The organism is Pseudarthrobacter sp. J1763 (genome assembly GCF_050490295.1).
Lineage (GTDB): Bacteria > Actinomycetota > Actinomycetes > Actinomycetales > Micrococcaceae > JBNPEO01.
The window spans coordinates 1-196,182 of the sequence record NZ_JBNPEN010000007.1; the positions used below are offsets into that span (position 1 = coordinate 1).

The 196,182-nt window shown below is 59.3% G+C and carries 178 protein-coding genes, 3 tRNA genes and 2 pseudogenes; 67 read left to right on the forward strand and 116 right to left on the reverse strand.

Translation table 11 applies throughout. The annotated features are described in order from the left end of the window. Positions 1-437: PspC domain-containing protein (locus ACQQCD_RS08505; RefSeq protein WP_430268120.1), on the reverse strand; the 437-nt coding region annotated here is incomplete at its 3' end. A gap of 206 nt (positions 438-643) precedes the next feature. On the opposite strand from ACQQCD_RS08505, the gene ACQQCD_RS08510 reads away from it, so the two are divergent. The 5 genes from ACQQCD_RS08510 to ACQQCD_RS08530 all read left to right on the forward strand — a co-directional run bounded on the left by ACQQCD_RS08510 (position 644) and on the right by ACQQCD_RS08530 (position 4,509). Then, positions 644-1,993: a PspC domain-containing protein gene (locus ACQQCD_RS08510; protein WP_430267961.1), complete on the forward strand. Its 1,350-nt coding sequence runs from the start codon at positions 644-646 to the stop codon at positions 1,991-1,993. 1 nt (position 1,994) lies between these two features. Further along, a complete protein-coding gene (locus tag ACQQCD_RS08515; RefSeq protein WP_430267962.1) occupies positions 1,995-2,288 on the forward strand; it encodes a hypothetical protein in 294 nt (97 codons plus the stop codon). A gap of 3 nt (positions 2,289-2,291) precedes the next feature. Beyond that, positions 2,292-2,546 (forward strand): PspC domain-containing protein, encoded by a 255-nt coding sequence (locus ACQQCD_RS08520; protein WP_430267963.1) that lies wholly within the window; start codon positions 2,292-2,294, stop codon positions 2,544-2,546. A gap of 113 nt (positions 2,547-2,659) precedes the next feature. Beyond that, positions 2,660-3,685: a 6-phosphofructokinase gene (locus ACQQCD_RS08525; protein ID WP_430267964.1), complete on the forward strand. Its 1,026-nt coding sequence runs from the start codon at positions 2,660-2,662 to the stop codon at positions 3,683-3,685. 2 nt (positions 3,686-3,687) lie between these two features. Continuing rightward, positions 3,688-4,509 (forward strand): GNAT family N-acetyltransferase, encoded by an 822-nt coding sequence (locus ACQQCD_RS08530; protein ID WP_430267965.1) that lies wholly within the window; start codon positions 3,688-3,690, stop codon positions 4,507-4,509. 8 nt (positions 4,510-4,517) lie between these two features. On the opposite strand, the gene ACQQCD_RS08535 is transcribed toward ACQQCD_RS08530, so the two are convergent. The 5 genes from ACQQCD_RS08535 to ACQQCD_RS08555 form a co-directional block, all read right to left on the reverse strand. Further along, complete coding sequence (locus ACQQCD_RS08535) at positions 4,518-5,990, reverse strand: DHA2 family efflux MFS transporter permease subunit (RefSeq protein ID WP_430267966.1); 1,473 nt, start codon at positions 5,988-5,990, stop codon at positions 4,518-4,520. Between the two features lie 65 nt (positions 5,991-6,055). Beyond that, on the reverse strand, positions 6,056-6,466 hold the full coding sequence (locus ACQQCD_RS08540; RefSeq protein ID WP_430267967.1) for an ankyrin repeat domain-containing protein: 411 nt from the start codon (positions 6,464-6,466) through the stop codon (positions 6,056-6,058). Next, complete coding sequence (locus ACQQCD_RS08545) at positions 6,463-7,548, reverse strand: YgfZ/GcvT domain-containing protein (RefSeq protein ID WP_430267968.1); 1,086 nt, start codon at positions 7,546-7,548, stop codon at positions 6,463-6,465. Before ACQQCD_RS08545 ends, ACQQCD_RS08540 begins: the two co-directional genes overlap by 4 nt. A 95-nt stretch (positions 7,549-7,643) precedes the next feature. Beyond that, a complete protein-coding gene (locus tag ACQQCD_RS08550; RefSeq protein ID WP_430267969.1) occupies positions 7,644-8,291 on the reverse strand; it encodes an FABP family protein in 648 nt (215 codons plus the stop codon). 139 nt (positions 8,292-8,430) lie between these two features. Next, on the reverse strand, positions 8,431-9,204 hold the full coding sequence (locus tag ACQQCD_RS08555) for a permease (RefSeq protein ID WP_430267970.1): 774 nt from the start codon (positions 9,202-9,204) through the stop codon (positions 8,431-8,433). 125 nt (positions 9,205-9,329) lie between these two features. Between ACQQCD_RS08555 and ACQQCD_RS08560 the strand changes: the two genes are divergently transcribed. From ACQQCD_RS08560 to asd, 10 genes are all read left to right on the forward strand, one after another. Next, on the forward strand, positions 9,330-10,028 hold the full coding sequence (locus ACQQCD_RS08560) for a winged helix-turn-helix transcriptional regulator (protein WP_430267971.1): 699 nt from the start codon (positions 9,330-9,332) through the stop codon (positions 10,026-10,028). A gap of 287 nt (positions 10,029-10,315) precedes the next feature. Beyond that, positions 10,316-11,296: a mycothiol synthase gene (mshD, locus tag ACQQCD_RS08565; RefSeq protein ID WP_430267972.1), complete on the forward strand. Its 981-nt coding sequence runs from the start codon at positions 10,316-10,318 to the stop codon at positions 11,294-11,296. A 43-nt stretch (positions 11,297-11,339) separates the two neighbouring features. After that, positions 11,340-13,580 carry an RNA degradosome polyphosphate kinase gene (locus ACQQCD_RS08570; protein WP_430267973.1) on the forward strand — a complete coding sequence of 747 codons (2,241 nt, stop codon included), beginning with the start codon at positions 11,340-11,342 and terminating at the stop codon, positions 13,578-13,580. 8 nt (positions 13,581-13,588) lie between these two features. Next, positions 13,589-14,557, forward strand: a complete 969-nt coding sequence (locus ACQQCD_RS08575) for an NUDIX hydrolase (RefSeq protein ID WP_430267974.1) — start codon at positions 13,589-13,591, stop codon at positions 14,555-14,557. A gap of 64 nt (positions 14,558-14,621) precedes the next feature. Further along, positions 14,622-16,412 carry a hypothetical protein gene (locus ACQQCD_RS08580; RefSeq protein WP_430267975.1) on the forward strand — a complete coding sequence of 597 codons (1,791 nt, stop codon included), beginning with the start codon at positions 14,622-14,624 and terminating at the stop codon, positions 16,410-16,412. A gap of 4 nt (positions 16,413-16,416) precedes the next feature. Beyond that, positions 16,417-16,794, forward strand: coding sequence for a GntR family transcriptional regulator (locus tag ACQQCD_RS08585; RefSeq protein ID WP_430267976.1), 378 nt, complete (start codon positions 16,417-16,419; stop codon positions 16,792-16,794). Between the two features lie 25 nt (positions 16,795-16,819). After that, a complete protein-coding gene (locus ACQQCD_RS08590) occupies positions 16,820-17,623 on the forward strand; it encodes a thymidylate synthase (protein WP_430267977.1) in 804 nt (267 codons plus the stop codon). After that, positions 17,620-18,198 carry a dihydrofolate reductase gene (locus ACQQCD_RS08595; protein WP_430267978.1) on the forward strand — a complete coding sequence of 193 codons (579 nt, stop codon included), beginning with the start codon at positions 17,620-17,622 and terminating at the stop codon, positions 18,196-18,198. Before ACQQCD_RS08590 ends, ACQQCD_RS08595 begins: the two co-directional genes overlap by 4 nt. A gap of 15 nt (positions 18,199-18,213) precedes the next feature. Next, positions 18,214-18,444 carry an NF038396 family protein gene (locus tag ACQQCD_RS08600; protein ID WP_430268121.1) on the forward strand — a complete coding sequence of 77 codons (231 nt, stop codon included), beginning with the start codon at positions 18,214-18,216 and terminating at the stop codon, positions 18,442-18,444. 930 nt (positions 18,445-19,374) lie between these two features. Next, complete coding sequence (asd, locus tag ACQQCD_RS08605) at positions 19,375-20,505, forward strand: aspartate-semialdehyde dehydrogenase (RefSeq protein WP_430267979.1); 1,131 nt, start codon at positions 19,375-19,377, stop codon at positions 20,503-20,505. Here the strand turns inward: asd and ACQQCD_RS08610 are convergent. Then, positions 20,502-21,599, reverse strand: a complete 1,098-nt coding sequence (locus ACQQCD_RS08610) for a winged helix DNA-binding domain-containing protein (protein ID WP_430267980.1) — start codon at positions 21,597-21,599, stop codon at positions 20,502-20,504. The genes asd and ACQQCD_RS08610 overlap by 4 nt on opposite strands. Positions 21,600-21,723: 124 nt before the next feature. Between ACQQCD_RS08610 and ACQQCD_RS08615 the strand changes: the two genes are divergently transcribed. After that, positions 21,724-22,188, forward strand: coding sequence for a hypothetical protein (locus tag ACQQCD_RS08615; RefSeq protein WP_430267981.1), 465 nt, complete (start codon positions 21,724-21,726; stop codon positions 22,186-22,188). Positions 22,189-22,272: 84 nt separating this feature from the next. Next, positions 22,273-23,880, forward strand: a complete 1,608-nt coding sequence (locus tag ACQQCD_RS08620; RefSeq protein WP_430267982.1) for a DUF222 domain-containing protein — start codon at positions 22,273-22,275, stop codon at positions 23,878-23,880. A 37-nt stretch (positions 23,881-23,917) separates the two neighbouring features. Here ACQQCD_RS08620 and ACQQCD_RS08625 read toward each other — a convergent pair whose 3' ends face one another. The 20 genes from ACQQCD_RS08625 to ACQQCD_RS08720 form a co-directional block, all read right to left on the reverse strand. Beyond that, positions 23,918-24,985, reverse strand: coding sequence for a UDP-N-acetylmuramate dehydrogenase (locus ACQQCD_RS08625; protein ID WP_430267983.1), 1,068 nt, complete (start codon positions 24,983-24,985; stop codon positions 23,918-23,920). A 9-nt stretch (positions 24,986-24,994) separates the two neighbouring features. Next, positions 24,995-26,299 (reverse strand): MFS transporter, encoded by a 1,305-nt coding sequence (locus ACQQCD_RS08630; protein ID WP_430268122.1) that lies wholly within the window; start codon positions 26,297-26,299, stop codon positions 24,995-24,997. Positions 26,300-26,319: 20 nt separating this feature from the next. Beyond that, positions 26,320-26,757: a MaoC family dehydratase gene (locus ACQQCD_RS08635; protein WP_430267984.1), complete on the reverse strand. Its 438-nt coding sequence runs from the start codon at positions 26,755-26,757 to the stop codon at positions 26,320-26,322. Between the two features lie 2 nt (positions 26,758-26,759). Next, complete coding sequence (locus tag ACQQCD_RS08640) at positions 26,760-27,218, reverse strand: FAS1-like dehydratase domain-containing protein (protein ID WP_430267985.1); 459 nt, start codon at positions 27,216-27,218, stop codon at positions 26,760-26,762. Positions 27,219-27,253: 35 nt separating this feature from the next. Then, a complete protein-coding gene (locus tag ACQQCD_RS08645) occupies positions 27,254-27,478 on the reverse strand; it encodes a DUF3188 domain-containing protein (protein WP_430267986.1) in 225 nt (74 codons plus the stop codon). Positions 27,479-27,498: 20 nt separating this feature from the next. Beyond that, positions 27,499-28,503: a DUF2797 domain-containing protein gene (locus tag ACQQCD_RS08650; RefSeq protein ID WP_430267987.1), complete on the reverse strand. Its 1,005-nt coding sequence runs from the start codon at positions 28,501-28,503 to the stop codon at positions 27,499-27,501. Between the two features lie 34 nt (positions 28,504-28,537). Further along, positions 28,538-29,401, reverse strand: coding sequence for an HpcH/HpaI aldolase/citrate lyase family protein (locus ACQQCD_RS08655; protein WP_430267988.1), 864 nt, complete (start codon positions 29,399-29,401; stop codon positions 28,538-28,540). A 146-nt stretch (positions 29,402-29,547) separates the two neighbouring features. Continuing rightward, positions 29,548-30,198 carry an SDR family oxidoreductase gene (locus tag ACQQCD_RS08660; protein ID WP_430267989.1) on the reverse strand — a complete coding sequence of 217 codons (651 nt, stop codon included), beginning with the start codon at positions 30,196-30,198 and terminating at the stop codon, positions 29,548-29,550. Between the two features lie 103 nt (positions 30,199-30,301). After that, on the reverse strand, positions 30,302-31,873 hold the full coding sequence (locus ACQQCD_RS08665; RefSeq protein WP_430267990.1) for a Na+/H+ antiporter: 1,572 nt from the start codon (positions 31,871-31,873) through the stop codon (positions 30,302-30,304). Positions 31,874-31,966: 93 nt separating this feature from the next. Beyond that, a complete protein-coding gene (locus ACQQCD_RS08670; protein WP_430267991.1) occupies positions 31,967-33,703 on the reverse strand; it encodes a glycoside hydrolase family 13 protein in 1,737 nt (578 codons plus the stop codon). 14 nt (positions 33,704-33,717) lie between these two features. Further along, a complete protein-coding gene (locus ACQQCD_RS08675) occupies positions 33,718-34,134 on the reverse strand; it encodes a VOC family protein (protein WP_430267992.1) in 417 nt (138 codons plus the stop codon). Between the two features lie 174 nt (positions 34,135-34,308). After that, positions 34,309-34,382 (reverse strand) — tRNA-Met (locus ACQQCD_RS08680). 62 nt (positions 34,383-34,444) lie between these two features. Further along, positions 34,445-34,516: transfer RNA gene (locus tag ACQQCD_RS08685), tRNA-Thr, on the reverse strand. 229 nt (positions 34,517-34,745) lie between these two features. Beyond that, the gene (locus ACQQCD_RS08690; RefSeq protein WP_430267993.1) at positions 34,746-36,887 is read right to left on the reverse strand and encodes a DEAD/DEAH box helicase; all 2,142 of its coding nucleotides are present in this window, start codon (positions 36,885-36,887) and stop codon (positions 34,746-34,748) included. A 383-nt stretch (positions 36,888-37,270) separates the two neighbouring features. Then, positions 37,271-37,921 carry an MOSC domain-containing protein gene (locus ACQQCD_RS08695; RefSeq protein WP_430267994.1) on the reverse strand — a complete coding sequence of 217 codons (651 nt, stop codon included), beginning with the start codon at positions 37,919-37,921 and terminating at the stop codon, positions 37,271-37,273. 28 nt (positions 37,922-37,949) lie between these two features. Beyond that, a complete protein-coding gene (locus ACQQCD_RS08700; RefSeq protein ID WP_430267995.1) occupies positions 37,950-38,624 on the reverse strand; it encodes a response regulator in 675 nt (224 codons plus the stop codon). Further along, on the reverse strand, positions 38,621-40,051 hold the full coding sequence (locus tag ACQQCD_RS08705) for a sensor histidine kinase (protein ID WP_430267996.1): 1,431 nt from the start codon (positions 40,049-40,051) through the stop codon (positions 38,621-38,623). The genes ACQQCD_RS08700 and ACQQCD_RS08705 overlap by 4 nt, the downstream gene beginning before the upstream one ends. A 56-nt stretch (positions 40,052-40,107) precedes the next feature. Next, positions 40,108-41,385: a glycosyltransferase 87 family protein gene (locus ACQQCD_RS08710; RefSeq protein ID WP_430267997.1), complete on the reverse strand. Its 1,278-nt coding sequence runs from the start codon at positions 41,383-41,385 to the stop codon at positions 40,108-40,110. A gap of 5 nt (positions 41,386-41,390) precedes the next feature. Then, positions 41,391-42,563 carry a cystathionine gamma-synthase gene (locus tag ACQQCD_RS08715; RefSeq protein ID WP_430267998.1) on the reverse strand — a complete coding sequence of 391 codons (1,173 nt, stop codon included), beginning with the start codon at positions 42,561-42,563 and terminating at the stop codon, positions 41,391-41,393. Between the two features lie 55 nt (positions 42,564-42,618). Next, the gene (locus tag ACQQCD_RS08720; RefSeq protein ID WP_430267999.1) at positions 42,619-44,004 is read right to left on the reverse strand and encodes a cystathionine beta-synthase; all 1,386 of its coding nucleotides are present in this window, start codon (positions 44,002-44,004) and stop codon (positions 42,619-42,621) included. Positions 44,005-44,088: 84 nt separating this feature from the next. On the opposite strand from ACQQCD_RS08720, the gene ACQQCD_RS08725 reads away from it, so the two are divergent. Together ACQQCD_RS08725 and ACQQCD_RS08730 are read left to right on the forward strand one after the other, a co-directional pair. Further along, positions 44,089-45,252: an SLC13 family permease gene (locus tag ACQQCD_RS08725; RefSeq protein ID WP_430268123.1), complete on the forward strand. Its 1,164-nt coding sequence runs from the start codon at positions 44,089-44,091 to the stop codon at positions 45,250-45,252. A gap of 46 nt (positions 45,253-45,298) precedes the next feature. Beyond that, positions 45,299-46,294 carry a DNA-3-methyladenine glycosylase family protein gene (locus ACQQCD_RS08730; protein WP_430268000.1) on the forward strand — a complete coding sequence of 332 codons (996 nt, stop codon included), beginning with the start codon at positions 45,299-45,301 and terminating at the stop codon, positions 46,292-46,294. Between the two features lie 12 nt (positions 46,295-46,306). Here the strand turns inward: ACQQCD_RS08730 and ACQQCD_RS08735 are convergent, their stop codons facing one another. Further along, positions 46,307-48,034: an AMP-binding protein gene (locus tag ACQQCD_RS08735; RefSeq protein ID WP_430268001.1), complete on the reverse strand. Its 1,728-nt coding sequence runs from the start codon at positions 48,032-48,034 to the stop codon at positions 46,307-46,309. A gap of 39 nt (positions 48,035-48,073) precedes the next feature. On the opposite strand from ACQQCD_RS08735, the gene ACQQCD_RS08740 reads away from it, so the two are divergent. Next, the gene (locus ACQQCD_RS08740) at positions 48,074-48,352 is read left to right on the forward strand and encodes a putative quinol monooxygenase (protein WP_430268002.1); all 279 of its coding nucleotides are present in this window, start codon (positions 48,074-48,076) and stop codon (positions 48,350-48,352) included. Between the two features lie 116 nt (positions 48,353-48,468). On the opposite strand, the gene ACQQCD_RS08745 is transcribed toward ACQQCD_RS08740, so the two are convergent. Together ACQQCD_RS08745 and ACQQCD_RS08750 are read right to left on the reverse strand one after the other, a co-directional pair. Further along, entirely contained in the window at positions 48,469-48,891 is a 423-nt protein-coding gene (locus tag ACQQCD_RS08745; RefSeq protein WP_430268003.1) for a thioredoxin family protein, read from the reverse strand. Positions 48,892-49,000: 109 nt separating this feature from the next. Beyond that, on the reverse strand, positions 49,001-49,549 hold the full coding sequence (locus ACQQCD_RS08750; RefSeq protein ID WP_430268004.1) for an acyl-CoA thioesterase: 549 nt from the start codon (positions 49,547-49,549) through the stop codon (positions 49,001-49,003). A 190-nt stretch (positions 49,550-49,739) separates the two neighbouring features. Here ACQQCD_RS08750 and ACQQCD_RS08755 point away from each other — a divergent pair, with 190 nt between their 5' ends. Next, complete coding sequence (locus ACQQCD_RS08755; protein ID WP_430268005.1) at positions 49,740-50,036, forward strand: hypothetical protein; 297 nt, start codon at positions 49,740-49,742, stop codon at positions 50,034-50,036. Between the two features lie 76 nt (positions 50,037-50,112). Here the strand turns inward: ACQQCD_RS08755 and ACQQCD_RS08760 are convergent. Both ACQQCD_RS08760 and ACQQCD_RS08765 read right to left on the reverse strand, forming a co-directional pair. Then, positions 50,113-50,194: transfer RNA gene (locus ACQQCD_RS08760), tRNA-Tyr, on the reverse strand. A 107-nt stretch (positions 50,195-50,301) separates the two neighbouring features. Next, the gene (locus tag ACQQCD_RS08765; protein WP_430268006.1) at positions 50,302-50,559 is read right to left on the reverse strand and encodes a hypothetical protein; all 258 of its coding nucleotides are present in this window, start codon (positions 50,557-50,559) and stop codon (positions 50,302-50,304) included. Between the two features lie 166 nt (positions 50,560-50,725). Between ACQQCD_RS08765 and ACQQCD_RS08770 the strand changes: the two genes are divergently transcribed. From ACQQCD_RS08770 to efeB, 5 genes are all read left to right on the forward strand, one after another. Continuing rightward, positions 50,726-51,217, forward strand: coding sequence for a YajQ family cyclic di-GMP-binding protein (locus ACQQCD_RS08770; protein ID WP_430268007.1), 492 nt, complete (start codon positions 50,726-50,728; stop codon positions 51,215-51,217). A 75-nt stretch (positions 51,218-51,292) separates the two neighbouring features. Further along, positions 51,293-51,880: a dihydrofolate reductase family protein gene (locus ACQQCD_RS08775; protein WP_430268008.1), complete on the forward strand. Its 588-nt coding sequence runs from the start codon at positions 51,293-51,295 to the stop codon at positions 51,878-51,880. A 113-nt stretch (positions 51,881-51,993) separates the two neighbouring features. Next, complete coding sequence (gene efeU / locus ACQQCD_RS08780) at positions 51,994-52,866, forward strand: iron uptake transporter permease EfeU (protein ID WP_430268009.1); 873 nt, start codon at positions 51,994-51,996, stop codon at positions 52,864-52,866. Next, positions 52,863-54,050: an iron uptake system protein EfeO gene (efeO, locus tag ACQQCD_RS08785; protein WP_430268010.1), complete on the forward strand. Its 1,188-nt coding sequence runs from the start codon at positions 52,863-52,865 to the stop codon at positions 54,048-54,050. The genes efeU and efeO overlap by 4 nt, the downstream gene beginning before the upstream one ends. 19 nt (positions 54,051-54,069) lie before the next feature. Beyond that, complete coding sequence (gene efeB / locus ACQQCD_RS08790; protein ID WP_430268124.1) at positions 54,070-55,395, forward strand: iron uptake transporter deferrochelatase/peroxidase subunit; 1,326 nt, start codon at positions 54,070-54,072, stop codon at positions 55,393-55,395. Between the two features lie 54 nt (positions 55,396-55,449). Here efeB and htpX read toward each other — a convergent pair whose 3' ends face one another. From htpX to ACQQCD_RS08810, 4 genes are read right to left on the reverse strand one after another with little or no spacing between them, the layout of a single operon-like run. Continuing rightward, complete coding sequence (htpX, locus tag ACQQCD_RS08795; protein WP_430268011.1) at positions 55,450-56,313, reverse strand: zinc metalloprotease HtpX; 864 nt, start codon at positions 56,311-56,313, stop codon at positions 55,450-55,452. A 39-nt stretch (positions 56,314-56,352) separates the two neighbouring features. Beyond that, positions 56,353-57,015: a response regulator gene (locus ACQQCD_RS08800; protein WP_430268012.1), complete on the reverse strand. Its 663-nt coding sequence runs from the start codon at positions 57,013-57,015 to the stop codon at positions 56,353-56,355. Continuing rightward, entirely contained in the window at positions 57,005-58,333 is a 1,329-nt protein-coding gene (locus ACQQCD_RS08805) for a sensor histidine kinase (RefSeq protein ID WP_430268013.1), read from the reverse strand. The genes ACQQCD_RS08800 and ACQQCD_RS08805 overlap by 11 nt, the downstream gene beginning before the upstream one ends. Positions 58,334-58,366: 33 nt before the next feature. Next, positions 58,367-59,638 (reverse strand): MFS transporter, encoded by a 1,272-nt coding sequence (locus ACQQCD_RS08810; protein ID WP_430268014.1) that lies wholly within the window; start codon positions 59,636-59,638, stop codon positions 58,367-58,369. A gap of 125 nt (positions 59,639-59,763) precedes the next feature. Here ACQQCD_RS08810 and ACQQCD_RS08815 point away from each other — a divergent pair, with 125 nt between their 5' ends. The 3 genes from ACQQCD_RS08815 (at position 59,764) to ACQQCD_RS08825 (ending at position 62,769) form a co-directional block, all read left to right on the forward strand. Continuing rightward, entirely contained in the window at positions 59,764-60,546 is a 783-nt protein-coding gene (locus ACQQCD_RS08815; RefSeq protein WP_430268015.1) for a hypothetical protein, read from the forward strand. Positions 60,547-60,749: 203 nt separating this feature from the next. Then, on the forward strand, positions 60,750-61,244 hold the full coding sequence (locus ACQQCD_RS08820; RefSeq protein WP_430268016.1) for a Fur family transcriptional regulator: 495 nt from the start codon (positions 60,750-60,752) through the stop codon (positions 61,242-61,244). Positions 61,245-61,251: 7 nt separating this feature from the next. Next, positions 61,252-62,769 (forward strand): catalase, encoded by a 1,518-nt coding sequence (locus ACQQCD_RS08825; RefSeq protein WP_430268017.1) that lies wholly within the window; start codon positions 61,252-61,254, stop codon positions 62,767-62,769. 75 nt (positions 62,770-62,844) lie between these two features. Here the strand turns inward: ACQQCD_RS08825 and ACQQCD_RS08830 are convergent, their stop codons facing one another. From ACQQCD_RS08830 to ACQQCD_RS08860, 7 genes are all read right to left on the reverse strand, one after another. Then, positions 62,845-63,555 (reverse strand): TetR/AcrR family transcriptional regulator, encoded by a 711-nt coding sequence (locus tag ACQQCD_RS08830; RefSeq protein ID WP_430268018.1) that lies wholly within the window; start codon positions 63,553-63,555, stop codon positions 62,845-62,847. A 50-nt stretch (positions 63,556-63,605) separates the two neighbouring features. Beyond that, positions 63,606-65,120: an amino acid permease gene (locus tag ACQQCD_RS08835; RefSeq protein WP_430268125.1), complete on the reverse strand. Its 1,515-nt coding sequence runs from the start codon at positions 65,118-65,120 to the stop codon at positions 63,606-63,608. A gap of 118 nt (positions 65,121-65,238) precedes the next feature. Then, positions 65,239-67,152, reverse strand: a complete 1,914-nt coding sequence (locus ACQQCD_RS08840; protein WP_430268019.1) for a sigma-70 family RNA polymerase sigma factor — start codon at positions 67,150-67,152, stop codon at positions 65,239-65,241. A gap of 97 nt (positions 67,153-67,249) precedes the next feature. Then, positions 67,250-67,660, reverse strand: coding sequence for a DUF779 domain-containing protein (locus ACQQCD_RS08845; RefSeq protein ID WP_430268020.1), 411 nt, complete (start codon positions 67,658-67,660; stop codon positions 67,250-67,252). Between the two features lie 33 nt (positions 67,661-67,693). Then, positions 67,694-68,704, reverse strand: coding sequence for an alcohol dehydrogenase AdhP (gene adhP / locus ACQQCD_RS08850; protein WP_430268126.1), 1,011 nt, complete (start codon positions 68,702-68,704; stop codon positions 67,694-67,696). A gap of 174 nt (positions 68,705-68,878) precedes the next feature. Then, complete coding sequence (gene exaC / locus ACQQCD_RS08855) at positions 68,879-70,405, reverse strand: acetaldehyde dehydrogenase ExaC (protein ID WP_430268021.1); 1,527 nt, start codon at positions 70,403-70,405, stop codon at positions 68,879-68,881. Positions 70,406-70,536: 131 nt separating this feature from the next. Then, complete coding sequence (locus ACQQCD_RS08860; protein ID WP_430268022.1) at positions 70,537-71,979, reverse strand: GAF domain-containing protein; 1,443 nt, start codon at positions 71,977-71,979, stop codon at positions 70,537-70,539. A gap of 200 nt (positions 71,980-72,179) precedes the next feature. On the opposite strand from ACQQCD_RS08860, the gene rarD reads away from it, so the two are divergent. After that, positions 72,180-73,076, forward strand: coding sequence for an EamA family transporter RarD (gene rarD, locus ACQQCD_RS08865; RefSeq protein ID WP_430268127.1), 897 nt, complete (start codon positions 72,180-72,182; stop codon positions 73,074-73,076). Between the two features lie 73 nt (positions 73,077-73,149). Here rarD and ACQQCD_RS08870 read toward each other — a convergent pair whose 3' ends face one another. The 3 genes from ACQQCD_RS08870 to ACQQCD_RS08880 form a co-directional block, all read right to left on the reverse strand. Beyond that, positions 73,150-73,998, reverse strand: a complete 849-nt coding sequence (locus ACQQCD_RS08870) for a universal stress protein (protein ID WP_430268023.1) — start codon at positions 73,996-73,998, stop codon at positions 73,150-73,152. A gap of 172 nt (positions 73,999-74,170) precedes the next feature. Beyond that, positions 74,171-75,526: a 4-aminobutyrate--2-oxoglutarate transaminase gene (gabT, locus tag ACQQCD_RS08875; protein WP_430268024.1), complete on the reverse strand. Its 1,356-nt coding sequence runs from the start codon at positions 75,524-75,526 to the stop codon at positions 74,171-74,173. Between the two features lie 46 nt (positions 75,527-75,572). Next, positions 75,573-77,003, reverse strand: a complete 1,431-nt coding sequence (locus tag ACQQCD_RS08880) for a gamma-aminobutyraldehyde dehydrogenase (RefSeq protein WP_430268128.1) — start codon at positions 77,001-77,003, stop codon at positions 75,573-75,575. A 145-nt stretch (positions 77,004-77,148) separates the two neighbouring features. Between ACQQCD_RS08880 and ACQQCD_RS08885 the strand changes: the two genes are divergently transcribed. Next, the gene (locus tag ACQQCD_RS08885) at positions 77,149-78,603 is read left to right on the forward strand and encodes a PucR family transcriptional regulator (protein WP_430268025.1); all 1,455 of its coding nucleotides are present in this window, start codon (positions 77,149-77,151) and stop codon (positions 78,601-78,603) included. A 69-nt stretch (positions 78,604-78,672) separates the two neighbouring features. On the opposite strand, the gene ACQQCD_RS08890 is transcribed toward ACQQCD_RS08885, so the two are convergent. The 14 genes from ACQQCD_RS08890 to ACQQCD_RS08955 all read right to left on the reverse strand — a co-directional run bounded on the left by ACQQCD_RS08890 (position 78,673) and on the right by ACQQCD_RS08955 (position 96,964). After that, positions 78,673-80,139 carry an FAD-dependent oxidoreductase gene (locus ACQQCD_RS08890; RefSeq protein ID WP_430268026.1) on the reverse strand — a complete coding sequence of 489 codons (1,467 nt, stop codon included), beginning with the start codon at positions 80,137-80,139 and terminating at the stop codon, positions 78,673-78,675. A 56-nt stretch (positions 80,140-80,195) separates the two neighbouring features. Beyond that, on the reverse strand, positions 80,196-81,434 hold the full coding sequence (cobA, locus tag ACQQCD_RS08895; protein WP_430268027.1) for a uroporphyrinogen-III C-methyltransferase: 1,239 nt from the start codon (positions 81,432-81,434) through the stop codon (positions 80,196-80,198). A gap of 177 nt (positions 81,435-81,611) precedes the next feature. After that, complete coding sequence (locus ACQQCD_RS08900) at positions 81,612-82,583, reverse strand: LLM class flavin-dependent oxidoreductase (protein ID WP_430268028.1); 972 nt, start codon at positions 82,581-82,583, stop codon at positions 81,612-81,614. Positions 82,584-82,790: 207 nt separating this feature from the next. Further along, positions 82,791-83,726, reverse strand: coding sequence for an ABC transporter permease (locus tag ACQQCD_RS08905; protein WP_430268029.1), 936 nt, complete (start codon positions 83,724-83,726; stop codon positions 82,791-82,793). Beyond that, a complete protein-coding gene (locus tag ACQQCD_RS08910) occupies positions 83,716-84,441 on the reverse strand; it encodes an ABC transporter ATP-binding protein (RefSeq protein WP_430268030.1) in 726 nt (241 codons plus the stop codon). The genes ACQQCD_RS08905 and ACQQCD_RS08910 overlap by 11 nt, the downstream gene beginning before the upstream one ends. A gap of 53 nt (positions 84,442-84,494) precedes the next feature. Next, a complete protein-coding gene (locus tag ACQQCD_RS08915; protein WP_430268031.1) occupies positions 84,495-85,643 on the reverse strand; it encodes an ABC transporter substrate-binding protein in 1,149 nt (382 codons plus the stop codon). Positions 85,644-85,827: 184 nt separating this feature from the next. Continuing rightward, positions 85,828-86,754: a class C sortase gene (locus ACQQCD_RS08920; RefSeq protein ID WP_430268032.1), complete on the reverse strand. Its 927-nt coding sequence runs from the start codon at positions 86,752-86,754 to the stop codon at positions 85,828-85,830. Between the two features lie 111 nt (positions 86,755-86,865). Then, on the reverse strand, positions 86,866-88,320 hold the full coding sequence (locus tag ACQQCD_RS08925; RefSeq protein WP_430268033.1) for a SpaH/EbpB family LPXTG-anchored major pilin: 1,455 nt from the start codon (positions 88,318-88,320) through the stop codon (positions 86,866-86,868). Between the two features lie 80 nt (positions 88,321-88,400). After that, positions 88,401-91,055 (reverse strand): LPXTG cell wall anchor domain-containing protein, encoded by a 2,655-nt coding sequence (locus ACQQCD_RS08930; RefSeq protein WP_430268034.1) that lies wholly within the window; start codon positions 91,053-91,055, stop codon positions 88,401-88,403. 266 nt (positions 91,056-91,321) lie between these two features. After that, on the reverse strand, positions 91,322-92,749 hold the full coding sequence (locus ACQQCD_RS08935) for a sulfate adenylyltransferase subunit 1 (protein ID WP_430268035.1): 1,428 nt from the start codon (positions 92,747-92,749) through the stop codon (positions 91,322-91,324). Beyond that, positions 92,749-93,717 (reverse strand): sulfate adenylyltransferase subunit CysD, encoded by a 969-nt coding sequence (gene cysD / locus ACQQCD_RS08940; RefSeq protein WP_430268036.1) that lies wholly within the window; start codon positions 93,715-93,717, stop codon positions 92,749-92,751. The genes ACQQCD_RS08935 and cysD overlap by 1 nt, the downstream gene beginning before the upstream one ends. Further along, positions 93,714-94,424, reverse strand: a complete 711-nt coding sequence (locus ACQQCD_RS08945) for a phosphoadenylyl-sulfate reductase (RefSeq protein ID WP_430268037.1) — start codon at positions 94,422-94,424, stop codon at positions 93,714-93,716. Before ACQQCD_RS08945 ends, cysD begins: the two co-directional genes overlap by 4 nt. Continuing rightward, entirely contained in the window at positions 94,421-96,166 is a 1,746-nt protein-coding gene (locus ACQQCD_RS08950; RefSeq protein ID WP_430268038.1) for a nitrite/sulfite reductase, read from the reverse strand. Before ACQQCD_RS08950 ends, ACQQCD_RS08945 begins: the two co-directional genes overlap by 4 nt. A gap of 90 nt (positions 96,167-96,256) precedes the next feature. Further along, entirely contained in the window at positions 96,257-96,964 is a 708-nt protein-coding gene (locus tag ACQQCD_RS08955) for a sirohydrochlorin chelatase (protein ID WP_430268039.1), read from the reverse strand. 99 nt (positions 96,965-97,063) lie between these two features. On the opposite strand from ACQQCD_RS08955, the gene ACQQCD_RS08960 reads away from it, so the two are divergent. Together ACQQCD_RS08960 and ACQQCD_RS08965 are read left to right on the forward strand one after the other, a co-directional pair. Beyond that, positions 97,064-97,705 (forward strand): trimeric intracellular cation channel family protein, encoded by a 642-nt coding sequence (locus tag ACQQCD_RS08960; protein ID WP_430268129.1) that lies wholly within the window; start codon positions 97,064-97,066, stop codon positions 97,703-97,705. 23 nt (positions 97,706-97,728) lie between these two features. Further along, positions 97,729-98,154, forward strand: coding sequence for a hypothetical protein (locus tag ACQQCD_RS08965; RefSeq protein WP_430268040.1), 426 nt, complete (start codon positions 97,729-97,731; stop codon positions 98,152-98,154). A gap of 126 nt (positions 98,155-98,280) precedes the next feature. Here ACQQCD_RS08965 and ACQQCD_RS08970 read toward each other — a convergent pair whose 3' ends face one another. The 4 genes from ACQQCD_RS08970 to ACQQCD_RS08985 form a co-directional block, all read right to left on the reverse strand. Continuing rightward, a complete protein-coding gene (locus ACQQCD_RS08970; protein WP_430268041.1) occupies positions 98,281-99,102 on the reverse strand; it encodes a DUF559 domain-containing protein in 822 nt (273 codons plus the stop codon). Positions 99,103-99,457: 355 nt separating this feature from the next. Continuing rightward, complete coding sequence (locus ACQQCD_RS08975) at positions 99,458-100,561, reverse strand: polyprenyl synthetase family protein (RefSeq protein WP_430268042.1); 1,104 nt, start codon at positions 100,559-100,561, stop codon at positions 99,458-99,460. 9 nt (positions 100,562-100,570) lie between these two features. Next, positions 100,571-101,926, reverse strand: a complete 1,356-nt coding sequence (locus ACQQCD_RS08980) for a geranylgeranyl reductase family protein (RefSeq protein ID WP_430268043.1) — start codon at positions 101,924-101,926, stop codon at positions 100,571-100,573. 12 nt (positions 101,927-101,938) lie between these two features. Continuing rightward, on the reverse strand, positions 101,939-102,691 hold the full coding sequence (locus ACQQCD_RS08985; RefSeq protein ID WP_430268044.1) for a demethylmenaquinone methyltransferase: 753 nt from the start codon (positions 102,689-102,691) through the stop codon (positions 101,939-101,941). Between the two features lie 116 nt (positions 102,692-102,807). Here ACQQCD_RS08985 and ACQQCD_RS08990 point away from each other — a divergent pair, with 116 nt between their 5' ends. From ACQQCD_RS08990 to ACQQCD_RS09005, 4 genes are all read left to right on the forward strand, one after another. Then, positions 102,808-104,154, forward strand: a complete 1,347-nt coding sequence (locus tag ACQQCD_RS08990; RefSeq protein ID WP_430268045.1) for an isochorismate synthase — start codon at positions 102,808-102,810, stop codon at positions 104,152-104,154. A 270-nt stretch (positions 104,155-104,424) separates the two neighbouring features. Then, a complete protein-coding gene (locus ACQQCD_RS08995) occupies positions 104,425-105,363 on the forward strand; it encodes an ABC transporter substrate-binding protein (protein WP_430268046.1) in 939 nt (312 codons plus the stop codon). A gap of 35 nt (positions 105,364-105,398) precedes the next feature. Continuing rightward, positions 105,399-106,421: an amino acid ABC transporter permease gene (locus ACQQCD_RS09000; RefSeq protein WP_430268047.1), complete on the forward strand. Its 1,023-nt coding sequence runs from the start codon at positions 105,399-105,401 to the stop codon at positions 106,419-106,421. Then, positions 106,418-107,194 (forward strand): amino acid ABC transporter ATP-binding protein, encoded by a 777-nt coding sequence (locus tag ACQQCD_RS09005; RefSeq protein ID WP_430268048.1) that lies wholly within the window; start codon positions 106,418-106,420, stop codon positions 107,192-107,194. Before ACQQCD_RS09000 ends, ACQQCD_RS09005 begins: the two co-directional genes overlap by 4 nt. Before the next feature lie 104 nt (positions 107,195-107,298). Here ACQQCD_RS09005 and ACQQCD_RS09010 read toward each other — a convergent pair whose 3' ends face one another. The 3 genes from ACQQCD_RS09010 to ACQQCD_RS09020 all read right to left on the reverse strand — a co-directional run bounded on the left by ACQQCD_RS09010 (position 107,299) and on the right by ACQQCD_RS09020 (position 112,550). Continuing rightward, a complete protein-coding gene (locus ACQQCD_RS09010; RefSeq protein ID WP_430268049.1) occupies positions 107,299-108,354 on the reverse strand; it encodes a hypothetical protein in 1,056 nt (351 codons plus the stop codon). 171 nt (positions 108,355-108,525) lie between these two features. Further along, positions 108,526-110,313 (reverse strand): 2-succinyl-5-enolpyruvyl-6-hydroxy-3-cyclohexene-1-carboxylic-acid synthase, encoded by a 1,788-nt coding sequence (gene menD / locus ACQQCD_RS09015; RefSeq protein ID WP_430268130.1) that lies wholly within the window; start codon positions 110,311-110,313, stop codon positions 108,526-108,528. A 146-nt stretch (positions 110,314-110,459) separates the two neighbouring features. Beyond that, positions 110,460-112,550 (reverse strand): PhoX family protein, encoded by a 2,091-nt coding sequence (locus ACQQCD_RS09020; RefSeq protein ID WP_430268050.1) that lies wholly within the window; start codon positions 112,548-112,550, stop codon positions 110,460-110,462. Positions 112,551-112,751: 201 nt separating this feature from the next. On the opposite strand from ACQQCD_RS09020, the gene ACQQCD_RS09025 reads away from it, so the two are divergent. Beyond that, the gene (locus ACQQCD_RS09025) at positions 112,752-113,039 is read left to right on the forward strand and encodes a helix-turn-helix domain-containing protein (protein ID WP_430268051.1); all 288 of its coding nucleotides are present in this window, start codon (positions 112,752-112,754) and stop codon (positions 113,037-113,039) included. Further along, positions 113,036-114,268 (forward strand): type II toxin-antitoxin system HipA family toxin, encoded by a 1,233-nt coding sequence (locus tag ACQQCD_RS09030; RefSeq protein WP_430268052.1) that lies wholly within the window; start codon positions 113,036-113,038, stop codon positions 114,266-114,268. The genes ACQQCD_RS09025 and ACQQCD_RS09030 overlap by 4 nt, the downstream gene beginning before the upstream one ends. A gap of 29 nt (positions 114,269-114,297) precedes the next feature. Here the strand turns inward: ACQQCD_RS09030 and ACQQCD_RS09035 are convergent, their stop codons facing one another. After that, a complete protein-coding gene (locus ACQQCD_RS09035; protein WP_430268053.1) occupies positions 114,298-115,329 on the reverse strand; it encodes an o-succinylbenzoate synthase in 1,032 nt (343 codons plus the stop codon). A 76-nt stretch (positions 115,330-115,405) separates the two neighbouring features. On the opposite strand from ACQQCD_RS09035, the gene ACQQCD_RS09040 reads away from it, so the two are divergent. Further along, a complete protein-coding gene (locus ACQQCD_RS09040; RefSeq protein ID WP_430268054.1) occupies positions 115,406-116,305 on the forward strand; it encodes a phosphatase PAP2 family protein in 900 nt (299 codons plus the stop codon). Positions 116,306-116,328: 23 nt separating this feature from the next. Here the strand turns inward: ACQQCD_RS09040 and ACQQCD_RS09045 are convergent, their stop codons facing one another. The 7 genes from ACQQCD_RS09045 to ACQQCD_RS09075 form a co-directional block, all read right to left on the reverse strand. Continuing rightward, a complete protein-coding gene (locus tag ACQQCD_RS09045; protein WP_430268055.1) occupies positions 116,329-117,567 on the reverse strand; it encodes an MFS transporter in 1,239 nt (412 codons plus the stop codon). A 6-nt stretch (positions 117,568-117,573) separates the two neighbouring features. Continuing rightward, positions 117,574-118,725, reverse strand: a complete 1,152-nt coding sequence (locus ACQQCD_RS09050; protein ID WP_430268056.1) for a MinD/ParA family ATP-binding protein — start codon at positions 118,723-118,725, stop codon at positions 117,574-117,576. A 93-nt stretch (positions 118,726-118,818) separates the two neighbouring features. Then, on the reverse strand, positions 118,819-119,262 hold the full coding sequence (locus ACQQCD_RS09055) for a VOC family protein (RefSeq protein ID WP_430268057.1): 444 nt from the start codon (positions 119,260-119,262) through the stop codon (positions 118,819-118,821). A gap of 232 nt (positions 119,263-119,494) precedes the next feature. Next, positions 119,495-120,325, reverse strand: coding sequence for an MBL fold metallo-hydrolase (locus ACQQCD_RS09060; RefSeq protein ID WP_430268058.1), 831 nt, complete (start codon positions 120,323-120,325; stop codon positions 119,495-119,497). Positions 120,326-120,410: 85 nt separating this feature from the next. Then, positions 120,411-121,835: a dihydrolipoamide acetyltransferase family protein gene (locus ACQQCD_RS09065; protein WP_430268059.1), complete on the reverse strand. Its 1,425-nt coding sequence runs from the start codon at positions 121,833-121,835 to the stop codon at positions 120,411-120,413. 5 nt (positions 121,836-121,840) lie between these two features. Continuing rightward, complete coding sequence (locus ACQQCD_RS09070; RefSeq protein ID WP_430268060.1) at positions 121,841-122,848, reverse strand: alpha-ketoacid dehydrogenase subunit beta; 1,008 nt, start codon at positions 122,846-122,848, stop codon at positions 121,841-121,843. Continuing rightward, positions 122,845-124,056, reverse strand: a complete 1,212-nt coding sequence (locus ACQQCD_RS09075) for a thiamine pyrophosphate-dependent dehydrogenase E1 component subunit alpha (protein WP_430268061.1) — start codon at positions 124,054-124,056, stop codon at positions 122,845-122,847. Before ACQQCD_RS09075 ends, ACQQCD_RS09070 begins: the two co-directional genes overlap by 4 nt. A gap of 143 nt (positions 124,057-124,199) precedes the next feature. On the opposite strand from ACQQCD_RS09075, the gene ACQQCD_RS09080 reads away from it, so the two are divergent. Next, complete coding sequence (locus tag ACQQCD_RS09080) at positions 124,200-124,643, forward strand: Lrp/AsnC family transcriptional regulator (RefSeq protein ID WP_430268062.1); 444 nt, start codon at positions 124,200-124,202, stop codon at positions 124,641-124,643. Between the two features lie 12 nt (positions 124,644-124,655). Here the strand turns inward: ACQQCD_RS09080 and rfbA are convergent, their stop codons facing one another. Continuing rightward, positions 124,656-125,540, reverse strand: coding sequence for a glucose-1-phosphate thymidylyltransferase RfbA (rfbA, locus tag ACQQCD_RS09085; RefSeq protein ID WP_430268131.1), 885 nt, complete (start codon positions 125,538-125,540; stop codon positions 124,656-124,658). 55 nt (positions 125,541-125,595) lie between these two features. Between rfbA and rfbB the strand changes: the two genes are divergently transcribed. From rfbB to ACQQCD_RS09105, 4 genes are read left to right on the forward strand one after another with little or no spacing between them, the layout of a single operon-like run. Beyond that, positions 125,596-126,630: a dTDP-glucose 4,6-dehydratase gene (gene rfbB / locus ACQQCD_RS09090; protein ID WP_430268063.1), complete on the forward strand. Its 1,035-nt coding sequence runs from the start codon at positions 125,596-125,598 to the stop codon at positions 126,628-126,630. After that, positions 126,627-128,078, forward strand: coding sequence for a sugar nucleotide-binding protein (locus ACQQCD_RS09095; protein ID WP_430268064.1), 1,452 nt, complete (start codon positions 126,627-126,629; stop codon positions 128,076-128,078). The genes rfbB and ACQQCD_RS09095 overlap by 4 nt, the downstream gene beginning before the upstream one ends. A gap of 32 nt (positions 128,079-128,110) precedes the next feature. Continuing rightward, on the forward strand, positions 128,111-129,127 hold the full coding sequence (locus ACQQCD_RS09100) for an LCP family protein (protein WP_430268065.1): 1,017 nt from the start codon (positions 128,111-128,113) through the stop codon (positions 129,125-129,127). Between the two features lie 44 nt (positions 129,128-129,171). Next, positions 129,172-130,560, forward strand: a complete 1,389-nt coding sequence (locus tag ACQQCD_RS09105) for an AAA family ATPase (protein WP_430268066.1) — start codon at positions 129,172-129,174, stop codon at positions 130,558-130,560. Here the strand turns inward: ACQQCD_RS09105 and ACQQCD_RS09110 are convergent. The 6 genes from ACQQCD_RS09110 to ACQQCD_RS09135 all read right to left on the reverse strand — a co-directional run bounded on the left by ACQQCD_RS09110 (position 130,557) and on the right by ACQQCD_RS09135 (position 137,584). Next, a complete protein-coding gene (locus ACQQCD_RS09110; protein ID WP_430268067.1) occupies positions 130,557-131,414 on the reverse strand; it encodes an aldo/keto reductase in 858 nt (285 codons plus the stop codon). The genes ACQQCD_RS09105 and ACQQCD_RS09110 overlap by 4 nt on opposite strands. Before the next feature lie 147 nt (positions 131,415-131,561). Then, a complete protein-coding gene (locus ACQQCD_RS09115) occupies positions 131,562-132,764 on the reverse strand; it encodes a hypothetical protein (protein WP_430268068.1) in 1,203 nt (400 codons plus the stop codon). Beyond that, positions 132,761-134,005 (reverse strand): glycosyltransferase, encoded by a 1,245-nt coding sequence (locus ACQQCD_RS09120; protein WP_430268069.1) that lies wholly within the window; start codon positions 134,003-134,005, stop codon positions 132,761-132,763. Before ACQQCD_RS09120 ends, ACQQCD_RS09115 begins: the two co-directional genes overlap by 4 nt. Before the next feature lie 26 nt (positions 134,006-134,031). Beyond that, positions 134,032-134,916 (reverse strand): ATP-grasp domain-containing protein, encoded by an 885-nt coding sequence (locus ACQQCD_RS09125; protein ID WP_430268070.1) that lies wholly within the window; start codon positions 134,914-134,916, stop codon positions 134,032-134,034. Further along, entirely contained in the window at positions 134,913-135,821 is a 909-nt protein-coding gene (locus ACQQCD_RS09130) for a PIG-L deacetylase family protein (RefSeq protein WP_430268071.1), read from the reverse strand. The genes ACQQCD_RS09125 and ACQQCD_RS09130 overlap by 4 nt, the downstream gene beginning before the upstream one ends. Continuing rightward, on the reverse strand, positions 135,818-137,584 hold the full coding sequence (locus ACQQCD_RS09135) for an Ig-like domain-containing protein (RefSeq protein ID WP_430268072.1): 1,767 nt from the start codon (positions 137,582-137,584) through the stop codon (positions 135,818-135,820). The genes ACQQCD_RS09130 and ACQQCD_RS09135 overlap by 4 nt, the downstream gene beginning before the upstream one ends. Before the next feature lie 679 nt (positions 137,585-138,263). Here ACQQCD_RS09135 and ACQQCD_RS09140 point away from each other — a divergent pair. After that, the gene (locus ACQQCD_RS09140; protein WP_430268073.1) at positions 138,264-140,939 is read left to right on the forward strand and encodes a LuxR C-terminal-related transcriptional regulator; all 2,676 of its coding nucleotides are present in this window, start codon (positions 138,264-138,266) and stop codon (positions 140,937-140,939) included. Positions 140,940-141,033: 94 nt separating this feature from the next. Here ACQQCD_RS09140 and ACQQCD_RS09145 read toward each other — a convergent pair. The 6 genes and pseudogenes from ACQQCD_RS09145 to paaA form a co-directional block, all read right to left on the reverse strand. Continuing rightward, a pseudogene (locus ACQQCD_RS09145) lies at positions 141,034-141,240 on the reverse strand (enoyl-CoA hydratase/isomerase family protein); the annotation flags it as partial. Between the two features lie 32 nt (positions 141,241-141,272). Beyond that, positions 141,273-142,487 carry a 1,2-phenylacetyl-CoA epoxidase subunit PaaE gene (gene paaE / locus ACQQCD_RS09150; protein ID WP_430268074.1) on the reverse strand — a complete coding sequence of 405 codons (1,215 nt, stop codon included), beginning with the start codon at positions 142,485-142,487 and terminating at the stop codon, positions 141,273-141,275. Between the two features lie 8 nt (positions 142,488-142,495). After that, a complete protein-coding gene (gene paaD / locus ACQQCD_RS09155) occupies positions 142,496-143,050 on the reverse strand; it encodes a 1,2-phenylacetyl-CoA epoxidase subunit PaaD (protein ID WP_430268132.1) in 555 nt (184 codons plus the stop codon). After that, positions 143,050-143,934 carry a 1,2-phenylacetyl-CoA epoxidase subunit PaaC gene (paaC, locus tag ACQQCD_RS09160; protein WP_430268075.1) on the reverse strand — a complete coding sequence of 295 codons (885 nt, stop codon included), beginning with the start codon at positions 143,932-143,934 and terminating at the stop codon, positions 143,050-143,052. The genes paaD and paaC overlap by 1 nt, the downstream gene beginning before the upstream one ends. Next, the gene (gene paaB, locus ACQQCD_RS09165; protein WP_430268076.1) at positions 143,931-144,242 is read right to left on the reverse strand and encodes a 1,2-phenylacetyl-CoA epoxidase subunit PaaB; all 312 of its coding nucleotides are present in this window, start codon (positions 144,240-144,242) and stop codon (positions 143,931-143,933) included. The genes paaC and paaB overlap by 4 nt, the downstream gene beginning before the upstream one ends. After that, positions 144,239-145,213, reverse strand: coding sequence for a 1,2-phenylacetyl-CoA epoxidase subunit PaaA (gene paaA / locus ACQQCD_RS09170; RefSeq protein ID WP_430268077.1), 975 nt, complete (start codon positions 145,211-145,213; stop codon positions 144,239-144,241). Before paaA ends, paaB begins: the two co-directional genes overlap by 4 nt. A gap of 121 nt (positions 145,214-145,334) precedes the next feature. On the opposite strand from paaA, the gene ACQQCD_RS09175 reads away from it, so the two are divergent. After that, the gene (locus ACQQCD_RS09175) at positions 145,335-146,129 is read left to right on the forward strand and encodes a low molecular weight phosphatase family protein (RefSeq protein WP_430268078.1); all 795 of its coding nucleotides are present in this window, start codon (positions 145,335-145,337) and stop codon (positions 146,127-146,129) included. A gap of 82 nt (positions 146,130-146,211) precedes the next feature. After that, positions 146,212-148,446: a S9 family peptidase gene (locus tag ACQQCD_RS09180; protein WP_430268079.1), complete on the forward strand. Its 2,235-nt coding sequence runs from the start codon at positions 146,212-146,214 to the stop codon at positions 148,444-148,446. 132 nt (positions 148,447-148,578) lie between these two features. Here ACQQCD_RS09180 and ACQQCD_RS09185 read toward each other — a convergent pair whose 3' ends face one another. The 3 genes from ACQQCD_RS09185 to pta form a co-directional block, all read right to left on the reverse strand. Further along, a complete protein-coding gene (locus ACQQCD_RS09185) occupies positions 148,579-149,133 on the reverse strand; it encodes a GNAT family N-acetyltransferase (protein WP_430268080.1) in 555 nt (184 codons plus the stop codon). A 119-nt stretch (positions 149,134-149,252) separates the two neighbouring features. After that, on the reverse strand, positions 149,253-150,392 hold the full coding sequence (locus tag ACQQCD_RS09190; RefSeq protein WP_430268081.1) for an acetate kinase: 1,140 nt from the start codon (positions 150,390-150,392) through the stop codon (positions 149,253-149,255). Further along, positions 150,392-152,464, reverse strand: coding sequence for a phosphate acetyltransferase (pta, locus tag ACQQCD_RS09195; RefSeq protein ID WP_430268082.1), 2,073 nt, complete (start codon positions 152,462-152,464; stop codon positions 150,392-150,394). Before pta ends, ACQQCD_RS09190 begins: the two co-directional genes overlap by 1 nt. A gap of 304 nt (positions 152,465-152,768) precedes the next feature. Here pta and ACQQCD_RS09200 point away from each other — a divergent pair, with 304 nt between their 5' ends. The 3 genes and pseudogenes from ACQQCD_RS09200 (at position 152,769) to ACQQCD_RS09210 (ending at position 154,534) form a co-directional block, all read left to right on the forward strand. Then, on the forward strand, positions 152,769-153,293 hold the full coding sequence (locus tag ACQQCD_RS09200; RefSeq protein ID WP_430268083.1) for a hotdog fold thioesterase: 525 nt from the start codon (positions 152,769-152,771) through the stop codon (positions 153,291-153,293). Positions 153,294-153,341: 48 nt separating this feature from the next. Then, positions 153,342-153,902 (forward strand): annotated as a pseudogene (locus ACQQCD_RS09205) (phenylacetate--CoA ligase); the annotation flags it as partial. Between the two features lie 23 nt (positions 153,903-153,925). Beyond that, positions 153,926-154,534, forward strand: a complete 609-nt coding sequence (locus ACQQCD_RS09210; RefSeq protein WP_430268084.1) for a TetR/AcrR family transcriptional regulator — start codon at positions 153,926-153,928, stop codon at positions 154,532-154,534. A 19-nt stretch (positions 154,535-154,553) separates the two neighbouring features. On the opposite strand, the gene ACQQCD_RS09215 is transcribed toward ACQQCD_RS09210, so the two are convergent. Together ACQQCD_RS09215 and paaZ are read right to left on the reverse strand one after the other, a co-directional pair. After that, a complete protein-coding gene (locus tag ACQQCD_RS09215) occupies positions 154,554-155,729 on the reverse strand; it encodes an acyl-CoA dehydrogenase family protein (protein ID WP_430268085.1) in 1,176 nt (391 codons plus the stop codon). Between the two features lie 41 nt (positions 155,730-155,770). Beyond that, a complete protein-coding gene (gene paaZ / locus ACQQCD_RS09220) occupies positions 155,771-157,873 on the reverse strand; it encodes a phenylacetic acid degradation bifunctional protein PaaZ (protein WP_430268133.1) in 2,103 nt (700 codons plus the stop codon). Positions 157,874-158,085: 212 nt separating this feature from the next. Here paaZ and ACQQCD_RS09225 point away from each other — a divergent pair, with 212 nt between their 5' ends. After that, a complete protein-coding gene (locus ACQQCD_RS09225) occupies positions 158,086-158,502 on the forward strand; it encodes a PaaI family thioesterase (protein WP_430268086.1) in 417 nt (138 codons plus the stop codon). Between the two features lie 5 nt (positions 158,503-158,507). Here the strand turns inward: ACQQCD_RS09225 and ACQQCD_RS09230 are convergent, their stop codons facing one another. The 6 genes from ACQQCD_RS09230 to ACQQCD_RS09255 form a co-directional block, all read right to left on the reverse strand. Then, positions 158,508-160,964: a S1 family peptidase gene (locus tag ACQQCD_RS09230; RefSeq protein ID WP_430268087.1), complete on the reverse strand. Its 2,457-nt coding sequence runs from the start codon at positions 160,962-160,964 to the stop codon at positions 158,508-158,510. A 45-nt stretch (positions 160,965-161,009) separates the two neighbouring features. Further along, entirely contained in the window at positions 161,010-161,630 is a 621-nt protein-coding gene (locus ACQQCD_RS09235; RefSeq protein WP_430268088.1) for a GNAT family N-acetyltransferase, read from the reverse strand. 33 nt (positions 161,631-161,663) lie between these two features. Then, positions 161,664-162,473, reverse strand: coding sequence for a 3-hydroxyacyl-CoA dehydrogenase family protein (locus tag ACQQCD_RS09240; RefSeq protein ID WP_430268134.1), 810 nt, complete (start codon positions 162,471-162,473; stop codon positions 161,664-161,666). A 45-nt stretch (positions 162,474-162,518) separates the two neighbouring features. Next, positions 162,519-163,292 (reverse strand): enoyl-CoA hydratase/isomerase family protein, encoded by a 774-nt coding sequence (locus tag ACQQCD_RS09245; protein WP_430268089.1) that lies wholly within the window; start codon positions 163,290-163,292, stop codon positions 162,519-162,521. Further along, on the reverse strand, positions 163,292-164,509 hold the full coding sequence (locus ACQQCD_RS09250; protein ID WP_430268090.1) for a thiolase family protein: 1,218 nt from the start codon (positions 164,507-164,509) through the stop codon (positions 163,292-163,294). Before ACQQCD_RS09250 ends, ACQQCD_RS09245 begins: the two co-directional genes overlap by 1 nt. A 227-nt stretch (positions 164,510-164,736) precedes the next feature. Continuing rightward, positions 164,737-165,405, reverse strand: coding sequence for a pentapeptide repeat-containing protein (locus tag ACQQCD_RS09255; RefSeq protein WP_430268091.1), 669 nt, complete (start codon positions 165,403-165,405; stop codon positions 164,737-164,739). Positions 165,406-165,555: 150 nt separating this feature from the next. Between ACQQCD_RS09255 and ACQQCD_RS09260 the strand changes: the two genes are divergently transcribed. Continuing rightward, positions 165,556-165,732: a CsbD family protein gene (locus ACQQCD_RS09260; protein ID WP_430268092.1), complete on the forward strand. Its 177-nt coding sequence runs from the start codon at positions 165,556-165,558 to the stop codon at positions 165,730-165,732. Positions 165,733-165,933: 201 nt separating this feature from the next. Here the strand turns inward: ACQQCD_RS09260 and ACQQCD_RS09265 are convergent, their stop codons facing one another. After that, positions 165,934-167,388, reverse strand: a complete 1,455-nt coding sequence (locus ACQQCD_RS09265; protein WP_430268093.1) for an amino acid permease — start codon at positions 167,386-167,388, stop codon at positions 165,934-165,936. Between the two features lie 210 nt (positions 167,389-167,598). Here ACQQCD_RS09265 and ACQQCD_RS09270 point away from each other — a divergent pair, with 210 nt between their 5' ends. From ACQQCD_RS09270 to ACQQCD_RS09285, 4 genes are all read left to right on the forward strand, one after another. Then, positions 167,599-168,336: a CPBP family intramembrane glutamic endopeptidase gene (locus tag ACQQCD_RS09270; RefSeq protein WP_430268094.1), complete on the forward strand. Its 738-nt coding sequence runs from the start codon at positions 167,599-167,601 to the stop codon at positions 168,334-168,336. A gap of 31 nt (positions 168,337-168,367) precedes the next feature. Further along, a complete protein-coding gene (locus ACQQCD_RS09275) occupies positions 168,368-169,321 on the forward strand; it encodes a 1,4-dihydroxy-2-naphthoyl-CoA synthase (protein WP_430268095.1) in 954 nt (317 codons plus the stop codon). Between the two features lie 7 nt (positions 169,322-169,328). Further along, positions 169,329-170,471 (forward strand): AMP-binding protein, encoded by a 1,143-nt coding sequence (locus ACQQCD_RS09280; RefSeq protein ID WP_430268096.1) that lies wholly within the window; start codon positions 169,329-169,331, stop codon positions 170,469-170,471. A gap of 84 nt (positions 170,472-170,555) precedes the next feature. Then, complete coding sequence (locus ACQQCD_RS09285) at positions 170,556-171,446, forward strand: 1,4-dihydroxy-2-naphthoate polyprenyltransferase (protein ID WP_430268097.1); 891 nt, start codon at positions 170,556-170,558, stop codon at positions 171,444-171,446. A gap of 62 nt (positions 171,447-171,508) precedes the next feature. On the opposite strand, the gene ACQQCD_RS09290 is transcribed toward ACQQCD_RS09285, so the two are convergent. Then, a complete protein-coding gene (locus ACQQCD_RS09290; protein ID WP_430268098.1) occupies positions 171,509-171,868 on the reverse strand; it encodes a DUF4229 domain-containing protein in 360 nt (119 codons plus the stop codon). A 99-nt stretch (positions 171,869-171,967) separates the two neighbouring features. Here ACQQCD_RS09290 and ACQQCD_RS09295 point away from each other — a divergent pair, with 99 nt between their 5' ends. From ACQQCD_RS09295 to ACQQCD_RS09305, 3 genes are read left to right on the forward strand one after another with little or no spacing between them, the layout of a single operon-like run. Further along, complete coding sequence (locus ACQQCD_RS09295; RefSeq protein WP_430268099.1) at positions 171,968-172,348, forward strand: PLD nuclease N-terminal domain-containing protein; 381 nt, start codon at positions 171,968-171,970, stop codon at positions 172,346-172,348. After that, a complete protein-coding gene (locus ACQQCD_RS09300) occupies positions 172,345-173,844 on the forward strand; it encodes a beta-N-acetylhexosaminidase (protein WP_430268100.1) in 1,500 nt (499 codons plus the stop codon). Before ACQQCD_RS09295 ends, ACQQCD_RS09300 begins: the two co-directional genes overlap by 4 nt. Beyond that, positions 173,841-174,905 (forward strand): formylglycine-generating enzyme family protein, encoded by a 1,065-nt coding sequence (locus ACQQCD_RS09305; protein WP_430268101.1) that lies wholly within the window; start codon positions 173,841-173,843, stop codon positions 174,903-174,905. Before ACQQCD_RS09300 ends, ACQQCD_RS09305 begins: the two co-directional genes overlap by 4 nt. 55 nt (positions 174,906-174,960) lie before the next feature. Here the strand turns inward: ACQQCD_RS09305 and ccsB are convergent, their stop codons facing one another. From ccsB to ACQQCD_RS09330, 5 genes are read right to left on the reverse strand one after another with little or no spacing between them, the layout of a single operon-like run. Beyond that, positions 174,961-176,022 carry a c-type cytochrome biogenesis protein CcsB gene (gene ccsB, locus ACQQCD_RS09310; RefSeq protein ID WP_430268102.1) on the reverse strand — a complete coding sequence of 354 codons (1,062 nt, stop codon included), beginning with the start codon at positions 176,020-176,022 and terminating at the stop codon, positions 174,961-174,963. After that, positions 176,022-177,761, reverse strand: coding sequence for a cytochrome c biogenesis protein ResB (gene resB, locus ACQQCD_RS09315; protein ID WP_430268103.1), 1,740 nt, complete (start codon positions 177,759-177,761; stop codon positions 176,022-176,024). The genes ccsB and resB overlap by 1 nt, the downstream gene beginning before the upstream one ends. Next, a complete protein-coding gene (locus ACQQCD_RS09320) occupies positions 177,761-178,519 on the reverse strand; it encodes a cytochrome c biogenesis CcdA family protein (protein ID WP_430268104.1) in 759 nt (252 codons plus the stop codon). The genes resB and ACQQCD_RS09320 overlap by 1 nt, the downstream gene beginning before the upstream one ends. Positions 178,520-178,527: 8 nt before the next feature. Further along, a complete protein-coding gene (locus ACQQCD_RS09325; protein ID WP_430268105.1) occupies positions 178,528-179,163 on the reverse strand; it encodes a TlpA family protein disulfide reductase in 636 nt (211 codons plus the stop codon). Positions 179,164-179,165: 2 nt separating this feature from the next. Further along, positions 179,166-179,828 (reverse strand): histidine phosphatase family protein, encoded by a 663-nt coding sequence (locus ACQQCD_RS09330; protein ID WP_430268106.1) that lies wholly within the window; start codon positions 179,826-179,828, stop codon positions 179,166-179,168. A gap of 262 nt (positions 179,829-180,090) precedes the next feature. On the opposite strand from ACQQCD_RS09330, the gene ACQQCD_RS09335 reads away from it, so the two are divergent. Together ACQQCD_RS09335 and ACQQCD_RS09340 are read left to right on the forward strand one after the other, a co-directional pair. Continuing rightward, positions 180,091-180,657: a YceI family protein gene (locus tag ACQQCD_RS09335; protein WP_430268107.1), complete on the forward strand. Its 567-nt coding sequence runs from the start codon at positions 180,091-180,093 to the stop codon at positions 180,655-180,657. 350 nt (positions 180,658-181,007) lie between these two features. Continuing rightward, positions 181,008-181,883: a hypothetical protein gene (locus tag ACQQCD_RS09340; RefSeq protein WP_430268108.1), complete on the forward strand. Its 876-nt coding sequence runs from the start codon at positions 181,008-181,010 to the stop codon at positions 181,881-181,883. 82 nt (positions 181,884-181,965) lie between these two features. On the opposite strand, the gene ACQQCD_RS09345 is transcribed toward ACQQCD_RS09340, so the two are convergent. Together ACQQCD_RS09345 and ACQQCD_RS09350 are read right to left on the reverse strand one after the other, a co-directional pair. Then, positions 181,966-182,649, reverse strand: coding sequence for a redox-sensing transcriptional repressor Rex (locus ACQQCD_RS09345; protein WP_430268109.1), 684 nt, complete (start codon positions 182,647-182,649; stop codon positions 181,966-181,968). Positions 182,650-182,684: 35 nt separating this feature from the next. Further along, positions 182,685-182,945, reverse strand: a complete 261-nt coding sequence (locus ACQQCD_RS09350; RefSeq protein WP_430268110.1) for a glutaredoxin family protein — start codon at positions 182,943-182,945, stop codon at positions 182,685-182,687. A gap of 122 nt (positions 182,946-183,067) precedes the next feature. Between ACQQCD_RS09350 and ACQQCD_RS09355 the strand changes: the two genes are divergently transcribed. Then, positions 183,068-183,880 carry an HAD family hydrolase gene (locus ACQQCD_RS09355; protein ID WP_430268111.1) on the forward strand — a complete coding sequence of 271 codons (813 nt, stop codon included), beginning with the start codon at positions 183,068-183,070 and terminating at the stop codon, positions 183,878-183,880. 62 nt (positions 183,881-183,942) lie between these two features. Here the strand turns inward: ACQQCD_RS09355 and ACQQCD_RS09360 are convergent, their stop codons facing one another. From ACQQCD_RS09360 to ACQQCD_RS09380, 5 genes are all read right to left on the reverse strand, one after another. After that, positions 183,943-184,041, reverse strand: a complete 99-nt coding sequence (locus tag ACQQCD_RS09360; RefSeq protein WP_003792170.1) for a 30S ribosomal protein bS22 — start codon at positions 184,039-184,041, stop codon at positions 183,943-183,945. 182 nt (positions 184,042-184,223) lie between these two features. Further along, positions 184,224-184,436, reverse strand: coding sequence for a helix-turn-helix domain-containing protein (locus ACQQCD_RS09365; protein ID WP_430268112.1), 213 nt, complete (start codon positions 184,434-184,436; stop codon positions 184,224-184,226). A 135-nt stretch (positions 184,437-184,571) separates the two neighbouring features. After that, positions 184,572-185,723: a 3-deoxy-7-phosphoheptulonate synthase gene (locus ACQQCD_RS09370; RefSeq protein WP_430268113.1), complete on the reverse strand. Its 1,152-nt coding sequence runs from the start codon at positions 185,721-185,723 to the stop codon at positions 184,572-184,574. 267 nt (positions 185,724-185,990) lie between these two features. Next, positions 185,991-186,989, reverse strand: coding sequence for an acetylxylan esterase (locus tag ACQQCD_RS09375; protein ID WP_430268114.1), 999 nt, complete (start codon positions 186,987-186,989; stop codon positions 185,991-185,993). Positions 186,990-187,034: 45 nt separating this feature from the next. Beyond that, positions 187,035-187,769, reverse strand: coding sequence for a FadR/GntR family transcriptional regulator (locus ACQQCD_RS09380; RefSeq protein WP_430268115.1), 735 nt, complete (start codon positions 187,767-187,769; stop codon positions 187,035-187,037). Between the two features lie 58 nt (positions 187,770-187,827). Here ACQQCD_RS09380 and ACQQCD_RS09385 point away from each other — a divergent pair, with 58 nt between their 5' ends. After that, positions 187,828-189,105 (forward strand): alpha-hydroxy acid oxidase, encoded by a 1,278-nt coding sequence (locus tag ACQQCD_RS09385; RefSeq protein ID WP_430268116.1) that lies wholly within the window; start codon positions 187,828-187,830, stop codon positions 189,103-189,105. 46 nt (positions 189,106-189,151) lie between these two features. On the opposite strand, the gene ACQQCD_RS09390 is transcribed toward ACQQCD_RS09385, so the two are convergent. Continuing rightward, a complete protein-coding gene (locus ACQQCD_RS09390) occupies positions 189,152-189,748 on the reverse strand; it encodes an ArsR/SmtB family transcription factor (RefSeq protein WP_430268117.1) in 597 nt (198 codons plus the stop codon). 122 nt (positions 189,749-189,870) lie between these two features. Then, positions 189,871-191,019 carry an acetoin utilization protein AcuC gene (locus ACQQCD_RS09395; RefSeq protein WP_430268135.1) on the reverse strand — a complete coding sequence of 383 codons (1,149 nt, stop codon included), beginning with the start codon at positions 191,017-191,019 and terminating at the stop codon, positions 189,871-189,873. Between the two features lie 160 nt (positions 191,020-191,179). Between ACQQCD_RS09395 and ACQQCD_RS09400 the strand changes: the two genes are divergently transcribed. Then, positions 191,180-192,682, forward strand: a complete 1,503-nt coding sequence (locus ACQQCD_RS09400; protein WP_430268118.1) for a TrkH family potassium uptake protein — start codon at positions 191,180-191,182, stop codon at positions 192,680-192,682. A gap of 1 nt (position 192,683) precedes the next feature. After that, positions 192,684-193,373, forward strand: a complete 690-nt coding sequence (locus ACQQCD_RS09405) for a potassium channel family protein (RefSeq protein WP_430268136.1) — start codon at positions 192,684-192,686, stop codon at positions 193,371-193,373. Here the strand turns inward: ACQQCD_RS09405 and proC are convergent. Then, positions 193,370-194,209, reverse strand: a complete 840-nt coding sequence (proC, locus tag ACQQCD_RS09410) for a pyrroline-5-carboxylate reductase (protein ID WP_430268119.1) — start codon at positions 194,207-194,209, stop codon at positions 193,370-193,372. The two genes, ACQQCD_RS09405 and proC, sit on opposite strands and share 4 nt — an antisense overlap. Before the next feature lie 554 nt (positions 194,210-194,763). On the opposite strand from proC, the gene ACQQCD_RS09415 reads away from it, so the two are divergent. Then, positions 194,764-196,164, forward strand: coding sequence for an IS3 family transposase (locus ACQQCD_RS09415; protein ID WP_430266734.1), 1,401 nt, complete (start codon positions 194,764-194,766; stop codon positions 196,162-196,164). The last annotated feature ends 18 nt before the right edge of the window (positions 196,165-196,182 follow it).

Here is a 196,182-nt window from a genome sequence, read left to right on the forward strand (position 1 = left end):
ACTCCGAATTGGCGGGCGATCAAGATTGTTCCAACCAGAATGAGCCCGGCGCCCAGCAGGATTTCCTTGCCGTGACGAACTTTGTTCCAGGTGCGTGTCCACGATGCGCCGGAGACACCAGCTGTGCCCGAAGTCGAGGAATATGAGCCAGGTGTAGCGCCAACGTGCGAAGCGAATCCCGGAGAACTCACCGTTGGAGCAATGGGGGACGCTGGCCGTTTGGCATTTGGCTTGGCAGCTTCATCGGCTGTAGGCACCAAAATCCAGAGCCACCCATAAAAGACCAGTCCTGCCCCGCCGGCTAAGGTCGCAGCAATCATGATCCAGCGCACGGTGTGTACTGGCCAGCCCAGGTGGTCAGCCAAGCCAGCACATACACCGGCCAGCATTCGTTCGCTGCTACGTACAAGCGGCGGACGTTGTGGCGCGCTTTGGATTCGGTCTGGACTCACAGCTCAATCCAAGCACGGCAATCCCCACTGGGCACTGTGCAAGGAGCCGAATTAGGCGGAAAACGCCCAGAATGGGTGATTCCAACATTCGCTCCCTCAGTATTGCCCTGAGAACCCACTGCCCACACTCAGGGTTTATTCAGGGTGTTACCTCATAGATAGCACGCACCCGTGCTTGGCAAGATCGAGGTATGAACTCGAGCCCCAACCCCGATCCAGTGCAGCCTCCCCCACCACTGCCGCCCACGGAAACGCCAACGCAGCCCACTGCGGCGCCGGAGAGCGACTTCTTCGGGTGGATCCGCAGCCTAGGTATTAGCCGCGGCCAGGAGCGCTGGGTTGGTGGGGTTGCGAGTGGCATCGCCCAAAAACTCGGCATTGATCCGCTCATTGTGCGCGGCCTCTTGCTGCTCTTGGTTATTTTTGCCGGCGTCGGATTATTTGTTTATGGTCTGGCTTGGGCTCTTCTCCCCGAGCCAGACGGCCGAATCCACGCCCAAGAAGCGGGCCGAGGACGTTGGGCAAGCGGCATGACCGGCGCACTTGTTGCAACAGTGGTTGGCCTCCCCGCTCTAGGCCGAGGCTTCTGGGGATGGGGCTGGAGTGGAGGATCAGGGATCTTCTGGAGCCTGCTCTGGATTGGCCTGATTGTTTGGTTCGTCTACTGGCTGCTCAACCGCCGAGGCCACGGAGGCACAGCGCCGCACACCATCCCTCCGATCGTGCACAGAAACACCAACTACACCCACGCACCAACCACCAGCACAGGGACCATAACGGCAGGCACCGCCCCACCAACCCTCGCTTACCCCACCACCCAGTACCCAAGCACCAACTACCCAAGTGAAAACTACAGCGCGTACAGCTACACCCCAAAGCCTCCTCGCCCGCCGCGCCCGCCGCGCCCGCACCGTCCCGGCCCCGGGAAACCCACGGTACTGATGGCTCTCGGCGGCGGACTCCTCGTTGGTGGCGGGCTCAAAGCCGCCGATGCCACCAACCTCCTTGACCTGGGGCCTCACGGAAACGCGATCGCATGGGCTAGTGCCGCCGTCGTACTCGGTGTCGCGATTCTTGTGGCCGGCTTCAGAGGCCGCACCGCCGGAGCGCTGTTCCTCTTCGCCATTATCTCCCTCATGATTGGAGGCGTATTCAACGTGGCGCAGCACGGAGTCCGTTCTGACTTTGGCAACCGCAACTGGGCACCAACCTCGGTGACCGAGCTTTCCAATGGCTTTGACCTGACCGCGGGTCGAGGGACCATCGATCTGCGAAGCCTGGACCTGCGAGCGCCTCTGAGTAATTCCGAGACCGTGAAGCTCGACATCACTGCCGCGAATGCAACCATTCTGCTGCCCGCGGACATTCCCGTTCAGATTCGCTATGACATCACCATGGGCAACGTGAGCATCAACGGCCAAAACTTTAATCGCACTGAAGGCCAACCAAGCGAAGACTTCAATACGGACAAACCCGGGGCACCCTTGATCATCAATCTCGAGGCAACGGTCAGCAACGTCATCATCAACGGAGGTCAGTGAAATGAGCAGCAATGAACCGAACGCAGCACTACCACCCCGGGTTGGAACTATTGTGTGGGGGCTGTTGATTGTGGCGCTCGCGGCTCTGATCATCGTCTCTCAACTTGGAGTGATCGCGCTTAATGGCAGCTACGTGGCGATTGGCGTGATGATCGGGGCCGGCTTGGCTCTGCTCATCGGAGGAATCGTCTCGGGGGCCGCAGAGAGATCCCGCACCGCGGCCGAAACACTCAACTCAGCGGAACCCGAAGTACCTGTACAAAGTGACAATCTCGGCACAAACAAGGAGGCTTAGAGCATGGACAAGTTCTACGAAATCATCAGAAGCGCAGGATTGAACCGTGGCCCTCAACGCTGGCTTGGTGGCGTTTGCGGCGGAATAGCAGCCAAATTCAATCTGGACGTTTCCTGGGTTCGGATCGGATTTTTACTGTTGTGTTTGCTTCCCGGCCCAGCTTTTGTTCTGTACGCCGCTGCGTGGCTAGTGCTGCCGGACGCTAAAACCGCCAAAATTCCGTTGCAAAGCTTCTTGGACAAACGCGCGAGTTCCTAAAGTTAACTTGTCACCAGTTGTAACCCGCGCCACACCCTCGCCTACAATCTTAGTGAGCTCAACGGTGCGCTCTCCCTACGCATTTAATCGAAGCAAGGATTTGAGCCACACTCATGAAAATTGGAATCCTCACCAGCGGCGGCGACTGCCCCGGACTCAACGCCGTGATCCGTGGCGCCGTCCTGAAGGGCATCGCTATCCACGGCCACGAATTTGTGGGGTTCCGTGATGGGTGGCGCGGTGTTGTTGAGGGCGATGTTATGGACATCCCCCGCACCATGGTCCGTGGCATTGCCAAGCAGGGTGGCACCATCTTAGGTACCTCCCGCACCAATCCCTTTGAAAACGGTGGCGGACCTGAGGTCATCAAGGCACACATGGAGCGCCTTGGTATTGACGCGATGATCGCCATTGGCGGCGAAGGCACGCTGGCCGCGGCCAAGCGGCTCACCGATACTGGACTCAAGATTGTGGGTGTACCCAAGACGGTTGATAACGACCTCGACGCCACCGACTACACCTTTGGCTTCGACACGGCTGTACAGATTGCCACCGAGGCTATTGACCGTCTGCGCACCACCGGCGAATCGCACCACCGCTGCATGATCGCCGAAGTGATGGGCCGGCACGTGGGCTGGATTGCGCTCCACTCCGGCATGGCCTCGGGTGCGCACGCCATCCTCATTCCCGAACAGCAAACCAGCATCGAACAGATCGCCGAGTGGGTCAGCGACGCTCACGAACGTGGTCGTGCTCCTCTGGTGGTGGTGGCAGAAGGCTTTGTGCCCTCCCACATGGAAGCGCCGCACTCTGAGCGTGGCCTGGACACCTTTGGCCGTCCACGCTTGGGTGGCATTGCCGATCAGCTTGCCCCAGAAATTGAGGCTCGCACCGGTATTGAAACCCGCGCCACCATCCTGGGTCACATCCAGCGCGGAGGTGTTCCTACCGCTTTTGATCGTGTCCTAGCAACGCGCTTGGGTATGGCCGCGATCGACTCGGTGGTTGAGGGCCGTTGGGGAACCATGGTTGCGTTGAGCGGCACGGAGATCACACACGTGAGCTTCGAAAACGCCCTGGGCCAGCTCAAGACCGTCCCTCAGCACCGCTATGACGAGGCCGCCGTCCTCTTCGGCTAAGCATGACTCTGGACGCCGGCTCTGCAGACATTATCCAACTGGCCTGGGCCAGACATTTAGGGTTCGACGACGGCGCTTTCGCCGCCGCTACTTCCTCAAGTGCGCGCCGGTCACACTTAGCTGTGGCCGGCTCGGGAGCGCGGCCAGCCGTGCGTTTGTGGCGTGAGGATCCGGCAGCCAGAGAGTTGAGCTTTCTTCGGTTGTTTGGAGTCGCTGCGCTGACTGGTCCCGCGTGGGCCCTCGAGGCTGCTAGTGACTTCAGCGATGAACAATTGGCTGATCATGGCACCCTTTTGAGTGTTTCCCGCCGCGCTAATGGCCATGGGGGTGGCACGTCTGCGCTGTTTTTTGCCGATGATCTACCCTTACAGCAAACCGCCGAAGAGCTGGAAGTTTCACATAGTCCCGAGGATTTTCAGAGGCTAGAGACTTCCTGCCCGCCGGATGACGTGAACGAAGTCCATGGCGCTCTGAACAGTGGGGCTGGGGATGCCGCATCTTGGAATGCATCTTCGAGCACCGTGTCTTGGGCTGCGGGCCACACAAGCTTTTATACCGTGATTAACGAAGGCGTTCCCCTCGGCGCTGGCGCGTTCAGCGAGTGGGAAGGGCTCTTGGCCTCCATGGCGGTCCTGGTGGCCCCCGACTGGCGTCAGCAAGGCCTCGGCACCGTGGTAGCTTCCATCGCCGCTCATGAGGCTCTAGCGGGCGGGCTAACGCTCCAATGCATCGCTGATGTCACTAACACTGGAGCGCTTGCCCTAGCGAGGAGTCTTGGCTTCGCCGCAGGTGGCACGCAAACCACAGTGAAGCTGGGCCAATGAGTCCGGGGCTAGCGCAACTGGCTAGCTTTGGGTGCAGCGAAGAAAACAGCCATCGCGGCCCCCAGCAGAACCACTGCAGCGGGCAGCATGATCGATTGGCCCATGGCGGTAGAGAAGCCCTCGTGTAAGAAGTCCGGCAGCGTTCCACTGAATTCAAGTGAGGAACTACCTGTAGTCCCGGGTGTTGTGGGCAGTTCGGCTGCAAGGCGTGCTTGGATCAGCGCCGCAATGGCGGCAGAGCCCAGCACAGCACCAACTTGGCGAGTGGTGTTGTAAACACCAGCCCCAGCTCCCGCCATCCGTGGCGGCAGATTACGGGTTGCGGTAGAGCTGAGGGGAGCCCAAATTCCGGCGTTTGCAAAACCCAATAAAGCGCTGGGCAACAAGAACAACCAGATGGCTGTGTCCGGGTGCAGGAGTAGCGAATTCCAGAACAACGCCACAGACATCAGTACAAAAGCCGTTGCCGTAATAAAGCGTGGGTTCACGCGGTCAATGATCTTCCCAACCACGGGGGCCAAACCACCTGAGATCACCGCCATGGGCACCATCATGAGCGCTGACTGAGTGGGGCTCATGCCCCGCACCATCTGGTAGTAAAAGATCTGCGGCAAGGACATAGCCGTGATGCTGAAGCCCATTGCGGTGATGGCAATGTTCGCGAGTGAGAAGTTCCGGTCCCTAAAAACACCCAAGGGAAGCAAAGGCTCACCCATGAAATATCTCGGGAAGATGGACTGCCACACCACAAACGCAATGAGGACTATCAGCCCAACAACTATGAGGCCCCACACGGTGATGGGCCCAGTGACCGTACCCCAGTTGAACTTTTCGCCTTCTTGGATCCCAAAGACCAGGAGGAACATTCCCACAGCGCTAAGGACAATTCCTAGGACGTCGAAGCGGTGCGTGTGAGTCTCAAGCTTGGGAACAAACCGCAGAGCGAAAATGAATCCAACAACACCAACGGGAACGTTGATAAAGAAGATCCACTCCCATCCCAAGCCATCAACCAGTACCCCACCCAAAATGGGGCCAACTAGGGTGGCGACTCCCGCCGTCGCACCCCAGAGGCCCATGGCTGCACCGCGGCGATTCGGCGGAAAAATCCGGGTGATAACTGCCATGGTTTGCGGGGTCATCAGCGCAGCGCCGAGGCCCTGAACTACCCGGGCGGTAATCAGCATGTCGATGTCTTGGGACAAACCGCACCAGAGGGAAGCAGCCGTAAAAACTACCAAGCCTGAGAGGTACAGCTTTTTAGGGCCAAAGCGGTCACCTAGGCGACCGGTGATCAGCAAGGGAACTGCGTAGGCCAGCAGATAGGCGCTGGTCACCCAGATCACCGAGTTGATGTCTGCGTGCAGGCCTTCCATAATCCGTGGATTGGCCACAGAAACAATGGTGGTGTCGATCAGGATCATAAAGAAACCGATCACAAGGGACCACAGCGCCGGCCAAGGACGTTGAACGTTTTCCATTAAGTTGTTTATCTTTTCTAGCCCGTTCTTGGACTGATGGTGTGCCTGGCTAGAGGTAGCAGTACCTAGCTAGCAGCCGAAGTGCCTGAGCGGCGTTCTTCGATAAGTGCTTGAATGTCGGTGCGCTGGAACATGGCTGCGGTGTCTGCAGCGCTCGGTGTTCCTGCGGCCGGATCAGCGCCACCGTCTAAAAGGAGGCGAGCAACCTCGGTGTATCCCTTAAAAACTGCCCCTGCAAGAGGCGTCTGGCCACGATCGTTACTCGCTTCAACGTCTGCGCCGTGCTTTAGCAACAGCTCAACCGTGGCAGCATTCCCGTGGTACGCGGCGAGCATCAAGAGCGTATCGCCGCTGGCATTGGTCAAATTAGCTGGTGCACCGGCCTCCAGATAAGGCGCCAAAACAGCGTTATCTCCGGCCCGGGCTGCATCAAAGAGCCGGTGGGCAAGTTCAATCGCCTCGTTGTCGTTGCTCATGCGTGCCTCCCGCGAATAAATCCTGTTTGTCTTCCAACTACTTGCCCGGCGTCCGGGGCCACAATGATTTCCTGAGCGGCGTCATAGTTTTGCTCCCCGTCCACCACCGTCAAAGTGATGGAAGGATCAACGCTCCGCTTGACCATTGCCAAGGCGATGGGACCCATCTCGTAGTGCAGCGCCGAGCTTGTTACAGTGCCCACTGCGCGGCCCTCAACGTGAATGGGGCTTCCCGCTTCAGGGAGAGTGTGGTGTGAGCCGTCCAGGTGCAAAAACACCAATCGCCGTGGCGGGTGACCCAAGTTGTGCACTCGTGCCACAGTTTCTTGGCCCTTGTAGCAGCCCTTAGCCAGATGAACCGCGGTACGGATCAGGTCAAGCTCATGCGGAATTGACTTCTCATCAGTGTCCACACCCAAACGCGGACGCCACGCTGCGATGCGCAACGCCTCGCTAGCCATGGTTCCCGCCAAGCGCCGCTCCCCTACCGTGTTCACCAGGTCTTCGATAGGAACTAGATATTCAAACCAGGGCCGCTCATAACCGGGGTGCCGAGCTTGTTCGATGGGGCTGTAGGCGTAGCCGCCGGGCCCAACGTTGGGCCATGGGTCCTGCCAGCGAAGCAACTGGTCCCATTCCGCAACTTCATGGGTGCTTGCAAGGACGCCCCATTTCTCAGAAACGTCGCTTACCTCAACGCGCAGCATGAATTTCATCGAGTTCAACCACGCGGCGAGCGGCTGTGCCTCAGCAGTTTCCACGATCAGCCAAGCAGTTTCGCCGTCGTCAATAATTCGGGCATCGTAGTCAATCCGGCCTTGGATGCTCAGGAGCAATAACTCGCTGGACTCCCCCGGCTTCAGACCGGTCAGTTGCTGTGAGGAAAGTGTGTTCAGCCAGGACAACCGGTCCGGCCCGCTCACCGATACAACGCCGCGGTGGGAGAAATCAGCCACCGCTTTGCCGCCAGCAAGGGCGCGTTGCTCGGGAAGCGGTTCGCCATAGTGTGCGGCGACGCCAGCATCAACGCCGCCGGCAGCTACGGCACCAGGGCGCGACAGTAGAAGGCTGTTATAGGTCATACGATCTAGAAGTCCTTTGCGCTTTGCCCTATTCCTGGGAAGGAAAGAGCGCCGGATTTCGGCGCTCGATCTCGGGGCTGCGTCACGGGACGCAGCTACTCGGTGGGAGTGGAGATTTTGTTCAGGAAGGCTGAAGCATGGGCCTTGAGTGAGTTCTCATCTTGGCCGCTAGTGGAACCATCCGTGGCCAAAGGCCCGGTAGCAACATCCCAGCGCCACAACAGATTTCCGTCAACCAAACCGAAAATTCGTGTGGCCGCGGTGTACTGCTTCGAGTGGCTCCCGCGCATCACCATGTCCGTGCTGAGCTGAATCTGCGGGCCCTTGATCTGGCCGTAGTAGAGCTCCGAAATCGCGCCGGGGTGGGTAATAGAAACGGCGATGTTAAACCCACCGTCGGCATTGCGAAGCGCTTCAACTTCGTCTGCAGTTTTCAGGGCGGGAACAATATCCGCCGGGATCAGGCCGGGGCCACCATCGGCGTCGTCGAGCTTACGCTCGAGTGCCCAGAAACCGGTTTCCACCGAGAGCGGCCGCTCAACTGTGCCGTCTTCGTCAGTGAGCCAGCTTTCTGCCCGGTACTGCAAGTACGGCAAACCGTTATGAGTGAAGCTAACGTGCTGTAGAAAGTGCTCGGAATCTTCCTCGCCCGAGCCCAAACGGCCGCGGCCTTCCCATTCGCCAATCAACCATGAGAGGGGAACGAGTTCAGGGGTGAGTCCGGTGGGGATTTCAATGGCCACAGCAGCTGCTACTTCTGGCCCTTGAACAGCCGGTAGACAACGAATCCTGCAAACCACGCCATGGACAAGCCTGCGACGCCGAGCAGAACCAAGAAAATGATTTCAAAAGTAAGAACGGACATGCTGTAATCCTAACGCCTTAGACGGTCAGTAATTTGTCAATGAAATACGCCAGCGCCCCAACTGCAGCCACTGGTGCCAGCCCAACTCCAATCGCAGCCATGACGCTCAATGAGCCGCGGTGAAGCGAAACCAGCCTACGGAAACTCATCAGCACCGAGGCAACAACAACCCCAGTTACAGCCGCTGGCACCACCGCGAGGTCAGAAAAGACCAACCCGCTTAACGGCGCCGCAAGTGCGGCCATCACAACACCTAACGGTGCCACAATACGGTCCGGCCACCGGATCATCCCCACCAAAAGTGCGACGGCGGCGCTAATGCCAGCTACCAGAACCATCTCGCTGACGCCGTTGTAACGTGTGTTCGCGATCCAACCCGCGCTCAGGGCAGCGAGCATTACGCCCGCGCAAGCGCCAAGAGTTGATTCAAGGCGCGCTGCTTGTCCTGTGCCACGAATGAGCTGGACCAGCATCACTGCCATACAGCCCAGGGCAATAAAGGCTGGAGTCCACTCCAAAAATCCTGGAGCTTTGGTCATCGCAGCTGTAACAACGGAGGCAACGGCGGACAGGCCCAATACGGCACCCAAGGTTTTGCGCGCAGGAATGCCCAAGAAGTGCGGCCAGCCCAGACCGATCAACGCAGCCACAACCGCCACGGCCACGGTATGCGCCGGGGCAGCTAAGTATGAGCCACCAACGAGCAGCGTTAGTCCGAGCAAACCTATAAGACCCACTAGGGATGAACCGTGGGCCAGTGGCGTAGCGCTGCTGTCATTGCTCGAAGTCACAAGCCCATCCTGCCTTATGTGACACCAGAAGTGCTTGCACTGTGGACACAAGCGGCATAGACAGTTCCCGCTTAGCTATACTCAAGCAACGGCCCGACGATGTGCTCCAGCCCATTGGAGGAAAAATGTCGCACATACTGCTCCTGACGAACAGCCCAGGATCATCTATTGACGTTTTGCCTGCCCTGGAACTGCTCAACCACCGAGTTCACATCCTTCCGGCCGAACCCACCGCGCTCCTAGACACCGATCCCTGTGACGTCGTTTTACTTGATGCACGCAAGGATCTAGTGGGCTCCCGTTCGCTGACTCAACTGCTCAAAGCCACTGGCCTCAGCTCCCCGCTTGTGTTGATTCTCACAGAGGGCGGCATGGCTGCAGTTTCGGCAATGTGGGCGGTAGATGACATCGTCCTTGAAACGGCAGGACCCGCTGAAGTTGAGGCCCGCATCCGCTTGGCCATCGCACGAGGTTCCGCCGAGCAAGAGGAAACTCAAACCGAAATCCGCGCTGCCGGCGTCGTTATTGACGAGGCAAGCTACACCGCACGCGTTAATGGTTCTCCTCTGAACCTGACGTTCAAAGAATTTGAACTGCTCAAGTACTTAGCTCAACACCCGGGACGGGTCTTTACCCGCCAGCAGCTACTAACCGAAGTTTGGGGCTACGACTACTACGGAGGCACCCGCACGGTAGACGTGCACGTGCGCCGTTTGCGGGCCAAACTCGGAGCGGATAACGAAAACTTGATCGGCACTGTACGTAACGTGGGCTACCGACTGACGCTGACCCGAATGCCAGAAGACGAGCACGCGGACGCCTAAGCACGCCACCGGTACGCGCCACGCATAGAAGCACCCAACTCTTGTGGGGCGCTGAACTGGGGCGCTGAACAAAAGCAAAAAAATTGCCCTCAGCCATGTGACTGAGGGCAATTTACTGGTGGAGGACATACGGGTCGAACGTATCGAGGCCACCCCACTGGTGGATCCCCCTCGCCGTTCTCGCCACCAACGCTGGCAACCGAACGAGATATCCACTATACGTAACCGATGGGCCACTCGCAAAATTGGCTGGCTGTAGCGCCTGAAGCGCCATATAACCTTAGGCAATGAGCACCGAGCACTCCTTGAACTTGCATCTTGCCGTGACTACCGGGCCCGTGGACGCCACGTTTTTGCGTCACGCCACTGCCGTTCTCATGGCAGCGGAAAGCGAAGACGGAAAGCCGCCCGTGTCGGAGCAGAGCATTATTTCACTACGCACTGGCGGCTCGGAGCAACAAACAGTACGGACGGTGAGCGCATACGTTGGCGAAGAAGCAACGCTGGCCGGGTTCGCCGTCGTGATTGAGGACCCAAACGAAGATGACTCACACGCCGGCCTTCTAGAACTTGCTGTTCACCCTAACTACCGCGGAATGGGGGTGGCTGGGCGGCTCATCGCTGAAGTTGCCGCAAACCGTGAAAGTGGGCTGCGTGGCCTCAGCGCGTGGGCGCATGCCAGCCACAACACAGCAGCTGAACTAGCCAAAGAATTTGGTTTTGTTCCCGTTCGTGAACTGTGGCGGATGCGCTTAGACGCAGCTTCGGCATCAAGTACGCAGTCGGCGCCATTGGCTGAGGGCGTTTCAATTCGGGCCTTTATTCCAGGCCAAGATGAGGAATCTTGGCTCGCCGCCAACCGCGCAGCCTTCGCCCATCACCCAGAACAGGGCAATATGACCCAGGCTGACCTCGCCGAACGTACGGCTGAGGACTGGTTTGATCCGGCAGGATTTTTGCTCGCCGTCAATGCTGAAGACGAACTTCTAGGTTTTAACTGGACCAAGGTTCATGCGTCCACGGCTGGGCAAGAACCCCTGGGTGAGGTTTACGTTGTGGGAGTCACTCCGCAGGCTCAAGGATTGGGTTTGGGCCGCGCGCTCACCGCCGCCGGTATCAGGTATTTGAGCCAGCTAGGAATCGCCACCATCATGCTTTACGTTGATGCCGATAACACCGCGGCTGTGGCCCTTTACCAAAAGCTTGGATTCACCCGCTGGGACATGGACGTCATGTACCGGCAAAAGGCTGAAATTCAGGGCGCATAGTTCTGTAAGGTTGAGGTGAACCACCCGCACCACGAGGAGTGACATGCAAGCCAACAATGCAGGTACCGCCCAGCAGACCGACGTGGCGCCAGCACGCTTTGGATCCTCGGAAGTTAATGCTGCACGCGCAACCCAGGACCGGATTGATATCCCCGAGTTTGCACCCAGTCAGTTGCCCGACGGCGAAATATCGCCGGACCGCTTTTTGGACCGAGAACTCAGCTGGCTTGCGTTCAATGCTCGCGTTTTGGAACTTGCCGAAGATCCCGATTTGTACCTGCTGGAGCGCGTCAGCTTCCTCTCGATCTTCGCATCCAACCTCGACGAATTCTTTATGGTTCGTGTGGCTGGTTTGAAACGGCGCATTGCAACCGGCCTTGCGGTGCCGTCCCCGGCGGGCCTGAGCCCCATTGAAGTTCTAGAACAGATCAGCGACGAAGCCCGCAAACTTCAAGAACGTCACGCTCGAGTTTTTGCAGACCAGATCCGGCCAGCACTCGCCTATGAGCAGATCCACCTGATGCATTGGGAAGACCTGGATCTTGAAGCCCGCCACCAGCTCAGCAAAATGTTCACCGAAAAGGTGTTCCCGATCCTCACGCCATTGGCCGTGGACCCAGCACACCCGTTCCCCTACATTTCTGGGCTGTCCTTGAACTTGGCAGTTGTGGTTAGAAACCCGATCAGTGACAAAGAACTGTTTGCTCGTCTGAAGGTTCCGGACCAGTTGCCGCGCTTGATCTCCGTTGACGGCCCACGCGCCGGTGCTGTTCCGGGACGAGTGGCTCGTTTTATCTCGCTCGAAGAAGTTATTGCTGTTCACTTGGATCAGTTGTTCCCAGGCATGGAAGTGCTGGAGCACCACTCCTTCCGCGTGACCCGCAACGAAGACGTTGAGGTTGAAGAGGACGACGCCGAGAACTTGCTTCAGGCCCTCGAGAAAGAACTGCTGCGCCGCCGTTTTGGTCCGCCAGTACGTTTGGAAGTCACCAACGACATCAACCCAAATATTCGCGCCCTGCTAGAGCGCGAACTCGGTGTTGAGCCCTCTGAAGTGATTTCTGTCCCCGGCCCCTTGGATCTGCGTGGGCTCTCCGTGATTGCTGGGATTGATCGCGCCGATCTGCACTACCCAAAACAGGTTCCGCACACCTCACGGTTCCTCAACGAATCCGAAACTTCCAAGGCTGCCAACGTTTTTGGTGCCATGCGGCGCAGGGATATTTTGCTTCACCACCCCTACGATTCGTTCTCCACCTCGGTGCAGGCCTTTTTGGAACAGGCAGCCGCTGACCCCAAGGTTCAGGCCATCAAGCAGACTCTGTACCGAACCTCGGGCGACTCACCGATTGTTGATGCACTGATCGATGCTGCTGAGGCTGGCAAACAGGTTCTGGCACTGGTAGAGATCAAGGCTCGCTTTGACGAGCAGGCCAACATCTCTTGGGCTCGCAAGCTTGAGCAGGCTGGCGTTCACGTTGTGTACGGCATTGTTGGCCTCAAAACGCACTGCAAGCTTTCGCTGGTGGTTCGTCAAGAAGCTGATGGCATTCGCCGTTATTGCCACATAGGAACGGGTAACTACCACCCCCGAACTGCCCGGTACTACGAGGACCTCGGCTTGCTGACCTCAAACAATCAGGTGGGTGAAGACCTTTCCCGGCTCTTTAACCAGCTCTCCGGTTACGCACCCAAGTCCACATTTAAGCGGCTTCTGGTGGCTCCGCGTTCGGTGCGTTCTGGCCTCATTGATCGGATCGAAACTGAAATCCGCAATGCACACGCCGGGCTGGCCGCAAAGGTTCAGATCAAGGTCAACTCCATGGTCGACGAAGCACTCATTGATTCGCTGTACCGCGCTTCCCAAGCTGGGGTCAAAGTGGACATCATTGTGCGCGGAATCTGCTCGCTTCGCCCCGGTGTGCCTGGTCTGAGCGAAAACATCACAGTCCGCTCCGTCCTAGGCCGATTCCTTGAACACTCACGGGTTTTCAGCTTCGCTAACGGCGGGGAACCGGTGGTCTATATTGGCTCGGCTGACATGATGCACCGCAACCTTGACCGCCGTGTTGAAGCCTTGGTCCAGCTTTCCAACGCCGAGGATGTGGCCGATGTTGTTGCCCTGCTGAAGCGGTACGTTGATCCTAGGACGGCCAGCTGGCACTTGGACACCGAAGGTCAGTGGGAACGTCATCACCTGGACGCGGAAGGAAACGAGCTAGAAGACATTCAGTCTTGGCTCTTGGCCAGCCGTTCACGCCAGCGTTCCGTAACCCGGCGGTAGCTACATAGATGAAGAGCGACACACCTGTAGCTGACCAGCAGGAGCACGTGGGCGAAAAAATCGCCGTCGTAGCTGCTGGTGGTATTCCATGGCGTATCCACAAGGGACGCTTGGAAGTTCTAGTGATCCACCGGCCCCGATACGACGACTGGTCTTGGCCCAAGGGCAAGCTTGACGCGGGCGAGACGGTTCCGGAGTGCGGTATTCGTGAGGTCTACGAGGAAATTGGGCTCGAGGCAACCTTAGGCATACCTCTTCAGCCCATTCACTACCGGGTCTCAGCCGGGCTAAAAATAGTGCACTACTGGGCTATTCAGGTGGACGGACAGCGGCTGCTTCCGGATGGAAAGGAAGTAGACAGCGTTTTGTGGTGCAGTCCTTCAAAAGCTGCCTCACTGCTGAGTAACCCAAGTGATGTGGTCCCGCTTGAAGAGCTCGTGGCTGCGCACGAACGCAACGAGCTGGAAACTTGGCCACTGATTATTGTGCGCCACGCTAAGGCAAAACCCCGCGCGTCGTGGACCAAAGCTGAAGGTGATAGGACGCTAGCTGCTACAGGTGTGCGTCAGGCCCAAGCGGTCAAGCGGCTCCTGATGGTGTGGATGCCCGAGCGAATTGTCACAAGCCCGTGGCAGCGTTGCGTCTCCACGATTGCCCCATACGCCAAGGCCACCGACGCCAAGGTTAAGCTCGTTGAGGCCCTGACGGAACGCAAGCATGAACGGAGCCCCAAAAAGACTGCAGCCGTAGTTGAAGGACTTTTCGATCGGCCAAAACCGGTGGCCCTGTGTACACACCGCCCCGCGCTTCCAACAGTGCTCAAGCAGCTTGCGGCTCACATGCCACAGCAAATGTCGCTGAGCTTGCCCACCAACGATCCGTACCTCACCCCTGTCGAGACTATTGTGTGTCACGTGAGCGTGGCTAAGCCAACGAAGATTCTTGCCGTGGAGCAGTACAAACCTTACGAAGATTAGGCAAAACTCTTGACCCCCAAGGTTTTGTACCAAATACTTGGTACAAAACCTTGGGGGTGTGAACATGCCGTTCTCCTATTCATGGCCAACCTGGCTGCCAGTCGCTCTGATGGTGGGCGCAGCCGCCGTATACGCGTTGCTACGCTGGATCGTCTGGACGCCGCGCGAAGGCAGCAATGCCGTATCGATCAGTCAACACGCCCTGTGGGTGGGCATACTCGGCTGGGTCTTCAGTAGCCTCCAAAACACCCAGCAGCCGAACCCGTTCGGCAGCATCCCGGGGCACTTAGCGGTGCCAAGCGGGTTGCCTGGACCCGACCAATCGCAGCTTCACGATTTGTATCTAGGTCACTGGCTCAGCGAACAAGTTCCGGCATTGCTGCTGCCCGTCCTCGCCGTTTTGGGCATTCATGCTCTGGGTCAGCTCAGTTACCCCGGACCCCGGCGTAGCACCCGCCAGGCGGCTCTGGTGGTACGAAGGATTGGCGATTTTCTCCCGCGAGTGCTGTCCTGGGTCACCGCTGCCTGCTTCGTTTCGAGCGCTGTATTTATTGCTCTGCTTATCCCGCTGCCCGGTTTTTCACCCATGGACGCCGGTGTGGATGCTGACGGCGTAGCCCAGTTCGGCGCTCAATCAGGACGGTTAGAAGGGTGGTTCGTAGCCGCCTCGCTGGGCGGTGGTTTGGTCCTGCTAGCTGCCGGAACCGTGGCAGTACTCGCCCTGATCACTCGACGCCGTGCCATCGAAACGCTGAGCACCGATGAGGACCATGTTCTCCGCAGGATCGCCATAAACCGGCTTTTGCGGACCGTGGCCACCATTGCAGCCGGACTTGGTGTCACCGCCGCGGCCTACTCGCGCATCACCATGCCCACCGACAACTTCACTGGCACGTCCGGATCCTGGATCAACATCGCGGGGATCATCAACATGGCGATTCTTGTGGTGATGTTCTTGTGGCACCCGCCAGCACTCAATGCTTACGACGGCGCGGCGTCGGGTTGGCGCGCTGGTGCGGCACCATTGTCCTCGCCGGAAGCGAGAGCCACCCGGCTTGTGACGTCCGTGGGCACAGCGATGCCGCTGGGTGGCCTAGTAGCGATCATCCTTGTTGTTGCAGGCTGGGGCGCGACGTTCAATAACCAAGAGCCCTGGGTGAGCGTCACCGCCGCCGGCGTCGGTTCTCTGATAGCCCTGTGCGCCGGCGAATTGCTGCTACAGCGCAATTACTGTGGCAATCGGGGCGAGAGCCCGGTAAATGCAGTGGAGCCGAGGACCAGCCACTGGGTGTGGACTGCACCGTGGCTTCTTTGGACCACTGTGGCGGCGGCAATCATCGTGGCAGGGGCAATCACCGTGGCGGCTATCGGGCCCCGCTTGTGGGAGATGGCGGGCGGCGCTTCCGTCACCGATTCACAGGCGAACCCAGACCTATCGACCAGCTATGTTGTCCCGGTTCCCGCTTGGATTGGCGCGAGTGTGTGCTGTGCAGTCATCGTGTTGGTTTCCGTGTTGTGCGTTGTGGTGGCATCGCGGCGCCAGTCCCTCACTGCAGGGAGCCCCGCACGGGATAAAGCGCTCCGCCAGATCACCGTGTACCGCGCAGTCAAGTTGTTGGCAGCGAGCTGGCTCGGCATCGCTGGTGTTGTCCTAGCTTCCGCGGTGGGCAGCATTCGCATGCTCCAAGATCAGCCAAACGGCTACCAGGCACTGACTAGCGTCCCCGTTGGCCAGTGGATCGGCATCCCGCTCATCGCCGTCGCGGTCATATTGTGCGTTATCCCACCAAGCACCAAGCTCACCGCGACTGGCGCCCTTAGACTGCCGCGTTCGGCTTCCTTGAGGGATGGCTAAGTAAATGGCCGCTCGCATCGTCGTCGATCTAGACTCTCCGATTCCCCCCTATGAGCAGATCCGGCAGCAGATCACCTTGCTAGTGGGCTCCGGACAGTTAACGCCTGGCACGCGGCTGCCCACGGTGCGAGCTCTAGCCGCCGATCTTGGTGTTGCAGCAGGAACAGTGGCACGGGCGTACCGGGAGCTTGAGTCTGCCGGTGTGGTAAGCACCGCGCGCCGCTCGGGAACCACAGTCGCCAAACTTCCGGCCTCCGCAGTGACCGTACCGCCGCAGGTGAGTGCCGCCGTCGAACACTTGATTAGTGCAGCGAAAACTGCCGGGCTCGATGCCGACCGTCTAACGGCCCTGGTGCGGGGCGCGTTCGAGGCCACTCGCTGACGCTGGCGCCGGTAGACTTTTGGCCATGAGCATCCCCACGCCCTATGAAGACTTGCTGCGCGAAGTACTAGCCAGCGGTGTAGCTAAGTCGGACCGTACTGGCACTGGAACTCGCAGCGTATTTGGCCGCCAAATTCGCTTTGATTTGGCAAAGGGTTTCCCCTTGATCACCACCAAGCGAGTGCATTTTAAGTCCGTGGCGGTGGAACTTTTGTGGTTCCTGCGTGGGGATTCGAATGTGCGTTGGATGCAAGAACAAGGCGTCACCATTTGGGATGAATGGGCCGATCAAGCTGGCGAACTGGGCCCGGTTTACGGCGTTCAGTGGCGTTCATGGCCCACCCCGGGTGGCGAACACATTGACCAAATCGCGCAGGTAGTCGAGGCACTCAAAACCAATCCAGACAGCCGCCGGCACATTGTCTCAGCGTGGAATGTTTCAGAACTTCACAACATGGCACTGCCTCCGTGCCACGCGTTTTTCCAGTTCTATGTTGCTGACGGGAAGTTGTCCTGCCAGTTGTACCAACGTTCGGCTGACATGTTTTTGGGAGTCCCTTTCAACATTGCCTCATACGCTCTGCTGACTCATATGGTTGCTGCTCAAACTGGGCTCGACGTTGGTGAATTCATTTGGACTGGCGGTGATTGCCACATTTACGACAATCACGTGGAACAGGTTCAAGAGCAGCTTTCCCGGGATCCGTATGAGTACCCGCAGCTGACGCTCCTTCGCCATCCTGAGAGCATCTTCGATTACACCCTTGAAGACTTTGAGATTTCCAACTACCAACACCACCCCACGATTAAGGCACCGATCGCCGTATGAGCACCCCGGAAAATCCGAGCATTCCGCAGGTCATCTTCACTGAGGAAGTCGCCGCGTCCATGACCGGGATCGGCTTAATTTGGGCGCAAGCGTCTAATGGCGTCATTGGCAACCAGGGCGGTATGCCGTGGCACGTGCCCGAAGATCTTGAGCACTTCCGCAAAATGACCACCGGGCACCCCGTAATTATGGGCCGCAAAACGTGGGAGTCATTCCCAGAAAAGTACCGCCCGCTGCCGGATCGCACCAACATTGTGATCACACGGCAGAGTGACTGGAGCGCGCCTGGCGCCGTTGTGGTTAATTCATTGGACCAAGCGATCATAGAATCGCAATTTTCTCCGGGCGGTCAAAAAGTTTGGATCATTGGTGGCGGCGAGATTTTTGCGCAGGCAGCAGAAATCGCAGACATCGCGATCGTCACGGTTATTGACGTGGAGGCCGACGGCGACACAAAGGCGCCGGACTTGGGCGAGGATTGGAAGTTCGCGACCGTGATCCCGCAAGAAGGTTGGCTCACTAGCCGCACTGAAACCCGCTACCGCTTCACAATGTGGCGCCGGACGGAGGCATAAATGTCTAGCTTGAGCGTGCTAAAACGCCCCGAAGCTCTTTTTGTTTTGGGTTACATGCTGTTGCCGCTGTTCGCACTACTTTCGGCGATTGTGGGGCTGACCATGATCCTGAGTGGGCAGAAGATTATCGGCGCAATCGTTTTGGTGATCCTGACGCAGGTCTTCGTTTTTGGTTCCATGTGGGCGCTGCGGACGCGCAAACGCGTTGTTCTGCTTGAGCAAAACCCCGGCTCTGCTGACAGCTAGGTGGGGAGTCCACCCCCTCGCGCATTTTTGACGTTCGCTTTACGGTAGGGACAGATATTTTGGCGGGTTAAGCTGTTTCACGGCTTGGGAGGCATTTGATGGCAGGGAATTTTTGGGGTGCAGATGTGGCCCAGTTGCGAACTCTTGCGCAACAGTTCGGCAAGGCTTCAGACCTGCTAATGCGTCAGTCCTCGAACCTGAGCAGCGAGATCAATGGGAACCAATCGTGGAAGGGCGCAGACAGTGCGCGCTTCAAGTCGGAGTGGAACGGCAGCCACGGGGCGTTGATTACGTGCACTGCGCAAGCGCTGCGCAAGCACTGCGCCAGCACTGCACCAGCACTGCACCAAGAGTCAAAACAGTTAATGCTCAGGCCTCCGAACAGGAAAAGGCCAGCAACATTTCCACCGGTGCCGGCCGCGGAACTGACGCACCAATCATCCCCGGAATCCCTGGCGGAAATTGGTCCTTAGCCGGCCTCTTGGCTGGCTCGGTTGGCTTGATACGGGGCGGCATGGGCATTCACAAGTGGATCAAGGCGCCCTTCACTGTCACCAAGCTTGCTTCGCAGTACGGTTGGATGCTGAAGAACGAGAAAACTGCGTTTATACGATCGTTCCAAAAAGGTCTTCACCGCGTCAATGGCCCGGTATTACGCACGGAGCGGTTGATTACCAACGGCCCGTTGGACGACCTGCTCAAGCGTGGCACCGCGGTCAGCAAGTTTGTGGGGTCGACTGAAAAATATTCGGTGAGATCTGGTGGGTCTACCTCGCCGTACTGTATCCGTTCTGGGCCGCGTGGACCTACTACTTCAAAGAACGTCGGGCCGAAAAGGCCCGCAAGACTGCCGGCCTCTCGCACCCGCTTGAGTCACCTCACCAACGTAAGAATCGGCGTCGGGCCCGTCCAAAGCTCTAAACTGAAGACATGACTCAATCAGTAGGCCTCGTCGGTTGGCGCGGTATGGTCGGTTCCGTCCTGATGCAACGTATGCAGGACGAGGGCGACTTCGCCAACATCAACCCAGTTTTCTTCTCAACCTCCAACGCTGGTGCCAGTGCCCCGGAACTTTCCGGCGCGGCGTCTGGCAGCGCGGGCAAACTCGAAGATGCCTACGATGTTGAGACACTCGCGAAGCTACCGATCATTGTCACGGCACAAGGCGGGGACTACACCCAACGCGTTCACTCCCAGCTGCGCGAACGCGGCTGGGACGGCCTCTGGATCGATGCTGCGTCAACGCTGCGAATGAACCAGGACTCGATCATTGTGCTGGACCCGATCAACCGCGACGTCATCGACCGTGGGCTTGCCAACGGCACCAAGGACTTCGTGGGCGGTAACTGTACCGTCTCCTGCATGCTCATGGGCCTGGGCGGACTGTTCAAGAACGGGCTGGTTGAATGGGGCACATCCATGACCTACCAGGCAGCGTCCGGCGGTGGGGCGCGGCACATGCGCGAGCTCCTCACGCAGTTCGGCACGCTCAACGGTGCGGTCAGCGCAGAACTGAACGATCCGGCGTCGGCCATTTTGGACATTGACCGCAAGGTGCTGGAACAGCAGCGCACCGGCGTTGACGCCACTCAATTCGGCGTCCCGCTCGCCGGTTCGCTGATCCCCTGGATCGACGCGGATCTTGGCAACGGCCAGTCCAAAGAAGAGTGGAAAGCCGGCCAGGAAACCAACAAGATCCTTGGCACATCCGGTGACAGCCACATCGTGATGGATGGCTTGTGTGTCCGTATCGGCGCCATGCGTTCGCACTCTCAGGCGCTCACGCTTAAGCTCCGTGAGGACCTTTCCGTAGCCGAGATCGAGAAGCTGCTGGACGAGGACAACGAATGGTCCAAGGTGGTTCCTAACACCAAGGAAGCATCCATGGCCGAGCTGACACCTGTGGCGGCGTCCGGCACCTTGGACATCCCGGTGGGACGTATCCGCAAGTTGGAAATGGGCCCGGAATACATCAGCGCGTTCACAGTCGGCGATCAGCTCCTCTGGGGCGCCGCCGAGCCGCTGCGCCGTATGCTCAGCATCGCCACCGGCAACCTCTAGGACGCCAAGAACCTGAGATATTTTGCGGCCTGCTGCTCGAAATACTTTTGAGCAGCAGGCCGCATTTGCTCACTAAAGGCTAAAGGTTCGACGACGTCCTTAGGACCCGTGCACTGGTGCGCCCAAGTGCCGCACACTCGGCCTCCAACAACGATGGTTTTTAGAAAAACACCGTTGCCGCCAGGCACGATTTTTGCCGCGTGCTGAGGGTCCAAAACGTCGTCTCGATCCGCATACCCCAGGATGAATTCATCGAATCCAGGGAGTGCAAGGACACTTCTGGCACCGGGGACTTTGTGGATCCCGCTGAACAGGTCCGGCGCGCACCAATACTCCCGCTCGTTAATGACCCGCTTCTCCAGCTTGTCCCCAATGACTTCCATAGCCCGTCGGACTTCGGTGATGGGTAGTTTGCTCCACGAACTGAAGTCCGCCATGGTCGCCGGTCCGTGACTTGCGAAGTAACGCTGGGCAAGCTCGGCAACGCTCTGTTCGCGTTCCAGCCGCCGCGAGAACGGGATCCATTCGTTAAATTCTCTGAATAGTTGCTGATTGCCTTCCAGCGGGCCTTGAACCAAAACAGCCATACGGCACAGGGTTCCGAGCATTGTGATTCCACGCTGAGCCTTGGTTCGTTGCCCTGCGCGTTCCCACGCGTCAAACAACTCGGCCCGCGTGCCTCCATCGGCACCACTGTTCCTCGCTTGGGCTACAAGCTCCACTGCTACTTCGGCGCATTGATCAAGATCGGCATCAGTAATTTCAAGTTCCCGGAATCGGGACTTCATTGCCCGGTGCAGTCGATCACTTGTCAGCTCAAGGATCCAGCCAAGGTCCTCCGGCATTACCAGGTGGAGGGTGCCACGCATGGGCCAAGACCGAACGATCTCCCCCGAGTTGATCGCTGCCCGGACCGATTCGAGCGAGAGTTTGCCACCGCCGATATGAACTCGAAGGCCCACGGCCCACATTGCCGACGGCAGGTCCTGAGCCTGCATTGCAGTCGTATGCCTGACAACGTCTGCGGGTGTTGGCGAGAAGCTAGCCTCAGTGGCCAGCAGTCCTTGAGCTTGTAAACGCAGTCTCCCGATCACGTGTTCATCCTAGTCGGCGCGTTGGCCCGGGTCAGGTTGAGCAATAGCTGCTTAATCAACGCAGTTGAACACGATCCCGGCAAACTCCCAGCGACCATTCAGGCGCAGCATTTAAGCTCGATTTATGACCATCAGCGAATTGTGGCCTTTGCTGCGACCGCTCAGCAAGGGCCTTGCCGTACCCGCGTGGATCCTCGCCATCGTGGGAATGGGAGCGGCGTTGGTCGTCGCCCTCACCAGCACCATCCGAGTCTCAGCGGGACTGAATCTCCTCCAACTAGTTGGAGCCATGTGCGCAGCCCTCTCGATGGGAATGCTGGCTATAGCCGCCATCCTCCAGCCACCACTGAACACAGAAGCCCACCGCTGGTCTTTGGCCAACGAGCTACCTGCCATGGTCCGCAGCTTTTGGGCCGGCGCCCTCATTATGGCCGTTGGAGTTTTGGGTTTCGCCCTAGCCGGTTGGCTACGTGTTGATGGGCCAACCACCCAGTCGATCGCTTTCACTCAGGTGTTTTTGACTGGCGCTGCAGCATCCGGCCTCACCTACATCCTCTTGGCCAAAGCCACTCCCGAAACCACTGAATAAAAATCTCGAAATTATTTTTGCCGTGTGCCTGGTTTTGGCTGGTTCTGCGGCTAAATTGTCAGACCCTGCTGCAAGGCTGTGGCTATGGAGAGATTCTCAGCGTTGAGTGCGGAAAGTCTAGACGCCTACCGGGTGTTGATGTCTTCCGTGCGCGCGCTGGGATTCCCCCAGAATGGTGCTGGCACTAGGGCTGATTCCTTGGTTGATGTAGCTGCTCCTAGTGCCGGCACCATTGCTTTTCCTGTGGCTGATGCCGTGGATTCTGTAGGTGATGCTGTTCGTGGTCGGGTGGATGCTGCCTTGGATGCTCTGACAAGTGTTGCCCGGGTTGAGGCCCAAGTAGCGGCACTGAAAGTCCGGTTGCTTCAGGACATCACTGATGCCACTGACGTCCTCCTGGCACCGGAGGCTAGCCCTCAGGATAGGGCTGTTAGCCAGATGAGTATGGTCGCTGAGGTTGCGTGCGCGTTGACTGTTAGCGAAACCGTGGCCGGGACGCTGATCCTCGAGTCCCGGCAGTTGAGTACGGAGTTGCCGTTCACGCTGAGAAGTCTTCAATTGGGGGAGATTTCTTGGGCACACGCACGCATCCTCTGCAACGAAGTCCAAGGCCTAGAACGTGGAACAGCCGCCGGACTGGAAGCACACTTTTTGGACCCCGATGCTATGAACCCTGCCCGCGGCTGCCCACCAGGTGAACTAGTCCCGGCACGCTTCAGGGCCAAAGTAAAAGCCTGGCGAGAACGCCACCACCCGGCAAGTATCACCATCCGGCATGTGAAAGGTGTTGCTGATCGCAGGCTCGAGTTCACCCCGGACCGGGACGGTATGGCATGGCTGTCCGCCTACCTGCCAGCAGACAAAGCTTCAGCAATCTGGAACCGTGCCACCCAAGCAGGACGAGCACTCCAAAACCCTAAAGAACCCCGAACACTCACCCAGCTACGGGCCGACACCGCGACCACATGGCTCCTTGGCGGCACCGACAACAACGGCAACAACACAAGCAAAAACAACACGATTGAAGACGGCGCTGGTGAGGGGTTCACGTCGCCGCGGGCTCAGATTCAGGCGCAGGTTCTTGTGACCGTCCCAGTGTTGTCTTTGATGGGGGTTACGGAAGAGCCTGCCGTGTTGGACGGTTACGGGCCGATCCCACCAGCCATGGCACGTGAACTTGTCGCTGAAGGCGCCGAGACTTTTCACCGGGTTCTGATTGATCCGGTCAATGGTGCACCCTTAGAGATCGGACGCAGTAGTTACCGGGTTCCTAAGGCTATGCGGCAATGGTTGAGAATGCGCGACGGGAAGTGCCCGTTCCCAGGATGTAACAACAGTTCCCTGGACAACGACGCGGACCACATCCTTTCCTGGGCCAGCGGCGGCACTACTGGTATCAGCAACCTCGGGCAGCCGTGCAAGAAACACCACAGACTCAAACACTCCAGTACTTGGCAACCAACCATTGCCACTAAACACGAACCGCCCGGCTGGATATCACCCCACGGAAAAAACTATCCGAGTGAAACCCAAAACTGGGAAACACCCTGGCTGCCTCCAGATTGGGCTGACGAGCTGGCCGACGTAGCCTTGGAACAGCATGCCCAAAATTGGGAACATGCTCAGCTTCGCGAGCAGGAGAAACGAAGCAAGCAATGGGAGCTAGCGCTAGCCAGCCTGCTAACCCGGTAACCCACTAACCAGCGCCCCAGCACCGCAGCGTGAACGCTCAGAGTTCCTCGCCAATAATGAGCGGCTCCGCGTGCAGCTCGATACCGAAGGTGCGCTGTACGCCGTCGCGCACTTGACGGGCCACCGCCAAAATGTCCGACGCCGAGGCTCCGCCGCGGTTGGTGATAGCCAGCGTGTGTTTGGTGGAAAGCGAAGCCCGTCCGCCAGACTCGGACTCTGAATCGAGTCCAAAGCCTTTGCCAAAGCCTGCCCTATCGATCAGCCACGCCGCCGAAAGTTTCACCTTGCCGTCTTCCCCAGCCGGGTAACGAGGAGCATCGGCGGGCAGGCTTGCCGCAACTTCAGCATCAACTATCGGGTTCGTAAAGAATGATCCTGTTGATGACGTGTCCGGATCGGACGGGTCTAGAACCATCCCTTTGGATGCCCGGAGCTTGAGTACCTCGCGGCGTACATCGTTTGAGTACGCGCGCTGGCCCACCTCAACACCGAGGTGCTTGGCCAATTCTGCGTACTTGATGGGTGCGCTCATCCGCCCAATCGCTAACTGGAACTCCACTGTAAGCACCACATAACGTGGCGATCCTTCAATGGTGTTCTGCTTGAGGATCGAGTCCCTATAGCCAAACTTCAGCTCAGAATTTGTGAATGTTTGTACTGCATTCCGCTCACGGTCCCACGTCCGCACAGCAGCGATCGTCTGTGAAACGTCTGCCCCGTAGGCACCAACGTTTTGTACGGGCGTTGCCCCTGTGGCACCAGGGATTCCAGAGAGCGCCTCAATGCCGGACCATGCATGTTTAACTGCGTGTTCCACGAGCGCATCCCAGTTGTGGCCGGCCTGGACAACCACCGACACTCCCCCGCAGGAGTCCTCGGAATTGACTACAAAGCCCTCGGACGCAATCCGCAGGACCGTGCCGTCGTAGCCCTTGTCCGAGATCAGCAAGTTTGATCCGCCGCCGATGATCAAGAGTTTTTCGCCAGCAGCATCTGCTGCCTTTACAGCCTCAATGATTTCGGCTTCGGTCGCCGCTGTTACAAGTTTCCCTGCGGGGCCACCCACGGCTGCAGTGGTCAAGGTTGAAAGCTGTGTTTGAGTCACCTCATCAGCCTACCGCCCGGTGACCTCTTGTTTCCGTGCCACGGGTGCCAAGAAGTATGTCAGCACCAACATCACTAGAACAGCCAAGAGCGAGTGAAGGATACCCACGTGCTCGGCCAAAAGGCCCAACACCGGAGGGCCACACAAAAATGCGCCATAACCGATGGTGGAAACCACGGACACTCGGGCTGCTGCCTTGCTGGGATCATCGGCGGCAGCCGACATTCCCACGGGGAAGCCCAGCGATGAACCAAGGCCCCAGAAAATCAGGGCCACGTAGGCAAGCCAGGTGAATGGCGCAAATACAAACAGTGCCAAGCCAATCAGCGCCATTGCTGCACTCACACGCAGCACAGGAACCCTGCCAAATTTGTCCAACAAATACGTTCCAGCGAAACGGCCAATCGTCATGGAGGTAACAAAGAGCCCGTAGCCCATAGCGCCGTTGGCGTTGGATTCGCCATACCCATCAGCGAGCGCGAGCGCCACCCAGTCCCCCGCAGCACCCTCGGCTAATGCCAAGCCTAGAACCAGAACACCCAACAACAGTGTTCGCTTATCCCGCCAGGCTTGAGCCACCAGCCGTCGGCTATCCAGCGGTGCACTGTTTGCACTTCGAACATCAGCAGCTCCAGCGGCAGTGCCACCAGCAGATCCGCCTGCGGCGTGATCCAGGAGGTCACGATCAACGGCAACCAAGTCCGGTGTCAGCGTCTGGATAGGTCCGGTTTCAACACTGAGCGGTACCACCGGGGTTTTATCCGCCAAAAAGTATTTGGCGCCAATATTCACGGAAACTGCCACCACAATCCCGGCAGCCAGCAGATGGTAAAAAACTGGCAAGTGAACGGCTGCGGCCCATGCCCCAACACCCGCACCGAGAACTGTTCCCAGGCTAAAAGACCCGTGAAGGCGCGGCATGATGTGCCTGCCTAGTGCTCGTTCTACCGAGGCGCCTTCCACATTGGACGCGGTGTTCCAGCTGGCCGTCCCAAGGCCAACAATGGCAAGTGCAATGCCGGCCAACACAGAGCTATCGAAGACCGTGGTGGCTAGGCCGGTCAGGGCCAAACCCACACCAACGATGGTGCTGCCCAGATGGATGGTGCGCTTGGAACCGAGCCGAATAACAATCAGTCCGGACGCCGAGACGGACAGAAATGATCCAGCTGTCATACACAAAAGCAGTAGACCAATAGTGGCGGGAGTCAGCTCCAAGGCGTCACGAATAGCAGGCAGACGTGAAACCCAAGAAGAGAAAGCAATTCCGCTGGCCCCGTAGGCCACCACTACACCGTTGCGCCATTTCAAGATTGGCGCGTCAACAACCCCGTTCAAGAAATTTTCACAACCGCCTGGGACTTCATCAAGACTTTCTGTCCGCCAGCGATGACTGTCAGATCAATACGTGCGGTCCCGGCGTCCGGATCTACAGCACCCACCACACCACTGACCTCAATCGCAGCACCGGGCTCATCAGTACCAGTGGTGTCTTGAACGGGGACCGGCTTTGTGAAGCGTGTTTGGTAATCCACGACGGCGGCAGGGTCGCCAATCCAGTCGGTCACCAATTGCACTGCGGCACCCATGGTGAACATACCGTGTGCGATCACACCGGGAAGCTCAACCGCTGTGGCGAAGTCGTTGTTCCAATGAATCGGGTTAAAGTCACCTGATGCCCCGGCGTACTTAACCAGATCTTGGCGGGTGACGTTGACGGTAATGGAGCCGATTTCTTGGCCCTTTTCCAGCTCTGCGACGTTGATACTCACGTTTACTGTCCCTCTCCGCGAACCAGGATGGATGAGGTGGTGGTGGCGACGGATTCGCGCTCACCGGATGCTGTGGAGAAAATTTCGGCCCGGGTGCTGATCATCGCGCCGCTGCCCATGGCGCGGACGGAGTCCACGTGAAGTTCGGCTTGAAGCTGGTCACCGGCAACGATGGGGCGGTGGTGGGTGAAGCGCTGTTCGGCATGCACCACACGGGAGAAGTCAATTCCGGACGCTGGATCTTCGATGAGTAGAGCATCGGCTCGCTGCGCAACAATGATGGCGAATGTTGGCGGGGCCACAAGATCTTTGTGCCCTAGGGCCTGTGCAGCTTCAACCTCAAAGTGGGCTGCGTGTGTGGCTTTTACGGCGCGGGCGAACTCGCGAATTTTCTCGCGTCCAACCTCATAAACGTCGGCGGCCGGGTAGCTGCGGCCCTGCAAGTCCGGATTAATACTCATGGCATCTAGCCTATCTGGCGAGGGCTTGTGAGTAGCTACTTCTTGAGAGTTTTACGTATCTGACGGGCACGATAAATCAGCCCGGCCACATGAAGTAAAAGCCCGACGCCGATGACCGGCAACGCCGCCATCGCCAGGGACGGGTTGTGTTTTACGTTTCCCACGATAGTGATCACAATGCCTACAGCGATCATGCCCATGGCACCAAAAACCAAGGTCTTGTAGGTGTTGGAGGCAGTGGCCCAGAATTCGTTTAGCACCGTGCAAGCTTATCGCTTATCTAGAACAGCGAGTCTTGGACCGTGGGCTGCACAGATTCGAACTCACCCCATTCAAGCGCTCTGCCTTTGAGCTGGTTGAGGTCCACCACGAATTGTGGCGATTCCGGATCTCCCAAAAGCCGTACCAATGCGCACGCACCTGAGAGGGACAACAGTTCAAAGCCATGTGCCCCTTCGAGCAATGCGTTGGGGTAAGCGTGCCGTAAGCCCTCCGCCGGTGATGCCACCAAGTCAGCCAGCGCTGGACGTTCCCAGATTTGCGCCACCGGATCAAACTGCCCGGCTGTCAGTGGATGAGTTTGAGCATAAGGGCTCTCCAACACTTCCTTCGCCCGGCGAGCATGCTCGGTATTGATCTTGGTCAGTTCGCTGTCACTGAGCGGGCTCAGTAGCCCGGCGCTTTTGGCGGCCGAACGGATTTGTTGCGGCAGCCCGGCGTCGCGCGTTACGGCGTCTTCTAAAATCCGCACTGCTGTGCCGTTCTGGGCGGTGGCCACAAATTGGGCGACTACTGCCCCCTGTTCTGCCAAGCGCTGCCACTGGCGAAGTTTTGAGGCCGTGCCAACTTTGGTGCCACCGCCCGCGAAGGTCGCAACGTACAGCCAGTGCGGCTGGGACAAGTACTTCCTCAGACCAGCGGGGACCTGCCCCCCGCGATGCGAGTCATGCATCTGCCGGGTTTCGTCGCGGGCAAAGCATGGCCCACATTGATATCCGCGTTCCGCTGCGGAACCTTGCTGGCAGACTATCTCGTCGCGGTGAGTTTCATCGTGCACTTTGACGTATCCCAAACACCACTTGCCGGCGTTGATGGCCCGGAAACCCAACCGCACGCCAGGTGCCAAAGGAATGTCGGTGGCTTGGGCGTTTTGCCCCGTACTAAAGCGCAAGACGGGTGGGTGACCAGGGGCATCCCAAGCGACGGCGCGAAGTATTTCGGGACGGCTTACTTCCGTGTGACGTACTTCAGGGTGACCTGCCGGCGTCGAATTTTCCGCTTGCACGCCGGACGGCACCATGGTTTGGGAGGTGAGTTGCTTAGAGAGCTGGCTGAACGCCAAAAGCGGTGGCGAGCTTCATGATCTTCTCGGCGCGGCCCAAGCGGGGCAAGTCCGAACCGTCACGGATGACACGGCCGTTGGCCTCAAAGTCGTTCATAAAGTCCGTAGCCCAAGCAACATCTGAAGGCGTGGGGCTAATAACTTCGTTGATAACCGTGGTCTGGTCAGTAGCCAGGCACAACTTTCCAGTCATACCCATGGTCACGGTGATGCCTGTCTGCTCACGCAAGATTGGGTGGTTGGTGCCTACGGTGGGGCCGTCAATGGGGCCCGGCAGGTTACCAACACGGCTAGCCACTACAAGCTTGGCGCGCGGGTAGGCCATTGCTTCCGGTGTTGCAGCCATACCGGTGTCGCGGCGGAAGTCGCCGGAACCAAAAGCCAAGCGGAAAGCACCCTGTGCCCGGGCAATGTTGTTAGCTTCTTCAATTCCAAGAGCGGATTCAACCAAAGCCACCACAGGAGTCTTGCCGTCCATCCGGTGGAAGGACTCAGTGACCTGGTCAGCGGATTCGGTCTTCGCCAGCATCACACCGAGCAAGCCGGGGGTGCCGCGCAAACCAGCAAGGTCATCGGCCCAGAACGGACTAATTGCGTCATTGATACGTACCCAAGCGCTATTTCCAGCGTTCAGCCACTTCACAACGTTCTCGCGGGCTTCATCCTTCTGAGAAGGGTCAACGGCGTCTTCAATATCCAACACCACAGCGTCCGCTCGGGAGTTCGCAGCCTCAGCAAAAAGCGGCGTTTTCATAGCATTTACGAGGAGCCATGAACGGGCAATCTCGGGACTAATCGAACGTGTTGGTCGTGCGGACTCGGCGGCGGTGGGAGACGTCATAGTTCTACCGTAGCCCTCCGAGTCCGCACTGTGCCAAAGTTTCGCCCGTAAGGTGAGCAGAACAATATGAACACAACCCGTGCCGTGCGGTTTTGTTACAGTTCTGCGTCTTCTAGATCACAGTGTCTTGTAGACATAAGTGTGAATTAGAGAGCTGCGTCGATTTCCTCAGCACCGTCAACGAATTCGATGGTGCGGTGAATCGTGTCCGGGCGCTGGACCACAGCAGCCACCACCAGTGCAACGTTTTCGCGCGAGACGCTTCGCTGGGCCGGAGTGCTATCAACAACTGTGATTTTCGCCGTCGCACTTTCCTCGGTGAGCGCCCCGGGGCCCAAGACCGTCCAATCCAAATCTGTGGCCCGTAGGTATGCGTCGGCGGCTGCCTTGGACTCGGCGTAGGCAAAGAAGCTGTCCTCCGGCGGCACGCCATGGTTTGGGCCTGCCCCGAGGTAGGAGACCATAACGTAACGCTTGACGCCTGCAGCTTTCGCGGCGTCCATCGAGCGGATTGCCGCGTCACGGTCCACTGCGTAGGTGCGTTCCGGAGCACCCCCACCGGCGCCGGCAGACCATACAACGGCGTCGAATCCCTTAATTGCCTCGGCGATCTGCTCCGTGGTGGAGTTTTCAACGTCCAAAACCACGGGAGTAGCACCCACAGCGGTGATGTCATCACTTTGCTCCGGTTTACGGATAAAGGACGTTACATTCACACCGCTATCTTCGCCACTTAGTACACGCGCCACATGTAGCGCTACTTTTCCATGTCCGCCAATAATCGCAATTGAAGTCATGGTTCCAGCATTGCACTGCTCCCCCGGGGCTTGGCCAGTGATCTAGCCACAAGCGAACACGGGAATAGCCCGAAATTGCACTGTCAGAGACAAAGGCTCCCAGCTACTCCGGCATAATCATGGTGCGCAGATCAAGCTGACGCAGCACTCGGTCAGCGACTTCCGGGTCAACGTCAAGCTCGTTTCGCGCGGCCAAAACCTCTTGACGGGCGGCATCAAGAGCGATGGTTTGCACGGCGATAGCCAGCTCCCGGCCCCGCTGAATCTGTTCCTTGACTGGTTCGCTGCGAAGACTACCGTCCAACAATTCAGCGTGGAGACGGTGCATCTTTTCCTTAACCAGCTCTTTTTTCTCTTGTGGAAGAGCACCAATCAATTCACTGCTTTTGAGCGCCGCCATGGCCGCGGACTGTGCCCGGTGAGCCAACACTCGGGCAGATTCGCGCTCCTCTGAGCCGTCCTCTTGAGCCTTCAAAACACGCATCAACGCGGGCAGCGTCAAGCCCGGAATAACCAGGGTGGCCATCAGAACGGCACAGGCCACCACAATCATTTCGTGCCGGCCGGGGAAGTCTTGGCCGTTCGCGAGCGTCTGCGGCAAGGCCAGCGCCAAGGCCAAGGTGGCCAGCCCGCGCATACCGCACCAGCTCAGGATCAGTACCTCTTTAGCGGAGCGAGGCTGCCATGCGTCGTCCCGCCGCCGGGCAGAAACAGCGAGCAACCACAGCCACGCAAAACGCACAGCGATCACTAGGACACAAATGGCCACGGAGAAGCCGATCATGCCAAAAATCCCGGCCCCCTCGTCACGAACCACTTGCCGAATTTCCAGACCCACCAGCCCAAAAGCGAGCCCCGTGACAAGCAGCTCCACAACATCCCAGAAAGCGGTGCGGGTAATACGCTCCGCGGCGTCCTCCGGGCGGGCGTGGCGTTTGAGTTCCAAGGCCACCACCACCACGGCAATAACACCAGAAGCATGCACTTCTTCAGCCAAAATGTACGCTGCGAATGGGACCACCAAGGTGATGGCGCTCCGAGCAACCATGGAGGTGACAAGTTTGGTGATCAGCGAAGTCGCCCAGGCCATAACAACACCGACGGCCACTGCAAGCACGGCGCCGAGCAAAAATTGCAGGACCACTCCCCAGCCAAGTTGTGTCTGGTTGGTGGCAGCAGCCACGGCGGCCTGAAAGATCACAATGGCTGCGGCGTCATTAAACAGCCCCTCGCTTTGCAACACGGTGGTCAATCGGCGGGGCATGTGAACCCGCCCAGCCACCGACTCCACAGCTACCGGATCCGGCGGGGCCACCATTGCTCCGAGCGCGATGGCGGCGGGGATACCGATACCGGGGATCAGCAGCCAGGCTGCACCGGCAACTACCGCCGTGGTAGCCACCACAAGTCCGACGGCGAGCATCAGCAGCGTCCGCCAACGCACCTTAAACACTGCCCAAGAGCTACGTTGCGCTGTGGCATACAACAACGGTGGCAGAAACACCGGCAAGATCAGTTCAGGATCAAACTCAAAATCAGGGAACCCCGGAACAAAAGTCAGCCCGGCGGCGAGGATCAGCATCAGCACCGGGTACGGCAATTTGAGGCGATCCCCCAGACCCACTGCAATGACCGTTGCCGTAAGAAGTCCGATGATCAAAGCGAGTTGGTCCATGGAGCTATTCTCCTGCACTGCTCTCAACTAGTGGCACTTTCACAGCTGAGGGATTACCCGTTGCGAAGGTGCCACAGTTTTAACGTCTAGAAACTAGGGCATCAGCCACACAGTGGTGTTGGCTGGCAGTTGGCCGTTAGTCACCGGTGCTGAACTGACCGCAATGTCACCTTCCGGGAGTGCTACAGGCGCGGTTCCGAAGTTGGTGACACACTGCCACCCGTTGGGCCGCGTGAAGTGCAAAACGTCAGGGCTGCTGCTGGGGAGCCACTCCAGTTTTTCCTCGGACTGAAGCTGAGACCGGAGCTTTAGTGCTTTGCGGTATAGCTCGAGGGTAGAGCCTTCCACACCGTCTTGGGATTGCACGGAGTAGTCAGCAAACCAATGTGGTTGCGGCAAATGCGAGCAGCCGTCACCAAAACCAAAGGAGCTTCCGGTACTAGTCCATGGCAGTGGGACACGGCAACCGTCGCGGCCAACGTCCACACCCTTGTTGCGGAAGAAAGCCGGGTCTTGGCGTGCAGAATCAGGAATCTCAGAACCGACTTCCTGCAAACCGAGTTCCTCCCCTTGGTACAGATAGGCGGAACCAGGCAGGGCGAGCATCAGCAAGGAGGCCGCACGCGCCCGGCGCAAACCCAGCTCGGCGTTCACATCTTCACGCAGGCCCCCGTCTAGAAGCCAGCGTTTGCCAACTTGTCCAGACATAATTTCGGTTTCGGACCCGGAGGGCTCAGACCCAGCGGATTCAGCTAAGCCGTAGCGGGTGGCGTGCCGAACGACGTCGTGATTTGAAAAGACCCAGGTGGACGAGGCACCCGAGGCTTGGGCGTCCGCGAGGTTTTTGCTGATGATTTCTTTGAACTCATTGGCGTCAAAGTTGGCCTGCAAGAGGTCAAAGTTAAACGCTTGCCCCAGACCTTCCGGGCTCGCATAGCGGGCACGACGGTCTGTGTGCACCCATGCCTCAGCCACAGCGGTGCGAGGCGGATTGTATTCATTGAACAGCTTGCGCCACTCGGTGTAAATCTCGTGGACGTCGTCGCGGTCCCAAAACGGGTGGGTGCCATCTACAAAGCCGTCGGCGCCGTGTGATTTAGCCTCAAGCTGGGCCTTGCTGGGTAGCGGTGCAGAAAGGTCCTTGACTAGGGCGTGAGCTACGTCGATGCGGAATCCATCAACGCCACGGTCAGACCAGAACCGTAAGGTTTTGAGGAAGTCTTCACGCACTTCAGGATTGTCCCAGTTAAAGTCCGGCTGCTCCTTGGCGAAAATGTGCATGTACCACTGCCCCGGAGTTCCATCAGGTTCAACAATCCGTTCCCAGGCTGGGCCGCCAAAGACTGAGTCCCAGTCGGCCGGCGGCACATCACCATGGGGACCCAGCCCATCACGAAAAATGTAGCGGTCACGGGCAGCAGAGTTTTTGGGCGAGGCGAGGGCTTCTTGAAACCACTCGTGTCTGTCCGATGAGTGGTTGGGCACAATGTCCACGATGAGTTTGATGCCTGCCTCGTGCAAGGCGGCAGCCATCTCGTCAAAGTCCGCCAGAGTGCCCAACTTTGAGTCAACGTCGCGGTAATTGTCCACATCGTAGCCGCCGTCTGCCAAAGCCGAAGGGTAAAACGGACTCAACCATACGGCGTCGATCCCTAGCTCTTTCAAGTACGGAACCCGCGAAGTGATGCCCTTGATGTTGCCGATGCCATCTGCATTTGAGTCGGCAAAGCTACGCGGGTAAATCTGGTAAACGGAGGCTTGGCGCCACCACGTTGGCGAGGACATCCGATCGGAATCGGAACGTTCTGGCAAAGAAGCGGGAGTGGACAAGATGTTTCCTTTTACTAGTTGCTAGTTGACGTTGTTGCTGCTTCGTAGCCGATGAGCCAACGGAGTCCGTACGTGTCGGTTACTTGACCGTCTGAACCGCCCCAAGGGCGCACCACTAGCGGGTCAAGCGTCGAACCGCCCTCGGCGAGCTTGTTGAACCACTCATGAAGGACTTCCGGTTCCGCCGTACCTAAGAGCGAGAGCAACAAGCCCTCAACCCGGACACTTGCCTCGCCTTCGGCAGCATCAGAGCCAGAGATTGAAATAGGGCCCCGAAGTTCACCGTGTGCAATTGCTGTGGGCGGGCCATCCGTGCGGTTGAACTCTTCGTAAGTGAAGAGGGCAAGCTCGCCGCCGAAGATGCCCTGATAGAAAGTCAGAGCCTCGGCGGCAGTACCGGGGAAGCTGATGTACACAACTGGTGCAGTCATAACAAGGATTCCTAGAGCTAGAAGACAGGATGACGGTTCAGCTCCTAGCCTGAAGCGCCTAGCCACAAATGTCTAGGACCGCGCGGCAAACCCTGGCACAAGCGCAGGACGACGACGGGTGGTGAAGAAACGAAAAAATCCCCGGAACCACTAGGGTCCCGGGGATTTTGCCTGTAGCGGCGGGGAGGCTCGATCTCCCGACCTCACGATTATGAGTCGTGCGCTCTAACCAACTGAGCTACGCCGCCACGAATGAGGAAAGCCTGTGTCAAGCCGGTCAAAAACCGCCTTGACACAGGCCCTCATTCAGAGCCCCCCACCGGAATCGATCCGGTGACCTCGTTCTTACCAAGAACGCGCTCTACCACTGAGCTAGGGGGGCAACGAGTAAATACTTTACCGGATGTTTGGCAGTGCAACAAATCGAGAAGTGCCCATTTGGCCCTGAATATCGCGCAGATCACATCACAACCATTCCGGAGACATTTTCTACCCATTCCGGGGCACAAACCGGCGCAAAAACAAGGGCACAAAAAAGCGGGAGTGCACTGCCAAAGGTGCACTCCCGCTTTTAGGACTCGAAGCTATTTCAGCTTAGAAAGAATCAAGAATTACCACTTATTGCGGCCAGCGAAACCGCCCTGACCTTCTTGACGGGGCTTGCGGGCTCCGCCGTAACCACCACGGTCGCCACCGCTGTAACCGCCGCGCTCGCCGCCACGGTTTTCGCGGTCGCCATAGCCACCGGCGCTACGCTCGGAACGATCGCTGTAGGAGCGGCCGCCACGATCGGCAGAGCTACGCTCGCCATCGTTTTTGCGGAAGTCCTTTTTGAAGCCGCCGTTGCCCTTGAAGTGTCCACCACCGCGGTTATCGCGGCCGCCCTGGTAGGCTGCACGCTCGCCGGAAGGCTTGCGTCCATTGTCCAGTTCGAGGTGAATCAGCTCGCCACCAATACGGGTGCGGGACAGTGCGCGCAACTGCTCTTGGCTCAGGTCAGCCGGCAGTTCCACCAGAGTGTGGTCAGCGCGGATGTCAATGCCACCGATCTGAGCGGAAGAAAGGCCACCTTCATTGGCGATGGCGCCAACGATCGAGCCCGGCATCACGCGCTGGCGACGGCCAACGGCGATGCGGTAGGTGGCATTGCCCTCGGTCAAGGTGCGGGTCGGGCCGCGTGAGCCGAAACCGTCCTTGGAGCGCTCGCGCTTCTGGAATTCCGGTGCCGCCGGGAGATCCTTGACCAAAAGCGGCTGACCGCCCTGAGCCATTACAGCCAATGCTGCGGCGATCTCGGCAGCAGGTACGCCGTGCTCTTCTTCGTAAGAGGAGATGAGATCGCGGAACATCGAAACATCTTGAGATTCAAGCGTCTCGGTGATGCGCTCCGCGAACTTACCCAAACGCAAGGTGTTCACAGTCTCGGCGGTGGGCAAGTGCATCTGCTCAACGGGCTGGCGGGTGGCCTTCTCGATGGAGCGGAGCAAGTACTTCTCACGAGGAGTCATAAAGAGGATCGCGTCACCGGAGCGGCCAGCGCGGCCCGTACGGCCAATGCGGTGCACGTAGGACTCGGTGTCGTGAGGAATGTCGTAGTTGATGACGTGACTGATGCGCTCAACGTCAAGACCACGAGCTGCGACGTCGGTAGCAACGAGGATGTCGATGCGACCTTCCTTGAGCGCGTCAACCGTGCGCTCGCGCTGCTGCTGCGGAATGTCACCGTTGATCGCTGCTGCCTGGAAACCGCGTGACTTGAGCTTGTCAGCCAAGTCCTCGGTAGCCATCTTGGTACGCACGAAGGCGATAACGCCGTCGAACTCTTCAACCTCGAGGATGCGGGTCAGCGCGTCCAGCTTGTGCGGGCCCATAACCTGCAAGTACCGCTGGCGTGTGTTGGCACCGGTGGTGGTCTTGGACTTGACCGAGATCTCCGCGGGGTTGTTCAAGTACTGCTTGGACATCCGGCGGATCTGGCCCGGCATGGTTGCAGAGAACAACGCAACCTGACGGTCAGAGGGGGTCTGCTGGAAGATCTGCTCAACGTCTTCAGCGAAGCCCATACGGAGCATCTCGTCAGCCTCATCCAATACCAAGTACTGGAGTTCGGAAAGGTCCAAAGAACCCTTGGAGATGTGGTCAATGACGCGGCCCGGGGTACCAACAACAACCTGAGCACCGCGGCGCAAACCAGCGAGCTGAGGTCCGTATGCGGAACCACCGTAAACCGGAAGAACAGTGAAGTCATCGATGTGCTTGGCGTAGGAGGTGAACGCCTCGGCTACCTGGAGTGCAAGCTCACGGGTAGGCGCTAGAACCAGCGCCTGGGTCTTGCGGGAGGGACCGTTGAGGTCGTGAAGTTCAGCCAAGCGGGACAGTGCCGGTACCGCGAAAGCTGCAGTCTTACCGGTACCGGTCTGAGCCAAACCAACAACGTCGCGGCCTTCGAGCAGCAACGGAATGGTGGCTGCCTGAATGGGTGAAGGCTTCTCGTATCCAACATCTTGCAAAGCGGCGAGAACGCGGCCGTCGATGCCCAGGTCGGCGAACTTCACGCCTTCTTCTTCGAGCTCAACAGCAGGCGCTGCGGCTTCCTTTGGAGCTTCCTTAACGAATGCTTCTTCCGCGGGAGCTTCAACAGCTGCTTCTGCAGCATCAGTGTTGGTGTTTTCGCTGGTCACAGTCGCATCGACGGTTTCTACAGCTTCAACGGATTCGTTGGATTCGGTGGTTTCAGTAAAGTTTTGGGGCATGGGGAATAGTCCTCATTCGTAGGCCAGGCGGCGCTACTCAGGCAAGAGCTGAGCCGCATTACAAAAGCCAAAGTCGTCTGACTCGGCATAGTGAAACCCGGCGCTATTCCAATCCCATGGCAAGGCTTCTCGCTGCATCGTACGGCTGCTATCCCAGCAGTCTGTACAGCGTTTTCTTCCAGGACTTTGATTCCTGGCCGGCTCTTCCCAAATGAAACGCCCGCACACAAATTGCGGGCCCCAACTCGTACCAGTCCTGCCTCAAACATTGGGCAGAATAAAGGGAATACCGGAAGTGGGGGATGCTTCAATCATAATGCATCCGCCGCCTTGACCGGAACTTAATTTTCGACGACGGTCGGTGAGCTTGCGCACACCCTCACCTAGGTGAGGCGCTGCTCGAGCTTTTCGAATTTTCCCGGAAGATCCTCGTGGAGTACCAGCTCACCGTCAGCGGCAGCGTCCCGGAGTGCTTCAACGTCATTCAAGTCCGGAGAGCTGAACCATTTGCCAATGGTTACCCCGTGGCTGGGGACAAAAAGCTGGTGGATTTGGTCCCCAGCGGTGATTTGACCGGTTTTGAGCACACGAAGATAGCAGCCTACTAAACCCGCCTCGGTAAAACGCTTGACCCAATGCGGCTCGTCCAGCCAGCGCTGAAAGGTGGCGCACGGTGTTCGCGGGCCGGTGACTTCCACTTCTACATCCGGGCCAATCCGCCAACGCTCCCCGATCACGGCTCCGGTGGTTTCAATTCCGTCCACCCGCAAGTTCTCGCCAAAAATCCCCGCCGGAAGCTCCCTGCCCAGCCTGCGCTCCCACTCTTCCGCTTCCGCTTGTGAATAGGCATAGAGGGCCTGGTCCGGGCCACCGTGGTGCTGACGGTCTGCCTGAATATCCGCATAGATGCCCAGCCGATTGACTTTAACCGGTCCCTCAACGGGGTGTTTGTCGATGGCTGTGATTCCTACGTTTCCCGGATCCTGGCGCAATTGCTGGACCCGGCAGACTGCAAGAAGGGTGGCAGTTTTCATACGCAAAGCTTACGGCTGTAGCGAGAATTTAGGGATCAAAACGGTAGCCCATACCCGCCTCGGTATGAAGGTGCCGGGGCGCGGACGGGTCAGCTTCGAGTTTGCGACGCAATTGAGCCATATATACACGTAAGTATTGTGTTTCCTTCGCGTAGGCCTGCCCCCACACTTGGACCAAGAGCTGCTGCTGAGTCACAAGCTTGCTTTGATTCCTCACCAGAATTTCTAGGATGCTCCACTCGGTGGGCGTCAGGCGAACAGGTTCATCACCCTTGGTAACTTTGCGAGCGGCCAGGTCCACCACAAACTCGGCGGTAGTCACCGAAGGAACACCCGGTTCCGCTTCCGAACGGCGTGCCGCAGCACGCAAGCGGGCTAATAGTTCGTCCAGTCCAAAGGGTTTGGTGATGTAGTCGTCAGCTCCGGCGTCGAGCGCCTCCACTTTGTCCTCAGAACCGTGCCGGGCGGACAACACCAGAATGGGCACTTGGCTCCAGCTGCGCAACCGCCGAATGACTTCGATTCCATCCATGTCCGGCAGGCCCAAGTCCAAAACCACCATGGCGGGCGGGTCCGCTTGGGCTTCGGCAAGCGCTGCTTCACCGCTGGCGGCCAGAGTGGGAGCGTAGCCGTGGGCGCGTAAGTTGATTTTCAGCGCGCGGCCAATCCCGCCTTCGTCCTCAACAATAAGTACCTTGATCATTCGCTGGCCTCTGCGTCTAGGTTTTGTACCGGCGGCTCGTATAGCGGCAGGGTCAGGGTCACCGTCAGCCCGCCGCCCGGCGTCGGCTCGGCACCAAGTGTGCCTCCCATTGCTTCGCTGAGTCCCTTGGCAACGGCGAGCCCAAGGCCCAAACCGTGCGCGGCGCCGTCGTCCAATCTTTGGAAGGGGCGGAACATCACGTGAAGCTTTTCCGGATCAACCCCAGTACCGTGATCGGCGATGATTAACTGCGCCGCAGGGCTGCCCTCGGCTGACCTCCCGGCCACGTCACGAATTTCGATGGCTTGACCCGGCGCGTATTTAAGCGCATTTTCTAACAAGTTAGCCACCACTCGTTCGAGCATCCCGATGTCTGCCAGCACCGGCGTCGCTGCGGGGCTAAGTTCGATGTGGATAGTGCTGGTGTCTAAACCACGCATTGCCTCAGGCAGGGAATCAGCCCACATCACTGGGGCTAGAAGTGGGGTGGCGGAATCGGCGCTGAGTCTGGACATATCCAGCAGGTTGCCCACCAGATGGTCCAGCCGGTCAGCATAATCTTCGATGGTCTCGAGCAGTTCGCTCCGATCCTCGGCTGGCAGCTCAACACCGGGCTGCCGCAGACTACTGACCGCGAGTTTGATCCCCGAGAGCGGAGTGCGCAAGTCATGCGAGACGGCCCGCAAAATGGCTGTGCGCATGGAATTACCTTCTTCGAGCCGAGCATTATCCTGCTGGGTTTGAACCAGTTCACGCCGTTCCCGTATGGCCACCAAGTAAGCGCCGAAGGCATTAAGCAGCCGCTGTTGCGCCGGGCCCGGTGCCGTGCCGCGCAACAGCAGCGTGTATTGAGAGTCGACGACGGCGGTACTGTCCGCGGAGGCGTGCGTCATCGGCGGGTTCTCACCGGAACTCGCCAAGACTTTCCAATGGCCCTCCCCCGTGTTCAGTTGTTTGAGCAAGGTGATAGCTGGGACGTTGAGAGCATCACGAACCCGGTCCAAAAATGCTGAGAGAGTTCCTCCACTGGCCAGAATCTGGAGGGCCAGCTCACTGAGGGAGTGCGCTTCTTTGCTAGCTGCTTGGGCTTGGATGGCTCGGCGCCTTGCCGTTCCTACAGCAACAGCCATGGAGCAGGCTACGGCGAGGAACATCACGAGGGTAAAGAGTGTGGACGGGTCTGCGATGGAAAAGGTGTGGACGGGCACGGCCGAGAAGTAGTTCAGCAGCAGAAAGCCCAGGATGGAGGCCACCACTGCGGCCCATACTCCCCCAATGGCGGCAACTGTCACTGCCGCGGCCAAGTGCAAAAGCATCACAATGTTGAAATTGCGATAGTTGGCAGCGGACACAGCTAGTTCAACTGTCGCCGGGAGCACCAGCGCTAGGACCAGGCCACCCCAGCGCCGGTTGAAGAGGGAACGCATGTTCTCAGTGTCCCAGTTCATGACGTGCAGCAGTTCAGCAAGTGCGGCAATTCAGGCTACGCAGTGGCCTGAACCGCGGCCCGGCCCAGCGGTCGGTACGCGATGAACCAATAAATCAGCATGGCGATGCCGCACAAGACTCCTGGACTCGAGGCCATCAACTGCCATTGCGTCTGAGGATCTTTGCCCCACTCGCGCGCACCAGCCATCATGGTCAGGTACTTCGGCGTCAGGTAAAACACCACTGTTGTGACCGAAAGGATGATCCATCCTGCAATGCGCATTCCGCCGCGGCGGGCAGGCATACGGTGCATGGCAAAGCCCATCGAGGGCAACGCCACAGCAATCCACACCCAGTGGTGGGACCACGAAACCGGGCTGATCAGGAGCATCAAAAGAGCGGTGGCGGAGACTGCCACAAAGTTTTCCCGTGCGGCGAGGGCCCGGTGTATCACCAATGCGGCAAGAACAGTCAAGGCGATGGCAATGAGCATCCATAACGCGCTGGTCAGCCCAGAATCAGGCAGGCCCAAGTGCAAAAGCAGACCCTTGACGGAGAGATTATCCATGTAGGCCGGGCCACCGATGCGGCCCGTGTCAGGAAGAATTTTGGTCCAGAACGTCAGCGACGCATTCGGAATAATCGCCCAAGCCAGTGCAATGGAGCCAAAGAAACCGGTGGCCATCCAGCCGAGTGCTTTAAAGTCTCGCCGGACTAAAAAGTACAAACCAAAAGCCAGCGGAGTCAGTTTGATACCAGCGGCTATACCGATCAGGAGTCCGGCCGGCCAACGGAAAGTCCGCCCCTGAGCGCTCCGAGACAAGACCTTGTTGTACAGGGCAAAGTCGGCCAGGATCAGCCCCATCAAAATGATGTTGATCTGGCCAAAGTCAAAGGTGTCCCGCCAAGGTCCCAAGAGCAGGACTGCCGCAGCACCGCCCAAGGCAGCTGTCCGGAATCGCCAGTCGGTAACAGCGGTCCGCCACGTGCGGTAGCCAAAAAGGTGCCGCGACAGCCACGCTGAAACCACTAAAGCGCCCACCAGCGCGGCGCTAGTGAACACCACAATTCCAGCACCAAAACCGATGCTCGCAAGCCCGGCAAATAGCAGCGCCGCGAACGGTGGGTAGGTAAAGGGCAACCCTTCGCGCGGGGCGTACAACCCACTGACAGCGGACTCGCCTTGTTCAAGGACGCGGCTGCCGCCGTAGAAGTACACCTCAAAGTCGTTCATCAACGGGATGTATGCGGTGTACAAAAATCGCAGCGCCAAATAGATGGCAATTGCCCCGGCTGCAGTCGCGAGCCAGCCCCGCGCGGTAGAGGATTTCAACGTTTCTAGTTACCGATCGCTTTGAAAGCCTGCTCAAGGTCTGCGATCAGATCTGCTGATTCCTCAATGCCGCATGAGAGCCGCAAGAGGTTCTCAGGGACAGCCAATTCAGTGCCCTTGACGGACGCGTGAGTCATTTCAGAGGGGTAGTTCACCAAAGACTCGATGCCGCCCAAGGACTCAGCCAGAGTGAACACACGAGTGGCCTCGGCTACCTTGCGGGCAGCGGCTTCGCCACCCTTGAACTGCACCGAGACCATACCGCCGAACTTCTTCATCTGCTTTTTAGCCAGCTCGTGTCCGGGGTGGCTCGGCAGGCCCGGGTACAGCACTGCTTCAACCTCCGGCTGATCGAGCAACCATTCGGCTACAGCTTGACCGTTCTCCGAATGACGATCCATACGGACACCAAGGGTTTTCAGGCCGCGCGTGGTGAGGAAGGCATCCATCGGTCCTGACACGGCACCGGCAGCGAACTGCATAAACTGCACCTTTTCTGCCAGCTCAGCATCGTTGAGGACCACGGCGCCCCCCACCACATCAGAGTGCCCACCGATGTACTTCGTGGTGGAGTGAACCACCACGTCGGCGCCTAAGGCGAGCGGGTTCTGCAAATAGGGAGACGCGAAGGTGTTGTCCACGACCAGGTGGGCACCGGCGTCGTGCGCTACTTTGGCGAGCGCCTCGATGTTGGTGATTTTCATCATCGGGTTCGACGGCGTCTCCACCCAAACCAGCCGGACCTTCCCTGCCGCTTGGGCCACGGCAGCCGCGGTTGCCTCGAGGTTGGACATATCAACGGCGCTGTGGCCGATGCCCCATTCGGAGTGAATACGGCTGATCAGCCGGTACGTTCCGCCGTAAGCGTCGTTGCCCAAAACAATGTGATCCCCCGGACGGCAGAGGGCACGAATCAACGAATCCTCCGCTGCTAAGCCCGAGCCGAAGGAATAGGCGTGGTTTCCACCTTCAACTGCAGCGAGCTGCTCTTGCAGAGCGTCACGGGTGGGGTTTCCGCCACGGCCGTATTCGTAACCGTCACGCAGCCCACCAATTCCGTCTTGGGCGTAGGTGGAGGAGAAATGCAATGGTGGCACAACGGCACCGGTACGCGGCTCAAAAGCTTGGCCAGCGTGCACGGCGGTGGTGTTGAATCCTGCGTTCTCTGGAACAGTCATGGCAGTCCTTTCGCTGATGCTCGCTGTAAACCGCGAGCGCCGAGGTGGGTGAGTGTTAGTGGCTGAGGTAGCCGAGCAGATCGTGGCGGGTCACAATGCCCACAGGTGCGCCCACAAAGGTGACCATCACAGTGTCTGCTTCGGAGAGGAGCTCGCGGGCCGTGGCGATCGATTCCAATGAACCAATCACCGGCAAGCGCTCCCCCATGTGTTCGGATATTTTGTCCGTGAGCTGGGCTTCACCGCGAAAGAGTTTGCTGGTCAGGGTGCGCTCATCCACTGAGCCAAGGACTTCACCCATAACTACTGGCGGTTCTTGGGAGAGCACGGGGATGTGGCTCACGCCGTATTCGTTCATGATGTTGATAACGTCACGGACGGTTTCATTCGGGTGAATGTGAACAAGGTCCGGCATTCCGCCAGTCTTGTATTCAAGGACCGATCCAACGGTGTCCTCTTCACCACCGGGCAAAAAGCCGTAAGAACGCATCCACTGATCATTGAAAATCTTGCCCAGGTAGCCGCGGCCGGAATCCGGCAGGATGACCACAACAATGGCGTCTTCTGGCAAGTCCTTAGCCGCTTCAAGGGCCGCGACCACGGCCATCCCTGAGGATCCGCCAACCAGCAGGCCTTCTTCGCGGGCCAGACGCCGAGTCATCACAAAGGAATCAGAATCGCTGACGGCGATCACTTGATCCGGGACTGTTTTGTCATAGTTTTCTGGCCAGATGTCCTCACCAACCCCCTCAACAAAATAGGGCCGGCCAGTTCCTCCGGAGTACACGGAACCTGTGGGGTCGGCGCCGATAATTTTCACAACGCCGCCTTCAGACTCCGGGCGGTCAGCAGAAACATCCTTGAGGTAGCGTCCCGTGCCGGTGATGGTGCCACCGGTTCCGGCGCCAATCACCACATGGGTGACTTTGCCGTCCGTGTCATTCCAAATCTCCGGCCCGGTGCTCTCATAGTGGCTGCCCGGTGCTGCCGGGTTAGAGAACTGATCGGGTTTGTAGGCGCCGGGAATTTCGCGGACTAAGCGGTCTGAAACGCCGTAGTAGCTTTGGGGGCTGTCTGGGGCTACCGATGTTGGCGTCACCACAACTTCTGCCCCGTAGGCCGCGAGGACTGCGCGTTTGTCTTCGCCCACCTTGTCAGGGACCACAAAAATGCACTTGTAGCCCTTTTGCTGTGCCACAAGTGCCAGCCCAACCCCGGTGTTGCCCGAGGTGGGTTCCACAATGGTTCCGCCGGGCTGTAGTTTGCCGGATTTTTCCGCGTCCTCGATCATCTTGACCGCGATCCGGTCCTTTATGGAGCCTCCCGGGTTGATGTATTCAAGCTTAACCAGAACGGTTGCTTTGATGCCTTCGTTGACGTGGTTGAGCTTGATCAGCGGGGTGTTTCCAATGAGGTCCAGAACGGACTCGGCGTACTTCATGGTTCCAACTTTATCCGCTGGGCACTGAGCTCCACCCTGCGGTGCGAAGATAGTGCGGTGCGGCTTCCACACCTATCTCCGGCTTTGCGGCCTTTTTTGTTACCCGTACTGTTCCTAGTGCTGGGTTTGTTGTGCCTTGTTACCGGGCTCTTGCCTGCGAAATCGGCTTCCGAGCTTGCCGACCGTACTGTTCCGGTGCTCACTTTTGTGGTGGCTATGACAATCGTCACGGAACTCGCTGACGACGCCGGATTGTTCCGTTGGGCGAGCTCGCGGATGGCCCGCTTGGGCCGGCACAGTGTGGTGCGGCTGTGGTTGTTAAGCATCGGTTTGGCGTCTGTGATCACCCTGTTTTTCTCGCTGGACACCACAGCGGTACTGGTGACACCCGTCGTCGTTCTGTTGGCTTTGCACGCGAAAATTCCGCCACTACCTTTCGCCCTCACCACCATCTGGTTGGCGAATACTGTTTCTCTCCTGCTGCCGGTCTCCAATTTGAGTAATCTTTTGGCCCAGCAGCACACCGGGCTGACACCTGCTGCCTTTGCTGGGCTGATGTGGGCTCCGGCTTTGGTTGCTTTGTTGGTGCCGGTGCTGCTGCTGTGGGTGATGTTCCGGAAGCAATTGCGCGGCACCTATGCCCTCGCCAGCACTGACGCTGCCGGGGATAAACTCCTTTTGCTCGCTGCTGCGGGTGTGGTTGTGGTGCTGTTGCCGCTGCTGGTTTCGGGGCTCCCGGTCCAATGGCCAGCTCTGGGTGCTGCTGTGGTGCTTTTGGTGTTTTATCTGTGGCGCAGGCCGCACGTTCTGAGGATTTCCATGCTTCCGTGGAAACCGCTGATGCTGACGACGGGGCTGTTTATGGTGGTCGAAACCCTGCACGCTCAAGGGCTTGCCGAGCTGCTTTTGCGGCAAGTGATTCCCGGTGATGGTTTGGCCCCGCTCGTGCAGTTGGCAGCGTTGGGGACCGGAAGCGCCAATCTGGCCAACAACCTGCCCGCCTATTTGGCACTGGAGCCTGCCGCCGGTTCCCCACTCCGGTATGCGGCTTTATTGATCGGCGTCAACGTTGGCCCGCTGATTACACCGTGGGCTTCCCTGGCAACGCTGCTCTGGCACGAACGGCTAGCTGTGCTGGGGGTTCGAGTTCGGTGGAGCGGATTTGCTGTGGCCGGCATTGTGGCAGTGGTGATAACAATTCCCTTGGCAGTGTTCGCCTTGTGGTTGAGCGCCGGAATGCCTGCCTAGAACTTCCCTGGGCTTTATGTCAGTGCGGCGTGGGAGCATTAAGCCCATGAGTCTTGTTGAGCCCCCAAGTGCCGTGGCGGACGCCGCCGATGGCGCCACTCGGTGGGTGACGGACGGACCATATGATTTGCACCAAACCCTTGGCATCCTGCTGCGGAGCAATTCCGACCCCTCAATTGCCGTCCACCCAGACGGCTGGTGGATGGCATTCTCCACCGTGGACGGGCCGGTGACACTGCGCTTGGTTCAAGGCCCTCCCGAAGTTTCGGGGGCTCAAGTGATTGACGCCCAGGCCTGGGGGCCAGGAGCCGCGAGCGCGCTGGACAATTTGTCGGCCCTGCTCGGCGAGGGTGATTCGTGGAGCGATTTCGACGCCGGCACCTCACCATCCGGGACTCCGTTCCCTACTCCCCTGCCGCACCACGTCCTTGAAGCACGACGCCGAAACAAGGGACTGCGTTTACCCTCCACCGGGCGGATAGTGGATTCCTTGGTACCCACTATTTTGGAGCAAAAGGTCACGGTTATTGAGGCCCGGCGCGGCTACCGCTACCTCGTAAGACGCTATGGAAGTGTGGCTCCCGGTCCTGCGCCGGAGGGACTATTGGTGGCCCCGTCCCCCACCGATTGGCTTGCCGTTCCCTCGTGGGAGTGGCACAAAGCAGGTGTTGGCCCACAGCGTTCGGCAACCGTGATGCGGGCCTTGCGTTCCGCCGTCGCACTTGAACGTTTGGCGTTATTGCCTTCTGCCGAGGCGTCAGCCAAGCTCCAGACCATCCCTGGGGTGGGGCAATGGACGGCGGCCGAGGTGCTCCAACGGACTCACGGTTGCTCGGATTCAATCGCGGTCGGCGACTATCACCTCGCCAAGTTTGTGGGTTTTGCGCTCACTGGCCAACGCACTGACGACGCCGGAATGCTGGCGCTGCTTGAACCGTGGCGCGGGCACCGGCAACGGGTGGTGCGGTTGCTGGGACTCACCGGTGCACGTGCGCCACGGTTCGGCGCCCGGATGAGTATCCAAGATCATCGCGGGCACTAGTTCTTTTGCGGTTTAGAGCCCCAGCTTTTCGATCGCTTCTTGGCGCATCTCCACCTTGCGAATCTTCCCGGACACTGTCATGGGAAAACTTTCCCGGACTTGGACATAGCGCGGAACTTTGTAGTGGGCTAACCGGCCCGAACAGAATTCGCGCACCGTCTCTGCATCCAAAGGATCGGCGCCATCTTTGAGAATGATGCAAGCCATCAGTTCCTCGCCGTACTTTTGGTCCGGGATGCCGATGACCTGAACGTCTTGAATGTCCGGGTGGCTGTAAAGGAACTCTTCAATCTCGCGTGGGTAGATGTTTTCACCGCCGCGAATCACCATGTCCTTGATACGGCCTTCCACCAGGATGTAGCCGTCAGCATCCATCCGGGCCAAGTCTCCGGTGTGCATCCAACCTTCCGGATCAATCGCCTCAGCGGTTTTTTCCTCTTGTCCCCAGTACCCCTTCATCACGACGTAACCGCGGGTGCAGAGCTCGCCGATCTGCCCCCGCTCAACCACCTCGCCCGTTCCCGGATCAACAATCTGGCTCTCCAAATGCGGCATGGTCCGGCCCACAGATTCGGTGCGTTGGGCCAAGGTGTCCCCATCCCGGGTCATCGTGGACACCGGAGAGGTCTCCGTCATGCCATAGCAAATGGCCACATCCTTCATGTTCATCCGTGAGATGACTTGCTTCATCACTTCCACCGGGCACAAGGAACCAGCCATCACGCCGGTTCGCAGGGAACTCAGGTCATAGTCGTCGAAATTAGGCAGGGCCAGTTCGGCGATAAACATGGTGGGCACACCGTACAGGGATGTGGCTCCAAAGTCGTGAACTGCTTGAAGCGCCGAGGTGGGGGTAAATCCGCGTGACGGGACAATAACGCAGCCGCCGTGTGAGAGAACGTTGAGATTGCCAATAACCATACCGAAGCAGTGATAGAACGGCACCGGGATGACCACTTTGTCCTGCTCGGTGTAGTTCAGAAGTGCACCGATTGAGTGGCCGTTGTTCAGGATATTGCGGTGAGTGAGGGTGGCGCCCTTGGGGAACCCGGTGGTGCCAGAGGTGTACTGAATGTTGATGGGGTCTTCCGTAGTCAGGCTCGCCATCCTCTCGGCCAGTTGAGCTGCTGTATGGTGTGCTGGGTTGACGCCTGGCGGGGCGGCAGCGGTTCCAGCGCGATTCCCCTTTCCACTCACCAGCTGCTGGTAACTCAGCTCAGCATCAGTCTGCGGCACGCCAGCAGTGAGTGGACCTGCCGCATCATCAGAGCCAGGAAGGAACACCAGCTCGGTGAGCTGAGGACAATTCTCCAAGGCCTGCCGAGCCATTGCTGGGTAGTCGCTGTTTTTGTCTTGAGGTGCAACAACCAAAGACCGCATGCCGTTTTGGTTGACCACAAACTCGAGCTCATGGCTGCGGTAAGCCGGGTTAACGTTGACCAGAATCACCCCGATCTTGGCGGTGGCGTACTGGAACATCACCCACTCGGCACAGTTTGGGCTCCAAATGCCTAAACGGTCCCCAGCCGCAAACCCACGGTTCATCAGCGCTAAAGCCAGCGCGTCAACGTGGTTGTTTAATTCCTGGTAGGTCCAATGGCGCGGTCGGCCACCTTGTGGGGGCTGGGCTTCGATGAGTGCTTGACGGTCTGGGAAGCGAGTCACCACAGATTCAAACTGAGTTCCAATGGTGGTCTCTAAAAGCGGGACGTCTTTGTCTCCGGCCGAATATGACAACATGTCAGCACGCTACCAACTGTGGCCGGTATTCTGAATCATATGAGCGAAATCGTTGATCTTCAGGCCACTTTCATCCCCAACGAGGGCGAATTTTTCCGCGTAAAACTGGCTTTGGAAATTGCCATCGAAGAAGTAACCCGCGAACCCGGTTGCCTGCGCTACGAACTCACCGAAGTGAGCGAAGACAAGTTGGTTTTGACCGAACAGTGGGCTTCAGAGGCAGATCTTGACAAGCACTCCAAAGGCATCGCCGTACAGGACTTGAACGAGTCCCTCAGCGCGCTGCTGGCAGAACCCGTGAAACTCGAACGCCTCTAAGCGAGCCGACTCCCCGAACACACAAGAATTGCCCCAAGGCTGAGCCTTGGGGCAATTCTTGTTTTGTTTTAGATCTCGCTAGTCCTAGCCCAGCCACGTTCTAGGCCTGCTACGTTTTAGGCCTGCGAAGCTTCAGAGTTGTCAGCCGGAGCATTCTCAGCCGCAGTGTTCTGGGCCTCGGCCTGGGCACGAGCCACGTGTGCGTGGACCTCTTCCATGTCCAATGCCTTCACGGCGCTAATAACTTCCTCAAGCTGCGGACCTGCGAGCGCACCGGGCTGGGAGAAAACCAGAACCTGCTCGCGGAAAGCCATCAGTGTTGGGATAGAGGTAATACCAGCCTCGGCAGCCAATTGCTGCTCAGCTTCGGTATCTACCTTCGCGAAGACCACATCACCGTGCTGTTCTGAAGCGGCACTGTATGTGGGGGCGAATTGCTTGCAGGGATTGCACCAGTCCGCCCAGAAATCCACCAGAACAATGTCATTGTCTTGGATGGTAGATGCGAACTGTTCACCTGTGATGTCAACGGTAGCCATACTTCAACGGTACGCCGGGGCTCCCCACTATGGCGAAGCCCAGCGTAACTTGTTCGCTCTGCGCTGTATTTATTTATGAATCACTGATTTGTCTCACCACGTGGTTACCTCACCATTGATGAGGCGCTGGCTTCCTTGCACCGGGGAGCGCGATGTTCTCGCGCCATTCGTGTAGCCATTCCGGCAAAACGAGATCGTTGGGTACGGAATCCACTTCAGGAAGCGCCAGAATCTCCTCGTTGGTAACCGGGCCCTTTTTGCTGACCAGCCGTGTGGCGATGTAGGCACGGGCGTAAATTTCGCCGTCGGCCACTACTCGCTGCTCAAAATAGATGGCCTTTTCATCCAAACCGATGATCTTGGACTCAATAGTGAATCTCTGCCATAGCTGCAGAGATTTGCGGTAGGAGATGGTCTGCGACGCCACCACAGGGGTCCAGCCCCGTTTGCGCATGGCTTTCCAGACGCCGGCACGAACCATCAGGTCAAAGCGCCCCAAGTCCATCAATGAAAAGTACATTCCGTTATTTACGTGCACAGCAATATCCACGTCGGTGGGGAGAACCTTCATCGGTAGTGACGAGGTACCCCAGATGCTCAGTGCGGAGCTGCGGGCGGAGCGGAACAGCATCAGGATGGTGCGTAGAAGTAAGTGCATGATCTTATGTTACTCACCAGTAACAACATACAAAAGCGGCTACACAGCACTTTATTTCCCGTGCTAACCGCGTTCGGAACCAAAATCTGACCAGGTTGCGACGAGTGTTCACCGCAACTTCACCGGGCTGTTCACCCGCGCAGGAAAAAATAACAAGGACTAACGAATTTAGGCAGCAAGGGAGACTGCAATGAGCACCATCGAAAAGCACTTGGCCAGTGAAGACATTCATGCAGAGGCGCTGAATCTTTCGGGACAGGATTATTCGGGACACGGGAATTCCGGACACACTGTGCCCACTTGGCCGCAGCTGACGCCAGGCCAACGTGTCGCTTTGCGCGACGTTCACGGCTACCTAGTGACGGGGATCGTGGACGGAATGACAGCGGACCGCTCCACCTTGTGGCTTCAGCTCGACAACGGCCTGGGCCGCAGGCTCATTCACCACTTAGACGGACTGAGTCTCCACGAGCCCGCCGTGGTCTAGCCCGAAGCTCAGCAAACAGAACTGAAAACACAAGAAGCGCCTCTCCTTGCGGAGAGGCGCTTCTTCACTTCTTGAGTGGCAGATGAGGGATTCGAACCCCCGTAGGCGTTGCCAGCTGATTTACAGTCAGCCCCCTTTGGCCGCTCGGGTAATCTGCCGAACTTCACTAGAAGTACCCTTGGTAACTGCTTCCAGTAACCGCGGGCAAGACAACTTTACAGAATTACGCCGGAAGAATCGAATCGAGGAGTTTGAGTCCTATAACTCAGGCTTCAGACTGGATCCGGGACGCTATTTTCGCCTCAAAACTGGCTGCTTGGTCCAAGGTGATCTGGTTCAATTGCACCGCTCGCAATAAGTCCTGGTGAACGCCGTCCATCCGGGCAGACGCCGCTGGTACTGGGCTCAGAATCACTGACGCAGCCACAGCAGCTGCTGCCAGAGCGGTTCCAGCAGTAGCCACGAATGCCTTACCCGCCGCAACGGAGCTAGCAGTGACATCAGTGATGCGCTTGCGTGCCATGATTTTTGCCTCTCGAGTTGGTCCTTCACTATGAACAACTCTGCGCACCAAAGATAGGTTCCAGCCCCACGTTCGCTTTGAGGGAACTGTGAATCTATGCCTGCAAAGGCCAGTTCGTACTAGGCTGGTGGGCAGAATCCCCCTATCCACGTACTGAAGGAGAGTCATGGCAGGCGAGTCCACATTCGACGTCGTAAGCAAAGTAGACAAGCAGGAAGTTGCCAACGCGCTGAACCAAGCGCAGAAGGAAATCGCCCAGCGATACGACTTCAAAGGCGTTGGCGCTGAAATCGACTTCAGCGGCGAAAAAATCCTGATGAAGGCGAACGCTGAAGAACGTGTTTTGGCAGTGCTGGACGTCTTCCAGTCCAAGCTGATTAAGCGCGGTATTTCGCTTAAGTCCTTGGACAGCGGGGAGCCCTATCCCTCCGGCAAGGAATACCGCTTGGAGGCTTCCATCAAGGAAGGTATTGCTCAGGACATCGCCAAAAAGATCAACAAGCTGATCCGCGACGAAGGCCCCAAGTCGGTCAAGTCCCAGATTCAGGGCGACGAACTTCGCGTCTCCTCCAAGTCGCGTGACGACCTGCAGGAAGTCATGGCTATGTTGAAGAACTTCGAAGAGACCGATCTTCAGTTTGTGAACTTCCGCAGCTAATAGCTGCACTGCCTGCCCCGCGAAGTTCTGCGGGGCCGCGGATGATTGAACTGGGTCCCGGGAGAGGAACCACCATTGCGCAAGCTCGTCTACTACGTTGCCACTACGCTGGACGGTTTCATTGCCGGGCCCGACGGCGGGGATCCAAGCGGGGCTAGCTTTTTCCCGATTACCCCGGACGTCATCGACTTCATCGTGACGCACTACCCAGAAACTCTTCCGGGTCCTGCCCGCACAGCTCTGGGAATTGATGGTCCTGGTCAAAGCTTTGACACCGTCCTAGAGGGCCGCGGATCCTACGAAATCGGCTTGGCCGCCGGGCTCACTGACGCCTACCCTCATCTGCGGCACCTGGTTTTCTCGTCCACGCTCGAGAGCGAAGACCCGGACGTTGAGATCGTCAGCAAGGACGCCATAGAACGAGTCCGCGCGCTCAAAGCCGAAGCAGGCAAGGACCTCTGGCTGGTGGGCGGCGGTACTCTTGCGCACTCACTATTGCCCGAAATTGATCGTCTGATCTTGAAACAAAACCCTTCGGTCATCGGCTCCGGAATCCCGCTATTTGCTGGCGCGTTCCAGGCTCACAGTTTCAGTCCGATTGACGAAATCACGCTTGAGTCAGGGGTTCGCGTCTTGACGTTCGATCGGTCCGAAAACTCGTAACTCACCGACCGGGATTCAATTAGGGCACGTCAGTTTTGCTTAATACCTTTCACTCGGTAATGTTCCTTCTTAGTTGGACCTTGGTTAGGGTCCCCTAAGCCAAGGATCTGTTCATGCTCGGGAACTTCCTCATCGGACTCCGGGAGGGCCTCGAAGCATCGCTCATCGTCGTAATCCTCATCGCTTATCTGATCAAGACCGGTCGCACTCATCTGCTTCCGCGCTTGTGGATTGGTGTGGGCGCAGCGGTTGCCGTGAGCATCGGCTTCGGCGCACTGCTCACCTACGGCCCACGCGGACTGACCTTCGAAGCTCAGGAAGCGATCGGCGGGTCACTGTCCATCGTTGCTGTTGGCCTCGTAACTTGGATGGTCTTCTGGATGGCCCGCACTGCCCGAACTATGGGGTCTAACTTGCGCGGAAAAATCGACGATGCTGGCCGTGGCGCCGCGTGGGGCATTGTTCTGGTTGGTGCACTCTCGGTGGGCCGCGAAGGTCTAGAAACCGCTTTGTTCTTGTGGGCAGCGGCCCAGGCCAGTGGGGAGAACACCATCCCGCTGGTGGGCGCACTCCTTGGTTTGGCTCTTGCGGTTCTGCTCGGATTCCTCCTGCACCGCGGCGTGATCAAGATTCGGCTCGACCGATTCTTCACGTGGACCGGCGCCATTTTGATTGTGATCGCCGGTGGCGTGCTCGCCTACGGAATCCATGACCTCCAAGAGGCCGGCATCCTTCCGGGTTTGCACCGGCTGGCCTTTGACGTATCAGCTGCCGTCCCGCCGTCGTCCTGGTATGGAACGCTCTTGAAGGGCACTTTCAACTTTTCCCCAGCCACCACGTGGCTGGAAGCGGCCGCTTGGCTGCTGTATGTCATCCCCACCCTTGCACTGTTTTTGCGCGCCAACCGTCAGAGCGGAACCTCCACGGCGCAGGCTAAAACCAGTCCGGTTCTCCCCAACGGACTTACACCGAAAGAATCTCAATGAGCCTCGTATCCTCCCCGAAACGCCAAAACTTCGCCGCAGCAGGTGCTGCTTTGGCCCTTTTGGCGCCGCTGGCCCTGACGGCGTGCACGGACAACACTGCCAAGCCGGCCAGCAGTTCAGCTGGCGGCCCGGTGGCCGTCACCAGCACTACGGATGCCTGCCAGCTCAGTGCCACGGGCGCCAAGAGCGGCCCTGTCACCTTTGAAGTGAAGAACGACGGCGCCGACGTCACCGAGTTCTACTTGCTCGCCGAAGACGGTCTGCGCATTATTGGCGAAGTGGAAAACATTGGCCCAGGCATCACCCGCAACCTGGTAGTCACCGCCCCTGCTGGAACGTATCAAACAGCGTGCAAGCCGGGTATGCAGGGCGACGGCATTCGCGCGAGCTTCACGGTGGAAGAGTCCGGAACCACGCCGTCGGTCAGTGCCGACGTGCAGAAGCTGACGGAGACCGCCACCGGCCAGTACACGGCATACGTGAAGGATCAGACGGAGCAGTTGCTGACCGGAACCAAGGATTTTGCTGCGGCCTTTGCTAGCGGCGACGCTGCCAAAGCCAAAGGGCTCTACGCCTCGGTGCGGATGCACTGGGAGCGCATTGAGCCCGTTGCCGAATCCTTCGGTGACCTAGACCCCAAGCTGGACCTGCGCGAAGCAGACCTAGAAGCTGGCCAGAAGTGGACCGGCTGGCACCGGGCCGAGAAGGACATCTTCCCGCCTGCCAGCTACAAAGCCATGACCGAGGCCGAGCGCAAAGCCATCGCCGACCAGCTGGTTGCAGACACTCAAGACCTCTACACACGCACTCGGACTGTGAAGCTCACCGCGGATCAGCTCGGCAACGGTGCCAAGGAGCTTTTGGATGAGGTGGCAACCGGCAAGGTCACCGGTGAAGAGGAAATTTGGTCTCACACGGATCTGTGGGACTTTCAGGCCAACATTGACGGGGCCCGGATTGCCTTTGAAAACCTCCGCCCGGTGCTGTTGATCAAGGACGCTGCGCTGGCTACCAAGCTGGACGCCCAGTTCAAGTCTTTGCAGGCTGAGTTGGACAAGTTCAAGGACGGCGAAGGCTTCACGTATTACAACGACCTCACCCCCGCTCAGGTCAAAACCCTTGCCGCCTCGGTGGACTCGCTTGCCGAGCCGCTGTCCAAGCTGACCGCCGCCGTTGTTCTCTAAGAAGTTGCCTTCTATGGGCATGTTTTCTCAGTCGAAGACACCGGCACCGGCCGAGGAGAATTCCGCTAGCCCTTCGATGAGCCGTCGCGGGCTCCTGACCTACGGCGGCGCTGCTGCGGCCGGTGCTGCCGCAGGCGCTGCCGTCACGGTGCTGATCACGCAGAACGCCGGGGGTGATGCGGCTCCTGCCGCGTCGGCCTCCTCGGAGTCCGTTCCCTTCTATGGCGCCCAGCAGGCGGGTATTGTCACCGCTGCTCAGGATCGTCTGCACATGGCCGCTTTTGACGTCACGGCCACCAACCGCGATGACTTGATCAGTCTGCTGAAGGACTGGACCGCTGCCTCCGAAGCCATGTCCGCGGGCCGCGAGGCAGGGGACACAGGCGCCGTGAACGGGCCTTATGACGCTCCGCCGGAGGACACCGGCGAGGCTCTCGGTTTGAGCGCTTCCCGGTTAACCATCACCTTCGGGTTTGGCCGGACGCTCTTCAAGAACGACGCCGGTACTCGCTTTGGGTTGGACTCTCGCCTCCCCGAGGGGCTGATTGATTTGCCTCACTTCCCGGGCGACGCTCTTGAAGACAACCGCAGCGGTGGCGACATTGTGATTCAGGCATGCTCGGATGACCCGCAGGTTGCCGTTCACGCCATCCGCAACCTGGCGAGAATCGCCTTTGGCCGGGCCACAATCCGCTGGTCTCAGCTGGGTTTTGGCCGCACTTCCTCAACGTCCCGTGAGCAGCAAACACCCCGCAACCTCTTTGGGTTCAAAGACGGTACTGCCAACGTCAAAGCCCAGGATGATGAGCTGCTGAACAAACATGTCTGGGTTCCCAAGTCGGCATCGGCTGGGGAGGACTGGCTCACGGGCGGCTCCTACATGGTGGTTCGTCGAATCCGAATGCACATTGAAATCTGGGACCGAACGTCTTTGGGAGAACAAGAAACTCTGATCGGCAGAACCAAGGGCAGCGGTGCACCGTTGTCCGGCGGGGAAGAATTTTCTGAGCCGGACTTTGCACGAGCTGGCAGGGACAATAAGCCCCTCATTGCCGCCGACTCCCATGTCCGTTTGGCGCATGCTCAGTCCAATTCAGGGGTGAAGATGCTGCGCCGCGGCTACAACTTCACGGACGGATCCGACTCCCTCGGCAGGCTCGACGCCGGACTATTTTTCATCGCTTTTGTCACGGATCCCCGCACCCACTATGTGCCCATGCAAATGGCTATGGCACAAAAAGACAGGCTGGCCGTGGAGTACCTGCGGCACACCGGCTCCGGGTTGTTTGCTGTTCCGCCGGGGGTTCAGCCGGGCGGGTTTGTGGGCGAAGGCCTGTTTAGCTGAACCGACTGTCCTGAGGCTTGTTCCCTGAAGCTCGCAAAAAGCGCTTGGTGCCTTCTAGCGCCCGGCCATACGTTCGAGCCGGGCAATCCGCTCCCGCATAGGCGGGTGCGTTGCAAACAGCTTGGTCATACCCCCTCCGCGGAACGGGTTTGCGATCATAAGGTGCGAGGTATTAACAAACTGCTGCTCTTGGGGTAACGGCGCAAGCTGTACGCCGCGCTCAATCTTGCTCAAGGCTGAGGCGAGCGCCAGCGGATCGCCAGTGAGCTTGGAACCGTCCTCATCGGCGTCGTACTCTCTGGTCCGTGAAATGGCCAGCTGAATCAGCGAGGCGGCAAAAGGTGCCAACAGAGCCATGGCAATCGCCGCGATCGGGTTGACGCTGCGGTTGTCCCGCGAACCGCCGAAAAATAGCATCATCTGGCCCACCGAAGTGATAACACCTGCGACGGCGGCCGCAACAGATGAGGTGAGAATGTCCCGGTTGTAGACGTGCATCAGCTCGTGGCCCAGGACGCCGCGCAGCTCTCGCGCGTCGAGCAACTGGACGATCCCTGCCGTGACACACACTGCAGCGTTTTTGGGATTTCTACCTGTAGCAAAAGCGTTCGGCGCGGAGGTAGGTGACACGAAAATCCGAGGCATCGGCTGGCCGGCACGCTGCGAAAGTTCCCGCACCGTAGCGTACAGCTCCGGGGCTTGGGCCTCGGGAATCTCAGTTGCTTGCATGGAGCGGATAGCGATCTTGTCACTGTTCCAATAGCCATAGAACGTGGTGCCAACACCGATCAGCGCCATAATCCAAATGGGTGTTGAGCTGCGGCTCCACAAACCGATCACAGCTCCTAGGCCCAAGAGCACCGCCCACAGCACACCAAAGAGTGCAGCGGTTTTTACGCCATTGTGATGGTTATGCACCGTGAATCCTTCCACCCAGTTTGAACTGCCCTACTCCTATTATCCGGCCGGTTGCACCAGACCAGTGTCATAGGCCAAAACCACTGCCTGCACACGGTCACGCAAATCCAACTTCCCCAAAATCTTGGACACATGGGTTTTGGTGGTTTGCTCCGCAATAAAGAGCTTTTTGGCAATCTCTTGGTTGGAAAGTCCCATGCCGATCAGCACCAGCACTTCGCGTTCCCGCTCAGTCAACACATCCAGGCGACGATCCGCGCATACCGGTTTGGGCCGTGACTTCGCAAAATCTTCAATCAGCCGTTTGGTGATACTCGGCGCCAACAACGCCTCCCCCGCCGCGACCACACGCACAGCATTCACCAACTCCTCGGCCGGGGCGTCCTTGAGCATAAACCCGCTGGCACCGAGCTCGAGCGCTTGGTAAATATAGTCATCAACATCGAACGTGGTTAGCATCAGCACATGGCTACCCGACGACGCTCCACCCAAAATCTGTGCAGCGGCCTCAAGGCCATCCATCACCGGCATCCGAACGTCCATCAAAATCACATCCGGCCTTAAAGTACGCGCCAAATCCACTGCTTGCGCGCCGTTTTCAGCCTGCCCCACCACCGTCATGTCCGCTTGAGATCTCAGCAATGCAGCGAAGCCTGCACGCACCATCGCCTGGTCGTCTGCAACAAGTACTTTAATCGTCATGTGCGTCCCTTTCCGGGGCTTTTGCTTGGGTCTGCTCAGCGGCAAAGTTACTAGTCAAACCAGTAGTTGTGGCGTTCGCGTTCAGTGGCAAGTGCGCCATCACTCGGAACCCGCCGTCCGGGGTGGCCGAGCTCTCTAAAGTGCCCCGCACAAGCTGCGCCCGCTCACTCATACCCCGCAGACCATGCCCGTCACCGGGGTTAACCGTTTTCGCCTCGGCCGAGGTCTCCGCTAAACCGGACCCAGCGGGGGCGATTGTCCCGGCGGTGTTGGTCACAGTGATTCTCAACCACCCGGCGTCGGGCGTCACCTGAACCGTAGCCCGGGCCGACGGCGCGTGACGCACCACGTTACTCAACGCCTCCTGGACAATCCGGTAAGCCGTCAAACCAGTGACCGGCCCCGGATCGATTCCAGCGAGGACCTCGGCATTGGGGCCCTCAACATCCACCCCGGCGCGAGTGGCCGCCTCCATCAACGCCGGTAAATCAGCCAACCCCGGTTGAGGCGCAGTAGAAACAGCCTCGCGATCGCTGCGCAAAACTCCCAAAAGCGTTCGCATCTCATTCATGGCCCGGCGTGAATTGGCCGCAATGTCCTCAAACTCAGCCGCAACGGCAGGTTCCATTCCCGGGTACCGGTACTTCGCCGTCGTCGCCTGAACCGAAACTAGGGACATTCCGTGAGCCACCACGTCGTGCAACTCCCGGGCAATCTGGGAACGCTCATCAGCGATTTGCCGCCGCGCCACTTCCTCCGCGGTAACCTGCCGCTCAACACGAAGCTGCTCGCGAATGTCCTGCCAGCGGCCAGTGATAATCGCTGCGATCAACAGGCCAAAGGAAATCGAAGCCAAAACCACCAAGTTTTTACTGCCATCAAAACTCGGATGTGCGGCAGTCAACCCAGCCGAGGCCGTAGCCGCAACCGCCACACTTGCAAGCCAGGAAGCGGCGGCGAGTGGCCATGATGCTTTGAGCCCCGCCAAAACCACCACCAGAATCTGGCACAGCATCGCCGGGACACTCACCGGGAAAGGCAACAGCGGGTCATAAACAGCCAAAACTGGCACAAAATACAGTGGCACTAGCGAAAGTAGAACACCCAAAGCGGGCCGGTGCAGAGTCAGAAAAGCCGCCAGGGAATGGCAGGCGCCCAGCAACAGCCCCGGCACAATCTCGAGCCCATACAGCGAAGAGTTCAATGACGACGAGACCGCCAAGAGCAGCAGGGACACTAGCAAAACAAGCACATTAAACGGGCCCTCCGCGGAGAAACTCGCTAGAGCTGGAAGGACATTGCGGACCCGGAATTTCATACTTCTATTGTGTGGCATTTGCATCTATTGCTCTCAGGCCGTTGGGGTGCGGGCGTCGTAGTTCATAAAGCCCGGCTGGAGTCTGCTGGCCAGCCACGCCAAAACAATACAAATCAATCCACCAACTAGCAGCACCCACCCCTCGGCTAAGAACTTGGTGGCACCGCCGGCCACCATGTCCCCAAAACGCGGGCCGCCAGCAACCACCACAATAAATACACCCTGAAGCCGGCCACGCAGATGATCTGGGGTAGCTGACTGCAAGATGGTGGTTCGGAACACGGAGCTCACAGAATCGGCGATGCCCGCAGCGGCGCAGCACAAGGCAGCCGGCCACAGCCAAATCTGCGGTTCGCTCCCGCCCGTATGGCTGGCCATCACCACCACCAGTCCCAATGCGGAAATGCTCGCGCCCCAACCCATCACCGAAATCACCACTGCCACACCCTGACGGTGGACCCGCCCCAGCGGCCCGGAGAACAGCCCGGCTAGGAATGCGCCCACAGCTACAGAAGCCAGCAAAATTCCCACTGTGCGCTCGCCGCCGCCAATCATCACGGCGCCGATGGCAGGCAATAGAGCCCGCGGTTGGGCACAAATCATGGCGATCATGTCGATGATAAAAGTCATACGCACGTTGGGTCGTGTGCCCAGAAAACGGAAACCCTCCACGACGGAGCGGACACCAGCCTTCCGGACTTCGCCCTGGGGCGGCATGGGTGGGAGCCGGAAGAGTGCCCACATCACAAAAAAGAAGGTCACCGCATCAATGGTGTACGTCCAGTGGAAGCCGATCGAGGCCACCAAAACACCAGCAAGCAGCGGTCCGGCAGTAGTAGCCAAACCAAAAGTGATCATGTTCAACGCGTTCGCCGCAGTGAGGAGTTCTTTGCGAACCAGCAGCGGAATCATGGCGGTCCGAGCCGGGGTGTTGATGCCCATCGCAGCACTCTGCAACGCTGCGAGGACAAAAAGTATCCACACGTTGTTGAGCTGGAACCAGGCCTGAATTGCCAGACCAACGGTGCTCAACCACAGCACCGAGGATGCTAGGAGTGCCACGGTGCGGCGGTCATGAGCATCGGCGATTGAGCCACCCATCAGCCCAGCAATCACCAGCGGTACCAGGGCGAAAATGCTCAAGAGGCCTACATAGACGCTCTCGCCGGTAATGCGGTACACCTCAAGACTGATGGCCACAATCGTCAGCTGGCTCCCGGCTGCTGAGACAAATGAACCTAGCCAAAGCCGCCGAAACGCGGGGCTTTCTTTCGCCGGGGACAGGTCTGCAAGGAGGTTAGGCACCGGACAAGCCTAGTGCGTGCATTTGTGCGGAGTTTTAGCGCCGGTCACTTGGTGGGCTCCCGGTCCTGGCCATGCCTACTGTGAGTGCTGGATCCTTGCTAGAGTCGGGCAAGAAAGGGGGCCTGATGGGACTACCTCGCCGCTTACTACTCTCATCAACGTTTTGGGAGGTCTCACGCCCCCGAAATCCGCTGACGCCAGGTCATCTCGCCATCGTCCTCACCGACCCGTCAAAAACCTTCGACGCCGGCTCAGCCGCCGACCTTCTCCGCTGTTACCGGGCTGCCCGAACGGCTTTGAGTGCGGTTCTTAATTCACACACATTCCGTTTGCAGTTTTCGATGAACTGGCACCCCGTGGGCAGTGGTGTGGGGGAACCGCTAGCCGAGTCTTCCACCCCAACTTTTCACCTCTTTGGGGACACAGGTCCCGGTGCGGCCCTGGCGCAGCCTGAACTTCTTCAATGGCCGACGGCGGAACAACAGCTCGCCTTGCCAGCACACCGGCGGCGCGTGTTGCGTGAGACTGAGCGCGAAGACCTCGACCTAGCGCTGCGGACCGAGATCCGCAGTGCTGATGCACAGGCGCAGGGTGCACTCCCGCAGACTTCGCTCCCACAAGGTGCAGGCACCGCAACTGTCTCCGTCATTTCACTGGGGGACGAATCCGGTGCTAGCTGCGGGCTAAAGGTGACGTTCGGCGTCGTACCTTCCACGGCTGGTGCGGGCGAAATTGGTGCACTGGCCCCGGAACTAGTGGTTGACCTGGCCGGGAAGCTCACGGCGCAGATAGAAGCTTCGCCGTACCCGGGTGTGAGTTGCCTTGCGCTCGATGGGCCCCAAGCAGTGATGTACGTGTACCCCCGATCCGTCACCGAAAAAACCAACCCCCTTCTCCCTCCCACATAGTCACCCGCCCTTCAGACGAAGTCGGTGCACAGCGCCACCTCTCCCGCCGAGGTCGGTGCATAGCTCCGCTGGCCTAGGTAATTTCCGGGGAAAACGGCGCGAAGCACCGACCTCGGCGCAAGGGGCGGGTGGGCCAGCTGAGACGGAGGAAGCTTAGGCTTGGCTTATTGCGACTTTCTCAAAATAAGTGTTTGAATGGGGCTATGACCCTCAGCACACATACTTCCGAAGATTGGGCAGCCGAGCTGCGCTCTTTGGGACGGCGTGTGACTAAACAGCGCTTGGCTGTGCTGACGGCCGTAGAACTGCACCCGCACTCCCCCGCCGAAGCAATTCTTAGCTTCGCCCGGGAAGCTCTCCCCGAGCTTACCGCACAGTCGGTCTACGTGGTCCTCAACGACCTCAGCGAACTCGGCATGCTCAGGCGCTTCGAGCCGCCACACTCCCCCGCGCTCTACGAAACTCGAGTAGCAGACAACCATCACCATGCCGTGTGCACAAGCTGCGGCCGGGTTGAAGACGTTGAATGCGCCGTAGGCCATGCGCCCTGCCTGACCCCTCATTGGTCAGAAGAATCCCGCCCCATGACTATTCAGATCGCCGACGTCCTTTACCAAGGCATCTGCCAGGACTGTTTGGCAGAACAGGCCCTGAAGCTCACAAGCCCACCAGAAAAAGCAAGTAACCCGAGAAAGTAGGAGAACAATGACGGCTAACTTTTCCGAGCCTGTTCAACATACCGCCACTACAACACAGACCGGCGCCCCTGTTGCCTCCGACGAGCACTCGCTGACCGCAGGTGCCGACGGTGTCACAGCGCTTCACGACCGCTACTTGGTTGAGAAGCTTGCCCAGTTCAACCGCGAGCGCATTCCGGAGCGGATCGTTCACGCCAAGGGTGGCGGCGCATTCGGTACCTTCACCGTTACCGGTGACGTATCCAAGTACACCCGAGCTGCGGTTTTCCAGCCCGGCTCTTCAGTCAAGACCGCTATCCGTTTTTCCTCCGTTGCAGGCGAAATGGGCTCCCCCGATACTTGGCGTGACGTCCGTGGCTTCGCAACCCGTTTTTACACTCAAGAGGGCAACTTGGACATCGTGGGCAACAACACCCCCGTGTTCTTCATCAAGGACGGGATCAAGTTCCCCGACTTCATCCACTCACAGAAGCGCCTCCCGGGTTCGGGCCTGCGTGACGCTGACATGCAGTGGGACTTCTGGACCCTCTCCCCTGAGTCCGCACACCAGGTGACCTACCTGATGGGTGACCGCGGCCTGCCGCGTTCATGGCGTGAGATGCACGGTTTCTCCTCGCACACGTACCTGTGGACCAATGCTGAAGGCGAGCGTTTCTGGGTCAAGTACCACTTCCGCTCCAACCAGGGCGAGCACAACATCACTAACGATCAGGCTGAAGAGCTTGCCGGTTCTGATGCTGATTACTACCGCCGCGACCTCTACGAGGCTATCGCCGAGGGTAACTTCCCTAGCTGGAACCTGCACGTGCAGATCATGCCGTACGAGGATGCCAAGACCTACCGCTTCAACCCCTTCGACCTGACCAAGGTATGGCCGCACTCGGACTACCCGCTGGTTGAGGTTGGCCACTTTGAGTTGAACCGGAACCCGGAGAACTTCTTCGCCGAGATCGAGCAGATTGCGCTTTCCCCGGCCAACGTTGTCCCCGGTCACGACATCTCCCCGGACAAGATGCTGATGGCACGTGTGTTCTCCTACCCGGATGCACACCGCTACCGTGTTGGCACCAACTTCAACGAGCTGCCGGTTAACCGCCCCATTTCCCCGGTGAACAACTACTCGCAGGACGGTTCTCTGCGCCACGGCTTCAAGCCAGCGTCCGCTCCGGTCTACGCACCCAACTCCTTCGGTGGCCCGGTCGCCGACCCGGCACGTGCTGGCGAAGGGTCATGGGAGTTCGACGGCGCGTTGGTGCGTGCCGCTGCAACCCTCCACTCTGAGGACAGTGACTTCGGCCAGGCCGGTACCTTGTACCGTGACGTGTTCGACGACGGCGCCAAGGCCCGCTTCCTAGACACCATCACTGGTGCTGTAGGCGGCGTCAAGAGCCCTGAGATCAAGGAACGCGCCATCCAATACTGGACCAACGTTGATGCTGACCTCGGCGCCAAGCTCCGCGCCAACCTGTCCGCAGGTGAGCCGGGCTCCGGCACCGGCGAGGCAGAAGCTGCCAACAAGATCTAAGGCAGTCCACCACTAAAAGGGGCCCTGCACCACGGATAAAACCGTGGCGCAGGGCCCCTTTTAGTTTTCTAAAAATCAGGCGTCGGCCGGAGCTGTCGTGGCGGCATTCGCACCGTCGCTAGATCCACCGTCACTAGATCCACCGTCGCTAGATCCACCCGCGACACTGACCCCGCCCGTAAAACCTGGCAAGTCACTCTTGCCCAAACGGAAGTCCAGGTTTTGGAAGAAGACATCCACCATCCGTGAGAAGGCAGCGGTGGCGGCATCGGCGTCGTTCATCACCACGTAGTCATATTGCAGCCCGTAGAAGGACGCGGCGAAAAGCCGGGCGTCAGTGACAGCAACGGCATCGCTGACACCTTGAACGCGGAGCCAATTGCGAGCCAACTCGAACCACAGCCGGAAGCTCTCCTGAGCGTCCCCACGTTGAACAGGCAACACCAGGTCCTGCATGGACGCCTCAAATTCGAGGCGTTGCAGGTTCCGGTTTCGCTGTTGAAGACACCACTGCCACGCGTTGTTGAGCCATTCGGCGAACTGTTCGCGGCTCACTTGCGAGACGTCGGCATGCTTGATGTGGTCCTGACGCGACTCGATGGACCGGACAATCTCGCCCACCAGCTGTTCACGGTTTCCAAAGTGGTACACCAACACGTAACTGCTGATCCCCAAACCGTCCGCGAGGCTCCGAAACGTAAGGTCCGCTACCGATTTGTCCAAAAGGTACGTCAGGATTTCGGCGAGCAGCTCTGTCTTGCGCTCAGGTTTTGGAGGTCGGGCCATTTCCCCATCTTAGAGATCGGAGCACGATTTACGGAACAAACGCCGCCTTATTAGTCTTCCTTGCTGCCTTGTGACGCAAATTCCTTGGCATCAGTAAAGCGCTCGTTCAGGCGTGAGTGGCGTTGCCCGTAGGCGAAGTAGATGATCAAACCGATGACCAGCCAGCCAGCAAAGAAGATCCAGGTTTCCACCGCGAGGTTTGTCATCAAGTACACGCACAGCGCGGCCGAGACGATCGGAAGAACCTTGCCAAACGGAACACGGAAGGATGGCTTGAGGTCCGGACGCTTTTTGCGCAGTACCAGAATGCCCAGGCTGACCACCACAAACGCGGAGAGCGTTCCGATGTTGATCATCTCTTCAAGCAGGTCAACCTTGGTCAATCCGGCAACAAGTGCGACGGCGGCACCACAGATGATCTGAATGCGCGCCGGAGTTGAGTGCTTGGCGTTGGTCACGGAGAGCGCGCGGGGCAACAAACCATCCCGGCTCATGGCCAACACAACACGTGAGAGACCCATCAACAGCACCATAATCACGGTGGTCAAACCGATGAGTGAGCCGAAAGCGATGACCTTGGCAGCATCGGTATTGCCCACTGCCTCAAAGGCGGTGGTAAGTGTGGGGCTCTCCGCCTTTGCTAGCTCGGTGTAGGGCACCATACCGGTCAGCGCCAAGGAGACCAGGATGTACAGCAGCGTCACTACGGCCAGACCGCCGAAGATACCGCGCGGAAGAGTCTTCCGCGGGTCCTTAACTTCTTCAGCCGAAGTGGCCACAACGTCAAAGCCAATAAAGGCGAAGAACACCAGTGCCGCACCAGCGAAGATGCCCATGGTTCCGTACTGAGCCGGCGCTGCGCCGCTGAGGAATGAGAAGAGGGACTGTTTCATAACGTCCGCGCCGCCATCGTTGGCGGTGGGAACGGAGGTTGGAACAAAGGGGCTGTAGTTCTCAACTTTCACGTAGAGGAAACCCACCACAATAACGAATAACACCACAGCAATTTTGATCATGGTGAAGACGTTGCCTACACGGGCAGAGAGCTTGGTTCCCATCACCAGAAGTACTGTAAAAATGGCAACAATCAGGAAAGCGCCCCAGTAGAGGTCCACGCCGCCTACGTTGAAGGACGGCGGAATATCAACACCTGTCAGCGCGAACACCTTGCTGAGGTAGATGCCCCAGTACTTGGCGATCACAGCTGCTGCAGTGAAGAGCTCCAGGATGAGGTTCCAGCCGATGATCCAAGCGAGAATCTCACCCATGGTGGCGTACGTGAAGACGTACGCGGAGCCTGCCACGGGCATGGCGGTGGCGAATTCGGCGTAACACATGATGGCCAGCGCGCAGGTAACAGCGGCGATGGCAAAGGACAAGGTAACGGCCGGGCCAGCGAAGTTTGCTGCGGCCTTGGCGCCCACGGAGAAAATACCGGCACCCACCGCGACGGCGACGCCCATAATCATCAGGTCCCAAGTACTTAGGGAGCGTTTGAGCTTGCGCCCAGGTTCCTCGGAATCGGCAATCGACTGCTCAATTGCTTTGGTCCTCATCAGATTCATGGTGTAATCCAGCATCGTTCGGGGGTAAAAACGGACTTATCCAGAGTATTGTCCGCCCATCGGACGTTCCCACACGTCCCACATAGTGAGACAAAGCCGTCTACCTGAGTGGACACGTCTAACTAGCGGCGGCAGAAGTTTCAGCGGCCCCGGGAGCCGTCGGCGACGGGCTAGGCAGTGCAGAACTGGGCGGTTCAGAACTGGGCGGGGGCTCAATGGCCGGTGCCGCGTCATAGCTCTGGGTTGAAGCCTGAACCTTGGAACCTGACACGCTCACTTGAATTGGCGGGTGCTCTTTGGCGCCGATCCGCGCGAAGTCCAGTTCGGTCACCGTATCGGGGGTCAAGGCTGCGGCTGTGCAGGTCATGCGCAAAGAGTTGCTGGGGTCCTCGGTGCAAGTGAACGGCGAATTGGCTGGGAGCATCGCCGTCACTGGGGCCATCGTGGCCGGGTTCTGCCCCGCAGTTGGAATGTATTGGACCACGGCCGTGACATCACTGGGTGCGCCGGTGCCACTTGGGTCAGACAGGCTGATCAGCACACTGCTGCGATCATCGGAGCTCGCGCGTGTTACGGAGACCGCCGGAACATAGATTGCAGGAGCTGGCGGCGTGGTGGTTCCCGGTGCGGTCGGCGTGGTGGTTACTGGCGGCGCGGTAGGAGTGTTGCTGGTACTTGGCGCTGGATCCTCACCCGGGATGGTGGGTTTTGTAGAGGACGACGGCGGCCGCTGGCTTGAACTAGTGTCTCCAGAGGGCGAGTTCTGCCCTGCACCTGTGCTGGGGTGATCGTTTTGGCCGCCGGTGCCAAGCTGTCCCGTACTGCTGTGGGACCCATTCCCCGTGCTAGAGCCAGGACCGGGCGCCGAGGGGCTTCTCTGGCCCGAACCATCACCTGAACCGTTGCCAGAACCGGAGGTACCGCTCGTGGAACCTGCCGGAAGTGGTGAGGGTCCGCCGTCGTTATTTCCGCCGGAGTTTTCGCCGTGCGCGCTGAACCCGTTATTACCCTGGGCGTTATCTGCTGCGAAGGCATTGAAAAGCCCATAGTGCACGCCGCCAGCGAGCACCAGCGTCACAGCAACTGCGGTACCAACGGCCATCAAGGAATTCGCCCGCAACCAATCCCAGCTACGGACCGTTGCTTGCTGCAATCCTGTGGCAAAGGCGGCCATGGTGCCACCACGGACCAGCCACGAGGATGAGAGCGCCAGCCCGGCCACCAAGGGGAACACCACGGTGCGCATTCCGGCCCCAACGTCGGTGAGATGCGCGTACATGGCGGTGCATTTGTTGCACTCGTCAAGGTGCTCGCGCACTTTGCTCTGCTTGGCACCGCTGAGCGCGCCGCGAGCATAAGCGCCAAGGTTCTCTGCGTACGGTTGGCAGTTTTCGTCGTCGGAAACGTTAATGTGTTCCTGCAGGTACGCCTGCCGCAATCCTTCACGTGCACGCAGAGCCAGTGCGGAAACGGCATTGGCGCTCAGGCCCAGCAACGGTGCCACGGCTGCGGGTTTCATGGCGTCAATCTCGGTATACCAGAGCACTGCCTGCCAGCGTTCGGGCAAAGATTGATAGGCACCACCAATGGTGCGCGCTTCGAAGGACTCCAGCGCAGTGTCCCGCCCAGTCCCCGGCTGCTTATATACAGTCATGTCTTCGCCCGGTTGGACCTGCGCGTCACGTTCGTTGTGCCGTGCAGCCAAGTGGGCGATGGTGGTGAAGAGGTAGGCCCTGAAGAATTCTTTGGGGCCAGCACCTGCCTTGAGGGCGGTCAAGACTTTAGCGAAAGCCTCGGCGGCCAGGTCTTGGGCGTCGCTGGGGTTGCGCGCATACCGCCGTGCCAGTGCGACGGCGGAGCCATGGTGCCGTGCGAACAATTCACCATAAGCGTCAACAACATCTTCGCGGACAAGCGCGATGAGTTGGGCGTCGCTGGGAGTTGTGGGTTCGGCGCTGGGCGTCGCGTGGTTGAGCATGTACAACAATCGTTCGGGGACAGGACCAAGAGTTGGGCCAAAAAACTGCCCCACTCCGCATGCACGAACTCATTTATAACAAGACCGTTACATTTCCACCTTAGGCGGAATCGGTACCTGGCGCGAACCTCGCCACGCTCAGGCTACCGTTCTAGACCGGCCAATCCATCAGGGTTGAACGAATCAGGAAGCGTTTTCCCTCCGGGGATTCCACCGAGAACCCGCTGCCTCGGCCCTGGACCACGTCGACCAGAAGGTGGGTGTGGCTCCAGTAATTGAATTGCTCGCGGGACATCCAAAACTCCACCCGGCCTTCAGGTGTTGCTGGGCTATCAAGGTCAAAGACGCCCAAGAGTACGTCCGAGTCACCCGTGATGAACTCCCCTGCCGGATAGCACATCGGTGAGGAACCATCACAGCAGCCCCCGGATTGGTGAAACATAAGCGGCCCGTGAATTCCACGAAGTTTTTGTAAAAGCTCCACTGACGCCGCAGTGAGCGCCACTCGGGAAAAATCTTCCCCGGGGACGGTCACTGCGGCGTCGAGCTTAGCTGTTGGCATCAGAGTCATCTCTGGATCAGTACCTGGTGGCTATTAGTACTTGATGACCACGCGGCCGTCGATCTTGCCGTGCTTCATCTCATCCAAGACCGCATTCACCTCGGGAAGTTCCCGCGTGGAGACGGTCGGGTGGATCTTGCCTTCGGCGAAGAAATCCAGCGCCTCGGCCAGATCTTGCCGCGTTCCCACAATGGAGCCGCGGACGGTCAGGCCCTTGAGCACAATCTCGAAGATCGGTGCCGGGAAATCGCCCGGCGGTAGGCCGTTGAACACAATCGTTCCACCGCGGCGGGCCATCCCAATAGCCTGGCCGAATGCTGACGGATGTACTGCCGTGACCAAGACGCCATGTGAGCCTCCGGTCTCGCGCTGGATAACTTCAACGGGATCTTCGTTCAAGGCATTAACTGTCAGTTCCGCACCGTGCTTCTTGGCGAGGGCCAGCTTGTCATCAGCAACGTCCACCGCCGCAACGCGCAAGCCCATGGCCACGGCGTACTGGACGGCGATGTGGCCCAGGCCACCGATGCCGGAGATCGTGACCCATTGACCTGGCCGAGCCTCGGTCATCTTGAGCCCCTTGTACACAGTCACGCCAGCGCAAAGCACCGGGGCAACCGCGATGGGATCGGAGCCAGCCGGGATACGTGCTGCGAAACGTGTGTCCACCAGCATGTACTCGCCAAAGGAGCCGTCCACGCTGTAGCCAGCATTCTGCTGCGCTTCACACAGTGTTTCCCAGCCGGTGCGGCAGTACTGGCAGTCGCCGCATGCTGACCAGAGCCAAGCGTTACCTACCAGGTCACCCACGGCTAGGTCGGTGACACCATCACCGATGGCCACCACCTCTCCCACTCCTTCGTGACCGGGGATAAACGGCGGAGTCGGCTTGACCGGCCAGTCACCTTCCGCGGCGTGGAGGTCGGTGTGGCACACGCCGGTGGTCAGAAGCTTGACCAGCGCCTGGCCTCGGCCCGGTTCGGGAACCGGGACAGTCTGGACCTGGAGGTCCTTGCCGAATTCGGTTACTACCGCGGCTTGCATGGTCTTCGTCGTCGTTGTCTCAGTCATAGCAAAATCCTTTCGTCGTCAAACAAGAGTGCAGCTATCAGGCTTGTGCACGGCGATCTTCCGCGAGGGTGCACACATGGTGCGGGCGGGGCGAATCTTGTCCGATCCGCGCCCGCCCGGGCTTGGTTGGCTTAGAACTCGGTTGGCTTAGAAGAAGCCCAGTTTGTTCTCGTTGTAGCTGACCAAAAGGTTCTTGGTTTGCTGGTAGTGGTCAAGCATCATGGCGTGGTTTTCGCGGCCAATACCGGATGACTTGTAGCCGCCGAACGCGGCACCTGCCGGGTAGGCATGGTAGTTGTTGACCCACACGCGGCCGGCCTGAATCTCACGTCCTGCACGGTAGGCAACGTTGCCGTTGCGGGACCAGACACCCGCGCCGAGTCCGTAGAGGGTGTCATTAGCGATTTCCATGGCCTGGTTGTAGTCGCTGAACTTTGTCACTGAGACTACGGGTCCAAAGATTTCCTCTTGGAAGATCCGCATCTTGTTGTCGCCTTCAAAAACGGTTGGCTGAACGTAGTAGCCGCCAGCTAGGTCGCCTTCGAGCTCGGCACGGGCGCCGCCAATGAGGACCTTGGCGCCTTCCTGCTTTCCAATGTCGATGTAGGAAAGGATCTTCTCGAGCTGATCGTTGGATGCCTGGGCGCCCACTTGAGTTTCAGTATCGAGCGGGTTGCCCTGAATCATCTTGGCAACACGGGCCACTGCATCCTTCATAAAGGAGTCGTAAATGTCTTCCTGAATCAAAGCACGCGAGGGGCAGGTGCACACTTCACCCTGGTTGAAGGCGAACAGTGCAAAGCCTTCTTGTGCTTTGTCGTAGAACGCGTCAGTGGTGTCCTGGGCTACATCGTTGAAGAAGATATTGGGGCTCTTGCCACCGAGTTCCAACGTGACCGGGATCAGGTTCTGGCTGGCGTACTGGCTGATCAACCGGCCCGTGGTGGTTTCGCCTGTGAACGCAATCTTGCGGATGCGGGGACTGGAAGCGAGAGGCTTGCCTGCTTCAACACCAAAACCGTTAACGATGTTCAAAACACCCGCTGGCAAAATGTCACCGATGAGTTCAATCAACACCAAAATGGACGACGGCGTCTGTTCAGCCGGCTTGAGCACTACGGCGTTACCCGCAGCGAGCGCCGGAGCCAGCTTCCATACGGCCATCAAAATGGGGAAGTTCCACGGAATAATCTGCCCCACCACGCCAAGCGGCTCGTGGTAGTGGTACGCGGTGGTGTCTTCATCGAGCTGAGATAGACGGCCTTCTTGAGCGCGAACTGCAGAGGCGAAGTAACGGAAGTGATCCGCAGCGAGCGGGATGTCAGCGTTGAGAGTTTCGCGGATAGGTTTGCCGTTGTCCCAGGACTCTGCAACGGCCAACATTTCTAGGTTCGCGTCGATAACGTCAGCGATTTTGTTCAGGACCGCTGCACGTTCGGCAACTGAAGTTTTTCCCCAAGCTGGTGCGGCTTTGTGTGCTGCGTCCAGAGCCAGTTCAATATCTTCAGCTGTACCACGGGCCACTTCGCAGAAGACTTTTCCGGTGACCGGTGTGGTGTTTTCGAAGTATTCACCCTTGACCGGTGCAACCCATTCGCCGCCGATCCAGTTCTCATAACGATCCTTGAACGTCACCTTTGAACCCTCGGTACCGGGCTGTGCGTAAACAGTCATTGTTAGCTCCTTTGCTAAGACTGATGTTTCAAAAACGGATTCGGGCCCCGGGACGGTATTTCTCGTCGCGTCTTGGGGAACCGCTGCATTCAGCCTAAGAAACAAAACGTTGCAGCAAGGTTGCGGACGGTTTACTGCCGCAGATCGGCGTCGATCTTTTCAAGTTCCGCTACCACGACGGCGCGGCGCGGCGAGCGCGGTGGCAGCAGCTTGAGTGCCGTCATCCTCACCTCGGAATCGTCTGAGGCCTCAGCAAGTTGGGCGTATTGCAAAAGGCAATCGGCATTGCCGTCACTCAACACTGCCTCACGGAGCTGGGCTGCTACCTTGTGCCGAAGCTCCACAATGCCTGGGGCTTCGGAACGTGGAAGAACTTCTCTGCGGTAAATATTTAGGGCGATCCGGTGAGCTCCGCGTTGGATGCATTTGAGGACTTGGGTGGAGTCAGGGAGCAGGTCTACCGGCAGTCTGTAGGGCCGAGATTCAGGAACGGCGTCCGGGCTGAGTTGCTTGAGTACGCTGCGCAGCCGCACCATTTCGGCGCGCAAATTCACAGTGGATCCCTCACGCGCATACAGCTGGGCTGTGAGTTCTTCGGCGGTGAGCCCTGCGGGGTGGCTCGCGAGCAGTGCCACGATTTCGCTGTGCCTCGCGGACAGTGTCACGGAGCGGCCATCGATGCTCAGGAGTGCTTGGTCCCGGCCTAACAACTGCAGACTATTGCGGTACAGCGTTGATGCGGTGCTATGCGATTTTTCGGCAGTGCCGGCTGTGGATCCGCCGGCTGAAGCTGCTACTGAAGTCCCGGCCAAACTTCGACGCTTCGGGCTGAGCATCGTGGAACTTAGCCGTGAAGAACTACCACGAGACCCTGAAAGCATCGCCGCCGCTTGCAACCTTTCAATCTGGAGCTGAGCCTGAGCGGCGGCCACTGTAGCTTCCACCAGTGAGAGCGTGTGCGGTGCAACAGCAATCTCGGTTCCAGTGATATCTACTACACCTAGCAATGCACCGGAATCAGGGTCGTGAATAGGCACAGCTGTGCAACTCCAAGGGTGCACTGAGCGTTTGTAATGTTCCTCGCCGCGGATTTGAACACTGCGGTTTAAGGTCAGTGCTGTGCCTGGTGCGCTGGTGCCCACCGAGGCCTCTGACCAGTTGGCTCCGGCCACAAACATCATGCCCTCGGCCCGGCGTTGTAAAACCGGGTCGCCGTCAACCCACAACAGCCGGCCCACGTCGTCGCCCACCGCAACTAGAAGACCGCTGTCATGGCTGGGCTGGATCAAGAGTTTGTGAATCACCGGCATAATCGTGGCCAGTGGGTGGCTGCGCCGGTACTCCTCGAGTTCGGCACGGTCCATGGCAAGTGGCGCCTCGGGGGCATCAGGGTTGGCGCGGAAACCCATGGAACGTTCCCACGAATCGCGAACAATACTACGCAGCCCCGGGACCTCACTGGTGCTGGGCACCTTCAACAGCCCAGCGTCGAGAAGCTCATGCCCCAGCTGGGCTGGTTGTTCTGGAGAGGGGCGCTTTTGGCCTAGACGCTGCAGTGCGGCGATATTCGTCATTGAATGTGTTCGCTTCCTTGGGAGGCTATGCCTGTGGCCTAAGTGTAGGCCGGAATAAAGCCTTAGTGGCAACGGTTGGCCACCATGTGTCCCAGAACTCAAGATCCGCAGCCGCTCAGAGCAGCGCCACTTCCGTAAATAGCACCGGAACACTCTCAGGCAAAGCACCGCGAGTGCCGCGTAGTGAGAACACCAAAGGCATGCTGTACGGCATAGCTGCCTACACTCTCTGGGGCCTTTTGCCGCTGTACTTCATTTTGTTGTTCCCCGCCGGTCCGGTAGAGATTGTTGCGGGCCGGGTGCTGTGGTCACTCATTTTCTGTGCGCTGCTGATTGCCGTGACGCGAACTTGGGCCCCTCTAGCGGCCGCTCTAAAAAACCCAAAGGTCTTTTGGCCGCTGGCTCTTGCAGCCGGTCTTATTGCAATTAACTGGCTCACGTACACCTATGGTGTCACCACCGGGCAGACCGTTGAGGCTTCACTGGGGTACTTCATTAACCCACTGGTTTCAGTGCTTTTGGGCGTTCTTGTGCTCAAGGAAAAGCTCCGCAAACTCCAATGGGCTGCTGTAGGTATCGGTTTTATCGCAGTGATAGTACTGACTATCTCCTATGGGAAACTTCCCTGGATTGCCCTGACTCTGGCCTTGAGCTTTGGCTTCTACGGTTTCGTAAAAAAGCGGGTTGGTTCCCGGGTTGACGCTCTGGCCAGTCTCACGGTGGAGACGGTAGTTCTGGCGCCCTTTGCCGCCGTCGTTATGATCATTTTGACGGTTATTGGCCAAGCCACCATGACCGCACAAGGCCCCGGTCACTTCTGGATTATGGCTGCTTCCGGTGTGATCACGGCTGTGCCGTTGCTGCTATTCGGTGCTTCCGCGCGACGCCTGCCCATGACCACCATTGGCCTATTGCAGTACTTCGCACCGATGCTCCAGTTCATTTTTGCGCTCACGATTCTGGGCGAGACCATGACCATTGAGCGTTGGATCGGCTTCGGGATTGTGTGGCTGGCGCTATTGCTGCTCACGGTGGACATGCTCAGCACCAACCGCAAGAATTCGCCAGCTAGGCGCCTCACAACCCAGCTCACCTAAGCCCCTCCGCCGAATGGGTAGATAATGTCCCTTAGAACCACTCCAAAGCGACGTTATCTACCCATTCGCTGAGCTACTTCTCCGGGCTGGAGTCGATGCGCTCGTAGTCGCGCGGCACCACGATCATCGGCACCGGCAGTGAACGCAGCACCTTGTTCGCCGTGGAGCCAATAAACAGTTGACGGCGCCGAGCCAACCGGGATGAGCCCACCACCAGGGCGTCGCCGTCGCTCCATTCGAGGCCATCGATGGCTTCCTCAATGGTGCGGCCATGAGCAACCGCAACCTGTACATCATGACCGGGCGACAACTGGGCGGCGGCATCCTTCAGTACAGTGTTCGCGTGACGGTGAGCAGCGTTAATACCCTCACCCGATTCACCAGCCACGTCCAATTCCACCAAAGAAATCAATCGCAGCGGGACACCACGACGTCCTGCGGAGCTGATCGCAATGTTGATGGCGGCGTCGGCCCCTTCTCTGGTTCCCACCGCGAGGGTGAGCCGATCAATCGGCTCTTGACGCTGGTAACCGCGCGGAACCAGCGCCACCGGGACGGGCGAGGCGTGAAGAAGCGCGTTGGCCACCGAACCCACCGTGTAGCGCTTAAAGAGCCCATTGCTGGCTGCACCGATCACAATCAGCCCAGCCTTGAATTCAATGGCGCATTCGATTAAGGCAGCGGCGAAAGACTCGCCCTCAATCAGGTGGAATTCCGCGGGAACACCTGCCGGGATGAGAGCTAGCGCTTGGGTTTTCACGCCGCTGGCTCCACCCGGGTTGGTCAGGCTTGTGGCGGCCAAATTCTTGTCCTGGACGTAGACCAAATCAAGATGCGCACCCTGGGCTGCTGCCATGGCAACGGCCAGATTAACGGCGTCGGCGCCGCGTTCATTGGGGGTGTAACCAACTACGTATCGCATGTGTGTGCCTTCGCGGGCTTAGGCAAGTCCGAACAACACTGTCCGCACCTGCAGAGAACTTGTGTAGCTGACTCTACATCCCGCAAACAACTCCGCCGAGTGGGTAGATAATGTCCCTTTGAGCATTGGCTAAGGGACATTATCTACCCACTCGGCGGAGAGGGCGGTGCCTTTAGGCGTTGGCGCGGATTGCTGCCTCGAGGACGTCCAAACCATCGTTGAGCAGCTCATCGCTGATGACCAGCGGCGGGAGCAAACGAATCACATTGCCGTAGGTCCCGCAGGTGAGGATGATGACACCCTCCTTGAGGCATGCTGCGGCAACAGCCTTGGTCAGTTCCGGGTTGGGCTCGATGGTGCCGGGTTTGACCAGTTCAATGGCCAGCATGGCGCCACGGCCGCGGACGTCGCCCACGGCTGAAACTTCGCCAGCGAGTGCGTTCAAACGTTCAGTAGCGATCTCGCCGATGTGGCGGGCACGGGCGTTGAGGTCAAACTCTTCCATGGTGCCAATTGCGGCCAATGCAGCAGCACAAGCCACCGGGTTACCACCGTAGGTGCCACCGAGTCCACCGGGGTGAACAGAGTCCAGCAGTTCTGCGCGGCCGGTGATCGCTGAGAGCGGCATACCACCGGCAATACCCTTGGCCATGGTCACGATGTCCGGGATGATGCCTTCGTGGTTGACGGCGAACCATTCACCCGTGCGGCAGAAACCTGACTGGACCTCGTCGGCAATGAACACCACACCGTTTGCTTTGGCCCATTCGGCCAGCGCCGGCAAGAAACCTTCAGCGGGGACAATAAAACCACCCTCGCCCTGAATTGGTTCGATGATGATTGCAGCGATCTGATCGCCACCGATCTGCTTTTCCATCATGGAGATGGCGCGCTTTGCCGCCTCAGCACCGGTGATCTGCGAGTTCTCTTCGCGGAACGGGTAGCTCATCGGTGCACGGTAAATCTCGGATGCGAACGGACCGAACCCTGTTTTGTACGGCATGGACTTTGCGGTCAACGCCATGGTCAGGTTGGTGCGGCCGTGGTACGCGTGATCAAAAGCTACGACGGCGTTACGACCAGTAGCGATGCGAGCCACCTTGATGGCGTTTTCCACTGCCTCCGCGCCAGAGTTGAAGAGTACGGTGCGCTTCTCGTGGTCGCCCGGGGTGAGGCGGTTCAGCTGCTCGGCGACAGCAACGTAGCCTTCGTAGGGGGTGACCATAAAGCAGCTGTGGGTGAAGTGCTCAACAGCTTCCTTAACAGCCCCGACGACGGCGGGATCGGACGCGCCGACGCTGGTCACAGCGATGCCTGAACCGAGATCAATAAAAGAGTTACCGTCTACGTCGTGGATGATGCCGCCGTCGGCGTCCTGTACATAAACCGGGACGCTAGAGGCGACCCCACCAGCCACAACTGCTTTGCGGCGCTCGGCAATGGCGATGGACTTTGGGCCCGGGAAGTCGGCGTCGATCCGGCGCTTCTGCTCGAGACGGTAGGTGATTTCGTTGACAGTGGTGGTCATGGCAGGGCCTTTCAGAATATTGGGGGTGGCTGTGAAACGGCGGCGCTTAGGCGTCCAGTGCGCTCATCACGTGCTTGATGCGGGTGTAGTCCTCTACGCCGTACATGGAGAGGTCTTTGCCGTAGCCGGATTGTTTGAATCCGCCGTGCGGCATTTCGGCGGTGAGCAAGATGTGGGTGTTGATCCACACTGCACCAAAGTCCAGGTCGCGGCTCACGCGCATGGCGGTTCCGTGATCGGTGGTCCAGATGCTTGAAGCTAGGGCGTATTCAACATCGTTGGCCAGCTCAACGGCTTCGGCCTCATCGGCAAATTTCTGCACCGTGATGACGGGGCCAAAGGTTTCCTTCTGAACCACGTCATCTTGTTGCTGGGCGCCGGTAATAATGGTGGGCTCAAAGAAGAAGCCCTTTTCCCCCGCCTGGTGCCCGCCGGTTTCGATCTTGCAGTGTGCCGGGAGTGCATTCACCACGGCGTTAACCGCATTGAAGTGATTGATGTTGTTCAACGGGCCAAAGTAGTTGTCTTCGTCATTCTGTGAACCGGTGCGCAGTGTTTTGGTGTGTTCCACCATCGCTGCAACCAGCTCATCGTGAACGGATTCTTCGGCGAGGACACGGGTGATGGCTGTGCAGTCCTGGCCAGCGTTGAAGAACGCAAATTCAGCAATGGCTGCTGCGCTCTTGGCAATATCAGCGTCTTTGAACACGATGGCTGGGGCCTTGCCGCCCAGTTCCAGGTGGGCGCGTTTGAGGCCCTTCGCTGCGCCTGAGGCTACTGCAATACCTGCTCGCACGGAACCGGTGATTGATACCAGGCCGGGAACCTTGTGCTCCACCATCATGGCGCCCGTGGCTCCGGTGCCGAGAACAACGTTGAGCACACCGTCCGGCAAAATGCCCTGAGTGAGCTTGGCCAGGACCAAGGTGGATTCCGGGGTGGTGTCTGAGGGCTTGAGAACAATGGTGTTACCGGCGGCGAGCGCGGGGCCGATCTTCCAGATTGCCATAAGGAACGGGTAGTTCCACGGGGCAACCTGAGCCACTACACCGATGGGTTCGCGGCGCACATAGGAGGTGTGGCCTTCAAAGTATTCGCCAGCAGATTTGCCTTCCATGAGGCGTGCAGCACCGGCGAAGAAGCGCATCTGGTCGGCACCGGCGGCCACTTCTTCGCTAGCGATGAGGCTGCGCACCTGGCCCGTGTTGCGGTGCTGCGCTTCAACCAGTTCGTCGCTATTAGCTTCGATGGCATCGGCCAGCTTGAGGAGCATAAGTTGGCGCTGCCCGGGTGTAACTCGCTTCCAGCTTTTGAAGGCCTCGGCGGCTGCGGACATCGCCGCGTCAACGTCTGCCGCGTTAGACACCGGCGAGGTGGCCACCACTTCAGAGTTAGTGGGGTTGATGATGTCCAAAGTATCGGTGCCAGCCGGTGTAACAAACTGGCCGTTGATGAAGTTCTGCAAGGTTTGGACCACTGTGTTCAACCCTCTTTCTGGTGGTGTGTTACTGCGGAGTTAGCTCGAGCCTAGATGAGCTGCGTCACTTCCGGAATGGACAGCTGCACAGCCGTCCCCAACACTGGCAGTGCGGCTGCCCAGCACAAGGATCTATAGTGAACTGGTGACCATCACCCTCGCCGCGCTACTGGCATTACCCTCGCTCAAACTTCGCAATCTGGGGACTGCACAGACAACGCTCACCTCCCCCATTCAATGGGTTGCTGTGACCGAGCACGAACAGCCGCAGCGTTTTCTTAGCGGCGGCGAATTGATCCTCACCACGGGGCTGCGCCAGAAAACAGCCGCCGCGCAGCGCGCCTTTGTACGTCAGGTTCAGCGCGCCGGTGCCGTGGGTATTGGTTTTGGCACGGGTCTCACCCACGAGGAAGTCCCGGCGGCGCTGGTTGCCGAAGCCAACCGTTGGGGTCTACCGGTGGTTGAGGTCCCTTACGAGACGCCGTTTATTGCCATTGGGAAACTGGTGGCTGAGTCCCATTCAGCCGATCACTACACCAAACTTGAACGGCTTCTTGCTGCACACCAGGTCCTTTCCCGATCGCTCTTATCCGGCGGTGGGCTGCCAGCTCTTTTGCGTCAATTGGCCGGGTTGCTGCGCACCGAGCTGCGTTTGAGCCGCTTTGGTATTGAAATCTTTTCCACCACCTCTGAACCCAAAGAAAATCAGGAGTGGACCGCCGTTGCCATTTCCACCGGTCAACGCGATGCCACCACTCTTCATGTACTCCGGCCCTTCACTGACGGCGGCATCTTGGACTATGCCAAGTCTTTGGTGAGCCTAGAACTGAATAATCAGCAGCAACAGCGAATCGCCGCCCGCAAGCTAGCCGGGCAGGTGATGCAGGACGTGATTCGTGGCGCCCTTGATGCGCAAGAGGCCGGCGCCCGGCTAGCTTCGGTGGGGATCTCGGCGTCGGGCCGTCAAGTAGTCATGCTGGTTCGCCCTGCAGCGGGTAGCACCCCGGCGCAAGTTAAGGCTGTCTTGGCCACGGCGTTACCGCCGGAACTCGATGAGGCGCCTACCGCCGTTGTCGATTCTGAGCTGTTGATCATTTTGAACGACGACGCCGCGGCGCCGGCTCGTGCGCGGGCCGTCCACACGCTTCTTTCGGAGGCTGGGCTCAAGGCGACCATCGGTCTGGGTGGCCATTACGCGCGGCCCAACGGTTTGCGGTGGAGCTACTTTGAAGCGCGCGACGCCGTGGCCCGCGGCTTGCCAGTCAATGAGCCAGAGCGGTTGTCATTGACCTCGCTGTTGCTGGCCAGCGAAGACGTTCCGCTCGCGGATATGGCCACCGAGACCCTGCGCCCGCTAGTTGATTTTGATGCAGCGCACGGTTCGGAACTGATGACCACGCTAGAGAGCTACTTGCAGCTCAATGGCTCGGTGGCTGCCGTGGCGGAGGCGCTCACCCTGCACCGAAACACGGTGCGCTACCGCTTGGCGCAAATCACCGAACTCACCGGGCACGATCCCGCTGTGACGCAGGATCGTGTGCAATTGTGGCTGGCACTGTCCGTTCAATGGCTCGGCGCCCGGCAACCGCGGGGGCACTAAACCGGCTTCTGAGAACACAAATGTGCCCGGCCTCGCTTCCGCGGTGCCGGGCACATTTTGGTGGGGTATTTAGACGCTAGCCTGAACTCCGCCACGGGAAATCTTGACCATGTGATCGCGCGGAACAACCTTCACACGCTCGCGCTCCACGGCCACACCGTGCGATCCGCCAGCCGCGGTGGCTTCGGCACCCAGGGACTTCTCATGTTCGTCCAGGGCCAGCCAGCCTTCCCAACTGGTGAAGCGCACATCGCGGGATTCCAGCAAGGAGACGACGGCGTCTTCCGCGGGTTCTGCGGCTACCGGCAAGTTTTCGCGGTCTGCCAAAAGGTACGTCACCGTTTCGAGTGCGTCACCCTTGGTGTGACCAATCAGGCCCACCGGTCCTCGCTTGATCCAACCCGTAGCGTACAAGCCCGGCACGTGCTGGCCGTCCACGTCAAGGACGCGACCGCCGTCGTTCACTACGACGCCACGCTTGTGGTCGAATTCAACGTCCGGCAGGGCGGAACCAAAGTAGCCGATGGCGCGGTACACGGCTTGGACCGGGTATTCGATGATTTCCCCGGTGCCGCGGGCGTTGCCGGTGCCGTCCAGTTCGGTGCGTTCGAAGCGCATACCACCCACGTGGCCCGGGTTTTCGGGGTCTTCAACAATCTCCAATGGAGAGTGCAAAAAGTGCAAGTGCAGTCGGCGGGATGCCTTGAGCTCGGAGAGGTCCTCGGGCTGTTCGGCGATCCAGTTGGTGAGGGTTCCCACCATGGTTTTGATTTGGTTGTTGCTCTGAATTGCATCGTCGGAGGCTTCGTCGAATTCGAAGTCCTCCGCGTAGAGAACAATGTCAACGTCTTTGGAGTGGGAAAGCTCGCGCAGTTCCAAGGGGGTGAACTTCACCTGGGCGGGCCCGCGGCGGCCAAAGATGTGAACGTCCGTCACCGGGGAAGCTTTGAGACCCTTGTAAACGTTCTCGGGGATTTCGGTGACCAGCAGATCATCGGCGTGCTTGGACAGAACCCTAGCCACGTCCAAGGCAACGTTGCCGTTACCAATCACTGCAACTTCCTTGGCGTTCAGCGGCCATTCGCGCGAAACATCCGGGTGACCGTCGTACCAAGAGACAAAGTCAGCACCGCCATAGGAACCGTCCAGCTCGATGCCGGGGATGTTCAGATCAGCGTCTTTGATGGCTCCGGTGGCAAAAATGACGGCGTCGTAGTGGGAACGCAGGTCATCAATGGTGATGTCAGTGCCGTATTCAACGTTGCCGAAAAAGCGGATGTCGCCACGGTCCAGAACCTTGTGGAGGGCGTTCACAATACCCTTGATGCGCGGGTGATCCGGGGCCACGCCATAGCGAATCAGACCATAGGGTGCCGGGTAGCGGTCAAAAAGGTCGATGCTGACGGTCAGCTCGCCGCTTTTAACTGCTTCGCTTTTGGTCAGGATGTCAGCGGCATAGACGCCGGCCGGGCCGGAACCAATGACAGCTACGCGCAGCGGACGCTCTGCGGTTCCTACGGTGGTGCTTGATGACACGGCTGTGTTCCTTTTCTTGGCTTCGATAAGTAGTACGGGTGGTGCTGGTGAAGTTTTTAGTGGCTAGTGCTCTGGCGTGTGATTTTAAGGTTCGACGGCGCCAAGGGGCTGAGGCGTACCACGTCACCAACCACAATCACCGCCGGATTTTGCACTCCAGCTGCCTCGGCCTGCGCTGCAATACTCACCACAGTGCCGATGGTGACGCGTTGATCCGGCGCATAGCCTCTTTCAACAATAGCTACTGGAGTCTCTGCTGGCATGCCCGATGTGAGAAGGGCCACCATCGATTCCTTCAGTTTGGCCACTCCCATCAGCAGCACCACGGTGTGATCCGGGCGTGCAGGAACCTCGCAAAGTTCCTGATGACCAGTCACAACGCTGAATCCGGTGGCCACCCCGCGGTGTGTAACGGGGATGCCGGCGGCTGCGGGGACGGAAATCGCCGAAGTAACGCCGGGAACTACTTCTACGGGAATTCCGTGATCGCGGCAATACTGGGCTTCTTCGCCACCACGGCCCAAAACGTAAGGATCTCCACCCTTAAGACGAACCACTCGGCTGCCTTGTTGAGCATGCTCTACAAGGATGGCGTTGATATCTTCTTGCGGGACGGGGTGATGGCCGGGAGTTTTGCCTACTTCAATCACCTGGACGTCGGCGTGCAATTCGTTCAGGAGTTCGCGTGGGCCCAGCCGATCAGCCACCACCACATCGGCTTGGGCCAAGAGCAGGCGGCCCCGCACAGTGATCAGCTCAGTGTGCCCCGGTCCGCCGCCAACCAGCGCAACATTCCCCAGGGCTCCGTCCCTGTGGCGGTGCCGGCGGATGGGGAGGCTGCCCGTTTCGAGGGCGGTAGCAACGGCGTCGCGCACGGCCATGGCGCGGCGCGGGTCACCGCCAGCGTTCACGGCAATTTTGATGTCTTCCACCGTTGCTACTGCCGGCGTCCACGCTGCGGAGGCTTCATGATCTGAGGCGTTAACACTCCAGATTCGGCGTTCTTCGGCGTCTGCGGAAACTTGTGCGTCAACGGTTTTGTTGCCGGTGGCGGTTTGAACGAACCAGACCTTTTCTAGGTCACTGCTTTGGTAGGTGCGCGGCACCCAGGTGAGCAATCCGGCGTCGTTCAATTCGCGCACTTGATCCGAGGCTTCGGGGGCCACCACTGTGACTCTAGCGCCGGCGTCGAGCAAGGTTTTTGCGCGGCGGGCTGCAACCGGACCGGCACCAACCACCAACACTTCGCGGCCCAAAAGCCGCAGAGCGGTGGGGTATATGTCCTGAATTGCCATAGGAAAACGATACGGGCAGCTCGTCACACTCCCCCAAGTACTACGACTCAACCGTTCACGCTGGGTAACCCAACGTCACATTGAGCCCACACTTTTGCGCCGAGGTCGGTGCATAGCTCCGTTCTCCCCGTAATTTTCCGGGGAGTTCGGCACGCTGCACCGACCTCGGCGAAATGTTTAGGTCCGAGTCCACCCAATTGCTGGTGCGATGTACTTGGCCACATTGCCCAGAAGCTTGGCGTTGTAGTCCACACCAAGCTGGTTAGGGACAGTCAGCATCAAAGTGTCTGCGGCTTGAACTGCTGCATCGTTAGCCAGTTCTTCGGCGAGCGAATCCGGGGAACCCGTGTAGCTCTTGCCAAAGCGCGAACGCGTCCCCTCTAAGATGCCCACTTGATCGCGGGAATCTGCCTGCGAGCGCAGACCGAAGTAATACTCGTCCTCGTCATCCACGATCGGGATCACGCTACGGCTCACCGAAACGCGCGGCTCAAAGTTATGCCCGGCTTCCGCCCAGGCCTGCCGGAACAGCTGAATCTGTTCGGCTTGCAACTGGTCAAACGGCACACCTGTGTCCTCGGTCAGGAGCGTGGAACTCATAAGGTTCATCCCTTGTTGCGCCGCCCAGACCGCGGTTTTACGAGTTCCGGCACCCCACCAGATGCGTTCCGGAAGCCCGGACGACGTCGGCTGGATGGGTAAAAGCCCCGTGGCGCCTCCCGCGTACTGCGGGTCAGCTTGGGCCACGCCGTGACCGGCGATGGCGTGGCGGAACTGTGCAGTGTGGCGACGTGCCATGTCACCGGTATCTTCGCCTTCGGCGGGCGTGTAGCCGAAGGTCGCAGCACCATTGCGAGCAGGCTCGGGTGAACCACGGCTCACGCCGAGCTGGAGCCTGCCATCACTGATCAAGTCAGTGGCAGCAGCTTCCTCTGCCATGTAGAGCGGGTTTTCGTAGCGCATGTCGATCACGCCAGTGCCCATCTCAATCCGGCCGGTGCGGGCCGCAATCGCAGCCAACAATGGGAAAGGCGAGGCCTGCTGACGGGCGAAGTGATGCACGCGGTAGAACGCGCCGTCGATCCCTAACTCTTCAGCAGCAATGGCGAGGTCAATGCCTTGCAGTAAGGCCTCCCGAGGGGATTGCACGCGTGAACCCTGTACACGCTGCCAGTGCCCGAAGGAAAGGAAGCCAATCTTCTTGCGATGTGTAGTCACACTCTGGCTAACGTAAGGCGCTCACAAGTCATTCCCACCTCTCCCGAGTTCGCGAAGTCGGTGCAGCGCGCCGTCTCCCCCGGAAATTTACGGTGGAAACGACGCGCTGCACCGACCTCGGCGAATGGGGCGGATGAATTAGCGGGTGCTGCCGGCTAGGAGTCCTCGACCGCGCAGGAGTTTTTTCTCGATCGGGCCAAAGATCAGCAGTTCAACGGCGATGCCCACAAACAGGATGACCAGGATTGCTGACATCACCATTGACATGTCTGAGAGCTGCCGGCCCTGATCGAGCATGGACCCTAGCCCGAATCCGATCTTTCCACCGGTGGCAATAATCTCAGCGGCCATTAACGATCGCCAGGCAAAGGCCCAGCCTTGTTTGAGCCCGCCCAAATACCCTGGCAACGCTGCCGGAAGAACCACTTGCAAAGCCATCTCTAGCCGGGATGCACCGAGTACTGTCCCAACGCGTCGATATTGCGGTGGGATCTGGTCCACCCCGGAGATGAGCCCGTTGATGATCGACGGAATCGCGCCCATCAAGACCACAAAGTACGCAGTGGAATCACTGAGCCCAAACCAGATGATCGCGGCCGGAACCCACGCCACCGAGGGCAACACTTGCAGTCCAGAAATAAGCGGCCCAAAAGCGCGACGGAGCGGTTGAACCTGTGCCAGGAGCAGACCAATCGGCGTTCCGATCACTGCGCTGACAGCAAAGCCGATGATGCCGCGCTGCACCGAAGTCCATAGCCCCTCTTGGATACGTCCTTCGCCCCAGAGAGTGATCATTGAGGACGCTACATCCAGCGGACCGGGCACCTGATCGCGGCGTTTGAGGCCTAAGGAAACATAAAACTGCCACGCGATCAGCAAAAAAATCAGTGCAGCAACGGGCAGCAGCACCCGGGACCAGTCGGCCCGCGATTTGGTAGCCGCATCGGATTGGAGGGAGTCCAAGCCGGATTCGAGCTCGCGAAGATCGTCTGCGCCAGCAACAGAAGCCACCCCAGCCGCCGGGCTGGCTTGCACCCGTTCGTCTGCTGCTCGGGTCTGAGTGTTACTTGGCATGGCGGCGGATCTCCTGGCGAAGTCGGCTTGTGATGGTTCCGGTCAGCTGAACTGCCAAGGACGGGTCTGCACGGTGCTCGGGCCCTACTTCCCATTCGGCAACAACTCGACCGGGGCGCGAGGACATCAACAGCACACGCTGCCCCAGACGAACCGCTTCACGAACGTTGTGCGTCACAAAAACAATGGTCCTGCCCGTCTCTTTCCACACGCGCTCAAGCTCATCGTGCAACAAGTCACGGGTGATGGCATCGAGCGCTGCGAAAGGCTCGTCCATCAACAGCAGCTGACGTTCCTGTGCAAGCGAGCGGGCCAAGGCTACACGCTGACGCATTCCGCCGGAGAGCTCATGTGGTCGCTTCTCTGCCGCGTCCCCCAAATGAACCAGATCGAGCAGTTCCCCGGCTCGCCGCCGTCGTTCTGTTTTGCCAACACCACGCAGCTTCAAAGCCAACTCAACATTGCCACGGGCGCTCAACCACGGAAAAAGCGCCGAGTCTTGGAACATAAAAGCTGCGCCGTCCGCAGGCACTTCCAAAGCCCCAGAACTGGGCGCTTCGAGCCCGGCGATGATGTTGAGAAGTGTCGATTTCCCGCAGCCAGAAGCACCGAGCAGTGCAACGAATTCGCCCTGCCGGATGTTAGCGCTGACGTTCTCCAAAACGGGAGCGCCATCGCCAAAGCGCTTGCCTAGGTTCTCGAGCACAACTGGCATGTGGTGTTCCTTCTCTTACGGGTCTTGCGAAAGTGATCGGTCAAAAATCGGGGCTAATCGGTGCCCAATCCAGCTGCCGATACCTTCTCTGCCCCGCCCACTTTGTTCAAAAGCGTCAGGTTGAAAATCCCGTTGATGTCAGCAGGTTTGGTGGTTCCGGCATCCACACCGTCTTGCAGAAGTTTTGTGTAAGTTCCGGCCAGCGGGTCCACGGTGAACTCAATATTTTTCAGTGACCGCCCAATCACGTCATCCGGGAGCGCCTTGCCAGAGGACTCCTTGAGGGCAGCGTTCAGCACGCTTGCCTTCTCACCTTCCGGCGCTGAATTCAGCCAGGCCACGGATTCCACGTGGCCCTTCAACAGCGCCTCAACGGTTTGTGGGTGCTCCTTCAAAAAGGACTTGTTCACAATCAAAATAGTGGTGGGGAACTGCCCAGGTTTCGCTGAAAGTGAGCCATCCCAAAGGTCTTTCTCGTCCACCAAAACCTTGGCTTTTGCTTGGAGCACCAGCCGGGACGCCCAGGGCTCTGGCAACCACGCGCCGTCGAGCTTTCCGTCTTGGAACAGTTTCAGGGTCTGGGCGTTTTCGGTAGGCGTGATGTTGACGTCCCCGCCGCCGTCCGTGGAGGTTTTGAACCCCTGCTTTTTCAAGTACGCGCGCAGTGCCACGTCCTGGGTGCCGCCGAGTTGTGGCGTTGCCAGGTTTTTACCTTTGAGGTCAGCGGCAGTTTTGATGGAAGAGTTAACCACCAGTTGCGCCCCGCCCGATGCTGCCCCGGCAATGATGCTGATGGATTCACCCTTGCTCTTAACAAAGGAGTTGATGGCCGGGTTGGGGCCCAAATATGCTGCGTCGATAGCGCCAGCGTTGAGTGCTTCCACGGCTGCGGGGCCAGCGTTGAACACCTCGGTGCTCAGTTTGGTCCCCTCCCCCAGGTCCTTCTGAACGATTCCTTTTGAGACACCTACAAGAGCCGGAGCGTGCGTGATGTTGCCGAAGTAGCCAAGCTTCAGTTCGGTGGCGGGGGTGCCCACGGCCGCCTGTTCTGCAGCGGGTTTGTTGGCAACGGTGGCTGCCACTGCTGCTCCGGCGCCCAGGAGGAGTACGACGCCGGCCACCACAGCAATGTTGAGGCCGCGGTTTTTCTTGGGCTGCTCACCGGCAACGATGCGGGTTGTGCCGGTCTGGGGAGAAGTCATGGGAACACACTAGAGAGGGGCGCTAACCGCTGGCAATGGTCCGGAAACGCGGGGTCACGGGACTTCATGTGGCGTAGCATTTCCCCACCTGTCCGCCGAGTTTCCCCTTCTTTCGCCGCGCCTAAAGAAGTTCGACGGCGTGCCCTGGGGACACGCCGTCGAACTTTCTAAAAGGCGGGGAGACTCAGCGGCGGCGGCTGCCGATGATGACCGCCACTGAAGCAATTAGCCCGAGTGCGATCCACAGAATCCACCAAGGCGGGTCAACTGAACTTGCGATGGTCACTGGTTTTTGTTCCTGCTCAACGGTGTTTACCCGTTCCGCGGTGACCAGGAGCCGGTGAGTGTTAATACCGATGGGTGTGCACGTTATCAGTGTGACGAGGTCTTTTCCTGCCACCGGCCGCAATGATTCGGTCTCCGTTGGCAGTACTTCAACGATGTTATTGATCCGGTATGTGAGGGTGTCCCCGTAAGTACTCACCTCAAATTCATCGCCGAGTTTGAGGTCTTTCAAACGGGTAAAAAGTGTGGCCTCTGGGACCCCCGAGTGACCTGTCAGGACAGCATGAGTGCCTTTGCCGCCCACCGGAAGCGCAGTCCCATACAAGTGACCCACACCCTTGTGGAGTTCGGCGTCACCGGTGCCGTGATAGATCGGCAAGTCCACCCCGATGCTGGGGATGACCAGACGTGACATCACGCCGTCGGGGCTGAGCGCGAGTTGCTTCGCGTAGTTTTGGGCAACGGCCTTGGCTGCTTGACGCGCGGCGACTTGTTCTGGGGTTCCCGCGTTGATGTCTGTGGTGTTGGAGGCGTCGGGGTTGGTGAAGGGGTCTACGATCGCGCCGCCGCTGAGTGTGCTGTTGTATTTGCGGGCATCGTCTAGGGCCGCGCTCCGGCCAACTGGACCCAGCTCTTTAACGCTGGTGTCATAGCTGCGAACTTCTTTGGATTGCTGCAGTTCTGAGAACCAACTAGCAGCAGAGGGATAGGTCATAACGCTCACCCCGGCAAAGACTAACAAGGCAATAATCCAGGCTGAGCCGGGCACACGAGAGCGCGGCAAGGAAATTTTGGTTTCCTGTACCGCGCTCTGTGTGGTGCTCATACTATGTACTACTCCTGATTTCGTTCCCCGGCAGGGAAGCGTGGGGGTAGGCATCCCTGCCGGGTCGCGATTCGCCTTCACCCGCTTGGAGCGAAGGACGTTTGGGGGTGACTAGGCGGTTACAGTCTTGCGCCGTGCTGCGCGCTGCCAGATCACTGCACCACCAGCGATGGACAAGAGTCCCAAGCCAGCTGCCATGAACATGATGTTGCCGGATCCACCCGTGAGGGGAAGCGTGAACGGGGGGATCTGCGGGTCCTCGACGGTCATTGCTGCCTCGGTGGCGGTACCTGGGGTGACGTTGAACTTCACCGGATTGGCCTGGCTGTACTCCAGTGCAATCTGGTAACCGGCAGGAGCCTTAGTTTCTACCAGCCAGTAGTCGATCGGCGTGGTGCCACCATTGAGGGTGGCGCGCAAGCCGTCGATCTTGGCAATGCCGTCTTCACCCGAGGTGAAGGTGGAGACACCGTTGACGGCGATCGGGTTGGTTCCTGCTTTGGCATCAGCCTCGGAAGCGTAAACCTGGAATTCGGCGCCCTGAAGGTTCTTGGTGGTGTCTTCTTTACCCACCTTGTGGATCAAGACGTTGCCCCAAGTGGTCTGTACCGTGTTGGAGTCAAAGGTGTGTGCCGGGTCGGTTCCGTTGATGAAGCTCTGTGCCTTGTTGGTGATGGCACCGTCGCCTACCGAGGTGACAGTCGTAGCAAGTGCAACGCTAACGGTGGACCCTGCTGCTGCGGCGAGCTTGCCCAGACCGGTTGAGTTGAAGTCGATCACTACAACGCCACCGGTGGTGGACAAGGTGTAGTCAGTGCCTTCAACCAGAGTGGCTCCGTTGAGAACAACGGTTGCGCTCTTGAAGGTGAGCCGGGAATCCAGCTGGTCGGTGATCAGGTAAGAGTCAAGCGTGTTGCCCTCGGACTTGGCAGGGATACCCACCGCGATGTTCCACGTAACATCCGAGCCAAGGCCCGTTGCGTTGGTGTCATCGATGGACTTCTCAAGGGTGGTCAAGGAGTTCTTGGGGTACACGTGAACGTCGTAAATCCAGGTGTTGTCGCTTGCCTTGGGCAAAGGCAGCGTGACCAAGAAAGGCTTGGCAGCGAACGCGATGTTGTTGGCACCGCGGTCGGTTTCGGTCACGAGGTACACGGCTTGCTTGAGGCCGGTGAAGGTGGCCACACCATTGGCATCTGTTGCAAGTTCCGTAGCTGCGCCGAGGTTGGCTGCAGAGACATCGCCGGGGGTCAGGCCCTCTGTTGCTGCCCAGCCTGCGTTCGTGCTGAGGTCAATGTTGGTGACCTCTTGGATCTTGAACTTCACGCCAACAAGTTTGGTGAGACCATTCGTGTTTTGCACGGTACCGTCCGGGGGGGTGCCCTCGGTGGCCGGCTGCTCGAACTTGTGAATGGTCAGGGACTTGGGCGCATCAGGGTTGATGTTTCCCGGGCCCGGAGCTGCTGATGCCGGGGCAACGGAGCCCAGCATTGCTGCGGCAGCGATGCCGGCGATGCCGAGGCCCGCCGTCACCCGCCTAGTGAGGGTTTTACGAGGAGATGACATGTTTTGCGTTCCTTTCAGGAGTGGTACGAGGTAAGTAGCACGTTGTTTTTGGTCAAGTATTTTTGGGGCGGTCACGGGGCTTAGCCTTTTCGCCTGCGCAGGATGAACCAGAGTCCGGCGAGCGCCGCGATGAGGAGCAGCCCCCCGCCGATCAGCGTGTAGCTGGCAGTTCCGGTCCCGCCCGTTAGCGGGAGTGTGTAGGCAGGCGGGTTTCCGTTGACAAAGCGGTAGGTGGCTTTTTTGCCCTTCGCTACAGTCGCAGTGACGTCCGTGACGTCAGTCCAGGCATTGGCATCCGTGAGGCTGCCGTCCGCGTTGTAGCTACCGGTGTAGCGCTGTAGTTTGAGCTGCAGGTAGGCCCTGTTGGCTGCCGCGGATTCGCTCAGGGTGTAAACGGTTCCTGCGGCCACGTCTTTGGTGTTTGCCATGGTGGGCTGCTCGGCGCCGGTTACCTGTAGGGCTGTTCCGCTGGCCGGGGTTGCTTTGATGGTGAAGTCGGCGGCTACTATGCTGCCCGGGTTGCTCGTGTCAATGTGTTTGAGCAGCACTAGCTGCGTCTTGCACACCACGGTGTTGGTCAGCGTGTAACCATTCGCTCCAGCCGCGACCGTATCGGTGTAGGGCAGGGTTACCGCAGCAGCCCCGCCGGTCTTGCTCAGCTGCACCTGGGTGACCGTGCAGTTCATCGACGGGTCAATAGTGGTTGTTTCGTTCAGCTGGAATTGCTGACCCACAAAGTAGCCTGTCCGTGCGGTGCCCCAAGCTTGAGTGGAAGCCCCTGCAGAACCGGGGCCGGTGAGCGTCAGGGAGGCACTCAGACCGGCTGGCTGGGAGCCGTTGTTGTAGGCGATACCGTCAACAATCCAGTTTTTGCTGACTGTAACGCTGGCCGCCGTGTTGCTATTGGTGAACTCGCACGTCACGTCTTTGTTTCCGAGGAGGAGGCTTCCGCTGGTGGTGCCCGTACCGGTCAGTGGCTTCACGGTCCCGCTGCTGTCTTTGCACACCAGGGTGCTGGTGTAGCTGCCCTTGTTATTGGTCCCAAGCGTCTCAGCCACATCGATTGTGGTGCCCTGCATAACGTCTTTGGAGTCAATGACCGTGGCCGTTCCCGTGCCGGATGCTGGTGCGGTGTAAGTGCCGTTGAAGCTCAAGGCGGTGAAGCTGGCCGTGTCGCCGGCGATTGCGTTATTCCAGGTCTTTTTGACAGTCACCTTGGCGTTTTTGGGCGTGTTGGTGAAGACGCATTCGACGTTCACGCCGGCCGTGATTTGGGCAGGGAACGTGAACGACGCCGAAGTGCCAGTCCCGCTGGCCACTACCGTTCCGCTTTGGGTGGTGCACTGATACGTGGAGGTGTAATTGACCATCACGGTTCCGTTGGCGGAACTCTCCGAGACCACAATGGCGGTTCCGCTGAGCGGAACGCTGCTGGAGACTTCAGCACCGTCACCCTGGAGCCCTGTGTCGGTTCCCGCGGTGAGTCCCGTGCTACCGATAGCCGTTCCGTTCGCGGTAGTGGTCAGTTGGAACTGGTCTGTGGGTACAGCGCGCCCAACGATGTTCTTGGTGACGTTGAGCGAGTTGTTGTACTGGCAGCTGGCCATATCAACGGGAGCAACACTCAGGGTGCCTTCGTCGACTTTGGAACCGTCAGAAGGGTTCACCTTGTAGAAACCGGATTGGGTCGTATCCAGGTACAAGTAGCCGCCGTCAAAGGCGATGCCATTGAATGCCTGGTCATTCGGCTGGAGGAATGAAATTCTGGTTGCAGTGAGCGCCGTACTCGTAGGCAATTGCTGTGTGCTGGGGATGGTGCCGTCCAGCTTCATTAGGACATTTGAATTATCCCAACCCATACCGGAGCTGACCACAAAGTACATGTCGCCGTTTGAGCCAAATACGAGGTCACCGTTAGCGCGTGCATTGCCGCCGCTGTCCCTAGTGCCAGCTACTTTGCCTACAAAGCCGATTGGTGTGTCACTTGCCGTGTTGAATGCATAAAGCTCGAGTTCACGGGCCCCATTAACACGTCCGAAGTAATAGATTCCGGTCTTGGGATTGATGCCACCCATCACAAAGGTTCCCGATCCGGCGAGTACACCCACCGTTTTTGTAGTCGGAGGACTCGCCGCGGGGTTGTAGTGGCGGACTACAACATTGTTGTTGTTATTGGCTTGGGTGCTTACGGAGTACGCAGCTGTGCCGCCTTGGGAAATGGCAAGGCCATTGATGCTGTCGTTCCCAAAATCAAAAGCAGCTGTGGCAGCGGCGGAGGACGTGTTGATTGACGTGACCTTGCCGTCGTCATTAAGCGTGTAGACCGTGCCAGCAGCGCAGCTCAGGCTGGCAGCCGCAGCTAAGGCCGGAGCGGCGAGGAGCGACTTCGTGGCCGGAGCGGTGGCAGTTGTGGTCGCGGTTGCAGTCGCTGTCGCAGTGGGTGAGGGAGAGGCTGAAGTAGCAGTGGCGCTGGGCGACGCTGAGGCGGTGGCATCTGCCGGCGTCGTTGTCGCCGAAGCAGTGGCGGTCGCCGTAGGAGTTGCCGTGACCGTGGGGATGGTTGAAGCTGTGGTGGTTTCCGCCGGCGGTTGCGCAGCAGCGGAAACAGATCCTGCACTGAGTGCCAGCCCCAACAACACCACGCTCACACGAGCGAGAGAACCAACGCCACGAACGCCCGTTGACGTGACGTGCCGCCCGGCCATCGCGCGTCGATTCGTGGCAAAAAACTGCATTGGTTCCCCTCAAGACTTCGCACTTCTTGTGCTCAGTCATCGTAGGGAGAACGTCATTCATATAATTAGAGTGGGCAACACTCTAATTTTCGGCCGGGGCACACTCTACTGCTCCGGGCACACTCTATTCAGGCATCTCAAAGTGTCCAGGCCGCCGAGTTTCCCCTTCTTTTGCGGCGCTTAAAGAAGTCCGACGGCGTGTCCTGGGGACACGCCGTCGAACTTTCTCAAAGGCGGGGAAACTCAGCGGTGGCTTGGAGCCTGGACTAGATCCAGTAGCGCTCACCCTCGTTGTCGCCGGGGTGATTGCGGACTAGGCCGGCCGCTAGAGTGTTGCCGTCCACGGGGTCGATCACCAAAAACGCCCCGGTCCGGCGATGTTGCTGATAGTCCTCAAGTGGCAGTTCCGCGGCGAGCCGAAGCTGCGCCTGGCCAATGTCATTCAGGTCCAAACCACTGGCCGGTTCAAGAGCAAAAGTCTCAAGATCCAGCTTCCCGGAAATTGACCGGACCAGAGCCTGAACTGTCCGAGTACCGTGTTTCACCAACACCTTCGCACCTTCACGCAAGGGCTTGGGAGACAACCACGCGAGCGAGGCGTAGAGGTCAGCACTAGCCTGCAACGGGGCATCCCCGGAGGACGCAACAGCGGCGATGGTGTCACCACGGGCAATGTCGATCTCATCCGCCAAACGTACTGCCACCGATTGCGGAGCGGCGGCACTCTGGAGCGATGCGCCAGCAAAGTCAATGCCAACAACCGTGGTGATGCGGGCAGGATGTCCGGGGCTCAAAATTGCCACCGAATCCCCCACCGTCACGGATCCCTCAGTGATTTGGCCGGCGTAAGCGCGGTAATCCCGGTATGCTTCAACGTCCAGGCCGGCGGCCACAGCATCGGGTGCCAAAGCACCCTGAGGCCGGATGACTAGCTGCACGGGGAAACGGAAACTCTCAAGGTGAGACTCCAATTCGTCGGCCGCGGGCAGCTGTTCCAGGGTCTCCAAAAGCGCTGGCCCGGAGTACCACGGGGTGCGCTCAGAGCGGTCCACCACGTTGTCCCCGTCAAGGGCGGAAACGGGGATCACCAGAACGTTTGCCAAGCTCAGAGCCTGTGCTGCGGCAGCAATCTGCACTTCAATGTCCCGGTAAACCTGCTCGCTGAAGTCCACTAGGTCGATCTTGTTCACTGCCACAATCACGTGCGTCACACGCAGCAATTTGAGCACTGACAAGTGCCGGCGAGTCTGCTCCAGAACACCTTTTCGGGCGTCAATCAGTACAACCACGGCGTCCGCAGTGGACGCGCCAGTCACCGTGTTTTTGGTGTACTGCACGTGCCCGGGGCAGTCAGCCAGGATAAAGCTGCGGCGGTCCGTGGCGAAGTAGCGGTAGGCGACGTCGATGGTGATGCCTTGTTCGCGCTCGGCCCGTAGACCGTCGGTCAGCAGGGCGAGGTCAACGCCGCCCTTTTCGCCGCCGAATCCGCGGTCGGCCGAGGAACGGGTCACGGCTTCAAGCTGGTCCGCGAGAATCGCTTTGGAATCGTGTAGAAGACGGCCTACCAGGGTGGACTTTCCGTCGTCTACCGAGCCTGCTGTGGCGAAGCGGAACAGTGTGGTGTCAGCCAAAAGTGCAGTACCGGCGTCGTTGGGGTTTAGCTCAACAGCGGTGGTTTCAACAGCAGCGCTCATTAGAAATAGCCGTCTTTCTTGCGATCTTCCATGGCTGCCTCGGAAATGCGGTCATCCGCCCTGGTGGCTCCACGTTCAGTAATGGTGGACGCGGCAACTTCTACAACCACCGCTGCAACGTCCATGGCGTCCGATTCCACGGCACCGGTGCAGGACATGTCCCCTACGGTGCGGTAGCGAACCAACTTGGTGACAACTTCCTCGTCCGGACGAGGTTGGGACACCTCACCTACGGCACGCCACATACCGTCGCGGGAAAATACTTCACGGTTGTGCGCGTAGTAGAGCCCCGGCAGTTCGATGTTTTCGCGTTCGATGTACCGCCAAATGTCCAGCTCGGTCCAGTTGCTGATGGGGAACGCGCGCACATGTTGGCCAACCGTGTGACGGCCGTTGTACAGGTTCCACAGCTCGGGCCGCTGATTGCGGGGGTCCCACTGACCAAACTCGTCACGCAAACTCAGGATGCGTTCCTTGGCGCGGGCCTTGTCCTCGTCACGACGCCCACCACCAAACACGGCATCAAATTTGTTGCGCTCAATAGCGTCCAGCAACGGTGCGGTCTGCAGCGGGTTGCGGGTCCCGTCAGCCCGTTCGGCCAACTCGCCGCGGTCAATAAAGTCCTGGACAGATCCGACGACGAGCTTAAGTCCCAGCCTCTCCACCGTCCGGTCACGGAAGTCGATCACCTCAGGGAAATTGTGCCCCGTGTCAACGTGCAGCACCGGGAACGGTACCTTGCCCGGCCAGAACGCCTTAGTGGCGAGGTGCAGCATCACCACAGAGTCCTTGCCGCCCGAGAACAACAGGGCAGGCTTCTCAAACTCGGCAACAACCTCGCGAATGATGTGAATCGCCTCGGACTCAAGGGTGTCCAGGCTGGAGAGCCGCTGCGCAGCTTCCGGCGAAACTGCTGCGCGGATGAGCCCGGACTGCGTCAAATCCTCAGTGGTGGTTGCGTTGCTCATACGTGTAGTCCGCATTCTGTTTTATCGGTACCGGCCCAGCGGCCAGCACGGGGATCTTCACCGGGGGCGACTTTTCGGGTGCAGGGTTGGCAGCCAATCGATGGGTACCCCTGGGTGAGCAACGGGTTGACCGGTAGCAGGTTGTTTTCGGAGTACTCCACAAGTTGGTCGAAGCTCCAGGCCGCCAGCGGGTTCACTTTGACCAGTCCATTAGCTTCGTCCCAAGTCACCAAGGGTGTGTTGGTGCGGGTGGGGGCTTCGTCGCGGCGAACTCCGGTGAACCAGAGTTCGTAACCGGCGAGGGTGCGTCGCAAAGGGGCAACCTTGCGCAGGGCACAGCATTGGGCGGCGTCACGTGCAAAGAGGTCTTTGCCAAGGAGCCGGTCCTGCTGTTCCACAGTGTTCTCGGGCAGCACGTCCACTACGTTGATGCGCAGGTTCGCTGCTACTTCATCGCGTGTGGCATAGGTTTCCGGGAAGTGGTAGCCAGTTTCGAGGAACAGGACGTCCACGCCGGGCAGCTGATCGGCCACAAGTGCCGGCAGCACGGCATCGGCCATGGAGCAGGCCACGGACACGCTGGAAAGCTCGAAGTTCCGGGCCACCCAGGCGATCACGTCACGGGCAGGGGCGTCCCAGCCGAGCTCGGCGGCGCCAGATTCTGCAAGGGCTTTGAGCTCTTCTTTGCTGCGTAGTGCGGTGCTCATTGGAGCGCCTCCTCGTCTGCTGCGTGTGCCCATTGGGCGAATGTTTGGCCTTCGATGTGGTCGGCTACATAGCGGCGAACTACTCGCTCTACGTAGTCAGGCAGGTCTGCCACGTAAACCTTGAGGCCGCGGACGGTGCGGCCCAGCCCAGCTTCTTCGCGGTTATCGGAAGCCAGCCCACCGCCCAAGTGGACCTGGAACCCCGGGGAGGGTTCGCCGTCGGGCGTTGGAAGCATCATGCCTTTGAGCCCGATGTCAGCGGTTTGAATGCGGGCGCAAGAGTTGGGGCAACCGTTGATGTGCAGGGAGAGCGCTTGGGGCAGCTGACCGGACTCCACAAGATCGGCGAGCCGGGTTTCCAGCTCGGCGATAGCGGTGGCCGCAGTGACCTTGGTTTCCACTATTGCAAGCTTGCAATATTCAATGCCGGTGCAGGCGATGGTGCCGCGGCGGAACACGGAGGGACGGGCGGAGAGGCCTAGCTTGTCCAGCTCGGCCACCAGCGTTTCGACGTTCTCGTTAGGCACGTCCAGGACCACAAGTTTTTGGTGTGGGGTGGTGCGCAGCCGGTAGGAACCGTTGGATTCAAGCAACTCAGCCAGGGATACAAGTGCCGCACCGGAGAGCCGCCCAGCGGTGGGTGTGGCGCCGATGTAGAACTTGCCGTCCTTCTGCTCGTGGATGCCTACGTGGTCCCCGGGGGTGGCCGGTTTGGGCGCCGCCGGGCCGTCGTTGAGCTTGTAGCCGAGGTACTCATCCTCCAGAACGGTGCGGAATTTCTCCACGCCCCAATCCGCCAGCAAGAACTTCAGACGGGCTTTGGTGCGCATCCGGCGGTAACCGTAGTCACGGAAAATACTTGTGACACCCAGCCAAACGTCGGCGGCTTGCTCGGGGAGAACAAAAGCGCCAAGACGTTTGCCCAACATCGGGTTGGTGGACAGCGCGCCACCCACCCACAGGTCGTAGCCAATACCGAGTTCGGGGTGAACGTGACCCACCAAGGCAACGTCGTTGATCTCGTGAACCACGTCTTGGCTGGGGTGGCCGGTGATGGCTGTCTTGAATTTGCGGGGCAGATTGGCCAGCTCAGGGTCGCCAATAAACCGCTCGGAGAGTTCCTGGATGAGCGGTGTGGGATCAATGATCTCGTCCTTGGCAATGCCCGCTACCGGAGAACCGAGAATCACGCGCGGAACGTCGCCACAAGCCTCGGTGGTGGAGAGCCCCACAGACTCTAGCCTGCGCCAAATCTCGGGGACGTCTTCCACCCGAATCCAGTGCAACTGAATGTTTTGCCGGTCAGTCAGGTCCGCACTGCCACGGGCAAAGTCCACTGAAATCTGCCCGATCACGCGCAGTTGCTCGGTGGTGAGCGCCCCGCCGTCGATCCTGACTCGGAGCATAAAGTATTTGTCTTCGAGCTCGTGTGGCTCCAAGGTGGCTGTTTTACCGCCGTCGATCCCTTGTTTGCGCTGGGTGTAGAGCCCCCACCAGCGGAAACGGCCGTGCAGGTCAGTACCATCGATCGATTCGAAGCCCTGCTGCGCGTAGACGGTCTCAATGCGTTCGCGAACGTTGAGCCCGTTGTCCTCTTGCTTCCAGGTTTCATTGGCGTTGAGCGGCTCGGTGCCGTCCACCTTCCACTGACCGTGCGGTTTAGCTGCCGGGCGGCCCGGGCGGTTGGCCTTGCGGGATGCGGCGGGGTCAGTGCTTGCTCCGGCTAGAGCTGTCTCAGTCATTGTCCGACTCTAAAGCCGCGGCAATTTCTTCAACAAAGGAGGAGGCAATGAGAGGTCACGCGGGGAAACAATTCGTCACCTTTGGGACTTTTATGACGGGTTTCGAAGGGCCTCGTCGTAGCGTTCCAGCGCGATTTCGGCCAGCACTTCGGAGGGCAGGAGCGGCTCCGTGACCACGTCCGCGCCGGCTTTGGCCAACTGGTCGTGAAAAAATCCGTGCGCCAAAAGATAGGACGCCACCACCACACGATCTGCGCCTTCTTCCCGAGCCTGATCTTCCCTTGCTTGAGCAACGGCGTCGGGCACTGAAGGGCTCGCCGAGGCGCCGTACCCAATCACAATCCGGTTGGGAACTAAGGTGCGTAAATCCTTGGCGAGGGCTTCAACATTGACCGCAGCACCGGCGTCGGAGGATCCAGCCGCGGCCAGGACCACGGCATCATCGGCACCAAGGTTTGCTTCTGCGAGGCGGGTCGCCAGCAGCCGCGCCAAGCGCGGATCCGGGCCCAGCGGTTCCGCGGCGAACAGACCGGGACGGCTACTCACGGCCCGTGCAATGTCCACCTTGACGTGATAACCAACACTTAAAAGCAAAGGAACGACGACGGCGGACTCGTCTTCGCCAATCCCGGCCACAACGTCTTTGAGGTCTGGGGTTTGGACGTCAACGTAGGCCTCACGAACGTCGAGTTCAGGGCGCAGGGCAAGGATTGCGGCCCGTAGTGAATCGACCTCTGCGGCACCCTGGCCGCTCGAGGTTCCGTGGCTGCAGGCGATCAAAATGGGAAGCTGGCTCATGGCAGGAGCCTACGTTGCCGGGGGCGCCGGATGAGAACAGGCACGCTCGAAGTCCGTATTCTGGGACGAGCCATTTCCTCACCTTTTCTGGAAGGTTCCATGTTTTCCTTCGATGCCGCTTTGCTCGCTTTGGACCTGATTGGCGTGTTTTTCTTCGCCGTGTCAGGTTCGCTGCTGGCTGCGCGCAAACGATTCGATGTTGTGGGTTCGGTCCTTCTGGCCTCGCTGGTTGGTCTGGGTGGTGGCGTGATTCGCGATGTTCTGATCAACGCCGGCCCGCCAGCCGTTTTCACCAACCCGTGGTACTTGCTCCCGCCGGTGTTGGCTGCAGGTTTGGTGTTTTTCCTGTTTGAAAGTGTGCAGCGGTACACCTCGTTGCTGACCTACTTTGACGCTGGCGGACTGGCCTTGTTTTGTATGTCTGGTGCGCTCAAGGCCATCAACGCTGGCCTCCATCCGGTTGCTGCTGTGCTGCTGGGTGTCACCACTGCGGTGGGCGGTGGGGTGTTGCGGGACATCACAGCTAATGAGGTCCCGCAATTGTTTGATGCCAAGGATATTTACGCGCTTCCGGCCTTCACTGGCGCTGGGCTCACCGTCCTGGTTTGGAACCTTGGAGCATTCACGTGGGCCACAGCCTTGGCGATCGCGATGCTAGTTTTCGCTTTCCGAATCCTTGCGTGGCGGCGTCATTGGTTTGTGCCCTTGGCCGTTAATGGGTGGCATCGTCAAGAGAGCTAATTCCATTGGCTAGGATTGATTCCATGACTGACATGTTCCTAGAGAAGTTCCGTGCCCTGGTACCGAAGTATCTCGAGGATGAGTGGCAGCCAGAGGACGGCCTCACTGATGCCGAGCTGGATGAAGCCCTCTCCCAGCACACCTTCACCATCCCGGCTGTATTGCGCGAGTTCTACCTAGCCTTGGGTGGCTGTGAGGACATCATGGAGGCCTACCACTACTTCTGGGATCCTGAGGAGCTCGAAGTGGATGAAGAAGGCTTCTTGATGTTCCTTGAGGACGAGGAAGAGAAGTTCACTTGGGGCTTCCGTGCCGGGGACCTTTCCATCCCGGACCCCATTGTGTGGCGCCGAAACAACATGCGCGGGCAGTGGAAGAGCGAAGAAGGAACGTTCTCTGAGTTCACCTTCGACATGCTCGAGTGGGCTTTTGAGGGCGACGAAGACTAACTCCCGTCTGCCCCCTCCTACGAGCCGCCCCTGCCGCCGAGTTTCCCCTCTTTTTGGGGTCCCATTCGGCGTGTTGCCAAGAAACGCCGGGCTCACCGGGGCGATCTCCGCAAAAGAAGGGGATTCTCAGCGGATCACCCTGCCCGCGAGAACCTGTTGCACTTGAGCTAGGACCTCTTCTGGCCGGTACATCAAGGCCGCGTAGTCGAAGCGGAGAACTGTGTAGCCCCTGAGGATGCTCGCATTGTTCCGTGCCCGGTCTTTGATAACTTGTTTCGGCTCGAGGTGAGTTTTGCCGTCCACCTCAATAATCAGAAAACCCTCGATCAGGAAATCCACAATGCCTACCCCGGCAATCTCCACTTGAGCCTGGACGAACAGCCCCGCCTTGCGGAAGAGGAGTCTGGCCACCACTTCCAAGGGGGAATCGGCCGTACACTCAACTAAGTCCAGCACGCTCCGGGCCTTCCCGTTCCGTTTCCCCGGTAGCCGTTCCCGCAGAAAATCTAGGGTTGATTCGCCTTGGGCCACTGCAGATTCCACCATCACCACCGCTTCCAAAACTGGCCGGCAATTGAGCGCGTGAATCAGCACATCGCCTTTTCCAGCAACTGGCAGCAATGGGTGCTTGGGGACCACAGAGTTTCGATGAACGACGGCGTTCTTCTCACCCCCGTGCCTACAGAGCAGATGGGGCAGTTCCGGGTTATGCAGCACCCAGAAACCGTAAAAGTGGGCGGCCGATACACAGCTCACCAAGCCATTGGCCACCACGGCGTACCTGAGTACAGGGTCGGCTCCCGGAAGCGCAAGGACACCTGGACGCTCGCGCCGCACCACGCCGTCGTTCACTGCATTGCGCAAGTCCCGCTCGCTGAACCCGGCCCGCAATAGCTGCACCGGACGGGCCACCGAGCCGAAGCGCTGAAGGGCTTGCACCAGTTCCATGCTCCCCAGCGTGACGGGCCCAGCACCCTGAAGAAACCCGGAATAGCGCCTATGTGGACAACTTTGGCAACATCCCCAACAATCTCCCCTGCTGAGATTCCCCTCCTTTTGCCGAAGGTCCAGCGAATTCCCCGGCGGTTCGGCGCAACTCGCCGCAGCGCCTTCCAAAACCTGGGGAAACTCGGCAACACAACACTATGACGTCACAGTTGGACTACGTGACAATACTTGTCATAGACTTTCACTAGACACACCACCGCCTCCGGTGTTTCTGATGCGAACGGAAACGGCTCCGGCCTTTGCAATGTTTGACTCGTACATTGCAAAGGCCGGAGCCGTTTCGCTTACCCAAAAACTAGCTAGCGCGGTCCACCACTGCTAGAGCAAAGCTGGCCAAGGATTCCTTGACTACACCCTCCGGCAGCGGCGCCAAGGCGGCAATTGCCTCGTCAGCCCACGTGCGTGCAATAGCCCAAGACTCGTTGGTGACCGGGTGCTCACGCAGGGCGGTAACGGTCTTAGCCAGTGCCTCATCGCTACTGAGATCCCCATCCACCAGGGTCAAAAGTTCCGCGGCGGATTCGTCGCCTGCCGCTGCAGCCTGACGCAACAGCAGCACCGGCAGGGTTGGCACGCCCTCACGCAGGTCCGTTCCGGGCGACTTACCGGACTTGACCTTTACTCCGGTGACATCAATAACGTCGTCGGCAAGCTGGAAGGCAACACCAATTTTTTCGCCATACTCAACCAGAACGTCTTCGTATTCGTCAGGTGCGCCGGAGAAGATGGCACCGAGCTGACCGGAAGCAGCCACCAAGGAACCAGTTTTGTCCGCGATCACTGACAAGTAGTGCGCCAAAGGGTCTTCGCCTTCGCGCGGTCCAACTGTCTCGTGCAATTGGCCAAGGCACAAACGCTCAAAGGTCCGCGCCTGAATACCAAGGGCGCGGGTACCCAATTCCGAAACCAGGATCGAGGCGCGCGCAAAAATCAGGTCACCGGTGAGCACTGCAACCGAGTTGCCCCAGACCTCGTGCGCTGTGGGTGCGCCGCGACGGTAAGGAGCGGAGTCCATAACGTCGTCGTGGTACAGGGTTGCTAGATGCGTCAACTCAACAACTACAGCAGCCTGGACAATCTCAGGGCGGGTGTGGTCCCCCAAGTGTGAGGTCAGCAGAGTCAGTAGCGGGCGGACGCGCTTGCCGCCGGCTTCCACCAAGTGGCGCGACGTTGCGTCAGCGAGCGGGTCAGAGTTGGCAATGGCTTCGCGCAGCTTCTTCTCAACCCGAGCCAAGTTTTTGGTGATCTCCGGGCCGAGCACGTCATCCTCTGCGATCGCTGCAAAACCGGCCGGAAGGGTCAGGGAAGTGGCGATGGCCGTGGTGTTGGGGGCAGGCTCATCGGCTGGGGGCAGGCCGTGTCCGGCGTGCGTCCAGCTGTGGTTTGCGGAGTTGGTCACGAGCTAAGCCTAACTAGTGGGCGTCGAAACGGATGACTTGGAGCCCGGAACGGCATTATTTGCCGGCCCCGGGGTGGGCAGGAGCCCGGTGTTTGAGGTGGCCGGAACAAGTTTCTCGAGCAAACGAATTGCCCGGTCCTCAAGTCCTTTTTCTTCGGGCCCGGTGAGATTGGCCAGCATTCGGACCACAAAACGCATCAGCGGCGGAATCGGCATACCGGTCCGCAGCGCGAGTTTCATCACTGCCGGTTTGCCGATGAGCGTGGCGAAAGTACGGCCCAAAGTGAAGTGGGATCCCCACTGTTCGCGCACATAGTCTGCGTATCCGGCAAGGTGCGCGTCGGCGTCGTGCTGGCTAAGAGGTGAGGACTTCAGGGACTGCGCGTCAATGATGAACTCGGCGGCGAACCTCGCGGACTCCATTGCGTAGGAGATGCCTTCACCGTTAAACGGAGACACCATTCCGCCAGCGTCGCCGAGCAACAGCAAGCCGGGCGCGTAGTGCGGGGTGCGGTTGAAACCCATGGGCAATGCGGCGCCGCGAATTTCCCCCACCATGTTCGCCGGTGTGTAGCCCCACTCAGCGGGCATACCAGCTGTCCAGTCCCGTAGGACCTGCTTGTAGTCGAGTTTCCCGAATTCTTTGGACGAGTTCAGGATGCCCAGACCCACATTGGACGTGCCGTCACCCACACCAAAAACCCAACCGTAGCCGGGCAGCGGACGGCCGTTTTTGTCAGGGAGTTCCAGCCAGCCTTCCATCCAGTCGTCATTAGTGCGCGGGGACGTGAAGTAGGTGCGCACGGCTACGCCGAGAGGCCGGTCATCGCGCTTGGCGACACCCAGAGATACAGCGGTGCGGCTCGAGTTTCCGTCAGCTGCAAGGACAACGTCAGCGTAAAAATCACGGGTTTCCCCGGTTTTGCGCCCGTCCGGGTCCAGGATTGCGGCCCGAACGCCGGTCACACGGCCGTCTTCACCGCGCAGCGCTTGGGTCACGCTGTGGCTTTCCAGTACGACGGCGCCTGCCGAACGAGCGTGCTCAACCAACTCTTCGTCAAAGCCAAGGCGCGTGCGGATCAGTCCATAGTCGGGAAAGTCTGTGAGCTCGGGCCAAGGAACCTCAATTTGGCGACCCCCAGCGATCAGGCGGAGCCCCTTATTGCGGCGCCACCCTTCGGCTACAGGGTGTGGCAAACCGAGCTTCTGAATCTCCCGCACAGCGCGGGGTGTGAGCCCATCGCCGCAGACTTTCTCACGCGGGAAGGTGGTTTTTTCCAGCACAGTGACGCTGACGCCAGCTTGAGCCAAATAGTAGGCCGCAGTAGACCCGGCCGGGCCCGCTCCAACAATAAGTACGTTCACGGTGAGGGTGCTTTAGCTTTCCGCCAAGGGCTTGGCCGGCGCGGAAGTGGTTGCGGACACCAGTGGCTTGGTGGCTCGGTGCACTGCAACGATTCCGCCGCTGAGGTTGCGGTAGGCAACGTCTTCCCAACCGGCGTCCTGCATCCAGTGGCTCAGATTGTCTTGATCCGGCCAAGCACGAATGGACTCGGCCAGGTACACGTAAGCGTCCGGGTTGGAGGAGACCTTAGTGGCAATGGCGGGCAGTGCTCGCATGAGGTACTCGGTGTACATGGTGCGCCACAGCGGGATGACGGGTTGGGAAAACTCCGCAATCACAATACGTCCGCCAGGTTTGGTCACGCGGAACATCTCAGCGAGCGCTTCTTTGGGACGGTTGACGTTGCGCAACCCAAAGGAAATGGTGCTCGCATCAAAGCTGTTGTCCGCGAACGGCAGGTTGGTGGCATCGCCCGCAATGAAGTTGATGTCTGGGCGGCGTCGTTTGCCGGTGCGCAGCATCCCCAAGGAGAAGTCGCAGGCCACAACGTCGATTCCAGCGTCCGCGTAGGGCTCGGAAGAAGTCCCGGTCCCGGCAGCAAGATCGAGCACGCGCTGACCCGGACGGGCACCTACGGCGTCGAACACAATTTTTCGCCATCGGCGCGTTTGGCCCATAGAGAGGACGTCGTTGACCACGTCATACCGCGGCGCAACATCGTCGAACATCTTGGCTACTTCGTCCGGACGCTTATCGAGAGAGGCTCTATTACCTGCGCTAGTCACCATCCCATTGTCGCAAATCTTTGCCCGGGCTTCTAACCACGTGATGAGAAACGCCCGGGAGCGGTGAGGGTAAGCAGATTCGGGCCAGCGCGGCGGCAGAGTAATGTTGTCTCATCATGACCGGCACCCTCAAAGCTCTTACAGTCCCCCTGGGAGAATCCCGCTCCCCCGAGGGGCTTTCTGCTTTCCTAGTCCGGGACAACATGCTCAGTTGGAACCGGCGCGAATCCGGTTTGGTGGGCTTTGGCGAGCTTGACCGTTTCACCGCCACGGGCCCGGACCGGTTTATCAACGCGGAACAGTGGTGGAAGCACCTGATTCTGGATGGCGATATTCGCGACGAGGTGAACCGTCCCGGCACTGGCGCCGTGGCTTTTGGTTCCTTCGCGTTCTCCAAAACGTCGAACCACCTTTCGCGGCTGATAGTCCCTGAGCTCGTGGTAGGACTGCGCGACGGCGCCGCTTGGGCCACGCTGCAAACGTATAACGACGCCGAAATCACCTCAGCGGATGTCCTCGCTGCGCTGGATGGTTGGCTCGGCGTCGAACCTTCCGCTGCGGGTTCAACTGGCAGTTCGGCCGGCAGTTCCGCCGGGGTGGGAAGTGGGCTCGAGGGAACACTTGCCACTGGCGCCCTCTCCGAGTCTGAGTGGACTGAAGCGGTCCGTTTGGGTGTTGAACAAATTGGCACCGGACGGCTGGAGAAGTTGGTTTTGGCACGCGATGTAGTGGCAACCATTCCCGACGGTGTGCATGCGGCCGCGGTCCTCAAGGAGCTCGCGCAACGATACCGGGATTGCTGGACCTACGGTGTGGATGGGCTGGTTGGTTCCACCCCGGAGATGTTGATTCAGGTGGAGGGCCGCACGGCTCAGGCGCGCGTATTGGCAGGAACCTTAGACCGCCGGGATGCGGTTGCACACGATCCTAACGGCGACGGTTTGGCCTATGCCGAGCGCATGTTGGCCGGTTCCGCCAAGCAACTTCACGAGCACAAGATCGCCATCGCGTCCTTGACCACGGCGCTTGAGCCCTTCTCTGAAGCGATGAGCGCACACACCGAGCCCTTCATTTTGGAACTCCCAAACGTATGGCATTTGGCCTCCGACGTTCGCGCCGAATTGGCTGACGCAGAAGGCCATGTGCCTACCTCGCTCGCGCTGATAAACGCTTTGCATCCCACTGCTGCCGTCTGCGGAACCCCCACCGCGGTGGCCGGTGAGTTGCTGCGCGAGCTGGAAAAAATGGAGCGGGGACCCTACGCGGGACCGGTGGGCTGGTTGGACAGCGCTGGCAACGGCGAGTGGGGTATTGCATTGCGTGGAGCCGTCATCGAGTCCCCCACGCAGGTGCGCTTGTATGCAGGTTGCGGCATTGTTGCTGGCTCAGATCCGGCTGCTGAACTTGCAGAGACGTGGGCCAAGTTCCGGCCCATGCTCGAAGCCCTCGGCCTGCGAACCTGACGCCTGCGCGCTTCTGGATCGCTCCTGGATCTCTTCCCGGCTTGCGCCTGGATCGCTTCCAGGCTTGCTCCCTCGCGATTCCACCTCATCTCCACCTCAGCGCCGAGAAGTCTGTAATAAGAGACAGAGACCCTCGTGTCACACTTGTGTTCCACACCACACTTGGTATCCAATGGTGAACATTAGTTGACTGTGACGCACCTCTCTCAGCCGGCTATAGACTTAAGGCCGGTTTATTTGCCAATCACCCCTGCTACAAAAGGTAAAGACATGCAGATCCAATCCAAGACTGTGGCTAAAGCCCTGGCAGTCTTCGCCGTCGGCGCCCTCGCACTGACCGGATGCACCAACGCTTCCGAAACCGGCACCCCCGGCGCCGGTGCAAGCAGCGGTGGCGCTGCAAGCTTCGATCCCAGCACCATCCAGAAGGATGATGCGCTTGCAGCATTGGTTCCCGCAGCCATCAAGGCCAAGGGCACACTGACCGTCGGTGCAGACACGTCCTACGAGCCGGCCGAATTCTTGGCCACCGATGGCCAGACCCCGGTAGGTTACGACGTCGACATCGCCAAGGCGATTGGCGCCACTTTGGGCCTGAAGGTTCAGGTCCAAACGGCCGAGTTCACCGGCATCCTCCCGGCATTGGGCCCCAAGTACGATCTCGGCATTTCCTCCTTCACAATCACCAAGGAACGCCTCGCCGCTGTAAACATGGTGAGCTACTTCAACGCCGGCACCGGCTGGGCTGTCCAGAAGGACAACCCCAAGAAGTTCTCCCTCGATGACATTTGCGGACGCTCCATCGGCGTGCAGACCGGAACCGTCCAGGAAGACCCGGACCTCTCCACGCGCAGCAAGAAGTGTGTAGCTGACGGCAAAAAGGCCATCGACGTTGTAACCCTCAAGAACCAGACTGATGTCACCACTCGTCTGGTCAACGGCAGCATCGATGCCATGGCTGCTGACTCACCGATCATCGGTAACGCTGTTGCCAAAACCAACGGTGCACTCGAGAAGTTCGGCGAGGTCTACGACGCTGCACCTCAGGGCATTGCCATTGCAAAGTCGGACACCGCCTTGGCTGATGTCATCCAGAAGACGCTCACCAAGTTGATGTCAGATGGTTCGTACAAGAAGATCCTCGAGGGCTGGAACAACCCTGAGGGCGCCATCGACAAGGCCGAGGTCAACCCGGCGGCTGGCTCTTGAGCCATTCCGCCACCCCGAACTCCACAGGTGGAATGATGGCCCGCCATCACAAGGACACTGACGCACCGGTACTGAACAAAGCAGTACCGGTGCGTCACCCCGGGCGCTGGATTAGCGCCGTCGTAATTCTTGGTGTTTTGGCTCTGATTTTGCAGAGCCTTTTCACCAACCCACGTTTCCGCTGGGACATCGTTGCCACCTACATTTTGGACACCAAAGTTGTCCAAGGTGTGGGCTGGACTTTGTTGCTCACCGTAGCGTCAATGGTGCTGGCAATTGTGCTGGCAATCCTCTTGGCGTTTATGAGGCAGTCGGACAACCCGGTATTCCGCTGGTCCAGCTGGGTATGGGTTTGGTTTTTCCGCGGTACACCGGTTTACACCCAGTTGATTTTCTGGGGACTGATCTCGGTCCTCTACCCAAAGATCAGCGCGGGCATCCCGTTCGGTCCCGAGTGGTTCAGTCTGGATACTGCCAGCGTGATCACCACTTTGGTGGGCGCCATTTTGGGTCTAGGCCTGAACGAATCTGCTTACCTTGCCGAGATTTTCCGGGCCGGCCTGAAGTCTGTAGACAAGGGCCAGATGGAAGCCGCTGAGGCTCTGGGCATGTCCAAGGGCAAGATCATGTGGCGGATTATTCTGCCTCAGGCCATGCGTGTGATAGTTCCACCAACAGGCAACGAGACCATCGGCATGCTCAAGACCACCTCGTTGGTTCTAGCCGTGCCGTTCACACTCGACCTGACTTTCGCCACCAACTCCTTGGCTAACCGCACGTACATGCCAATTCCGTTGCTACTGGTTGCCGCAATTTGGTACCTGGTCATCACCAGCTTGTTGATGGTTGGCCAGCACTACATCGAGGCGTACTACGGAAAGGGCGTAGACAACCTCTCGCCCGCTCCGGTGAACGCCGTCGCAGCCAAGGCCAACAGTGCATTCAAGAGTGGTGCTCATGTTGGGCCTGTAACCGCTGCCACTGAGACTGTTGCTGCACCAGCTGGTGCACCCGAGTCCGCGGCCACCGCGGAAGATCCGAAGGAGGACTCAAAATGACGGCTAACACCGCCGAGCCGCTAGTCCGGATCGAAGGGCTGCATAAGTTCTACGGCCACCACCACGTTCTGCGCGGGATTGATCTCACTGTCAACCAAGGCGAAGTCTCCGTGGTAATTGGCCCCTCGGGCTCCGGAAAGTCCACCATGCTTCGTTGTGTGAACCTGCTGGAAACCATCAGCGCTGGACGCATTTCCGTGGGTGGTGACCTGATCGGTTACCGCGAAGTCAATGGCCGCTTGCACGATCTGAAGACCAAGGAAATCTCGGCCCAGCGCCGCGAAATCGGAATGGTCTTCCAGCGCTTCAACCTCTTCCCTCACAAGACTGCTTTGCAGAACGTGATGGAAGCTCCGGTACAGGTCAAGCGTGTACCCAAGGCTGTGGCCAAAAAGAAGGCTCTCGAGTTGCTGGACCGGGTGGGCTTGGGTGATCGCTCTGGCCACTACCCTGCACAGCTCTCTGGTGGTCAGCAGCAGCGTGTGGCAATTGCCCGGGCGTTGGCCATGGAGCCGGAATTGATGCTCTTTGATGAGCCTACTTCCGCTCTGGACCCTGAACTGGTGGGCGATGTGCTCAACGTGATGAAGGATCTGGCCAAGTCCGGTATGACCATGATTGTGGTAACTCACGAGATTGGTTTTGCCCGCGAAGTCGGCGACCGGCTCACGTTTATGGATGGCGGCGTTGTGGTGGAAAGTGGCGATCCTCGCGAGATCATCGCCAACCCGCAACATGCCCGAACCAAGGAGTTCCTCAGCCGCGTGCTGTAGTTCCTGTTTTCGCTACAAAAAAGGACATTCGCATCCGGAATCCGGAGTGCGGATGTCCTTTTTTGTAGCGGTTTTGAGGGCGGCGGAGCTAAGCGAATGCGGAGTTAAGCGAGTGCGGAGCGGGACGGCCTGCGTGGGACCCCGCTGTCGCTGAGGAACTTGTTGAACCGGTCTAGGCTTTGCAGTTCTTGCCATCCCCAGCGAATAACTCGCGGACCCAATGCGCGGATCCTGTCCTCACGCCGTTTCTCGGCCTGCACAATCTCCGAGGCGCTGCGTCCATTCGTGTACTCAATCTTCTGATACTTCACAGCACCGTCGAACTCGCCCACCAGAATAGAGTCCGACGACGGTAGTGCGGCTAAAGTGCCAGAGGCGCCAAAGGTTCCACCACCAAAGGGGCCGGAACCAGCGCCGCCACTTGCCGCTCCACCACGAATGCTGTCCGGGGCTGGCCAATCGAAGTCGGTGCGCGCCACTAAACCCTGGCGATCATAAAACTCGTGTTGCAGACGCGGCCTAGCGAAGCCTGCAATTTCCATCATTGCCCGGCTCAGCGATTCGCCCGGAGAGCCCGACGCCGGATCGGCAAAGGCCAATCGCTGGGTAAGTCGCTTGCATCCGTCGGCCGAGTAAAGCTCCTCGATGCCCTCCAGAATTTCCGTCCGGCCCAATGGAAGAAACCCGCGTTTCGCATCGCCATTGAGCGCATGATCCGTAGCCATAATCGCATCGGGAAAAGTGGCGTACACCAAAAGGTCCTGCACAGTCCGGACCCGGCTGGAGACCAGAACGCCGTACCGCTGAACGGCGTCCCCTCCCCCATCCGGAACGTGGTGACGCACCACTCCGTTGCGTGAACGCCCACCGCGAGCGTCGGACGTGTAGGCGTGTACCGGCGTCGTACTTCTGAGAGGTAGGTGCCACAGCAGCGCGGCCGAATCGCGGCAGAAAACTGTCCGTGAGCGGAACGATTCGGCGCAGGCGCGGATGCGGTGCAAGTCTTTGTCCCAGGGTGCGAGTGCGTTCCAGGTGCCCGTCTCGAGGTAAACGCCTGCCCTGAGCCGAACGAGTTCGCCGGATTTCGCTTGCCTAGCAAGGGTTCGTGCGCCTAGGCCTGTGGTAGCTGTTCGCGTCAGGATCAACGGTTGGAGGGACATGCTTCTACTCTCGCGGGAACGCAGCCGAGGCAATAGGCGCGTTGAGCCGTATGTGGACAGCGTGCGCGAATTCGTTCGGGACTACTCCTCCACACGATCCCCACCTTTTCCGCTACGAAATTAGACATTCGCATCCGGAATCCGGGGTGCGAATGTCCTTTTTTGTAGCGGTTAGCGGAGTGCGGCGTTCACCGAAGACTTGATGCGAGCGTGGAGATTGCGCAGGGTGTCGCGAGTGGTGCGGACCTCGATGATACTGCGGCCGGTGATGGCCTCGGCCAGAGCATCCTCGAGTTCGGCGCGAGTGCTCACCACACGGTGCGCGATGCCGTACGCCGCGGCAAGGTGCGCAATGTCCACCGTGTGCGGGGTGCCAAAGTAACGTTCGACGGCGGCCGCGTACCGTGGTTTTTCGCCGAGCTGCCCGTGCTCCAAGACGGAGAAGATCCCGCCCCCGGAGTCGTTGAGGACAACGATTTGGAGCGGCCAGTCGGGTTCGTCAGGTGGGGTGAGCAGTGCGCCGACGTCGTGCAGGAAAGTGAGGTCTCCGAGAAGAACCCGCGTGGGGGTTGAGCTGGAGAACATCACGCCCGTGGCCGTTGAGATGGTGCCGTCGATCCCGGCAAGGCCGCGGTTAGCGTAGACGTTCCCGGGTGAGGTGCCTTCTGGTGAAACCACGGGCTGCCCGGCGAGGTCAACATCCCTGATCGGGTTGGAGGAGCCGAGGACCAAGGCCGCCCCTGGGACACCCGTTGCCCCATTGTGAGCAGCCCAGACGCGCCGCGCCACGGCAGGACCTGTGAGCGTCTGGGGCTCTGTCAGTCCGGCCCGCCCGGACAACCCAGACGCACCTAGCACCTCAGCGAGCGCGCCCTCGGCTGCAGCGCCCGCGGCTTGCCATGCCTCAAGCCAGCCGTCTTCACCACGCCCGGCGAACAATGATAGCTCTTCCCAGTCGTCGATCACGGTTTCCGGGCGCTTGCCTTCGTCGAACCAGGCGACTGGCCGCGGAACGTATAAAGCACGCGGAATATCCGTGCGGGCCAGCAGAGCGGCAACGGGCCGGGACAAGGTAGGCCGTCCAAACACGATCACCCGATCTACGGCAAGCAATCCTTCGGGCCCGGATTCGGCGAGCAGTAGCCGGTACGGTCCCACAGCGTTGGGCCCAAAACGTGCGTTGGAGGATGGCTCGGCCAAGAGAGGCAAGCCGTGAACTCGGGCAAAGTATTCGGCCTCGCGCCCAGCCTCGGCACTGGTGGCGTGGCCTGCCACCACAACTGCCCGCCCGGGGCGCTCCCCTACTGGCTGGTAAGGCAACACTTCAAAGCGCCAGTCTGCATCGTCGTCGGAAGCGGCGTCCGCCTGAACACCGCCAGCAAAAGCGGCGTCAGCAAAACCCGTAGCCGGTTGCTCTTCCCAATCCGTGCCGTCCAGCGGCGGGGTGAGCGGGTCGCGGAAGGCGAGGTTGACCTGTACGGGGCCGGCTGGCGTGCCCGGCAGCTCACCTTTGGCGGCCAGAAGAGCAGTGCGTATCGCTGAGACTGGTGAATCCCCCGCGGCAACATCCACAGCAAAACGGGCATGCTCAGCAAAAAGGTCGAACTGCACTGTGGTCTGGTTAGCTCCGGTTCCGCGTAGCTCGGTGGGCCGGTCGGCGGAGAGCACCACCAGGGGGACGCTCGCGTGGTTGGCTTCCATCACCGCGGGCAAGAGGTTTCCGACGGCAGTCCCGGAGGTGGTCACGATGCCCGCCGGGGCGCCACTCCCCAGTGCGAGCCCCAGTGCGGTGAATCCTGCCACTCGCTCATCGGTGCGGATGAGGACACGGATGCGGTCTGCGGATTCTGCCTCGGCAAGCGCGTAAGCCAGGGGCGCAGAGCGGGATCCTGGGGCCAGCACCACGTATTTCACCCCGTAGCCGATCAGCGTTTCCACGGCCAGTCGCGCGGATGCCATCGAGTCGAGTACGGGCTCTGGGGGCAGTTGTGAAGTCACCGCTCCAGTCTATTTCCCTTCCGCACGCGCAAACGCTCGCCCACCGTTGGCAAAAATTTGGAGCCACGGCGGACGAGCGTTTGGGTCAAACAGTTTCTATGCGAACATCACTTTTTGAAGATCTGTACGACGGCGGGACGCGGTGCGCGCACTTGGCCCTTCTTGGGCTTCGCGCCAGCGGGCACGTAATCCGGGAAGAAGGAATGCTGGTCCGTGAAGGAACCTTCTTCACCCGGGTGCTGGACCGACACAAAAACGTTGCGTTCCTCGTCGTGCACAATCGGGCCACAGGTTTCGGCTTCACGTGGCACGGCTAGGAACTGCTCCACGCGTCCACGTTCGCTGCCTTCTAGGGTGACTTTGAAGAGACCGTCTGCCTTGGCGATGGTGGAAGGCGCGCCGTCGGTGGAGATCCACAGGTTCCCTACGGAGTCGAATGCCACGTTGTCTGGGCAAGAGATAGGGGAAACCTTCTCTACCGGGTAGCCACCGAAGTAGGTGCTGCCGTTTACCGAAGGATCGCCGCAGACCAGGAGCAGGTTCCAGAAGAAGCGTGTTGAGGTCTGGTCGCCGCGTTCGGTGATTTCCACAATGTGGCCGTCGCGGTTGGTGGTGCGCGGGTTTGGCTCCGTTGCGCCTTCTTTGCCGGTTTTGCCGCGGTCGGTGTTGTTGGTGCAGGCTACGTAGACTTTGCCGGTGGCCAGTGAGGGCTGGACGTCTTCGCAACGGTCCATTTTGGTGGGGTTGACCTTGTCTGCAGCCAAACGCGTGTATACCAGAACTTCTGCCACGCTCATCCCGGCAACCTTGGATTGACCGTCTTCAACCAGCGGGATCCACTGCCCGGTACCGTCGAAGGCACCGTCTGAGGGGAGCTTGCCGCTGCCGTCGATTTCGGCGGCCGAGGAGTCGCCGGTGAAGCGGGCTACGTAGAGGTCGCCTTCTTCGAGGAGGGTCATGTTGTGCGCGCGGTCGGCTGCTGTATTTCCGGAACGGTACTTGTTCTTGGACACAAACTTGTACAGGTAGTCGAAGCGCTCGTCGTCACCCATGTAGGCCACAACGTGTCCGGAGCTAGCCACAATTACGTTGGCGCCTTCGTGCTTGAAGCGGCCCATCGCTGAGTGCTTGCGCGGGGTGGAGGTGGGGTCAAACGGGTCAACTTCTACGATCCAGCCGAAGCGGTTGGCTTCATTTTCGTATCCGGCATTTCGGGTGTCGAAGCGAGGGTCGTCCAGCTCCCAGTTGCGGGCGGTGGGCTTGCTTCCCAGGCCGTAGCGCTTGTCCGAGGCAGAGGTTCCGGGGGTGACAAAGTAGCCGTTGAAGTTTTCTTCACCGGAAAGGATGGTGCCCCAAGGGGTGGTGCCGCCGGCGCAGTTGCCCAGGGTTCCCTTGATGGCAGCACCGGTGGGGTCAGCAACGGTCTTGACCAGCTCGTTGCCAGCTGCGGGCCCGGTGAGCGTGTACACGGTTTCGGTGAGGTAGCGCCGGTTCAGCGGCGCACCCTTGACGTAGTTCCACGGCTTGGTGGTGTTTTTACGTTCAAGTTCGACGACGGTCAAACCGTGTGCGGCGCGGCCCACTTGGCGCACTGTGGCTGCGTCAGTGGTGGCCGGGAACATGATGTTCTCGTTGGTGTATTCGTGGTTGGCGAAGAGGACGGCGCGGCGGCCCTTACTACCGGGGATCTGGATGATGTCCGAGTAGTCGTTGTTGTAACCGAATTGGAGTTCTTGAGCTGCGCCGCTCTGGTTGTTGATGTCGAAAGCGGGTGCGTCGTTGAAGAGCGGGTCACCCCAGCGGATGATCGGCTGCCAGTCAAAACCTTGAGGAACCGTAAACGCGTCAACTGCTGCATCCACAGGCTTGATGGCGTCAAAAGCGAGCTTGCTTTTGTGCCCGTGCTTAGCGGCGCCAGCCAAACCAGCGGCCGCGTTTCCTGAAGCAGCGTTTGCTGTGCTTGCGGCGTTTCCGCCAAGGACAACTGCTAGGGCACCTACGGCGCCTGCGCCGAGGGCTTGGCGGCGGGTGAACGCGGCGGAAACAACGTCACGGAAGTAGCCGTTGGAGCTGGTGTTGCAAACTTCACCAAAGCAGGCGTTGTCGCATTTGAGCGCACAAGTTACAGGGCTGCGCTTGCCCAGTGTGTGTCCGGCCATGGGCAGGAGCTGAATCTTGCGGTTGGTGTCCAAAGACATCTGAGGGACCTTTCAGGGGTGCGTACTGCGGTCCCGTACAGCCAAACAGTCCCCCGCGACATCCACCCCAAAATCGAGTGAAATCGAAGTGAACTCGGTCACTGGAAGTCAAGCGCAGCCAAACGCGCGCCGTCCATTATGCAGCGAAATCTATGCATAACAGGTAGTTGAGCTTATGATTGTTTTCATAAGGGAGGCGTGATGGCTGGGTACAAGATTGATCGTCAAATGAAAGAATTTGGCGAACACGTCCGTGGCTGGCGGATGGTTCTGAATCTGACACAACAGCAGGTTGCCGAACGCGCGAACACCACACGGGACACGCTGAGGAAGATTGAGACCGGGAGCGGCGGGGTTGGTTTTGCAGTTGTTGCCCAGGTATTGCGTGCGTTGGGGCAGCTGGACACTGTGGTATCCGCCGTCGATCCGCTAAATAGCGATCTTGGCCGAATTCGTGCAGGGAACCTCAACAAGAAGCGGGCCCTATGACCACCATTGAAGTCTACTTGGGCGACGGCGATGCGACCCTAGTTGGCCAGGCCCACTTGACGCGAAACCGCGGCCAGTTGTCAACGACTTTCCTCTACAGCTCGCAATATCTCTCGGGCACACATGCTGCGATCGACCCTGCACTCCCTCTGGTTCCCGGTGCTCAACACCAGTTGGGTCTTGCGGGGGCATTTGCGGACAGCTCACCCGATAGATGGGGCCGTAATCTCATAGAAAAAGCAGAACGGGCCAGCGCCCGCGAGGAGAATCGGTCGGTACAAAGCCTTGACGATCTTGACTTCCTACTTGGAGTCAGCGATGACACACGGCAAGGTGCTCTTCGATTTCGGATGCCGGACCAGCTCGACTTTCTTGGACGGCCTTCGAAGGTTCCTCAGTTGGTTTCGCTACCGGAGCTCCTGCGCGCTTCAGACCAGCTATCGCGTGATGGCGATACGTCCGCTGCGGTCAAACAACTGCTCGATACCGGAACTACAGGTCTGGGTGGCGCGCGTCCCAAAGCGTCATTTCGATTTCCTGATCAGGGATTGGGCATTGCAAAGTTTCCTCACGCGAGCGATCAGTGGGACGTTATGGCGTGGGAGTCGACAGCTCTGGACCTACTTGGCCTCGCTGGCATCACGACGCCCCTTCATAAGCTGGTCACCGTGGGCGAGAGGTCCGTGTTGCTTTTGCGCCGGTTTGACCGCTCCCCGTTAGGATCACGCATTGGCTACATCAGCGCCATGACCGCAACGGGATCCACCGACGGTCAGCGCCGCGATTACGCGGACATTGCCGAGTCCCTCCGCGATCTCTCCAGCAATCTGAAAAGCGATCAGCGTGAGCTCTTCGACCGCGCCGTTGCGAACGTGGCACTGGGCAATACGGATGATCACTTGCGCAACCACGGCTTACTATCGACGGGCCACGGCTGGGCCATGAGTCCGGCTTTCGACGTCAACCCGAACCCTGATCTGGCACAGCGCCGATCAACGTCGATCATGGGTGCGGATACTTTCGACGATGAAGTTGCAGGCCTTCTAGCGTTGGCCGACGAATGCGATTTGACGCTCAAAAACGCCAAAAATCGGATTGGTGCAGTGGCGGGACATCTGAGCGGATGGCAGGCGGTCGCACGCAAAAATGGCATACGAGGTCAGGAGGTCACGATGATGGCTGAATCCTTGACTCCTCGTCTTGAAGCACTCTTGGCAGCCGCAGTCTAGGCCACTTCCCCCGGACCGCTACTAACCGCTTAACTGCTCAGCACCGCGTACGCCTCCCGAAGCCGCTGTAGCCACCACTCGCGTCGCGGCGCCGCGGCCGTGAACTGCGTCAACAGCGCTGGGTCCGGGTCAACATCGCGGATGGTGATGCCGCCGTCGTGCACTGTGAGGGAGTCGGCAACCACGTCCCCCGCCATCAGCGAAACGGTCCCCAGCCCGCACGCATACGGGAGTTCCGGCAGCGCCGCGGCTAGGGCCAGGCCGGCGCGGATTCCCACTGAGGTGTCTAGGGCCGAACTCACAACGGCGGGGAGCCCGGCTTGCGCCACAATATCCAGCGCGCGCTGTACTCCCCCGAGCGGGGCGACTTTCACGATGATCAGATCCGCAGCCCCGGCCCGGGCTACTTTGAGCGGGTCCTCGGCTTTGCGGACTGATTCGTCGGCGGCGATGAGGAGAGGGTTGCCGGTGGCGCGGAGTTGGCGCCTAGTTTCTGCGAGGCCGGGGACGTCCGGGACGGGTTGTTCGGCGTATTCGAGATTGTATTGAGCCAGGGCGTTGAGGGTCGCGACGGCGGTGGGCACGTCCCAGCCACCGTTGGCGTCTACTCGCAGGCGTGCGTTAGGGGCGGCAGCGCGCACGGCGGCCACCCGGGCGAGGTCATCAGCGGGGGTTTGGCCGGACTCGGCTACCTTGATTTTGATGGCGTCCACACGACCAAACCCGGCGAGGACGTCGGCCACACGGCCGGGCGCCACGGCGGGAACCGTAGCGTTGACGGCAATGCTGGTCCGCAGCGGCGGGGGGAAACCTTGCCATGCTGCTTCGATGGCCGCTGCGAGCCAACGTGAGGACTCGTCCGGCCCGTATTCCAGGAACGGCCCAAACTCGCCCCAGCCGGCTGGCCCGTCAAAGAGCATCACTTCGCGGTGCAGGACGCCTCGGAATTTCACGCGCATAGGAATGGAGACCACATGCGCGGAGGCAAGCAATTCCTCAAGCGACGGCAAAGTCTCCTTTGGCGGGGTCCCCTTGGGGGTTGACTCAGCGGGACTGAACATCCCCCCAGCCTAGCGAGCACCCGTGACATTCCGTGCCATCACCAAGCCTCCAGAAACTTGTGACACCCTTAAACAAATGAACAACGTCTACCAGCACTCTCAGCGCCGGGCGGCCCAAGGAACGGGGCTGCTATTTTTTGTTGCCACAGTGGCCTGCCTACTGGCGCTTGCTGGCACGTACTACTTTTTTGTGCGCACCACTACCGGGCAGTTTATTGACGAGTCAGCACTGGTCGAGGCCACTGCACTCAACGGCCCGGCCACTCGAACCTCCACAAAATTCTTGGATGCTTTGCCCGTGATCTCACTGGTTTTAGCGAGCATTGTGGTCCTGTTCGTCACCATCGGGCGGCATCGTTGGGCCGCCGCAGGCATAGCCCTTGCTGCGTGTGCTGGTGCCAATGCGGCCACCCAACTACTCAAAAACTGGTTCCCGGCGCGCCCTTTCACGGGTGTGCAAACACTTGAGCTGAATTCTTTACCTTCGGGTCACACCACCTTGGCGGCCTCGGCTGCTGCCGCGGTGGTCCTTATGGTGTCCCCACGGTGGCGACCCTTGGCAGCGTTCGCTGGCGGTAGCTTCGCCGTCGTAACCGGCGTTTCTACCCTGATCAACCAGTGGCACCGGCCCTCTGACGTGGTGGCGGCGTACTTAGTGGTGGGCGCGTTTATGCTCCCGGCCGGTTGGTTGATGATGCGGCTGGGTAATGCGTGGAACGTGTGGGATGGCTTCGGCGAACATTGGGCCGCCTCGCGCTGGTGGCTGTTGCTGCCCGTGGTTGCCGGGCTGAGTGCTGCCGGGGTTGCCGTGTATTCGTTGGTGAAGATCGCCCCCGGCGACGGCCAAGAAACCTCCACCACCAACTACTTTTGGTCCGGTGTGGCGCTGATTGTGATCGCCGGATACTTATGTGTAGTGGCCGTGACCTGGCTTTTTGCCCATGCAGCTAGGCGACGGGCCCCGGCAGAACTGTAAGCGAACCGGCATTTGGGGCAGCTTTAGTAATTCCTGTGGTGTTTGAGCCGGGGAATGAACACACCCAAAACGGCTGCGGCTGCGAATCCGATTACCCCAGTGGCGGCAACACCGGCGCCGAGGGACACTGTTGCTGTGACTGCCGAGAGCAGTACGGGGCCGCCGGTTCCGCCGGCATCGGCCATAAATCGCCAAATCCCCAAGAACTGCCCGCGGCCACGGTCCGGAGAGAAATCCGCCCCCAGGGTCATAATGAGCCCGGAGCTGATTCCGTTGCCAAACCCAATCAACAGGGAAACCAACAGGAGCGAGACAAAGGTGCTGGTGAGCGGGATCAGAAGCAACGCCACACCCATAATCAGGGTGGACGGGATGGCCACCCATTGCCGGCCTTTGCGGTCCATCAGCTTTCCCGCAGGGTAAAACACCAGCATGTCCACTGCACCGGAGAGTCCGTAAATAATCGAGGCGTGGGTGGCATCAAGCCCCAGATTCTCAGCCCACAACGGGATCACCACTTGCCGGGAGGCCCTTAAAGCACTGAGCAATAAAATGCCAGTGCCCAGGCTGAAAAATACTGTCCGGTGGGAAACAGCCACGGATCGCAGCGTGGGCTCCGGGCCCCTAAAACCGTCCTTGCCCGTGGGTGAGTAGACCAGGTCTGGGATGGTGATGGACAGTGCCGCTGCGGCGAACATCCCCACCACACCCACCCAGTAGGCGCCGGCCATTCCCCAAAAATGCATGGCACCGGCACCAATAAACGGACCCAAAAAGATCCCAATCCGGCTTACCCCGCCCAGCGTTGACAAAGCTCGTGCACGGAAGTCCACCGGCACGGCTTCAGTGAGGTATTTCTGGCGGGCCAAACTAAAGACGCTCGAGGCCATACCAACCACCATCATGGCTGCGGCAAGAACCCAAAGCCCAGCACCGGCGTCGGACGTTCCGGAAGGACCCGCACGCCCAAACTGGGCGGCAAGCGCCGCCGCGATGAGTGCCAAGCCGCTCGCAAAAGCTGCACCAACAATTGCCCAGCGTTCACCAAACTTGAGGGTAATCAGCGATGCCGGCAGGTTAAAGAACCAAGAACCCAAACCGATGAGCGTGACCACCAAAGCTGCCACAGCAACACTTCCACCGAGCTCGCGGGCGGTCAGCGCAACCACCGGGAGGATGGCGCCTTCGCCTATACAAAAAAGGAGCGCGGGTCCAAAAGCTGGAACGGCAATACTGCGAAGGCTAAAACGTTCTGAAGTCATTAGTGGTTAGCGGTAGCCGTCCACAATTGCTGCGGCGATTTCCTTATACGCGCGGCGGGTTTCCGGGCGGAGCGCGTCAAGGGTAACGAGGTCCCCGTCTGCCACACCACGGTCGTGTGGGACGGCGATGAGTTGGCGGCAAATTCCGGCCAAGTATTCCTCAATGGCGTCCTTGTCCACGCGCGAGGAAACCTCGTCTTTGTCAGTGATAACAACAATCGCGTTGCGTGCTAGGTCTTCGTAGCCGTGCCCGGCCAACCATTGCAGAGTGCTGCGTGCGCGTTTGGCGCCGCTCACCGCGTATCCGGCGGCCACAATGAGGTTGTCCGCGGATTGCAAGATCCCGCTCATAGCGTTGTGGGTGACGCCGGTTCCGCAGTCAGTCAGGGACAGCGAGTAGTAAGAGTCAATGAGTTTGCGGATGCGCAAGTACTCATCGGCAGTGAGCGAATCTGAAACTTCCGGGTCCTGCTCCCCCGCGATCAGGTGCAAACGTCCAGCGTGGTGCATGTAGCGGGAAAGGTCTGTGAGCGAATCGATTGATTCCAGATTTTTGAGCAGGTCCGTGATGGTTCGCGGTTGCTGGGTGCGGTAAATGCCTTCACCGAGGGCACGTTCCACGAGGTCACCGGAATCCGGGTTGGCGTCCACAGCGCAAGGCGGGTCACCACGGTACTCGGCGAGCATCAGGCCCACACCCACGGTGGTGGACGTCTTGCCGATGCCACCCTTAAGCGACAGGACTGCAGTGTTGTAACTGCCGTGGAGTTGGCGGGCGATGCGGCTTTCTAGCTCTTGCTCTTCACGCTGTTTTTGGCTGGGACCGAGGTTGATGGCACCGGCGGAAATCGAGTAGAGGATTCCGCGCATACCGCCGGCGGGACGGACTTTCTGCTCGCGCACAAAGGAGGTGTGGGTCGAGGGGAAAACCGGGACGTCGGCAACTGCAGGCTCAGCGGCTGAGGCAGCCGGAGCGTTAGTTTTGCTGGTGGGCACAGAGCTGATCACTGGCGGGGTTCCGGACTGCCGGAAGCCACCAACGTAGTCTTCGGTTTGTACTTCAGTGGGCTCGGCTTTGCGCCGATCGCGGCGCCGGCGTAGTTCCGGCTCCGGCTGGTCGTTGGGCGCAGAGTTGGTGTGGTCCACCGGTGCGGGCATGCTGATCTCCCCAGATTGGCGTAGTGGTCCGCAACGATCCGCCGCGGCTAGCTCCGAACTGCCATTCTATGGGGAAATCAGCCCGCCCGGGGACTAAGCAGCCGGTGCCGAATCGCCTTGGTCGCCGCTCTGGGTTGCAATGTTGAAGAGCCAGTTGATGCCAAAGGCATCTACGAGCATTCCAAAGGTGTCGCCCCACGGCGCCTGGGTCAGTGGCTCCACCGTTTGACCGCCGGCCACCAAGGAGTTGTAGTAGCCGCGCAGCGTTTCCTCGTCATCGCCACTGAGGGAAATGGAGATGTTGTTCCCCTCGTTGTACTCCATGTACGCCGGGGTGTCCGATGCCATGAGCGTTAGGCCGTTGGGAGTCTTCAGCATCGCGTGCATCACCAAGTCCGCGTCCTCGGGGCCTTGGCTAGCACCAAAATCTGCGAAGGTGTTGACCGTCAGTTCCCCTCCAAATACGGAGTGGTAGAACGTGATTGCCTCGCGGGCGTTGTTCTTGAAGCTGAGGTAGGGATTGAGTATTACGGCCATAACGGTTCTCCTGTGTGCGTTTTTGATGTGCGATTTTTTGAGGTGTTAAGCAGGGGCGCTGGCCGCAGATGAGAAAACCCGCTCCAAGTTCGTGGGGGGACGTCTTGAAGCGGGTTTCACCCAGCCTAACTGAAGATTTTTGCCCCGCTTAGGGTTTTAACGGTTTCTTAACGCTGCGGCGTTGAAAGTACTGCGACAAGAAGTACTGCGGCAAGAAGTACGACGGCGGGACTTACCTACCATTGGCGCGTTCACTGTGTGTGGTCTCGCCCAGGCGTGTGATGAACCAGCGCGACTGGATGGGCCCATAGGGCAGGATCGGGATGGCTTTGGTAGCGTCGCTGGGTGCTTCGCGGGTGACTTGACGGGCTTGCCGGACGGCTGTGCTCATGGTCTCGGCCATGGTTTTCACAAATCCGTCAGCAACCGTTTCGCCGTGTCCGGGGACGAGGAATTCGTAACGGTGGCGAAGTGCTGAGATGTGCCGGAGGGTATCTGCCCAGTCTTCCGGGAAGGAGTCCTCAAAGGAGGGGTGCGAGCCCTGTTCTACCAGGTCGCCAGCGAAGAGGACTTTGCTGGTCCCCACTAAGAGGTCGCCGTCGGTGTGACCGCGGCCTAGGTAGAACAGTGTTGCCACTTGCCCGCCCAAGTCAAGAAGCACTGGCTGTTCACCTATCAAGGCGGTGGGCACCACAATGTTGACGTTGTTTCCGGTTTTGTCCGCCATTTCGGGTTCGAAAGCGGCCACCTCGGTGCGCTGCTTTTCGCCGCTTTTGATGATCTGTTCGGCACAGTTACTGTGCGCCCAAAACTCGGTGGCGCCGTCGGCCGCAAAAACTGCATTGCCATAGAAGTGGTCATAGTGGGCGTGGGTGTTCACAACTACTAGGGGTAGTTGGGTGATCTCGCGGACGGCGCTGAGGATTTCAGCCCCTTGCCGCGGGCCCGATCCAGTGTCGATGACCAGCGCGCGTTCAGTGCCCACCACCAAACCGGTGTTCAGCAGTGCTGAGTCAGTGGTGAGTAGATAGTTTCCATCGCCAAGTTCACGCCAACGGGACATCCAAACCTCCTGGTTGAGCCTCAAACCCGCACCAACAGTTCTTTGCTGCGATGCGCCGTTGGAAATCGATTCTACCCGTAGCCGCTTAGAGGTCGGCGAGGACGGTGGCAGGGGTTTGAATGGCGCTGGCTACGTAGTTGAGGAAGCCGCTCGCGGTGCCGCCGTCGCAGACTCGGTGGTCAAAAACGAGGGTCAGTTCGGTCACCTTGCGCACGGCCAACTCTCCGTTGACCACCCAGGGACGGTCGATGATCCGTCCGACTCCGAGCATCGCCACCTCGGGGTGGTTGATGATCGCTGCGGAACCGTCCACACCAAACACGCCATAGTTGTTCAGTGTGAAGGAGCCGCCGCCAAGTTCGGCCGGTGTTCCTTTTCCGGAGCGGGCTACCTCAGTGAGGCGTCGAATTTCGGCGTCGAGTTCTAGGGCGCTGAGCGCGTTAGCGTTCCGCACACTCGGGGACACCAGCCCGCGGTCGGTCTGCGCTGCGAAGCCCAGGTTCACTCCCCCAAGCTGCACGATCTCTTGGCTGCCGTCCGGCAATGTCTCGAATCTGGTGTTCAGCTCGGGGTACTTTTTGAGCCCAGCCACTACAAAGCGAGCAATAAACGCGAGCAGCCCTGGTGTGGCATCGGGCCGTTGAGCTTTGAGCTCGGCCCGCATCTGCACCAGCGCGGTGGCGTCAACGTCCAGCCATACTGTTGCCTCGGGAATCTCACTGCGGCTGCGCGCCATGTTCGCGGCCACTGCTTTGCGGACACCACGCACAGCAACACGCCCGACGACGCCGAGCCCGGTTCGCGTGTCCATCTCACCAGCGGTGCCGCTCCCCGCTGCCGGGACACCCGCGGCAGCGGCGGTCTCCGGTGCGGCAATCCGAGCTTCAACGTCGCGGCGCATAATCAGCCCACCGGAACCACTCCCCGCAAGGCTATCGAGGGCAACCCCGTTCTCGCGAGCCAGTTTCCGCACCAAAGGCGAAATCACCGAGGACACCTTGGCGGGCACGGCAGTGTTAGCCGCAGTACCCCGCGGAGCCCGGCTCCGCCGAGCACTCGAAGCACCGCCAGGCGTCCCGTACCCAATAAGTACGTTCCCGGATCCCGCGCGTTCCTCCTCGCGATACGCCGCCGCAGCGGATGATGCCGCCCCGGGAGTGGCATCGGGCCTGCCGGAGCTGGACGGCTCGCTGCTTGCAGCAGAGCCGTCCAGCGTAGGGGCGGGGGCGGCATCATCCGCGAAGGAGCCGGAACCGACACCAACGGAAGAACCAACCGAAATCAGCGGCTTCCCCACGTCCAAGGTCTCTCCCGGGGCACCGTGAAGTGTTACCACAACACCGCCATAGGGCGAGGGCACTTCAACCATGGATTTGGCGGTTTCTACTTCGGCGATGGGCTGATCCACCACAATGGTGTCCCCTTCGGCTACCAGCCAGGTCACCAACTCTGCTTCGGTGAGTCCTTCGCCAAGGTCCGGCAAGAGGAAGACACGTAAGGAATCAGACAAGGGAATCAGTCCTCCCACTGCAGCTGATCTACGGCATCGAGGATGCGGTCCACGCTGGGTAAGTAATAGTGCTCGAGTTTGGGAGCCGGGAACGGGACATCGAAGCCTGTGACGCGCAGGACGGGTGCTGCGAGTTGGTGGAAACAGCGTTCTTGGACGCGGGCCACAATCTCGGAGGAGACCGAGGCGAATCCGTGTGCTTCGGCAATAACTACTGCCCGGCCGGTCCGGCGCACTGACTCACACACTGTGGCGTCGTCAAAAGGGACTATGGTGCGCACGTCGATCACTTCGAGTGACCGGCCCTCTAAGGCCGCGGCTTCGGCGGCGAGTAGTGCGGTGGGGACAGAGGGGCCGTAGGCGATGAGCGTGGCGTCGGTTCCGGGGCGTGCCACGGCGGCGTGACCTTCGCTCGTTTCGCCGGCGGCAGCCCGCGCGTCGTACTCTTCCGCCAGATCGGAAAGGGACACATCGTCCTTACTCCAGTACAACTTTTTGGGTTCCATAAAAATGACGGGATCGTCGGAGGCGATGGCGTCGCGGAGCATCCGGTAGCCGTCGGCCACGGTGGCTGGTGTGTAGACCTTGAGCCCGGCAGTGTGGGCGTAGTAGGACTCGGAGGAGTCGCAGTGGTGCTCCACTCCCCCGACTCCACCGGCATATGGGATGCGGATAACGAGAGGAAGTTTCACGTGCCCGCGGGTGCGGTTGTGCATTTTGGCTACGTGGCTGAAGATCTGTTCGAAGGCCGGGTAGGCGAAGGCGTCGAACTGCATTTCAATGACGGGGCGCATCCCGTTGATGGCCATTCCCACGGCCATTCCAACGATTCCGGATTCGGCCAGTGGGGTATCAAAGCAGCGGTCTTCTCCGAAGGTTTTCATCAGCCCATCGGTGATGCGGAAAACTCCGCCCAGACGTCCAACGTCTTCGCCGAAGACCAGGACTGAATCGTCGGCGGTCATGGCGTCTGCCATGGCGGTGTTGAGTGCTTTGGCGAGGGTAACGCTCACTGGGCACTTCCTTGGGGTTCGACGACGGCGCTGGTACCGGCGGTGCGTGCGGCAGCAGCATCGCGGGAGAGTTCGTCCGCGAGCAGTGCTGATTGTTCGGCTAGTTGGCTTGTTTGGCGTTCGAAGACGTTACTAAAGAGGTCGAGCGGGTTAATGTCCGCGTCTTGGTTGAGGCCGTCCCGGAGCTGGGTAGCGATTTCCTCGGCGCGGTCCGCGATTCGTTGTTCGCCGTCGTCGTCCAAAATGTTCCGGCCCTTAAGGTAGGCGCGCATCCGCGGGACTGGGTCTTTGGCGCGCCAGGCGGCGACTTCTTCATCGCTGCGGTAGCGGGTGGCATCGTCGGCGTTGGTGTGGGCTTGCATGCGGTAGGTGATGGCTTCCACCAAGAGTGGACCGGAGCCTTCACGGGCGAGATTAACGGCGCGGCCTAGGACGGCGAGGACTGCTACAAGGTCATTGCCGTCTACGCGTTCCCCGGCCATTCCATAGCCCACCGCTTTGTGGGCCAGGGACGGTGCCACGGATTGGTGGGCGAGCGGGACGGAGATGGCGTAACCATTGTTTTGGACAAAGAAGATCACGGGTAGGTGGAAGACTGCGGCGAAGTTGAGGGCTTCGTGGAAGTCCCCTTCGCTCGTGGCACCGTCTCCGCACATGGCCAGGACCACTGTGTCTTCGCCGCGGAGTTTGGCGGCGTGCGCTACACCCACAGCGTGGAGGAGTTGGGTGGTGAGCGGGGTGGATTGGGCGCTGACTTTGTATTGCTGAGGGTTGTAGCCAGCGTGCCAGTCACCGCGGAAGGAGGTCATCACTTGGACGGGATCCACGCCGCGGGTGATCACGGCGACGGTGTCACGGTAGGTGGGAAACATCCAGTCGTTGGCGCCGAGGCAGAGTGCGGCACCTACCTGGCAAGCTTCTTGGCCGTGGCTCGAGGGGTAGACGGCCATGCGGCCTTGCCGGACCAAGGCCGAGTTCTGATCGTTAATTCGGCGTCCGACGACGAGGTGTTGGTAGGCGTTTAGGAGGTGTGAATCGTCCGGGATGGGGTATTCGTGGCCGGGTTCTGCGCCTTGATCCGTGTGGGCGATTGCTTGGCCAGCTTGATCTACCAACGCGATGGTGTGACGGGCGGGGAGCATGTAGTCCTCAACGCTGATACCAAAGCGGAGGCCGGGCGCGGAGGTGTGCTGGGTGGGGGTCGTCATTGATCCATCCTTTGAAGGCAAGTTTCACCTTCAGTATGGCTTTGACGTTTGTTCTGTATCTAGTAATTCCGGGAATCGTGGAGATCTTGCTGGATCCGGCCTAGTGTGGAAGACGAATTGCACAATGTGGGCTGAATGACACGATGAGGTGTGGACAATTGGACGAGGTGGACCGCGCGATCGTTGCGGAGTTGACGCGTGATGGCCGAATGTCAGTGACGGCGGTGGCGGAGAGCGTTCACATTTCCAGGGCCCACGCATATTCGCGGATTGCACGGCTGACGGAGTCGGGTGTGCTGAGCAAGTTCACGGTGCTGGTGGATCCCATCAAGGCCGGCTTGCGGTCATCGGCGTATGTAACGCTCAAAGTTCAGCAGCATGCTTGGCGGGAGTTGCGCGAGAAGCTGCGCGAAATCCCTGAGGTTCACCACATTGCCCTTGTGGGCGGGGACTTTGACGTGATCCTGCTGGTGCGGGCCGTTGACAACATTGACCTGCGCCGCGTGATCTTCGACCAACTGCAATCCATGCCAGGGGTAATCGATACGCAGACGTTTTTGGTGTTTGAGGATCTGGATGTGCGGTGAAGTTGGTTACCCCTACCGTGGGTGGTTCATGTGGTTCTCGTCAAGCAATCCCAAAAGGTAGGCACCGTAGCCGCTCTTTACCAAAGGTTCCGCACGGGTCCGGAGTTCGTCGTCGTTCAGGAACCCAGCACGCCACGCTGTTTCCTCCGGCGCCCCGACTTTGAGTCCTTGGCGGTTCTCTAAGGTCCGGATGAAATTCGATGCGTCATTGAGGTCATCGAAGGTTCCGGTGTCCAACCAGGCGGTGCCGCGAGGCAGGACCTCCACATGGAGTTTTCCCAGTTCCAGGTACCGCAGATTAACGTCAGTGATCTCAAGTTCACCTCTTGCCGATGGTTTGAGCCCGCGCGCAATGTCCACCACGTTGTTGTCGTAAAAGTACAGCCCCGGAACCGCATAGTTACTCTTAGGGACGGGAGGTTTCTCTTCGAGGGAGATTGCGTTACCGTCCGGATCAAATTCAACAACACCGTAGGCGCCGGGGTTTTTGACCCAATAACCGAACACCGCCCCGCCGTCGATCTCGGTAAAACGGGTCAGCTGGGTTCCCATGCCCGGCCCGTAAAAGATGTTGTCTCCCAACACTAAAGCCACCGAGTCGTTACCAATGTGATCTGCTCCAAGCGTGAAGGCCTGGGCCAAGCCGTCAGGGCTGGGTTGCTGAACGTAGCTGAGGTTCACACCAAACTGTTCACCATCACCAAGCAACCGTTGAAACTGCTCCGCATCGTGAACAGTGGTGATGATGAGGATGTCCCGGATGCCCGCAAGAATGAGCGTGGACAGCGGGTAATAGATCATGGGCTTGTCCCAGACAGGTACCAGTTGCTTGCTGATACCTCGAGTAATTGGATGGAGCCTGGACCCCGTTCCGCCTGCCAAGATAATTCCTCGCATGCTACGCATCATCGTCTCTTCATGTGACTTGCGCAACCACGTATCGTTAGGCATCATGGGGAGATTTCTTGTCACAGGCGGCGCCGGTTTCATCGGTTCCAACTTTGTCCACTACCTGATCCGGACTACTGAGCATCACGTGACAGTCCTGGACAAACTCAGCTATGCCGCAAACCCCGCGTCCCTAGCCAACCTTCCCACTAGTCGCTTTGAGCTTGTGGTGGGTGATATTTCCGACCCCGGCATAGTTGATCAGTTGGTGCGCTCAGCCGACGTGGTGGTGCACTACGCCGCCGAATCCCACAATGACAACTCGCTTTTTGATCCGGCCCCGTTTCTGCAAAGCAACATCATTGGCACTTACACCCTTTTGGAAGCGGCTAGGAAACACGGCACACGCTTTCACCACATCTCTACCGATGAGGTTTACGGCGATTTGGCGCTAGAGGATCCTGCCCGTTTCACCGAGGCCACCGCGTACAACCCCTCAAGCCCGTACTCTGCCACCAAGGCAGGCTCAGATTTATTAGTGCGCGCGTGGGTACGGTCATTTGGTGTGGCGGCAACCATCAGCAATTGCTCCAACAACTACGGTCCGTTCCAGCACGTCGAAAAATTCATCCCCCGCCAAATCACCAACGTCATTGACGGCATCAGACCCAAGCTTTATGGCACGGGCAATAATGTGCGGGACTGGATCCACGCCGAGGACCACTCGCGCGCAGTCCTGAGCATCATTGAGCGCGGAAGGATCGGTGAGACGTACCTGATCGGGGCTAATGGCGAGCGCAGCAACATAGACGTAGTGGAACTGATTCTGAAACAGATGGGGCTACCGGCTGACTCCTACGATCTTGTTCCTGACCGGCCAGGACACGATCTGCGCTACGGCATCGACTCCACAAAGCTGCGCAACGAACTCGGTTGGGCGCCGGAATACGCCGACTTTGAAGGTGGCCTTGACGCCACGATCACCTGGTACCGAGAACACGAGGACTGGTGGCGACCACAAAAGGCTGGAACGGAGGCCCGCTATATGGACATGGACCAAAACACCACATCCACAAAGGCCCCTCGGACTACGCCATGAAATTTGCACAGCCGCTCGCGGTCCACCAAACAAACATTCCAGGGCTCCTGGTTATTGACCTCCCCGTGCACGGTGACAATCGCGGGTGGTTTAAAGAGAACTGGCAACGAGAAAAAATGCTGGCGCTTGGCGTGCCGGACTTTGGCCCTGTCCAGAACAACATCTCCTTCAACGCGAGCGCCGGAACCACTCGCGGGATCCATGCCGAGCCGTGGGACAAATTCGTCTCCGTGGCCAGCGGACGGATCTTTGGCGCTTGGGTTGATCTTCGCGAAGGGACGTCCTTCGGCACCGTCTTCACTGCCGAGCTTGGCCCGGACCAAGCAGTATTTGTGCCACGGGGTGTGGGGAACGCCTTTCAGAGCCTGCAAGACGGGACAGCATATACGTACCTAGTCAATGACCATTACTCGCCCGAGGCGCAGCACCTGTACACATTCCTCAACCTTGCAGATGAGACGGCAGATATCTACTGGCCCATCCCCCTCGCCGAAGCCGAGCTGTCCGAGAAGGATCAGAAACATCCGCGCTTGGCGGACGTAACTCCGATGCCACCGCTGAAAACCTTGGTACTTGGTGCGGACGGCCAATTAGGCCGGGCTCTTCGGCAGCAACTCGGCACGGCACCGAACGTGGAATTCGCGGGACGAGAAGACCTCGATCTGAGCATGCCGGACGCGTATACAGGCCGAAATTGGCGCCAGTATTCAACAATCATCAACGCCGCTGCCTTCACTGACGTGGATGGCGCCGAAACTCCTGAGGGGCGCCGCGCGGCCTGGCAGATCAACGTCAACGCGGTCACGCAACTTGCGAGGATCGCCACCGAGTACCGGTTGACCTTGGTCCACGTCTCGAGCGACTACGTTTTTGACGGCAGTTCAGAGCTGCATTCAGAAACGGAACTGGTCTCACCGCTGGGAGTCTACGGTCAGAGCAAAGCGGCTGCAGACGCCGTCGTACTTTCAACCCCGCGGCATTACATACTCCGCACAAGCTGGGTGGTGGGTGACGGCAAAAATTTTGTCCGCACCATGGTTGGGCTCGCGCGCGGAGGTGTAGCTCCGGCCGTGGTTAATGACCAGTACGGTCGGCTGACCTTTACTCAAGACTTGGCAGCCGGCATTCAGCACTTGCTTAGCACAGGGGCCACCTACGGCATCTACAACCTGACCAACGACGGCGACTCCCGGAGTTGGGCGGACATCGCCAAAGAGATTTATGGGCTATTGGGGCAACCACGTGATTCAGTAACCGGGGTCAGCACTGCAGAATATTTCGCCGGGAAATGCGCCGCGCCCCGGCCACAACACAGCACTCTGGAGCTGGGCAAAATCAAATCTGCAGGCTTTTACCCCCAACCCGCGTCACAACGCCTTGCGGAATATGTGCGCGATGAGGTTAGTGCGTGGCGTGTGCGAGAAGCGTTGAGTGAGAAGCGAACTTAGCTTTTGACAGCCCTCGCTGTTATTCTCGGCCCATGGATGAAACCCCTTCTGGACGCAAAAAAACTGGCCGCACTGTGCTGATTAGCTTTGCCGCAGTGGTGGTTATTGCCGCCCTCGTGGCTGGCGGCTATGTATTCAGCTTGGTGCAGTCCTACAAGGACAACGTGACGGTGATGGACTCGGCATTCCCCGAAGAATCCACCCGCCCCACTGCTACCGGCAGCGGCGATTCCAAGGCAGTCAACGTCCTGCTTCTGGGTTCGGATACACGCGGAGCTGGAGTCACTGACACCACCGCCTCGGGTTCATCCGATCAGCGCTCAGACACCATGATCCTGGTCCACATTCCGGCTGACCGGAAGCACATCTATGGCATCTCGATAATGCGTGACCTCTGGGTGGACATCCCTGGTCACGGTCAAGCGAAGATGAACGCCGCTCTGGCCTTCGGCGGTATCCCGCTGGTGGTGCAAACGGTTGAACAACTCCTCAAGTCCCGCATTGACCACGTTGCGATTGTGGACTTTGAAGCCTTTAAAGGCGTGACGGAGGCGCTCGGAGGAATCGAAGTAAACGTCAAAGAGCCCTTCACCGCCGGCCAGTTCAATTACCCGGCGGGTAAACAGACACTCTCGGGTGACAAAGCGCTCGCCTTCGCCCGCGAACGCCACGCATTTACTGACGGCGACTATCAACGAGTGCGCAACCAGCAAGCTCTGATCAAGGGTGTTATTGCCAAATTGCGTGACAAGGGCACCCTCTCCAACCCGGGCAAACTGCAGTCCCTCGTGTCAACCTTGTCTCCATACCTCACAGTGGACAAGGGTCTCGACGCGGGAACCATCGCGTCCTTGGGCGTCTCCGTAGCTGGTGTTGGGGCGGCAGACACCAAATTCTTCACCCTGCCCACCGGTGGCGTAGGAACCTCAGCAGACGGCCAATCGATTGTGCTCCTTGACGAAACCGGAACCAAAGCGGTTTCCGATGCCCTGGTCAACGACAAGCTAGACGAATACGTAGCGACTACAAAGGTTGACAGCGGAAACTAGCCCTCCCCTTTCCCCGCGGAACCGCAACTGCTAGGTTCAACGGCATGGATGAAAAATTGGGGGATTTCCTTGGCAACTTTGCGCAACTTGTTCAGCTGGCCCAGGCTCAACAACAGGACCGAAGCACAGGCCCGCAGCTTTCGGAGACACTTGAGGAATACCTCGGCGTCCCGCTAAATACGCTCTCCGTCATCACCGAATCCGTGCCCGCGCATCGGCTAATGGACGCGGACATCCTGATGAGCGAATACGCCGAATCGGACCCGGAATACCGGCTCACCGGCGTGGGTGGCGGGGACCAACGCCACCACCAGTCCTTGGCCGATATGTTGCAAAACACCATGTTTTCGCCCATGTTCCCCATTGGCCAACCCGACTATGCGAACCTGGCGACCGGCCCTGATGACTACCGCCGCGCCGTCGTTTTTGGCGTTTGGCTCTTGCACCACAACAGTGAGCCCATGGCGGTACTACAGCGCGACGCGAACCAGCGCTTCGGCCGCCAGACGGCCTCGCTAGAAGTCCTGGCCCAGGCAGACACCGCCATGGACTTCTTGGCTGACTTCCGCAAACAATTCCAACACCGCAGCGTCCTCAAGGGCCAAGTTATTTCGCTAGACATCAGCGAATACGGACCCAGCGGCGCGGGTGTGACGTTCCACCGTCGGCCACAAATCAACGGCACCGATGTCATCCTCCCAGACGGACTTTTGGGCAAAGTCAATGCGCACGTGACGGGCGTCGCCGAACACCGCGAGTCCCTCAAAAACCACGGCCAACACCTCAAACGCGGAGTCCTGCTATACGGCCCACCCGGGACCGGCAAAACACACACCGTCAAATACCTACTGAGTGAAAGCCCCGGAACCACGGCAATCCTGCTCTCCGGCCAATCCCTCGCCCGGATTACCGAAGCGGCTCAAATGGCCCGCGCGCTGCAGCCATCGATTGTGGTCTTGGAAGACTGCGACCTGATTGCCGAGGACCGCAGTTTCTCTCGCGGCCCGCAACCGCTCCTCTTCGAAGTTCTCGACGCCATGGACGGGCTCGACGCCGACGCAGATGTAGCCTTCATCCTCACCACCAACCGGGTAGACATGCTGGAACGGGCCCTCGCCCAACGCCCCGGCCGGGTGGACCTCGCCGTGGAAATCCCACTCCCGGCAGAGGACGAACGCCGCAAACTCATCAAGCTCTACGCCCACGGCATCCCCTTCAGTGACGCCGCCATAGCGGGCGCCGCAGCAAGCACCGCCGGCACCACCGCATCCTTCGCGAAAGAACTCGTCCGCCGCGCCGTCGTCGCCGCTGCTTTGGAGAGCACAGCGGTAGCCGACCGTCACCTCACAGCCGCGGCGGCTGCCCTGATGTCCGACGCCGAATCCCTCACCCGCAGCCTCCTGGGCAGTAACGCAAGCACCGCCGTCGGCTAGTTGCTCCGGTGACTGCCCAGGCGGCTCACCATGGCCGGGTCGCGGTGATCAAAGAACAAACTGGCACCCGTGTCTAAGGTGGCGATCTGCTCCATCTGCGCCTCACTGAGCTGGAACCCAAACACATCAAAGTTCTCAGCCATCCGCTCCGGGCGCCCCGACTTAGGAATCACCACAACACCGCGCTGAATCAGCCAACGCAACACCACCTGCGCAACAGATACCCCGTGCTCGGCAGCAATGCCGCTCAACAACGGGTCAGTAAACAAGTTGTTCCGGCCCTCCGCGAACGGACCCCACGACTCGATCTGCACACCGTGTTCGGCCATAAACGCCTGATCCGCTGCCCGCTGATAAAACGGGTGCGTCTCTATTTGATTCACAGCCGGGACGATCTGGTTGTGATCGATCAAATCCACCAGCCGGTCCATGTGGAAGTTAGAAACACCAATAGCCCGGGCCAATCCCTGCGTGTTCACTTCCTGCAGGGCACGCCACTCGCTATACACATCACCAATCGGCTGGTGAATCAGGTACAAATCCAGATAATCCAGGCCCAAGCGGTTCAATGAGTTATGGAATGACCGCTTGCTGTCCTCCTGCACATTGCCCGTGGGCGCGTGCTGAATCCACAACTTTGTGGTGACAAATAGATCGTCCCGGGCAATACCACTCGCCTTGATCGCGGCGCCCACCTGTTCCTCATTGCCGTAACCGGCTGCCGTATCAATGTGCCGGTAACCAGCCGCGAGCGCAGCCTCCACTGCGGCCTGAGTGTCCTTCGGCTCAATCTGATACACACCAAAACCGAGCACGGGCATCTGGACACCATTATTCAAAGTCACTGTTTCCATAGGGCTACTTCACCACGTCGGAGCAGATTTGGGGAGGGTCTGGCGGGACGGGTACGTGCAGGCCACCCTCAGCTCCCAGCACTCCCAAAACTAAGACCGGCGCCTGCCCCACCTGTTGTACAGACGCCGGCCGTCTCTTAGGACCCGCTACCGAGTCCAAGCTTCTTTGATTGCTTGCCAATGCTGGTCCGAAAGTTTGCTGGCCGGGGTCACTGAGACGGAGCGTGCGCCACCCTCGGCCGCAGCTTTGAGGGCGGTCTTTAGATCCGTTGCGGAGACCGTCCCGGACTTGTCGCCCGAGTTCTCGTCAGCCCACAAACCGATGGACTGGGAAATCCGGCCTGGATCGCGCTGCACCAGCTTCGCCGCCAAATCCTTGCTATCACCCGGATCCCCACCGTTGAGGCCAAAGTAATCCCACACCACCAGACCATCCGAAGACTTCAACAACTGGTTGTAGTCCTGCCCGGAGTCCTTTCGGTCCCCACCCAGATCCGCATTGGTTGCCGCGCCGGCCCCAGAGTTCGGGCTGCGGACATCCATCAGCAACTTCACCCCAGACTTTCCGGCGGCGTCCCGAGCCCGGGCAACCAGCTTGGCCAACACGGCCGACCGCCACTTTCCAATGCTCGGGTCAATGGTGTTGATACTGCCGTCCGAATTCCGGGGCCAATCATCCTGGCCGCTGAAATTCCGGTACGAATCAGCATCAGCGTCCCCAAAAGTAGAGTCGTCAAACATCAGCTCCGTCAGGGACACAGCATCCGGCTTGTACCGGGCGGCCACATCCCCCACCAAAGCCACCAAATGCTCCCCCACCGCGCCATGCTCCAACGCCGCCACTGACGCAAAATCCGCCGACCGTTTCCCCTGCACATCTTGACCAGCCAGCGAAGAATCCTCAGCGATCATGCCCGGCACCAACGCATCCACCACCAGGGTGGTTTTCCGCTTAGAACCATCCGGCGCGGTCCCCACCCCTTCCAACGCCTTCCACACAAAATCCTCACCACGGCTGCTGCGGACCTGCGAAGACTGCTGCTCGCTGTGCCCGGCCCACACAAAACCAGTCCAGTCAGGACGTCCGACGGCGATCCCCACCGAATTCGCCCGCACTTCCTGAAGCTTCTGGTTCAGTGCGCCCCAATCCTTCCCAGGCACCGCCACGTCCTCAAAACCAAAGTTCACAGCCCGCTCCGCGGGCGGCGCAGCAGGCGTACACGCAGCCAACACCAAAACCGCCACCAACCCCACCGGAACCAGAAAACGAACCGCAGCTTTCGCGGAGATCAGCGCCGCCGTCGTTATACCTGTTGTTGCACTCAAATGTTTACCCACAGCGTTCCTCATAGCGTTTCCAAACTTCGGGTAGGAATACTCACCACACCAGTCCGTTCCAACTTGTTCCACCGGGCCGAGGCGCCGCGAACCTCCTGGACCACAGCCCAAAACATGGTGGCACCCACAAACAACGAATACACGGGCCACAACGGCAGGGTCCACAAATAGCGCAGATCCCCCCACGCCTTATTAATCCCCATAGAAAACACAGCCAAAAACACTGCCGTGAGCAGGCCAATCCAACCCACCACACCCCAAGCATCCGGCGGGACAGGGTTAGCCCCACCGGCCACCAGCAACGGGATCAACGCCACCACCAGCAACTGCAACAACGGCACCACCACCATGGTCAACGCATTGAACGCCATAAACGCACCAAAAACCCCATAGGCAGGGTTACCAATCATGCGCCAGTGAATCCGCAAACACTGCAACAACCCACGAGCCCAACGCACCCGCTGCTTCCACAAACCCTTGATGGTGGATGGGGACTCGGCATAAACCAGGGCTCGCGGGTTGTACCGGACCCGATACCCAGCCTTGTAAATCCGCCAGGTCAGGTCTAGATCCTCCCCCAAAGTTTTGGTATCCAACGGACCAGTAACATCCAAAACATCTCGCCGGAATGCCCCAATGTTCCCGGACACAATCGGCATAACGTGCAACACCGTCAGCCCACGGCGCACCAAACCCGTACCAATGTGGGAGATCACGGTGAGCAGCTGAGTCTGAACCTTGTTCAAGTTCACGGGCCGGTCATCCCCACACACGGCACCCACCCCACTATCGGTAAAACCGGCGAGCATATCCTCAATAGTGTGGGCGGTAAAAATTCCATCGGCGTCCACAAACATCAACACCTGGCCTTTGGCCCGCTGCGCACCGTTATTCAGCGCCGCACCCTTGCCGGCATTCGGCTGCGCCACAAAAGTGACCACAGGGTGCTTAGCGGCGAGCGCAGCCATCAACTCCGCCGTGTTATCCGTGGACCCGTCGTCCACCAAAATGACCTCCATAGGACGGTAACTACTCGCCACCACGGACTCCACACAGTTGTTGATCACGTTGGCCTCGTTGTACCCGGGGACAATCACTGAGACCATGGGCTGCTGATCCAACAAGCTCGGTGCCTTTCGCCTCCGCCTGCGCCAAGCCACGAATTCGAACCCCATGCTGAGCGGAACAAACAACAACTTGACGAGGCCAAACGCCAAAATCAGCACTCCGGCCCAGAACATTCCGGGCAGCACAAAAACGGCTATGCCATACCAGTCCGCTAGGGCACCTTAGGGAGAAAGTCACACAAGACGTGCTCCAGCAACCGAGGTGCCGAACGGCTATTGGCACCAAACCGCGCGTTCACTTCCAACACCACCGGAGTGCCGTTAGCGCGCATCCGAATGTCTACATCCACCGGCCCGGTCAGGCACAGGGCCGCGGCGGTGCGGGCGGCCAAAACTCCCACGGCAGGTTGACGCCAAGAGGGCACCAACTCCACCCCCGTTGCGTTGCCCACCCGGCCTTCTTTCAGTCCCGTTTTTTGCAAAACAAAAGTGCGCGGTTCACCGGTGCCACGCGGCATGTGGACCACCGGAGCGAACTCCGTTCCTGGCGCAAACTCTTGGACAATCAACGAATCGTCCAGGCTGGCCCAGTCCAGCCGAGACCCCGGGTCAATCACCTGCACACCCCGGCCACCACGGGAGACCCGTGGCTTGAGGATGAGTGGGGCGCCCAATTCACGGAATGCGTCCTCAAGGCAGACAAACTCGGAAGGCAACCCGAACAACGGCACCGGGATGCGTTTGCTGGCCAGTGCCATCATGGTGAAGAACTTGTCATTCGCTACATCCACCCCCTCTGGCGGGCTAATCACTGTTGGTGTTGGAAACTCGCCATCGGCCACGGCCCGCGCCAACACAGGCAGCTCTTCGCTAACAGTGGGTATCACCAAGTCCGCCCGGGTACGGCAAGCGATGCTGTACAAGGCCTGCACCATCCCCGGATGACTGGCGGAGACAATCCGGTGCCGCTCAGAGGCGGGGGCCGGAGCTTTAGCGTTTATATCAACGCCGATCACATAGTGACCCTGAGCCAACAATTGTTGACCCAAGGCTACGCCGACTGGACCGGCGCAGCCCGTTACCAGGATCCTTTTCACAGGTCTCCCATCGCGGAGCCCAAGAAACGTACCGGCTCAAAAGCTTCCGCGTACTGGCGTTTGGCTTGCGAACCACGGAACGCCGCCATCCCTGTGACGTGCCCGGCACTCATGTACGGCTTAGCCATCTGCCCCTGATGGGTTTGCACAGCTTTGACCTTGATATCCATGTAGTTCTGAATATCCACGTACACGCTCGGGTTAAACGCCCGGGTGGTTGAGGGGCTTTCAAAACAGAGGATGGTGGGTTGACGGCGCGCAGCCCGCAAAGTGGCCATGTGCACGGCATGATGGTCCTGGTGCTGATCCGAGTTGGAGTGGGTGAACACCACATCCGGCTTGATCTCATTGATCACAGCTTCAATGCTGTTAACCATGGCGGTGTTGTGCGCCGCCAGCTCAGTGTCCGGGAAATTGAGTACCTTGAGATCTTTGATGCCAATAAAGTTCCCGGCTCGGGCAGCCTCAGCCTTGCGTTCCGTCCGGACTCCACCAACGTTGCCCGAGCTCATCACCAACCCGTACACCTGATGACCCTGATCAATCATCTTGGCCAAGGTCCCGCCACAGGCGAGTTCCAGATCATCCGGATGCGCACCCACCGCCAGAATGGTGCGAGTCTGCGGCATGGGCTGGGTGGTGATCCGGAAACGAATCAGCAACCAAGCGGCAAACACTGTGGCAACCACGGTCAGAGCTACGGCAAGCTCACGCATCAGCTCTGGTGTGCCCGGGACCAACGCCGCCGCATTAAAGGCGGCCAAAATAAGGGCCCCGCCCATCATCTCTGCGCGCAGCGTTGAGCCACTGCGAAGGTGCCGGACGAAAATCCGCGAGTAAAACGGCGTTGCAAGAAAAGCGGCCGTCGCCAGGCAGAGTGGCAGGCAAACAACGTTAGGGATCACTGGGAAACTTCTTTCTTAGACGTGCGTGACTTACGCAGGAGTGCGAGTGCTGCCAAACCGGCCAGTAACGCTGTTAGGCCTATAAACACCAGGGCACGCAGAGCGATGGGACCGGTTTGTGCCAGCTGGTCAGCCGGGGCCGATGCTTGGCTGTCCTGCGCCGGAACATCAGTGCCAGCCGGTCCTTGCGGCGCGGTGGGGACAATGATGGGCGTGGTCGCCGCAGTCGAAGTGGGTACTGGCGTTGCGGGAGGAATCACCGGTGACGTGGGGCTGGTAGGCGGCGCAGGCGCTGTAGGTTCAGTGCTTGGAGGTGTAGTGGGTTCCGTAGTTGGCGGCGTTGTTGGGGCAGGCGTCTGAACCGTCACAAAGCCAAAGTCCAAACTCAGATCCTGGGTGTTCCCCTGGCTGGTATCCACCGTGCTCACGGCCGTCCACGTGGAGGAATTAGCACCGGAATCGTTGCCCGTGCCAGCAATAGTGGGCTCCAGCCCAGCCAAAGCCGCAGCCGACGCATTCCGGTCAACCATCACCTGGTAAAAAACCCCGGCCGGCAACGGCGCCAACCCCTCAAACAGGAAGTGGCCCTGCGCATCCGATGTCTGCGCCGCGATGGGCAGACCGTTCACATCCGTGGCTGCCAAACCATCCGTCCTGCCCACCGTCAAACTCACCCCTGCCAGCGGAGTATCGGAGGCGTCCTGCAAACCATCCCGGTTCTGGTCCACAAAAATCTTGTTTCCCACACTGTTAGGCGGCACCCCCTCGCCCGAGCCACCATTCTGGGTGCGGGTGGCAGTTGCGGTGCTGGACTGAGTGCCGGTTTCGGTAGAGAACCCACCGTCATTGGTGAACGTGCGGGCGCTCTGATCCGTCACCGTGCCGGTCAGATCAACGTTGATAAATTCCGACGCCCCAATGTGGTCCAGCACCAAGATGAACTTGCCCGGATCGCAGCTAAAAGACACCACACGCGAGGCAGGCAACGGCACCGGGTCAACAATGGAACGGTTCCCCAACAAAGTGGTGCCCTTGGTGATGTTCAGCGAACTGCAATCCAAGGTCCAGCCCGGCTGCGCCGTATCCGTCACAGTGATGGGGCCAGCGAACGGACCGCTAGGCAGCCCGATCCGCCACCCCAAAGCACCCACCGGATCAATCACGCCTTCATCGCGCCGAGTCCAACCGGAGAATTTGGAAAAGTCCCGGCTGGTATTGATGGGCAGCTCTGGCATACCGCTGGTGCTCGCCTGGATGGTCACCGGAACCAAGTCCCCGGTGAAATCCAGATCGTAAGTACCCGGGCCCGTGCCGATCACCGCACGGTCCCACTTCAAGGCAACAAAAGCTTTGCCCTGAACTTTTGCGTGGCTTGCGGCGAAATCCGTAAAAGTAAAGCGTGCGATTTTCCCCTCCCACACTGCAGTGGCAACCACATTGCCGTCCGGGTCCAGCACGCTAAACGGCGCTGTGGATTTGGGCCGCAGCTCATTGGGCAACACCACCGTGTAACTTGCGCCAGCCACTGCAACATCGGGGATATCAAAGTTGAAATCCAGCCGAAGGGTATCCACACTGCTGGACTGCAGCGGGCTCAACACCAGTCCGGAGAACACCGCGTCCTGTGTGGTAGCCATCGGGGCCACGTTTAGTAACGACGCCGGTGCTGCCGCAACTGGTGCGGTGACGGCTGGTGCGGTGGCGGCCTGTGCGGTGGCGGCGCTAGGTGCTATCGCCGTCGTGCTGGCAAATGCTGGTGCCACTCCCGGAAGCAGAACAGCGCTTGCTACGGCAAGGGCACAAAGGCTGGTCCGCGTCGCCGCCACTGATCTATGTGATGTTCTAGCGGATTGTGTGCCGGCCTCTGGGACTGGAGCTTGAAAAATGGACGTCTTGGGGGTGCTGTAAAAAGCCATCGTGGAAACTTTCGAAATATGGGAAATGCGCACCTCTGCGCCGGATTGCGGTCCATATTCGGGTAATGACGTACGGCTCCGCTGTTCCTGATGTATGCCCTGCCACACGGGCTGGGATCAGATCCAGAAGCTCAGCTTGTGTCCGGGCAACTGGTTTATCCAGCGTATGGATGCCGTTGTGCCGGTTGTGGAAAAATGTGGATATCGCCAACGTAACTGCGGATAACCACCTGATTAATGTGGCAGCGTGCGTACTCTTTACAGAGGCCGTGTGGGCAATCACGTGCGGTTAACCACACGGAGATAAAGAACCGGCTCCACGCTCAGAAAGGCTCGCTAGTATTCATACAGTTCCGGCACCGCGGGAACTGGGCCGCTGCGGCTATGGGAATCTCGGCAAGGAGACTCACCGCAACGCTGAACCCGTCCAATCCGGGCGGAGATGCGAGGTCCTATAACAAATGCAGCGTGAAAAGTCGCGGCCGCATCCAGCGACGCAGACGGCATAACGGTATATGGGGTATGTGTGCACAGATCTGTTCAAACCCGACGACGAGAATTCGAGAATATTAAGGCGCTGATCCAACGCCCTCGAGAAAATGCTCTATTGGTTCACGGACCCACTGGCAGCGGAAGAACCCGCCTACTGGGCCAAGTTTCCGAGGCGTCCGAGGCACCCGCGACAATGATGTCCGCTGGCCCCACCCACGGTGCCGAGCCACTGTCCGGCCTTTTTACCCTCACCGCCGGTGGCGCCTTACCCTCAAGCAACGGCCTGGGACGTGTATCCCCCGGCGGGGAGGCCCCCACCTCCGATGAACTCCTGGCCCTCGGCCAGCACATTGTGGATTCGATGGTGGCCCAAAACTCCGGTCCCCGAGTAGTCCTCATTGACGATCTAGACCTCGCCGATCCGCAAACCCTGCAAGTCATGGGATACGTGATGCGCCGTCTTGCCGGAACCGGTGTGTGGATTGTTGCCTCAGTCCAAGAAATTTGTGGAACCGGGCCACTGCACGGCATCCGCACCCTAGACCTGCAACCGCTCTCGCGCACCCTCATGATGGAACTAGCTATTTCCGAGGCGCCATCCAACGTGGACACCGGTGTGCTTCGGATGCTGGTGGACTCTGTGGACGGAAACCCCGGGGCACTGCTTAAGGCTCTGCGCAGCCTAGACGTCACCCAACTAGACGGCCGCCACCCGCTCTCTCTGCCGCTACGCCAAGACGCCGCAACCGCGGCGAAACTCTTCCGGCAACTGGAACCGCACAGCGCCGCGTCCAAAGAAGTCCTCACTTGGATGTCCACCGCTCCAGGTATCAGAGTGGCCACGCTCAAACTCGCTCTCCCCAAGAGCTACTCTGCAGTGACCGAGCTCCTCGCCGCCGGGCTAGCAGGTCACTTAGGTGAAGGAATCCGTATTACCCAGCCAGCCTTGAGGTCAGCACTGTACTGGTCCCTTGACCCGGAACTGCGAACCCATATTCACGCAACTCTGGCAGAACATTCCATCCAGCCACTGAAACAATGGCACCAAAGTTTCAGCGACTTCAGCACCGAAACGGCCCGCAGCCTACGCAAAACCAGTGCCGAACTGATTTCCATGGGATTTGTCCGCGAAGGCATCGAGTTCACCGAACGCGCCTCCATCCTGGGCCCCGCCGCTGACGAAGACTGTGAGGACCTTGTGGTTCTGGGCGAAACACTCCTTGCCCAAGGCGAAATAGAACTCGCCCGCACCTTCGCTGGCCGGGCCCAGTTACTGCGCAGCAGCGGAGACCTTCCTTTGCGAATCACCGGTCTGCAAATCGCCTGCGAGTACTTCCTCACCCAGCGCGTCCTCAGCAACGTTGCCCGCTCCACCACTGAACAAGAGTCCGACGGCGGCCGCGAACTGGCCACGGGTTTGGTCTTAGCCGTTGCCTCCCTACACACCGACCGTTGGGAATTGGACGCAGCTCGCCGAGCACTCAAATCCGCCCGTGCCATGCCCGGAATAAGCTCAAAAATCGTTGCGGTTCTGGCCGATTCCATCGAAGCCCTGATCAATGCACTAGACCTTGGAGTGGCCCCGGTGGTCCCCACCACTGCTGTGCAAGAGCTGGGCCGCGTCTGCCAGAACGTCCACGACCCCAGCATGTGGGTGCCCTTCGCCGTGGTCAACTTCGCCCGAGCTTGCTACATGGCTGAGAATTTCGACGAAGGCCGGTCACTACTGGATTCCCTCTTTCACCAGCAAGGAAAACTCAGCCCGCTTTGGTCCGCGATCGCTCGTCTAGAGCGCATTGAACTAGAACGCAGGGCCGGCAACCACGGGGTGGCGCTGATGGAAATGGCCTCCGTGATCAAGTCAGATGAGCCGGATGTTTTCCGGCACACTATGGCCGTCAATACCTCCTGGTACTGGTTTGAAATCGGCGAACAAGAACTCGCCGCCGAAGCCTACTTGGCCTCCGTCCGCTATAGCCAAGGCCGCCGGAACATCGAAGTCAACGGCCTGGTGGACGCCCGCCGAGGCTCCTTCAACTTGCGCGCCGGAGACGTGGATGAGGCACTCGTGTACCTGCGCCGTTGCCAACAGACCGGTATGCACTTGCGCAACCCGCAACTGATGCGCTTTGAACCAGACCTTGTGGAGGCTCTGGTCCGGGTGGGTGACGTGCGTGAAGCCAAAGAAGTGATGGCTGAATTTGAAGAACGTGCAGCACGGACCCCTTCACGGTGGGCCCAGCTGGCAGTATTACGGTGCCGTGCAGTACTACAGGACGGCGAAGCATCTATAGCTGCTTTTGAAGAGGCTCTGAGCGCTTTCACCGAGTCTGATTCAGAATACGATCACGCCATCACCCTGGCAATTTTTGCCCAACGGCTCTCCGAACTCGGCAAGGACTCACGCGCCCGGCAGCTCATCCATGCGGCTCAAATGTCCTTCACGGACATTGGCCTGCCGCTCTGGGCGGACATCCTGGACCATCAAGAACCGCTACCCGATGGTGACCTACAGGCGCACCTGCTACTCAAGATGCCGGAGACGCAGCGCCAAGTGGTGGAACTAGTGATGGCCGGTTACCGGAACAAGGAAATTGCCGACGAGCTCTTCCTCTCTGTCCGGACCGTTGAAGTGCGGCTCACCAAGGTGTACAAGGAGCTGGGCGTGAAGTCCCGGGCGCAACTATTGGCCCGTTTGGGTGCTGGGTAGGTTTATCCCTTGAAGCGGGGCTGCCGCTTTTCTTGGAATGCGGCGGGCATGGCTCGGCTAAAAAGGCCCTGGCTCACTGCATCTTTGCCGCGTCCACCTCGGAAATGTCACGGCCAGCACAAAAGGCGCGCCCGGCTCCGTGCAACAGCAGCGCCCGCACGTGACCACGTTCGGCGGCGGCAGCGGCGTCGTCGTACGCCTTTGCCAAATTCTTCAGGTCCACCTCGGCGAGAGAGTTCAACTTGTGTGGCGCGTTGAGGCAGATTTCAGCCACCGAATCCGCAATGGAAAGTTCAATCATGCCCTGGCCCTCACCTGTTCTTCGACGTCTTCTTAGACGTCGTAATCAACTGTGACGGCGGGTGTAGTGGGGCGAGCTTGGCAGGTCAAAACGTAGCCCTTTTCCAGTTCATCTGGCTCAAGCGCGTAGTTCTCCTCCATGTCCACACTCCCAGCCGTGACCTTCGCCCGGCACGTGCCGCACACTCCTCCTGCACAAGCAAAAGGGACATCCGGGCGGACTCGCAGAGCGGCGTTCAGAATGGATTCGCGGGCGTGAACCGGGCTAGCCACCTCGCCCTGCAAGCCGTCCAAAGTGAAAGTGATTTTGTAGGTCTCGTCCTGTTCCTTGGCCACCACACGGCGGCCCTGTTGCCCCTCCGGACGGTCCGGGCGGCCAGTGCTAAACAGCTCAAAACGCACATGCCCGGGCGAGACCCCCCGCGCCGCCAACGCATCCCGGCACACCTGCACCAATTCAAAGGGCCCACACAAAAACCACTCGTCCACGTCCTGCGTGTGGATGGCTGTGCCCAACAACTGCTCAAGCTTCTCAGCATCAATCCGGCCAGTCATCAACGGCGCAATCCGCTGCTCCCGTGAGAGCACATGATGCAACGCCACCCGAGCCGGATATTTGTCCTTTAGGTCCGCCAGATCTTCAAGGAACATCACGTCCATGGCGGACTTATTCGCATAAACCAGGTCAAAACGATTGTGGGGATTGGCCGCCAAAAGGGTCCGGGCTATCGCGATCACCGGAGTAATTCCCGAGCCTGCAGCGATCGCCACAAAAGTGCCGCTGGGGCCGTTTCTGGCGGCCAGATCCTCCGGGTGATTCATGGAGTTCAACACATTGTGCTGCACGTCCTGCCCGTCACTCCCGTGCTGAGAAATGAAGGCACCCATAGGGCTCATCACGTCCAAACGGTGCCCCGGCTGCAATTCAGCGTTAGCCCAGGTGGAAAACAAACCGCCCAAATCCTTTTTGATTGCCACCCGAATTTCCGCGGACCCGTCAGCATAACTGCGGGGTTCCGCACAAATCGAATAGCTACGACGCACCTCGCGCACCGCACCGTCGTCGTGCGTTAAATCGGTGCGAAGCGCCACATACTGGCCCGGCAAATAGTCATACTGACCGGCCAGGTCCGCGGGGACTCGGAAGGCTACCTCAATGGCGTCCTCAGTCAGTCTGCGGACCTCTTTAACGGACAAAGAATGAAAAGCAGCACGACGGCGGCCGGCCGCGGAATCGGTGGTGGTCATCCCAATCCTCACAAAACCTTGAAGTAATCGAACGGCTCAGCACAGTCCTTGCACACGTAAAGCGCCTTGCAGGATGTGGAGCCAAAACGGGAGAGCTCCTTGGTGTTGAGCGAGGAGCACTGTGGGCATTTCACGGCCAGTTGCAGGCGGATGGGGCCAGCTTGAGTGAATCCGTTGGCGGTTTTTCCGGTGGGTGGCGCGATTCCGTACGCCGCCAACTTGGTCCGCCCGGCCGCACTCATCCAATCCGTGGTCCATGCTGGCGAGAGCACCAAGCGGACGTCAAGGCTGGGGTAACCCGCTTTGCTGAAGGCGCTTTTTAGATCATCGCGGATGGCGTCCATGGCCGGGCAACCCGAATACGTGGGTGTGATGGTCACCCGAACGGTAGGGGTGATGGCGCCGCAGTCCACCAAGTCCACGGCACGCAAAATGCCCAAGTCCTCGATAGTGAGCACGGGAATTTCCGGGTCGGTGACAGTGGCCGCGAGCGCCCAGGCCTTGGCCTGAGCCGACTGGTGTTGCGCTGGAGCGGGGATTGTGGCCGAGCCGTTGACCACCATCACCACACCGCTCCAGGGTGTTCACGAGCCAGAACCTGCATCTCAGCCAAAATGTATCCCAAGTGTTCCGAGTGCTGGCCGTGCCTTCCGCCCCCCGGATTTTGCTGGACATCCGGGACCTCGAGTTCGGTTTCTTGGAGCACGTTACTGGTGAGCTGGCAGAAGTCCTCACGAACGCTGGTGAACAGGTTCTGCGGGATGACGTTCGCTGCTTCGAGGTCTTGGATGAGCTGGTCCTCTTGAAACAGCTCAGCCACGTAGGGCCACACTAGGTCCAGACCCTTGATGATGCGGCGCCTGGATTCCTCGGTGCCACGTGCCAAACGTAGAACCCACTGAACACTGTGATCGCGGTGATAATCCACCTCTTTAACGGCCTTGGCACAAATGGCTGCGATGGTGGCGTCGGCGCATTTTGCTGGATCGGCCAGGCGCCGGTACAGCTCAAACTGGTAAAAACTCAGCACAAACTGCCGGGCAATCGTCACAGCAAAATCGCCATTAGGCTGCTCCACCAAATGGCAGGACCGGAACTCATCCTCGCCACGGAAGTACGCTAAATCGTCCTCGGTGCGAGGCTTTCCTGATTTGCCTGTCTGATGTGGGAGCCCTGCGCCAGCGTACGTGAGGAACGATCTCGCATGGCCCAGTTCGTCCAAGGCAATATTTCCCAGCGCCACGTCTTCCTCGAGCTCCGGTGCCCGGGAAATCCAATGGCCCAAACGCTGCGCCAAAATCAGTGCGTCATCACCCAGGCGCAGCGCGAACTCGGCCACCGTGATGTTTGGTTTGGCGTGGCCAGTGGCGACGTCGAGGGCAATGTCCTCCGGGCGCAGGGCGTTGCCGGGAGTGATGCGCGTTGCGGTGGCGTTGCTCTCACTCACAGGTGCTTCACTCCTTCGCTCTTGGTGTAATACGTGGCATGGCGGTAGTCCTTGCCCTGTGGCGACTCAAAAAACGCACCCTTAGAGTCCGGGTCACTCGAGGCGATTGCCTCAGCTGGGACCACCCAAATGGACACACCTTCATTTCGGCGTGTGTACAAATCCCGAGCATTCCGCAAGGCCATCTCAGCATCAGGAGCGTGCAAAGAACCGGCGTGAACATGGCTCAATCCGCGGCTGGAACGGACAAAAACTTCCCACAATGCCCAGCCCTGATGGTGGAGTGGGGTTGGGTTTTGCTCGCTCACGCTGCCGCCTCCTGCAAAGCTGCTTTAGCTGACTGTTTCTGCGCATAAGCCGCGGCTGCCTCACGGACCCAAGCGCCGTCGTCGTGCGCTTGCCGGCGACGCTCAAGGCGCTGCGCATTACACGGCCCACGGCCAGCAAGTACTTCCTTGAACTCTTCCCAATCCAGCGGCCCGTGTTCCCACTTCTTGGTGTCCTCGTTGAAGCGGATGTCTGGGTCCGGGAGCGTCAGGCCGAGCACCTTGACCTGCTCCACCATCATTCCCACAAAGCGCTGTCGCAGCTCATCATTGGAGAAACGCTTGATATTCCAGACCATAGACTGGCGCGAATTGGGCGAATCATCATCCGGCGGGCCGAACATCATCAGCGACGGCGCGTACCAACGGTTCACCGCATCCTGAGCCATCCGCTTCTGCGCCGAGGTGCCGTTTGCCAGCTCAAGCAGGATTTCAAAACCCTGACGCTGGTGGAACGATTCTTCCTTACAAACGCGCACCATCGCACGGCCGTAGGGTCCATAACTCGCTCGGCACAACGGCACCTGATTGCAGATCGCAGCCCCATCAACCAGCCAGCCGATCGCACCCATATCCGCCCACGTGCGCGCCGGGTAATTAAAAATGCTCGAATACCGCGCCTTGCCAGAGATCAGCGCATCCATCATCTGATCCCGGTTCTGGCCCAATGTTTCAGCGGCCGAATACAAGTACAACCCATGGCCAGCCTCATCCTGAACCTTCGCCATCAGGATCGCTTTGCGCTTGAGGCTTGGGGCCCGGCTAATCCAGTTCGACTCCGGCTGCATGCCAATAATCTCCGAATGCGCGTGCTGAGAAATCTGTCGAAGCAGAGTCTTGCGGTAGGCATCCGGCATCCAGTCGCGCGGCTCAACCCGGGAGTCAGTGGCCATCAAGTGATCAAAGTGGGCCTGCTCGGGTGTGGGTGTGGTGGGGCCCTGCTGTGTCGCCATGGCAACTCCTCGGAGAACGGCAGTCCATCAGCCACAAAGCGGCTTCATCGGACGGGGAATTAATTACTGACCGTTCGTTCAGAATATCCACGCGGTGTGATCTACGTCAAGGTGAATGCTCTTGGCGCTCAGGCCCGTTCGTCCCGCGTGTACGTTCTGGGCAGTAATGTGGACTTGGCCGCGTCTTCTGCTGCCCTGCAAGACCCTGCAATACTTACTGAGCACCACACCCGCACCCGCCAGCAGTACTCAAGCCAGCACTACCAAAGCCAGCACTACCAAAGCCAAGGAAGGCAGCCTGTCCATGACATCCTCGGAACCATTCCGCGTCCTGACTGTATGCACAGGAAATATCTGCCGCTCACCTTTGGCCGAGCGTGTGCTCCAAGCTGGATTTGACGCCCTCCACCCCGGCGTCTTTGAAGTCACTAGTGCCGGAACCGGGGCAATCGTGGATCACAGCATGCAGCCCGAAGCCGCAGAACTTGTTCAGAAGTACGGCGGCGACAGCGACGGTTTTGTCTCACGCCAGATCACGCCCGAGATTGCCCGCGCCGCAGATCTGGTGCTTGTTATGACCACCGAGCACCGCAGTCAGGTCATACAGCTCAGCCCGGCTCTCCTTAAGCGCACCTTCACAGTTCGCGAGTTCGCGAGGATGCTTGACGCTCTCGCCCCACGCCGCGCCAATCTCCCCATCGAAAATACCGTTGCAGAACAGTGGCGCCAGCTACCCGCCTTGGCTGCCTCAGTCCGGCACCTCTGCCTTCCGGAAACCCCCGAAGACAACGACGTGTCTGACCCCTTCCGCCGTGGACAAAAAGCATGGGTCAAAATGGACGGCGAGCTATCCCCCGCGCTGCGCAAGATCTTCCGCTACGCCCGGCACATCACCAAAGACCCCGCAGCGAACTGACGCGGCAAGCAACTACGCCAGTCGCGAAACCGGGCCTAGTTACGGGAGCGTAGTGCCGCCGTCGACCTCTATATTGGAGGCCATGACCACTGTTCCTGACGCGTCCACAGTTTCCACTACCCCTCAGCCTCCCGTCGCGAAGAAGGTCCCCACGGTTCGCAGCCACCACGGGGATAACTTCACTGACAACTACGAGTGGCTCCGGGACAAGGAATCTGCCGAGGTCGTAGCGCACCTCAAGGCCGAGAACGATTACCAAGAAGCAGTCACAGCGCACCAAGAACCTTTGCGCGAGGACATCTTCAACGAGATCAAAACTCGCACCCTGGAAACCGACCTTTCGGTGCCGCAGCGCAAGGACGGATGGTGGTACTACTCGCGCTCCGTTGAAGGCAGCGAGTATGGCATTAGCTGCCGGGTGGCCGCGAGCAACACCGGTGACCCGATTGCCGATTGGACCCCGCCGCAAGTTGAAGCCGGTGTCCCCGTTCCCGGCGAAGAGATCCTCTTGGACGGCAACATCGAGGCCCAGGGCAAACCGTTCTTCTCGATCGGCGGCGTAGCTGTCACGGTAGACGGAAACCTCTACGCTTATGCCGTGGACAACGCCGGCGACGAGCGCTTCACCATCCGCATCAAGGATTTGCGCACCGGCGAGCTCCTCCCGGACGTGATCGAGGGCGCCTTCTACGGGCTCACCTTCTCCCCCGACGGCACCCGCCTTTTCTACACTGTGGTGGACGATTCTTGGCGCCCGTACCAAATCCGCACCCACGTTTTGGGCACCCCCGTCGCCGAGGATGAGGTGCTGTATCAAGAGGACGACGTCGCCATGTGGTTGGGCTTCGAACTCGCCTCGGATCGCCGTCACCTGGTCCTCTCCGTCAGCTGCTCTGAGTACAGCGAAACCCGCTACCTGAGCTTCGAAGACCCCACAGCCACGCTGCACACGATGATTCCGCGCAGTGAGCGTGTCCTCTACGAAGCAGAACCGTTCTTACTTCCGGATGCCTCCGCTCCCGGCGGATTCGTTGAGCGCATTCTGATCACCCACAACAGGGGTGCCGCGAACTCCATGGTGTCCCTGATCGACCCGGCAGAACTTGCCAAGCCACTGGCCGAGCAAAACTGGACCACCGTCGTCGAACATTCAGATGAGGTGCGGGTCAACGGTGCCGGAATAACGGCGTCGCACCTGATCCTTTCCGTGCGCAAGGACACAATTGAGCGGGTGCAATTCATCCCGCTCGCCGGGCTCGGCACGCCCGCACAGGGTGCGCCCGTGGAGCCCGCGTTTGACGAAGAGCTGTACACGGCCGGGGTTGGCGGCGCCGACTACAACGCGCCAGTGGTGCGCCTCGGGTACACGAGCTACTTCACCCCCTCGCGGGTTTACGACTACGTTTTGCCCTCCACGGAACAGCCCGACGGCGAACTGCTGCTCCGGCGCGAAAGCCCCGTTTTGGGCGGCTATTCGGCGTCGGATTATGTGGCCACCCGCGAATGGGCCACGGCCACGGACGGCACCCTCATCCCGCTGTCCGTGCTGCGGCACAAGTCGGTGGTGCAAGACTCGAGCGCGGCCGGGCTGGTGTACGGGTATGGGTCCTACGAGGCGAGTATGGACCCCGGGTTTGGGATTGCCCGGCTCTCTCTGCTGGACCGCGGGATTGTGTTTGTGATTGCGCACATTCGTGGCGGTGGCGAGCTGGGCCGGCACTGGTACGACGACGGCAAAAAGCTGAACAAAAAGAACACCTTCACCGACTTCGTGGACTCGACCGACTGGTTGGCTGGCTCGGGGTGGGTTGATCCGTCGCGGATTGCCGCCTTGGGCGGCTCCGCGGGTGGGCTGCTCATGGGTGCCGTGGCTAACTTGGCGCCGGAAAAGTATGCGGCGATTGTGGCGGCGGTGCCGTTTGTTGACGCACTGACCACCATCTTGGACCCGGAGCTTCCGCTCTCCGCTCTCGAGTGGGAAGAGTGGGGCAACCCAATCACGGATGCGGACGTGTACGCGTATATGAAGTCGTACACCCCGTACGAGAATGTGCGTGAGGTGGCGTACCCCAAGATCGCCGCAGTGACCTCGTTCAACGACACCCGTGTGCTGTATGTTGAGCCGGCCAAGTGGGTGCAGGAATTGCGGGCGGTTTCTACCGGGTCCGAACCTGTGGTTATGAAGATCGAGATGGACGGTGGGCACGGTGGCGCGTCCGGCCGGTACGTGCAATGGCGCGAACGCGCCTGGGACTACGCGTTTATCGCCGACTCGCTTGGCGCAACGGAGCTACTCCCCGGCGCCGGGCCGCGCTAGCTTCTTCCGCCGCGCTCTTCCTTTCCGCCCCTTCCGCCGAGGTCGGTGCTTAGCGTCGAGTTCCCCGTAAATTTGCGGGGAACTCGACGCGTTGCACCGACCTCGCGGGTGGGGTCAGTGGCTGGGGTGCGTTTAGTGGCTGGACTTCCACTCTGAGGCGAAGATCGCGTACCTCGCCTCAGAGGACCACACACCGTTTGCGAACGAATTTTCACGAAGGGTGGCCTCGTGCTGCATTCCCAAACGTTGGCACACCGCTGCAGAGGCACCGTTCAATGCATCGAGCCGGGCTTCGATCCGGTGCATGCCCAGCGTTTCGAACCCCAACTTGAGCATGGCTTCTGCGGCCTCGGTGGCATAGCCCTTGCCGCGCCCCGCCGGCGCCAAGATCCAGCCAACCTCGCCTTGGCCACGGCCGGGAAGCCACTTCAACACCACCTCGCCGAGCAGCACCGGACTACCCTTCGCCTCGACGGCCAGCGAGACCCAATCGCCCACCTGTTCAAAAACAAAGTTTGAGTATTTGCCCACAACTTGCATGGCGGTGGTGATCTTGTGGGGCCCCGAGGGAAGGAACCTCGCCGTCTCCTCAAGCGAACGATACGCGTGATAAGCCGTAAGATCATCGGCGGTGAAACGGCGAAGTACCAAACGTTCGGTCAGGATGGGCAGTGGGATTTCTGGCATAACTCAACGCTACGCCTTGCTCTCTCGCCATACGTTCCGCCGAGGTAGGTGCATAGCGCCGAGGTGCCCGTAAATTTGCGGGGGTATCGACGCGAAGCACCGACCTCGCGGGTGTTGGTCTACCGAGAAGAACTTACGACGGCGGCAGTCGCCTCAGCGATGGCCCGTTCCTCGTCGGTGGGAACCACCAACACCGGGATCGCGGAGCTGGCGGTGGAAATCACGCGAGGTTCCTTGGATCGCACAAGGTTCGCTTCGGCGTCGAGCTCTATACCCAAGGCACCCAAACGCTCCCCCACGAGCGCCCGGAACTGGTGCGAGTTCTCGCCGATCCCCGCGGTGAACACCACGGCCTTGGCCCCGCCCACGGCCACGTGATAACCGCCGATGTACTTGGACAGCCGGTAACTGGCCACGGCAAGCGCCATGGCCGAACGCGCATCCCCGGACTCGGCGGCTTCCACCACGGAGCGCATGTCGTTATTGCCGGCCAAGCCCAACAATCCCGATTCGCGGTTCAGGGCGGTGTCAATGTCCTCGGGCGACCACCCGGCCCGGCCCAAAAAGACCAAGATCGACGGGTCAAGATCGCCAGAACGAGTCCCCATAACGAGGCCCTCGAGCGGGGTGAAGCCCATGGAGGTGTCCACGGATTTTCCGCCCTGGATCGCCGTGACGGAGGCGCCGTTGCCCAAGTGGGCGATCACGCCGTCGAACTCGTCAACACCCAGCCCCAGCAGCGCCGCAGCCCGCGCCGCAACGTACTGGTGCGAGGTGCCGTGGAAACCATAACGCCGGATCCCATGCAGTGTGTACAGCTCATCCGGGACCGCGTATCGCCAGGCATGCTCGGGGATGGTGCGGTGGAATGCGGTATCAAAAACGGCCACCTGCGGGAGGTCAGGGTACTCGCGGGTGATGGCACGGATGCCCAAAACGCTGGCCGGATTGTGCAGCGGAGCCAGCGGGTTGAGGCGTTCAATGGCACGGGTGACTTCGTTGTTGATCAACACTGGCTCGCCAAAACGCTCGCCGCCGTGAACCACCCGGTGCCCGACGGCGTCCAGCGCCCGCCCGCCCAACTCGCCTTCCAGCGTGGACATCACACGGTCAATCGCCTCAACGTGATCGGCCGGGCCACCGGCGCCGGAATCGCCGATACGCTCCACTAGTCCATCGGTGAGAATAGTCCCCACCTCAACGTCGCGGACCTGATACTTCAGCGAGGACGACCCCGAATTGATCACCAAAACTAGCATTAGGCCTCCTGAGCCTGGATGGCCGTGATAGCCACCGTGTTGACAATGTCCTCGACCGTGCAGCCGCGCGAAAGATCGTTGACAGGCTTGCGCAAACCCTGCAGAACCGGCCCGACGGCGACAGCCCCCGAGGACTGTTGCACCGCCTTGTAGGTGTTGTTGCCGGTGTTCAGGTCAGGGAAGATGAACACGGTCGCCTGGCCAGCGACTGAAGAACCCGGCATTTTGGAGGCCGCAATCGATGCGTCCACGGCGGCGTCGTACTGGATAGGCCCTTCAACGGCGAGCTCAGGGCGGCGAGAACGCACCATTTCCGTGGCGCGGCGCACCTCCTCCACCGCCTCACCAGAACCCGAACCTCCGGTGGAATAGGACAGCATGGCCACGCGCGGTTCCACGCCAAACTGGGCGGCTGTCTCGGCGGAGGCCAGCGCGATGTCCGCGAGCTGCTCGTCGGTGGGGTCCGGGTTCACGGCACAGTCGCCATAGACCAGCACGCGGTCCTCCATCAGCATCAAAAACACCGAGGAGACGATCTTCACGCCATCGCGGGTCTTCACGAACTCGAGCGCCGGGCGGATGGTGTGGGCGGTGGTGTGCGCGGCACCGGAAACCATTCCGTCCACCACACCGAGCTGAACCATCATGGTTCCGAAGTAGCTGACGTCCAGCATGACTTCAAGCGCCCGGGCCAAATCAACGCCCTTGTGGGCGCGCAGCTCGGCGTACTTCTCGGCGAATTCTTGACGCAGCTCGCTGTTTGCCGGGTCAATGATGGCCACACCGGCTAGGTCAATCCCGTTGCTTGAGGCGAGTTCGCGCACCTCGGCTTCACTTCCCAGCAACGTTAGATCGCACACGTCACGGCGGTGCAGGATCTCGGCAGCACGCAAGATCCGCACATCCGTACCCTCCGGCAGCACAATGTGCCTGCGCTTGGAACGTGCCCGCTCAATCAGCTCGTGCAAGAAACGCAGGGGCGTCATCCGCTCGGCCCGTGGCAAGTGCAGGCGCTCCATCAGCTCGTTTTCGTCTACGCGGCGGGACCAGAGGCCCAACGCCGAAGCCACCTTCCGCCGATGCCCGGTCCAGATCTCGCTACGCACCTCAGACACCCGCTTGGCCGTGACATAGGTGTCCTCCGGCGAGGCAAACACTGGGAACGGGGCCTGCGCCAACAAGGGATAAATGTTGGCATCCGGGCTCAGACCGCCGGTCAAAATCAGGCCTGACGGAACTGGGAATTCGGGGCTGAACGAGGAAGCCAAACACGCAACCATCACGTCTGCACGGTCACCGGGAACAATCACCAAGGAGCCGTCGGTCAGCACGTGAAGGAAATTTCCCACATTCATGGCGGCCACCTGAATGGCCCGGACATCGCGCTCCATATCGGCGTGCCCGGCAATCTGCCGCACCCCAATCGTGGTGGCAACTTCACCCGTTGTGGGCCGGGAAATCTCCTCCAACTCGGGGAAAATGTAGACTGGCCGGCCGGATGCGCCCGGCTTCACGGCCGCAGCCACCGCGTCCAGCTGCTCCGGATCCGCGCGATTCACCATCAACGCCAGGAGTGTGCACTTCTCCGCCACCAGTTCCTTGCGCGCCAGCTCGACGGCGTCACCCGCCTCCTCGGGGCTGCGCCCCTTCGCGCTCACCACGGCGACCACAGGGCAGCCGAGGTTGTTCGCAAGGCGCGCGTTCAGATCAAACTCAACGGCGGCGTCGTGCCCGGCAAGGTCAGTGCCCTCAACAATGATGATGTCGCATTCGCTGGACATTTCGGCGAAGATTTCCACGCACCGGGCGTCGATCTCGTCGCGTTTGCCTTCAGCAAGGAGGGAACGGACCTCAGCCGAGGTCAGACCGCCGCGGCAGCGGGCTGGCTCAAGACCAAACCGGGAGCTCATCAGGCTCACCATAGGGTCGACGTCGACGTCGTCCCCATCAACTACAGGTTTGAAGAAGCCGATCCGATCCGCGTGCCGATGCAGGGTGTCAGCGAGTCCTAGGGCAATAAGCGACTTGCCGGAACCGGGTGAGGTTGCGCTGACGTAAATACCCTTAGCCATGGAATGCCTCTCGGTCTCAAAAGCTATCTGTCCCAAGCCTACTGTCCCAGCCCATCACTTCCCGCCCTCTCCCCGCGCCCACCTCCCCGCCGTCTCCCCGCGCCCACCTCCCCGCCGTCTCCCCGCGCCCACCTCCCCGCCGTCTCCCCGCGCCCACCTCCCCGCCGAGTGGGTAGATAACGTCCCTTTGCGGCGGTTCAAAGGGACGTTATCTACCCACTCGGCGGGATGACGCCTTGACTTGAACGCGTCAATGGGATTACCTAATGACCATTCGGTAACTAATTGTGAGAGGCATCACGGCATGTCTGCAACGACGCACAGCATCCTCGAAAACGACCACGCCTCCGCATGGCTGGGCCTCGAAGTCCTCAAGCTCGGCCCCGGGCACGCCACCACACGGATGACCCTCCGCAAAGAAATGCTCAACGGATTCGGAATCGCGCACGGCGGAATGATCTTCGCCTTCGCCGACTCCACCTTCGCTCTGGCCTGCAACCCAGCCGCCGGCAGCGAACACTCCATCACCGTGGCCTCCGGTGTGGACATCAACTTCATCAAACCCGCACATGAAGGTCAGGTCATCACCGCGATCGCGGACCGCCGCGCCCACGCTGGCCGCAGCGGTATCTATGACATTCAACTTTTCGCGGCGGACCCCAGCAAGGTAACCAACGGCAGCGTAAACAACGGCAGCGCAAGCAGCGGCACCGCAACCAACGACGGCGGCACTCCCCACAGTGGCACCGGCACCAATACGAGTGGCGAACCCTACGGCGAACTCATCGCTGAATTCCGCGGCCGCAGCCGCACCATCAGCAAAAAATAGCACCAGAAAGCAGTACGCGATGAACCAGGCATCTTCAACGACGAACGCCTCTACAGTTCAGGCAACGGACCCCATGCTTGCCCCGGCGGGCAAACTGAACGGCAAATCCAACTCATCCAGGACTTCGAACCTGACGTTATTCTGGCTACGCCCACCTACCGATTGACCATCGCTGACGCCATGGCCCAGCAAGGTATTGATCCGCGCTCCACCTCGCTCAAGTTCGTGGTGCTCGGCGCGGAACCATGGACCGAGGAAATGCGGCACGAACTCGAAACCACCATGGATCTCAAAGCCTGCGACATTTACGGCCTCTCCGAGGTAATGGGCCCCGGAGTCGCAGGGGAATCAGTGGACACCCAAGATGGCTGCCACATTTGGGAAGATCACTTCCGCCCCGAAGGCAAACGCATGGACCAACTCACGGTGCGGATCGAGCGGCGGGAAGGTGTCGCCGTCGAACACGGAACAACCGCCGGCGCCGCCTTACGTGAACAGATCAAGATTCACGTGGGGTCATCCTGCACGGTGGACGCGGTGGAGCCGGGCACCCTGGAGCGGTCCAACGGAAAGTTACGCCGCATCTACGACCTCCGTCCAAAGGCCTGATCGGTTCGTGGGAAAATATCCGGATGGCTAGCATCGTTGAACCCACCGCCAAGCGCGGCCGCCCCGGTTACGACCAGCAGACCGTCCTCAACGTTGCCGTGGAGGTGTTTAACCGCCACGGTTATGACGCCACATCCATGGGCATTCTGGCGGAAAATCTTGGCATCTCTAAGTCCGCCATCTACCATCACGTTCCATCCAAGGGCGAACTCTTGAACCTCGCGTTGGACCACGCGCTCGGCGGTCTCGAAGCCGTGCTGACTAGCCCCGATGCTGTTAAGGGTCCGGCGGTGGATCGGCTGGAATTTGTGGTTCGTCAGACAGTAGCTGTCCTGGTGGAGCGCCTTCCCTTTGTCACGTTGTTGCTGCGTTTGCGGGGTAACACTGAGATTGAGCGCAATGCTTTGGAGCGACGCCGGGCCTTCGACCATGCCGTGGCTATTCTCATCTCCGCGGCGCGCGACGAAGGCGGTTTGCGCAGTGACATCGATCCGCGAACCGTCTCACGCTTGCTCTTCGGCACCATCAACTCGATCGTGGAATGGTACAAACCGGGCGGTTCGCTTTCGCCCCAAAAGCTAGCGGACGACGTCGTTGCCATCGCCTTCGATGGTCTGCTCACCCGCCGCTGAACCTCGCCTATAAAAGGACCTAACGGAACGCCGCTTCTCCGGTGATTTCCTTGCCGAGAATCAAGGTGTGGACTTCGTCAGTTCCTTCATAGGTACGGACTGATTCAAGGTTGTTGGCGTGCCTCAGTGGCGAGTAGTCCAAGGTGATCCCGTTGCCGCCCAACAAGGTTCTCGCCTCCCGGCACACGGCGATGGCTTCGCGGCAATTATTGAGTTTGCCAAAGGAAATCTGCGCCGGGGTCAACTTCCCAGCGTCCTTCATGCGGCCCAAGTGAATGGCCAAAAGGGTGCCCTTCTGGATCTCCAGCATCATGTTCACCAGCTTCTCTTGACTGAGCTGGTAGGCCGCCAAGGGCTTGTCGAACTGCATACGCTTCTGGGCATACGCCAACGCATCTTGGTACGCGTCCCGGGCCGCACCCATAGACCCCCAAATAATCCCGTAGCGAGCTTCATTCAGGCAGGCGAACGGGCCGCGTAACCCTTTGGCAAAAGGCAGCCGGGCAGTTTCAGGCACTCGCACGTTATCCAAAGTGATGTCGCACTGGATGGAGGCCCGCATGGAAAGTTTGCCGCTGATCGGCGTAGCCAAGAACCCCGGCGTATCTGTGGGGACCACAAAACCGCGGACGCCGTCGTCGGTCATGGCCCACATAATGGCGAGCTGCGCTACCGAGGCCAGTCCAATCCACCGCTTGGCACCGTTCAAAACCCAGGTGTCCCCCTCGCGCACCGCCCGGGTGGCCATGGAACTCGGGTCAGAACCGGCGGTGGGCTCAGTAAGGGCAAAACAACCGATGGTCTCGCCGCGCGCCATGGAGGGAAGGTAGGTGTTTTTTTGCTCTTCCGAGCCCCACGTGTGGATCGCTGTCATGGCTAGGGAGCCCTGGACTGAGACGAAGGTCCGGATGCCCGAATCCCCCGCCTCGAGCTCCATCGCCGCAATACCGTACTCCACGGCGGAGCGGCCCGGGCAGCCATAGCCCTTCAAATGCATCCCCAAAACACCGAGTTTGCCCAGCTCAGGGACCAGTTCTAAGGGGAAGTGTGCGTCCTCGAACCACTGCGCAATGTTGGGTTTAATCCGTTCTTGCACAAAGGCGCGCACACTACCCCGGAGCTGGAGCTCATCCGGACTCAGCAGGGCATCAAGATCTAAAACGTCATTGTTTTCACCAGCACTGTTTTCAGCCACGGTGCTATCTTGCCACGCACGCTCTTGCCGCGGGCTCACGGCTACTTTTCCACCAAGGTCAGGACGTCGTAGGTGGCCACGATTTCATCATTCTGATTGGTCAGGAGCGCGTCCCACGCCACTTCCCCATATTCGTCAGTTTCGCGGGGTGTGATCTTTTTGGCCGTGAGAGTTACCCGGATGGAATCGCCGGCCGCCACAGGAGTAATAAACCGCAAGTTCTCCAGCCCGTAGTTCGCCAGCACCGGCCCCGGCGCTGGCTCCACAAACAACCCCGCAGCCCAGCTGAGCAACAAGTAACCATGCGCCACAATGCCCGGGAAGAACGGGTTAGCTTGAGCGGCTTCTTGGTTGGTGTGCGCGTAGAACGTGTCCCCAGTGGAGTTAGCAAAATCGCTAATGTCCGCTAGGGATACGGTGCGCAACTCAGAACGAATAGCATCCCCAATGCGCAGGGTGGTCAAGGATTTCCGGAAAGGGTGTTCGCCTTCGGTTTCCATGGTGAAGTTCCGGTCAGCACCGCTATGCCACACACCTGTCACGGCTGTGAGCATGTTGGGGGAACCTTGAAGAGCCGTACGCTGCATGTGGTGCAGGACTGAGCGGATGCCACCGAGTTCCTCACCACCACCAGCCCGGCCAGGCCCACCATGAACCAAATGCGGTACGGGCGAGCCGTGACCCGTAGTGCTGCGCGCATCCTCACGGTTCAACAGGTGCACGCGCCCATGGTGGGCAGCGATCCCGGTGACGAGTTCACGGGCAATATCAGGATCATTGGTGCACACCGAGGCCACCAAAGACCCTCCACCCTTTGCGGCTAAACGCACAGCGTCCGCAACGCCGCTATACGTGATCACCGAAGTCACCGGCCCAAATGCTTCAAGAGAGTGAACTTCCGGCGCTTCAGCATTGGCCCATTCCAGCAGCACCGGCGACATAAACGCGCCGTCTGCCGCCAGATCAATGCTGCCATCAGCGCGGGTCACGCGTGGCGCGTCTAGGCTGCCGTAAGCGAGCTCGCCGCCGGCCGCAATCATGGCTTCGACGGCGGCACGCACGTCACGCAACTGTTCTAGAGACGCCAGCGCACCCATGTTCACACCTTCGGCGCGCGGGTCACCCAACACCACACGTTCGGTAATTCGGGCACCAATGGCTGTGACGACCTCGTCCTTTAGTTCTGCGGGGACCAGCACCCGGCGAATGGCAGTGCACTTTTGCCCAGCCTTGGCAGTCATTTCGGTGACCACCGCTTTGATAAATGCTTCAAACTCGGGGGTGCCTTGGGCCGCGTCTGGGCCCAAGATGGCAGCGTTGAGCGAGTCAGTTTCACAGGTAAAACGCACCCCGCCAGTGACCACATTGGGGTGTGCCTTGAGCTGATTCGCGGTGCTCGCCGAGCCGGTAAACGCCACAAGGTCCCGGTAATCCAACTCGTCCAGCAAGGTCCGCACCGAACCCGAAACCAGCTGCAGTGAACCGTCCGGTAGGATTCCAGATTCCACAATTGCCTTGACCACGGCGGCCGCAACATAGCCGGTGGGGGTGGCGGGTTTGACGACGGTGGGCACTCCGGCCAAAAACGCTGGCGCAAACTTTTCTAGCATGCCCCACACCGGGAAGTTGAACGCGTTGATCTGTACCGCAACACCAGGGATGCGGGTGTAGATGTGCTCGCCGGCGAAGGAGCCGTCCTTGGAGAGGACCTCGAGCGGGCCGTCGATGATGACTTGCGAGTTGGGGAGTTCGCGCCGCCCCTTAGAACCGAAAGTAAAAAGGACGCCGATGCCGCCGTCGATGTCGATCATCGAGTCAATTTTGGTGGCCCCAGTTTTGGCCGATGCAGTGTAAAACTCTTCACGGCGGCCGTTGAGGTACTGTGCGAGTTCCTTGAGTTTGAGGGCGCGCTGGTGGAAGGTCAGCTTTCCCAATTCCTTTTGCCCCGTGGTGCGTCCGTAATTCACCACCTCTGTCAGGTCCAGCCCCTCAGTGCTCACGGTGGCCAGGGCCTCACCGGTGCTCGCATCCCGAACTTCGGTTCCCTTGTGGGTATCAGCCGGGACCCACCACGAGTCCTTCACAAAGCTCGGGACAATCTTGAGGGTTTGTCGGTCAGCGGCTGGCACAGTGGTGCTGGGCATCGTGGGGTGGTCCTTCCAACGCTTGAATCGACTCACAGCCACATTCCTTTACTGACCGTGCGTTCGGTAATGTTCTCAGCGTACATTACTGTGGTCTGAAGCACACCAACATGCCCCCTTCTCCTCTCTCCCCTCGCCGAGTGGGTAGATAATGCAGCTTTGGAGGGTGTCTAAGGGACGTTATCTACCCATTCGGCGAAGAAGGAGTCGCTATGAGCGGAGATGCCATGAACACTGAGGTTTGGAAGATCCACTTAGGCGAGCTGGATCAAAAAATGGGCGTCAAAATCATCGGAGAATCCGTGGAGCGCGTGGTCGCCACCATGCCCGTTGAAGGCAACCGGCAATCCTTCGGGCTGCTCCACGGCGGAGCCTCCCTTGCCGTGGGCGAAGCCGTTGGATCCTGGGCGGCCGTCAAACACGCCAGCACACTCGGCAAAACGGCAGTGGGCGTGGACGTCTCAGCAACCCATCACAAATCCGCGCGCGAAGGCATGGTGACCATCACTGCCACCCCGATTAGCTTGGGCAAAACCCTGACCACCCACGAAGTGCTCATCACCAACCACACCGGCGAGCGCCTCTGCACACTGCGCATCACCAACTTGCTGATGACACCCAAGGCGTAAAACTTTTAGTGAGAGCGCTTTGCCATGGCCCGAGGACGCACGCGCACTAAGCCCAGCCCGGCAGCAAGCAGCCCTCCGCCGCCAAGGCCGAGCGCCCACAGTCCAGCGCTAGCGCCAGTATTTGGAAGGTCGCTGTTTGGCAGATCAGTGTTGGGTACGTCAGTATTTGGTGCATTCGGGGACGCCGTTCCCGCTGGCACCACCACTGGGCTACTAGCAGTGGGTGTTGCTGTCACCACTGGAACCGGTTTCACCACGGAAAACATCCACTTCACCGAGGCAGAATTTGGCCGGTCCAGGCCTTCCTGATGCGCAGTAACCTCATGCCGGCCCAGACCCAATGGCGAGGCGAGGCGGATAGTCCACGTGCCGTCGTCGTTCACTGTGGTTGTGGGCCGAGCGTCGGCAGCCAAAGTCCGGCCGTCAACGATTGAAATTACGACGGCGGCACCCGGGGTCCCGGTGCCGCTGAGACTCTGCACGGGGGCAGTGAGTTTCGCGCCCGGTGCGGGGCTACTCAGCACTGGTGCCGGGAGCGGCGCGGGGGTGATGTTCACTGAGAACGGCACACTTGCTGAGGTGCTGAAACCGTTGACGGTCTGGGCTGTGAAGCTAAAAGCGCCGGTGGTCTGCGGTGCATTGAAGGCAAAAGTCCCGTCCGCCGCGAGGGCAACGAGTGTCACAAGGTTGCCGCTTGAGACAATCCGAACCTTGGAACCGGTAGGAACTGCGGCGCCCGCACCCTTGGTGACCACTCCGGTGATTTTGCTGCCGGCAAAGGACGTGGACTTCGGCTTGGCCGCCGAGCCCAGGAGCGCCGGCGTGTTCAAGTACAAACGGATCTGGGCTCCGGGGATGACTTTCAACGCGTCCACCAATGATGCGCCAAAAGCCCACTGGGTGAGCGGGCTGCCCGGGGTGATCCCTTCACCAAAACCACCGGCGGAGTGCAAACCAACCGCGCGACCACCGGAAATCCATGATCCACCCGAATCGCCGGGATTGGACTCAACGGTGTTGGAGCTAAAACCGCTTACCGCGCGGACGTCGTCTGGGCCTCGGTAGCCTTCCACCAAAAACACTCCGACTTCTTGCACCGTGCCACACGACCACCCTGTGGTTCGGCCGGAGCGGCAGATCGGCATACCCACCACGGGCTTGGTGACACCAATGACTTTGGGGGCGCGGTTGTTCAGGTTCGAGGCGTCTTCCCATGCTGTGACTGCCGGTTGTGCTGTGACAGCGGGGGCCAGTTGTTGGACCACTGAAACGTCAGTGCCAACCTGGTTGGTGCCGCCGGTGGGTGAGACTGAGGCGTTGCCCGGGCCGCCGAACTGGCTGAATCCAAAGGTGCCTAAGTGTCCGGTGACGGAACCGAAGGTAGAGATGTTCCCGGTGACCGCGGGTTCGCCAGTCTGGTCAACTGTTTCAACCTTGGACACGGTGGAATCTTCGCTGCAGTGCCCGGCAGTGAGAAGGGTGGGTTTCCCTGTGGAATCGAAGGCGTTGAAACCGGCCGAGCAGGCTATATCGCCGTTGATGCGGACGCCTTCTCCGCCGAGCAGATCGTCTTCCGATTGCGCTGCCCCGTTGGCTTCACGGAGTTCCACGTTGCTATAGGAGGCAATAAATTCTTGTGGGCTTTTGCTGCCGGTGGCGGAGCCGGTTTTCGAGGTGGCTGCGTTGATCTGTCCTGCATTGATCCGTCCTGTGTTGATTTGGCCGGTGGCGGCTTGGCCGGTGCGGATCACAAAGTGTCCGTTGGCAAACATCACCGCTTGTAGGCCTGCTGTTCCAACTTCGCGGACGTAGGCGGCGAAGAGCGAATCAACGTCGGTGGCCGCAGTGACGGGCACGTCCGTCACTGCATTGGGGGGGGTTGTAGTTTTTGGTGCCGCTGCGGTGGCCGTGCCGGGTTCAAGGACAACCAGCACTGACGGGTCAGCGGCATTTGCACGGACGACGGCGGCTTGCAGCTCCGCGCCGGAACCGGTCACCACAATCTCTTGGTCGCCGCCGTTAATTGCGCCGCTGCTAGTCTGGTTGGCACCCGTTTTTATCGCGCGGAGCGCGATGCCTTCAAAGCCGGGAAGTTTAGCGAAGGTGTCCCGCAAATCAGCGGCACGTTTGCCAAGCTCACCGGCGGCCGTGAACTCCTCGAGGGTCAACCCCAAGTTTTTGGCGAGCGCCTGGGCCAGTTCCGCCGTCGTACCGGTAGTCGGAGTACCGGTAGTGGGAATAACCGCAGTGGGAGTATGGGCAGTGGGAGTAAGGGCAGTGGCACTTGGGGAGGGCGCAGTGTTGGCGACCGCAGGGCTGGAGACCTCAGGACTAGCGATCTCAGGGCTGGGCGTTTGGGCGCTAGCAGCTGGCGCCAACGTGAGCGATCCGAACACTGCAACGGTGGCCAGCAGCGTTGCCGACTTCACCCGCCAAGGGTTGCGCTGGCCAACGTCAAGCATGGTTCCCCCAAGGGCAGAGTTCAGTGGATCACAAACAGCTCAGGCTTAGTATGTCACCCGTTGTTTCGCCAGCCGATACTCGAGACCCATTTTTACGGCCGGCCACTCATGCTCAAGGATCGAGAAAACCACGGTGTCCCGCAAAGCGCCGTCGGCACTGCGTGTGTGCGAGCGCAGCACGCCGTCCTGTTTGGCCCCGAGCCGGGCAATCGCCGTCCGGGACTGCTCGTTGAGCCAGTGCGTCCGGAATTCGACAGCGGGGCACCCCAGAGTTTCAAAGGCGTGCCTCAGCAGCAGGTACTTCGAGTCCGGGTTAGTCCCCGTCCCGTGAGCTGAGGCTGCGTTCCACGTTGAGCCAATCTCCACCCGCGGCAAGGCGGCATCTATGTTCATGTAGGTGGTCATACCGATGAGTTTGCCGGTGGCGTTCAGCTTGGTGACAAAAGGCAGCATGGTGCCCTTTTCTTGCAGACTGAGCCGGCGCTCAATCTCCGCAGCCATGCCTTCGGGAGTGGGGACTGAGGTGTACCAGAGTTTCCACAGTTCCCCGTCCCGCACCGCCTGCACCAAGGAATCGTGATGCTCGGGCAAGAGCGGTTCCAAGGTGACAAATTTCCCGGTCAGGGTGACGGGTTGGATCAGGGCTGTGGGGTTGTTCGGGGCCATGGGTCAATCTTGCCGGAGGCGGGGGCCTACAACCTAGTCAGTCCAGTCAAAGAAGCCCTTGCCCGTCTTCCTGCCCAGTTCGCCGGCTTTGACCTTGTCCACCAAGATCTGTGGCGGCGCGAACCTCTCGCCCAGGGTGGAGTGCAAGTACTGCGCAATGCCTAGCCGAACGTCTAGTCCAACAATGTCAGTGGTCCGCAATGGGCCCATGGGGTGTTTATAACCGAGCACCATGGCCTGATCGATGTCCTCGGCCGAGGCAACCCCTGCCTCCACCATCCGCATGGCTTCAAGAGCAATGGCCACACCCAAGCGCGATGAGGCAAAACCGGGTGCATCGTTGACCACCACAGGAGTTTTGCCCAGCGCTTGCACCCAGCCGCGGGCTGCCTCCTGCAACGCCGCCGATGTCCGGGCGCCTAGAACAATCTCCACGAGTGTGGATGCCGGAACCGGGTTGAAGAAGTGCAGGCCCACAAACTGCTCTGGCCGTTGCAATTCCGCGGCCAAACCGTTGATAGACAAAGAAGAAGTATTTGATGCCAAGATGGCTTCCGGACCGAGTTGTTCCTCCACCTTGCGCAGGGCTTCAACCTTTAGCTCCCAATCCTCAGGAACGGCCTCCACCACTAAGTCACAGGATGCCAAGGCCGCAAAGTTCGTGGAAACGCTCAGCCGCGCGGTGATGCCCTCAAAGGACTCCGAAACCTTGCCGCGTTCAATACTTTTGGCAACCGCCTCGGTAACTCGAGTGGTGGCAGCTGCCACAGCGTCGTCGTCGCGCTCTATCACCGTAACTATGGCGCCGGAAACCAGGAAGGCGTGCGCAATCCCAGCCCCCATCCGCCCACCACCGAGGACACCAACGTTCTCTGGAACCTGACTCACTTATTCGCCTTTCTTGCTGCCGGTGCCGCGCGTTGTGGACTTGTTGAGAAACGCGTCCATCCGCTCAAACTTCGCCGGGGAATCAAACAAGATCCCTTGCGCCAACTGGTCAATCACCGGATGAGCCTCAGCCGGAGCGTGAAAAACGGACTTGGTGATCCGCACGGCCAAGGAGTCTTGGCGTGCAATTCGGTCCGCAAGGGCATATGCGGCGTTCAGCAATTCCTCCGGCGGATGCACCTCGGTGACCAGCCTGACGGCGAGGGCCTCTTGAGCGTCCAGCACTCGGCCAGCCAGCAGGATCTCCTTGGCGAGCGGTTCGCCCACAAGTTCCTTAAGACGCCACGTAGCACCTGCACCTGCCACAATGCCCAGCGCCGTTTCCGGGTTGCCGATTTTCAGGGTGGTGGACCCCAGCCGGAAGTCAGCTGCGTACCCCAGTTCTGCACCACCGCCCATCGCGTACCCGGACATTGCTGCAATCACCGGCATAGGCAGGCGCGCAATACGAGTAAAAAGCGCCGAGTTGATACCTTGAAGTGCCTCATCCCGTCGGCGTTCACGCAACTGGCTAATGTCAGCACCGGAGGCAAAAATTTTCTCTGAGCCGGTGAGAATCAGGATTTTTGGGTTGCGCTCCAATTCGGCACAGATCTGGTGAAGCTCATCCACCATCTGCTGATTGATTGCGTTGCGCACCTCGGGCCGGTTGAGGGACACCGTCAACGCAGTATCCCCTGCCTCTACCCGCAGCGTCTGAAAATCAAAGTCCATTACACACGCTCCAACAACAGGGCACTACCTTGACCCACACCAATACACATCGTGGCCAAGCCCAAAGCGCCCGGCGCAAGCTCGCGCTCCATCCGGCCCATCAGCGTGATCGCGATCCTTGACCCGCTGGAACCGAGCGGATGGCCCAAAGCGATAGCACCGCCGTCGTTATTAACAATTTCTGGGTCCAAACCCAGCCGGCGGATACAGGCGAGGGATTGGCTGGCAAAAGCCTCGTTAAGTTCGACGGCGCCCAGCTCGCCTACCGTACGGCCCGCGCGTGCCAAGATTTTCTGCGTGGCCGGTACCGGGCCAATGCCCATAATTTCTGGTTCACAACCGGCCGCCCCGCCGTCCACAATCCGCGCCCGGGGGATGAGCCCAAAGCGTTTGAGCGCAGCCTCGGAGGCCACAATCACTGCCGAGGCTCCATCGTTCAGGGATGAGGCGTTTCCAGCGGTGACCACCGATCCGCCGGAGACCACAGGGCGAAGCCCAGCAAGAACTTCCACACTGGTTCCTTCGCGTGGACCTTCGTCAGTATCCACCACCGTGTTGCCTTTACGGCCCGGCACGGTAACGGGGACGATCTCTTGGCTAAAGTGCCCGGCGGCGATGGTGGCGATAGCCCGGCGGTGAGATTCCACAGCGAACGCGTCAGCATCTTCGCGGCTAATACCATCCAATCGGGCAACTTCCTCGGCTGTCTCTGACATGGAGAAGGTCATCTTCCCGCCTCGGCTCAGTTCACCTTTTTGGAAGAGGGGATTGATAAAACGCCAGCCGATCGAGGTGTCAAAAATTTCGCCGGGCTTAGCGAAGGCCTTGGAGGGTTTTTCCTGGACCCAGGGGGCGCGGCTCATGGACTCGACACCACCGGCCACCACCATGTCTGCGGCACCGGATTTGATCATGTGGCTGGCCATGATGATGGCGCTCATGCCGGAAGCGCAGAGCCGGTTCACGGTGATGCCGGGGATGTGGAGGGGAAGCCCGGCCAAGATGGTGGCCATACGTGCCACGTTGCGGTTTTCTTCCCCTGCGCCATTGGCGTTGCCCAGGATGACTTCGTCGACGGAGTCCGGGTCTATACCTGCCCGCGCTACTGCTTCTTTGACCACAAGTGCAGCCAGATCGTCGGGGCGGACGGCGGACAGCGCACCCCCGTATCTGCCTACCGGGGTGCGTGCGCCGCCAACCAGAAAAGCTTCAACCATGGAACGCCCTCAGTCCTCAGTTTGTGCCCCGGAGCGTGCAGTTCCGGGTGTGGTGCTCAATACAACTCACGTGAAAGTCTCAAGCATCCGTGAATTACCGACCGCTCGTTCACTAAACCTTACACGCCCCTGTCCCGCTTGAATACTCGCCGAGTGGGTAGATAACGTCCCTTAGCCCTGGCTCAAAGGGACGTTATCTACCCACTCGGCGAAAGGTGCGCGGGGAGTCACCTAACACTGATGCCCAGGTGCGCTGCAAGCAACGGCGCCAAGAGTGAGAGCTGGTATTCGTCGATCACCAAGCCTTCGAGGCTACCCAAACCGTTGAGCTGACTGAATTCTGTGGTGCGCAGATCAACGTCCTTCAACTTCGCCCCAGAAACGTCTAGCGTGCCGATGCTGCAGTCACTAAAAGAAATCCGCTGGGCTTTGCACTGCGCCAGGTCCAACTCACCAATAATGCAGTTTTTGAACTGGACGTCCATCAGTGAGGAGCCGCGCAAATTCACATAGTCCAGCTTGCCGCCGTCAACCGTTACTGACCGCCAGCCGCCCTCATAAAGTTCAGCGGACCCCCAGCGCGGGTTAGAAATTTGCACGTCTTGCCACGTGGACCGTGCGGCCATCAGCACCGGTGCGAACGGCTCGGCCAGGACACTCTCCCGGAAGGTCGCGCCGCGCAGCTGGGCTTCATTGAGGTTCACCCCACTGAATTGGCACTCGATAAAATCCGAGCCGCCAAGGTCCCGCCCTTCAAATGTTGTGCGGTCAAAAAGCAACGCTTCGTGACGTTCTGCCCGGCCAACAAATGCCCCGTCCGAGGGCACTGGCTCGAGTTCCGGAAGGACGACGGCGGGCAGCTGCGGTGCGGCGATCTTGGCGCGGCGAGTTGTCATTCCTGAAGCCTACCGGCCCTTTTAGGGCGACTTGAAACCGCCCCCTACCGCGGTGTTAGGCTGAAAATGCTTGGTGAACCGGCCCGTGCGGACAAGAAATTGACTGCACAACCGGGCCGGTCAAAATCTATCGAAGAGAGTGGTTTATCCATGGGTATCGGAGACAAGATCAAGAACGAAGCAGAACACTTGGCTGGCAAGGCTAAGGAAGCTGCGGGAAACGTCACCAACAATGACGATCTCAAGGCAGAAGGCCTCAAAGACCAGGTTGCTGCCGATGCTAAGAAGGTCGGCGAGAGTGTCAAGGATGAGTTCAAGAAGGACTAATCTCTTCTAACTCAGCAAAGAACGACGGCGGGCCCCACCTTTTTGGTGGGGCCCGCCGTCGTTCTTTCTCACCTCAGGCGTGTGACCCGCCCGCTCCAGCTTGCCGAACGGGTAGATAACGTCCCTTAGACCTGCTCCAAAGCGACGTTATCTACCCACTCGGCGAAGGAGAGGCGCGAAGAGGCGGCGGCGGAAGACGGGCTAGCTGAAGAGCTCGTTCTTCGGTGCGGTGTTCTTGATCTTGGTCCACCCCAACCACAAGAGCAGCGCGAAGACCGGGATGGTTGCCAGCGTCCAAGCACCTAGGTAGAAGACTTCGCCGTCCTTGGATGTCATGGTGTCGAAGCCAATCAGTACGGTGATCGCCAAGAGGGCAAACAGCCCAACCCAGCTGGTCCACGGGGAGCCCGGCATGGGCAAGGAGGACACCAAACCCTTCTGCTTGCGCAAGGCAATCTGGCTAGCGAAGATGGCACCCCACGTGAAGATCACACCGATCGAGGCAGTGTTGAGCGCGAGGTCAAAGGCGTGTGAACCACCCAACCAAATGTTCAGCAAAATACCCACGAGGTAGAACGCTGCGATCGCCAAAATGGCCGCGTACGGTACGTGCCTCTTGGACATTTTGGTGAGCCACTTGGGGGCGTGACCATTGTTGGCCATGGTGCGGAATACGCGGCCAATCGAGTACAGGCCGGAGTTGCATGAGGAAAGCGCTGCGGTGATAACGATCATGTTCATCACGTCGCCCACCCAACCCAGGCCCATCTGGCCAAAGACAGTCACAAACGGTGACGTTCCAGCTTTGTACTGGTCGGAGGGCAAAAGCATGGCCAACAGCAGCACTGATCCAACGTAGAACACCACAATGCGCAAAACTACGGCGCGGATGGCGCGGGGTACTTCGCGATGGGGATCCTCCATTTCACCGGCGGTGATACCCACCAGTTCAATCCCGTTGTAGGCAAAGATCACGGCATTGAGGACAAGAACCATCACCAGCGCACCCTTGGGGAACATCCCGCCGTCGTCGGCAAAGAGGTTTGCTACTGAGGCGTGGCCGGGGCCAACCTGGGCGTTGGTGATCACCATAAAGGTACCCACGGCCAAGAAGATGAGGATGGCGCCGACCTTCAGGCAGGACGCCCAGAATTCGAACTCGCCAAAAGCTTTGACGCTAAACAGGTTCACTGCAACGAGCAGCAAAAGTGCGGCAATCGCGGACACCGCTACTGGCACGTTGGGGAAGAAGAATTGGAAGTACAGGCCAATCGCGATCAACTCGGCGATGCCTGTCATTCCCCAGTTGATGAAGTACATCCAACCGGAGAGGTACGCGCCTTTATTGCCGAACATCTCACCGGCGTAGCTGACAAATGAACCGGAGGTTTGGCGGTACATAATGAGCTCACCGAGTGCCCGCATCAGCAGGTAAGCAATAACGCCGGCAATGGCGTAGGAGAAAATCAGCGCGGGGCCGGTGGAGGCCAATCGGCCACCGGCACCCATAAAGAGGCCGACGCCGATAGCGCCGCCCATCGCGATCATGGTGACGTGACGGCGGCTGAGTGTCTTACTGTAACCCTCGGCGCTGAGGGTTGGATCGGTCACTGTTGCCGTGGTGTCTTGAAGGTCTGATGACGTACTTTGAGGCACAACTGTTCCTTGTGGGTAGGGGTCTTGCCGGTGCCGGATGATCCACGTTTTGGCATATTCACGCCGCATCAGCGGCAAACGGCAGGTTCCAGTCTAGAGGATTTGAGGTACCCGCCGTGACGTGCGCAACACATAACGTCTGGGATACGGCACAAGAATGGGTCACACTCAGAAGACATAACACCCAGCTCACTTCACTACTCTTGAACCATGGCAACTCTGCAATTACCTACCAAAACACGCCTCTACCGCTTCAGTAAGCTCGACGCTGCAGCCATCATCGTGTACTTGGGACTCTCGGTGGGTTTAAGCGTTGGTGCACCCTGGCTGGCCCAGATTGTCGAGAGCCTCAAACTGGATCCGTACACAGCTACATATGCGGTGAACTTAGTGTTTTACCTAGCAGTGGGTGCCGTAGCTTTGGTGGCAGCACGCCACGTTGTAGCTCGCGACGCGCGGATCTTGGCGCAGCGGCCCGGATTCACTGTGGCGATGGTTCCCTTAGCTGTTGTTGCCATGTTGATCCTGACTGCAGTTTTGGTCATTGCCGGTGGTGTTAACCCGGGAGTCTCGGTTAATCAGCAAGGCCTGGAGGATCTGACCCGGAACGTTCCCTTGTGGTTGATGGGTCCAGTGTTGGTGATCATTGGCCCCTTTGTGGAGGAGTACATGTTCCGCCACTTACTGATTGGCAAGCTGAGCCAAAAAATCAATGTCTGGATTTGCGCGGGCCTTTCCGTGGTGCTTTTCGCTGGCCTACATGTGGTGGGCAAAGAGGCCCTCTCGCTGACGACTCTTCTGCCCTATGTGGCCATGGGAATCACACTAGTGGGGGTCTATTTGTGGACCGGGAAGAACGTGATGTTCTCCTATTTGGTGCACGCTGCGAAGAACTTAATGGCCGTGGTGATCCTCTACTCGGTGCCGGTGGAGATGCTTCAGCGCTAAGCCCGGGACGTTAGTTACTAGACTGAAGAACGTGAATACGCAACTCCCTGCCAAGGTTTCTGACATTTTTGACCCCTCCCGTTGGCGTTTGGTCGCCGGTTTTGAGGACTTTCAGGACATCACGTACCACCGGCAGGTAGAGCGCGACGACGACGGCACAGTCCTACGCGACCTCCCCACCGTGCGGATCGCCTTTGACCGCCCCGAGGTGCGTAACGCTTTCCGCCCGGGCACCGTTGATGAGCTGTACCGCGCCATGGATCACGCCCGAATGACCCCTGAGGTGGCAACCGTGCTCCTCACCGGCAACGGCCCCTCCCCCAAAGACGGTGGGCACTCCTTCTGTTCCGGTGGTGACCAGCGCATCCGTGGCCGTGACGGGTACAGGTACGCAGAGGGTGAAACAACAGAAACCATCGACCCCGCCCGCGCCGGCCGGCTGCACATTCTGGAGGTCCAGCGCTTGATGCGGACCATGCCCAAGGTGGTCATCGCCGTCGTCAACGGCTGGGCAGCCGGCGGTGGGCACTCGCTGCACGTGGTCAGTGACCTCACCATTGCCTCACGTGAACACGGCAAGTTCAAGCAGACTGACGCCACGGTGGGTAGTTTCGACGCCGGTTATGGCTCCGCGTTGCTGGCTCGCCAAATAGGCCAGAAGGCTGCCCGCGAGATTTTCTTCTTGGCCCGCGAATACTCGGCCGAGGACATGGTGCGGATGGGCGCGGTGAATCAGGCAGTCCCCCACGAGGAGCTGGAGAAGGTGGCCTTGGAGTACGCTGCTGACATCGCCCGCCAGTCCCCGCAGGCTATCCGGATGCTGAAGTTCGCGTTTAACCTGGCCGATGACGGGCTGGCCGGACAACAGGTGTTCGCCGGCGAAGCAACCCGCTTGGCGTACATGACTGACGAGGCGGTGGAGGGCAAGGAGGCGTTCTTGCAAAAGCGTGATCCAGACTGGTCCTCCTTCCCGTACTACTTCTAGGCGCACCATGACAATCGATCCCCAAAACCTTGATTCGGTACTGCGCGCCCTCGCTGACGCCATCCATTCTGAGGGCCCTGCCGTGCGCTTCGGTACTTCTCCGTCCGGTGCAGCTGACATCACCACCGTGGACGTTGACGAGTTTGAGGACGCCGCGGTAGTGGTGAGCACCTCGGGTTCCACCGGAACACCGAAGGAAACCGTGCTCAGTGTTGAGGCTTTGGCTGCCTCATCGATGGCCACTGCCATGGCACTTCAGGGTGAGGGGCAGTGGCTTCTGGCCCTGCCGCTCCAGTACGTGGCTGGGGTTCAAGTGCTGGTGCGTTCGCTCTTCGCTGGGACCCGCCCGTGGGCCATGGATCTTTCCGGCGGTTTTACTCCCGAAGCTTTTACGGCCGCTGCCCTAGAGCTGACCGATCGCACCCGCTTCACTTCCTTGGTGCCCACGCAATTGCAGCGCCTTCTCGAGGACCCGTCCCCGGAAACCTTGGCAGTGTTGCGCCGCTTCAACGCGATTTTACTCGGTGGCGCCCCAGCTGCTCCTGAGCTTTTGGCCGCAGCCAAGGACGCCGGGGTGAACGTGGTGACCACGTATGGTTCGGCAGAAACCTGTGGCGGTTGCGTGTACAACGGTGTGCCACTCGAAGCCGTTCAGGTCCGGATTGTTGAGGGGAAAGTCCAACTGGGCGGGGACGTTATTGCCTCTGGATACCTTGGCCAAGCCGAACTAAGCGAAGCCGCCTTCCTGAGCGAAGGAGATACCCGCTGGTACCTCACCAATGATTTGGGAGCCCTCGACGTCGAAGGGCGCCTGACGGTTCTTGGACGGGCCGACGACGTTATCATCTCGGGCGGCGAAAAAATTGCCGCTAGCGTTGTGGCAGCGCAGCTCGAGAAAGTTTCCGGGGTCAGTGCAGCTTTTGTTGCCGGCGTTCCATCGGCGCAATGGGGTCAGTCCGTGGCTGCCATTGTTGAGTCCAGCGATCCGGAACTGGACGCCGAAAAGGTTCGTGCCGCCGTCGGAACCGTACTGGGTCACAGCACCCCCAAAGTCATCCTTGTAGAGGCGCAACTCACGCGCCTAGCCAACGGAAAAGTAGACCGTTTAACCATGATTGAACTGTTAGCTGAAGTTAATCAGGGAAAATAGATAGCTGAACACTCTGAAGTGGGTGGCCTGTAACGCCATTCACGCGGAACCGTATGAACCAAGAGTCTGAACTAAGAGGTCATCGTGGCAACAGCCGCCCAATGGATTGCAGGAGCGCGCTTACGCACTCTTCCTGCTGCAGTAGCCCCCGTTATCATCGGCAGCGCCGCAGCCTTTGATTTGCACGCCTTCCATCCGCTCAACGCGGTGTTGGCTGCGTTCGTTGCGCTCTTGCTCCAAATCGGCGTGAACTACGCCAACGACTATTCAGACGGCATTCGCGGGACTGACAATGACCGGGTAGGGCCGCTGCGCCTCACCGGTTCAGGGGCTGCCCGTCCACAGCAGGTCAAAATGGCTGCGTTTGGCTGCTTTGCGCTGGCCATGCTGTGCGGATTGGGCCTTGTTCTCTTGACCCAAACTTGGTGGTTCTTGCTGGTAGGTGCAGGCTGTGTGCTGGCCGCCTGGGGTTACACGGGTGGCAAAAACCCGTATGGCTACATGGGTTTGGGCGATCTGTTTGTGTTTGTGTTTTTTGGTCTAGTGGCCACCCTCGGCACCACCTACACCCAGGCTGGACGGATCAGCACGGTGGCGATTATTGGTGCCATTGGAACTGGGCTGATCGCTTGTGCGCTGCTCATGGCCAACAACGTCCGGGACATTCCCACGGATAAAGAAGTGGGCAAAAAGACCCTTGCTGTGCGGCTGGGAGATAAGCATGCCCGCGAAAGCTACGTGCTGATGATCGCCGTAGCCTTGCTGCTGGTCATTGTTGTTGCACCCACACACCCGTGGCTCCTGGTGGTGCTGGTGCTCACGCCGGCTTGCCTGATGCCGTGCTGGGTGATGCTCACCGGGCGGCAACGCAAAAACCTGATCCCGGTGCTCAAACAGACTGGCCTGATCAACCTTGGTTACAGTGTGCTGTTCGCCGTAGGTCTGATTCTGCAGCACACGCTCACCGGAACGTAAGAACCAGCAAGGTAAGCGCCAAGAAGGTCCGAGTGCAGCCCTAGATTAGAACGCAGTGCGGGTTAGAGCGAAGTGCGCGGCGTGTATCCGTCAGCGTTCTTTGCACCCGGGTTCTGTGTAGCCTTGGATTCGGCAGTCTTGGATTCGGCAGCATTGAGCTGAGCATCAACGAGGGCATCTTCGGCGGCGGCATCGTCAATCTCCGTGGCGGTACGCACTGGCTCAGCTTTACCGGAGAGCCGGTGACGGATCTGTGCGGAGGCCTCGTTACGCTGGCGTTGGAAAAACAAGTAGCTCACAGCGAAGGAAATCACCGCACCGTAAAGTGCGGCTAGCAGTGCGCCGGTGCCCAGCAACAGGAACACAATAAAGAGCGGAACAAAGAGCGCCGCGCGGATCAGGAAGTATTTCAGATTTGCCACTGTCTAAGTATAGCCCGCGCCGCTGGTGGCAAGCTGTACGCACCAGGGTGCCCCCATGCAAAGGGTATGGGAGCACCCCGTAGAGACTAGACTCAAAGGATGCCTCGCGTGATCGGAACTATCCTTGCCATTGCGATTTTTGTGTATGCACTCATCGATTGCATCCGCACTGATCGGCGTGCTGTACGCGGCATTTCCAAGACGGCATGGATTGTGGTGATGGTACTTTTGCCGCTGCTAGGCGCCATCTTATGGTTCATTTTTGGCCGCCCCTACCCGGGCCCGCAGCAGCGCCGAGTCACACACACCACCGCCCCGGATGACGACCCCGAGTTCTTGCAGAACCTGGAACGCCAGCGCAGGAACAAGGCGGAAGCGGACCGCTTGGCCAAGCTGCGCCAAGAACTCGAAGAGCGCGAACGCCGCCTTAAAGACACAAAGGCCACTGACACCAACGACGACGCCGCCGAAGGCTCGTGACCAGCTGCACTCCAGGCGCACGGATCATTCCGGGATTCAAGAAGTGGAGCCCTGCTACTGGTTCGTTCCGGCTGCCGGAGGTTCTTGGCTTCAGGGCCTCCGGTGCGGATGCCGAAGCGGTAGCTGAGGCGTTCGCCGCTGACCTCGCCGAATTGCTGGTCACCACGGTTTGCTCGGCAACACAGGCACCTGCGCTCGAGTTTGTGATCGATCCAGAGGATCAGCGCTTTGCGCACATTCCCGAGCACGTGCGGCCCGAGGCGTACCGGCTGGTTGTTGGTGAGGCAATCGCACTCACTGCCCCAACCGCCCGTGGACTCTACTGGGGGACACGAAGCCTGCTTCAGCTCCTCGCAGCCAACCCGGCACTGACCCATGGGGAAGCGCTCGATTGGCCGGATTATCCTGTTCGTGGGTTTGTGATCGACGTTGGAAGGCGCTTCTCCCGGCCAGCCTTCATCCGCGATCTCATCCGTCACATGAGTTGGCACAAGTTGAACACTCTGGTGATTCACCTCAATGACAACGAAATCACTAAGGACACCGGCCGCCCGTGGAATGAAGCCCAGCATGGGTTCCGATTACGTTCCGACTCGGATGACTTTGCCCACCTCGCCAGCACAGACGGCTCCTACGTCCGCGCCGATTGGGAGTCCTTTGAGGATCTTGCCGCCAGCCAGGGCGTCAACATCATTCCGGAAATTGACGCTCCCGCCCATGCCCGGGCGTTCATTGTTCACCACCCGGAGTTGGGCCGGAACGGCGGGGACTCGGACATGCTGGATCTCACCGACTCCACGGCCATCAACTTCATGAAGGGCATTTTCAACGAGTTCTTGCCCTGGTTCCGCGGCCCGCTGGTTCACTTCGGCGCTGACGAATACGACCGCGAACATCCACAGGACTACCGCCGCTATTTCAATGAGATCGCCGCGCACCTTCGCGCCTGTGGGAAAACCCCAGTAGCGTGGGGCAGCCTCTCGGTGATGTCCAAGGGCGCGGGTGTGTCCAAGAGCGCGGGTGTGTCCAAGAGCGCGGGCCCGGAACCACCGGCTGGCTATGACCGTGACGTCATCATGTGTTCGTGGAACAACGAATGGTACGGCCCCCTCGAAGCCACGAGCGACGGCTACCGGATCATTAACACCAACGATGACTTGCTTTACACGGTCCCCTACGCCGACTACTACTGCGGCACGGGACTCCCACTAGAAAGGCTGTGGAACGAGTGGGAGCCTCACATCTTCGGCGCAGGGCAAGAACTCAGCAAGGGCCACCCTCAACTACTCGGTGCCATGTCTGCGCTCTGGAATGATCTGGTACTAGAGGACTACACAGAACAGGACATGTACACCATGGTCGCGCCAACATTTGGGCTCTTGGGGCAAAAGATGTGGGGAGGAACCCCGCCGGGCGTCACGTTCAGCGAGTTCCTTGAAGCGCAAAAGGCCTTGCCGCAGTGGCCCGGGAAAGAATTCGTGCGGGGCGGAAAATGAGCCACGCCGAACACCCCGAAAGCTGCTGCTCACCGACGCGCGGAACACAGCACGACGACGGCCCGCAGCCAGCCGCCGCTGGCTCCAGTGCTGCTGGCTCGAGTGCTGCTGGCTCCAGTGCTGCCAGTTCCAGCACCGCCGGGCCCACCGCCGTCGGGCTCACTATCGGTCGCCCACCGTCTGGCTTGCACAGTACAAAACTTGGTGCCTTGCATCACGATGCCCTGATCCCTGCCGGCAGCTTCCAGATGGGGGATGCCTTTGGCGAGGGCTACCCCAACGACGGTGAGACACCAGTTCACGAGGTCAGGCTAGACGCTTTCCGGATGGACACCACGGCGGTGACCAACCGCATGTTCGCAGCATTCATTCAAGCCACCGGTTTCACCACGGAAGCCGAACAGTACGGCTCCTCCGCGGTGTTCCATCTGCTCTCTACCGCCCCCAGACCGGATGTCCTAGGCACGGCCGCAGGTGCACCGTGGTGGCTGAATGTGTGCGGCGCAGACTGGGCGCACCCCACTGGCCCCACCTCTGATTACCGCGATTTCCTTGACCATCCCGTGGTCCATGTCTCCTACAACGATGCCTTGGCGTACTGTGCGTGGGCCGGGCGCAGGCTCGCCACGGAGGCCGAATGGGAATACGCGGCGCGCGGCGGCTTGGAAGGTATGCGCTACGCGTGGGGCAATGAGCTTCACCCAGAGGGCGAACACCGCTGCAACGTTTGGCAAGGCACGTTCCCCACGCACAACACTCGGGAGGACGGGCACCTCGGCACCGCACCGGTGGGATCATTCCAGCCGAACGGTTTTGGCCTCTATGACATGGCCGGAAACGTATGGGAATGGTGCGCTGATTGGTTCCTGCCCAAGTATTACCGCAACTCCCCCACCGAGAATCCGCAGGGCCCCACGATCGGTGCCGGACGCGTGATGCGCGGCGGGTCCTACCTTTGCCACGATTCCTACTGCAACCGGTACCGAGTAGCGGCCAGAACCTCAAACACCCCGGAATCCTCGGCTGGAAACAATGGTTTCCGAACCGTGGCCGGGGTGTAGAGACGAAGGGGTGTAGAGACGAAGCGGTCTAGAGGCTAAGCAAGTTGCGGAGTTTTTATAGCCCTGAGTAGGAGTGCAAGCCGTTGAAGAACTGGTTGACGATGGTGAAGTTGAAGACCACACACAAGTAGCCAACAATGGACAGCCATGCCGCGCGGGTGCCTGTCCAACCACGGGTGGCACGTGCATGCAGGTAGCCTGCGTAGACCACCCAAATCACGAAGGTCCATACTTCTTTGGTGTCCCAACCCCAAAAGCGACCCCAGGCTTTTTCAGCCCAAATGGCACCGAACATCAGCGTGAAGGTCCATCCCACAAAACCGATGGTGTTGATCCGGTAGCTGAGGTTTTCCAAGGACAAAGCGTTCGGCACCATACGCATAAAGGGCAGCTTGTCAGCGCCACCAGCGGCGATGGTTGATTCGCGACGGGACTGGATGAGCTGGAAAACGCTCATGGCAAAGGTCAGTGTGAACAAGGCCGAGGACATCACGGCAATAGAGACGTGAATAACCAACCAGTAGCTCTGAAGTGCGGGTACCAAGTGACCAACGGGGGTCCAGTACGCCACAGCAGCGGCAACCAGCATGATGGTTCCCAGACCGACAACAAAGGTTCCCAAGAAACGCAGATCGCGGCGAGTCAGCACCAACAAAAAGACTGCGATTGCTACAAAAGCGCCCGTGGTAAGGAACTCGTACATGTTTCCCCAAGGCACGCGTCCTGCAGCTAAACCACGCGTGACCACGCCGGCACCGTGAATGAGCACACCCAAAATCGTGACGGCAACGGCGGCACGTGCAGCAGCACGCCTGCCGCTACGGTACTTCATGTCGCCATTGGCGGTGACGGCGCTCGCAACGGAGGACGACGACGAAGCGCCACGTCCCGTCGTCGTACCGGCAGAAGCTGGCGTAGCGGCCGCTGCACCTGCACCCACCAAAGCAAGGTCGCGCTCTTGCGGCGCTGCAGCTGGCTGCGCTTCAGCCGCGCGCAGAGATTTGCTGCTCGAGGCGAGGTCCCACGCGAAAGCGATAAACGCCACCGTGTAGGTCGCTGCCGCGAGGAGCATAAAAAGTTCGCTGTATTGACCAAGGGTTTGGTTGAGCGCGGGCATTAGCTGTCCTTCTTTTCTTCAGGTGTTGTAGCTGGGGAGACTACGTCCAAGCGGACATTATCCTCCTCTTTGGTGGGAGCAGGCTGGGAAGAATCCAGAGCCCATTCCTGTACCAGCATTTGACGTACCGCCGAGGCTTCTTTCGCCAGGTTGTGGTCCTCGCCGCGGGCCAAAAGGCCGTACTCCACCATGGTGCGTCCGTCAGCAGCAGTTCCGGTGCGAACCCATGCGCGACGGCGCCCCACGTAGAGCGAGGTGACAAGCCCGGCGATGGCGATCAGCGCAAAAATGAGCGCCGGGACCTGGCCCGGGTTGTTGTGAATATCCAAGGCGATGTACCGCTTGAGGCCATCAAAACTGATGCTGCCCTTGCCCTCGGGAAGTTTGTAGGTCTTCCCCGGATCCAGCACAATACCGCCGGCGGGAAGATCGCGACCGTTAAGTTGCTTGAGGTTCTTGACGTCCAAGTTGTAGACGTTTTGCGGGGAACCAGAGTCAAGCCCCAAGTCCCCGTAGTAAGAGTTCAGGCTCAATTGCGGTTTGAGCGGATCAGGATCAGCGCTAAAGGAAACACCATCAGCGCTTTTGTCCACTGTTGGCAAGAAGAACCCAACAAATCCCAGTTGAGACGGGGAAGCGTCCGGGACCTTGATGACCACAGTTGAGGTGAACACACTGTCCGTGGGGATGGTCTGTACGGGACCTTGGAAAGCGATTTTTCCGGTACCGTCCCGCACGGTGATGACCGGGGCGTAGCCATTACCCACCAGGTAAACGTTGGTTCCACCCAGGGATACCGGATCGTTGACCTTCAAGATCTGCTCTTTTGGCTCCGCAGTGGGGCTGTCCTTGGTGGTGAGAGTGGCCTTGAAGTCCAGCGGCTGACCAAATTGTTTGACTGATTCGCGGTCAAAACGGACCTCAAACTTGTCCAGAGTCACTGAGTAAGGCGAAAGCTGTGAGGATTGGAAGTTGGTGCCGGGGCTGAACTGGTCGTACCCAACTAGGGTGTTAACGAAGGTGTCACCCTCCACCAAGGTCCGCTGACCGCTGTAGCCAAAAAGCCCACCGATGGCCACGGAGACCAAAACACCAATCAGCGAAGTGTGAAAAACCAGGTTTCCCACTTCGCGAATCATGCCGCGTTCAGCACCAATGGAGGGGCGTTCACCATCGGCATCGCGGATGTCAACGCGGTAGCCGCGCTTTTTGAGCAGCCGCCCCGCATCAGCAATAGCGTCCGACGCAGATACACCCTGTGCTGCGGGGATCACCATAGTGCCGTATTCAGGCAGCCGTGAAAGACGTTTTGGGGTACGCGGCGGTTGGGAGCGCATGGCCTTGTAGTGGGCTTTGGCGCGTGGAACAACGCAGCCAATCAAGGAGACAAACAGCAGAATGTAGATGGCGGAGAACCACGCCGAGGAGTACACATCAAAGAGCTGCAATTTATCCAGCAGCGGCCCGTAGTCCTTGTGAGTTTTCAGGTACTGGGTGACCACTGAAGGATTGGCCGGGCGCTGGGGAAACAAGGAACCCGGAACTGCGGCAACAGCGAGTAGCAGCAACAAAAACAAAGCGGTACGCATGCTGGTCAGCTGTGTCCACGCCCAGCGGAGCATGCCCAAAGCGCCCAGTGCCGGTTGGGCTGCGGTGCGGCGCGCATCTGCAACGGTTTTGACCGGCGTTGTTGCTTCCGGCTGGGGGTCCTTTTTACTGTTCTTCACTGGCTCGCTCATCAGATGGGTAACTTCACTTCGTTTTGGAACCAAGACTGTAATTCTGCGGTCCAGTGTCCCCACACACCGGTGACCATCAACATGCCGAGCAAAATCAGCACCACACCGCCAATTCGTTGGATGGCCAAGCGATGGCGCCGGAAGAAGTTCATTACTCCCATGCCACGGCGAACCATCAGTGCGATCACCAAAAAGGGAATGCCCAGGCCAAGGCTATAGACAAAAGCTAGGAATGCGCCCTTAGCCGCGGAAGATCCCCCGGAGAGGCTCAAGAGCTGGACGGCGGAATAGGTTGGCCCAATACAGGGAGCCCAGCCCAGTCCGAAGGTCATCCCAAGAATGGGGGCACCCCAGAGGCCTGCCGGGGGTTTGCGGTGAATCTTGGCGTCCTGTTGGAACCAGCTGAAGCCGCCCATAAAAATGACACCCATCAGCACCACCACTAGGCCCAGTATTTGGGTGACCCAATCAAATTTTCCGCCGGAAATCAGCACACCTAGCTGACCAAAGGCTCCACCTAGGAGGACAAAAATCACAGAGAAGCCCAGCACAAACAAACCAATACCGGCGAACATCCGGCCGCGTTTGCGCTGTTCCAGGTCCACTCCGCTGAGGCCCGTAACGTAGCCCAAATATCCGGGCACCAACGGCAAAACACACGGGGATAGGAAGGAAACCAACCCGGCCAGCAGTGCCACCGGGATAGCCAGAAGGAGTGAGCCGTTAAGGATCGTTTCGGCAAAGGGGTTGTTAGTCACTGAGGAACTTACTCGGCCACTGCACTGGAGATCAGCGAACGCAAGGTGCCTTCTTCAAGCCGGCCCAAAATGCGTGCTGCAACTTTGCCTTGTTTGTCGAAAACCAGCGTGGTGGGTACAGCCTTGGGCGGAACTTCCTTGGCCAGAGCCAGCAGCATACCGCTGTCCATTTTGACGCTAAAAGTTGGGTAGTCCAGCTTAAACGTCTTCTCAAATGCCTCGGCAGTGGCGCGTTCATCGCTGAGGTTTACGCCGTAGAACTCAACACCCTTGGGCTTGAATTCTTGGTGCAGCGTCCGCAATGACGGTGCTTCAACCCGGCATGGTGCGCAAGCTGCGTACCAGAAGTTCATCACCACAACTTTGCCCAAGAGATCCTTTGACGGGACCTTGGTGCCGTCAAAAAGGACTCCGGTGAAGTCAACGGCTGCTTTGCGGTCGTTTTTGTTGTACTCGGAGACTGAACCATCCCCTGCAATGTAGTTTTTATTGTCACCGGCGCGTGCTTGCTGCGCGAGAGAGTCGTCAGAGCTGCAGGCGGAGAGCGCCACGGCGCCCACCATCCCGGTTGCGGCCACGCCTGCCATTGAAAACAGTTTGCGGCGGCTGAGGCTTCGTGCTGATTGAGCGATATTCTGGTCCATCCCTAGGCTCCCGGGGTACTTGAGGCGCCAGGCAAAAGTGCGGCTGCCGGCTCGGAATAGCGGACGTCAACAATCTGATCGTCCTCAAAAACTAATGACGTCAGCGAAGTCAGTGTGCATTCGCGATTGCGCGGATCGTGCCACAAACGTTTTCCCTCGGCGCTGAGGCGAGTGGCCCAGATCGGTAATTGATGGCTGACCAGAATCGCTTCGGCACCTTCGCCACCCAACTCCAATGCCCGACGTCGTGCATCACCTACCGCTGCCAGCACGCGGTCCGCTTGCGCTTGGTACGGTTCGCCCCAAGACGGCCGCAACGGGTTGCGGAACTTTGCCCAGTGCCGCGGATGCATCAGTTCCTTTTTGGAGACTTTAAGTCCTTCGAAGGAGTTCTCCGCTTCGATGATGCGCGGTTCAGTGTTGATGGGAAGGTTGAGCGCTTCCGCGGTGGGCTGCGCGGTTTCTTGGGCCCGGGTCAGCGGTGAAGCGCCAAGGTAAACAATGTTGGCCCCGGCCTCGCGTTGCGCCAAAAAGTGGCTCGCAAGCGTCTGCGCCATCTCTTGACCCAGTGCGGAGAGGTGGAATTCAGGAAGGCGACCGTACAGCACACCGGTGGGGTTAAAAACCTCGCCATGGCGCAGCAGATGGACTATTGCTTGGGGCATGTGTACCAGTTTCTCAAAGGTGGAGGGTATCCGACGAATCGGGCAGCAAAATTTCTACGAACAGTAGAAGTTGAGAAATTTTAAAAAAGTTTCGTAACTCGGGAATGAAACATGCAAATGCATGTTTATACTGGGTACAGCAGTTAGTTGAGGCTTCAATCAAACTCGGATCTTCCTCTGGTACATTTCAGAACGGCAGCCCTCCGGGTTGAAGCAGCAAGCTAATGATCAGACTTCCCTTTCAACACACAGGAGAAATACCATGACCATCCCCGCAAACATCACCGCCGGCACCTGGACTCTTGACGGATCCCACAGCGAAGTTGGCTTTGTTGTCCGCCACGCAGGCATTTCCAAGGTTCGCGGCAAGTTCAACGAAGTAGAAGCAACCGCCACGGTTGGTTCCACCGTTGCAGACACCACCGTCAATGCAGTCATCAAGTCAGCTAGCTTCGATTCGGGCGACGCTAACCGCGACGGCCACGTTAAGAGCGCTGACTTCTTCGACGTCGAGGTGTTCCCGGAATTGACCTTCGTTTCCACCGAAATCTCCGGTGACGGCGAAGACTACAAGCTCACCGGCGACCTCACCATCAAGGGCATCACCCAGCCGGTAACCTTCGACGTTGAGTTCGCAGGAACCGCTGTTGACCCGTTCGGCAACACCCGCGCTGGCTTCTCCGGCAAGACCGTTATCTCCCGTAAAGACTTCGGCCTGACCTGGAACGCAGCTCTCGAGACCGGTGGCGTTTTGGTCAGCGACAAGGTGACCATCACCCTCGAGCTCTCCTTCATCGCTCCAGCAGCTGAAGCAGCCGCTGCAGAGTAATAACTCTGCGTCATAACGCAGTACGCGGTAGTTACTGCCGCTGAATTACTCCCGCTCAAAAGTGGGGCGCGTCTTGGTCTAAGGGCCGGGATGCGCCCCACTTTTTTGTTAATTGCTCCCTGTTTTGTTTCCTGTTTACTCTCTAGCTGGTGGCGCAGTCGAGGGTTACATGGCTCCCACAAAGGACCCCGACGTCACACTAGGCAACATTGAGGGCTGAACTACCCATAGATTTCGGCACAAATTTCCTTGCCATAAGCCTCACTCACGGTACGGTGGAATGAATGCCGGCCACCGGGGCCTCCGGTTGCGGGCGGCACGTCACTGACGCCTACACCTAAGGAAGCGCAATGAGTAACCCTCCCGTCCCTCCGGTCAACCCGGAACAGCCATCGTCCGGTGAAGAACAGCCGAGGTTTGGCGAACGCACCCCTCAGCAGGGCCAGCCGCAGCAGCCCCAGTATGGCGCACCCCAGCAGGGCCAGCCTCAGTATGGCCAGCAGAGTCAGCCGGGCCAGCCGCAATACGGTGCACCTCAACAGCCCCAGTTTGGGCAGCAGAGCCAGCAGCCGCAGCACGGCGCACCCTCAGCGCCGCAATACGGCGCACCGCAACAGAGCCAGCATGGCGCTCCACAGTACGGAACGCCGTCGGCTCCTCAGTACGGTGCCGGGCAGCAGAACCAGTACGGTGCCCCACAGCAGTATGGCCAGCCGGGTCAGCAGGCCGCTTGGCCTAGCGCAGCAACGTCCGGAGCCGCAACTGGCACCAAGGGCCCCGTGCCGCAGAAAGTGAATCTGGCATTCTGGCTGATCATCGCTGCTGGAGTGCTCTCACTGATTGGCGCGATCGTTGCCGGGGCAAGTGCCAATACCGCTGCTGGCCGGGAAGCATTGGCCAATCAAATGGGTGCACAGGGTGACCCGGAAACCATCAACAGCGTGCTGAGCGCTGTGGCTCCCATGTTGATCGTTTTTGGGATCATTGGTCTGGGCCTGTACGTTCTGGTGGCCTTTTTTGTCCGCAAGGGCGCTAACTGGGCGCGTATCTTGGGCACCGTATTCGCAGTGCTTTCCTTGAGCTACCTCGGCAGTGGCTTGATCTACATACTGTCCATGGTCTTGGGTATCGCTGCGATTGTACTTATCTGGTTGAAGGACTCAGCACCGTGGTTCCGTAAGCAGCAGCCGTACACCACCAACTTCTCCAACCCCTACGGCCAGTAGTTCAACAAGCCAGTAACTCAACAACTCAACAAGCCAGAGCAACGCATTACGCACCAAGGGCGCAGCCCCTGCGGCGAGTTAATTACTCGTCCGGGGTCTGCGTCCTTTGTGCGTGGTAAGCCAAAATCTGTAGCTCGGTGGCCATGTCCACCTTGCGCAGGTTGACGTCCTCAGGGACTTGGAGCATCACGGGAGCAAAGCTCAAAATGCTCCGAATCCCGGCATCGATCACGCGATTGCAGACCTCCTGCGCCACGGCAGCAGGCAATGCGAGGACCGCCATGTTGGCACCGGTTTTACGAATCACTGCGTCCAGATCAGCAACATCACTCACACGTAGCCAACCCACCTCGTTACCCACCAGCATCTGGTCAGCATCAAAAATTGCCACTACATCAAAGCCCCGCGATTCAAAACCGCCATACCTAGCCAGCGCACGGCCCAGGTTACCTGCACCAACGATGGCGACCTTCCAGTCCAAAGTGAGCCCCAAAGCCAAAGCGATCTGCCGGTTCAGGTACTGAACCTCATAGCCCACACCGCGCGTTCCGTAGGATCCAATATAGGAAAGGTCCTTGCGGAGTGTGGTGGAGCTGACCCCGGAGGCTTCGGCGAGCGCCTCGGAGGAAACGCGCTCAACACCCTCGCCGGTGAGGCTATTGAGGGCCCGTAAATACAAGGTGAGCCTCGCAACGGCTGCAGCCGGAATGTGGCGGGCGGAAGATTCGGCCTTGCCCGGCTCGGGTACTGATTCCAGCGAGGTCACGCGTTGCTCCATCGGTTAGACATGTCAAAAACACTCTAGTCGGCTTGAGTCATCGCCTTGTCCAGCGTTTTACGCAGGCGCACCGGGTCGATCTTCCAAAAGTCGCGCTGCACCCCGTCTACCAAGACCACCGGCACTTCCTCGGCGAATCGCGCCCGCAGTGTGTCGTCGTCGTCAATTAACTGTTCAGCCCACGCGATTCCCGCGTCTGCAGCAACGCTGGCAACGGTTTCCCGTGCCGCATCGCACAAGTGACACTGACTTTTGGTGACCAGCACCAGCTCCGGAATGTGCATGGTTCAACGTTACTCACATCTTGGAACGTGCACGCACCAGCCCGCGACAGTCCATCGAGTACCGGCAGTTCCGGGCGGGTTGCGCCTACACGATCAGCCCGGCGAATGACTAGACTCGTAATATGCCTCAGCAGAATACCGAGAGCACGGAGGGCACGAACCTCACTGCTGCTCACCTCAGCGAGGCCGCATTTTTTGATGTTGATAACACCCTCATGAAGGGCGCCAGCCTCTTTCATGTGGCCCGAAAAATGTACGAACGCAAAGCGTTCACCTTGCGCCAGGCCGCGGGTTTTGCGTGGAAGCAGTTCAAATTTGTGACGCGCGGGGAAAATCTTCAAGACGTTGAAGCTGTTCGAGATTCCGCACTGGTTTTGGCTGCAGGAATTCTGGTCACGGACATCGAGGCGCTTGGCAACGAGGTCTACGACGAGATGATCGCCTCTCGCATCTGGCCAGGCGCCAAAGCCCTCGCGGAACAGCACTTACGCGTAGGACGCAGGGTGTGGTTGGTCACGGCCACCCCCGTAGAAGTGGCCACGGTCATTTCTGACCGGCTTGGCCTCACCGGTGCCTTAGGAACCGTGGGTGAAGTTTCCGAGGGCGCTTACACTGGCCGGCTTGTAGGGGACATTTTGCACGGTCCAGCCAAAGCATTGGCTGCCCGTGACTTGGCAGAACGCGAAGGCTTAGACCTCAAAAAGTGCTGGGCCTACAGCGATTCCCACAATGACATTCCGCTGTTGTCCTTGGTGGGGCACCCGGTAGCGATCAACCCTGACGCCAAACTGCGCCGCCACGCAAAGGACAACAACTGGCCGGTTTATGACTTCCGCTCGGGCCGCCGTGCAGCCACCGTGGGACTCAAAGCCGCAACCGTGGGCGGGGCGATTTACGGTTTGTGGCGAGGCTTCGCCAAGTTCCGGGCCAAGTAGGCACACTAAATAAAAAGCCCGCCACATCAGTGGCGGGCTTTTTCACGCTATGGGAAGTATTTCTACTTCTTATTGCGACGCTGGTGGCGGGTCTTACGAAGCAACTTGCGGTGCTTCTTCTTGGCCATACGCTTGCGACGCTTCTTGATTACTGAACCCACGAAAGTTCCTCACACACTAGATGCCAGTAGCTTTCCGTTGTGTCTCGAACGGTAAAACCGCAACGATGCACAGGGCAGAAACAACTGACAGATTCTTACGATGACGTAAAACGTTCCTTAACAGGGTACCGCCTTCTGGGGGACTCCGTTGACCGGATGCCCCTCCGTGCGCAGTTTCCCGCTTAGGCGGTGGCTGATTGGCCGTCCACTACTGCCGTCTTTAAATACTGTTCGACGGCGGCTTCCGGAACCCGGTATGAGCGCCCAAAGCGCACAGCGGGCATTTCGCCGGAGTGGACCAAGCGATACACGGTCATTTTGGACACACGCATAACCTCCGCCACCTCGGCGACAGTGAGAAAATGCGCGTTAGAGAAGTTGGCCTCTTGGGACATTACCTTCCGAATCCTTTGCTCATAGCGGAGTGCGACCGACAAATGAATAACCCCCCATGGCGGTGTGCCGCTACCGAGCCATCAAACAACCATGTGCTAGATACTCTAGATGCTTATGGGGCCAATGTGAAAGTCCTAGTTACTCGCGGTGGATAAACGACGCTGCCGTGCTGAGGCTGCCAATTGTGCGAAGACGTCGGTGGTCACTTCCCAATCCATGCAGGCATCTGTCACGCTCTGCCCGTACACAAGATCGTCTGCCCCGGCAGCGTGGGCTGCTACGTCTAGATTCTGCGCTCCGCCTACCAAGAAACTCTCCAACATCACGCCAGCAATCGCATCCGCTGAACTGTTGAGGCCCACCTCTTCAAGCTGGGCGCCCAGCTCAAAGGCCACCTCAGCCTGGCGGTGGTGGCTCTTGCCGCTATTGGCGTGGCTCGCGTCCACAACCAAGCGCGGGTTTTGCTTTTTACCGGCCAGTTTCTGGCTGGCATTCAGGACCTGCTCGGCGGAGTAGTTGGGCCCACCACGTCCACCACGCAAAATCACGTGAGTGTCAGGGTTACCGGCAGTTGCCACCAGCGAGGCCCGGCCTTCACCGTCAATACCCAAGAACTGCTGTGCGGCCCCTGCGGCGGCACAAGCGTCGATCGCCACCTGCAGGTCGCCGTCGGTCCCGTTTTTGAATCCGACTGGCATTGACAGTCCGGAGGCGAGCTGGCGGTGAATCTGACTCTCGGTGGTGCGGGCACCAATAGCACCCCACGAGACCAGATCAGCCATGTACTGCGGGCTGATCGGCTCAAGGAATTCGGTGGCGGTGGGGATACCGAGGGCTGTAACTTCCTGCAAGAATTTCCGGGCCGCGCGCAAGCCATCGGCAATGTTGTGGCTACCATCTAGGTGCGGATCATTGATCAGGCCCTTCCAACCCACCGTGGTTCGCGGCTTCTCGAAGTATGTGCGCATCACAATGAGCAACTCGTCTTTGTGCTTTTCAGCTTGGCTGACCAAACGGCGAGCGTATTCGAGGCCGGCCTGGGGATCGTGAATGGAGCACGGACCCACAATGACCAAAAGCCGGTGGTCAACCCCGTCCATAATGGCGCGGATTTCTTCACGGCCGCGTTCGACAACGGAAATCGCCGCCGCATCCAGCGGCAGTTCGGTGATCATCTCGGCAGGTGTGGGCAGCGGGGTGAATTGACCCACGCGCAGATCATTGGTGCCGTGTTTGGTTGCGGGCGTTTCAGCTGCCGGTTTGTCAGTGGCTGAGGCGGTGTTCATGATGGCTCCGATTCAAGGGGGAAGCGGGCCCCTTTTCAGAACCCGCCGGATACGGCGAAGGGCAGAGAATCATCTCTGCCCTGTTGGCTCTGAAGGAAAGTTGAATGCGTGTCAGTTAGACGCGGGCCCCTCCAGAGCCAACGAAAAATACGCATACCAACGGTTTGTCATGCCAAGACCATAACCATGAACATCGCCGCGTGCAAAATCACGATCAACAGATGGGCGTGATCTTGCACCCAGTGTGGTGTGGCAGCACGGTGCCGCTTAAAGGGTTTGCAAGAAGTCGAGCTGCTTGACCCAGTGGTGTTCTTGGCCGCCCTCGTGATTGTTGAAGCGGTACACCTCGATCGCTTTGCGCACATCACCGGACTTCTCGCCGTACGCGTTGTAACTCGCGAACACGGTGGATGGTGGGCACACATCGTCAGCCAGTGCCACCGAATACAGCACCGGAGTCTGGGCCCGGGCCGCAAAGTGAACACCGTCAAAGTAGTTGAGCACTTTCAAAATGCCTTCATACTTCTCGCGGTGGCGCGAGAGGAAAGCAAAAATGTCCGGGTACGGGCCTTTCGCTGCGGTATCTATCGCTCGCGGGAAGTCCTGCAAAAAGGGGACGTCAGGCAATACGCCAATAACGCCGTCGAGCCTTCCGGCCACTAGGCCTGCTACCGCGAGGCTGATGCCACCACCCTGACTAATGCCGTTGAGCACAATCCGGTGAGGGTCCACAGCGGGGTGCCTTTGGACGGCTTGAACGGCGCGGAACCCATCCACAAAAAGACGCCGGTAGTAGTAGTCCTCGCGGCTGTTGATCCCGCGAGTCATCAGGCCGGCGTAGGCCACACCGCCAGCCGAAGGGTGCGGATCAGGCGTCTCACCAAAACTGCCACCAAAACCTTGGCCGCGAGTGTCCATAACAAAGTGCGCGTAACCGGCCTGGGCCCAACGGTTGCCTTGGTTAGGCAAACTCCGGCCACCCGAATAGCCCAGATACTCCACCACGGCAGGAAGCTTTTTGCCCGGTTCTCGGTGAGCCGGCAAGTGCAGCCAGCCCTTAATTGGTGCACCGCCAAAGCCTGCAAATGTGACGTCAAATGTCTCGATCACAGCCAGACGATTGTTCACAGGTTCAAAGGTAGCGGCGAGGTCAAAGCTCTGCGCCTCCGCCAACGTTTGATCCCAGAACTCGTCAAAGTCCACCGGTTCAACAACGGAGGAACGGTACTTTTCCAGCTGCTCAAGAGGCAGATCAAAGAGGGGCACAGCGCATTCCAATCGGGGTACATGCAGCAAGCGGAATAAAATCACTCACAGTTTATGCGTTGCCGCCAAACCTGCTTCGCGGTAGTAACCCTGGATGTGTTCAGTCACTAAGCGCGCTGCTTGCTTGGGGTTCCCCGCGGCGACTGCGTTCAGGATCCCATGGTGTTCCGCCCGCAGTCGGACGGTGGTGGAATCCCAATCTGGCAGATTAGCCGTCAGAGTGTGCGCGTAGCTCTCGATCGATTCACGTAAAGAGGCCATCATGGCCGTTACTACCGCGTTTCCGGCGGCGGCGGCCAGCAGAAGATGGAACTGGACATCTTGGGCCAAGAACTCTGCAATGCGCTCCGGGGTTTCGGATGTACCCCCGTCCCCCGTTGCGTCAGCGGCCGTGTCCATTTCTGCCAAGATCTTGGCAGCTTCCTCGAGCTGCGGTGCCTGTGGACTGGCATGAGCGGCCGCCCAAGATTCCAGCAACACACGAGTCTGGACAATGTCCTCTACAGGCAGGTGCGAGGTGGCTACGTGCAAGCGAAGTGCGGATCCTAGTGCCGCGCCGGGTTCGGCAATGACTACGGTTCCGGCTTGAGCTCCCGAGCCGACACCGATGCGCAAGACACCCATCGCCTCGAGAACTCGGATGGCTTCACGGACGGACGTTCTGGAGACTTCGAGTTGTTCGGCAAGTAGCCGCTCGGCCGGAAGTTTGTCCCCCACGCTCAAAGATCCGGCGGCCAGTTGATCTTCGACCCACTTCAGGACTATGCGGTGAGTTCTCATAAGCAAAGATTACTTGATGTGGTCCAACCACATGACATACCCTGTGGTTGGACCACATATGTCCGCAACTACAACAGGAGTAGCCATGAGTTCCCAGAGCCGGCCCGCAGCCCTTCGTCGTCGTATCCCCAAATACTCCGACCTTGCCCCGCTCATGCAGTTCAAAACCCCCGAGTTCAACCGCGAACAGCGCTTAGCGCGGGTCTCCACCGTGTGGGAACTGCGTGAACTGGCCAAACGACGCACTCCCAAAGCGCCCTTTGACTACACCGACGGCGCCGCCGAGGACGAGATCACACTTCGCCGGGCACGGGATGCCTTCAAAAACATCGAGTTCCGCCCTGGGATTCTGCGCAACGTCTCCTCAATCAACCTCAGCACCGAGATCCTCGGCGCTACCTCAAAACTTCCCTTCGGTATTGCGCCCACCGGCTTTACCCGCATGATGCAATCCGAAGGAGAATACGCCGGCTCGCAGGCAGCCGAAGCCGCCGGAATCCCCTATACCCTCTCCACCATGGGCACCGCTTCAATCGAAGACGTTGCCGAGGCGGCACCCAACGGCCGCAACTGGTTTCAGCTCTACCTCTGGACCGACCGCGAACGCTCACTCGAACTGATCGAACGAGCAGCTAAGGCCGGGAACGACACCCTCATGGTCACCGTGGACACCGCCGTGGCAGGTGCGCGGCTGCGCGACGTCCGCAACGGCATGACCATCCCGCCGTCACTCACACTCAAAACCGTGGTTGATGCCTCGTACCGCCCAGCATGGTGGTTCAACTTCCTCACCCACGAGCCGCTCTCCTTCGCATCCCTGAACCGATACAGCGGCACGGTGGCGGATCTGATCAACTCCATGTTTGACCCAACCCTGACGTTCGAAGACCTGGACTGGTTGCGTGAGACCTGGAAGGGAAAGCTCGTGGTCAAGGGCATCCAAACCGTAGAGGATGCCCGCAAGGTGGTGGCTCACGGTGCTGATGCTGTGGTGATTTCCAACCACGGCGGCCGCCAACTAGACCGCGCGCCAATCCCCTTCCATTTGTTGCCGCAGGTCAAGGCAGCGTTTGAAGCCGACGGAAGCAACGCACAAATCATCTTGGATACGGGCATTATGTCCGGAGCGGACATTGTTGCAGCTCTGGCCCAGGGCGCCGATTTCACTTTGATTGGCCGGGCCTACCTCTACGGTTTGATGGCTGGCGGCCGGGCAGGCGTGGACCGCACCATTAAGATTCTTGAGTCCGATATTCGCCGCACCATGGCACTTCTGGGTGTCAGCAACATCAACGAGCTCACACCCGATCACGTGCACTTGCTCGACGCTAAGTAGGCTCATCAACTGTTCAGGAAACGGGCGCCGAAAAACCCCTCAAGGATTACTTTCGGCGCCCGAACTTGGGTAGGTTCGCGATCAAATCCGCCGCCTTGGTGGCGGCTCGGCCAACACTGCGGCCGAATTGCTGCTGCACAGACGGATCAGTGTCGCCGTTGGCTACACCCTGCGCCAGCGTCGCCGGTGAAAGTTCGACGCCGGCTGCCGGGCTGTCGCTCGGCGGAGCCTGCGTGGTCTGTGCCGGGATTGAGCTGGTGGAGGAACTCGCGCTGGCCGCGCTGGTACTTGCTGAATTCGGGGCACTGGGGTTCGTTTCCCCCGGTACCTGCACCGACGTTGCCGCGGCGGACGAATCGGTACCCTTGGCACTGGCTGTCCGGCCGGCGTCGAACGTTTCAAGCCACGCCGCAACACTCTGGAGCGGCTCGGTGTTGAGCGCATAAAAACGTTTCTGCCCTTGCGCCCGCATGGTCACCAACTGGGCCTCACGCAGGACTTTCAGGTGCTTGGAGATGGTGGGTTGGCTGGCCTCGAGTTCCTCAACCAACTCCCCTACCGCTTTGTCCCCGGATTGCAGGGACACCAGAATGTCTCGCCGAGTTGCCTCAGCGATGACGGCAAACACGTCGTCAATCAGCATGTTTTCCACCCTAGCGACATATGCACTGAAAGGCATCAACCAATGCCGCAATCGACTTGGCACTTAACGTCAATGTTTCCCTCAAACACCCGCGCGAAGTGCCAACTCGGCGGGAATGGAACCTAGTCGAACCAGGGGTCCAGGCCAAAAAGTGGGAACAATTCCTTGCGCGTTGCCATCACCGTGCGGTCAACAGCGTCGGCAGGGTCATAACCAACTTCCCAAGAACGCCACCACATATCGATGTCATCCCCCATCAGTTCAGGGGTTTGCCGCTGGTACCGCTCCATGACGTAGTCACGCCATTGCTGCGGCACCGGGGTGCGCAAGGGAACTGGCCGGTTCGCGGCGATCCCCACCAAATGCGACCAGCTGCGTGGCACCACACTTGTGACGTCATAACCGCCACCGCCTGTAGCAATCCAACGTTGTTCGCAGTGCTGGCCAGCCAGTTGGGCAATCGAAATCATGGCTTCACGCTGCGCATCAACACTGAGCGTGAGGTTACTCAAAGGATCCAGGCGGTGAGAATCGCAACCGTGCTGGCTGACAATTACCTCAGGTGCAAAAGCACCAACGAGCTGCGGAACCACCGCGTGAAAAGCGCGCAACCACGACGCGTCGCCGGTCCCCGCTGGCAACGCAACATTCACAGCTGAGCCGGGAGCCTTGGGGCCGCCTGATTCGTTCGCGAAGCCCGTCCCAGGGAACAAGGACAGCCCGCTTTCGTGCAGAGAAATGGTCAGCACCCGTGGGTCATCCCAAAAAATGCTTTGTGTTCCGTCCCCGTGATGGGCATCCACATCGATATATGCCACCCGGCGTACGCCTCCATCAAGCAGTCGCGTGATCGCCAGCGCGGCATCGTTATAGATACAGAATCCGCTCGCCTTCTCACGGTGAGCGTGGTGCATACCACCGCCGAAGTTCACCGCGTGTAGCGCCGAACCGTCCAAAATGGCTGACGCTGCGAGCAAGGAACCACCAGCCAATCGCGCACTGGCTTCGTGCATTCCGGCGAACGCGGGATCGTCCTCGGTGCCCAGACCACGGTCTGGCTCGCACTGCTCAGGGTTGGCGGACACTCGCCGCACAGCGGCAATGTACTCGGTGCTGTGCACGGCAGAAAGTTCGACGTCGGTAGCCACCTCGGGTGCCGCAACCCGGACATGCGCTTGGTCAAAAAGGCCAAGGTCACCGGCCAGGCGGTGGGTCAAATCAAGCCGCTCCGGAGCCATAGGATGCCCTGGACCGAAGTTATATGCGGTCATTGCATCATCCCAGGCCACAAGAGTCGGAACGGCCGGCAAGCTTTGGCCGGACAGGACAGGGTTCTGTGACATCAATTACAGGCTACCTGAGACGGCGAAGTGCGGGACATTAGTGGTTTACTACTGAAGGAAGCCAAATCGTCAAAGGAAGCACCCATCCATGTCCGCAACTAAGTCCGGGCGCAGTCAGGCCATGCGGCGGGCGGACAAGATCAACGCCCGCAAAGCAGTGTCCTTGCGCACATCGGGAGCCCCTTCCAGCCATGACTGGCAAGCGCCGGCGGGTGAACGTCCAAGCCTGTGGATCCTCACCGGGCTCCGCGATTTTATCGACAACATCGCCAATACATCCCCGGCTCGCTTGGCATTGGGCGCGTTCGCAGCGGTAATTTTCCTTTTCACTTTGTTGCTCTCCTTGCCGATTTCCTCTAGCTCCGGCCAATTCACGCCCCTGTACCAAGCGCTTTTTACCGCCGTTTCGGCCGTGTGCGTCACAGGTCTCACCGTGGTTTCAACAGCGGCGCACTGGACTTTTTTTGGCCAGCTGGTCATTCTGATTGCCATCTTTGTTGGCGGTTTGGGGACTTTGACCTTAGCCTCGCTACTCGCCCTGATGGTCAGCAAAAAGCTGGGTGTGCGCGGGAAGCTCATCGCCCAAGAAGCCATGAACAATGCAGGCCGTCTGGGTGAGGTGGGTACCTTGCTGAGGATCGTAATCACTACCTCCGTGGTGATTGAAAGCGTCCTTGCTCTGGCGCTGATCCCACGGTTTATGACCCTCGGGGAGCCGTTCTGGCAGTCAGTGTGGCACGGCATTTTCTACGCAATCTCCTCCTTCAACAACGCCGGTTTCACCCCACACTCGGACGGAATTGTTCCTTACGAGACCGATCTGTGGATCCTTGTACCCCTGATGGTCGGCGTTTTCTTGGGCTCGCTAGGTTTCCCCGTAGTGATGGTTCTGCAGCAAAATGGGCTCCGTTGGCGCAAATGGAATCTGCACACCAAACTGACTATCCAGGTCTCGCTCATTCTCCTGTTCGCAGGCGCCATCTTGTGGGGGCTGATGGAGTGGAATAACCTCCGCACGATTGGAAACATGAGTGTGGGAGACAGGATCATTCATTCGCTCTTCGCCTCAGTGATGACCCGTTCTGGTGGTTTTAACCTCGTGGACCAGAATCAAATGGATTCCACCACCATGCTTTTGAGCGATGCTTTGATGTTCGCCGGCGGAGGTTCAGCGTCAACAGCCGGCGGTATTAAAGTCACCACCATCGCCGTGATGTTTTTGGCTATTGTGGCCGAGGCTCGGGGCGACGCCGATGTGAAGATCTACGGCCGCACCATCCCTCAAGGAACCATGCGTGTGGCCATCTCAGTGATCGTTATGGGAGCAACCTTTGTTTCCATCGCGGCGTTTGCTCTTTTGCAGATCAGCGGAGCATCCCTGGACCGGGTGCTTTTTGAATCGATCTCGGCCTTCGCCACGGTGGGCCTCAGTACTAATTTGAGCGCCGAGCTACCCCCAGCTGGCGTCTACGTTCTGACCGCGCTGATGTTTGCCGGGCGTGTAGGAACGGTAACCCTTGCTGCTGCTTTGGCTTTGCGCCAACGCAGCCAGTTGTTCCACTATCCGGAAGAGAGGCCCATCATTGGCTAGCCTGAATACCTCCAACGGCTCCGCAAGCCGCCGCCCTGACCATGCTGCTCCAGTATTGGTGATTGGTTTGGGCCGCTTTGGTGCCTCGACTGCTGAGCAATTAGTGAAGCAGGGGCGTGAAGTGCTCGCCATTGAACGGGACCCGTCGCTGGTTCAAAAGTGGGCGCCTGTTCTCACTCACGTTGTGGAAGCTGACGCCACGAATATTGATGCGCTGCGCCAACTTGGAGCTCAGGAGTTCAGCTCTGCTGTGGTGGGGGTGGGTACTTCGATCGAGTCCTCAGTGTTGATCACAGTCAACCTTGTGGACCTTGGCATTGAGCACCTGTGGGTCAAGGCGATCACACCTTCACACGGCAAGATCCTGACACGCATTGGCGCTAACCATGTGATTTACCCTGAGGCGGATGCTGGTGTTCGCGCAGCGCACCTAGTGTCCGGGCGTATGTTGGACTTCATCGAGTTCGACGACGACTTCGCCATCGTCAAAATGTACCCACCCAAGGAAACCGTGGGCTTCACCCTGGAGGAATCCAAGGTGCGCTCCAAATACGGCGTAACGATTGTTGGTGTCAAGACGCCCGGCGAGGACTTCACCTACGCCCGGCAAGACACCAAAGTTTCCTCACGCGACATGCTCATAGTTTCCGGCCACGTAGACCTGTTGGAACGCTTCGCAGCGCGCCCCTAGGACTCGGCTCCAAGTTCTTTAGTGATGGCGGCAGCGCGCTCAGCTGCCGCCCGGGCGCCGTCGGAAATTATTGCCGTAAGTCCGCGCTCATCAAAGGTATTGATAGCGCGTTCCGTAGTTCCATTCGGGCTGGTCACGGCGCGGCGCAAAGCGGTGGGGTCCGCGCCAGCCTCGGCGAGCATAAAGCCAGCGCCGGCAACGGTCTCGCGGGCAAGTAGCACTGACAGCTGCGGGTCAAGACCCAAGTCTTCGCCAGCCTTAGCCATCGCCTCGGCAAGGTAAAACGCGTACGCCGGGCCCGAGCCGCTGATGGCCGAGAGTGCGTCAACCTGCGTTTCAGGGATCTCCACTACGGTACCTACTGCGTCAAAAATCTGCTTCGCGGCCTCAAGCTGTTCGCTGCTGACGTTGGTCCCGGCCGAGACCGAAACCACTCCTCGGCCTAAGCGTGCAGGTGTGTTCGGCATGGTGCGAATCACCGGCTGGCCCGCGGGCAGGGCCGCTTCCAACTGCTCAATGGAAACGGCTGCGGCAACGCTGATCACTAGTGTCTCCAGCGAGAGAACCGGGGAAATTTCATGAGCCAAGGCTGCGATACCAACCGGTTTCACACCGAGAATTACGGCACTCGCGCCGGTGGCAGCTTCCTTGTTGTTCTCCGGGTTTTCTTCGCCGGCGACGGCAACAACGGAGTGTTTGTGGGCCAGCTCGGCGGCACGCTCGGCACGGCGAACTGTTGCTACGACGTCGGCCGGATCAGTTCCCGCGGCCAGCAGGCCAGCCATAATCGCTTCGTTCATAGAACCACAGCCAAGGAATGCAATTTTGTTGCTCATAACTCCATCTTGGCAGTCGTCGTGTGCGCTGGCCAACCGGGGCGATGCGAGGAATTTTCGATTCACACGGAAAACACAGCTCGTGCCGAGGGTGTGCACAACTAGGGATCGTAAATTATTAATTACCTCAAGGGTGCGAGTGATGAGGATGGACATGGGGATGTTCATCCAGTTGCGCCGGTGGTCTGCAGGGAGTTCCCCCGATCCTCTTGCTAGACCGCCGGTGCTTTCTCATTTAACGGCCGATTTGAAGGCGCGCTGCCGGCCCAGAAAAATTATCGATTCACAGTCTTTTCCCAGCCAAATCTCCGCACATATCCAAGATCGGGACTTAGAGTAGTTAGTACCTCATGGAGGTGCGAGTGATGAGAATCGATTCTTCGGAATCGATGATGCGCCGGGCAGTAGTCAAGGAGTTCCCCCCAATTTCCTTGACATCGCTGCCCGGCGTTTCTCGTTTAATCCCCTTCTCCTTCGCGGGTTATAGGGTTATAGGCAGAAATGGGGTTATAGGCAGAAAGGGGATGCGGACGGAATCTTGGAAGGTTTAGTCCATGAATGTCGCGTATACCACTGAACAGCGTCGCCATGCCTTGCGAACGTATAGCCGTATCCGTTCCGTGTCCAAGACCGTCCGGTTGCTCGGCTACCCGGGTCGGTGGACCTTACATTCGTGGATCAAGGCCGGGAAATCTGGTGCTCGCAGGCCCCGGAAACAGGCCAAAGTACTGCGTAGTTATGCGGTGGAGTTCAAACTATCGGCAGTGCGCATGCTCAGTGAGGGCAGGCCGGTCAAGGACATCGCGGACACTCTTGGCATGGTCACTGGTGCGGTCGTTTATAGTTGGGCGCAAACCTACCGTGAGCGTGGCGAATGGGGTCTGATGAGCAAGAAGGAACGCAGAACTCAACGTGAGTTTCCGACGCAGGCTTCCTTGGAAGCCTCGTTGCCAGATGATCCCGGGCAGTTGAAAGCTCTTGCCGCCAAATTGATGGTGGAGAAGGCGGTGATGCAGCATGAGCTGGACTTGATAAAAAAAGACGTGAGCGTGACGCCCGGTCGACTGAGCAACCTGATAAAGGCTGAGATCGCCGACGCGCTGCGCAACAAACTCCCATTCCGCATGATCCTGAATGTTCTGAAGCTGAGTGCTTCAAGTTTCTACTACCAGAGGCAAGTCTCAGCCCGGCCTGACAAGCATGCCGCCTTACGTGAGGCGATCCACGCACATGCTACTGAATCGCACTACACCTACGGTTATCGAAGGATCTGGTGGGCACTGCGTCACGATGGCGTCAAGGTCAGCGAGAAAGTGGTGCGCACGATCATCCGCGAGGACAAGATCCCGGTGCGTTACGCGAGGCGTAAACGGCGGTACTCCAGCTATCAAGGGGAAACATCCGCGGCACCGCCGAACTTGGTCAAGCGTAACTTTCACGCACCGTTACCCAGTCAGCTCTGGCTCACTGACATCACTGAGTTCTCGAGCGGTTCCGGGAAGGTATACCTCTCCGCGATCATCGATTGCTTTGACGGGCTCGTTGTTGGCTACAAAACGGGCCGCCATCCAACGCTGGAGATCGCTGACGAATCGTTGCAGCGAGCCTTCGCTGAGCACTACCAGTCGCACGACGGCAATCTGATCATCCATTCGGACCGGGGCACGCACTACCGAAGCTCAAGCTGGATCACAGCGACCCGCGACGCAAAGGCACGACGATCAATGTCTAAGAAAGGATGCTCACCAGATAACTCGGCCTGCGAGGGATTCTTCGGCCGGATGAAAAACGAAATGTACTACCACCGGACCTGGAACCGTGCCGACGAACTCGAACGAGCCATCAACGACTACATAGACTTCTACAACAACCAGCGCATCAAGACCAGCCTGGGTGGCATCAGCATCAAGAAACACCGGAAACGCCTAGCAGCCAGTGAACCCCGAACTGTCTAAAAAACAGTCCGCATCCCC

Coding starts and splice junctions, on each gene's coding strand:
- ACQQCD_RS08510 (WP_430267961.1), top strand. CDS start 644: ATGAACTCGAGCCCCAACCCCGATCCAGTGCAGCCTCCCCCACCACTG.
- ACQQCD_RS08515 (WP_430267962.1), top strand. CDS start 1,995: ATGAGCAGCAATGAACCGAACGCAGCACTACCACCCCGGGTTGGAACT.
- ACQQCD_RS08520 (WP_430267963.1), top strand. CDS start 2,292: ATGGACAAGTTCTACGAAATCATCAGAAGCGCAGGATTGAACCGTGGC.
- ACQQCD_RS08525 (WP_430267964.1), top strand. CDS start 2,660: ATGAAAATTGGAATCCTCACCAGCGGCGGCGACTGCCCCGGACTCAAC.
- ACQQCD_RS08530 (WP_430267965.1), top strand. CDS start 3,688: ATGACTCTGGACGCCGGCTCTGCAGACATTATCCAACTGGCCTGGGCC.
- ACQQCD_RS08535 (WP_430267966.1), bottom strand. CDS start 5,990: ATGGAAAACGTTCAACGTCCTTGGCCGGCGCTGTGGTCCCTTGTGATC.
- ACQQCD_RS08540 (WP_430267967.1), bottom strand. CDS start 6,466: ATGAGCAACGACAACGAGGCGATTGAACTTGCCCACCGGCTCTTTGAT.
- ACQQCD_RS08545 (WP_430267968.1), bottom strand. CDS start 7,548: ATGACCTATAACAGCCTTCTACTGTCGCGCCCTGGTGCCGTAGCTGCC.
- ACQQCD_RS08560 (WP_430267971.1), top strand. CDS start 9,330: ATGTCGCACATACTGCTCCTGACGAACAGCCCAGGATCATCTATTGAC.
- mshD (WP_430267972.1), top strand. CDS start 10,316: ATGAGCACCGAGCACTCCTTGAACTTGCATCTTGCCGTGACTACCGGG.
- ACQQCD_RS08570 (WP_430267973.1), top strand. CDS start 11,340: ATGCAAGCCAACAATGCAGGTACCGCCCAGCAGACCGACGTGGCGCCA.
- ACQQCD_RS08575 (WP_430267974.1), top strand. CDS start 13,589: ATGAAGAGCGACACACCTGTAGCTGACCAGCAGGAGCACGTGGGCGAA.
- ACQQCD_RS08580 (WP_430267975.1), top strand. CDS start 14,622: ATGCCGTTCTCCTATTCATGGCCAACCTGGCTGCCAGTCGCTCTGATG.
- ACQQCD_RS08585 (WP_430267976.1), top strand. CDS start 16,417: ATGGCCGCTCGCATCGTCGTCGATCTAGACTCTCCGATTCCCCCCTAT.
- ACQQCD_RS08590 (WP_430267977.1), top strand. CDS start 16,820: ATGAGCATCCCCACGCCCTATGAAGACTTGCTGCGCGAAGTACTAGCC.
- ACQQCD_RS08595 (WP_430267978.1), top strand. CDS start 17,620: ATGAGCACCCCGGAAAATCCGAGCATTCCGCAGGTCATCTTCACTGAG.
- asd (WP_430267979.1), top strand. CDS start 19,375: ATGACTCAATCAGTAGGCCTCGTCGGTTGGCGCGGTATGGTCGGTTCC.
- ACQQCD_RS08615 (WP_430267981.1), top strand. CDS start 21,724: ATGACCATCAGCGAATTGTGGCCTTTGCTGCGACCGCTCAGCAAGGGC.
- ACQQCD_RS08620 (WP_430267982.1), top strand. CDS start 22,273: ATGGAGAGATTCTCAGCGTTGAGTGCGGAAAGTCTAGACGCCTACCGG.
- ACQQCD_RS08640 (WP_430267985.1), bottom strand. CDS start 27,218: ATGAGTATTAATCCGGACTTGCAGGGCCGCAGCTACCCGGCCGCCGAC.
- ACQQCD_RS08655 (WP_430267988.1), bottom strand. CDS start 29,401: ATGACGTCTCCCACCGCCGCCGAGTCCGCACGACCAACACGTTCGATT.
- ACQQCD_RS08660 (WP_430267989.1), bottom strand. CDS start 30,198: ATGACTTCAATTGCGATTATTGGCGGACATGGAAAAGTAGCGCTACAT.
- ACQQCD_RS08665 (WP_430267990.1), bottom strand. CDS start 31,873: ATGGACCAACTCGCTTTGATCATCGGACTTCTTACGGCAACGGTCATT.
- ACQQCD_RS08675 (WP_430267992.1), bottom strand. CDS start 34,134: ATGACTGCACCAGTTGTGTACATCAGCTTCCCCGGTACTGCCGCCGAG.
- ACQQCD_RS08690 (WP_430267993.1), bottom strand. CDS start 36,887: ATGCCCCAAAACTTTACTGAAACCACCGAATCCAACGAATCCGTTGAA.
- ACQQCD_RS08695 (WP_430267994.1), bottom strand. CDS start 37,921: ATGAAAACTGCCACCCTTCTTGCAGTCTGCCGGGTCCAGCAATTGCGC.
- ACQQCD_RS08700 (WP_430267995.1), bottom strand. CDS start 38,624: ATGATCAAGGTACTTATTGTTGAGGACGAAGGCGGGATTGGCCGCGCG.
- ACQQCD_RS08705 (WP_430267996.1), bottom strand. CDS start 40,051: ATGCGTTCCCTCTTCAACCGGCGCTGGGGTGGCCTGGTCCTAGCGCTG.
- ACQQCD_RS08715 (WP_430267998.1), bottom strand. CDS start 42,563: ATGACTGTTCCAGAGAACGCAGGATTCAACACCACCGCCGTGCACGCT.
- ACQQCD_RS08720 (WP_430267999.1), bottom strand. CDS start 44,004: ATGAAGTACGCCGAGTCCGTTCTGGACCTCATTGGAAACACCCCGCTG.
- ACQQCD_RS08730 (WP_430268000.1), top strand. CDS start 45,299: ATGAGTCTTGTTGAGCCCCCAAGTGCCGTGGCGGACGCCGCCGATGGC.
- ACQQCD_RS08735 (WP_430268001.1), bottom strand. CDS start 48,034: ATGTTGTCATATTCGGCCGGAGACAAAGACGTCCCGCTTTTAGAGACC.
- ACQQCD_RS08740 (WP_430268002.1), top strand. CDS start 48,074: ATGAGCGAAATCGTTGATCTTCAGGCCACTTTCATCCCCAACGAGGGC.
- ACQQCD_RS08745 (WP_430268003.1), bottom strand. CDS start 48,891: ATGGCTACCGTTGACATCACAGGTGAACAGTTCGCATCTACCATCCAA.
- ACQQCD_RS08750 (WP_430268004.1), bottom strand. CDS start 49,549: ATGCACTTACTTCTACGCACCATCCTGATGCTGTTCCGCTCCGCCCGC.
- ACQQCD_RS08755 (WP_430268005.1), top strand. CDS start 49,740: ATGAGCACCATCGAAAAGCACTTGGCCAGTGAAGACATTCATGCAGAG.
- ACQQCD_RS08765 (WP_430268006.1), bottom strand. CDS start 50,559: ATGGCACGCAAGCGCATCACTGATGTCACTGCTAGCTCCGTTGCGGCG.
- ACQQCD_RS08770 (WP_430268007.1), top strand. CDS start 50,726: ATGGCAGGCGAGTCCACATTCGACGTCGTAAGCAAAGTAGACAAGCAG.
- efeU (WP_430268009.1), top strand. CDS start 51,994: ATGCTCGGGAACTTCCTCATCGGACTCCGGGAGGGCCTCGAAGCATCG.
- efeO (WP_430268010.1), top strand. CDS start 52,863: ATGAGCCTCGTATCCTCCCCGAAACGCCAAAACTTCGCCGCAGCAGGT.
- efeB (WP_430268124.1), top strand. CDS start 54,070: ATGTTTTCTCAGTCGAAGACACCGGCACCGGCCGAGGAGAATTCCGCT.
- ACQQCD_RS08800 (WP_430268012.1), bottom strand. CDS start 57,015: ATGACGATTAAAGTACTTGTTGCAGACGACCAGGCGATGGTGCGTGCA.
- ACQQCD_RS08805 (WP_430268013.1), bottom strand. CDS start 58,333: ATGAAATTCCGGGTCCGCAATGTCCTTCCAGCTCTAGCGAGTTTCTCC.
- ACQQCD_RS08815 (WP_430268015.1), top strand. CDS start 59,764: ATGGGACTACCTCGCCGCTTACTACTCTCATCAACGTTTTGGGAGGTC.
- ACQQCD_RS08820 (WP_430268016.1), top strand. CDS start 60,750: ATGACCCTCAGCACACATACTTCCGAAGATTGGGCAGCCGAGCTGCGC.
- ACQQCD_RS08825 (WP_430268017.1), top strand. CDS start 61,252: ATGACGGCTAACTTTTCCGAGCCTGTTCAACATACCGCCACTACAACA.
- ACQQCD_RS08830 (WP_430268018.1), bottom strand. CDS start 63,555: ATGGCCCGACCTCCAAAACCTGAGCGCAAGACAGAGCTGCTCGCCGAA.
- ACQQCD_RS08835 (WP_430268125.1), bottom strand. CDS start 65,120: ATGAATCTGATGAGGACCAAAGCAATTGAGCAGTCGATTGCCGATTCC.
- ACQQCD_RS08845 (WP_430268020.1), bottom strand. CDS start 67,660: ATGCCAACAGCTAAGCTCGACGCCGCAGTGACCGTCCCCGGGGAAGAT.
- adhP (WP_430268126.1), bottom strand. CDS start 68,704: ATGCAAGCCGCGGTAGTAACCGAATTCGGCAAGGACCTCCAGGTCCAG.
- exaC (WP_430268021.1), bottom strand. CDS start 70,405: ATGACTGTTTACGCACAGCCCGGTACCGAGGGTTCAAAGGTGACGTTC.
- ACQQCD_RS08860 (WP_430268022.1), bottom strand. CDS start 71,979: ATGACGAATATCGCCGCACTGCAGCGTCTAGGCCAAAAGCGCCCCTCT.
- rarD (WP_430268127.1), top strand. CDS start 72,180: ATGCTGTACGGCATAGCTGCCTACACTCTCTGGGGCCTTTTGCCGCTG.
- ACQQCD_RS08870 (WP_430268023.1), bottom strand. CDS start 73,998: ATGCGATACGTAGTTGGTTACACCCCCAATGAACGCGGCGCCGACGCC.
- gabT (WP_430268024.1), bottom strand. CDS start 75,526: ATGACCACCACTGTCAACGAAATCACCTACCGTCTCGAGCAGAAGCGC.
- cobA (WP_430268027.1), bottom strand. CDS start 81,434: ATGGCAATTCAGGACATATACCCCACCGCTCTGCGGCTTTTGGGCCGC.
- ACQQCD_RS08905 (WP_430268029.1), bottom strand. CDS start 83,726: ATGCCAAGTAACACTCAGACCCGAGCAGCAGACGAACGGGTGCAAGCC.
- ACQQCD_RS08910 (WP_430268030.1), bottom strand. CDS start 84,441: ATGCCAGTTGTGCTCGAGAACCTAGGCAAGCGCTTTGGCGATGGCGCT.
- ACQQCD_RS08915 (WP_430268031.1), bottom strand. CDS start 85,643: ATGACTTCTCCCCAGACCGGCACAACCCGCATCGTTGCCGGTGAGCAG.
- ACQQCD_RS08920 (WP_430268032.1), bottom strand. CDS start 86,754: ATGAGCACCACACAGAGCGCGGTACAGGAAACCAAAATTTCCTTGCCG.
- ACQQCD_RS08925 (WP_430268033.1), bottom strand. CDS start 88,320: ATGTCATCTCCTCGTAAAACCCTCACTAGGCGGGTGACGGCGGGCCTC.
- ACQQCD_RS08930 (WP_430268034.1), bottom strand. CDS start 91,055: ATGCAGTTTTTTGCCACGAATCGACGCGCGATGGCCGGGCGGCACGTC.
- ACQQCD_RS08935 (WP_430268035.1), bottom strand. CDS start 92,749: ATGAGCGCTGCTGTTGAAACCACCGCTGTTGAGCTAAACCCCAACGAC.
- cysD (WP_430268036.1), bottom strand. CDS start 93,717: ATGAGCAACGCAACCACCACTGAGGATTTGACGCAGTCCGGGCTCATC.
- ACQQCD_RS08945 (WP_430268037.1), bottom strand. CDS start 94,424: ATGAGCACCGCACTACGCAGCAAAGAAGAGCTCAAAGCCCTTGCAGAA.
- ACQQCD_RS08950 (WP_430268038.1), bottom strand. CDS start 96,166: ATGACTGAGACAGCTCTAGCCGGAGCAAGCACTGACCCCGCCGCATCC.
- ACQQCD_RS08955 (WP_430268039.1), bottom strand. CDS start 96,964: ATGAGCCAGCTTCCCATTTTGATCGCCTGCAGCCACGGAACCTCGAGC.
- ACQQCD_RS08960 (WP_430268129.1), top strand. CDS start 97,064: ATGTTTTCCTTCGATGCCGCTTTGCTCGCTTTGGACCTGATTGGCGTG.
- ACQQCD_RS08965 (WP_430268040.1), top strand. CDS start 97,729: ATGACTGACATGTTCCTAGAGAAGTTCCGTGCCCTGGTACCGAAGTAT.
- ACQQCD_RS08970 (WP_430268041.1), bottom strand. CDS start 99,102: ATGGAACTGGTGCAAGCCCTTCAGCGCTTCGGCTCGGTGGCCCGTCCG.
- ACQQCD_RS08990 (WP_430268045.1), top strand. CDS start 102,808: ATGACCGGCACCCTCAAAGCTCTTACAGTCCCCCTGGGAGAATCCCGC.
- ACQQCD_RS08995 (WP_430268046.1), top strand. CDS start 104,425: ATGCAGATCCAATCCAAGACTGTGGCTAAAGCCCTGGCAGTCTTCGCC.
- ACQQCD_RS09000 (WP_430268047.1), top strand. CDS start 105,399: ATGGCCCGCCATCACAAGGACACTGACGCACCGGTACTGAACAAAGCA.
- ACQQCD_RS09005 (WP_430268048.1), top strand. CDS start 106,418: ATGACGGCTAACACCGCCGAGCCGCTAGTCCGGATCGAAGGGCTGCAT.
- ACQQCD_RS09010 (WP_430268049.1), bottom strand. CDS start 108,354: ATGTCCCTCCAACCGTTGATCCTGACGCGAACAGCTACCACAGGCCTA.
- menD (WP_430268130.1), bottom strand. CDS start 110,313: ATGGCATCCGCGCGACTGGCCGTGGAAACGCTGATCGGCTACGGGGTG.
- ACQQCD_RS09020 (WP_430268050.1), bottom strand. CDS start 112,550: ATGTCTTTGGACACCAACCGCAAGATTCAGCTCCTGCCCATGGCCGGA.
- ACQQCD_RS09025 (WP_430268051.1), top strand. CDS start 112,752: ATGGCTGGGTACAAGATTGATCGTCAAATGAAAGAATTTGGCGAACAC.
- ACQQCD_RS09030 (WP_430268052.1), top strand. CDS start 113,036: ATGACCACCATTGAAGTCTACTTGGGCGACGGCGATGCGACCCTAGTT.
- ACQQCD_RS09035 (WP_430268053.1), bottom strand. CDS start 115,329: ATGTTCAGTCCCGCTGAGTCAACCCCCAAGGGGACCCCGCCAAAGGAG.
- ACQQCD_RS09040 (WP_430268054.1), top strand. CDS start 115,406: ATGAACAACGTCTACCAGCACTCTCAGCGCCGGGCGGCCCAAGGAACG.
- ACQQCD_RS09045 (WP_430268055.1), bottom strand. CDS start 117,567: ATGACTTCAGAACGTTTTAGCCTTCGCAGTATTGCCGTTCCAGCTTTT.
- ACQQCD_RS09050 (WP_430268056.1), bottom strand. CDS start 118,725: ATGCCCGCACCGGTGGACCACACCAACTCTGCGCCCAACGACCAGCCG.
- ACQQCD_RS09055 (WP_430268057.1), bottom strand. CDS start 119,262: ATGGCCGTAATACTCAATCCCTACCTCAGCTTCAAGAACAACGCCCGC.
- ACQQCD_RS09060 (WP_430268058.1), bottom strand. CDS start 120,325: ATGTCCCGTTGGCGTGAACTTGGCGATGGAAACTATCTACTCACCACT.
- ACQQCD_RS09075 (WP_430268061.1), bottom strand. CDS start 124,056: ATGACGACCCCCACCCAGCACACCTCCGCGCCCGGCCTCCGCTTTGGT.
- ACQQCD_RS09080 (WP_430268062.1), top strand. CDS start 124,200: ATGAGGTGTGGACAATTGGACGAGGTGGACCGCGCGATCGTTGCGGAG.
- rfbA (WP_430268131.1), bottom strand. CDS start 125,540: ATGCGAGGAATTATCTTGGCAGGCGGAACGGGGTCCAGGCTCCATCCA.
- rfbB (WP_430268063.1), top strand. CDS start 125,596: ATGGGGAGATTTCTTGTCACAGGCGGCGCCGGTTTCATCGGTTCCAAC.
- ACQQCD_RS09095 (WP_430268064.1), top strand. CDS start 126,627: ATGAAATTTGCACAGCCGCTCGCGGTCCACCAAACAAACATTCCAGGG.
- ACQQCD_RS09100 (WP_430268065.1), top strand. CDS start 128,111: ATGGATGAAACCCCTTCTGGACGCAAAAAAACTGGCCGCACTGTGCTG.
- ACQQCD_RS09105 (WP_430268066.1), top strand. CDS start 129,172: ATGGATGAAAAATTGGGGGATTTCCTTGGCAACTTTGCGCAACTTGTT.
- ACQQCD_RS09110 (WP_430268067.1), bottom strand. CDS start 131,414: ATGGAAACAGTGACTTTGAATAATGGTGTCCAGATGCCCGTGCTCGGT.
- ACQQCD_RS09115 (WP_430268068.1), bottom strand. CDS start 132,764: ATGAGGAACGCTGTGGGTAAACATTTGAGTGCAACAACAGGTATAACG.
- paaE (WP_430268074.1), bottom strand. CDS start 142,487: ATGACCACCACCGATTCCGCGGCCGGCCGCCGTCGTGCTGCTTTTCAT.
- paaD (WP_430268132.1), bottom strand. CDS start 143,050: ATGGTGGTCAACGGCTCGGCCACAATCCCCGCTCCAGCGCAACACCAG.
- paaA (WP_430268077.1), bottom strand. CDS start 145,213: ATGGCGACACAGCAGGGCCCCACCACACCCACACCCGAGCAGGCCCAC.
- ACQQCD_RS09180 (WP_430268079.1), top strand. CDS start 146,212: ATGACCACTGTTCCTGACGCGTCCACAGTTTCCACTACCCCTCAGCCT.
- ACQQCD_RS09185 (WP_430268080.1), bottom strand. CDS start 149,133: ATGCCAGAAATCCCACTGCCCATCCTGACCGAACGTTTGGTACTTCGC.
- ACQQCD_RS09190 (WP_430268081.1), bottom strand. CDS start 150,392: ATGCTAGTTTTGGTGATCAATTCGGGGTCGTCCTCGCTGAAGTATCAG.
- pta (WP_430268082.1), bottom strand. CDS start 152,464: ATGGCTAAGGGTATTTACGTCAGCGCAACCTCACCCGGTTCCGGCAAG.
- ACQQCD_RS09200 (WP_430268083.1), top strand. CDS start 152,769: ATGTCTGCAACGACGCACAGCATCCTCGAAAACGACCACGCCTCCGCA.
- ACQQCD_RS09210 (WP_430268084.1), top strand. CDS start 153,926: ATGGCTAGCATCGTTGAACCCACCGCCAAGCGCGGCCGCCCCGGTTAC.
- paaZ (WP_430268133.1), bottom strand. CDS start 157,873: ATGCCCAGCACCACTGTGCCAGCCGCTGACCGACAAACCCTCAAGATT.
- ACQQCD_RS09225 (WP_430268086.1), top strand. CDS start 158,086: ATGAGCGGAGATGCCATGAACACTGAGGTTTGGAAGATCCACTTAGGC.
- ACQQCD_RS09230 (WP_430268087.1), bottom strand. CDS start 160,964: ATGCTTGACGTTGGCCAGCGCAACCCTTGGCGGGTGAAGTCGGCAACG.
- ACQQCD_RS09235 (WP_430268088.1), bottom strand. CDS start 161,630: ATGGCCCCGAACAACCCCACAGCCCTGATCCAACCCGTCACCCTGACC.
- ACQQCD_RS09240 (WP_430268134.1), bottom strand. CDS start 162,473: ATGGGGGCTGGGATTGCGCACGCCTTCCTGGTTTCCGGCGCCATAGTT.
- ACQQCD_RS09245 (WP_430268089.1), bottom strand. CDS start 163,292: ATGGACTTTGATTTTCAGACGCTGCGGGTAGAGGCAGGGGATACTGCG.
- ACQQCD_RS09250 (WP_430268090.1), bottom strand. CDS start 164,509: ATGGTTGAAGCTTTTCTGGTTGGCGGCGCACGCACCCCGGTAGGCAGA.
- ACQQCD_RS09255 (WP_430268091.1), bottom strand. CDS start 165,405: ATGACAACTCGCCGCGCCAAGATCGCCGCACCGCAGCTGCCCGCCGTC.
- ACQQCD_RS09260 (WP_430268092.1), top strand. CDS start 165,556: ATGGGTATCGGAGACAAGATCAAGAACGAAGCAGAACACTTGGCTGGC.
- ACQQCD_RS09270 (WP_430268094.1), top strand. CDS start 167,599: ATGGCAACTCTGCAATTACCTACCAAAACACGCCTCTACCGCTTCAGT.
- ACQQCD_RS09280 (WP_430268096.1), top strand. CDS start 169,329: ATGACAATCGATCCCCAAAACCTTGATTCGGTACTGCGCGCCCTCGCT.
- ACQQCD_RS09295 (WP_430268099.1), top strand. CDS start 171,968: ATGCCTCGCGTGATCGGAACTATCCTTGCCATTGCGATTTTTGTGTAT.
- ACQQCD_RS09305 (WP_430268101.1), top strand. CDS start 173,841: ATGAGCCACGCCGAACACCCCGAAAGCTGCTGCTCACCGACGCGCGGA.
- ccsB (WP_430268102.1), bottom strand. CDS start 176,022: ATGCCCGCGCTCAACCAAACCCTTGGTCAATACAGCGAACTTTTTATG.
- resB (WP_430268103.1), bottom strand. CDS start 177,761: ATGAGCGAGCCAGTGAAGAACAGTAAAAAGGACCCCCAGCCGGAAGCA.
- ACQQCD_RS09325 (WP_430268105.1), bottom strand. CDS start 179,163: ATGGACCAGAATATCGCTCAATCAGCACGAAGCCTCAGCCGCCGCAAA.
- ACQQCD_RS09330 (WP_430268106.1), bottom strand. CDS start 179,828: ATGCCCCAAGCAATAGTCCATCTGCTGCGCCATGGCGAGGTTTTTAAC.
- ACQQCD_RS09335 (WP_430268107.1), top strand. CDS start 180,091: ATGACCATCCCCGCAAACATCACCGCCGGCACCTGGACTCTTGACGGA.
- ACQQCD_RS09340 (WP_430268108.1), top strand. CDS start 181,008: ATGAGTAACCCTCCCGTCCCTCCGGTCAACCCGGAACAGCCATCGTCC.
- ACQQCD_RS09350 (WP_430268110.1), bottom strand. CDS start 182,945: ATGCACATTCCGGAGCTGGTGCTGGTCACCAAAAGTCAGTGTCACTTG.
- ACQQCD_RS09355 (WP_430268111.1), top strand. CDS start 183,068: ATGCCTCAGCAGAATACCGAGAGCACGGAGGGCACGAACCTCACTGCT.
- ACQQCD_RS09365 (WP_430268112.1), bottom strand. CDS start 184,436: ATGTCCCAAGAGGCCAACTTCTCTAACGCGCATTTTCTCACTGTCGCC.
- ACQQCD_RS09370 (WP_430268113.1), bottom strand. CDS start 185,723: ATGAACACCGCCTCAGCCACTGACAAACCGGCAGCTGAAACGCCCGCA.
- ACQQCD_RS09380 (WP_430268115.1), bottom strand. CDS start 187,769: ATGAGAACTCACCGCATAGTCCTGAAGTGGGTCGAAGATCAACTGGCC.
- ACQQCD_RS09385 (WP_430268116.1), top strand. CDS start 187,828: ATGTCCGCAACTACAACAGGAGTAGCCATGAGTTCCCAGAGCCGGCCC.
- ACQQCD_RS09390 (WP_430268117.1), bottom strand. CDS start 189,748: ATGCTGATTGACGACGTGTTTGCCGTCATCGCTGAGGCAACTCGGCGA.
- ACQQCD_RS09395 (WP_430268135.1), bottom strand. CDS start 191,019: ATGACCGCATATAACTTCGGTCCAGGGCATCCTATGGCTCCGGAGCGG.
- ACQQCD_RS09400 (WP_430268118.1), top strand. CDS start 191,180: ATGTCCGCAACTAAGTCCGGGCGCAGTCAGGCCATGCGGCGGGCGGAC.
- proC (WP_430268119.1), bottom strand. CDS start 194,209: ATGAGCAACAAAATTGCATTCCTTGGCTGTGGTTCTATGAACGAAGCG.
- ACQQCD_RS09415 (WP_430266734.1), top strand. CDS start 194,764: ATGAATGTCGCGTATACCACTGAACAGCGTCGCCATGCCTTGCGAACG.